Below are 230,686 nucleotides of genomic sequence, written 5' to 3'. Positions count from 1 at the left end.
ACTATTTTACTGGGGATAAAGGTGCTGACTAAATGGTGATTAAACCCAGGGAGTACACTTGAAAACATCATCACCACACCGGCAAAAAATACAGCTGCCGCCATGATGGGCGCTGCAATTCCTGTTTCTGTCTCTTTGACTTGAGGTGCGGTTAAAAAATGTTTTCCTTCATTTATTAAAAGTAAAATAGCTGCCAAAATAAGGGGGATTAAAATATAAATAATGCGATAAATGATTAATGCAACGGTTAATGAAGCTATATTAATTTCGGATGAGAATGCTGCTAGCATAATGGCTTCAAATACACCAACACCACCAGGAACGTGACTCAATACTCCAGCTACTAACGCCAGAATATAGATCATAATAAAGGTGACAAAATCAGGGTGTTTTGGTAAAAGAAAATAAAGTACTGCCCCAGCTAAAATGGCATCAAATAGAGTAATAATAAATTGGTAAGATGCTAAACGAAGATTAGGAAGACGGATAGGCCATCGAAATAATTGATATAATTGGGTGTTGTTATTTGGTTTTTCTGCTAATCGGTTATTTTGCAAAAAGATAAATAGCACACCATAAAAGCAAATTACGCTACATGCAATTATCCACACACTATTTGCTGATAAATGCAAAGCTAACATCGTATTTTTGGGATGAATTAAAGCGGTAATCGCTGCTAATAATGGTAAAGTGAATCCTAATGATAAGGTAACAAAAATTGACATTCTGGCAACATCAATAGTTGTTAATCCTTGTTTAAAATAGAGACGACAACGCACCGCACCACCAGATAATGCCGACAATCCGATTGCATTACCGATAGCTGAGGCACAAATTCCGCCTAGTACAATAGTTGTGGGTTTCAATTTGACGCCCGCATAACGTGCAGCTGACCATTCGTAGCAGATCAACATTAAATAACTACCAATGGCAGATAAACACGAAAATAAAATTGTAGGCATTGAAAGGTGATGAATAGCTCTTTTTAGTTCATTAAGATTGATTGCCTTAAGTAAGTGCCAACACACAATCAGTGCTATAAAAAAAATAGATAGACCAAATAGTAGAGCTATAAATTGGCGATAACGAGTGAAGTATTCTATTAACTGCCAAGGCAAAACTTTACGCGTTGATATTTTCACTTAATCAACTCCAATATTTGCTTTGATAATATTTTGATGTGCGCATTCTACCTTTCCATTTTAGTGAAAACAATCGTGATAAAATAAAAAAAAGATAAAAAATATTTACATTCAATGTTTTTCTATATGTAGATATTTCATATAAAAATAATAAGACTATCTATTTAGCCTAAATTGATATTGATTTACTATATTAAATAACGTATTTGCTAATTATTTAGCATATATATACATAAAATTTTTATGTGTTTATCATTCTGTCTTTAATTAATTTGTTGAGTAAAAATGAGATGAACGAATTATCAAATACCTTCTTAACAAAGGAACAACAAAAGCTTGTTTTGGATGTTCAATCTTTTGTTAAACAGAAACTATCCAATGATTTTTCTGGTCATGATATGGCGCACATTGAACGTGTTGTAAAGTTAGCAAAAAAGATTTTACAGCATGAACCAAAAGCGAACGGTTTTATTGTGATTGTTAGCGCTTATTTACATGATGTGATTGATGAAAAAGTGGTTGCTGATGTGAGTCAAGCAATAATGGAATTGCGTGATTATTTAACGTCTCTAACACTTACCGACACCGAAATTAAGATGATTTTTGCTATCATCGAGAATATGTCATATCGAAAAAATCTTAATCAGAAAAAAGAATTATCACTAGAAGGGCAGATCGTACAAGATGCCGATCGTTTAGATGCATTGGGTGCAATTGGTATTGCTCGCACCTTTTATTATGGCGGTAATAAGCATAATATTATGTACGATCCTAATATTTCACCACGAACTTCACTGGATGAAAATAATTATAAACATCCTAATACCGTTATTAATCATTTTTATGAAAAACTTTTTTTACTTAAAGATATGATGAATACCCCCATAGCTAAAAAGCTAGCCGAGCCAAGACATCATTTTTTAGTTCAGTTTGTTAAACAATTTGAAAAAGAATGGCAAGGAGAGGATTATTCTTACTGAAAATTAGTTTATCGATAATAGTTAGAGTATGAATAATTAATTTTTGAAAAATTTGTATAACACCTGCCTCTTTTAAAAAGACAGGTTTTACTAAAATGGAATTGGTGTTCCAACTAATCCAAGCACAATAGGAAGAGTGATCAAGCTTAATAAAGTACTGAGCAAGGTCGCACTTGATACCAGTTCTGGGTGACTATCAAATTGTACTGACATTAATGTGGTATTGGCGGCACTTGGCATTGCAGCTAGGACAATTAAAACTTGTTTATAAACAGGCTCAATTGGCATAAAGTAAACCATACAAAATGCCACAATTGGTGAAATCACCATACGTGCAAGCAAGGCAAATGAGATTTTAGGATAATCAAGCTGAGTAAGTTTTATTTTTGCCAGTTGCATGCCCAAAATAATCATGATCACTACAATTGATGCGTCACCGATCATTCCGATTGAAGTCATAATCGATTTAGATAAAGGGATGTGACACAATTGGAAAATAATACCTAAAAAAGCACCATACGCTACAGGCATGCGAATAACTTTATTAATAACGTCTTTTTGATTTACAATATCATTATGAGCGCTACCTTTAGCCGCATAGTAAATGCCGACAGTGCTCATTACAAACTGTTGTAATACCATCATTATTACGCCAAGATCAAAGCCGACTGCTCCAAAAAAGATTAATAGTACAGGAGTACCATAGTTACCATTGTTCATAAAACAGGAACTCAAAATCATTGCACAGCGCTCTTTAACTGAATACTTCATGAGTATCGACCAAATTGAGACGATAATGACTAATGAAAAGCATAAACCAAAGACATAACCAATATAAAATAGATAATCTGTGGTTAAAGTATGAGTATAAAACGTTTTAAATGCCAAAAAGGGCGATAGCACATAAAGTGACATTTTCGATAAGTTGGCGACATCAAATTTTAAGGCTTTTTGTGCGATAAAACCTACAATAAAGATACAAAAAATAGGAAATAAGATAATAAAAAATTGCATAAGTTATATCTTTTGGTTAATTAAATTAATTCATTGAATCAAGAGTTATAATGATTGATTCTCGAAGTTTTTGACATGTTTCATCATCAAGCGCTTGATTGTTTTTATCAGTTAGAATAAACAGATCTTCAATATGTTCGCCGATAGTTGCTATTTTAGCGCTACGTAATGATAAATCTAAATTAGCAAATATTTCGCCCACACAAGCCAGCAATCCCGGTCTATCAAGTGCTATGAGCTTCATATAGGTTTGGCTGTCATTAAAGGCTGAAAGAAAGTTAACCTGAGTCGGCACTGAAAACGATCGCAATCGTTGTTTCGGTGGTTTTATGGTGACAGGTTTGTATACAGGTTGTTGTAGTGCTTTATCAAGTGCATTTACTAGACCTTGGTTTCTATCTTCTTGTACAGTCTGTCCATTAGGCTCTAATACGATAAATGTATCGAGTGCAAATCCTTTTTTATTCGTAATGATAAGTGCATCATGAATAGTTAAATTATGCATACTTAGCGTATTACACACAGTTGCAAATAGATAAGGTCTATCTGGCGAATAAATAAAAAGCTCACTACCACCATGAGATGGATTTGGATTTATGGCTACTAATGTTTTGCCCAAGTCATGTTGCAATAAAATTTTTGCATGCCATACAATTTGTTCGGTTGTATAACGGACAAAGTAGTCAATGCGATAGTTTTGCCAAAGCTCTTTAATAATTTGTTCATCATAATTTTGTTTAACTAAAATGGTTAATGCCTCTTGCTTATTTTTACGTGCAACACTTCGCTGTTCGGGTATTTGGTGTATACCAGAGTCAAAGGAACTTGCTGCACTAAGATAGAGTTCGCGCATTAAACTTTGTTTCCAATTATTCCAAAGCGTTTCGTTTGTAGCACAAACATCAGCTACTGTTAGGCATAACAAATACTGTAAGCGACGCTTACTTTTGACCAATTGAACAAATTCTCCAATTACCGCAGGATCTTGTAAATCTCTGCTTTGGGCGGTAACAGACATCAGTAGGTGATAACGTACTAACCAGCAAATTAAATCAGTATCTTTGGTTTCGAGTTCGTGTAGTTGACAAAATTTTTCAACTAAATGAGCGCCAATTTCCGAGTGATCGCCATGCCTACCTTTGCCAATATCATGAAATAGACCAGCAATTACCAATAATTCGAGTTTAGGTAATTTAGCAAATACTTTTGCACTATTAGGATGTTTTTGTTTGCCACTTTCGGTTTTAAGACTATCAAGTTCAAGCAGTAAGCGGATGGTATGTTCATCAACAGTGTAAGCATGGAACAGATCAAATTGCATCATACCAGATATATGCTTCCAACCCGGTATATAGACAGAAAGTATACCGTATTTATGCATTGGTAAAATGGCTTTATTAATTGCATCTGGGTGCTTGATAATCGACATAAAAAACGCTCTTGCTTTTGCATCTTCACAAAGTAAAGTGGTTAGTGTGCGCCGAGCGGAACGTAACTGTCTAATTGTATTAGAATACAGTCCTATAACTTGAGGATTCAACAAAATAGTGTGAAAAAGCTGCATAATCATGACGGGATCTTTTTTGAAAATGTCATTATCTTTTACATCAATTAGGTTGTCTCGAACTTGAAAATATTTATCAATATCGTAAGGTTTGTTGTGTGGATTATGTTCAAGTATAGATTCATAAAACAGTTGTAATAACATTTGATTAAGTTCAGTAATATTGTGAGCAACACGATAATAATCATGCATCATCTTCTCAACAGGAGCATTACCTTCGCCTTGATAACCTAACATGTTAGCAATGCTTAACTGACGATCGAATAACAAACGATTATCATAACGAGTTATGACACAATGAAGCGCAAAACGTATTCTCCATAAAAATTTACGACAAGTTTTAAAGTCTTCAATATCTTCAGGGGTTAAATAGTTGAAATCAGCTATTTTTTGTAGAAATTCGCCACCAAAGTGACGAATCGCTATCCATTGAATAATTTGCATATCTCGCAATCCACCCGGACTATTTTTCAAATCAGGCTCTAGGTTATAAGAGGTGCTGTGATATTGCTTATGACGTTCATGTTGTTCTTGTATTTTTGCCTTATAAAAAGCACGAGACGGCCAGATTTTATCGCTAAAAATTTGCTTGTGTAGTTCATCTAATAGTAATTGATTGCCAGAAATAAGCCTTGATTCAATCAAATTAGTCATTATTGTGATATCATTTTTTGCTTCTTGTAGGCAGATTCTTAATGTTCTAACACTGTGCCCTATATCTAAATGCAAATCCCATAACAAGCGGACTAAATCACTGATCTGTTTTTCTATCTCTTTAGTTAACGGATAATCACTTAAAATTAAAATATCAATATCTGACAGTGGGTGTAATTCCGCTCGACCATAACCACCAACAGCAATCAAAGCGATACGATTACGTTTAAAGAAGGAAGAAACATGTTTAGGTATTTGATAAAAACGCCATAAGCGCTCAAGTAAACGGTCAATAAATTGACTGCGTAAATGCACTAAGGTATCAATGTCAGCTTGTTGTTCAAACTGAACCATGGACCACTGTTGAAACTCCTCAATCTGTTGTTTTAGATATGTAATATTTATCTGTTCATCACTGAAATCAAGAGGAGAGACAGGGTAACACAAATGGGTTTTAGTCATAGCTATATTATCAAATTAAGACAATTCAATAACTATATCGTTACCCGATTTTAAATGACTGTCAAGCTACGGTTATAAGAAAGCAAATTGTTAGTGATTGATATTAATTATACAAAAGGAACAATAATTTGTTCCCTTTGTAAAAAAGTTTCAGGTAAGTATGTGTTTGAGTATAAAATTATAAAGTAAAATCGCTTAAATCATCTTCATTAATTTCAGAATCAATTTGTCCAACTAAATATGAGCTCATTTCGGCTTCTTGTGGTGCTACTTGCACATTATCAGAAACAAGCCAGTTATTAATCCATGGAATTGGATTGGATTTAGCTTCAAAGGGTAATTTTAGTCCGACTGCTTGCATACGAATGTTCGTTATATACTCGACATATTGGCATAATATATCTTTATTTAAACCAATCATTGAGCCACCTTCAAACAGGTACTCTGCCCATTGTTTTTCTTGATTAGCGGCTTGTAAAAATAATTTATAACAATCTTGTTCACATTCTTTGGCAATTTCAGCCATTTCGGGATCGTCTTCACCACTGCGTAGTGTGTTGATCATAAACTGAGTGCCAGTTAAATGTAGCGCTTCGTCGCGGGCAATAAGCTTAATGATTTTGGCATTCCCTTCCATTAGTTCTCGTTCAGCAAAAGCAAATGAGCAGGCAAAACTAACATAGAAGCGAATAGCCTCAAGTGCATTGACACTCATTAAACATAAGTAAAGTTTCTTTTTAAGTTCACGTAAATTAATGCAAACAGTGCGATTATTGATGTTATGTTCACCCTCACCAAATAAATTATAGTAACTTGCATAGCTAATAAGATCATCATAATAACCTGCAATGTCCCCAGCACGTTTTTGAATTTCTTTATTTGTGACAATATCATCAAAAACCACAGATGGATCGTTAACGATATTACGAATGATATGAGTATATGAACGAGAATGAATGGTTTCAGAAAACGACCAAGTTTCTACCCATGTTTCCAATTCAGGTATTGAAATAAGTGGCAGTAAAGCAACATTAGGGCTACGGCCTTGGATAGAATCAAGCAGAGTTTGATATTTTAAGTTGCTGATAAAAATATGTTTTTCATGCTCTGGTAACGCAGCATAATCAATACGGTCTTGTGAAATATCGACTTCTTCTGGGCGCCAAAAGAAAGAAAGTTGTTTTTCAATTAGCTTTTCAAACATCTCATATTTTTGTTGATCATAACGCGCAACATTCACTGATTGTCCAAGGAACATTGGTTCTTTAAGCTGGTCGTTATGCACTTGCGAAAAGGTACTGTAATTCATACTCATAAAAGAACTCCTACTCATTTACTGTTGCTTTTACCGCTTCCTTTTGACAGTGTAAAAGGCAAGTTGAATGGGGAAATTACTAGTTTTCCCCGATAAAAAATTGAATTTTAGCGTGTAGCTATTTAGTTTTAATCAAGGTTAAATTTTGCAAGCGCCACCTTCACAGCCATCATCCGAATGGGTTGTTGGAACAATATCACCTTGAATATCTTCAGCGCCATCGCGTGTATTATGATAATAGAGTGTTTTTACGCCAAATTTATAAGCAGTCAATAAGTCTGATAATAGCTGTTTCATGGGTACTTTATTATTTGGGAACTTAGCCGGATCATAATTAGTATTAGCAGAAATTGATTGATCAATAAATTTCTGCATGATGCCTACTAATTGTAAATAACCAGTGTTATTTGGAATTTGCCAAAGTAATTCGTAAAAATTTTTCAGATGGTTATACTCAGGAACCACTTGTTTTAAAATACCATCTTTTGATGCTTTTACACTAATAAAACCACGTGGTGGTTCAATACCATTTGTTGCATTGGAAATTTGTGACGAAGTTTCTGATGGCATTAATGCCGATAATGTCGAATTACGAAGTCCATAGGTTTTAATTGATGCTCGTAGTGATTCCCAGTCATAGTGTAATGGCTCTTTAGTAATGGTATCTAAATCTTTTTTATAAGTATCAATAGGTAAAATACCTTGCGAATATGTGGTTTGACTAAATAATGGGCAGGATCCCTTTTCTTTAGCTAGATTATTCGATGCTTTTAGCAAATAGTATTGCATTGCTTCAAAGGTACGGTGAGTTAAATTGTTGGCGCTGCCATCGGAATATTTAACCCCATGTTTTGCTAAATAATAGGCATAGTTAATAACACCAATACCTAATGTACGACGATTTAATGAAGAATGACGAGCTGCAGGTACAGGATAATTTTGGTAATCAAGTAGTGAATCAAGAGCGCGTACCGCTAAATCGGCTAACTCTTCAAAGTCATCTAGAGATTCTATTTTACCTAAATTAAAGGCTGATAATGTGCAAAGGGCAATTTCGCCATGTTCATCATTAACGTTATTAAGAGGTTTTGTTGGCAGTGCAATTTCCATACATAAATTAGATTGATGAACAGGTGCTAATTGTGCATTAAATGGGCTGTGAGTATTACAGTGATCGACATTTTGGATATAAATACGCCCAGTTGATGCGCGCTCTTGCATTAATAATGCAAAGAGTTCAACGGCTTTAACTTCGCGTTTGCGAATATTTGGATATTGTTCATATTGTTTATAAAGCGTTTCAAATTTATCTTGATCGGCAAAGAAAGCATCATAAAGACCAGGAACGTCCGATGGGCTAAATAAGGTAATATTTTCGTTTTTGATTAAACGTTGATACATTAATTTATTGATTTGTACGCCATAGTCTAAATGGCGGACACGATTTTCTTCAACGCCACGGTTGTTACGTAATACTAATAAACTTTCAACTTCTAAATGCCAAAGAGGATAGAAAACAGTTGCTGCTCCTCCTCGCACACCACCTTGCGAACAAGATTTAACCGCTGTTTGGAAATATTTATAAAATGGAATGCAGCCTGTATGAAAAGCTTCACCACCACGAATTGAGCTTCCTAACGCACGAATTCGCCCTGCATTAACTCCAATTCCTGCCCGTTGTGATACATATTTAACAATAGCGCTTGCTGTGGCGTTAATAGAATCTAAACTATCATCACATTCAATTAATACGCAAGAACTGAACTGTCGAGTAGGAGTACGAACCCCCGCCATAATTGGCGTTGGTAGCGAAATTTTAAAGGTTGAAACGACATCATAAAAGCGTTTGATATAACTAAGACGTGTATCTTTAGGATAATTAGCGAAAAGGCAAGCTGCAACTAGAATATATAAAAACTGCGCGCTTTCATAAATCTCGCCAGTGACACGATTTTGTACTAGATATTTTCCTTCAAGTTGTTTAACTGCGGCATACGAAAAAGACATATCTCGCCAGTGATCGATAATCTTATCCATTTGTTCAAATTCTTCTTGCGTATAATCTTCAAGCAAGTGTTTATCATAAAGCTCGTTATCGACCAATTTTTTAACATGTTCATAAAGTGAAGGTGGGGTAAATTGATTAAAGGCTTTTTTACGTAAATGAAAGATTGCTAAGCGTGCGGCTAAATATTGATAGTCTGGCGCTTCTTGTGAGATCAGATCGGCTGCAGCACGAATAATTGTCTCATGAATATCCGATGTACGAATACCATCATAAAATTGAATATGTGAACGTAATTCAACCTGAGAAACAGAAACATTTTCTAATCCTTCAGCAGCCCATGTAATAACACGGTGGATTTTATCAAGGTTTATTGGTTCTTTCTTTCCATCTCGTTTGGTAACGAGTATTGATTTATTCATTCTTTCATTCCAATGTTAAAGTATATTTTTAATTATGATAATTGATGTTTATCAAAATATACAATATATAGTACCTATTAATTGAATTTGTCACTATATGTAGTATTATTAATCAATGGTTAAAATTTATTAATTAAAATAAAACGTTATTGATTTTAATAGTTAAAATTTATTTTTCATAAAAAATGATAAGAATAACTTATGCAAGTTAACGTCGTGCTATCGATATCATTTAACTGATTATCGACAAAGTAAAAATTTGCATGAGTTAAAATGTACTTTTTGTACAAGAATTTGATTGCTATTTTTAGATAAATAGTACTTTATTATTTAATATTTTATACTCAAACACATACTTTCCTGAAAGTTTTTAACATTATTTTAAGATTTGAAAGTAGGGTACACAAATTAGTACATAGAAATACTACTCTCTATTTTACAAGTATTTTTGTTATCTTCTTTTATTTTTAGTTGAAGATTATTGATTTAGTATTTCATTAGATCAAATTCTTTCAAAATATTTTTATAAAAATAATCATAGCCTCTATTTTTTAGACTTATAACGTTGAATAGAGCTTGAGAGGTTTTGTTCTTCTATCCATGCTAATTTTTCAGTATAATTTTTTTCAGCACCACGAGTTGTTGGGCGATAATATTTTGTATTAGCCATTTCTGGCGGGAAGTAATTTTCACCTGCTGCGAAAGCGTTGGGTTCATCGTGGGCGTAACGATACTCAGCGCCATAACCTAAGTTTTTCATTAAGTTTGTTGGGGCGTTGCGTAAATGCTCAGGAACATCGTAATCAGGTTTTGATTTGGCATCAGTCATTGCTTGTTTAAATGCAAGGTAAACAGCATTACTTTTTGGTGCACAAGCAATATAGATGATTGCTTGTGCAATTGCACGTTCACCTTCAGCAGGACCAACTCTTGTAAAGCAGTCCCATGCGGCAAGCGCGACTTGCATAGCTCTAGGATCGGCATTACCAACATCTTCCGAAGCAATGGCTAATAATCGACGTGCAACATAAAGCGGATCCCCCCCAGCAGAGATAATTCTGGCATACCAATAAAGAGCGGCATCAGGTGCGGAACCACGTATTGATTTATGTACCGCGGAAATTAAATCGTAAAAACGATCGCCTTGATTATCGAATCTCGCACTACGTTCTCCCATAACTTCTTTGAGTAAATCAGGTGTAAGTTCATGCCCATCTGACATGTCAATTAATAGTTCAAGAGTATTGAGTGCTCGCCTCGCATCGCCACCAACGAATTCTGCAATTTGTTTTTTTATTTCTTCAGGTAGATTGATGTTTTTATTACCATAACCACGCTTAGGATCATCCATTGCCTGCTGTAAAATTTGTTCAATGTCATGGTTGGTTAATGATTTGAGTAAATAGACTCTTGCACGAGATAATAACGCAGAATTTAATTCAAATGATGGGTTTTCAGTTGTTGCTCCAATAAACGTAACAGTACCGTTTTCGACATAAGGCAAAAACGCATCTTGTTGACTTTTATTAAAACGATGAACTTCGTCAACAAATAATATAGTGCGGATCCCTACTTGCTGATTAATTTTAGCACGTTCAATTGCTTCACGAATATCTTTTATGCCAGATGTAACGGCAGAAACTCGTTCAACTTTAGCATTAGCATGATGAGCAATAATTTCAGCTAAAGTTGTTTTGCCAGTGCCAGGCGGCCCCCAAAGGATCATTGAGTGTAAATTTCCAGCTTCAATTGCTTTTGGTAGCGGTTTATCTTTCCCCAATAGATGAGATTGACCTATATATTCAGCTAGATTACGTGGGCGCATTCTAGCTGCTAATGGTTTAAATTCATCAGTAGTAAATTCAAAAGACATACTCGGCATGGCAGGTATTTATCCGCATTTGTAAAATAAAACCTATTATATACTTGTTATTTTGTAAGTGAAAAAAGAAAATATCTTTCCCCACTAGAATAAAAACGGTAATATTTCAATCTTATATAGTAATCAAAATATATTTAACATATTTTTATAGAAGAAATACATAAGGATTGGCTATGAAAAAGTTTTTACTTTTAATTGGAGCATTAGTTAGTTTATCTGCATGGGCTGGCGATAAAGAAGTATTACAACAACGTTTAGATAAAATTGACGGGTTTTATGCAAGGTTTTCGCAAGATGTGAAAACGGCCGATAATCAACAAGTACAAGAAGGTAAAGGCGATTTATGGGTTAGTAGACCTTACTATTTTAATTGGACGATGAATGAACCTGATGAAACATCGATTATTTCTGATGGAAAGAATATGTGGGTATATACACCAGCAGTTCAACAAGTTAGTGTAATGGACTTGAAAAAAGCGATTGATAACCGATTAATGTTACTAATTACTGACAGTCAGAACCCAATTTGGAATGTTTATAATGTCACTCGTAAACAAGATTCGTTTACCCTAAAACCAACAGATGGGTCTAATCAAGACTTTATTATTTCGGTATTACCTACAGGTATGATTTCTAACTTTACTATTATAGAAGAAGATGGCCAACGTAGTTTTTATGACTTGTTTCGACAAACACTAGGTAAAGTCGCATTAGATAAATTTAAATTTACTCCGCCAGCAGGTGTAACTGTTGATGACCAGCGTTAATTGATTATCTTCCGCTCAAATTTAATATATAATAAGTTACTTTTTGTTCAGTTTTCATCAAGAGTTATATTAAAAATTAAATTTGAGCAATCATAACAAGATAAGAGAAAATTATTCAATCACTCCATTTTTAAAAATAGATAAATCTCTAAATTGATTAATTTCATTACATGTTTGTTTACCATTAACAAGTTGTATAATTAGATCAATAAATTGTTCTAATAATTTGTCCATTTTGACCCCATTTACTAATTGCCCAGCATCAAAATCAATCCAGTTCTTCTTTTTTTGAGCCAGAGCTGAATTGGTTGAAATTTTTACGGTTGGTACTACACCACCATAAGGAGTTCCTCTTCCTGTGGAAAATAGCACCATATGACAGCCTGCTGCGGCTAATGCTCCTGTTGCAACAGCATCATTACCAGGAGAAGATAATAAATTTAACCCAGTTTTTTGAAGTCTTTCACCATATTCTAAAACATCAATAACTGCACTATTTCCCGCTTTTTGTGTGCAACCTAAAGATTTGTCTTCTAGTGTAGTAATACCGCCTACTTTATTGCCTGGGGAGGGATTTTCGTAAATAGGTTGATTATATGACATAAAATAATGTTTGAAGTTGTTAACCATATTTACGGTTTTTTCAAATGTTTGTTTATTAATACAGTGAGACATTAAAATCGTTTCTGCACCGAACATCTCGGGAACTTCAGTTAGTACACTTGTGCCGCCATGTATAATTATATAATCAGAAAATTTGCCTAATAATGGGTTAGCAGTAATGCCAGATAATCCATCAGAGCCACCACATTCAAGGCCAAATTTAAGTTCACTTAGTTTACCTTGTTGACGTTGATCAGATTTCATTATTTGATATAGTTCGTGCAAATAGTTGACACCTTCTGTAATTTCATCTTCAATGTCTTGAGCGATCATGAAACGCACTCGTTCATTATCATACTCTCCAAGGCTTTCTTTAAATGCCTTAACTTGATTATTTTCACAACCTAAACCAATAACTAAAACACCACCTGCATTAGGATGTTTGACCATATCTTGTAATATGGTTTTAGTGGTTTGATGATCGAGACCTAATTGTGAACAACCATATGGGTGTGAAAGTAGATGAACACCATCAAAATTAGATGATTTTTGTAAGGGATCTTGAGAAATATCAGCTAAAAACTGTTTACGAATCTGTTCAGCAATACCATTAACACAGCTCACAGTAGGAATGATCCAAAGTTCATTACGAATACCAACATCTTTATTTTTTCTTCGATAAAGATTGACTTCTTTATCGCTAATTTGTGTTGAGATTTCCTTTATAGATGGTTGATATTGATACTCATTAAGCTTACCAAGATTCGTTTTTACGTTATGAGTATGTACATGTTCGCCTATTTTAATCGCCTGTGTTGCATGGCCAATAGGGAAACCGTACTTTACAATATTTTCACCTTGTTCAATTGGTTTAATTGCTATTTTATGACCTGAAGGAATATCCTGTAACACAATGATTTGGTGTTGAGTTACCAATGGTTCGCTAATGATTATATCGCCTTGATGTAATGGCTCTAATGCAATAATGACGTTATCATTATCGTTTATTTTAATTGTTTTTTTCATAAACTCATTCCTATAATGCACAATTCCGCTATTTTTATAGCGGAATTAATTGGAAAACTGTTATTATGTTAACTGATTTTTATTACTGATTTTAGTCGAGCACTAGGATCATCTTGCATTTCTTTGAATGCCTTTTCAGCATCAGTTAATTGGTATACATCAGTAATGATTTTTTTAACATCACATTTTCCTGAGCTGACTAGATTGATTAATTCGATAAAGTCTTTTTTGAGAGCATTACGAGAACCAAAAATATCTAACTCTTTTGTTTGAATTTGAGTAAAGGCAAAATCTAATTTTTGCTTACTAACACCAACTAAACCAATGCGACCTTGGTAAGCTGCGGCATCAATGCAATTTTGGAAAGTTTGTGGTAACCCAGCACATTCAATGCAAACATCAAAACCATCACCTTGAGTGAAGTTTTTTACTTTTTCTTCAAAATTTTCTTTATCTGTTCGAATAACACCTTTTGCACCTAATGATAAAGCTTTATCTAATCGTGATTGCATGACGTCACTTACATAAACCTCAGCCCCTTTTAATATAGCAGCCATAACAGCAAATAAACCGATAGGTCCGGCACCAACAATTAATACTCTATCTCCTTCTTTTACAGATGTGCGTTGAACTGAATGATAGCTAATGCAAAATGGCTCAATCATTGAAAGTGTTAATGCATCTAATCCTTTACCATCATAAATACGTTCAATTGGCATACTGTAATATTCTCTAAAAATACCATCACGCTGTGCGCCAAGTGTTTGATTCCGTGTGCAGCAATTGATAAACCCACGTCGGCAAGAGTAACATATACCACAATTAAAGTAAGGATTTGCTGTAACAATCATCCCTTTTTCGATTCCATGCTCATTATCATCTACTTCAACAACTTCGGCCGAAAATTCATGACCAGGAATGCGAGGATAACTAGCATAAAGAAAAGTACCTTTGTACGTCCCCATGTCTGAACCACAAATCCCACCATATAATACTCTTAAGATTGCTTCTCCCTTTTGTAAAGTGGGTTTTTCCATTTCTTTGATTTCAACTTTTCCAGGTTCTGGAATAACAATATATTTCATTTTAGGCATTAATTTGACTCCTAAGGTTTAATGGTTTGGAATATAATCTTTAATATCATGGGATAAAATATTTTCCAGATATTCCGTTACTAAATCGTTTAATCCAGCAATATGATTTAAATCTATTCCCCAATGCTCTGTCATTTTTAAGATGTTTGTTACTAATGTTTTTACATCATTTTGGTAAAGAGGGTACCATTGATTAAATTTTGCTAATAAATGTTCATCATCAGTTAATGGAATAGTTTGGCCTTGATACTCTCCACGATAAAAGGCAATAAGAGCAGCTAAAGCAAAGGAAATATATTTTGGCGGTTGGTTAAATTGTTTGCTATAGGTTAATAATTGTGGTAACAAACGAGTTTTGAATTTCGTTAATGAATTTAATGAAATAGACATTAATTCATGTTTAATGAATGGATTTTTAAAACGTTTTAATACTTCATCAGTAAATTGTTTTAACTGATCCTGATCCAAAGATAGAGTCGGGATCACTTCTTGAATTAGGAGATTTTTAACAAATGTTTCAATTTGCGGATTATCCATACATTGACCTACAGTACGCAGTCCAGCAAGATAAGCGACGGGAACCATAGCTGTATGAGCACCATTTAAGATGCCAACTTTTCTTTCTTTGTAAGGTTTGATATCATCAACAACTAAAATGTTTAAGTCTGCTTGGTTAAGGTTTAATTTTTGTTTTAACCAATTTGGTCCTTGGATAACAAATAAATAAAAGTATTCTGCTGTATCTAAAAATTGGTCTTGGTAGCCCAGTTGTTGTTCAATTTGTGTGGTCTCATCTTTTGGGTAACCTGTTACAATACGATCTACTAATGTTGAGCAAAATGTATTACTTTCGTTTATCCACGTAATAAAACTATCACCAAGTTGCCACAAATTTGCATATTCTAGTACCAACTCTTTTAGCCTTTCGCCATTATAATCAATTAGTTCACATGGAATAATAATTAAACCTTTATCCCTTTTTCCGGTAAAAAATTCGAATCGATGATATAAAAAACACGTTAATTTCGCAGGGAAAGTTGTTGGTGGTGTATCGCTAGCTTTATCCTTATCGCTAAAGGCTATTCCTGCTTCAGTTGTATTTGAAAAAATAAACTCTAAATCAGGATTTTCAGCGCATTTTAAATATAATTGATAATCTTGATATATCAAGATTTCACGATTAACTGAGTAGATAATTCTGGGGGTAGCAATTGTGTTACCTTGTTCATTAAGACCTCGGACAATAGTTGTATAAAGTCCATCTTGTTCATTAATGGATGGTTGATGGGTATCAATAGGTCTTATGATTGTTACACCACTATTGAAGTCTGTTTTTTGGTTTAGATTATCAATAATCCAATCAATAAACGCTCTTAAAAAATTACCTTCACCAAATTGGATAATCTTTTCAGGATAATTTGGACCAGGAAAATTAGATCTATTTAGTTGTTTATTCATATAATAGTTCTCTTTATTAAGTTATTAGCTAGTAAGTAAAGAGAACTATAAAAGAAGATAAAAAGTAGTATTTATTTTTTTAGTTGTTTCGTGTTGAATATAAAAATTTTTTGTTTTTTATCTGTTTTTTATAGGTAATGTTCCACCAATTGATTCTTGCATTGATGTTTTAGCTGTATTTAAATGTCGGCACAACGCTGAGATGGCAGCCTGTTCATTTTTTTGTAAAATTGCTGTTAATACTGCAATATGCTCCGATACAGCAATACTATTACGTTCTTTTAAATTACTGTTATCCCACTGATAATGAAAATGAAATATAACAGAAATTAAATCAAAAGACTGCATGAAAAAAGGATTATCATTACAAGATAAAATTAACTGATGAAAATCACGATCGAGTGTTGAAAAAAGTGTATATTCATCTTGAATGTTTTTTTGAAAATTCTTATGGCGTTGTAATAACTCTCGTGCTTTTATCCAGTTGATATGATTATCAGGTTGGATCATAAATGCTTTAAGAGCAAATATTTCTAAAACACTCCTAAATTCATAAAGATTTTCTACATAATCTTTACCAAATGTAACTAGTTCCCACTCTCCCTTTTTTATGTTATTAATAAGCCCATAATGTAAAAAACGTAATAAAAATTCACGAACAACAATGGGATTTACATTTGTGTCTTTAGCTAGTTGAATTTCATTAAAATTATCGCCTGGTAATAATTTCTTGTTATTTATTAAATGGTAAAAATAGGTTTCGAATTTTTTATCTTGAACCGATCTTTTTTCAAAAATACAAACTATCTTATCCTCATTTGTTGGTTCTCGTAATAAATGGTATTCATTGTTATTCAATAGTAGGATTTCTTTTTTGCACAAATGCTCAAGTACTGCCCGGATAGTTGTTCTACTAACATTAAATGCATCAGCAAGAATTGAAATAGAAGGTAATGGAAATGATAATATTTTGTTATTAATGCAATCAATAAATTGATTAATGGTATTTTGCCTTAATGTTTGACTTCTGCCCATATTATTTTTCTCGATAATGTTATTATAATAATAAGAGTTTAAGAAAATCCTACCAAATATTTTTAATAGGATCTTCTAATAAAATGGCTAAGTTATAAAGTAGTTTGATTTTCTGTAATTGGTTTAATATCTTTCAATACAAATAAGTAGACAAGTGCTCCTATTGCACAAGCACAACCTGAAACTACTAACGCATACATAAATGAGCCTGTTGCACCAATAATATATCCTGTTACAATTGGACCTAATATACCTCCGCAATTTGAAACCGTATTTTGGATCCCGCCTAAAACAGATGTCATATTTCTTGGCGCAACATCGCCTGGTAGGCACCAAATGGCTGAACCAGCAAAAGCAAGACCAATATATGAAATACAAAGCAGAGTCATCATTATGGCTATAGAATTAACTAAACCAGCAAATGAAATTGATGTTGCAATTAACATACCACCGACCAGATTAAGTTTTCTGGCAAGATTAATGTTATCTGTTTTTATGTAAATAAAGTCAGTTAACCAACCTCCAATCCATTGTCCAATGATTCCACATAAAGGCGGTAACATAGCAAGAATGCCCATTTCAGTTAAACTTAAGCCTCGTTCTTTCATTAAATAGGTTGGGAACCAAGTAATAAAAAAGTAGACTGCGTAATTAAGCATAAAAAATCCAATACACATGGCAAGCACATTACGATATTTTAATAATTGATACCATTTCATTGGTTGTATAGTATCTATTCCTTCTTTTTTGATTTGACCGTCACGAATGTATTTTAATTCTTTTGTACTGATGCTAGGGTGTTGTTCTGGGTCTCGATAAACACATAACCACCAAACAACCCAAATAAGCCCTAAAGCTCCACAAATAAAAAACGCAGCATGCCAACCCCAGGCAGCAATAATCCAAACCACAAGAGGCATGGTGAATGCCGTACCAAAACGTGAACCACTATCAAATAGTGCAGTAACGCGTCCTCTTTCTCGATCAGGGAACCATTTTGCTGTAATCCCCCCATTACAAGGATATGCGGCAGCTTCTCCAATCCCCATAAACACCCTAGCAAAAATAAAACCGATAGGAGATGTTGCGAGTGCTGTTGCACCTGTTGCTAAAGACCACCAAGTTACCGAACCTGCAAGAGTTGTTCTTTGTCCAAAACGATCTGCAAGGAATCCAGCAGGAATTTGGCAACATGCATAGCTTAAGAAAAATGCAGACATGATCCATCCCATCGCTTCAGGTGAAATATTTAAATCAATAGCAATAATAGGTGCAGCTGCAGACATTACAGTTCTATCTAAATAATTAATCACAATAGCAAATAACATAAGTATTGCTATATGGAATCGAACACGATTATTTCTTTTAGGCATAAAAAACCTCTTACTATAAATTATTTAATAATATATTCAGTTAGTTATATTTTTTTTGATTAAGATAATAAAGGTTACTAACGAATAAGCCATTTCACTAAAATGGCTACAATTAATAGTAGAGAAAAAATTTATTTAGATAAGGAGTTGTTTGTTCGATTGTGGTCTGGATAATATTTTTCTGTTTTTTATTTGTTTTTTTTATTTATTTATATACCTTTTTGTTAATTTTAACCTATTTTCTTTTTATAAAACTTTTACTTTTTGCATAACTTTTGGTTTTAAATGTATGTTTAAAGCTAAATTCTTAGCTCTGCATATTCAATTGCAGTGGTTCACTTTTTTTAGGATAATTTATGGCAAGCTCATTTTATAATAAATCAAATTATTGTTTTTTTAATGTTGCAGTTTTATATATTCCACTGCAAGCAGTTTCGTCTTTTTATTTTATGCCTTTTTATTTTTTTATTAAAAGATCAACAGTCTTTAGAATTTATAAAGAATAATTGGTTTGGCAAAAATTATAAGTTAAGTTAAAAATTAATTTTGATTATTTTCATTGATACCTATAACCGGATTATCAGAAAAAAGGTAGTGATCTCGCTTGGTTTCAAAATCTTCACTAGTTGCATCAAATAACATTTTTTTTGTGTTTTCTAAATGTTGCCACATAGCTAATTTGGCAGCTTTAGGATCACGGTTGATGAGAGCTTCAAGAATTTTATCATGTTCATCCCACCAGCTATCAATATCTTGATGTTGTATATGTTCATGAAGCTTTTTCCATAAAGGGTTTAGCATTCGTTGTTGCCATGCTTCTTCTACAATTGTTATCAAAGCAGTGTTACGCGTAATCATGGCAATTTGTGTATGGAATTTTAAATCCCAACTAGAATTGCGATAGTGATCTTCTTTTTTCGCGTTATGTTGTATTTCTAATAATTTTACAATGTCATCTTTTGTAATTTGTGTTGCGGCAAACTCAGCAATATTGCTTTCTATTAATTGGCGAGCTTGTAATAGTTCAAAGGGCCCAGTTGTTGCAAAATTTAAACCTTGTGAGTTTGATAATATATTAGTGTTTTGTTGATTATTTGCTATAACATGGATACCTGACCCTTTTCGAGCATCAACGAAACCTTCAACTTCAAGCATTATTATTGCTTCTCTTACAACTGAACGACTAACTTTTAACTCTTCGCATATCAATCTTTCTGACGGTAATTTACTCCCTACTGGATAAATAGCGTTAATAATACGGCTTTTTAGCTCTGTGGCTATAACTTGGTAAAGTCTCTGATGTCCATTTTGTTCTTGGGTCATATTTGATTAAGTCGGTAAGTTGGGTTTAAACCTTAAAATAACATCTAATCGTTTAGAGTTAAACAATCTTACTCTAAATTTTGTAAAAATGCTTATGAGTTACTCAATATGATTAAAGGTCACGTCGGTTTAGCAATTATTTTTAATCCGTGATGTAGGTCAACTTTTAAAGTTATCATACATGTTATTATGCTTCAAAATATTTTATATATGCATGGAGTGTAAAAATGTACAAAACAATAAAAAACCTTCGTTGGTATATGATAGCCTTAGTTACTATTGGAACTATTTTAGGTTACCTTACTCGAAACTCGATTGCAGTTGTAGCTCCAGTTCTTAATGATGTAATGGGATTAACAACACAACAATATTCATATGTTGTTGCGGCTTATTCAGCGTGTTATACCATAATGCAACCGGTTGCTGGTTATGTTCTGGATCTATTGGGTACCAGAATAGGTTATGCTGTTTTTGCTTTATTATGGTCGATATTTTGTATTAGTACTGCATTTTCAGGAAGTTGGATTGGATTAGCCGTTACAAGAGGAGCAGTTGGCGCTTCTGAAGCAGCAATGATTCCAGCTGGATTAAAGGCAACAAGTGAATGGTTTCCTGCCAAAGAAAGATCGATAGCTGTAGGATGGTTCAATTTAGGATCTTCTGTTGGGGCTATGATAGCGCCACCATTAGTAGCGGCAGCAATTTGGTTACATAGTTGGCAATTAGCATTCATAATCTGTGGCATTTTAAGTTTTATTTGGGGATTATTTTGGTTTGTACTTTATCGTCATCCGACCCAACAAAAATATTTATCAGAAGAGGAAAGAAAATATATTTTATTAGGTCAAGAAGTAAGGCATCAAACGTCTAACACTAAAAAGTTACCAACTCATAAGATTCTTACTACTCGTCGTTTTTGGGGAATTGCTTTGCCCAGATTTTTAGCCGAACCTGCATGGGGAACTTTCAATGCTTGGATTCCATTATTTATGTTCACAGCATATGGCTTTGATTTAAAACAAATAGCAATTTTTGCATGGATGCCAATGCTTTTTGCTGATGTCGGATGTGTGTTAGGTGGATACATGTCACCATTTTTCCAAAAGTACTTTAAGGTAAGTTTGATTAATTCCCGCAAATTAGTAGTAACGGTTGGAGCGGTATTAATGATTGGTCCTGGTCTAATAGGCTTGTTTGCAAATCCTTATGTAGCTATCTTTTTATTCTGTATTGGTGGTTTTGCACATCAAGCTTTATCTGGCGCTCTTATTACTTTGTCATCAGATGTTTTTGGGCGAAATGAGGTAGCAACAGCAAATGGTTTTACAGGTATGGCTGCATGGCTTGCAAGTACTATATTTGCCTTAATTGTTGGAGCACTTGCTGATACAGTTGGATTTAGTCCATTGTTTGTGATTTTGACTTGTCTTGATCTTTTGGCCGCTGTCGCTGTTTGGACAATTTTAAAAGTGCCATCAACAAGTGAACAATAATAATTTGTGCTAATAGGCATATATCTATCATTTGCAATTAAATAACTAAATACAGTTAAGGAGAATAATATGAGTTTTTTAACTGAAGATTTTTTATTAGATACCGAATTTTCTCGTCAACTTTATCATAATTATGCTGTTGAGCAGCCGATTTTTGACTACCACTGTCATTTACCCCCTGAGCAAATTGCTCAAGATTATCAATTTAAAAACTTGTATGACATCTGGTTGAAAGGTGATCATTATAAGTGGCGAGCAATGAGAACTAATGGCATTGCTGAAAAATTTTGTACTGGTAAGGATGTAGATGATTTTGAAAAATTTAAGGCTTGGGCTGAAACCGTACCACATACAATTGGTAATCCTTTATATCATTGGACTCATTTAGAGCTTCGCCGACCATTTGGTATTGATAATATTTTATTATCCCCATCAACCGCCGAAACGATTTGGAATAAATGTAATGCAATGTTAGAAACCAAAGCGTTTTCTGCTCGTAGCATTATGAAAAAAATGAATGTCAAAATGGTTGGAACTACTGATGATCCTATTGATGATTTAGTTCATCATAAAACGATTGCACAAGATAGTTCATTTGATATCAAAGTATTACCAAGTTGGCGTCCAGATAAAGCATTTAATATTGATTCCGAATTTTTTGTTACTTACTTGGACAAACTATCTGCGGCTGCCGATATGACGATTTCGAGTTTTCATGTACTTTGCCAAGCGTTATCAAAACGAATGGATCATTTTGAGCAACATGGTTGTAAAGTTTCTGACCATGCTTTAGATACAGTTTTTTATGAAGAAGCTTCAGAAAAAGAATTGAATGCCATCTTAACTAAGCGATTATCTGGCATTGTATTAAGTACTAAAGAAACTGCGCAATTTAAAACAGCCGTACTTATCTTTTTAGGTAGCGAATATAACAAACGAGGTTGGGTACAACAGTATCATATTGGCGCACTACGTAATAATAATTCAAGAATGTTTAATTTGATGGGTGCTGATGTGGGCTTTGATTCAATTAATGATTCACCAATTGCTCAACCACTATCACGATTACTAGATGCGCAAGCAAAACAAAATGCGTTACCTAAAACAATACTCTATTGTTTAAATCCTTCTGATAATGAAATTCTAGGTACGATGATAGGTAATTTTCAGGGAGAAAGTATTTGTGGAAAAATGCAATTTGGTTCAGGATGGTGGTTTAACGATCAGAAAGACGGCATGATTCGTCAAATGACGCAACTTGCTCAACTTGGTTTATTAAGTCGTTTCGTTGGTATGTTGACTGATAGCCGTAGTTTTCTTTCTTATACTCGACACGAATATTTTAGACGCATTTTATGCCGCATGATCGGGCATTGGGTCGAAGATGGAGAAGCTCCTCGTGATATTGAGTTATTAGGTCAAATGGTTAAAAACATTAGTTTTGATAATGCTAAAAATTATTTTGGTATTGAACTGAACTAAAATTAATGTAGTCAAAAAAGATTAATAAAAATAATGGTTATTGTAATGAGGATATTAAATACTAATTTTCCTTCTTCATTATGCCCTACAAGATGATGCGAGTTGGTTAAAACGATTTAAAACTAGTTGGCCTAATATTACTGCAGGTAGAGACAATAGAACAATTAGTACAACTAGTATTAGGAGATAAAAAATACTGGGAACATGACTTAATAAATTTGAACTTGATCACATTTATCCAATAAACCCTTTAAAGCTAAATTTTTAGCTCTGCATACTCAACTGCAGTGGTTCACTCTTTATAGGATAAATTATGGCAAGCGCATTTTATAACAAACCAATTTATTGGTTTGCTTCATGTTACAGTTTTATGTATTACGCTGCAGGTAGTCTCGTCTTTTCATTTTATGCTATATGGCTAAGTAAGGAGATTGGTTTAACGGCAAAACAGACAGGTATTATTTATTCATTTAATTACTTTATTTCATTAATTATTATGATTGTGTATGGTATTTATCAAGATAAATTGGTACTGAAAAAACATCTTATTTGGTTTCAAAGTATTATTATCACATTAGCTGCACCTGCATTAATTTATGTTTATGAACCGTTGCTAAAACATAGTTTTTACATTGGTGTCATTTTTGGTAGTTTCTTTTTAGGCTTTGGTTGGGTTGCAGGAATGGGGTTGATTGACTCTTATTGTGAAAAAATTAGTCGAGCTTTTGATTTTGAGTTTGGTCAATGTCGTACTTGGGGATGTATAGCTTATGCAGTAGGTACTTTTATTGCTGGTATTTTAATTAGTATTAATCCTCATTTTAATTTTTGGGCTGCATCGTTTGTCGGTATCTGCTTTATGATTCTTAATGTTAGTTTTAAGCCCGATTTAAGTAAATCATCAGAAGAAGTGTTCAAAAAAAAGGATAAGTTAAGTTTTAATGAAATTATGTCCGTCTTCACACTAAAAAAGTTTTGGGTATTTGTTATCTATGTACTTGGGACCTATAGTCTTTATAATATTTATGATCAACAGTTATTTCCTGTCTATTTTACTCTGCAATTTGAAGATATTAATGATGGTTATCGTATATATGGCATATTAAATTCATTTCAGGTTTTTTTAGAAGCAGCTGTAATGTTTTTGGTTCCATTTATTGTGAATCGTGTTGGAGCAAAAAATGCTTTGATTTTTGCTGCTTTTATTTCAGCTTCTCGTATTTTCCTTACAGGTCATGTTAATAGTATTACGATTATTTCCGTAATCAAATTGATGCACTGTTTAGAAATATCTACTATTTTAGTCTCGGTATTTAAATATATTGATATTAATTTTAATTCTCGTCTTTCTGCAACTGTTTTTTTGATCGGTTATCAGGTAGCAGGTTCTGTGGGAGTTATTTTGTTTTCGACTTTTGTCGGCGATTTTTATGACACCGCTGGTGCAGCAGCAACTTTCAATAATCTAGGATTAATTGTTTTTGGATTTATGATTTTTGCTATTTTCTTCTTAAGTGGTGAAAAGAAAAATATATGAATAACAAAAATAGTTAAATAAAAATGATTTAGTTTTAACACATTGCATTTAATAAACCTTAGTAAGGATTCACAATGAACATATATGACTCAGTAACACAATTTCACTTTGAACAAACCAGAACTATTTCCCCAGAAAACATGACCGGTGAAAAAGGTCAATCTTGTATGAAGGCAAGCGCTTTAGGCCCAAGCCGTAAAGGGCAAGGATGTATATCAATTGGGGCAGGTGAAACGGTAACTATTGCTGAAATTACAGGGCCAGCAGAGATCCGTCACATGTGGTTTACCTTAACGGATAGAACTCATCGCGGTAGTTTTGTGCTACGTGATGTTGTTATTCGTATTTATTGGGATGATGAAAAAAAACCTTCCGTTGAAAGTCCAATTGGTGATTTTTTTTGTAATGGCTTTGGCGCAAGATGTGATATTAACTCAATGCCAATTGTGGTTAATCCAACAGGGGGATTTAACTGTTACTTTAGAATGCCTTTTAATAAAAAAGCAAGAATTGAAATTCAAAATGAACATGAAGCAGATTTACAGCATTTCTTTTTCACCATTAATTATGCTTTAATGCCACAGCCATTTGAAACACCACTCTATTTTCATGCTCAGTGGCGCAGACAACGAGTGACTAATTATGCTGAAGATTATGTATTATTAGATAATATCAAAGGTTATGGCTATTATGTTGGTACTTATTTAGCATTAACGGCTTTGGAGCGTTATTGGTGGGGAGAAGGCGAATTTAAGTTCTATCTTGATGATGATAGCGAATATCCAACCCAACACTCAACAGGCTCTGAAGACTATTTTGGTGGGGCATGGGCATTCCATAATCGTGATAGTCAAGGGCACCCATCAGCTAAATGTTTTCAAACGTTATTTATGGGTTACCCTTATCAGACTAATCGTGATGCAACGCGTGACTTTTTTCAAACAGGAGATGCGAATCCTGTTCACGGTTTTGGCGATGATGCTCTACCTATGCATGGTTTATATCGTTGGCATTTACCTGATCCTATTGCCTTTCATAAAAATATCAAACTTGCCTTTCAACAAATAGGTAATGATGATATAAGATTATATGAGCGTTGTGATGATATTGCGAGTGTTGCATATTGGTATCAAAATCCATCAGTTAATTGCAACCCAACATTTCCTAACAAGCAACAACGCACTCCTCGTTGATATAAAAGGAGATTGCGATATTTATGGCGAGTAATAAATTAAAAATCAAGGATATTGCTCGTTTGGCTGGCGTATCAGCAACGACCGTCAGTCATATTTTTAATAAACGAGATAAAAAATATCGTATTTCGCCACAAACACGACAACGTGTATTATTCATTGCTGAACAATATAGCGACCAATCACATATTCGTCGATATCTAGTTAAGGCCAATAGTACCAATACTATAGGTGTGATAGTGCCAGATATGTCCAATTCTTTTTTTTCCATGTTTTTGCACTATTTAGAAGCTTCATTTAGGCAGAAAAAGATACAATTATTAATAACATGTAGTCATTATAATAAGGAAGAAGAAATAAAAGTTGCACAAAACTTAATTGAAAGAAAAGTAGATGCAATGATTGTTGTTACTTCATTAGATAGCGATGAATTTTATATTAGTATTAATCAAAATACCCCAGTATTATTTTTCGATCGTTATCTCAAAGATACGCTATTACCGTTTATTACTAGCGAATCATTGCATTCTGTAGCTGAGCTAATTCAACCGTATGCTCGGCAATTAGATGAATTTTATTTTATTGGTTGTGATACTCAGTTAACTTCCATTGGAGCTAGGCTTAAGGGATTTAAACAGGGACTTAAAAATGTGGGTTTAACCATTAATCCACAATGGTTAGTAAGTGATCGGTATTGTCCCAATAAAGGATATGAATTACTCAAAAATCTTCACATAAAATTGGGCAGACTACCGAAGGCTATTTTTACTCCTTCGTGCAATTTACTACAAGAAGTACTGAATTATTTAGTTGAAGTGGAAGCCAAACCACAACAGATCCGTTTATGTTCTTATGATTATAATGTTTATCTTAATTATTCTTATTACCCGATTGATGCTATTGCACAGGATTTTCAATGTATGGCTCATACATGTGTTGATGTAATTGATAATTTGCTAAATTTTAAACAATTAGAAAACAATGCATTTTTTATCAAGCCACAAATTATTCGCCACCGTTAAAGATATACTCTACTAAGTAACAATATATTAAATATAACAGCACATTACCGATTTGCGTTTTTCATAATACGTGCTTTATCAACTTGCCATTGGCGTTCTTTAATATCGGTACGTTTATCGTATTCTTTTTTACCTTTGGCAACACCAATTTTTACTTTTGCCCATGCATTTTTCCAATATAACGAAAGGGCAACAACCGTATAGCCTTGGCGGTTAATCTGACCAAATAATGAGTTGAGTTCACGCTCATTTAGCAGTAACTTACGATTACGCATAGGTTCACAAATAACATGTGTTGAAGCAACATTTAATGGCGTAATAGTTGCACCAAATAACCATGCTTCACCATCTTTAAGTAAAACATAGCTATCGCTAATATTTACTTTACCTGCACGGAGTGATTTTACCTCCCAACCTTGCAGGGATAATCCCGCCTCAATTTCCTCTTCAATAAAGTACTCATGGCGTGCGCGTTTATTTAATGCAATAGTTGCCGATCCCGGCTTGTGTGATTTTTTCTTAGTCATAATGTGCGTTATTATAGAGTTACGTGATATTATATGCTACTAATTTTAACTTTTTATTTTATTATTATGGCGCATGTTTTTCACGAAGTTATCGAGCCTTACTCAATTGAACAAATGTTTGCTTTAGTTAATGATATAGAGAAATATCCAGAATTTATTCCTGATTGTATCGCATCTGGTATTATTAGAAAACAAGATAATATTATGGCTGCATTTATTGAGGTTGAAAAGTTCGGTTTTAAAAAATCTTTTACTACATTAAATAGAGCCAATGAACCTAACTCAATTGATATGACTCTTTTAGAAGGCCCGTTTAAACAATTATCGGGTCGTTGGCAATTTGTTAAAATTACTGAAAACCAAAGCAAAATTAGTTTTAATTTAGATTTTGAGTTCAAAAATAAATTATTAGATATGACTTTTACCCCTGTATTTAAAGAAATCATGACTAGTATGGTTAATGCGTTTTCAAAAAGAGCAAGGCAGATTTATTAAAATGATCAATATTCAAGTTGTTTATGCGTTACCGAATAATTCGACAGTAATTAACTGTAATGTTGATGAGCAAACGAATGTCTTGCAAGCAATTACAAAATCCAATATCTTATCGTTATGTCAGATTAAACTAGATGAGCATTTAATCGGCATCTATGGAAAACGTTGTGATCTTAATGAATTGGTTAAAAATGGCGATCGTATTGAAATATATCGCCCTTTAATCAATGATCCTAAAGAAATAAGACGAAGAAAAGCTGCACAAAAAAATTATGGCTAAAGGTAAAGGATATTAAATGCATAATCTGTTAATTGAAAAGATTGAAACTTTATGCAAAAAACGTGGTATTAAACTGACAACGCAGCGTCGAACAGTTTTAGATATTATGTTAACGGCAAATAAAGCAATGAGTGCCTATGATCTTTTAGATCTACTCAAACTAAGCGAACCTCAAGCTAAACCTCCCACAATTTATCGTGCACTTGAATTCTTGCTTGAACAAGGTTTTATCCATAAAGTGGAATCTTCTAATAGCTATATTATTTGTCCACATTTTCAAGACCCTGAACATATTTCAATTTTATTTATTTGCGATAAATGTCAGCGAATCACTGAAAAACACTCACAAAATATTGAATATCAATTTAAACAGTTAGCACAGCAAAGTGATTTTTTAATCAAACATAGTGTGCTTGAAATACACGGATTTTGTCAGCAGTGTCAACCTTAATTGTTGTTCTTTGGCTAATTAATATTGCCTGCGATACTGTTGGGCAAATTGCATTTAAGTATGCCGCAATTACTTCAAAAAATAAGCAAGGTTTACATTATTGGCAAAAATTAATTAGTAATTTTTGGCTTTGGTTGGGGTTTGGTACATATTTTATCGGTTTTATTTTTTGGCTAGCTTTTTTAAGTAAAGTGCCTTTATCGCAAGGTATTTTACTAGGTTCATTTAATATCATTACTGTTATGTTAGCTGGGCGTATCTTATTTCAAGAGCACCTTACTTTATTCCGTATCATTGGTATATTTTTTATTACTACTGGCGTAGTTTTAGTGGGGCTTACATAATGAAAAAATTTTATATTATTGGATTTTTTTTACTATTATTTTTTGATACATTTGGTCAAACAAGCTTTAAATTAACTGCAATATCAGCTATGCCATTTGAAATAAGTATTGATTGGTTAATTCGTATTTTTTCTTATGGTTGGGCTTATTTAGTTATACTTGGCTATACAGGAGCATTTGTCACTTGGATGGTATTATTAAAAAAAGCCCCAGTGGGTCCGGCTTTTGCTGCTTCTCATTTACAAGTGGTTACAGTAATGTTGGTCTCGGTTATTGTTTTTGATGAGCAAATTACATTGAAGCGCATGCTTGGTGGGGTAGCTATCATTATAGGTATTGTTTTTTTAGCTCTAGCAGAGCAAAAATTACAGCATAAATCCTAAAGTTACCTCTTTTATACTGAAACATAGTGTTTCCTGAAACTTTTTAACAATAGAGCAATACTTCTAATTTGTTGAATTTAGCAATTGATCAGTTTGAGTTTATCTTATTTAGTGGAAATAATATGTCCTAATAAGCATATTAATTTCCAACCTTATAATTATTAATTTAGAATATTACTTATCGTAAAGATTTATTTTAATGAAAATTATTTCATGATTATTTAAATTCGGTCACGCTCAAGGATAACTATGTGAGCTTCTCGATTCCAGAATAAGAACAAGCGGCGTATCTCTCTTTCCATCGTTACTACGTGCCAGCCTGCTTCAGCATTTCTATTTAACAACTCGGTAAATCTAACAGGATTAACATTAGCTACTCCCAAAAACAATGAGGAAAAGCCGTTTTCTTGATAAATAACTACCTTATATTCTTTCATAATAATTAAACCTCCAAGACTTTCTTAAATTAACATTATATATTTTTTAAACTTTAGTATCTAGAACATAACAATTTGTTTTTTATTTAAAAATAGTTAGGTTTAATTTTTTTATTCTTTAGTTGTTAACCATTTTTATTATTATTATCAATATCCCATAGGTGTAGGAATTACTCGTGTTGTTTACGGTAAATTTGAAAAACTGCTGTAATAAATATACAAAAAATATCCTTATTGACTTAGCTAAACGCCTTATGAATTTTTAGAGGATTATTTTAATCATGAGGTGTAAACAACTCGGCGTTTTCCTACAAATAAATTTAGTAAAAAGTTCATTATGGAAGATTTGAGTTTCTCTAATCTTAATATATTAGTTGATAAATTTTCGATTCAGTTACATGTAACTTAGATTACACCATGAAAATAATTATCATCATATGTATTCTGGACAAATCAATAGTTGTGAATACTCCATAGATAATTAGTGCAAAACTTGCGTAGAAAATTACGTTGCCTGTTTTAGTGTTTTATATTCAATGGGAGTTTGTTAAATTGCTACAAACAATGCGAGCAATTCCTACAAATTAGATCTGTTTATCTAAGTTCTTTAGCATCTCAATAATTGGTCTATTAGCATCTGGAAACTCATCAGCATTCAGATCTTCTTGGTCAACCCAACGACTTGGTTGGCCTTCTTTAGCAAAAGGGACTCCATCCCACTCTTCAACTAAATATGCATGAATTGTAATATCGCGATCATCATAATTGTGGTTAAAGGTATCTAAAAATTGGGCTTGGTGGATATGGATGTCAACTTCTTCAGCGATTTCGCGTTGTAATGTTTGATATGGCGTTTCTCCGGTCTCGATTTTTCCACCAGGAAACTCCCAAAAACCAGCAAGATGAGAGTCTTCTCCGCGTTGGGTGATAAATATTTGACAATTTTGTGAACGAATAATACCTACAGCAATTTCAATATGTTTATTCATAATTCTATTTGCCTATGAGTAAAATTTTGGGGGAAAGTTGTGACTTTCCCTTTCAACCTATTGTCGATCTTAATCGACGATTTAAGTATCAAATTTGTTTGATGATACTAAATTTTTTCCTTACTGAACAGCACCATGGCAATGTTTATATTTTTTACCTGAACCACAGGGGCATGGATCATTACGACCAACTTTGGCTTGAGTTCGTACTATTGGTTGCGAAGAAGCTCCTGCTGATAGTTCTTCATTTTCGCCATTTATACTCGCTACCGAATCATGGTTAGCTTGTTGTTTGGCCATTAGTTTTTCCATTTCTGCTAGGCGTTGGCGTTCAGCTTCGTCAACTTCTTCTTGTGAGCGAATTTGTACGCGACTCAAAATACCAATAACATCATATTTTAATGATTCTAGCATGTTAGCAAACATATTAAATGATTCACGTTTATATTCCTGTTTTGGATCTTTTTGTGCATAGCCGCGCAAATGAATACCTTGGCGTAAATAATCCATAGCTGCTAAATGTTCTTTCCAAAGCGTATCAAGTGTTTGTAACATAACACTTTTCTCGAAATGTCTAAATGCTTCAGCTCCAGCCATGTTTTCTTTTTCTAAATATTTGTCTTGAGCAATTTGTAAGATTCGTTCACGCAATGTTTCTTCGTGCAGATTTTGCTCTTCATCTAGCCATTTTGCGACCGGTAAATCCAAGTCAAAGTCTGTTTTTAGCGCAGTTTCAAGACCTGGTATATTCCACATATCTTCAATTGATTGTGGTGGAATGTATTGGTCAATTAGAGTGTTAAATACATCACCTCGAATTGAATCAATGGTATCCTTTATATCGGTATTATCAAGTAAGCCGTTTCGTTCTCGGTAAATTACTTTACGTTGATCGTTGGCGACATCATCATATTCAAGAAGTTGTTTACGAATATCAAAGTTGCGACTTTCAACTTTCTTTTGAGCATTGGCAATGGCTTTTGTGACCCATGGGTGTTCAATAGCTTCACCTTCTTTCATACCCAATTTACGCATCATATTACCCATACGATCAGAGGCGAAAATTCTCATCAATGGATCTTCCAGTGATAGATAAAAGCGTGAAGCGCCAGGGTCACCTTGACGTCCTGCACGACCTCGTAGTTGGTTGTCGATACGGCGTGACTCGTGACGTTCAGTACCTAAAATATAAAGTCCACCTAACTCAATCACTTCTTCGTGTTTTGTTTGCCAAGCTTGTTTCGCTTTTTCGATGTCTTCTTGTGTTGGATTTTCAATTTTTGCTATATCATTTTGCCAGTTACCACCGAGCATAATATCAGTACCACGACCAGCCATGTTGGTTGCAATAGTAACTGCACCTTTACTCCCTGCATTAGCAATGATTTCTGCTTCTTGAGCATGGAATTTAGCATTTAGGACATTATGTTTGATACCTGCTTTTTTAAATGCTTGTGAAACTAATTCTGATTTTTCGATTGATGCTGTTCCGACTAAAACAGGTTGACCGCGTTTTACACATTCTTGTACATCAGCTACAATTGCATTTATCTTTTCCTTTTCGGTCATATAGACAAGGTCGGATTGATCTTTTCGTTGCATTGGGCGATTAGTTGGAATAACAATCGTATCTAAACCATAAATTTGGTTAAACTCAAATGCTTCAGTGTCAGCAGTACCTGTCATGCCAGCTAGTTTTTCATATAAACGGAAATAGTTTTGGAAAGTAATTGAAGCCAGTGTTTGGTTCTCATTTTGGATTTTAACGTGCTCTTTTGCTTCAACAGCTTGATGTAAACCATCAGACCAACGTCGACCATCCATTGTTCTTCCAGTATGTTCGTCAACGATGATAATTTCGTTATCTCTGACAATATAATCAACGTCGCGATGGAATAGGTGGTGAGCGCGTAGGGCTGCATTAACGTGATGCATCAATACGATATTGCTCGGCGCATAAAGTGACTCATCACCTTTCATGATACCTTGTTTTATCAGTAATTCTTCAACTTTAACTAAGCCTCGTTCTGTTAAGTTAACTTGGCGAGATTTTTCATCAATTGAGAAGTCACCATCACCTTGGAACTGGTCAGAGTCTTCTTTTTCTTGACGGGTCAAGTAAGGAATGATTTTATCAACGCTAATATATCTGTCGGAACTATCTTCCGCTTGACCTGAAATAATCAGAGGTGTTCTTGCTTCATCAATTAAAATTGAGTCAACTTCATCGACTAAGGCGTAATGTAATGGACGTTGTACTCGAGCATCTTTGGTAAATACCATATTATCGCGTAGGTAGTCGAAACCATATTCATTATTGGTACCATAGGTGATATCTGCGTTGTAAGCCTCACGTTTTATGTGTGCGGGCATATTTGGTAGGTTAATCCCTACAGTTAAGCCCAAAAATTCGAATAAAGGACGATTATTTTCAGCGTCTCGCTGCGCTAAGTAATCATTAACCGTAACAACGTGTACACCTTTACCTGTTAGTGCATTTAAGTAGGCAGGTAATGTCGCTGTTAAAGTTTTACCTTCACCCGTACGCATTTCAGCAATGCAACGTTCATTTAATACCATACCACCGATTAACTGCACATCAAAATGACGCATGCCAAATACACGTTTACTCGCTTCACGTACCACTGCGAAAGCTTCTTCTAAAATATCATCTAATTGGGTTCCAGAGGCAATCCTGTCTTTAAATTCTGTAGTTTTTGCTTTTAGTTCATCATCAGTTAATGCTTCTATGTCTGGTTCAAGTGCATTAATTTTTTCAACTCGTTTACGCATACTTTTTAATATGCGCTCATTGCGGCTACCAAATACTTTTGTCAATAATTTTAATAACATAACTTTTCTCTTGTTTTTTCTATACGGATCTAGGGCATTAGCCTTATATAAAAATTAATTTTATTTGCGTGATAATATCATTAAGCGGTAGCTATAGGTCCGGCTCGTATGCCGTTATAGGGAGATAGTCGGATAACTTTACTTGGTGAAAGCTCAATATAATTGGGTCTGATAAAAAGTGCTACAATACATTGCTTTTGTAACTGCGGTAGCGTTTGGGATTTTTTTCGATCTACTTCTTTGTGATCTTGCACAATAGATGCAATTGCAATAATTCCAATTTGCGAAACTGAAGATTCTGTAGGAAGTGCATTGTGTTGGCATAAACTGAACACAGTAGCAATCACACCTAATAATAAGTGCGGGAAAGCGGTTTTAATAATTAAGCATTTGCTAAGTTTTTGCCAATAATTAGTGATTACCATAATAGCAATATGTTAGCATTTTTTGTCAAAATGAAAAACAATTATTATAAAGATGTAATTTTTGATTATACTGATTATACTATAGATAAACATTTCAGTATTTTCTATAAACATGCACTATTTTCGTTTATAGCATGAGTTGACGGTTGAAAAAAGGATAATAACAAAAGAAAGCAACCGCCGTATAAGTTGAGAGCGGCAAGGGGCAACAAAAATTCACAGCTTATATTTTTACTTAGATAACAAAATATTTCTCGAACGCAAAAATTTTAATAAAATAAACCATATAAATGAAGCTTTTTTAGTGAATAATTGTTATAAATTGCTTGGATAACAATACAATAAATTAAGCATTAAAAACCCGCTGTTTTAAAGCGGGCTTGTTTTTTATTTAAAGTAATTTTTATTTAAAGCAAGATAGTCGCTAAATCTCTAAGTAATCTAAGATACCTTCAGCCGCTTTGCGACCTTCGCTAATGGCAGTGACAACTAGATCAGAACCACGAACAGCATCGCCACCAGCAAAGATTTTTGGATTGGTGGTTTGGTAGCTGTTAGCTTCGGGTGCGATGATTTTGCCTTGTGGGTCAAATTCGACACCATGCTGAGCAAGCCAAGGCATGGCATGTGGTTTGAATCCAAAAGCCATAATTACTGCATCGGCAGGAAGAATAAATTCAGAACCTTCGATAATTACTGGCGAGCGTCGTCCTTTTGCATCTGGCTCGCCGAGTTCTGTCCTTACCATTTTTATGCCTGTTACTTGTCCTGTACTGTTAATTTCAATGCTGAGAGGTTGTACGTTAAATTGGAACTGTGTGCCTTCTTCTTTGGCGTTTTTGACTTCTCGTTTTGAGCCCGGCATGTTGGCTTCGTCTCGGCGATAAGCACAAGTAACTTCAGTTGCACCTTGACGAATAGATGTTCGTACACAGTCCATTGCAGTATCACCACCACCTAATACCACAACACGTTTGTTTTTCATGTCAATGTATGGGGTATCTTGGGTTTGCGCATGTTTCATTATGTGTTTAGTGTTGGCAATTAAAAATGGTAAGGCATCATAAACGCCGTTGGCGTCTTCGTTTTGAAGACCCGCTCGCATTGATTGATAAGTTCCAGCACCCACAAAAACCGCATCAAATTCGTTGATTAAGTCGGTTAATTGTACCGTTTTACCGACCTCAGTATTTAGACGGAACTCAATGCCCATTTCAGTAAAAATATGTCTTCGGTTGATTAATACTTCTTTATCAAGTTTAAACGCTGGGATGCCAAAGGTGAGTAGTCCACCAATTTCAGGGTGACGGTCAAACACTACTGGCGTTACGCCATTGCGGACTAAGACATCGGCACAAGCAAGGCCAGCAGGACCAGCACCAATAACTGCAACTTTCAATCCTGTTTTTTCGACGTTTGATAAATTAGGTTTCCAACCCATTCTAAAGGCTTCATCAGTAATATAACGCTCTATATTACCTATGGTAACTGCGCCAAATTCAGCATTTAAAGTACAAGAGCCTTCGCAAAGGCGATCTTGTGGGCAAACTCGGCCACAAACTTCAGGCAGGCTGTTGGTTTGATGTGAGAGTTCAACCGCTTCTAATATTTTGCCTTCATTAACCAGTTTTAACCAATTGGGTATATAGTTATGCACAGGGCATTTCCATTCACAATATGGGTTGCCACAAGCAAGGCAACGATCAGCCTGCGCTTGTGATTGTGGAGCAGAAAATCCTTCATAAATTTCAACAAATTCAATTTTGCGAATGTTTAACGATTTTTTAGGCGGATCAACACGTTGTAAATCGATAAATTGATAAACATTTTGGCTCATTTTCGTGTTCTCCTTACTGTGCTTGAATACGTAATTCTGCTGATGAGCGACTGCGGTGCCCAAGTAGCGCTGTTACATCACTCGATTTGGGTTTGACTAATACAAATTGTTTTGAATAATCATCCCAATTAGCCAAAATTTCTTCCGCGCGTGATGAATGGGTAAGTTGAGCGTGCTCCATTATTAAACCACGTAAATGTTCTTCGTGAATTGAGTAATCAGCAACATTCAATAGTTCCACTAACTCTTTATTTATGCGTTTATGGAAATCACTATCTTCATCTAAAATATAAGCAAAACCACCTGTCATACCTGCACCAAAGTTAACTCCTGTTTTACCTAATACGCAGACAATACCGCCTGTCATATATTCACAGCCATTGTCTCCAATGCCTTCAACAACACTAATTGCACCAGAATTACGTACCGCAAATCGTTCTCCAGCACGTCCAGCGGCAAAGAGTTTTCCTCCAGTTGCACCATATAAGCAGGTATTACCGGCAATGGTTGCTTCATGGCTTAAAAATGCTGAGCCTTGCGGTGGTCGAATCACAATACGACCGCCAGCCATGCCTTTACCAACATAATCATTGGCATCGCCTGTGAGTGTTAAATCCACACCTCCAGCGTTCCAAACACCAAAACTTTGACCCGCAGTGCCGTTAAAGTTAAGCGAAATAGGATCAGCAACAAGACCTTGGTCACCATATTTTTTGGCAATATAGCCAGATAAACTAGTACCTACAGAGCGATCGGTATTTTGTATATCAAAATAGAGGCTTTGGCTTTGGCGATTATCAACAAATTGTTGTGCTTGTGTGATGATCTCTTTATTTAGCACACCTTTATCAAATGGTTTATTGTCTTCAATACAATAAACTGGTTTGCCATCAATAGGTTTTGCTGTTTCAAGCAGTCCTGATAGGTCAAGTTTTTGTTGTTTTGCCGTGATGCCATCAAGTTCTAATAACAGATCGGTGCGTCCTATCAAATCGACGATACGACTGACACCTAGCTCGGCCATAATTTCTCGCGTGTTACGCGCAATAAAGCGGAAATAGTTTATCGCTTTTTCTGGCAGGCCATGATAATGTTCGCTACGCAGTTTGTCGTCTTGCGTTGCAACACCCGTTGCACAGTTATTAAGGTGGCAAATACGCAGATATTTACAACCTAAGGCAACCATTGGTCCTGTTCCAAATCCAAAACTCTCAGCACCTAAAATAGCTGCTTTGACAATGTCGGTACCCGTTTTTAAACCACCGTCTACTTGTAAACGTATTTTGTGACGTAACCCATTGGCGACTAATGATTGCTGAGTTTCAACCAACCCTAATTCCCATGGAGAACCAGCATATTTGACTGAAGTTAATGGGCTGGCGCCTGTTCCACCATCATAGCCTGAAATGGTAATTAAGTCGGCATAGGCTTTAGCAACTCCAGTTGCGATTGTGCCAACGCCTGGCTCTGATACTAATTTAACCGAAATCATGGCATTAGGGTTAATCTGTTTTAGGTCAAATATTAATTGTGCCAAATCCTCAATCGAGTAAATGTCGTGATGAGGTGGTGGTGAAATAAGTGTGACACCCGGTACAGAAAAACGCAATTTAGCAATATATGGTGTGACTTTGTCGCCAGGTAACTGACCACCTTCCCCCGGTTTTGCTCCTTGTGCTACTTTGATTTGAATAACATCGGCACTCATTAAGTAACTTGGTGTTACACCAAAACGACCTGATGCAACTTGTTTTATGCGTGATACTTTTATGGTGTTGTAGCGAGCTGGATCTTCACCGCCTTCGCCTGAATTTGAAAAACCACCGAGCGTGTTCATTGCTTCGGCAAGGGATTCATGTGCTTCAGGGCTTAGCGCACCAATTGACATGGCTGCCGAGTCAAAGCGTTTGAACAGTGATTCTTCTGGTTCGACTTGATCAAGTGGAATAGCTGTGTTTTCAGGTGGATTGAGCTTTAATAAATCACGCAAGGTGGCAATAGGGCGGTTGTTGACGATATCAGCATAGCGTTTGTAATCTTCATAATTGCCATTATTGACTGCTTTTTGTAGTGACTGTACTACATCAGGATTATAAGCATGATATTCACCACCATGAACATATTTAAGTAACCCACCTTGTTCTAATGGTTTTCTTTTCAGCCATGCACTTTTTGATAAGTTAAATTGATCTTGTGCAAAATCATCAAAATTGGCACCATTAATACGGTTAGTAACTCCTTGGAAACAAAGTTCAACAACCTCTTTATTTAAACCAACTGCTTCAAATAGTTTTGAACAGCGGTAAGAGGCGACGGTTGAAATGCCCATTTTTGACATAATTTTATATAAGCCTTTGTTAATTCCATTACGATAATTAAGAATGGCTTCACGGTAAGATTTTTTTATTGTGCTATTATCGATCATTTGGCCTAAGATTTCGTAGGCTAAATAAGGGTAAATTGCGGTTGCACCAAAACCAAGAAGTACCGCAAATTGATGTGGATCACGGCAGCCTGCGGTTTCGACAATGATATTAGCATCGCAACGTAAGTTTTTTTCAACTAAGCGTTGCTGAACAGCTCCAACTGCCATAGGCGCAGGAATTGGTAAGCGATCAGGTGCTATATTTTTATCTGATAAAATCAATAATACCGTGCCATTGCGAACTTTTGCTTCAGCATCACCACATAATTGTTCAATGGCATCGCGCAGGCTACCATCGATTTCATAAGTGATATCTAAGGATTCTGATTTGTAATAACGTGATTCTAATGCTGTTAATTGTTTAAAATCTGAATAGACCAAAACAGGGGATTTGAACGCAACACGATGCGCCTGACCTTCTGCTTCGGCAAACACGTTCATTTCACGGCCAATACTGGTTGAAAGTGACATAACGTGTGATTCGCGTAGTGGGTCGATAGGCGGATTTGTTACCTGAGCAAATTTTTGACGAAAATAATCATAAATTGAGCGAGGCCTTGTTGATAGTACCGCAAATGGTGTGTCATCGCCCATTGAGCCGGTGGCTTCTTGACCGTTTTCACCTAGCACTCGAATACATTGGTCTAGCTCTTCAACACTATAACCAAATTGTTTTTGATAAGTTGCTAGCAAGATATCGTCATAATATCGAGAGCCAATGTTATCATCAGGTAGGTTTTCAAAAGGGATCAGTCTTTTAACATTTTTTTCCATCCATTCTTTATATGGATGACGTTTTTGTAAATCGTTGTCTGTTTCAGACGATTGTAAAATGCGACCTTCTTCAGTGTCTATAACTAACAATTCACCTGGACCAACGCGTCCTTTAGTGACGACTTCGTCAGGTTGATAATCCCAAATACCGATTTCGGATGCACAGGTAATGAGTTTGTCTGTCGTTATTACATAACGTGCAGGACGTAATCCGTTACGGTCTAAGTTACATGCGGCATAACGACCGTCAGACATTACAATACCGGCAGGACCATCCCAAGGTTCCATATGCATTGAGTTGAAGTCGAAAAAAGCACGCAGATCTTCGTTCATGTTAGGATTATTTTGCCATGCAGGTGGAACCAATAAGCGCATAGCTCGTACAATATCCATTCCTCCTACAAGAAATAGCTCAAGCATGTTATCTAATGAACTTGAATCAGAACCTGTGACATTAACAAAAGGTGCCGCATCTTGTAAGTCCGGAATGAGTGGAGTTTTAAATTTATAGGAACGTGCTTGTGCCCATTGTCTATTACCTTCAATAGTATTGATTTCACCATTATGAGCTAAATGCCGAAAAGGTTGCGCTAATGGCCAACGAGGAACAGTATTGGTTGAAAAACGTTGATGAAATAAACAAATTGCTGTTTCCATTCGGATGTCAGCCAAATCTAGATAGAATCGAGGTAAATCTTTAGGCATACATAAGCCTTTATAGATATTGACCTGATTTGAGAAGCTACAAACGTAAAATGTATCGTCTTGTACCCGTTTTTCAATTCGACGGCGCACCATGTATAGGCGGCGTTCTAAATCAATTTTTGTCCATCCAGCGGGTGCATTAACAAAGACTTGTTCAATTTTAGGCAATGATGATAGGGCAATTTCACCAAGCACACTTTTATCAATTGGTACTTCACGCCAACCTAAAATAGATAAGGTTTCATTGGCTAATTCTTCTTCGACAATATCACGGCTAATTTGAGCTTCTTTTTCATCTTGGCTCAAAAACAACATACCAACGGCATAATTACTTGCTAAACGCCAGCCCGCATCTTGTGCCACTAATCTAAAAAATCGATCGGGTTTTTGTAATAAAAGTCCACAGCCATCACCAGTTTTACCGTCTGATAAAATAGCACCACGGTGTTGCATTCTGGCAAGTCCGTGAATTGCAGTACGCACCACTTTATGACTTGGTTGTCCTTCAATGTGAGCAATTAAACCAAATCCACAGTTATCTTTTTCATGATACTGGTTATATAACATATCATTGCCTCTAATTCATCGTTTTATAATTTAAGAAGGAATAGGCTTTAATTCCATATTGCGTGTGAAGTTAATCAAAAATTAGTTTTTGGTCAAATAAATATTACTTATAAGTTAATCTTCCAATATAGCGTTATTAATGAAGCTAATTTTATTTGATGTAAAATGAATAATTGTATAAAACATTAGCAATTAATTATATGTTTACTATAATAGTTATAAATAATAATAGTTATTTAGGATAGAGGAAAACACTATGAAATATTTTGCTTGGTGCATTTCACTTTTAGTTGGATTAATGAGCTTAGGTCAAGAAATGCTATGGTTTAGAATCGTTAGCTTTATGTTAGGTGGTGCTCCTTATGCTTTTGCACTTGTACTGTTCTTTTTTCTATTAGGTATTGCTTTTGGTGCAAGTCGAGGTAAAGCAATTTGTACACGCTATTCGAACCTACTATTGGTCGGAGGAATGGTTTTAATTTTTGCTGGTTTTATTGATATATTGATTCCATTTATTATTCAAAGCATAAATCAACCAAATAGCTTAACTCAATGTATACGTATATGTAGTATTTTAATATTTGTCGTTGCAGCTTTAAAGGCAATATTATTTCCAATTGTGCACCATTTAGGTACGAATATTGGCAATGGAAAAGTAGGTGCTTCAGTTTCTAAAGTCTATTTTTTTAATATTATTGGCTCAACACTTGGTAGTTTATTAATTGGCGGAGTTCTCCTTGATTATATTTCTATTTCATCAATGTTTATTTTAATAGGTATTGTTTGTATCTTATTAGGTGGCTTGATGATAATTAAAAAATCGGCAGTTTCTGTTTCTGCCTTTGCTATACTTGGTATTAGTTGCTTTTATTTTGTAGATAAACACTCTGATTATATTTTTAGAGATAGCTTCGAACAAGACATATCTATTAATTCTTATATTGAAAATCGCTATGGTATAATTCATATTGCCAATGACAATAGGGATGGAAGGAAAAATATTGTATTAGGAAATCGAATGTATGATGGTATTTTAAATATAGATCCTGATAATGATATAAATGACTTAAACCGGCTTTATCTATTAGCGGCAATTCATCCAAATCCTAAAAAAGTGCTGGTTATTGGTGTTAGTGGTGGGGCTTGGACGCGTGCTCTATCAAGTTTCCCTACATTAGAAACGATTGACGGCATTGAAATTAATAAAGGTTACTTGGATATTATTAAACAATACCCAGTTGTTTCTCCAATACTAGATGATCATCGAATTAATATCTATATTGATGACGGTCGACGTTGGCTTAAACGAAATAGTGATAAAAAATATGATTTAATTATCATGAATACCACTTATCATTGGCGTTCAGGTACAACCAATCTATTATCGCAAGAGATGATGAATATATTACATAATTCATTAAATCCTAATGGTATTTTGGCATTTAATAGTACTCGTTCGCTAGATACATTAAAAACGGCACAATCGGTATTTAAACATGCTTATTGGGGCACTATGGGTTTTATTTATGCTTCTGATTCAATGATTAAAATAGATGAAGGTGTAGCGAAAGAGAGTCTCGATAAGTTAGTTTTAGATGGTAAGCTATTGTTTAATGAAGCTTCCAAACAACTTAAAAATGGCGCTTACCAAAAAACATTAGCAACCAAACTGTTAAGTCTAGATGAAGTTGAAAAGCTTTATAACTTAGGAAGAGATACAGAAATTATTACCGATAGTAATATGATAACTGAATATAAATATGGTTTTTGGAAAAATAATTAAGGACGCTTTTATGTTAAGTAAGAAACAATCACTACTATTAAGCACGCTATTTTTTATTTCTGGAATGAGTGGTTTAACTTATCAAGTTGCTTGGCAACGAGCTCTTTATTCGGCTTTTGGTTCTGATGTTGATTCTGTGGCAATCATTGTATCGGCATTTATGTTAGGACTTGGTTTAGGCGCTCTTGGAGGAGGAAAAATTGTTGATAAATACCCAAATAAAGCACTACAGTTTTTTTGTTTTAGTGAATTTGGAATTGGTTTATTTGGAATAATTAGTTATCAACTTATTTTATTTGTCGGTGATATCTTTATTGTTTACAATTTAATTGTTGTTGCAATTGTTAATTTCTTATTGGTGCTTATTCCAGCTCTTTTGATGGGAGCAACACTTCCAATTTTAATTACTTATATAGCACAGTTTTGGAAAAATATTGGTCAAACAACTGGACATCTTTATGCGATTAATACTTTTGGTGCGGCAATTGGTGCAATTTTGACAGGATTTATTTTATTTAACTATTTTGCTCTTAATGTTGTAACAATATTTGCTGCACTAGAAAATTTTGTTGTTGCTATATCTGCTTATCTATTTTTAAATAAAATACGAATAAAAAAGAGCGGATAAGAAGATAGAATAGTACTATAAAGATATTAAAAATGATAAATCGGTGATAGTTGTCGCTGGTTTATCAATATATTATTAAAATCAATTAGTTAATTATTTTAATAATACAAGCTTTTTACTACTAATTAAGTTTAAATAAGTAATAAAGATTATTTTGATATATTTACCCTCCTTTTATAAAAATTGCATAATCATACCTTTATAATTGTATGAAGAATAAAAAGAATGCTGACTTAATAAATATTATTTATAAGTCGATCTTTTAATAAGTTATATAAACGTTATTAATAAAGCTAATAGTAGTATTTACCTTTATGATTTATTTTGTTTTTTATAAGTTAAGGCGTTGATTTTAAATTTGGCTTTAGAAAATGGGATATAAGTTCTTTTTCTTTCTTGTTAAAAAGTTTCCGGTAACTAGGTGTTTGAGTATAAAATCTGCTGTTAGATTCAATAACTATGAGTGACAATTGTATACTGTTATAATTTGTTATCTTTTATTTTTGATCTATTAATAATGCAAACTAAAATTACGATTGTGGGTGCTGGCGCCGCTGGGCTTTTTTGCGCAGGTTTACTGGGGCAAAAGGGGTATGATGTTACTGTGATTGATAATGGTAAAAAGTTAGGACGTAAAATTCTAATGTCTGGTGGTGGTAAATGTAATTTTACTAATTTAATGGTTGAACCTAGTAATTATATTTCTTGCAATCCTCATTTTTGTAAGTCAGCTTTGAAACAATTTACTCAGTGGGACTTTATCCAATTAGTAAATCAGTATGGTATTGCTTACCATGAAAAAGATCATGGGCAATTATTTTGTGATAATTCAGCGCAAGATATTGTTGATATGCTATTAAACGAGTGTCAAAAAGGGCATGTTCATTTTATGATGCAGACACAGGTTGAAGATATTAGCAGTGATAAAATAGGATTTAAATTACATACTTCTCAAGGCATTATTGATAGTGATAATCTTATTATTGCTACGGGAGGCTTATCGATGCCTGCCCTTGGTATGACTTCAATTGGCTATAAAATTGCCGAAAAATTGGCTATTCCAGTTATACCAGTCAAAGCAGGATTAGTACCGTTCACGTTACATAAACCTTTACTTGATATATTATCAACCTTGTCTGGTATTGCTGTTGCTGTTGAAGTTTCTAATGAAAGAGTTAGTTTTAAGGAGAATCTATTATTTACTCATCGAGGAATTTCAGGACCAGCTATTTTGCAAATATCAAGCTATTGGCAGGCTGGAGAGTCAATTACTATTAATTTATTACCTGATTTCACATTCGAATCATCGTTTAAACCATTATTAGAGCAGAATCGTAATCAAACTATAAAAAATTGTTTAGCACAGGTTTTACCTAAAAGGCTTGTTGAGGTGTTAATACAGCTCAATTTGATAAACGATATAATAGTTAAGCAAATTAATCCCAAACAACAGCAAGACTTGTATAATGCTTTAACACATTGGCATATTACTCCAAATGGGACTGAGGGTTATCGTACTGCGGAGGTGACTCTTGGTGGTATAAGTACTGATGCGTTGTCTTCCAAAACTATGGCAGTTAAAACACACCCCAACCTCTATTTTATTGGTGAGGTTGTCGATGTGTCAGGCTGGTTAGGTGGCTATAATTTTCAATGGGCATGGAGTAGTGCATTTGCTTGTGCTCGATCGTTTAATTAATTACGCCCATTTGAATATGGTATTTTTTTACTTTGTATTGTAACGTTGTGCGTGAAATGTTTAATAGTTTTGCCGCCGTTATAATTTTGCCGTTGGCTTGATTTAATGCGTTAATGATAAGTTGTCGTTCATAGTTTTCAACTTGTTCAATTAAGTTGTTTCCATCAGTAGATGTGTTGATAGGTAAATTTTCTGGTTTATTGATATCATCGTTTTGAGAAGATGAACTATTAAGATCGAATAGATCTTCATCAAGGACAATATTCTGTAATTCACCCGGTTCGTTTTGTAATACCATACTTCTGACAATTGTATTTTCAAGCATACGGACATTACCGGGCCAAGGAGCTGATATTAATTGTTGTAGTGCATATTCACTGATACCGCTAATTACAACATTGACGTCGTTTTTATGTTTATCAATAAAATAGCGTGCTAACACCGGAATATCTTCTGTTCTGTCGCGTAAAGCGGGGAGTTTTATTAAACCAACGTTTAAGCGAAAAAACAGATCACTTCTCATTTTTCCTGTTTTTAATAGTTCTGTAGGTGGTTCATTCATGGCAGCAACAATACGAACATCTGAATGCATTTCTTTATTACCACCTAATTGCCAGTAGGTTTTTTCTTGTAAGAATCGTAATAATTTACTTTGCATTTCAAGAGGCATAGCATTTAATTCATCAAGGAATAATGTGCCTCCGTTAGCCAGTTCTAAATAACCTTGTCGGTTTTCAGCACCCGTAAATGCGCCTTTGACCGTACCAAATAGGGTGCTTTCAATCAGTGTGGTTGGTAGTGCACTACAGTTGAGCGAGATAAATGCTTTGTCACGGCGTTGGCTTGTTTGGTGGATTAAACGAGCAAATAGCTCTTTACCTGTTCCTGTTTCGCCAACTATTAATACAGGAACATCATTTGCTCCCAAGATGTTAGTTTGATCGATAACCTCTTGCATTGTTTTTGATACAAAAACAATTTCTGGTAATGGTTGTTCTTTATTTTGATATAACTTGCTATTGAGCTTGAATACTTGGTCTTGTAATTGCCTAACAGTAGATAAATTTCGACCTATTTCTATTGCGCCGATAATTTTTTGATTTTTATTATAAAGAGGAACTGTTGTGTGCATATAATCTACAAGTTTACCTACATGGTTATAATAGCTTTGGTAATTGTTTTGATATTCTTTCCCATGTTGTAGGGCTTGCAACATCGTGCTGTCTTCTTTTCGCATCTTGGGATAAACTTTAAGCATTGGTTTTCCTATAGCTTGTTCTATAGGGTAACCATCAAGTTCAGCACTTTCCTGATTGTAATAAACATATTTGCCTTCTTTATCAATAATCGCCATTGGTTGATGGATTAAATCAAAAAAATGTTTAAATATTTCCAATGATTGTAATAATTCAGGGTCGATTGTCATGATATTCGTGCCTTTTGAACTAGGGTGATTTGTTATATTTAGCTTTGTTTAATTTAAACGCCTGTTAATTATCATATAAAAATGACAAATTTTTGTCATAAAAATGGATTTTATACTAAATGACTAAATTTTTACTTGCGCTTTGTTTATTAATATATTGATTATTTTTGTTTTTAAAGTTGGCATGCTGATTGCACAACAAGTGAGAAACCATTTTACTTATTTTTTATGTAATCATTAACTGGAGGCTATATGTCCGACAAAATTATGTCAAATTATAACAAATTACGTACTGATCTTGTAACTAAAGATCGTCGTTTTAGCGCTGAAAGTGGCAAACTTTGTTTTGATGGTGTTAATTTAGAAGAGTTAGCCAAAAAATATCCAACGCCTTTTTATGTGTTTTCTGAAAAGGAGATTGATCGTAATGTGCAAGAAATTAAAGAGGCATTTAAAGCTCATCCAAAAACAAAAATTTTCTATGCATCAAAAACTTGTTCAGTAATGGGCGTTCTTAAAGCGATTAAAGATGCAGGAATTTATGCCGAAGCGAACTCAATGTTTGAAGTGCGTAAATGTTTAGATATCGGTTTCCCTGGTAGCCAAATTGTATTTAATGGTGTTGTTAAAAAACCAGTGGATTTAGAGTTTGCTATCCAAAATGATCTGTATATTATCAACGTAGATAGCTTATATGAGCTTGATATTATTGATGAGATTTCAAGACGTTTGAAAAAGGTAGCAAATGTTTGTGTGCGTGTTGAACCAAATGTTCCGTCAGCAACTCACGCAGAATTAGTCACTGCTTATCATGCTAAATCAGGTATCGATTTAGAACAAGCAGAAGAAACATGTCGTCGTATTTTAGAAATGCCATATGTTCATTTACGCGGTTTACATATGCACGTTGGTGATCAGGTTCCAGAATCAGAGCCTTTTGCTAAAGCTACGAAAGTTTTAGTTGATGAATCACGTCGCTTAGAAGAAGTGCTTGGTATTAAATTTGATTTAATCAACGTAGGTGGGGGGATCCCTGTTCCTTATAAATATGATGAAGAAAATGGTAATCCATTAGAAGATAATATGTATGCAGGTATTACTGCAAAAGATTTTGCTGATGCTGTTATTAGTGAAGTACACAAATGGCGCACTGATGTTGAAATCTGTATTGAGCCAGGCCGTAAAGTAACAGGCTCAGCAGGTGTGCTTGTAACTGAAGTTGCCTGTGAAAAACGTAAAACCAATTATGATTTAGATGGCAATATTGAAGAGCATGTTGAGTGGAAATTTGTTGATGCTGGTTATAGTGTGCTATCTGATAGTCAACATTTTGATTGGTTCTTCTATGTTTATAATGCTTCAAAAATCAATGAAACACATGATGAATACATCAAATTGGCAGGTCCTTTATGTGATGGTGGTGACTATTTCCATGTCGGTGTTAAAGGTGAAGAATTCTTAATGCCAAAAGACACTCAAATCGGTGATATTGTTGCTTTCCTTGATGCTGGTGCTTATACCATCGAAAGCCAAACTGTTTATAACAATCGTCCTCGTACTTCTGTTGTAATGATAGATAAAGAAGGCAAGGATAGATTGATTCGCCGTGAGGACACTTACGAAGATATGGTTGGATACGACATATATTAATCATCAATATCTGGAGCATTTGATGCTCCAGATATGATAAAGTGAGGTTATTATGAGTGATTCTAAAGATTCAAGTTTACTTGGTATTAAAGACATTGTTTTTATGAATGTCATTGCAATACTAAGTTTGCGTCAAATTCCTAATGTTGCTCCTTATGGGGCGTCAGCAATGGTACTTTGGTTACTTGCTGCATTTTGTCTTTTCTTCCCATTAGCTATGGTTTGTGGCGAACTTTCAACAGGTTGGCCAAAAGATGGTGGAATTTTTGTTTGGGTAAAAGAAGCATTTGGTAAACGTATCGGTTGGATAGTTGTTGTTTGCTTTTTGTTCTCTTGCGTCCTTTTCTTCCCGTTAATGTTGCAATTTGGTTTTACTGCAATTGGGTATATGTTTAGCGCTGAGTTAGCTCAAAATCAAGTATTTATTGGTGTTGGCTCTATGGTGGTATTCTGGATTTTAACACTGATGAATATTAAAGGGATGCAATGGACTAAAATTATTAATAGTGTGAGTGCATGGCTTGGTGTATTTATTCCAGCCGCTATTATTGTGCTATTAGCTGTTGTATGGTTATTCACAGGGCATCCTATGGCTACAAGCTATAGTCATGTTAGTGATTGGTTACCTGATTTAAGTAGTTGGGATACTATTGTTTTTCTATCTAGCATGATGTTCGCATTTGCTGGTCTTGAGGTGGCTCCAATGATTGCAGGGCGTACACGAGATCCACAACGAGACTTTCCAAAAGCAATGTTGGTTTCTGCAGTGGTAATTGTTGGTATTTATATGGTCGGAACATGGGCTATTAATACTTTATTGCCAGCAGCGGATACTGATATCGTAGCGGGTGTTATGCAAGCAATGGAAGCCGCAGCTAAAGAATTGCATATGCCTTGGTTATTACCAGTAATGGCAATTTGTTTGTTTTTTGGTGCGTTAGGACAAATAAACTCATGGTTAGTTGGTCCGATTTATATGCTACAAGAAGCATCAAAAGAAGATAATTTGCTTGGAGAACGCATCGGTCGTTTACATCCAGTATATAAAACACCAGCCTTTGCGTTAATTATTCAAGCTATTATTGTTACAGTACTTTGTTTTTCAACTTTTGTGTCGCCAAGTATTGCAGCAGCATATTGGATGTTAACAGCGTTAACGACAATTTGTTACTTTATTCCGTACTTAGTGATGTTTATTGCATATTATCGTTTACGTATTACTCAACCAGATGTTGCTCGTAGTTTTAAAATTCCGGGTAAGGTGTTGCCAATTGTGTTACCAGCACTTGGTTTCTTATCTACTCTATTTGCTGTGGTATTAGTGTTTATTCCACCTGCGCAAATAGATATGGGGGGGTATGTCGAATATATTGCTAAAATTGTTGGTGGTGCAGTACTTGCCATTGGTTTAGCTGAATGGATTTATTATCGAGCCCAAAAACGTAACCGTTTGCAGTAGTAAAATATATAGAGGAGTAAAATTATGTACAAACCTATATTAGAAATTGATTTACGCAAATTAAGAAATAATGCTCGTGTTGAAAAAGATCTATTAGCTAAACACGGTATTGAGGTTATGGCTGTTAATAAAGTTTTTGATGGTTGTGTTGAAACGGCCAAAGCAGTACTTGAAGGCGGTATTGATGTGATTGCTGAATCAAGAACATACAATTTAAAGAAATTAAAAGATGCTTTAAATTGTAAAACCTGCTTATTACGGAGCCCTTGTTTAAGTGAAATTAGTGATGTTGTTAGATATGCTGATATTAGCTTAAACAGCGAAAAAGCAGTAATTCAGACACTTTCTGATGAAGCCGTTAAACAACAAAAAGTACATCAAGTTTTATTAATGGTTGATATGGGGGATTTACGCGAAGGTATTTGGTTTGAACATATTGATGAAATCATTGATACGGTTAAACTTATTCTTTCTTTACCCGGTGTTGAGCTCTATGGGCTCGGCACCAATTTTAATTGCTATGGTACTGTACTACCTACAGTTAAAAATGGAGTAGACTTTTTAAAAATAGCGCGTAAAGTAGAGCAAGTTTGTAATATTAAAATAAAGTATTTATCGGCCGGTAATTGTACCAGTTACCACTTATTGGATAAAGGTATTTGGCCAGAAGGATTAAATCATTTGAGAATTGGTGGTTTACACGAGTTTGGTATTGAATATGTGGATATGAAATATCTTGACGAGTTTCATCATTCAAATAAACCCGTTGATAAAGCATGTAGTAATATTTACAAATTATATGCGCAAATCATTGAACTCAATAGTAAACCAACAGTTCCTGTTGGTGAATTAGGTGTAGATGCTTTTTTAAACAGTAAAACCTTTGTTGATAGCGGTACACGCAAACGAGCACTTCTTGCCTTTGGACGTCAAGATGTGCCAGCAGAAAGCTGTATACCCATCAATGATGATATTACTGTATTGGGTCAAACCAGTGATCATACCTTGGTTGATATTGAAGATGTTACTCAAACACTTCGTGTTGGCGATGTTATTGGATTTGAGCTTGATTACACTGCTTTACTAATGGCTTGTCAAACTAATGGTGTAGAAAAACGGTTTATTTATTAATTTGTGTTAACTGCTGGGTAACCAGCAGTTTTTATTAATTACTAGGCGGTTTATATGACAACATCTGAATCACAAGAAAACCCTTATCCCAGTAGTAATTTAAAGAAAAACCTAAAAAATCGTCATTTATTGATGATTTCATTAGGTGGATCAATTGGTACTGGATTATTTATTGGTATTGCAGCTCCACTTAGCACAGTTGGTCCGTTAGGAACAATTATTGCTTATTTAATGGCAGGAAGCATAATGCTTTCAACTATGTTATGTTTAGGTGAACTTTCTTGTGCATTCCCTCATGCAGGTTCATTTCAACACTATGCGTTGATGTTTATACCCAATCCGATTTGGAGTTATACCATCGGTTGGTTGTATTGGCTTAGTTGGGTACTGTCTATGGCGGCAGATTTAACTGCTGCTTCAATGATTGCTCACCAAACCTTCCCTTCGATTCCTATTTATCTTTTTAGTCTATTAATTCTAATTGTTCTTACTTCAGTGCATTTAACCTCTGTTCGTGCATTTGGAGAAAGTGAGTATTGGTTTTCAACTATTAAGGTTCTTGCGATTATTGCATTTATTGGGGTGGGGATTTATTTACTTAATCACCAGTATACCCAAACGCATATTTTACCAACATTTAAAACCGAAAAAGGGTGGTTTCCTAATGGTTTTTTAGCCATATTTGTTTGTATGACTATCGTGACCTATTCCTTTCAGGGCGTCGAATTAATTGGTAGTGCAGCTGGTGAGGCGCAATCTCCACAGTCTGTGTTACCCAAAATTATTACTGGTGTTGCTTTTCGCATTATTCTATTTTATGTTCTGGCTATTGCTGTTTTAGCCCTTGTTTATCCATATGGAACGGTTCATTCTGAAATTAGCCCATTTGTGTGGGTATTTAATAAAGCAGGAATTTCAATAGCTTCGTATTTAATGCTTTTTGTTATTTTTTGTGCGGCAATATCGGCGGCTAATTCTGCAATTTATGCCAGTTCAAGAATGCTGTGGTCTATGGCTCAAGATAAACTCGCACCTCAATATTTTTCAGACGTAAATAAGCGTGGAGTGCCCACAAAAGGTATTTTATTTATTGCTATTATTGCGCTAGTTTCACTATTTTCGAAATATATTGCCGCTGAAAAATTGTATATTTATTTAGTAGCGGGAACAGGGCAAGTGGGATGTTTTGCATGGATTATTATTGCTTGGTGTCAATATCAGTTCCGTAAGGGAGTAAATAACGGTAAATATCCCAAAGAGATGGTAAAGTTCAAATCGCCATTATTTCCTTGGCTGGCAGGGGTTTCTATTATTGTTAATATTGTGATTATTATTGGTGTTTGGTTTGGGGAGTCAGGGCATTTTATTTTATTATCAGAAGTTGTTTTAGTAATAATTATTTTGGTTTCTTACTTTTTCTATAAGAAACGAAATTCTTTAATAATAAAAACGTTAGATTAATTTTATTGACCTATTAATTTGTTTGTAATCACCTAATAAATCGGTTTAGGTGATTACATTTAATTTTTAAAATCAGATTATTAATGTTTTTACTATTTGTGATTTATCTTTATTTTAAGGCACTAAGTTAAGTGCGTTTGCTTGGTATAATCTTGATGAAATCCTTTCTGATACAAGTTATTTTAGAAAAGCTGATACACCCGTAAAAACGACTTGCGCAGCAATAGCTGATATTAGTAACCCAGTAAGTTTTGATAAGATAGCAATACCTGTGTTTTTTAATACTTTAGCAATACTTTTTGCACATAATAGCATTGCATAAATTCCTGAAGATGCAATGAATAAAGAAACAGCGCCAATCATATTGGCTGCAAAGCCTACGGAGCTTGTTCCCATAACAATGATAGTACCAATGGAAGCGGGTCCCATACAAAGTGGAATTGCAAGGGGTACAACACTGATATCGTCATCACTGTTAATTTTGTTCTTTTCTGGAGAATCATTCATTAGTGACACTGCAGTGATAAATAGCAACGCTCCAGAACCAATTCGGAATGCATCAAGAGTAAAACCAAAGACACTAAACATGGTATTACCAAAAAAGAATAGCACTATACCGATGATAAATACGGCACAGGATGTTTTGAGTGCTGTTTTGCGTCTAAGCTGTTCGTCGTATTGTTTTGTGCCACTTAAAAATGCACTTAAAACAGCAGGAGGTGTCATTAATGCAAATAGCTTTACAGTTGTGGCAAGGATATTAACAAGATAGTCATGCATAGTGTTACCTTTCAAAGAATAACAATTAAATTCCCTTTAATTTTGTTAACATTATTAGTTGCTAGGGAATGATTTTTGTTAGATACAAAAACGGTCACCAAAAAGGTGACCATGTTTAATCTGATATTTTTTAATTGGTTTTAGACAATTAAACCAATAAAATTTAGTTAAGGCGCTCTTTGATACGAGCTGCTTTACCACGAAGTTCGCGTAAGTAGTAAAGTTTAGCTTGACGTACTTGACCACGACGTTTCACAGTAATTGAATCAACAATTGGTGAGTGAGTTTGGAATACTCGTTCAACACCTTCACCATTCGAAATCTTACGTACGGTAAATGCAGAGTGCAAACCACGATTACGAATGCCAATAACAACACCTTCATAAGCCTGAAGACGTTTTTTGTTACCTTCAACAACCCATACTTTTACTTCAACCGTGTCACCAGGGCGAAAAGACGGGATGTCTTTTTTCATTTGTTCTTGTTCTAATTGCTGAATAATTGCATTTTTCATAATATTATCTCTTACTAGTTATACTGAAATATTAATTGCTTAGTTTGTCACTATATTCTTGTTGGAATTCAGCGAGTAAACATTGCTCTTCATCAGTCAGAGCTAGATTTGCAAGAAGATCTTCTCTTCTTAACCAAGTTCGTCCTAGTGATTGTTTTAATCGCCAGCGACGAATCGCTTCATGGTGACCAGACATTAATACGTCAGGTACCGCCATTCCATCTAACACCTCAGGACGAGTATAGTGTGGACAGTCAAGTAAACCATTAGCAAAAGAGTCTTCTTTTGCCGATGATTGGTGATTTAGCACGCCAGGAATAAACCTTGCTAATGCATCAATCATGGTCATCGCAGGTATTTCACCACCACTTAACACGTAGTCCCCAATTGACCATTCTTCGTCAATTTCGGTTTGAATAACGCGTTCATCTATACCTTCGTATCGTCCACAAATCAAAATTAAATTTTGATTTTGTGACAATTCACAAACACCTTGTTGGTCTAATTTGCGCCCTTGTGGAGAAAGATAGATTACTTTTGTATTGTTACCTGACACTGTTTTTGCCGCATGAATTGCATCTTTAAGTGGTTGAACCATCATTAACATGCCGGGACCACCACCATAAGGCCTATCATCGACAGTTTTATGCTTATCATGCGCAAAATCGCGAGGGTTCCAATATTCTACTGTTAACAGCCCGTTTTTAACGGCTCGACCAGTTACGCCATAACAGGTAATAGCTTGAAACATTTCTGGAAAAAGGCTAATTACGCCAATCCACATAGTTTTACCTTACCAATTAAAAAGCAGGATCCCAATCGACCACAATCATTTTTGTTGTTAAATCAACTTGTTTTATAAATTGATTATCAACAAAAGGGATTAAACGTTCTGTTGCTCCAAATGCATCTTTTAGATTTGCTTTAACCACTAATACATCGTTAGATCCGGTTTCCATCAAATCAGTTACCAGTCCTAAATCATAGTTATTAACTGTTTTAACTCGGCACCCAATGAGATCTTTCCAGTAAAAATCACCATTGCTAAGTGCTGGTAATTTTTCTGCATCAACAAACACTTCAATATTGGTTAATGCAATGGCTTGATCACGATCATCAATGCCTTCAAGTTTTACAATCATATCATGATTATGCGGTTTAAAACTCTCTACAATTACCTCTTGCCATTGCCCAGCACGCTGGATATACCAAGGAGTGTAATCAAAAATGCTATCTGGGAATTCTGTAAACGAAAAAATTCTGAGCCATCCGCGAATGCCGTAGCTTGAACCAAGTTTACCAACAACAATAAGATTCTCAGTATTCATCATTACAGTGATTATCAATTACTAAATTAAGCAGCTTTTTGTGCTTGTTTAATTAGTGCATTAACACGATCAGAAACAGTTGCACCTAAACCAACCCAATGATTTACGCGATCAAGATCTAAACGTAATTCTTCTGCTTTACCTTGTGCAATTGGATTAAAAAAGCCAACGCGCTCAATAAAACGGCCATCACGTGGGTTACGGCTATCAGTGACAACTACTTGATAAAAAGGGCGCTTTTTAGAGCCACCACGAGCTAAACGAATAGTTACCATAACATCCTCTTAAATTAAAAAATAATCTTTTTCCTGCCCAACACGGACAAATCAAAGCCCCAGAATTATACTCTTTCTAGCAAAAAGTGCAATGACTGTTTGTTGATGAAGCGGTGTTATATTGATTGACTTAAACTAACTTAAAAAAGAGTGGAAAAAATGATACTAACTATAATTTATTTAATTTAAGTGGAAATCGATAAATATAATAAAATAGTGATTTTTATTTTTTGTTCTTTTTGTGAAAGAAAGCTCTCTTTAAAACATCAAAAAAGCCAAGTGAGCGTACCATTTTTTGCCCGTCAACATAAACTCGAATGGCTTTTAATACCTTCTTGGGCTCTTTAGATGCAAAGGTGAATGTGCCATTTTTTTTTGTTTGTATAGAATAACGAGGGATCCATCTACCACCTAATAATACAGAAGCAATCACATAATCAATTTCATTCCATGGTATTTGGATATATTTGCGTGGATCGTGTTGATGATAAAACTCGAAGGCTTTGTCACCAATTATTATATTGCCGTATTCAGATAAGCCTGTAAATGCGGTTGCTTTCATTGTTAAATCAATTTTAGTATTTAATGATTGAACCATCTACCCTATATCCATGCAAAGTTCGAATGATTAATGATACCTTTTCATCACATGGTGTGATGAAAAGGTTAATGTAATATTAAATAGAAAGTTGGCGTTATTTTAAAATATCATACTTTCTAAATATATATAGGCATAGCTATATGTTTAGAAAAGACCGATTACATGGCCAACAATACCTACTATAAATAATCCCAAAATAATTAGGATTGGTGATACTTTTTTACGAAGTAACCACATGCAAAAGAAAGTCAATAGTAAGGGGACAAGTCCAGGTATTAATTGATCTAAGTTATTTTGTAAGGTGGTTACCTTTTGTTGAGTCAGTGATAATCCGCTTTGCATTTGAATTAATGCTTGTTGAATGCCTTCAGCACCTGCTGGTAATGTATTCCAATCAATAAAAGCACCATTGTCTAGCTTGACGCTAGATACGACTGGTTTAAATTTTATTGATACCCATCTTTGTACTAAGGCTGCCAGTACAAACATCCCTAAAATAGAAGCTCCTTTGGTGATTTTTTGTAGTAATCCGCCTGATAAATTATCGGTTATTTTAGAGCCTGTACGGTAACCAAATTCTTGGGTATACCACATGAATCCCCAACGAATAATATTCCATAATAAGAAGAATAAAATTGGTCCCATAATATTACCGCTTAGTGCAAGTGAAGCACCAAGAGCGCCGAGCATTGGACGTACGGTAAACCAAAATACAGGATCACCCACACCCGCTAGTGGTCCCATCATCCCAACTTTTACCCCTTGAATTGCTACGTCATCAACAGCAGCTCCATTAGCCCGTTCCTCTTCAAGTGCAAGAGTTACCCCAAGTACTGGAGAAGCTAAATAGGGGTGAGTATTAAAAAATTCTAGGTGACGCTTAAGAGCTGCAGAGCGAGCCTCTTTGGTGGTATATAATTTTTTGATAGCAGGGATCATTGAATAGACCCATCCACCATTTTGCATACGTTCATAGTTCCAAGACCCTTGGAGGAAGGTTGAACGCCAAGCAACCGCTAAACGATCTTTTTTGTTTAATTGGATTCTATCAGTCATTTTCTTCTCCAAGTTTCTAGTAATCATTTAAAATATCATCAAGTGGGTCACCTTTGCTACCACCATTGGATGAATTACCACGTTCTGAAAGATTGAGGTAAATTAGTGCTAATGCTATACCTAAAGCGCCAAGTGCAATCAGTGTTAATTGTGATATCGCTGCAACGACAAAACCAATAATAAAAAATGGCCATACTTCGCGGTTTGCCATCATATTGATTACCATTGCATAACCAACAGCAACGACCATTCCACCACCAATAGCCATTCCTGTTGTTAGCCATTCTGGCATTGCTTCTAATGTACTTCTAACAACTTCAGCAGGAATAAAGAGTAACGCAGCAGCTGGGATTGCGATACGTAAACCTTGTAAACAGATACCTAAAATTTGTAACCATTCAATTTTATGAATATTGCCTTCTTCCGCTGCCGCATCCATCAGGTGTACTAATGGAACAGCAATAGTTCGTACAATCATGGTTAAGAATAGCCCTGCAACTGCAAGTGGAATAGCAACAGCTATAGCAGTAGATACGCCAGCTATACCTTGGCCGCCTAATACTAAAATAATTGATGAAGCAACCGATGCTAAAGCTGCATCAGGCGCTACTGCCGCCCCGATATTGGCCCAACCGAGTGCAATCATTTGCAACGAACCGCCCAATACAACACCAGCTTCTAAATTACCTGTTACAAGTCCAATTAAAGAACAAGCCACTAAAGGTTGGTGGAATTGAAACTGATCTAAAATACCTTCCATACCAGCTAGAAAGGCAATAACTATCACTAAAATGATAGTAATAATCGACAATGTCATAATATAACCCCTTAAATAAACTAATTCTTTTGTTGCGCCAATTCTTCTTTCGCTTTTTTCAATAATTCGTCCATATTACTGCTAGAGTCATTAGGCACTTTGCGAACATCAAATTTCACATTTTTTGCTTTTAATTTTTCAAATGTATTAACATCATCAGCATTCATTGACAGCACTTTATTAACCATAACCTTTCCTACGGAATGGGCCATCGAACCAATATTAAGTTCATTGATATTGACACCGCCCTCTATGGTTCGTAGCACATCTTTTGGATTTTCAAATAGAAGTAGCGCTTTGGTATTACCAAAACGAGGATCGCGTGAAACTTCAATAATTTTTTTAACTGGAACAACATTTGCTTTTACACCAGGAGGTGCTGCTTCTTGGATGAGTTTTTTTCTTAATTCATCTTTTGCAACCGAATCAGAAACAACAATAATACGGTTAGGATTGGTTGATTTTGTCCATGCTGTTGCCACTTGCCCATGTAATAGACGTGAGTCAACACGAGCTAACACGATTTTCATTTTACCATCTCCAAGTACTGTTCCATCGGGGATAGTATTTGCGTTTTTAGTAGAAACAGAAGATTGTGTTGGTATTTCGACTGTTGTTCGAACACCTTCTTTGCTTGGTTCAATAATTGCGGCAGCAATTTCTTTCGCCGTTTCCATTGAAAAACGAGAAGAATAGGCTTCAATTAACATTGGTAAATTTAAACCAGCAACAATAGCCCAATTACTATGTTCACCACATAAATTGTTAGCCTGATTAAATGGTGTTCCTCCCCATAAATCTACTAAAAACAGGATTTGTTCTTGATTAGCAAATGTTGCAATCGCTTCAAGCATTCGTTCTTTTAAACTTTCAGGACTATCACTTGGATGCAAGGTAACAGCTTTAACATTTTCTTGTTCTCCAAATATCATTGATCCTGATTGTAGAATACCTTCCGCAAACTCACCATGAGTTGCTAGGATAATTCCAACCATATAACGACCTCCTAATTTTTATATTAATTGCATAATATAAAGTATGTAAAATAAAATTATCTTGTTATTTTATAGAGAAAAATAAGTAGTTAACCATGTAGCTATCACGTTTTGATAAAAAACTCAAATTTTCTATTATTTATTAATAGTAAAATTAGTTTATGTTATAGTATTTGACGAATAAAACCATTTTCTTTTTTTAGTTTCAGTCTGGCTTGCTCTGCATTTAAACTTGAAAGAATCATCAAAATAGCAGTTTTACAATGCTTATTACTTTCGGTTAATGCGGCAATGGCTTTTTCTCGGCTGCAATCGGTAGCCTGCATAACAATGGATATCTGTCGTTCAACAAGTTTGGCGTTGGTAGCTTGTACGTCAACCATTAAATTACTATAGACTTTGCCGATTTTTATCATGCTAGCAGTAGTTAACATGTTGAGGACTAATTTTTGTGCTGTACCTGCTTTCATTCTGGAGGATCCTGTAATTACTTCTGCACCAACAATTGGTGTAATAGCAATATTGGCTAAATTAATCATTGGTGCTGATGGGTTACAGCATAAGCTGATCACTATTGCTCCAATTGATTTAGCATATTGCATAGCACCTATTACATAAGGTGTGCGTCCACTAGCTGCAATGCCAACTAAAACATCATTTGAGTTAAAATTAATGTTTTTTAAGTCAGTAATTGCCAATTCTGGGTTATCTTCGGCGTTTTCAATTGCCTTAAAAATAGCTGTTTTGCCTCCAGCAATTAAGCCAATAACTTGTTCTGGTGATGTGCCGTAAGTTGGTGGACATTCACTTGCATCTAAAATACCTAGTCGGCCTGAAGTGCCAGCCCCTATATAGATTAGTCTACCTTGATTTGACAATGTCAAACTAATTGCATCAACGGCTTTTGCGATATTGGGTAATTCTTTTTCAATAGCCAATGCGACTTTTTTATCTTCATTATTGATAATTTGTAGCATTTCTAATGTTGAACAGTTATCTATTTTTTCGCTATTTGGATTACGATTTTCTGTTAGCATTGCTGATAGATTAATGTGATTCATTATTTTTTAATCCTAACCATAATAAAAATATAACTAAAGCAAATAAACTCCCAAAACAAAAACCGATAGCAGTAACCGATAAATTTAAAGTAACGGCTAACGTATAAAGCCCTAACATTATCATCATCGCTGAGTATTCACTTAGGTTTTGTACCGAAATAACACCGCCGGCACCAACTAAATCTTTACCAGTTTTTTGAATAAAAGCATTTAATGGTACCAAAAAGAAGCCACCTAATGCTCCGATAACAATGAGTAAAATATAAGACAAAATTATGTTGCTTTGCAAAGTGAAGGCAATTACCGCTATGCCCATCATTATACCAGCAGGAATACAACGTAAAGTGTTGTTAATTGAAATAAATGTACTAGCTAGGCCTGCACCAATAACAATGCCGATAGCAACTACTGCATAAAGGTTTGTTGGCGTTGCATTGTCATGAATGTTTAATACATCAGGAACCCAGCTAATTAACAGCAAACGTAAAGTAATTCCAGCTCCCCAAAACAAACTAGTACCTAAAAATGCAAATGCGTTCTGCTTATTGGTGAAGATAATTTTAATTATATTAACAAAATTTTTTAGCATGCCTATAAATTGCCATGAAATATTCTGTCGTACAGCAGGTAATTTAGGAATAAAAAAGTTAGTAATAAGTGCCAGTCCATACATTAATACGCAAGCAAGTAAGGAAACACCTACATTAAAATCGGCAATATGACCACCTGCTAGTGAACCAAGTAAAATAGCTGCAATAGTTGATGCTTCTATTAACCCATTTGCTTTAACCAAATTATCACCTGTAGTAAGTTCACCTAAAATTCCATATTTAGCAGGGGAGTATGCTGCAGCGCCTACTCCAATTAAAAAATAGCCTACAAAAGGATTAATGTTTAAACAGATACAACTAGCGCCCAGTAATTTTATACTATTTGAAATCATCATTGCCTTACCTTTTGATATGCTGTCAGCAATTTGACCAACAAAAGGGCAAAGAATGATAAACGGAACTACAAAACTAATCTGTAATACCGATTGACTCCATGCTGGATAATGTAAATTTTTTATGAAAGCTAAGATAGCAAAAAAGATTGCGTTATCGGCAAATGCTGAAAAGAATTGTGCCAGCATGGTTGTAACCATGCCTTTGTTTAACAGTGAATGTTGCTTCATGTAGCAGCCTCTGGCTTATTCGTCAGCCATTTTTCGTAAGGTAATAAAATCAATTTTCCCCGTACCTAGTAGCGGTAACTCTTTTACTATACGAATATCACGAGGAATAGCTAGTGCTGGAATGCCCAATTCTTGAGATGCCTGATTAAGCTGCTCTCGATTTAAATTTGTCGAGGTAGTAAATAAAACAATTGCTTCACCTTTATTCGCATCGGCTTTAACTGTTGCGCCGTGCATTGCATCAGAATCGATTTTTTTTGCTAAGGATTCTACACTTTCTAATGAAACCATTTCTCCAGCAATTTTGGCAAATCGTTTTAAACGTCCTTTAATTGTTACAAATCCCTCACTATCAATAGCAACGATATCGCCGGTATCATACCAACCTTTTTCGGCTTGTCCATTTTCATCAACTGCTACTGGTTCTTCAAGTTTGCCCGGATTTTCCACCCGTAAATAGCCTTTCATCACATTAGGTCCTTTAACTTGCAATTGACCTCCATCGCTAATGCCAGGAATGTGAATTAATCTTGATGCCATGCCTGGCAATAATCGACCTACTGTACCTGTTTTAAACGCCATAGGAACATTCAGAGCCACAGCTGGCGCACACTCAGTAACGCCATAACCTTCTAAAATACGTATACCATATTTGTCTCTCCACTGTTCACGCACTATGTCTGATAATTTTTCTGCTCCAGCAACAACATAGCGTAAACGCATAAAATCATATGGGTGTGCGTAAATGGCATAGTTTGCTAAGAAAGTTGGCGTACCAAATAAAACCGTACAATCTTGATCATAAATAATTTCAGGTACCATCCGATAATGTAATGGATTTGGATATAAAAATGTACGACTACCAGAAAATAGTGGTAGAAATAATCCTGCTGTAATACCAAAAGCATGGAATAATGGTAGTGCTGACATAAATCGATCGGCTGGCGTTGGATCAATAACGGTTCGAATTTGTTCAACATTTGCAAGTAAGCTAGCATGGCTATGGACAACACCTTTAGGATTACCCTCTGAGCCCGAGGTGAATAGTACTAGTGCTTCGTCATCACTTGATTGGGGGCATTTAACTAAACGAGGAATATATTGATGAACTGCGACATAAAGTTTATCTTTAAAATTTAAACTATTACGTAGATCTTCAAGGAAACACCATTTAACATTTTTTATTTCTTCAAGAAGATAATCTAATTTTCCCTTTTTAATAAATTTGCGCGAAGTAATAATAATTTTAATTTCAGCAGCTTTAACTGCACAAGTAAGACCTTTGGTTCCGGCGGTATAATTTAGCATAGCAGGAATTCGATTTTTAACTGATAGACCGAAAATTGTCGCAACAGTAATGGTTGCATTAGGTAATAAAACTCCTACACGCTCTTTATTCTTAGTGATTTTAGCAATAATACGGCTAACCCCTATAATTTGTTTTAACAAATTACGATAAGATGCTTCGTTAGTTGTAGGGTCTTGCACCATTCTTGATTTTACACCATAGCGGACTTGTGCTTCCAATAGTGCTTCAAATAGAGTTAACTTTGGACGACTTGCCATGCGTGCATTCATCATAATTTGATGAAGTTTTTCACCTGCAATATAACGTTTTTCATTAGATTTAAGCGCATCAGGCATTTTTATAGATGTCGGTTTAAGTACATGAATGGTTATTTTAGGAAATAAACGACGTTTAAATAATCCTTTTAAACGACTAGTTAATGTAAATTCAGCGCCCTCGATCCACACTGGTACAATTGCGGACTGAGAACGAGCAGCAACAAAAGCAGCGCCATCATAAATTTTCATTAATGAGCCTGTTACAGTAATTCTTCCTTCAGGAAATATCACTATCGGCCTACCTTTTTCAACTTCTCTAACTAATCGCTTTATTGCCATTGGACTAAGTGGATCCATTGGCACAAAATCAACATAGCGTTTTGCTAAACGGACTAACCAATGATTAATATAGCTAGGATAAATAGCAAAGACCGTTCTTACTGGCAAAAACACACCAATTAAAATACCATCAAGGAAAGATACATGGTTAGGTGTAATAATAATTCTGTCTTGTTTTAAATTTTCTAGATCACCATTAATTTTAACTTGGAATAAAATCTTTAAGAAAAATTTTAATATTTTAAATAACATCTGATTTCTCAATTACCGTGAAAAATTACACGGCGTAATAATAGTGAAAATATACAGAATAAACAAGAACTGTGTTTTTTCTTAATTTTTGTTATATAAGACAGCTTTTTATGGTTTAATTGACAATGAATCTTGATTAAAAAAATAGATAATAGATACTAAAAATCTAAATAAACATAGAAAATCAATAAGGAATTAATATGCTCATTTTAACGGCCAATGATATTGAAAGATTTTATACTATGAAAGATGCGATAGCTGCAGATAAACAAGCTTTGAAAATCTATAGTCAAGGAAACAGTGATGTGCCGTTACGAATAAATTTTGATATGCAAAAGGGGCAATGTTTGTTTATGCCCGCACATATTAAAGGTAGCGATATTGTGGGTATAAAAATAGTTTCGGTATTTCCTGACAATCCTAAATTGGGTAAACCATCAGTACCGGCTCAAGTTTTAATGTTAGATCCGCAAACAGGTGAAGTCTGTGCTATGTTAGATGGCACTTTTGTCACTCAGCTTCGTACGGGAGCCGTTCAAGGTGCTGCAACCGATTTGCTAGCTCGTAAAAATGCTAGTCGAGCTGTGTTGATAGGTACAGGTGGGCAATCAGTATCTCAATTAGAGGCAATGTTAACTGTTCGTTCGCTTACTGACGTCGCTATTTTTGATATTGATACACAAAAAGCGAAACAATTTACAGAAGAGATGAAACATCGTTTTGCTCATTTTTCTACTAATCTTTATTTTTCAAAAAATTTGGATGAAGACATTAGCCAAGCCGATATCATTACTTCGGTTACAACGTCAAAAGTTGTGACATTTAATGGCGAAAAAGTAAAACTTGGCACGCACATTAATGGTGTAGGTGCTTATACACCATTAATGCATGAAATTCCTGAATGTGTAGTTGAAAAGGCTAATATTCGGGTAGTTGATACTAAAGAAGGCGTATTTGCTGAAGCAGGTGATATTATTGATACAATTAAACAAAAATTGGTATCAGAAGATGATTTTTTAGAGTTAGGAGATTTAGTGATAGATCCAACCCAATGCCGTCTAAATGATCAGCAAGTCACGCTGTTTAAAACTGTTGGTACAGCCGTATTAGACGTGTATATTGGCTATGATATCTATCTTAAAGCAAAAGAAAAAGGAATTGGTACGTTTTTGTAATACTTAGACATCAAGTTCGTATGATTTTTTGTCAAAAAGTTTCAGATAAATAGGTGGTTGAGTGTAAAAACTAGCTTTTTAATTCTTCTTTTTGTGAACGTCTAAGTAATGCCATCGCTGCCTGTTTTGGGTCTTTATGCTCATAAAGAACTTGGTAAATTTGTTCAGTGATTGGCATATCTACATGATATTTTTGGGCTAATAACCAGACTTCTTTTGTATTGTTGCGCCCTTCAACAACTTGGCCAATAGCATCTTGAGCTTCTTGAATGGATTTATTTTGGCCAAGTAACATTCCAAAACGGCGATTGCGGGATTGATCATCGGTACAAGTTAAAACCAAATCACCTAGTCCTGCCATTCCCATAAAGGTTGCTGGATCTGCACCTAACACTGCACCTAAACGCATCATTTCAGCAAGTCCACGTGTAATTAATGCTGTTCTGGCATTGGCTCCAAAGCCAAGACCATCAGATAATCCAGCACCAATAGCGATAACATTTTTGATTGCACCACCAAGTTGTACTCCAATAAAATCTGTGCTGCTATAGACACGGAAGCTTTTGCTACAATGAAACAAAGTTTGCAGTTGATTCAAAAAATGCTCATCAGTTGACGCTACAGTTACCGCTGTTGGTAATCCAGATGCAACTTCTTTAGCAAAAGTTGGGCCAGAAATGACCGCTAATGGAATCTTATCGCCCAAAATCTCTTTCGCAACATCTTGTAATAATCGACCAGTATCAACTTCAAGGCCTTTTGTAGCCCAGACAATTTTTGTATCTTGGTTTAAAAAAGGTTTAATTTGAGTCAAAATGCAAGCAAAAGCGTGACTTGGTACTACAATAAGTAAAATTGGTGCTGCTGAAACTGCCGTTTTTAAATCAGTTTCAATTTGTAACAGATCTGGGAAAGGAATATTCGGTAGAAACTGTTTATTTTGCCTATCATGCTGCAAAATGGTCATTTTATCAGGATTGTGCCCCCATAATAAAGTTGAGTGACCATTTCTTGCCAGTAAAATAGCTAAAGAGGTTCCATAAGATCCAGCGCCAATTACTGTTACTGCAGCATCTTTTTTCATAATCATCTAATAAATTTATTATCAGTTAATTGCAATACAATGACTATTGTAGTGTTTCTTTTGATTCAGCTTCAGCTTGTTGTTGCTGAATATAGTTCATAAATAATGCTTCAAAATTTACTGGTTCTAAATTCACTTGTGGGAATGTACCTTTATTCACTAAACTTGAAATTACTTCACGAGCATAAGGGAACAAAATATTTGGGCAATAAGCACCAACACAATGTTGAATTTGGCCTTCATCAAATCCGACAAGTGAGAAAATACCAGCTTGAGTAACTTCACAGATATATACAACTTCGTTTTGTTGTTTTACTGTTACAGTGACACGAAGTGCAACTTCATATACATTTTCGCTTAAAACTTGCGAAGATGAATTTAATTCAAGATTCAACTCTGGTTGCCATTGTTTAGTAAAAATTTCTGGAACATTGTTAGTTTCAAATGAAACATCTTTAGTATAAATACGTTGAATAGCAAACTGTGTTTCTGGTTGTTGTGTATTGTTTTGTTCTGTCATGATAAAACCTTATTTTTTATAATATTATTTTCTAACTAATGGTAAATTCTCGCCGTTCCATCCAGCAATGCCGTCTTTTAATACAAAGACATTTGAAAAACCTTGTTTGACAAGTATTTCACCTATATTCGTTGATGATAAACCATTCTCATCAATTAAAATAACAATATTTTCTTTAAATTTTTCAATTGTTTTTGCACTTGCATTTTTAATATCGGTAGGCAAAATATTGTGAGAATCTGTTATATGCCCTTTTTTAAAACTATCAGCAGAGCGAGTATCAATAATAACTGCATCTTGCTTATTAATCATATGGATTGCTTGAGCATTATTGATAATTTTAACTTTAGACAGTTTACATTTGATGGTTAGTACAATGATTGCAATAAACAGTACAACCCAACCTAAGGAAAGTAAAAGATGATTTTTTACAAAAGGTAGAATTTCGAGTGTTATAAAGTCCATACTTGTATAATTACCTAGTTTCTTCAATATAAGGAGTGATTATAGCGATAATGTGTAATGAAATATAGTGCCAATAATTGAAAAATTACTCTATAGTGAGCTGTTTTATTTTAAGAGGTATAGGAATGACTCACTTTGATTACAGTAATTCAAGAAACTATTGTAATGAATATATATAAAAATACAAAACTAACGCCGTATCACGTACAAGAAATATATATGGCGTTTATATCATAAAAAAATAATCGTTACCGGTTTAGCTAAACTTTTTATGGTCAGTGGTTCGACTATTTATAACGTATTAAAGAAAACATGATTGAATTTATTTACCCCTTTAACTAGTAAAAATGCGTTTTATAAAACCATCAGTCATGGAATTAAATATTTAGTTAAAGTTAATAAATTAATTAAAGATAAATTAAGGCGACAAATTAAGGACTATAACAAGAGCTATCTAGGCGAACTGCTATATGTCAATACCAAACATCCATTTTGGGTATTCCATTTATAACACCGGAAGACCTTATGAGTATTGAATAATATGATTTTCGTTGAACATAAAGCCTAAAAAGCAGGCAACAAAATTTCTACGTAAACTTTGTAATCACTATGGGCTATTTACAGAACTGTTCACTTTTAAAATTATATTTTTTGTAAAAAATATTCAGGAGTCTATACCGTTTGGTGATTAATTGAGAATTAGCGAAATCTATTTATTAAAAAGAATGATAACCATCGTATCAATCAAAACTCAAGAGACCATCCCCCCACGAACTAATGGGAAAAATGAAAGAAGTGATACGAACTTTTAATCCAGATGTGGCATAATCAACCAATATTAAGCGATTTATTCACCTTTATAATACTATTAAACTGATTCTCGCCAAAAAAGTGGACAGAAGTCTCATTTATTAAAAATTATTTAACTGCCTATCCTATAATCAAGGTGTGTCAATTAATTGGTGTCAGTACATCGGGTTATTTAGCCTAGCTAAAAAGACCCAACAAATCCATTAAACTCAGCGAGTATATCAAAAAGTAGTATTGGTACCATAAGGCACGTTTGGGTGTACCAAGCCTGCTTCATGATGTTAGAGATGCAAGCTATCCAGTTTCAGAAAGAACAGTTAGCCGTGTTTTGCAACAATGGGGATTACGCAGTTTAAAATTGCATAGTAAAGTAGCACGTAAATTCAAGCATAACATAGATACTGATATCCATCATCATATCGCACCCCAATACGTTAGATAGGCAATTTAACCCTGATAAGCCCAACATCATATGGGTAATCGATATTACTTACTGGGTTATATCTGTCGGTGATTATCGATTATAATCGTATCCGTCGTCATTCAGCCAACGGCTGGATATCGCCTGAACAATATGAACAACAATATTATCAAAACAATAAAATGATAGAGGCGAGCACTGTCTAATATTTTGGCGAAGATCAAACTCATAAAGTGAGTTCGGGGGAAAACGCCTTATGAGTTTTTAGAGGATTATTTTTATCATGAGGTGTAAACAACTCGGCGTTTTCCTACAGCTAACCATATATATTAAATTTGAATTTTTTTGAACGAATTTAACTTACTAATACTTAGAGGATAATGAAATGGTCTTCAAGACTTATGATTGTTGTGTTTAAAAGAATGTTACTGTTTATTGATTTGGTGCCGTGGGCGGGACTTGAACCCGCATGCTCTTAGAGCACTACCCCCTCAAGATAGCGTGTCTACCAATTTCACCACCACGGCGCCGTTGTTATTCAGGTATATCTGAAGTTGAATTTTGCTGTACAGGTTGAGTAATTGGAGCTGTAGTAGGTGCGGTATTACCTTCATTCAGCTGTGTTGTTACTGGTACAGTATCTTCAATATTCTCAAATTCGCTAGATGAAGCTATTCGTGGTTTGCTACCTAAATTTGAAAGTAAAATGCTTATTACAAAAAACAGAATACCTAATAAAGTGGTAGCGCGAGTTAAAAAATTCCCACTACCTGAAGAGCCAAATAAAGTTGCGGATGCACCAGCGCCAAATGATGAACCCATGTCAGCCCCTTTACCTCGTTGTATTAAAACTAACGCAACTATTATAACCGCGATAATTAAATAGCTTATAATTAAAAATTCGTACATTTCAACCTGTCAATTTATATGTTATACAACAGAATTTATTGATGCGAGATATTAGCGAAAGACAGTCCAACAAGCAAGTAAAATTTAAGATATGATTGATATATTTTAAGCATTTATACTTTTCAGGTAGTAAAAATACTTATTTTATCTGTAGATGATGTATTATTGTGTATTCACTAATTTTATATCAAGCAATAAATTAAAACAGTCATTAGATATATTTATCATAATCAATTGTGAGTTTTTGAGTAAAACAAGTATAATGATGCATTTTTATAATAGTTCGCATTGATTTTATGAAATTTATTGTTAAGCTCTTTCCCGAAATTACCATCAAAAGTGATTCTGTTCGTTTACGATTTATTAAAATACTAACAAGTAACATTCGTAATATTTTAAAGCATCATATTGAAGATGTTGCAGTTATTCGTCATTGGGATTTTATTGAAGTTCGTACAAAAGTTGAAAATAGTGAAGCTAAGATACTTGAGTTATTAACGCGGATCCCCGGTATACATCATATTTTAGCCGTTGATGAAATCACTTTTGTTGATATGCATGATATTTTTGAAAAAGCATTGGATTATTATGCTCCATTAATTGAAAACAAAACGTTTTGTGTACGCGTGAAGCGTCGAGGTAAACATGAATTTACTTCAATTGATGTTGAACGTTATGTTGGTGGTGGGCTTAATCAACATGTGTCTTCGGCTAAGGTTAAATTAACTCATCCAGAAATCACCGTTCATCTTGAAATCGACAAAGAAAAGTTACTGCTGGTAAAAGGTCGACATGCTGGCATTGGCGGTTTTCCAACTGGTACACAAGAAGATGTTCTTTCGCTTATATCGGGTGGTTTTGATTCTGGTGTATCAAGTTATATGCTAATGCGACGCGGAAGCCGAGTGCATTATTGTTTCTTTAATCTTGGCGGAAAAACTCACGAAATTGGCGTTAAACATATGGCTCATTACCTATGGGAACGTTTTGGTAGTTCGCATAAAGTGCGTTTCATTGCTATTGATTTTTCAGATGTTGTTGGTGAAATTCTTGAAAAAATTGATGATGGGCAAATGGGAGTTATTCTAAAACGGATGATGATTCGTGCGGCATCAAAAATTGCGCAACGCTATAAAGTGGAAGCTCTTGTTACTGGAGAAGCATTGGGGCAAGTATCAAGCCAAACACTTACCAATTTACGTTTAATTGATAATGCCAGTGATACATTAGTTTTACGTCCTTTAATCACACATGACAAAGAAACCATTATCAATATTGCGCGTCAAATTGGTACTGAAGATATAGCTAAAACAATGCCAGAATTTTGTGGCGTAATATCTAAAAGCCCAACGGTTAAAGCCGTGAAAGAAAAAATTGAAGCAGAGGAAATGAATTTTAATTTCACGATTTTGGATAAAGCAGTTGCCGAGGCTGAAAATATTGATATTCGTGAGATAGCAAAACAAACTGATACAAAAATTGCTCATGTTGAAACTGTCACAACTCTAAGTGCCGAGCACATAGTTATTGATATTCGTTCTTCAGAAGAGCAGGAAGATAACCCACTTATATTGAGCGATATTGAAGTTAAGCATATTCCATTTTATAAGTTAGCAACGCAATTTGGGCGTTTGGAACAATCAAAGCAATATTTGCTATATTGTGATCGTGGCGTAATGAGTAAGTTACAAGCGCTTTATTTAATTGACCAAGGTTTTAGTAACGTAAAAATATTTTCTATATAAAACTTAACAATAATTTACTATATTATTAGTAAATTTTACATATAATGAGTTTTTTAGGATAAAAACTATATTTGTTATTGAAATAATATCAAGAGTGAATTAGATAAAGAGGATTGCAATGAGCAGCAAATTACTTGTAGTGGATGATGATCAGGAAATTACCTTATTATTACGAGAGCTGCTTGAGTTAGAAGGGTATCAAGTTGAAATAGCAAATAATGGAATTCAGGCTTTAGACAAATTTGATAAAACAATAGATCTCATTTTACTTGATATTATGATGCCTGAGATGAATGGATTTAGATTATTATCTCAGCTTAGAGGTAAATTTACTGTACCTGTTATTCTTTTAACAGCCAAAGATGATGAATATGATAAAGTGATTGGACTTGAACTCGGTGCTGATGATTACATTATAAAACCATTTAATGATAGAGAGCTTATTGCCCGAATTAATGCACTTTTACGTAGAACCTATTGGGATAATATAGCTAACTATGGATTTGAAAAACCAATTCAATATACAGTTGATAAACTCAATGTAAATCGAAAACAACAATCTGTTTTTTTTGATAATAAGTATATTGACTTAACAGGTACTGAGTTTCAAGTGTTGCTTACATTTCTTGAAAATGCAGGCAAAATAATTACACGTGAAACACTAAGTGAATCTGTTTTAGGTAAAGAATTTATTCCACTTGCTCGATCGATTGATGTACATGTATCTAATTTACGCAAAAAACTTCCTCCTAGGAGTGATGGTTTACCTTGGATTAAAACATTACGTTCAAAAGGTTACTTATTTGTTATTGATCAAAATAACAATTTGTTACACGAATAACATTATAATGAAAAATCAGATAACATAATATGTGGTTTTTTGACAAGCTAACAATCAGAATTTTCACAATATTTTTATTGACTATAGCTTTTTTCCTAATGTTAATAATGGTTTTGCCGAGTCTTGACTCTCGAAATTTAACCTATTTAGCAAACAAAGATAAACAAGCTGGTAATATGCTTGCACATCAGATTGAAAATGATCTTATTAATGTACCAAAAGATAGTTTTCGGTGGTGGATGCGTTTTATTGTTGTTATGGATAGTCATCAAAAACCAGGTCAATTTTTATTTATTGTTACTCCTAATGGGCAAATCATTACAGCTGAAACAAAAAATATTGCTTTAATCAAAAACTTTAGTGAAAAATCCCATGATGTCAAAGATCCTGCAAAAAAAATCTATGATTCTCAAGAAATTATAGGACCTTTTCTCATTCATTATGCTAATGCTGAATATCAATTATATATCCTACAACAAACTACAGATATTCAATCTCAATTAGTCAACTTTATATTTGATCATCCTTTTTTACTATTAACTTTGACCATGCTGGCAAGTTCTCCTTTTTTACTATGGTTATCTTGGAGTATTGCAAAACCAGCTCGCGGACTAAAAAAAGCAGCTGATCAGGTCGCAAAAGGAAATTTACAAGAGTGGCCTGAGCTAGAACAAATAGGATCGTCTGAATATAAAGCAACGGGGGCTAGTTTTAACCATATGCTAAGAGAGCTTAAACGAATGCAAAAAGTACAGCAGCGTTTGTTTTCAGATATTTCTCATGAATTACGCACTCCTTTGACTCGTTTGCAGCTTGCTACATCACTATTGCGGCGCAAACAAGGAGAAAGCAGTGAAGTTATACGTATTAATAATGAAGCGATGAAATTAGATTCTATGATTGGTGACTTATTGTCATTGGCAAGGCAACAATATGACAATAATGAAATTCGTGAGGCTAATAAAATTAATATTCTATTTAAACAGGTGCTTGATAATGCCACTTTTGAAGCAGAACAAATAGGTAAAACGTTGGTCGTTACAAATTTTCCAACTAACCATACTATATTATGCTATCCAATTGCTTTGTGTAGCGCACTTGAAAACGTTATACGCAACGCATTTCGCTATTCAAATAAACAGATCGATATTAATTTTGTAGCACAACAACAAAAGCTAACAATTACAATTGATGATGATGGTCCAGGAGTTGCTGAAAGTGAACTAGAACAAATTTTTAGACCTTTTTATCGTACAAGCGAAGCTCGAGATCGTGAATCTGGCGGAACTGGATTAGGGCTCGCTATTGTAGCTAATGCCATCATACGCGATCACGGTACTGTAAAAGCAGAAAAAAGTCATCTTGGTGGACTTAGAATTGTGATAATATTGCCAATTCATAAACATCAATAAATAATAAATGAGAAAAGTTGTGTCAAATTCAGCCTTAAACATCGTTTTATTTGAACCCGAAATTCCTGCTAATACAGGAAATATTATCCGCCTTTGTGCTAACACTGGTTTCAATTTACATATTATTGAACCAATGGGCTTTTTCTGGGATAACAAAAAATTAAGACGAGCAGGGCTTGATTATCAAGAATTTGTTGATGTAAAACGTTATAAAAATCTCAACCATTTTCTAGATGCCAATCAAATTGACCTGTTAACCCAAGTTTATGCTTTAACCACAAAAGGGCAAAAGCCGCATAGTGAAGTCAATTACCAGCAAAATGACTTCTTAATGTTTGGACCAGAAACCCGTGGCTTACCTAAAACCATACTTGATGCATTACCTCAAGATAAAAAAATTCGCATTCCTATGCTAGCTACTAGTCGTAGTATAAATTTATCTAATTCTGTAGCCGTTGTTGTTTATGAGTCATGGCGTCAGTTAAATTATGTGGGGGCAAAATAAAATTTAATTTTATTCAGTTATACCTGCGGTACTAAGTATTCTCTATTTATAGTGATCACCAGCAAGCTAAATCTGGATTAAATTACAAAAAATTTTATTGATTATAATCTATTTTGGTAAAAATTGATCTGCCGCATAATCAAAATAGAGTCTTTGCGCGACTTTGGTTTGTAACAAAAAGTTTTTCATTATATTTAATCCGCCTTTAGTTTGATAAATTGCTGACAGTTTGTTTTGCCCCATATTCCATTAAAGAAAGGTAATGTATTGTTACCTTTTCTTTAAATAATGCATTGTTCGGCAAATCTAAACCAAAGACAGCCTCTAGACGTAATAGAGCATTCACTCGTTCAACGCCATCGTTGCTCGTTTTAACAATAGTTTGTAGTTGCTCACTCATTGGATCTCGTAAATCTATTGGCTGGTTATTATCATCGATGCCGCCAATATAGCGCATCCAACTCGCAACCCCTAAAGCTAGCAATGAAAAATCTGAACCATTTTTGATATGCCAACGGATTGAATCGAGCATTCTTTGAGGCAATTTTTGAGTACCATCCATCGCAATCTGCCATGTTTTATGTTTTAATGATGGATTACTAAAACGTTCGATAAGTTTGTTTGCATATTGTTGCAAATTAACATGACTAGGGACGTGAAGTGTTGGTGCTTGTTGTTGTATCATCAATGTTAAAGTTGCTTTTTTATAATTAACATCATTCATGCAATCATTAATGTGCTCGTAACCGGCCAAATAGCCTAGGTAGGCTAAAAAAGAATGGCTACCGTTTAGCATACGAAGTTTCATTTCTTCATATGGAACAACATTATCCACAAATTCAGCACCGACTTCATTCCAATTAGGGCGGTTAGTGACAAAATTATCTTCTATAACCCACTGAATAAAAGGTTCACAAGCAATACCACATGGATCAAACATACCGCCTAATGTATCTTCTATTTCAGTTAATGTTTCGGATGTTGCGGCAGGGACAATACGGTCAACCATAGTGCATGGGAATGTTGTATTAGACTCAATCCAATTTGCTAATTGTGGATCTCGAGCGTTAGCTAATCCTAATATTGCTTTTTTTAAGACCAATCCATTTTCAGGAATATTATCGCATGATAAAGCAGTAAAGGATTTTAACCCTCGTTGCATTCTTCTATAAAGCGCCTCAACAATAACACCTGGGGCAGACATAGGCTTTGTTGGATTTGCTAAGTCAGTTTTAATTAATGCATTATTCAAATCTAATCCAGCTCCACTAGGTAACATGCAATATCCTTTTTCTGTTACTGTTAATGAAACAATTTCAATTACTGGATCCGTCATCTTTTCTAAAATTGCATCTATGCCATCTGTTGGTGTTAATAATGATTCTTTTACGCTACCAATAATAAATGCTTCTTTTGATGTTGCACCTTTTTCTAACACAGTATACAAATGGTCTTGTTTACGAATTTCATTAATTAATTCTTCACCACCAACAATATTAACTTCACAAATACCCCAGTCACAGCTTCCCTTGTTAAGTAAACGATCGGTCAATAACGCTTGATGAGCACGGTGAAAAGCACCGAATCCCAAATGAACAATTCGTGAGGTTATTTTTTGCCGATCATATAAAGGTCTATGTTGGATTGATTTAGGAAGATTTAATAAATTTAACATTTTATTCACCGTGATTATCTGTTTAATTACTTTATTGGTTAGACATGTTTTCATTTGTTGGCAAACATTTCATCCCAATTTTTTCTTTTTTGCGATATAAATCACATTTTTTGGTTTATTTTATATATGATGTTCAAAAAAAATCTATAATACGAAACTATATTGGCATGCCAATTATGAAATTAAATCAATTTATCCCATAATTGACTTATAGTACTTGTAATAATTAGCGTATAATTACTCAAATTAGACCGAAATTAGAATAAGGATTATAAATAATGCTAACAATTAATCGGCTATATCAAGAAATTGGTAATGAACTTAAATCACTATTAAAAGGTGGTACCTATAAAATTGGTGACCGATTACCGCCAGAAAGAGATATTGCAGAGGCATTTAATGTAAGTAGAACCGTAGTAAGAGAAGCGTTAATTATGCTAGAATTAGAAAATCTAGTCACTGTCAAAAAAGGTTCTGGTGTATATATAATTGGTTTACCAAATGAAATATTATCAGAAACAGATAAAAAAATTGAAGAAGATGATTTTGGCCCTTTTGAACTATTACAAGCTAGACAATTAATTGAAAGTAATATTGCCGCTTTTGCCGCTTCGCAAATTGTAAAATCAGATATTATTGAGTTAAAAGCTATTTTAGAAAAAGAACGACAAATTTTAGAACAAGATATTTTAGATGATTATAGTGCAGATGAAATGTTTCATATTGCAATAGCAAGAGCGACCAAGAATTCAATACTTGAAAGTCTGTTAAATGATTTGTGGCAAAAACGTACTGCTAGCAAAATGTGGGGTCAACTACACAGCCGAATTACTGATTATAGTTATCGAAAAAAATGGCTTTATGATCATGAAAAAATTTTACAAGCGTTACAGGTAAAAGATGCAATGGCCGCACGTCATGCTATGTGGCAACATTTAGAAAATGTTAAACAAACATTAATGGCAGTTTCGGATAGCGAAGATCCAAATTTTGATGGTTATTTATTTGACTCAATTCCGGTTAACATTGTTAATCAATAGATAATAATCAGCATTGTTTATAGATCTTTATTATTTTAGAAAAACAAAATGAAATCGTGAAGGAAATTTATATGGAACAAACGATGCGTTGGTTTGGACCAAATGACCCAGTATCATTAGATGATATTAAACAAGCTGGAGCAACTGGAATTGTTACAGCTTTACACCATATTCCCAATGGAGAAGTTTGGACTATTGAAGAAATTCAAAAACGAAAAAATATTATTGAAGAAAAAGGATTAACATGGTCTGTTGTAGAAAGTATTCCTGTCCATGAAGAAATAAAAAACCATACAGGAAACGTTTTGCAGCATATTGAAAATTACAAACAGTCTATTAGAAATTTAGCAGCTTGTGGCATTGATACTGTTTGTTACAATTTTATGCCAGTTTTAGATTGGACTCGTACTGATCTAGCTTATGAGTTGCCTGATGGTTCAAAAGCATTACGTTTTGACCAAACAGCGTTTGCAGCATTTGATATCTTTATATTACAAAGACCCAATGCAGAAAAAGATTACTCAAAAGAGGATATAGCTTCAGCTAAATCTTATTTTGAAAAAATGACACAATCAGACAAAGATAAGCTTATCGCTAACATTATCGCTGGCTTACCTGGTGCAGAAGAAGGTTATTCTCTTGATCAATTTAGGGCACACCTTGCAACCTATGATGGTATTGATAAAAACAAATTACGTGAAAATTATGCCTATTTTTTAAAAGCTATTGTACCTGTTGCAGAAGAAGTTGGTGTGGTATTAACAGTACATCCTGATGATCCTCCTCGACCTATCTTGGGTTTACCTCGTATAGTTTCAACTATCGAAGATATGCAATGGATTAAAGATACAGTTGACAGTATTCATAATGGCTTTTGTTTCTGTACAGGATCTTATGGCGTTCGTAACGATAATGATTTGGCAACAATGGCTGAAAAATTTGCTGATCGTGTTCATTTCATTCACTTACGGGCAACAGTTCGAGAAGAAAATCCATTATCTTTTCATGAAGGCGATCATTTAGCTGGTGATGTTGACATGTATGCCGTGATAAAGGCGCTCATTACAGAAGAACAGAGACGTAAAAAAGCAGGAATCAAACGCTCAATCCCTGTTCGTCCAGATCATGGACATCAAATGTTGGACGATCTGAAGAAAAAGACAAATCCAGGTTATTCCGCTATAGGTCGCTTACGAGGTTTAGCCGAAATTCGTGGTGTTGAGTATGCTATTTTTCGAACTTTTTTTAACTAATTGAAATAAATTAATCAATTATAATTAATTAGTCAAAATTCTAATGCCCTTTTAAGGGCATTTTTTTGATATAAAATAATTTTTTAATATATTGATAAACAGTTTATCGTAATACAGAAAATGCTATTAATGTGTAATAATTTTGACATTACATTCTTCTAAGCGCTATATTGAATGTGATCTTTTCTACATCTATATCGTTAAGCAGTTTTTTTAAAGCAGTTTAAATTTAAAGGAGATGTAATATGAACATTTTAAATAACATTTTTTCCAAAGTATTTCCAAGTGCTCAAGCAACAGTAGATAATGCAGTTGATGCTGTGAAGGATAAAGTTGAAAATATCACCGCATCTGTTAAAAATACAGTATCGAGTGGTTCAGAGAAAGTCCAAGATAAAGTAGAGCAAAGCGCATCCGCAACTAATGTTGATGTTTCCTCTATTCTCGATAATTTAGCTAAAAAGCATCCTGAAACGCTTAATTGGAAAACATCTATCGTTGATCTATTGAAATTATTAGGTATAGATAGCAGTTTAGATGCACGAAAAAATCTAGCGAAAGAACTGAATTATCCAGGCAATACTGATGATACCACAGCAATGAATACATGGTTAATTAAAGAAGTAATGAAAAAAATTGCTGAAAAAGGTGGTAATGTAACCCATCTTTTCTCTTAAAAGAGAATATTAAGACAATTAAATCCGCCTAATATTTTAGGTGGATTTTTTTTATTAAAGTGGATATTTATTGATTTTTACGTTATTGAAACATTCAATAATTTAACTAAGCTTTAAAAGCATGTAACTTGTTCATAGCAACGTCTATCCCATCAGACAATAAGATATCTGTACAACGCAAAGATTCGTCAATAGCTTTATCAATTAATTCCTGTTCAGGTTTAGATGGCTTATTTAGAACATAACCAACAACTTTATTTTTATCGCCAGGATGTCCAATACCAATTCTTAACCGATAAAAATTTAAATTATTTCCCAAGTTACTAGCAATATCTTTTAGCCCATTATGCCCACCATGACTACCACCAAACTTAAGTTTAGCTATTCCGGGATTTAAGTCGAGTTCATCATGTGCAACTAAGATCTCTTCTGGCTTTATTTGGTAAAATGTCGCCATAGCTTGAACAGCTTTACCACTTAAATTCATGAAAGTAGTTGGAACTAATAAACGTACATCATGACCTGAAATGTTGATTCGTGATGTGTAACCAAAAAATTTTTGTTCATTTTTTAATGATTTATTATAACGTTCAGCCAATTGCTCAACAAACCACGCACCTGCATTGTGCCTTGTTGTTGCATATTCATTTCCGGGATTGGCGAGTCCTACAATCAGTTTTATCTTTGTCATAATATTTTTATTGTCACTAGATTTTATCGATAAAAATGCCCCAAAAAAGGGGCATTATACCAATGATAAAATAGGTTATTGATGGAACATTGCTGAAATTGATTCTTCGTTACTAATTCGACGAATTGCTTCAGCAAGCATACCTGATAATGTTAATTGGCGAACATTTTTCAATGCTTTTACTTCAGCCGTTAATGGAATTGTGTCACAAACAACAATTTCATCAATAGCACAGTTTTTAATGTTACTTACTGCTTTACCTGAAAATATCGGGTGGGTAGCATAAGCAAATACTCTTTTGGCACCTCGCGCTTTTAAAGCATCAGCTGCTTTACAAAGTGTTCCTGCAGTATCAATCATATCATCAACTAAGATACAATCTCTATCAGCAACATCGCCAATAATATTCATCACTTCTGCTTCATTGGCACGTTGACGACGTTTATCAATAATTGCCATATCAGTATCATTAAGTAGTTTAGCTATCGCACGAGCACGCACCACTCCGCCAATATCAGGGGAAACAACAATTGGGCGATCAAACTCACGTTGTAGCATATCTTCTAAAATAACAGGGCTACCAAATACATTATCAACAGGCACATCAAAGAAGCCTTGAATTTGTTCGGCATGAAGATCAACGGTTAATACCCTATCGACACCAACAGTTGATAGAAAATCAGCAACAACTTTAGCAGTGATAGGTACACGAGCCGAACGAACTCGACGATCTTGCCTTGCATAACCAAAATAAGGAATAACAGCAGTAATACGACCAGCAGATGCTCGGCGCATTGCATCGATCATAACTAATAATTCCATTAAATTGTCATTGGTAGGAGCACAAGTTGATTGAATAATAAAAACATCTTCACCACGGACATTTTCATTGATTTGGACATTAACTTCACCATCACTAAAACGGCTTACCACAATGTCACCAAGAGAAGTATAAAGACGATTAGCTATACGCTTTGCTAGTTCAGGTGTGGCATTACCAGCAAAAAGCTTCATATCAGGCACGAGAAATCCTCAAGCATGTATTCATGATTACTTTATTCGTAATCGGTTAATTTGGGGCTATAATTATATAATCATTTATCGATTATGCTCAACTACAATATAAAAATATATTGAAAATATTTGATATATTTTTATAAATCATTAAATAAAACAATTTGGCCATAAGATGCTTTTGCTGTGAACTCAAAATCGAGTAAACTAACTAACAAGCCATTCTTTGGCTTTAATAAATTCCACAACAAAAGTAGATAACGTGATGAACGAACAATTAAACTCAGATAACGAAAATATCAAATCTAAAAGAACCATTCGTAGTTTTGTTTTGCGGCAAGGTCGTTTAACAAAAGGTCAAGAACAGGCATTAATAAGTTTATGGCCGGTATTTGGTATTGAATATGATGTAAATTCACCAATGGTTTTTGACTCTAATAAACCGACTGTTCTTGAAATTGGATTTGGTATGGGTGCTTCGTTAATTGAAATGGCTAAAAATGCACCTAATAAGAATTTTTTAGGAATAGAAGTACACAAACCCGGTGTTGGTGCTTGTTTGATGGCAATTGAAGAAAATCAATTATCAAACTTAAAAGTGATGTGTCACGATGCTGTTGAAGTATTAGAAAATATGATCCCTAATCATACATTAGACAAAGTACAAATTTTTTTCCCTGATCCTTGGCATAAAGCAAGACATAACAAGCGCCGCATTATTCAACCCCAATTTGTACAGTTAATTCGACAAAAATTAAAATTAGGTGGAATTTTGCACCTAGCTACCGATTGGCAACATTATGCAGAACATATGTTAGAGGTTTTAACCCAAGCTGAAGGTTTTGAAAATTTATCACCAAGCGATGACTATATTCCGAGACCTGATGATAGACCAATTACTAAATTTGAAAAACGAGGTCAAAATTTAGGTCATGGCGTTTGGGATCTTCAATTTGTAAACAAATAATTATGCTAAGGAGCCACTATGCAAAATCAAACTATCGATCTACTTTGTCGACACCGCTCTATTCGTGCTTATAAAACAACTAGTTTAACTCAAGAACAAATAACGTCTATAGTTCGATCAGCACAGTCGGCTTCTAGTTCTAACTTTATTCAATGTTCGACAATTATTCGTATTACAGATCCTAAAAAACGCGAAAAACTAGCTCATTATGCTAGTGATCAAAAATATATTAACCAACCCCCTGAATTTTGGGTATTTTGCGCCGATTTTAATCGTCATTTTCAAATAGATCCAACACTTAATCTTGGCAAAGCAGAGCAGTTATTATTGGGCTGTGTTGATACAGCAATTATGGCTCAAAATGCAGTAATAGCGGCTGAATCCTTAGGACTTGGTGCTGTGTATATTGGTGGACTGCGAAATGATCTTGATAAAGTAACCCAATTACTTGAGTTACCAAAATATGTTCTTCCTCTTTTTGGGCTTTGCCTTGGTTACCCCGATCATAATCCAGAAATAAAACCGAGGTTACCTAAAGAGCTTCTCTTTTTTGAAAACCAATATCAACCACTTGATCATGCAACTTTAGCAAAATATGATACCCAAATAGGTGATTACTATCAAAACCGTAGTACTAATCAAAAAACCGGTGGTTGGAGTGATAAAATTGCAAATACAATAAATAATGAACAACGTGATTTTATTTTAGATTATTTACATAAACAAGGATGGATCACAAAATGAAAAATAACCATTACCAATTAGATAAAGTCGTTATACTTAGCCGTCATGGTATTCGTACGCCATTGCAAAATACTTTGCAGTTTTTAGAAAAAGTTACTCCCTTTAAATGGCCTAAATGGGATCATCCATATGGTTATTTGACCACTCGTGGTGGAATATTAGAAGTTTATTTTGGCAGCTATTTATCGACTTGGCTTGAAAAACACAATATAAAATTATCAAAACATGATACTGAATTATTCGTGTATTCTAATAGTCTGCAAAGAACTGTCGCGACCGCTCAATTTATGACAGCTGGTGCCTTTGCTGGGTATGATATTCCTATTCATCATAAATATGCCATTGAAAAAATGGATCCGATTTTCGATCCTAGCTTGCAAGACGATTCAACTGAGTTTAAAAATGCGGTATTGCGTGATATTGAAGAAGCTGACAAAGCAGCTAATATTTTTAAAAGCCTAGCACCAGCTTATGAAACCCTTTCCGATATTTTGGATTATAAGCATTCAAAATTATATGCTGAATATAAATGCGATTTAGCCGATATTCCATCCGAACTTTATTTTAAAAAACATGAAGAACCAGCACTCCTCGGACCACTTGCGATAGGTATTTCAGCTGTTGATGCATTCTTATTGCAATACTATTCAGCCTTTCCAAAAGAACAAATTGCATGGGGTAGACTGACTAGCCAAGAGCAGTGGCAACAAATTAGCGCAATTCGTAATCAATATATAAATTTAGTTTGCCATTCTAAGACGCTTGCCAAACACTCAGCTGCACTTATTATCAACATGATAAACGATCTTATGCTAAGAGATAGTAAAGTCAATTTACTTGTTGGTCACGATAGTACCATCGCTTCATTACTGGGTGCATTAGACTTTAAAGACTACCAACTACCAAATCAATTTGAAATAACCCCAATTGGTGGAAAAGTAGCTTTACAGCGTTTTCGTCACCTATCTACAGGCGAATACTTTTTTAAAGCCGAATATATTTATCAAAGTTTTGAACAACTCCATAACGGGCTAGCACTTGATGACAATAATTTACCACAACATTATCAACTTCATTTGGAAAATGCTTCTGTTAATAATGATGGTTATTATTATTGGTCAGATTTTGAGGAACGAATAAAATCAATTAAAACTAGTTAATTAATCATTAGATTATCTAATTTTTCCTATCTAACTGAGATTAAACAAGTTAATAATAAAAAGTTAAGCTAATTCTAATTAATAAAAAGTTCCTTGTAAAAAAGTTTCAGGTAGACATACGTTTCAGTATAAATGTTAATTGTTTAGCTTACTTAAATCATAGTCAATTACAATAGGCTAAATAAAGCACAAATAGTTATATGTAATCGATTTCAATTTTTAATTGCATTTTCTTTATTTAATTCTATTTTTATCTCAAGTAATTGCTTTTGAACTTTATTATTAATAAATAACTGATTATTAATCAGTACTTTTATTCATCATAAAACACAAAATTTATACTGAAACGTATATCTGCCTGAAACTTTTTAACAAAAATTAATTTAACATCAAATGTAATCGATTTCATAAAATGTTATCTAGATCACTTTTTCAAAATTATTTTAGTGCTATTATCGCCTCAACAAATAACTTACCTGTTCATATACATACAGAAGTTTTTTAAATGATTGAGCGATCATTTAAGACCTAACAAAGGAAGTTCATTATGAATCAAAAAATAAAGTCATCACTAAGTAATAAGAATTATTGGATATTCAGTCTCTACTTCTTTCTGTACTTTTTTATTATGGGAGCATACTGCCCTTTTTTCCCCGTTTGGCTAAAAATGAACGGACTTGATGAGGCAAATACTGGGTACGTTTTTTCATTTATTTCACTATTTGCACTTTTTTTTCAACCCTTGTTTGGGTTAATTTCTGATAAACTAGGATTAAAAAAACATCTTCTTTGGGTTATCACACTTCTTCTTGTACTATTTGGTCCATTTTTTATCTTCGTTTTAGGGCCATTACTTAAATTAAATGTCACCTTGGGCGCAATTGTTGGTGGATTTTATCTTGGTATGGTATTTAGTGGGGGGGCACCAGCTATTGAAGCACTTGTCGAAAAAATAAGTCGACGTAGTGGTTTTGAATTTGGTCGATGTCGCATGTTTGGCTGTTTTGGTTGGGCTATATGTGCTTCGTTTGTTGGAATTATGATTTCTAAAGATGTCAATGCCGTTTTTTGGTTATGTTCTGGATTTGCATTGATTCTTTTAGTTTTAGTTAAAATCGCCGATCCTGCAAGAACCACGACGACTGAAGTCGTTGAGCAGATGGGATTAAATAAACCAAAACCATTCAATCTAAAACTTGCCCTTGATTTACTTAGTATGCGTAAAACATGGTTCTTCATGCTTTACATAGTTGGGGTTGCTTGTACTTATGATGTATTTGATCAACAGTTTGCAAACTTTTTTACATCATTTTTTGTTAACGAACAAGTGGGTCGTGAAGCTTTTGGTTATGTAACAACACTTGGTGAATTTTTAAATGCCACTGTGATGTTTTTTGCTCCTCTGATTGTAATGAAAATAGGCAGTAAAAATACATTACTTATTGCTGGTGCTATCATGTCTATTCGTATTACAGGTTCAGCATTTGCCAGTACAGCAGTTGAAGTGGTGATATTAAAAACGCTACATATGTTCGAAGCACCTTTATTACTTGTCGGTGCATTTAAATATATTACTAAACACTTCTCTATTCACTTATCAGCAACTGTTTACTTAATTGCATTTTGTTTTGCAAAACAATTATCTATCATGTTTATGTCCACTTTTGCAGGGTTAATGTATGTTAAAATAGGTTTTGAAGGAGCATATTTAATCCTTGGCTTAATCGCATTGAGTTTTACGCTTATTTCATCCTTTACATTATCAGGGAGTGGGCCATGGGATCTGTGGAAACATAACAACAGTAAAGGGTCTGAAGATTAGCAGACACTCATTGTAACTATTATTGAACTAGATGAAGGTTTTATTATGAAAATATTAGTAACTGGTGGTTGTGGATATATAGGAAGTCACACATGTGTTCAACTAATTAAATTTGGCTACACACCAATTATTATTGATAATTTGTTTAACAGTAAAGCATCAGTACTAGATAGAATACAAAAAATTACTGGGCAATCCGTCATTTTTTATCAAGGCGATGTATGCGATGAAAAACTATTAACTAAGATTTTTTCAGAGCATGACATTAAAGCGGTGATCCATTTTGCTGGTTTAAAAGCAGTCGGTGAATCAGTTCACAAACCGCTAGAATATTATGAAAACAATGTCTACGGCAGTATCGTACTGATGAAAGCAATGCGAGCTGCAGGTGTTAAACAGTTAGTATTTAGTTCGTCGGCCACTGTCTATGGCGAATTAGCCCCTGTTCCTTATGTTGAAACATTACCACAAGGTTTACCTACCAGTCCGTATGGAAAAAGTAAATTAATGGTTGAGCAATGTATTATGGACTTAGCCGTTGCTGAGCCCGATTGGTCACTAACTTTACTACGTTATTTTAATCCTGTTGGAGCCCATCCAAGTGGATTAATGGGCGAAGACCCACTTGGTGTTCCTAATAATCTTATGCCTTATATTACCCAAGTTGCTGTAGGCAAAAGAGAGTCATTAGCTGTTTTTGGTAATGATTATCCAACAGTAGATGGAACTTGCGTTCGTGATTTTATACATGTTGTTGATTTGGCGGATGGGCATATCGCTGCACTCAAAACCGATCAAAACAAAGCTGGTGTGCATATTTACAATTTAGGCTCAGGTGTTGGTTATAGCGTATTACAAGTTATTAAAGCTTTTGAAAAAGCATCAGGAAAACCTCTTAATTGGCACTTTGCCCCGAGACGAGCAGGTGATTTACCAGCATTCTGGGCTGATGCTAATAAAGCTGAGCAAATATTAGGTTGGAAAACCAAACTCACGCTTGATGACATGGTAAAAGATTCATGGAATTGGCAATCAAATAACCCTCAAGGCTATCCTGATTAATAATACATTTTATAAAATATACAAAATTAACAGAAGAGGCAAAAATGGATATTTTTAACCCAGTTGACCATCCTCATCGTCGTTACAACCCATTGACCAATCAATGGGTACTTGTTTCACCACATAGGGCAAAACGCCCATGGCAAGGACAACAAGAAGTATTAAACGAAGAACAAAAAGCAAGTTATGATCCAACTTGCTTTTTGTGCCCAGGAAATAAACGGGTAACAGGAGATATCAACCCCCAATATAAGGGAACATTTGTTTTTACTAATGATTTTGCAGCATTAATGGAAAATACTCCAGAATCACCAAAAAACGCCGATCCTTTATTCCAAATGCAAAGCGCAAAAGGTACTAGTCGAGTTATCTGTTTTTCACCCGATCACAGTAAAACATTACCTGAACTTGATTTACCTGCAATTGAAGGAGTAATTAAAACTTGGATAGAACAGCAGCAAGAGTTGGGCGAAAACTATCCTTGGGTACAAGTGTTTGAAAACAAAGGATCAGCAATGGGGTGCTCTAACCCTCATCTACATGGACAAGTTTGGGCAAATAGCTTTTTACCGAATGAAATTGCGCGCGAAGATCTAAATATGCTTAATTACTTTGAAAAATATCATCGCAATTTATTGGTTGATTATGCTGAAAAGGAACTTATTAATCGTGAGAGAATCGTTGTAGAAACTAAGTATTGGCTTGCCGTTGTTCCTTTTTGGGCAATATGGCCATTTGAAACATTATTATTACCAAAAATTCACATTCCACAATTAACCGAATTAAATGACGAACAACAAAGTGATTTAGCTATTGCGCTCAAAAAATTAACGAGTCGCTACGATAATTTATTTCATTGCTCTTTCCCATACTCTATGGGCTGGCACGGTGCGCCATTTATGCAAGATAAAAATGATTATTGGCAAGTACATGCACATTTTTATCCCCCTTTATTACGTTCCGCCACAGTAAAAAAATTTATGGTAGGTTACGAAATGTTAGCCGAAGTACAACGTGATTTAACCCCAGAGCAAGCAGCTGAAAGGTTACGTAACGTTAGTGATGTGCATTATAAAGACAAAAAGGATAAATAGATGAACGCATTAATCAAAGCAACTACACAATCATTTGAATCTAAATTTGATTATAAACCCGATACACTGATACAAGCCCCCGGTCGTGTAAATTTAATTGGCGAGCATACCGATTATAATGATGGTTTTGTTTTACCTTGTGCTATCGATTATCAAACGATAATAAGTTGTCACAAACGTTCAGATAATCTTGTTCGAGTTATTGCGATTGATTATGATAATCAACAAGATGAATTTTCTTTAGATTCTCCTATTGAAAAACATCCGGATTATATGTGGGCTAACTACATACGTGGGATGGTAAAACACTTAAAAAAATATGCAAATAATATCCATGGCGTCGATTTTGCTATTAGAGGAAACGTTCCTCAAGGAGTAGGACTAAGTTCATCAGCATCTTTAGAGGTTGCCGTAGCTAAAATGTTCCAAGTTCTTTATAACTTGGCTTTAGATGGCACCAAGTTAGCCCTAATTGGTCAAGAGGCCGAAAACCAATTTGTTGGTTGCAATTGTGGCATCATGGATCAACTAATATCTGCCCTTGGACAAAGCCAACATGCATTATTAATTGACTGTCGTTCATTAGAAGTTAAACCAGTGTCAATTCCTAAAGATTTTGCTGTGGTTATCATCAATTCAAATATCAAACGAGGATTAGTTGATAGTGAATATAATACTCGACGTAAACAGTGTGAAGCAGCAGCTCAAGCTCTTGGGGTAAAAGCCTTAAGAGACGCGTCCTTAACTGAATTACAACATATTGAAAACACGCTCGATCCAATTGTCTTTAAACGAGCTCATCATGTAATCACTGAAAATGAGCGCACACTAAAAGCAGCACAAGCTCTTACAGATGGTGATTATAAATTATTATCAAAACTCATGGCACAGAGTCACAATTCAATGCGTGATGATTTTGAAATTACAGTCCCCGCTATTGATTATCTAGTTGAAATAATTCACGGTGTAATTGGTGAACAAGGCGGTGTTCGCATGACAGGCGGTGGCTTTGGTGGTTGTGTTGTGGCAATAGTACCAAAAGATAAAGTTGATGCTGTTAAAACCGTTGTTAGCGATAGTTATGCTAAAAAATTCGGTATTAAAGAAGATTTTTATGTCTGTAAACCAAGTGAAGGAGCACACGCGATATGCCTATAGCGCAAATTATTGAACTGTGCAATAAACAAGGAATGCGAATAAAACTTTCAAACTGGGGAGCTACATGGCTCTCCTGTGAATTGCCCGTTAATGGACAGAATCGTGAAGTGCTACTCGGCTGTCGCTCACTTGAACAATACCAACAACAGGATGCCTATTTAGGTGCTACAATAGGCCGATATGCTAATCGTATTGCCAATGCTACTATTAATATTGACAATAAACAATATTATCTCACTGCGAATCAAGGTGTAAATCAGTTACACGGCGGAAAATTAGGCTTCGATAAAAAATTATGGTTAATTCAATCTTGCTCCGATCAGCAAGTGACCTTCCATCTAATTTCACTTGATGGTGATCAAGGTTTTCCTGGTGAGCTGAATGTAACAGTAACGTATAAACTAACCGATGACAATCAAGTAATTATATTGTTTAATGCAACTACTACAAAAACTACGCCAGTAAATTTGACTAATCATGCTTACTTTAATCTAGATGGCGAAATAAGCAAAGATGTACTTAATCACAGATTAAAAGTAAATGCTAACTGTTATTTGCCAGTTAATGCCAATGGTATCCCTAATAAGGATTTAGTTAGTGTTGCCATGCACGATATGGATTTACGTCAACCAAAACTTTTATCGGAAAAACTACTTGAAAGCGCAGAAAGGCAAATAACTGGTGGTTATGATCATGCTTATTTATTAGATAAAACCAAAGTGATAGCCGCTCAGCTCATTTCATCTGATAAGAAAGTAACAATGAATGTTACTACAACCAAACCGTCATTACAGATTTATACAGGTAACTTTTTACAACATACACCAAACCGGCATAATAGTGAATATGGAAATTTTGCTGGCATAGCATTAGAAAGCCAATTTTTACCAGACAGCCCTAATCATCCTAACTGGCCACAACCAAGCTGCTTTTTACAACCAGAACAAATATATGAACATCACACTGCTTACCAATTTTTTATAAATTAATAAGTTATTTATCTTAATTATGTCCGTATATTAATAACATCTAGTTTCTTCATATTTACATTACTAGAAATCCAGTAAATTGAGCAAAAGAATTTTGCACGGTTAAACTAACAATCCTAAATAAAATTAGGTATGATACAGTTATCATACCTAATGGATAATATTAAATATGAAAAGCAAAAGTTTAACTGCTATTTTCCCGGGTACTTTTGACCCCATTACTAATGGTCATATTGATCTTGTTACACGAGCTTCATTACTGTTTCCTCGATTAATTGTCGCTATTGCCGAAAATCCTAATAAAAAAACACTCTTTACTCTAGAAGAACGCGTAAATTTAGCGTCAACAGCAGTTGAACATTTACTCAATGTAGAAGTTATTGGCTTTGACAATTTAATGGCTAATTTTGCACAAACCCATAATGCCACAGTTATCGTTCGAGGCGTTCGTACAACACATGATTTTGAATACGAAAGGCAAATTGCCGAAATGAATTGTGCATTAAAATCTGATTTAGACACTATTTTTTTAATGCCATCAATTGCAATGGGATTTATTTCATCGACAATAGTAAAAGATGTTGCCTACCATGGCGGTGATATAACAAATTTAGTACCACTGCATGTCAAAACAGCTTTATTAAAGCGCTTAACATAAATAAAAACGTCTATGGTTAATTTTTATACTCCACAAAGAAAAAAGTTCACACTACAAAAATTGACAGTAACTATCTCATCTTTAGATGCTTTTGGGCAAGGCGTGACCAATCATAAAGGTAAAACAATTTTTGTAAAATCAGCCTTGCCTGATGAAACCGTTGATATTGAGTTAACTGAAAATAAGAAAAATTACGCTAAAGCTAAAGTCATTAGATATCATAATCAAAGCAAATACCGCGTTAAACCTCTATGTGAATATTATCAACAATGTGGAGGTTGTGAGCTACAACATATTGCACCACAGATGCAACAACAAGCAAAATATGATGCGTTGATAAATCTATTACAAAAAGAAACAGGACAACCTTTAACAAATATCGTTAAAAATTCACCGCAAATTATTGCCGATCAATCTTACCATTATCGTCGACGTGCAAGACTTTCAATTAATATCGTTAAAGGCCAATTAGCAATTGGGTTCCGCCAAGCAGAATCCAATCAAATAATCAATATCAAACATTGTCCGATATTAGTTGACGAATTAGATTCATTGCTAGCGCCATTACAAAGCATGCTCAATAACATAAAACAGAAAAAAGCACTGGGTCACGTTGAACTAATTTCGGTCGATAGCGGTATTATTCTTGTTTTAAGGCACACTATGCCTCTAAGCAATCATAATGTTAACCTATTAAAAGAATTCGCCGAAAATAACAATATTTCACTTTATTTTCACGGCGACGATTTAATACATATTGCCGGTAATACTGAGCATTTTTATTTAATTAATCATTTAAAATTAACTTTCAGCCCTCTAGATTTTATTCAGGTAAATTGTAAAATTAATCAAAAGATGATCGAACAGGCGCTTAACTGGCTAACTTTACAACCAACAGATCGGGTTTTAGATCTGTTTTGCGGAATGGGCAATTTTTCGTTACCTATAGCAAAATTAAGTAAAACTGTAACGGGAGTTGAAGGTGTTGATGCTCTAGTTGAAAAAGCAAAATTTAACACTATATTAAATAATACTGAGATTTGTGCGGAAACCAATTTTTTAACTAGCAACTTAGACGATACTCAACAATTTTCGATATGGAGTCAATCACAATATAATTATAATAAAGTATTATTAGATCCAGCAAGAGCAGGAGCGTTTAATGCAACAATTGAAATCGCAAAATTAGCCCCTTCAAAAATTGTTTATATATCGTGTAATCCTGCTACGCTAGCACGAGATAGTAAACAACTTATCGATGCAGGATATCAAATTGCTCAAGTTGCTATTTTAGATATGTTTCCGCAAACCAAACACATTGAATCAATGTTGTTGTTAATAAAATCAGGGACATAAGTTATGGTATCGATTAGAGGAGCACACCAACATAGTGAGGAACACTATTGTCTGGCTCAATTTGATGTAGAACAATGGGTAAAACAAGAATTGTTATTAACTAATCCTGCATCTTATAAGAAGTTTAGAGAAGTTTGGGATTTTTGTTTTGAAAACAGTGCAGGTGCATCAGAGCAAATTTTCTGTTTCCAAAATGCGATAGAAATGGTCGAAATTCTATCCACACTTAATATGGATATTAATAGTTTATGTGCCGCTTTATTGCTTCCTTTTGTTGATAGCAAAATTATTCGCCGAGAAGATATTCCAGAAGATTTTGATCGTGAAATTTCTCATATTATTTCTAGCATTGTTAGAATGAAAGAAATTCGCCAATTACGAGCGATTCGTAACGGTAGTGCTACTTCTGAACAAATTGATAGCATTCGCCGAATGCTACTAGCTATGGTAAATGACTTCAGAAGTGTAGTGATTAAATTGGCAGAACGCATTACCTACTTACGTAACTTAATTAATGCACCTCAAGAAGAACAAATACTTGTAGCTAAAGAATGTTTTAACATCTATGCGCCTTTAGCCAACCGTTTAGGCATAGGTCAATTAAAATGGGAGCTAGAAGATTTCTGCTTCCGCTATTTATATCCAGATGAATATCGATTAATTGCCAAAAAACTGCAAGAAAAACGATTAGATCGTGAATTGTACATCAAACAATTTGTTAGCCATTTACAAAATTTGATGAATCAAGATCATATTCGTGCTGAAGTTTACGGTCGTCCTAAACATATTTATAGTATATGGCGAAAAATGGAGTGTAAACACCTTCAATTCGAAGATTTATATGACATTCGTGCTGTGCGTATTATCTGCGATCGTATTGAAGATTGTTATAATGCATTAGGTATTGTCCACAGCCATTATAAACATATCGCAAAAGAATTTGATGATTATGTAGCAAATCCCAAACCAAATGGTTATCAATCGATCCATACTGTTGTTTATGCTCCACAAGATAAAGCAATCGAAATTCAAATTCGTACTAAACAAATGCACAATGAAGCTGAATTAGGTATTGCTGCACATTGGAAATATAAAGAAGGCAGTACCGACAAAATGACAGCTTATGATCAACGAATTTCTTGGTTGCGTAAATTATTAACATGGCAACAAGAAATGTCGGAAAGTGGCGAAATACAAGAAGCTGTTCGTAGCCAAATTTTTGATGACCGCGTTTATGTTTTTACGCCTAAAGGCGATGTTGTTGACTTGCCAGCGGGATCAACTTCGCTTGATTTTGCTTATCATATACACAGCGATGTGGGTCACCGCTGTATTGGAGCCAAAGTAGGCGGGCGAATTGTACCATTTACTTATAATTTAAAAATGGGCGATCAAGTTGAAGTCATTACCCAAAAACAGCCAAATCCTAGCCGTGATTGGCTAAATCCGAACACAGGATTTGTTAACAGTAGTCGCGCCAGAGCTAAAATTCAAGCTTGGTTTAAAAAGCAAGATCGCGATAAAAATATTGTCACAGGTGAGCAAATTTTACAAAGCGAACTTGAACCTTTAAACATTAATTTAAAAAGCATCGAAAAAATCTTAATTAATAAATATAACGCTCATTCATTTGATGAGGTACTAGCAGGTATTGGAAGTGGTGATGTAAGAATTAACCAATTAGTCAACTTCATCAATACACAATTTAACAAACTAACAGCTGAAGAAGAAGATGAAGCAGCATTAAAACAGATTGCTCAAAAAACGATCGCTCAAGCTAAAAATACCAATAAGTTCGGCAACAAAAAAGGCAGTGAAATTATTATTGAGGGGGTGGGTAACTTAATGTATACCATTGCAAACTGCTGCCGCCCTATACCTGGAGATCTAATTGGCGGGTTTGTAACTCAAGGACGTGGTATCTCGATTCATAGAGCTGATTGTGAACAATTGCAAGAACTTAAGAACCATGCTCCCGAACGGATTACTCAAGCTGTTTGGAATAACAATACCCACTCAAGCTACACAATGATTGTACAAATTACAGCCAACGATCGAAGTGGATTATTGCGAGATGTCACTACAATTTTGGCTAATGAAAAGGTTAATGTAATTAGTTTAATGAGCCGCTCTGATATAAAGCAACAATTAGCAACCATTGACGTAGATATAGAAATTTTTGATCAGGCTTCATTAAATCGAGTGCTCAATAAAATAAAACAACTACCTGATATTATTGAAGCTAAACGTTTTTAATGTTAATTAATATGTTAAATTGCCCCCTTTTAGTGGCAATTAGTTCAATATTTATAGCTTTCTTTCTAAGATTTCAAATCGATATGAATAGCCATTTTTATCATCCTGTTGATGCCTTTCTTGATAAATAACTTGCCATTGCTCAGGAGAATAATCTGGAAAATGGGTATCGCCCGGTAGTTCCGCATCTATATGCGTCAAATAAAGTCGATCTGCTAAAGGTAATGTTTGCTTATAAATATTACCGCCACCAATAATAAATGCTTCATCAATATTCTGTTTTTGAGCTAACAATATGGCTGCTTCAATTGATTGAATCCAACTTACATTTTGAATTAAATTAGATTCACTTGGTGCTTGTTTTGAAATAATAATATTATGACGAGCTGGTAATGGATAACCAATAGACTCAAATGTTTTTCTTCCCATAATAACAGGTTTATTAAGGGTGTTTTTTTTAAACCACGCCAAATCTGCCGGTAAATGCCAAGGCATTTTATTATTTAAGCCGATAACACGATTATCAGCCATGGCTACAATAATACTTAATATCATATTGGTTCCTTTACACATACCCTAAAGACTTTATTCTTTGATTGACATTTTCAGGAAAGATAGTTTGACTCCAAAGCCGTTTACTTAAAGAAAGTAACGACTCCTTTTGTCCTGCAACAATCCAGTTAGACAACTCTGTAGCGACATCTGGGTAAATTATTGGTTTTGGCGAAGGTAAATTTAGCCAATACTTAAGCTTGATACAGTTTAAATTTTCCATAACTGTTGCCATATCAAGAGATCGCAAACATTGAGCATTATAAATTTGTTCAAATTGACCTGAAACAGGCTTAGTAAGAATTTTTTTACCAAGCATTAATGCTTCAGATATCAGTGCAAAGCCCGTATTTGAAATAATACCAGAGCAATTGACTAAAGTTTGTGTAAAATTATCACGACTAAGTGGTTGAAAATTAATATTACCTCGTTGCGATTCTTGCTTTATATCCGGGTGAAAACAGATAAATTGATGATCTCGAAATTGTTTCAACATATCAATGATTTCATCTATGCCTTCAAACGGCAAATAAACCACAATACAACCATCTTCTGTGTGTGTGACATGAAAAGAATCAATCATCGGTGGCAATAGCTTATGCCCAAAATGAAACCAATGTAAACCAATAGGTTTAGTAACAGGTGCATAATATTTCATAATCACATTGGCGACTAATCCATATTCTTTAGGTTTAAGATATTGGCATACAGCCTGATTGCTTATACCTAAACAGTCACGTTGCTGATGATGTGCTGCCCAAGCACTGACTGGCTCAAAATCACTAATAATACAATCATACTTTGATAAATCGAGTTCACGTACATCTTTAATAAGTCGAAATGCACGAATTCGTTGTACGGTTTTATGAAAGTTAATTTTACCATTGAGTGTGGCAAAGGTAACGCCACGATAGGTCTTATAATCACCAAAAGCTTGCATATCAAAATAGTCTTTAGGATCACGCCCACTAAAAATATAATCAACATCAGCACCGGCTTTTTTTAGTGCTTTAGCTAATGTTCGACAACGACTGACATGGCCATTTCCTGTTCCTTGAACACCAAAGAGAATTTTCATATCTTTATGATTCGTCAATTTAAGTAATGCAAATATAATAGCAGAACAACTTATCATTATGTAGATTATTTTCTATATCACTGAAAGTAAATGATTTATTTACATTAATTTGAGTGATGACTGTAATAAATTTACATAAAATAAAACTACGGCTTTAGCATTTTACTAAAACGTGTGATAACAATCGTATAAATCAAATATTAACAAAATTTGCATGCCCACAAACGAATGGAAAAACAGAAAGAGTAATATGAACTTTATTGGAGATGTGGCATTACTCGCAAATATTCAAAAATTAAAGAGATAGAGAAAAAATAAATGATTTATTAATATTTATTATACAGTTAAACGCATGAAGTAATTTTCGTCAAAACGCGTTATGAAATTTTAGAATATTATTTTAATTATAGAAGTGTAAACAATCTAGCGTTTTCCTAAAGTCAAAATAACGCTAAAATCATTATGATTTTTTTGTGCATCAAATTGGCACTTATTTTAACCATTATGGTGCAAAACTAAGTTCCATGTTACTATCTATAGCACTTGCTTCATAAATGCACCGTTAAAAATTTGGCATTAAATTTGCATTCATTATAGCAATTTGGTAATAATGCCTTAAAAACTGAACAATTATTATTTGTCCTCAATGGAGAAGATACATGTCTACACAAAAAGTTTTAACACTAATTAAAGAAAATGATGTTAAGTTTGTTGATTTACGTTTTACTGATACAAAAGGTAAGGAGCAACACGTCACAATTCCTGTTAGTCAAATTGATGCTGATTTTTTTGAAGATGGTAAGATGTTTGACGGTTCATCAATTGCAGGTTGGAAAGGTATTAATGAATCAGATATGGTATTAATGCCAGATGCATCAAGTGCTGTTATCGATCCTTTTTTTGAAGATGTGACATTAAATCTCCGCTGTGATGTCTTAGAACCTGCGACGTTACAAGGGTATGATCGTGACCCGCGTTCAATTGCTAAACGTGCCGAAGAATTCCTAAAATCATCAGGTATTGCTGATACTGTTATTTTCGGTCCTGAACCAGAATTTTTCTTATTTGATGATATTCGTTTTGGTTCGCCAATGTCAGGTAGCTTTGTACATATTGATGATATTGAAGCGGCTTGGAACTCAGGTACTAAATATGAAGAAGGCAATAAAGGTCATCGTCCAAGTATAAAAGGTGGTTATTTCCCACTTCCTCCGGTTGATTCATCACAAGATATCCGTTCTCAAATGTGCTTAATTATGGAGCAACTTGGCTTAGTGGTTGAAGCTCACCACCATGAAGTTGCAACAGCAGGTCAAAATGAAATTGCCTGTCGTTTTAATACGTTAACTAAAAAAGCTGATGAAGTACAAATTTATAAATATGTTGTACAAAATGTAGCACATGCATATGGTAAAACGGCGACATTTATGCCAAAACCAATATTTGGTGATAATGGTTCTGGTATGCACTGTCACCAATCATTGGCAAAAGATGGCGTAAATTTATTTGCTGGTGATAAATATGCGGGTCTTTCTGAAATGGCATTATTCTATATTGGCGGTATTATTAAACATGCGAAAGCAATTAATGCATTTACAAATCCTGCAACTAACTCTTATAAACGTCTTGTCCCGGGATATGAAGCACCAGTTATGCTTGCTTACTCGGCTCGTAACCGTTCTGCGTCAATACGTATCCCAGTAGTAGCTAGTCCTAAAGCTCGCCGTATTGAAGTTCGCTTCCCAGATCCAGCAGGTAATCCATACTTATCTTTTGCTGCGCAGTTAATGGCTGGTTTAGATGGTATTATCAATAAAATTCACCCTGGTGATGCAATGGATAAAAACTTATATGACTTACCACCAGAAGAGTCTAAATTAATTCCTCAAGTTGCGGGTTCACTTGAAGAAGCACTTAATGCATTAGATGCAGATCGTGAATTTTTAACACGTGGTAACGTATTTACTAACGATACTATTGATGCATACATTGATTTAAAACGTCAAGACGTTGATCGTGTACGTATGACACCACACCCAGTTGAGTTTGAAATGTACTATAGCCTATAAGCTGTATAGTAATTTAACCTATCAAACCACCGTTAATTTGCGGTGGTTTCTAATCAGGACGGAAAACCAACGATGACATTTGATAATGAATCTGATGCTAATCTTGTTCTCAATTCAATGATTACAAGTATTTTATTACTTGATACCAAACTCAATATTCTTTATGTCAATATTGCTGCTCAGCAATTATTAGCACAAAGTTCTAAAAAATTATTTGGAAGTTATCTTATTGAATTATTGGAATATTTTTCTTTAGATGTTGATTTAATGCTTAGTGCATTAAAGCAAAATCAAGGTTTTACAGATAATGAAGTCAATTTAGTTATTAATAATGAATTACATGTTTTAACGTTAACAGCTCAATTATTAAGCAATGGAAGAATTTTAATTGAAATGGTACCGTTAAATAACCATAAACGTCTTAGTCAAGAACAATTACAACAAGCGCAACAAAGTGCTGCTCGTGAATTAGTACGTGGACTTGCTCATGAAATTAAAAATCCACTAGGTGGACTTCGAGGTGCCGCTCAATTATTATCACGTGAATTACCTAAAAATGAATTGCAAGATTATACAAAAATTATTATTGAACAAGCAGATAGACTGCGAAATTTGGTAGATAGATTATTAGGTCCACAACAACGATTGCAACAAAAAGAACAAAGTATTCATCAAGCAATAGAACGTATCTGTGCTTTAATGTGTTTGGAAAAACCAATCAATATTGAGATTCTACGTGATTATGACCCAAGCCTACCTGATTTTATTCATGACTCAGAACAAATAGAGCAGGTAATTTTAAATATTGTTCGCAATGCTTTACAGGCTATCGGATCCAATACTGGCACAATTATTATCAGGACAAGAACTGCTTTTCAGATTACTTTACATGGACAGCGCTATCGTTTGTGTGCTCGTATTGATATTGAAGATACTGGACCGGGTGTGCCTGTTCATATACAAGATACTTTGTTTTATCCTATGGTGAGCGGTCGTGAAGGGGGCACAGGTATTGGTCTTTCGATTGCAAATAATATTGTTGATCAACACCATGGTAAAATTGAATTTAATAGTTGGCCTGGGCATACTCAATTTTCTGTCTATTTGCCAATTAGGCAGTGAGGTAAATAAAATGAATGTGTGGATTGTCGATGATGATAGCTCTATTCGATGGGTATTAGAAAAAGCATTAACTAATGCTCATTTTAACTGTGTTAGTTTTGATAGTGGTCAGCAAGTTATTGATGCATTAAATACATATGTACAAAAACCAGCTGTACTAATTTCTGATATCAAAATGCCAGGACTTGATGGTTTGACATTGCTTCATCATATTAAAGAGCAAATGCCGAATTTGCCAGTTATTATTATGACTGCTCATTCCGATCTAGATGCAGCAGTAAATGCCTATCAAAAAGGTGCTTATGATTATATTCCTAAACCTTTTGATGTGGACGAAGTTATTCAATTGGTTGAACGTGCGATTTCACAAACTCAAAGTAATAAAACCAATAATAATACAACAAGTAAAGCATCGACCGGCATTATTGGTGAAGCACCTTCAATGCAGGAAGTTTTTCGTATTATTGGTAGGCTTTCCAAATCATCAATTAGTGTATTGATTAATGGTGAATCAGGAACGGGGAAAGAATTAGTTGCAAAAGCATTACATATCCATAGCCCTCGCTCACAATCCCCTTTTATTGCACTAAATATGGCAGCCATCCCTAAAGATCTTATTGAGTCAGAACTTTTTGGACATGAAAAAGGGGCGTTTACTGGAGCGGCTCAAATTAGGCACGGGAGGTTTGAACAAGCGAATGGTGGTACATTATTCCTCGATGAAATTGGTGATATGCCACTTGATGTTCAAACTAGATTATTAAGGGTGCTTGCCGATGGGGAATTTTATCGTATTGGCGGTTATTCTCCCGTCAAAGTAGATGTCCGTATTATTGCAGCTACTCATCAAGATTTACAAGCTAGGGTTCATGAGGGTAAATTTAGAGAAGATCTTTTTCATCGTCTAAATGTAATTCGTATCTTATTACCACCACTACGCGATCGAATTGAAGATATACCAAAACTATCAGAACATTTTTTACATACAACAGCGAAAGAATTGGGGGTAGAAAGTAAAGTGTTCAGTTCAGAAGCTTTAAATGTTTTATATCGCTTTAATTGGCCAGGTAATGTTCGTCAACTTGAAAATATTTGTCGCTGGGTTACGGTAATGTCTTCAAATAAAGAAGTTATAGTTCAGGACTTACCGCCAGAATTATTGCAATTATCGTCAACTAAAACAGTTGTTGCAAATGAAAAAACTACATTGCCTACAAGCCACTTTTCTCAACAAGAAGTTGATTGGAAGGTATTGCTGGAACAATGGGCAAAGCAAGCATTAGTAGATGGTAAAACAGGAATTTTGACTGAAGCAATAAATGATGTTGAACGAATCTTACTAAGAAGTGCACTTAATTTTACTCGAGGTCACAAACAAGATGCTTCTCATCTGTTAGGCTGGGGGCGAAATACATTAACTAGAAAACTTAAAGATTTATCGCTTGATCCCACTAAACACCCCTAATCACCAATATTAATTATGCTATCGAACAAATCGATAGCTTTTTAATCCATCCATTTGAGTGCTATTTAATCTACCTTTTATCACATATTAAATTTTTAAATATTTAAAGTGCATTGAATAGAGCAAATTTTTTGGTTACAATCTTAATGTAAATGATAATTATTATAATTATCGTTTTTTTGTTTTTTATTGGTTGATAATTAGGAGTTACAATGTATTCATATATCAAAGTGAAATTTTTAGTTTTGCTTGCTGTTTTGCTTGTTTTGGTTGGATGTGACAATAAAAAAGAACAGCAAACCTCTGCAAATACACTTACCATTGAACATGCTCAAGGTAAAACCGATGTGCCTGAAAATCCTAAAAAAGTTGTTGTTTTTAATACTGCAACACTTGATATCATGGACGCATTAAATATTCCTGTGACAGCATTGCCTCAATCAGATGTACATTATCCAACTTTCTTATCTAAATATGCACGCAAAGACTACACTAATGTGGGCACTTTATTTGAACCAAATTATGAAGTTTTAAGTTCAATTCAACCAGATGTTATTGTTGCTGGAGGTCGTGCTACTGATGCTTATAAAAAATTGAATGATATTGCTCCGACGATTTCTTTAGATATTGACCCAAATAATTTTTTAAGTAGTTTAACTCAAAGAACAGAACAATTAGGCTCAATCTTCAATAAACAAAATGAAGCTAAGAAACTTATTGCCGATTTTAATCAAAAAATCGAACAATTGAAAACTAAGACAACTACGGCTGGCACAGCACTTGTGATTATGGTTAATGGCGGTAAAATGTCGGCTTATGGTTCAAAATCTCGTTTTGGTTTTGTGTTTGATGTACTTGGTTTTCAGCCTGCAACCACTTTCCAAGAAGCTGGTCGTCATGGTAATGCCGTTACCTCTGAATTTATTTTGAGTGTTAATCCGCAGTGGATATTTGTGTTAGATAGAGATAATGCAATTGGTAATAAAGAAGCTCAGTCTGCACAACAAGTACTTGACAATGAATTGATCCGAAAAACTGCGGCATGGCAACAAAACCATATCGTTTATTTAGATTCTTCTTCCATGTATATTGCTGGTGGTATTCAAACCTATAGTCGTTTGATGGATCAAATAGGTGTCGCTTTGCAAAGTGAACCAGCACATTAATGTAAAACATGATTAAATCATTTTATTTTATTGCAGGCATGTTCATTTTATTGATCATGACTGCAATAAGTTTATTTATTGGTGCAGGGCATGTGACACTATTTGATTTATGGTCAGATAGCAATATGCGTGAGATTTTTTTTGTAAGCCGTATTCCTCGAACTGTTGCCTTATTGTTAGCTGGTAGCGCCATGAGTGTTGCAGGTTTGATTATGCAATTATTAACACAAAATCGATTTGTTGAACCCTCTTTAGTTGGCACTACTCAATCGGCTAGTCTTGGCTTATTAGTTATGATGGTTTTAGCTCCTGGCGCTAGTGTTATGACTAAAATGGTTGTTGCTAGCCTATTTGCTATGATTGGCACAATGATATTTATGGCGATTTCTCGAAAGATTATTTTAAAGTCAGCAATAATGGTACCTCTTATTGGCATTATGTTAGGTGCAGTTATTAGCGCTATTACTACATTTTTTGCCATGTATTTTGATTTATTACAATCACTTGGTGGTTGGGAATCAGGTGATTTTTCAGCTATTTTAAAAGGCCGTTACGAATTATTATGGTTGGTGGGTGGTTTGACATTACTTGCTTGTTGGTGTGCGGATCAGTTTACTGTAGTTGGCTTGGGGCGTGATTTTTCTATTAATGTAGGGCTTAACTATCGTCGTGTTATGTTTACAGGGCTTATTGTTATTGCATTAATTGGCGGTATTGTCGTTGTAGTTGTTGGAGTTTTACCATTTTTAGGATTGATTGTACCAAATATTGTTAGTTTATTATTTGGAGACAATGTTCGTAAAACCATGCCATGGATCTGTTTGTTTGGTAGTGGATTAGTTTTAATTTGCGATATTATTGGGCGTGTAATTTGCTATCCTTTTGAGATCCCCGTGAGTGTTATTCTTGGCGTAGTTGGCGCTATTATTTTTTTAATATTGTTGAGTCGAAAACGTCATGTTAGTTAATCAAAAACGCCATATTTTGTGTCAAAAAAGAGTTCTTTTATTGTTAATTATTGCTCTAGTTTGCATAATATGTTTTATGACTTTCAACCTTAAAGGCAATATTAGCTATATTTTGAAGCATCGAACGTGGGTAATGCTAACTATGATTTTAGTCGCTTTTTCGGCTGCGACATCAACACTGCTTTTTCAAACAGTTACCAACAATCGAATATTAACACCTTCTATTATGGGATTTGAATCACTATTTGTACTTATTCAAACAGTTGTAATCTTTTGTATTGATTCACAAGGTATTCCTTATATTGGTATTATTGGTAAATTTGTATTCGAATCACTTTTATTAATTCTATTCTCTTTATTTTTATATCGAGGTTTGTTTACTAGACTCAAGAAAAATTTACATTTGGTATTATTAATAGGAATTATTTTAGGCACATTATTCCGTAGTTTTTCTAATCTATTGCAACGCTTGATGACCCCGTCTGAATTCGCTGTGCTTCAAAGTCGTATTTTTGCTACATTTACACGTGCAGAGCCTATATTGATTATCTTTTCGTTAGTAATAGTAGCTATTGTTGGTCTATTTTTATGGCAAATGCGATTTAAATTTGATGTGCTTGCGTTGGGTCGGGATAATGCAATCAATTTGGGTATCGATTATCAAAAAAGTGTCACTATTATATTATTGCTAGTTTCAGTTTTAGTGTCAGTGTCAACGGCATTAGTCGGTCCATTCACTTTTTTGGGGCTTTTAATTACTAATTTAGCTTATAGTATTAGTGGATCAAGCCAACATCGTTTTTTATTGCCTACTGCTTTTTTGTTAGGTGTTATTTTTTTGGTCGGTGGACAAATGTTCTTAGAGCGAGTATTAAATATGGTTGGTGCATTATCCATTGTCATTGAATTCATTGGTGGTTCTTTGTTTATCTTCTTATTATTAAAAAAGGTTCCAAAGTGATAAAAATTGATAATGTTAGTAAAAACTATCAAACAGTATCTGTATTAAAAAATGTCAATGCGACGATTTCACAAGGTGGAATTACTGCTATTATTGGTCCAAATGGGGCGGGGAAATCGACGCTATTATCAATTATAAGTCGTCTTCTATTAGCTGATGAAGGACAAGTTAAAATTCAAAATATGGATGTTGTTAATACGCCAAGTGATAAACTTGCCACTTATTTATCAGTATTGAGACAAGAAAACCGTTTTACCAGTAGATTGTCTGTTTTTGAACTAGTTGGATTTGGGCGTTATCCTTATACCAAAGGGCGTTTAAATGCTGATGATTATAACCATATTTATCGAGCGCTCGATTTTTTAGATCTTACTGAATATAAAGACCGCTTTTTAGATGAATTATCTGGTGGTCAACGGCAACGAGCTTATGTTGCTATGGTGTTATGTCAGGATACTGAATATGTATTACTTGATGAACCACTCAATAATCTTGATATGAAACATGCTGTTGCCATGATGAAACAATTGCGCCGTGCAGCCGATGAGCTGGGTAAAACCATTGTGATTGTTATTCATGATATCAACTTTGCATCCGTATATTCAGATTACATCTTAGCGATGAAAAATGGTGAATTAATATACCAAGGCAATCCACAACAGATTATGAAAGCCAATATTTTAGAAGATATATTTGATACACCGGTCAAAATTGAAAATATTCACAATCAAAATATTGCTATTTACTATTAACAAATACAATGGAAATTAATTAATCTTAATAGTAAAAAGTTACAATTATTTAATTAAGTAAATAAAAATTATTGTTTACTATTTATTTCTAACCATGTTAAATAATTGGCAATATTTTTGTTGAGATAATTATAATGAAATTACAGGAAATAGCACTTTTAGCTGGTGTATCAAGGACGACGGCCAGTTATGTGATCAATGGAAAAGCCAAAAAGTACCGCGTTAGTGATAAAACAGTCGAAAAAGTTATGTCGGTAGTGAAAAAACATAATTACCAACCCAATGCGGTAGCAGCGGGGCTTAGAGCAGGTAAAACCCGGACTATAGGCATTATTATTCCTGATTTAGAAAACAACAGTTACACTCGCATAGCTAATTATTTAGAACAATTGGTAAGAAAAGAAGGATATCAATTACTAATTGCATGTTCCGAAGATAATCCACAAGTCGAAAGAGAGTGTGTCAAACACCTTCAGCAGCGTCGCGTAGATGCCTTAATTGTTTCTTCTTCGTTTGTTTTTGCTCAAGATTATTTTTTTTATGATGACTGGCAAAACGAAAAGATTCCATTATTTGCACTTGATCGAATATTATCCATCTCTAAATTTAGAAATATTGTAGGTGCAGATAAACAAGATTCTAAATCACTTGCTCAAGCATTTAATAACTTTGTACAAGATTCAGTGGTTTATATAGGAGCCTTACCAAACTTATCTGTTAGTCAACTTCGTTTAGATGGTTTTAAAAATATCAAACTTGATAATTGTAATAAAGTTGATTTTTTATATGCAAATAACTATAGTCGTCGAGATGCTGATTTAGCCTTTAGTCAATGGCTAGAAAGTCATGAGATGCCTAATGGTATATTTACTACTTCTTTTTCGTTATTACAAGGAAGCATTGATGCAATTTTAAGAAAATTTGGGCATTTACCCGAGAGTTTAACTATTGCTACCTTTGGAGATAATGAATTGTTAGATTTTTTACCATGTAAAGTTATATCACTTTCACAAGATCATAAAGAAGTTGCTGATGTAACAATAAAACTGTTTTTAAACTACCTGCATAACAATAATTACCAATCGGGCACTACAATAATTCCAAGACGATTGATCTATCGAGGTAGCTTAAGTCGTTAAGGTATTAATAGGCATAAAAAATATGTTAATTCTAAAACAGTTTAAATTAAAAAATAAGATCCAGATCACAAATTACTTATTAATAGACATAATTTATTTGATAATTAATGTTTATTTATTCATTATTGCTGAAACGATTCAATTGATTAAAGGATTTGTTTTTTCTAAGTCATTTTAGTCGACCCAATATTATTAATCCAGAGGTATTTATTATATGTTTCATTTAGTTAAAGAAAACATTCATTTAAATGAACAAGCTACCAATAAGACTGAAGCGATAAAAAAAATTGCTACGGCATTAACCAATGCAGGATTTGTTGAAGATGGTTATGTCGATGGAATGTTAGAACGAGAAGCACAAGCAGCCACATATCTGGGTATAGGTCTTGCTATTCCCCATGGAACTACTAAAACTCGTCATTTAGTCAAAAAAACAGGGGTACAAGTATTTTGTTTTCCTAATGGTGTTCAATGGGGGGATGATGGTGAAAAGGCTTATCTTGCAATTGGTATTGCAGCAAGCTCTGATGAGCATTTAGAATTACTCCGTCAACTAACTCACGTACTTGGAGCTGAAGGGGTAGAGGAGCGAATTAAAAAAATTCAGTCTGCCGACGAAGCAATTGCTATTTTAACAGGTAAAACAATCTCTGAAGATAGCCAATTTACTGTAAGTGAATCTGCATTATTATTGGATATTCCTGCTGATAGTTTATCTATATTACAAGCATTAAATGCATCACGTTTAAAACAGCAAAATGCTGTAAATACAAACTTTATTGCAGAGGTGTTAGACAATAAACCTACATATTTAGGTGATGGTGTTTGGTTAAATGATAGCAAACAAGGTAATTTAAAAAATGCTATGGCGGTTAGTCGCACCATCAGTAATATCAATGAAGATGGTAAGCCTGTTAAATTACTCATCACCATATCAGCAGTTGATGATTCTATTTCTGATATTGTAAATAATATTGCAACTTTAGTTTTTAACCAAAAATTACAATTACTATTATCAGCAAATACAAATAATCTTAGCAGCCTTCTGCTAGCTGGCTCTGAGACAATAGAATCTAATAAATCAGAAATCCAATCGACATCTTCAAATGAGTCGACTGTTGCTGAATCGAATAATGAATCATTAAGTCGTGAATTTATTATTCCAAATGAAAATGGCTTACATACACGGCCATCATCAGTACTAGTAAAATTAGTTAAAGAGTTTAATTGTAAGGTTACTGTTGCTAATTTAGATGGTAAAGGTGAGCCGGTAAGTGCAACGAGTTTAATGAAAATTGTTGCGCTAGGCGCTAAAAAAGGTAGTCGATTAAGATTTACTGCAGTAGGTGAAGATGCAGCTCAAGCGCTTGATGCAATTGGTAAAGCAATTGAGGATGGTTTAGGTGAGGGGACTGAATAATGGCTTATCATGTCGCAACAATAACCTTAAACCCAGCTTATGATCTTTTGGGTTTTTGCCCCAAAGTTGAGCTTGGTGATGTTAATTTAGTCCAAACCAATGCATTACTTGCTGCAGGCAAAGGTATCAACGTTGCTAAAGTTTTGTCAGATTTAGATGTCCAATTAACTATTGGCGGTTTTTTAGGTAAAGAAAATCGTGATGGTTTTAACTTATTATTCAAATCATTAAATGTGATTGATAAATTTGAAACAATTGAAGGTCGTACTCGCATTAATGTTAAATTAACCGAGGAAAATAGTGAAGTGACTGACCTTAATTTTTCAGGCTTCACGATTAGCGAGCAAGATTGGCAACATTTTGTTACAAATTCTCTTGAATGGTTAAAAAATATTGATATGGTGGCTATCAGCGGTAGTTTACCAGCTGGAGTATCACTTGATAAATTTACTAAGTGGATGGAACAAGTTAAAGCGATTTGCCCAAAGATCGTATTTGATAGTAGCCGAGATGCATTAGTTGCAGGATTAAAAGCAAAACCGTGGTTAATTAAACCCAATAACAAAGAGCTAGAAATGTGGGTAGGTCGCAAATTATCAACATTAGAAGATGTTAAAGCAGCTGCTATGGAGTTAGTTAACGACGGCATTGAAAATGTAGTGATCTCGCTAGGAAATAAAGGCGCTTTGTGGGTAACTAAAAATGAAGCATGGCTTGCAAAACCACCAAAATGCCATGTAGTTAGTACTGTTGGTGCCGGTGATTCAATGGTTGCAGGTTTGATGTATGGCTTAATGAATAATCGTTCAATTAAAGATACTTTAGTCTTTGCATCAAGTGTTGCAGCTTTATCAGTTGGGCAAGCTGGTGTTGGTATATCTGATTGCCAAGCTGTAAATAACATGCTAGAAAAAATTGAAATAATTTCTGGATAGGAGTATTCATGAATATATATATTATTGAAGGTAGTAATACAGGCCCAGTAAATGGACGTTTGGCTAAAGCAGAGTTAGCTTTAGTTGCGAACGTATTAAATCTAAATGTAGTTAATAATGTAACATTAGCTGATGTTATAGTTGCTGTAGGCTCTGGAACTATTAACGATAAAGCAGTTGTTGGTAAAAAGGTTTATGTTGTTGATGATTTAAATCAAATTTTTGCTAACCCAAAACAAATTTTAGCTGATGCGCAAAGTAAAGCGAGAGTTTATCAACAAACAGCCGAGGCTATGCCTTCACCAGGCAATAATACCAGTGTAAAACGTATTGTTGCGGTAACCGCATGCCCAACAGGTGTTGCTCACACCTTTATGGCGGCAGAAGCGATTGAAGAGGAAGCCAAAAAACGTGGATGGTGGTGTAAGGTTGAAACACGTGGCTCAGTTGGTGTCGGTAATGAATTAACACCAGAAGAAGTGGCTTCAGCCGATGTTGTAATTGCGGCTTGTGATATTGATGTTGATTTGAGTAAATTTGCAGGTAAAAAACTTTATCGCACCAAAACAGGTCCAGCTCTGAAAAAAACAGCGCAAGAATTTGATAAAGTATTTGAAGAAGCAACTGTATATCAACCGTCATCAAATACTTCAACAGCTAAATCAAGCAACGAGAAAAAAGGTATTTATCAGCACCTTCTAACAGGTGTATCTTATATGTTACCAATGGTTGTTGCAGGTGGTTTGATTATTGCGCTTTCATTCGCTTTTGGTTCCTTTGAAATGGTTGATGGAGTGCAAAAATTAATTGGAGAATCGCACCTAGCCGAAATTGGTGGTCTTGCTTTCTCACTTATGGTGCCATTGCTTTCAGGTTATATTGCTTATTCTATTGCTGACAGACCTGGGCTAGCACCAGGACTTGTTGGTGGTTTACTAGCAGTTTCGACGGGAGCTGGCTTTTTAGGTGGAATTATTATTGGTTATTTTGCTGGTTATTTAGCTCTATTAATTACTAAATATTTACCATTACCAAAAAGTCTGGAGGCATTGAAACCAATATTAATCGTACCACTATTTGCAACGCTTATTACCGGTCTTGTGATGCAATTTATTGTTGGTACGCCTATTGCGTGGTTAATGAACGTTGTAACAGTATGGTTAAATTCAATGGGTACAGCCAATGCCGTTATATTGGGCGCTATATTAGGTGGCATGATGTGTACTGATATGGGTGGACCAATAAATAAGGTTGCTTATGCATTTGGTACAGGTTTAATTTCAGCGCAGGTTTATGCTCCAATGGCAGCGGTTATGGCTGGGGGCATGGTTCCACCTTTAGCAATGGGGATTGCAACATTGATTGCGCGCAAAAAATTTGCTAAAACTGAACAAGAAAGTGGTAAGGCTTCATTGGTATTAGGCTTATGCTTTATTTCAGAAGGAGCAATTCCATTTGCTGCGCGCGATCCATTACGTGTTATCCCATGTTGTATTGTTGGTGGTGCTATTACTGGTGGTATGGCGTTAGCCTTCGGTTCAACATTAATGACGCCGCATGGTGGTTTATTTGCTTTAGCAATTCCGGGCGTTGTTAAACCAGTAGTTGGTTACTTATTGTCTATTGTTGTTGGTGCCGTTATTGCTGGTGTAGCATATGCATTTATTAAACAACCAGAGTCAGAAGCTGTAACTGCTGCGTAATTTTAAACATATAAATAAAAGCGCCATCAAGTGATGGCGTTTTTATATAATATGACATTTAAGCTATTTTTTTACCCAGCGCTGTAAATCTTTAGGGATAAAATGATCCATTTGTTGTAGTATAGTTTGATGATCTTCCGAAACAATTAATGTTTTATAAAAACTATCTCGAACAAAACCTTCATTAACTGCATGTTGCAAAAAATTAAGCATCGGTTGCCAAAATTCTAACACATTAAATAATGCAACGGGCTTTTCATGATAACCTATTTGCATTGCTGTCCAAACTTCAAAAAGTTCTTCTAAAGTTCCAGTTCCTCCTGGCATTGCAATAAAACCATCAGCTAATTCCGAAAGTCTTGCTTTGCGTTGATGCATATTATCTACTACTTCTAAACGAGTGATACTGTGGTGTGCTGTTTCGGCTTTGACTAAACGTTCAGGAATAATACCAATCACCTCACCGCCGTGCGCAAGTACTGTATTAGCAATAATTCCCATTAAACCTTTATTACCACCACCATAAATTAGCCGTCGATTTTGTTCTGCTAAAGTTTTGCCTAATTGTTCTGCTTGTGTACGATATTCTAATTGGCTTCCTTCGCTTGCTCCACAAAAAATACAAATATTTTTTTTCATAAATGCTATTTTGCCTATTAATAATATATTTAATTATCTTAGCATATCTACAGATTAATTTGATTACAAGCTGAGCAGTTAATTCTATTTGCTGTTTTAGAGATTGACATTGGTGTTATAGATAGTTAATATTCATCTCGTTAAGTGTTCCTCCATAGTTCAGTCGGTAGAACGGCGGACTGTTAATCCGTATGTCACAGGTTCAAGTCCTGTTGGAGGAGCCAATTTAAGAATATATAAAACCTGCTTACGGCAGGTATTTTTATATCCCAAATATCTACTTATTCATTTTGTTGTTACAATAAATACACTTCAAACTGTATTTTCCTACCGTTTTTTTATCTATTTTTTATTATTTACTAATAAACTAATTGTCTTATCTTGTGAACTATTGTTGTATCGTTTCCAAAGGATATATAGCCTAAACTTTTTTATTAAACAATAAGGCAGTAAATTAAGATAAACACTTAAATAGCAACATAAAAACTTAAATAAAATAAGTACGTGATCGTTAATTTCTATAAAATACTCAAAAGCAAAGAGGTTATTTGCCTTACAACGTTTACTGTTGCAGTGGTATCGCTTTTTTAATAAATGGAAATAGATTTTTAATATCAATAAAAGGGGCAATGGATGATGTTGCCAATATTCAGAAAGTGGCATCACTCGGGAAAAAGTAAAAAACATTTCGTTAGAGCCTAACCATTTGCTGATAATGGTTAAACCGGCAATTACCCAACTTATTTATTGTAATTTTTTATAAAATATTTTATCAAAAAATAGGAAGATAATGTTCTAACTTATTTTCATAAATAAACAGTTGATTAATTGTTTTAATCTAATGCTTTTTGTTTATCTTGCTCATTAAATGATGAATTACCCTTTACATCTAATTCTAGTGGTTTGCCAGATATCCTGTAATAATTAATAATTAATAATTAATAACCAAATATCGTAAAAATTTTCTATTTTTCGATTGTATTGATTAAGTTAAATTTCTGATTTTTGTATTAACGAGTTACGCTATAACCAATAATCAAGTGAATCATTTCTGGAGATATATCTTTTAGCTGGATCTGCTGCAACAAGTTGCAGGTTATCGTGCTTAAGCAACTGTTGGAACCCATTGACAAATTTACCTATATCATGGCAATCCAAAAAATAGGCAAATCAGAGCGCTGCCTTTTCACTGTCTTGTGGAGTAAAAACGATTTGCATAAATAGCTCAGCTGAATTGAAAATAGTTGTGTTTAACAATTTGGTATCCACAAGCAGTTGCGTCTAAATTATGATAAGCCAGTCGGTGATAATTATCACTATTAAATTTTTGGCGATATTTCACCCCAATATTAATAAAACGATTCGCTCATTAAATTTTATTCTTTTTGGAAATAGACACTTTACACAAGGTAAGCTTGCTTCAAAAGCATATTAATTATTTTTTTATATTGAAAATATATGTAGATTTATTTTATATGCAATTGGTTTAATATAAAGAGGTAATATTCTTGCTAACATTATCATTTTATATAAACTTTACTAATTTAAGTTTTGCTCATTTCGTTGAAGTTTGGCAAAATAGATAAATAATTGAAGTAAATGTTATCGTCTTAAACGATTTTTGGATATGTTAATAAAAAAATAACATAAATATGCTATTATTAAGTAAAGCAGGAACGGAATTAGGATGATTAGCCAAATTAAACAATATGTAAAAACATTATCCATCTTGAGTTGCTTAGGTGGTATAGCCATTTGTTCTGTACCGGCTTTAGCCAATGAAGAACAACAAATTGATATCGTTATTCCTACTAAAAAACGTGAGGTAATTTACCACAAAACCATCTTTTCACTTTCAGGTCAACCAAAGTATCATGTTGACTTTCAACATGTTGATTATGTAAATCCTAATGCACCGAAAGGTGGCGTAATTAAATTGGCAGAAGTTGGCTCTTTTGATAATTTGAATCGCTATGCTAGCCGTGGAGCACCAGAGCGAAATTCGGGGGCGTTATATGACACGCTTTTTACCAATACGGCTGATGATATTACCAGTTTTTATCCACTTATTGCGACATCAATAACTTTTTCTGATAGTTATCGTTGGGCTGAGGTTACTATTAATTCCAACGCTCGTTTTCAAGATGAGAAACCAATAACTGCCCATGATGTTGAGTTTACCTTTCACAAATTTATGACCGAAGGTGTGCCTCTGTATCGTGTTTATAATAAAGGCATTACAGTTAAGGCAATAGATGATCACCATGTGCGTGTTGATATTCCCGATTCCGATCGGGAAAAACTCCTTTCATTCGTTGGTAGTATGCGAGTTATGCCGAAACATTTTTGGAAAGATCATGATCTTTCTGAACCATTAACTACACCACCAGTTGGTAGTGGTCCATACTACATTAGCGAATATAAATTAGGGCAATATGTTGTTTATCGACGTAATCCGAATTATTGGGCACGTAATTTACCTATTAATAAAGGCTTAGATAATTTTGACGAAAAACGTATTGATTATTATATGGATGATAACGTTTCGCTAGAAGCCTTTAAAGCAGGCGAATATGATTTGCGTGCTGAAGATCAACCTAAAAACTGGTTTACTCAATATCAAGGTAGATATTTTGATTCTAACCATATTATTAAACAAGAAAAACCAGTTCAAACAGCTACCGACACTAGATGGCTTGCGTTTAATTTACAAAAAGATCTATTTAAAGATATTAAAGTTCGTGAAGCCATTACCTTGGCATTTGATTTTGAATGGCTAAATCATGCCTTTTATTATGACAGTTACAAAAGACCTTATAGCTTTTTTGAAAATACCATTTATGCAGCAACTGGCATACCTAGAGAGCAAGAATTAAAATGGCTTAATGCTTATAAAGATATTATTCCAAAGCGTGCTTTCGGTAATGCCTATTATGTGCCCAAAAGTGATGGTCAGGGTTTTAATCGTAATAATTTATTAAAGGCAGCAGAATTACTAAAACAAGCTGGCTGGGAAGTTAAAGACGGTAAGCTGATTAACACTAAAACACAGCAACCATTTGAATTTGAACTGATCAGTTACCTTGGTAGTGATATTAAATATGCCATTCCCTTTCAACAAAATTTAGCACGTTTAGGGATCACCATGAATATTACCTTGCTAGATTCAGCACAACAATTACGACGTGTTCGTGAACGTGATTATGATATGGTTGCACGTGATTATTATGCCGTAAATTACCCAAGCTCTAATTTGCTAGTGCTTTGGGGCAGCGAGTATCTTAACTCATCATGGAATGCTTCGGGTTTGCATAATAAGGCTATTGATGCCATTATTGCTGAAATCACCAAACATGTGGATAATCAAGAAGAGTTAGTCCCGCTAGGACGAGCGCTTGATCGGATTTTAACGCAAGAATATCCAATGATTCCAATGTGGTATAACAGTAAAACATATTATGCATACTGGAATAAATTTGGGCAACCAGCTATACAACCTACTTATGCAATCGGTGTTGATAGTTGGTGGTATGATGCAAACAAAGCAGCTAGCCTACCTAAAAATCGGGAACATTAATATGATCAATTACCTTATTCGTCGACTGTTGCTGATTATTCCAACATTGTTTGTGATTTTAACTATCAACTTTTTTATTGTACAAGTTGCGCCAGGTGGACCCGTTGATCAGGCGCTTGCTATGATTGAAAACGGACCGCAAGCAGGGCAAGGGCTATTGCCAGGGAGCGGTAGCTCATCTGCGTCAGTGCAGCAGTATAAAAATGAATCAAATTATCGAGGTTCACGTGGTCTTGATCCCCAAGTTGTCGCAATGATAGAAAAGCAGTACGGCTTTGATAAACCGATATTTGAACGTTATATCGAAACACTAAAGAAATATATATTATTTGATTTTGGTAATAGTTTCTTTAAAAGTGAATCGGTACTGGGTTTAATTGCCAAAAGTTTACCTGTTTCAATTTCATTGGGATTATGGAGTACTTTGATTGTTTATCTCATTTCAATCCCGTTAGGCATTCGCAAAGCAGTGAAAGATGGTTCTGCATTTGATTTTTGGTCAAGTACATTAATTATTATTGGCTATGCAATACCTGCTTTTTTATTGGCAGTTTTATTTATTGTATTATTTGCTGGTGGTAGTTATTGGGATATTTTTCCTCTACGTGGGCTAATATCAAACCATTTTGATCAACTCGATTTTTGGGGCAAAATAAAAGACTACGCATGGCACATCTGTTTACCTACTATCGCAATGGTCATTGGCGGTTTTGCATCACTCACCATGCTAACTAAAAATTCATTTTTAGATGAAATCCGCAAACAATATGTAATAACCGCACGTGCTAAAGGGTTAAGTGAAAGAAAAATTTTATATAAACATGTTTTTCGCAATGCAACATTACTGATTGTATCGGGTTTTCCTGCGGCTTTTGTTGGTATTTTATTTACAGGTTCATTATTGATTGAAATTATCTTTTCGCTTAATGGACTTGGGCTATTGGGATATGAGGCAATTATACAACGTGATTACCCGGTGATTTTTGGTTCATTGTATATCTTTACATTAATCAGCCTTATTACTAAATTATTATCTGATTTATCTTATATGATGATTGACCCACGTATTGACTTTGAGGCTCGCAACTAATGACCACCCATTACTCTATTAATCAACAGCGTTGGCAACGATTTAAACAAAATCGTCGTGGTTATTATTCACTTTGGTTATTTATGATCTGTTTTTTGATTAGCCTATTTGCTGATTTTATTGTTAACGACAGACCAATTTTTGTTAAATATCAGGATAATTACTATTCGCCGATTTTTCATTTTTATCCAGAAACGGAATTTGGTGGACAATTAGCCACGCAAACTAACTTTCTTGATCCTGCTGTACAAAATAAAATAGAAGCTAATGGCTGGATTTTATGGGCACCTTTTCGTTATAGCTACAATACATTAATTTATGATACATCAAACACGTTTCCAACGCCGCCTTCGGCATCACATTGGTTAGGCACCACTGATGCAGGTTTCGATGTATTAGCCAATATTTTATATGGTTTTCGCATATCTATGTTTTTTGCGATTTTCTTGACGATTTTCACTTCAATTATTGGTATCATTTTTGGGGCAATACAAGGCTATTATGGAGGTAAAATTGATCTAATCGGTCAACGTCTCATAGAAATATGGAGTGGGTTACCAGAGCTATTTGTTATTATTCTATTAGCTAGTATTTTACCGCTTAATTTTTGGTGGTTATTAGGTATTACCGTATTATTTGGTTGGATGGCTTTAGTAGGTGTAGTGCGTACTGAATTTTTGCGTACTCGCAATTTTGATTATATTCGTGCAGCTAAAGCAATGGGAGTTAGTGACACTAAAATTATGTTTCGTCATATCTTGCCTAATGCCATGGTATCAACATTAACCTTTCTACCTTTTATACTTTGTGGTTCGATAACAACACTAACAGCGCTAGATTTTTTAGGTTTTGGTTTACCAATTGATTCGCCATCACTAGGACGATTATTACTACAAGGTAAAAACAATCTACAAGCTCCTTGGCTTGGCATCAGTTCATTTTTAGTTATTGCAACTTTACTGTCACTGCTTATTTTTATTGGTGAAGCGGTAAGAGATGCATTCAATCCAAACAAAGGAGTGTATCAATGAGTTCTCCTTTATTATCCGTTCAGGATTTAAGTGTTGCATTTAAACGCGGTACGCATTTATTATCGCAAGTAGTAAGTAATGTTAGTTTTGATATTAATGAGCAAGAAACACTTGCGTTAGTGGGGGAGTCAGGCTCAGGGAAAAGCATTACTGCATTATCAATTTTACGGCTACTACGTAAAGAACAAGTGGTATACCCAACTGGCGATATTTTGTTTGAAGGAAAATCATTATTACATGCGCCAGATAAAGAACTTTGTAAAGTTCGTGGCAATGAAATTAGCATGATCTTCCAAGAACCGATGGTGTCATTAAATCCTCTACATACAGTTGAAAAGCAACTTTATGAAGTGCTGGCGTTACATCGAGGAATAAGGCGTAACCAGGCTCGTGGAGACATTTTACTATATCTTGATCGTGTAGGCATTAAAGAATCAAAAAATAAATTATCAGCTTATCCTCATCAACTATCAGGGGGCGAAAGGCAGCGAGTAATGATTGCTATGGCAATTTTAACTCATCCTAAATTATTGATAGCAGATGAGCCAACCACTTCTTTAGATGTGTCAGTACAGGCACAAATTATTCAGTTATTAAGAGAGTTAAAAAAAGAACTGAATATGAGCATGCTATTTATTTCGCATAATCTTGGCATTGTCAAAAAACTAGCCGATAAAGTAGCAGTTATGCAACAAGGACAAATTGTTGAATACAATAGTAAGCAGCGTATTTTTTTACGTCCAGAATCTGAATATACTCAAACACTATTAAATTCAGAACCTAGTGGTGATCCAGTACCTTTGCCTGATACTTCTGGGATATTGCTTAATGTTAATTATCTTAGTGTTAAAGTTATTGCCAGAAAACGTTTATTTAGTAGTGCAAAAAAGAAAATTATCAATAATATTGGTTTTACGTTGCATCAAGGTGAAACTGTAGGAATTGTTGGTGAATCAGGATCGGGTAAAACTACTACTGCACTAGCTATTTTGCGCTTAATTGAATCACAGGGCGATATTGTATTTGATAGTCATCTTATACAAAAACTAACTGGCAAAAAACTGTTACCATTTAGAAGTCGTATTCAAGTAGTGTTCCAAGATTCATTTTCATCATTGAACCCTCGTCTTAATGTTGAGCAAATTATTAGTGAAGGGTTAATGACACACAAAAAATTCGGTAAAGCTCGACGAGACCAAGAGGTTACTAATATCATGCTCGAAGTCGGTCTTGATCCAAGTATGCGTTATCGTTATCCTAACGAGTTTTCGGGAGGGCAACGTCAACGAATAGCTATTGCTAGAGCTTTAATTTTACAGCCAGAATTATTGATTTTAGATGAACCTACGTCATCGTTAGATCACACCATTCAAAAACAAATTATTAATTTACTTAAGTCATTGCAAGAAAAGCATCAGCTTAGTTATTTGTTTATTAGCCATGATTTATCTTTGGTTTATACAATGTGTCACCAAGTTATTGTTATGCAAGATGGTAATATTATTGAACAAGGCTCGCGTGAAAAGATCTTCCATTCCCCTGAACATGAATATACCAAGACGTTACTTTCATTTTTAGATAAACCACCGCGAAAAATGAGTAGAACTATGATACATATAGATAAAATGGAAAAACCAGAGAAATTCACTCATAAAGATGAATCACAACAAGAACTACGGCGAGATAAGAAAAAAGAAAGGGAGGTCAATTGGGAAGATGCCCTGTTAATGCGTAAAAAATAAATATGCAAAGCAATAATTTAATAATGGTTTATTATAAACCATTATTAATAAATCAATATACCAATTTATTTATCAGGTTTATTATGCAAAAAAGAATACTACCTTTTTTATTAACTACTTGTTTATCAATAATTTCAATAGATGCTATGGCAATAAACTGTAGTGATAATCCTACTCAGAATATAGTTGCGGCAAATAACTATATCTTTCAAATCTTTGATTATATTGATTCACCAGTAAAAGATATCAAACAAGAGATTCGAACTTCAATTACCAAATTGGGAACTGATGCTAATGGTTCTACAGCTAAACACAAACTAGAATATGCTTCTAATGGACTTATCACACAAAGCCATTATGATCTTTATTCGGATAAAAATACCCGAGTTTATTCGGAATACCTACAGAAAAATAAATCTGGTTGGGAAAATATCATTGAAGATGTAGAAGATAAAACCAATAGCATTATCCAATTTAATACCGATGAACAAGGCAAAATTGTCGCATCACAGCAAACTAAAAAAGCTGTCGATTTTGTTTTTTTTGAAACGGATAATTATATGTACGACAGTAATAATTGTCTTATCAATAAAAATGTACAATGGCAACTTAAAGAAACTGATGAGAACGGCAACTACACTGGTAGAGACCAAAAAGGTGCTTCAATTTATACGTTTAGGTATCAAGAACAACAGTTAGCCAAAGTATTGTTCCAATTTAGCAATAATATGAAAAATGAGAGTGATTTTTTGTATCAATATGATAATGATCATCATCGATTAATAACCATTGAAACTTCTTATTATTTATCATCAGGCAAAGAGGCGGCTCATTATGTAACTAAATTTTTAACTTTTAATGAAAAAAACGATTGGCTAACAGCAATTAAAGTTAAAAATAATCAAGGTGGTAAACAGACAACTATTACCCGCGAACTTACTTATTATTAGCCTCTAGATTACACAAAACGTGATTTGGCTGATAACATTTTGTGTAATCTTACCATTGCCCTTATAACTGAAAAGACATCCCTTACATTCGAATAAACAATATATAAATAGCATGTAATGTCCATGCTAATGCTAATCCAAACGTCAGTAATTTTTCACGTTTGGGGTGAATTTTACGCTCGTGTAAAATAGTTAAAATTTGTTGTAATCCACACCAGATAGGTAATGAAATCATCAAAAATAAAAAGACTTTTCCGATTTCTTTATTGGCTATTTTAAGAATATAAGAACGCGTTACCACATCGCCAAAAGGAATGATAAATGTTAAAATTACAAGTACAGCAGGTAAAAAAATTGCAGCCCATGTACTACCTAAAGCAAATAACCCTTTTATAACTTTTCCATCAGTATTTTTAATTTGAATTTGTTGATTTTTCATTAATTCAATACCACTCACTTCAATACAAATAAAAATAAAGAAATCGAAACAGTTAGCATCACCATCCACAGTCCCGCAATCAATAATAATGTGTTAGATTTTTTATTAAATATTGTGCAAGGTAAACCTTTAGGTATTAAATTAAACCAAACCATTGAATGGTAAACACTAATAAATAATGCAATACAATTAAGTACTACTACAAAAGGACTACGCAAAAAAAAGATAAAACGGTAAAACTCATCTTGTCCAACAGCATTAGTGTACATACATATTACGCCATACATTAAAACTAAACTTACCCAAATCATCGAAAAAGGAACTAATTTATGCATAATTGAAATTATAAAAGGACGCTTTACATCGGTTTGAGTCGTATCAAGGCAATTATTGGTATTTTGTTGATTCATAAATCTCTCTAGGTTGCATTATGTTTTATTTTAGTAATAGTTTGGAGTTTTTTGCTTGGTTATTATAAGTGTTAATCAGCCCTATGTCGCTAATTTCTGGGCGATAGATAATACATGCTTTTGTTCACGCAATACTTGGTATCAGTGTATCGAAATCAACTATTAAACATTAAATATAGCATACTTGGAAGATCTGTTTTTTTACATCTAGTAAAAAATTAAATGCAGATCTCATTTTTTACAATAAATTCTAGCCAAAAGTATAAAGTTTTGTTTAACTAATATAATTATTTTGTTTAAAATTTGACAAAAAATAATTTAAGCCAAACGTATAAACGGAAAAACTAACTTTCTGCTTATATTAAAATCATAATAAGGAGTATAGTTTGTTCTCTTTATCGCTTTTGAATGAAAAATGGATTCCAGTTATTCATTTTGATGGGCATGTTAGTAAAATTAAACCTAGCCGAATTGTTGATGAAACTATTTTTGATTTCGCCTATTTTAGACCTGATTTTCAAGGTGCTGCTTACCAATTTCTTATCGGGTTGTTGCAAACAACCTTCTCTCCAGAAGACGATGATGAGTGGTTTGACTGTTGGCATGATGGCATTTTGCAATCTGATTTAGATGAAGCATTTGCCCAAGCTAAACCTGCCATGCAATTTGGGGCAACTAAACCAGCTTTTATGCAAGATTTCTCTAAATTAGATGGTACTAAAGTTTCCATATCTGGGTTATTAGTGGAAGCGCCTGGTGAAAATGCGTTAAAGAAGAATACAGATCATTTTATTAAACGTGATTTTGTCAATGCAATTTGTCCTCATTGTGCAGCAATAGCACTATTTACCTTACAAACTAATGCGCCATCAGGCGGTCAAGGACATCGAGTAAGTTTACGTGGTGGTGGACCAATAACGACTTTACTTATGCCTGAGCTGAATAAACCAACACCATTATGGAAAAAATTATGGCTAAATGTAATACCATTGGATGAAGATGATAAACCACGTCAGTTTGATGAGTCTATCTTTCCTTGGCTCAATACAACTAAAACCAGTGAACCACCAAAGAATTTTAGTTTATTTCCTGAGCAAGCCAATTATTGTCAAGCTTTTTGGGGGATGCCTCGAAGAATAGAACTTGATTTTGAACAGACTAAACAAGGTGAATGTGATCTGTGTGGAGAAGCCTCGTCACAATTAATTACGCAATACCAAACTAAAAATTACGGTATTCAATATCAACATTGGCGACACCCTTTAACACCATACCGAATCGATAGTAAAATTGGTGTGCCATTAGCTATTAAAGGTCAACCAGGTGGTTTAGTTTATCGCGATTGGTTAGGTATGATAACAAAACATGATAATATTGAAGCAGCAAAAGTTGTCATCATCAATGAAGCTCGTAGGTTAAAAAATGACGAAAAATATCGCTTATGGTGCTTTGGTTTTGATTTTGACAATATGAAGGCTCGTTGCTGGTATGAACATAACTTCCCTGTATATCCCGCTTTAACCGATCCTAATAGCGACGTAGGAAAATTCATATCACTCGCATTAAAATTAAGTAAAAATACCATACAAATACTACGTAAAGCCATGGCAACAATCAATAAACAATCAAGTGCACTAGATACCGCTTATTGGAAAGAAACTGAATTGGCATTTTACCAGTTTGTAAAACAACTTATTGAGCAAAAAGATAATCCAGATGGCCGATTCCATTTATTATCAAATTGGGCAAATACTTTACTAGAATATATTACACAAATCTATGATAAAGCCGCTTTTGCTAACCCAGATGATAAGATGGTTGTATCCCATGTTAATCTTAATGATAAGATGATTGTATCTAAAAAAATCAATGCTAGGGAAAAACTGCTCAGAGACTTTAATAAACTTAAATATATAAAAAGTATAAAAAATACCGAATACCTTGTTTGTGGATAAGAGGGAATAATATGTCAGGCAATGTTATGAAAAAAACGGTTATTTTAAATGAAAGCCATAGAAAATGTGTAAATGAATGGTTTTCAATGTTGCAACAAAGGTCATATAGTTTTAATGGTAACACTTATAGCGGGAGAAAATTACGCGCTGAACTACGTCGAGCTACATTACCTTTTGGGGTCATGTTACAAGAAGGGTATTATTGTTTAGCCAATGCACTATTTAATGATATTCACAGATTAACTCAATCCCCTTTTTATCAACAAGCATTGGCAATATTTGTTTCGGTTGCTGTTTTTGCTAATGCTAATAATGAACAAACCTCCTTTGCTGCACAATTAAGTGAAAAAGCAAAAGGTGGAGAACATAAAATTATATCTCCATTACGTTTTGAACAATTACAAAGTAGTAAAACACCAGAAGAGTTTTGCCATCGACTGATTCGTGCGGTCAAATTACGTGGTGAAAATGGTGTAAACCTCTTTTCACTTGCTGATGGAATCTTTTTGTGGGTACAAGAGGGGTATAATCGACTACAAAATTTATCTCTAGATATCAATCCATTTGAACGCCAATCTGTTCGTTGGGCAATGGATTACTATTCGACTAAATAAACCTCTAAGGAATAACAACAATGACAACATTTATTCAATTGCACTTGTTAACTGCTTATCCTCCTTCTAATTTAAATCGTGATGATCTTGGTCGACCAAAAACAGCGAAAATGGGTAATAGTGATCGTTTACGTATCTCTTCACAAAGTTTAAAAAGGGCATGGCGAAACTCTGATTGTTTTTATCAATCCTTAAGTAACAATATAGGAACACGCACTCGTCAATTTGCAAGACTATGGATTTATGAACCAATGGTTCAGCAAGGCGTTTCTGATAAAATTGCTAAAGCGAGTGCAATTAAAATTGCAGCACAATTTGGTAAAGTAAAAAATGAAAAATTCCCGAAAGATCCTCTGGATAATTTGGATATTGAGCAGTTGGTGCACATTAGTAGCAATGAAAAGCAGGCCATTTTGCAGTTAGTGGAAATATTAATTAATGAAAAACGTGAACCAACAGATGCTGAAGTTAAATTACTCCGTAAAGAAAATAGCAGCATTGATATTGCTTTATTTGGACGAATGTTAGCCGATAGCCCAGCATATAATATTGAAGCCGCTTGCCAAGTATCTCATGCTTTGGGAGTTAGCAGCGTTACAATTGAGGATGACTTTTTTACAGCGGTGGATGATTTAAATAATAAGGAAAAAGATGCAGGCTCAGCGCATTTAGGTGAACGAGGTTTTGCCTCTGCACTGTTTTATACCTACATTTGCATTAGCCGTGATTTATTACTTGAAAACCTAAATGGCGATGAAGTATTGGTTGAAAAAACATTGAAGGCTTTGACCGAAGCGTCAGCAAAAGTTGCACCAACTGGCATGCAAAATAGCTTTGCATCACGAGCTTATACCTCCTATTTATTAATTGAAAAAGGCGCTCAGCAACCTCGTTCTCTAGCCGTTGCTTATTTTAATCCAATCCGTAGCGAAAATATGTTGAATGATGCTATTGAACGTTTAGAACAACAACTCGATAAATTTGATAAAGTCTATGGTCAATGTGCCGACACTCGTTATGTGCTCAATACCGAAAAGGGAGAAGGAGACTTAACAGCTGCATTAGATTTTGTTGCGCAAAAATAAGGAGTAATCAAGATGATAAAACATCTTATTTTTCAAATTTATGCGCCACTAACATCATGGGGTGAACCCGCAGTTGGCGAGGTTCGCCACAGCAATGCTATTCCTTCTCGCTCAGCGTTACTAGGATTAGTGGCTGCAGCGCTTGGAATTCGGCGCAAAGACAAAAAACTTAATATTTTTAATCAGCATTATCAATTTGCTATACGTATATTTAGAGCAAAGAGCAGTTGGTTTAGTGATTACCAAACTGTTCAAGTCCCCAAAACTAATAAAAAAGCATCATTATATACTCGTTTTGATGAAATTTGTCGCAGTCCCAATGAGTTAGAAACTTTACTTTCACAGCGTGAGTATTATAACGATATTTATTATCAAATTGTGATGACAGAGACCGCAGGTGCACCGTATTGTGTTGAACAAATACGGCAGGCATTATTAACACCTGTTTTCCCATTATATATAGGTAGAAAAAACTCACCATTGGCATTAACTTTATCACCTGTTGTTTATAAAGGGAAACTTTGTGATGCTTTTATTTTTGCTGATAACCATTATCAACAATATCATCAACATGATCCTGTCATTAATAATTTATTAAATAGCGTTGCTGATGAATATTATTGGGAACATAAAGATCAATATGCCGATTTTGAAGTGATTAAAATTCAGTGTCGACAAGATCAACCAATAAACCGTAATCATTGGCATTTTAAACCTCGCCTACAATATTCAGGATATTTAAGAAGGAGCGAATAGATGTATTTTTCTCGAGTTACCTTGAAACTGGATGTGCTCCCTTATGTAATGCAACAAAAGATGCTGTATGCTGGTCAATATGCGATTCATCAATGGCTGTGGCAACTTTTTCCGAATCAAGAAAAACGAACTTTTTTGTTTCGTGAAGAACAAACAAAAAAAAGCAGGCAATATTATTTATTATCTCAAGTAGAGCCAGTGACCACTCATCCATTATTTTTTGTAGAAACAAAACCCTACTCACCGCAACTAACTAGTGGTATAAAATTAATTTTTTCACTGCGTGCAAACCCTGTTATTTTTAAAAATGGTAAACGATCTGACGTGATGACAAATGCGAGACTATTAGCTAAGCAACAAGGGTTATCATCGGTAAAAATGAACGTTTTACAAAATAAAGCTGCACTAAATTGGTTGATTAAACAAGGCGAGAAAAAAGGGTTTTCACTGATAAAAAATGCTGAACAGCAACTAAGCTGTAATATTTTAGGGTTTTATCAACATCAATTTAATAAGCGAAAAAATTTGAATCCAATTACTTATACTAGTGTTGATTTTAAAGGGATTTTAACAGTTACTGATCCTCACCTATTTTTAGATACACTTCATCAAGGAATTGGTAAAAGTAAAGGATTTGGTTGTGGATTATTTTTGATCAAACGTTATCAATAGGGGAAACTAAAATGGCGTATATTCCAATTAAACCTATTCCCTTAAAAATAGAATATTAATGATATTTTACAATATGGACAAATTGATGTTTTAGATGGTGTATTGTATTTTTTGATAAAAACGGTGTGAGAACTCATATACTCGTCAACTCTATTGCCTGTATGATGCAAGAACTGGGAACAAGAGTGTCTCATGCTGCTGTACAATTGGCAGCAATAGTTGGCACATTATTTGTTTGGGTGGGGGAAGCAGGCGTTCGGTAGATCAACTCCGAAGTATAAAAGGTTCTCGATTACGTGAAATCTACACATTACTAGCTAAACGTTATCATGTTAAATGGTATGGGAGAAATTACGATCCCAAAGCTTTTGAAATAGCAGCTAATAAATCCCAGATCCTGATTGTGAAGTACGTATTGCATGCCTTATAGAACCACCATTACCACCTGATGACATTTTGCCTCCAGCAATCCCAGAGTTTAAATCACTTGCCGATCCTCTAATGAGTATGTGTTGTTGCTGAGAATATACCACCTAGACTAAGGGGCGTTTAGCTATTTGGTTATTAGAAATTAGCGCGGGAGTTTACATCGAAGATATATCAAGACCGATTAGAGAAATGATATGGCAGCAACTAATTGAATTAATTAAATACGTTAATATTATTCTTGCTTGAGCGACTAATACCGAATCAGAATTTGACTTCCAAACCTATGGCGAAACAGAAGAGTTCTGGTAGATCTAGATAGATTAAGATTGGCCTTTTTTATCTTTTAAAAATCAATAAATTAATTTTCTTTAAAAAAATAAAAAATCTGGTAGAATTTGACAAAAAATATAAATGTAAATAAAACAATTATCTACATTTAGTATTCCCTGTGCCCACAGGGATAAACCGCCTACAAAGCTAATTTATTTAAATTTAAACAAGTATTCCCTGTACCCACAGGGATAAACCGAAAAATTGCACTTGGAACAAAAGGAAAAAGATGTATTCCCTGTACTCACAGGGATAAACCGTTATCTTTCACTTTATCATAATCTATGTGTTGGTATTCCCTGTACTCACAGGGATAAACCGAATAAGAAATATAACTCTTATCTCAGAACGATATGTTCTCTGTCCCCACAGGGGTAAACTGCTTGATGATATGAAGTTGATATTAGCAGATAGCTTTGTTCTTTTAGGAATATGCCGGATTATTTACATTTCATGGTTAAATAATCTTCTGAAAACTCATAAGGCATTTTTTCCTATGTCTTTTAACCGTATTATAAAAGTGAATAAATCTTTAAGCTTTTGTTTCTATCTTTTGAATCGCTAAATATTTACTGATTATATTTCACCTCTCCTTTAACATATGTATCATGCTTTTCAACTTTTCTATTTGTTTTTTTGTAGATTGGTTTAGTGAATTTTTGATTTATACGATGGTCCTTACAGGTTATTAACAAATAAAATACCGCAAAGTTTAAATTAATCATTAAACAGTATAGACTATTGAATGTTTTTTTACAAAAAAATAACGTAAAAAATAAATAGTTGAGAAAATCTCCTACAAGTGAACACACAATTCACGTAAAATTACTCTGCCTCTTTTGTAATAAAAAACATGTTATTTAATGTTTCATGAGGTTCTTTTGGGTATATTATAAAAAGTATTAATAATGCAGGTTAAAATAATCTGCAAAAATAGCGTACAATAGCGTGATATTAAAGAGGCTTATCATAAATAGATTAGGAATTTAGTATGACAGGCAAATTTATTGTCATCGAAGGGCTTGAAGGGGCCGGTAAAACTACGGCTATTAATACCGTTGCTCGTATTTTGAATCAACACAATATTGGCGATTTGCAGTTTACCCGAGAGCCTGGTGGAACGCCGATTGCTGAAGCGTTACGCAATATTATTAAAAATGGTTTGGATAATGATCCTTTGACCGACAAAGCCGAGTTACTGATGCTATATGCTGCACGTATTCAGCTAATTGATAATGTGATTAGGCCAGCAATTAAAGCTGGTAAGTGGGTTATTGGTGATCGTCATGACTTATCAACACAAGCTTATCAAGGTGGTGGGCGTCAGTTAGATAAAGTATTTATGCTAACATTGAAAGAACAAGTATTAGGTGATTTTAAACCTGATCTTACTTTATATCTGGATATTGAGCCTGAAACAGGATTAATGCGAGCAAGATCTCGAGGTAAACTCGATCGCATCGAGCAACAGTCATTGCCGTTTTTTGAACGAATTCGTCAATGTTATTTAGAACTTGCCGAACAAGATAAAACCATCATTACAGTTGATGCTGGAAAATCAATTGACAATGTGAATGGGCAAATTGAACAAATTTTAACAACATGGTTAACTAAACAGGTTGATATTGAATGATCTTAAATGACTATCCTTGGCTTTCGTTGCCTTATCAGCAATTAGCTTCTGGAATTATACATAAACGGGCTCATCATGCTTTATTAATTAATTATATTCAAGGCAGTGGTGAAGATGAGTTTGTTTCAATGCTTGCAAACCGTTTATTATGTCAATCTTCACAGCAATTGGAACCGTGCTTAAACTGCCATAGTTGCCAGTTATTTTTGTCTCACTATCATCCTGATTATTATGTAATAACCAATGAACAATCTAAACAGTCAATAGGTATTGATCAGATCCGTAAAATATCAAACAAAGTTTATGAAAAATCTCAGCAGGGTGGTAATAAAGTCATTTGGATAAAACGCGCAGCATTAATGACAGAAGCAGCCGCTAATGCATTGCTAAAAACTTTAGAAGAGCCACCAGAAAACACATATTTTATTTTAAGTGATGACCATAACAGCAAATTACTGCCAACAATTCATAGTCGTTGTTTTTCTTATTTTTTACCTGTTCCAAAATTGGAAATGTCTATTGAATGGTTAAAAAAACTACACCGTCAGCAATACAACGATAATGAACTTGCCTCGGCGTTATTATTGAGCGAAAATGCGCCGCTAAAAGCGGTTGCACTACTAATGCCAGAAAAGTGGCAACAACGAAAAAAATTCTGTGATCATCTATTAGATGTTGTACCACAAAATAACTATTGGCAACTGGCTAAAACCTTTGATAGCGAAGATTTTATTGAACGAATTATTTGGTTTTGTGCATTACTAAGTGATGCGCTTAAAGCAAAGCAAAAAGTGGGGCGTTTTATTGTTAATCGTGATCAAGTCCCATTAGTTCGGCTGCTTGCAACTAAAAGTAATGAAAAAATTTCATCGCTCTATGATTTATGGTTACAAGCAAGAACCCAGTTATTGGCTATTACTGGATTGAATAAGGAACTTATTGTTTATAATGTGCTTGCTCAATCCGAAGTAATAGGCTAAAACTTTCAGGAAAGTATACAGTTAAATAAAAAGGATTGCAGTGAGTTAGTTATCTATTGAATTTGGTTTACTCTTTATCGCTTTCTTTGCCTTATATTGGGGATGTCGAGTATCGCCCCAAAGTACAGAGCATCCTGCTTTTAACAGCAAGTTATCTTCTTGTTGGCAGCTATAGCTGGTAATTTTCGCTTATCCTTTTTATTTATACTTGTGTGATTGATTTGCTTGTAGGTCTTTATGCCTATGCAATACAAATTTATTTAAGTTTTTCAGGGTATACAGATTTAGTTACAGGTATTGCCTTTATTGCTAGGATTTCGCTTATCAATTAACTTTAATCTTCCTTATTTAGTATGAATTTGAGAAATCTTGGACTCGCTGGCATATAAGTTTATCTCGTTGGATCCGCGACTATATTTATATTCCTTTAGGAGGCAACCGCCGAGGGTTTATTCGGATACAAATTAATTTCATGCTGGCAATGTTACTATCTGGACCATGGTATGGTTCTGGCATTAATTTTATTATTTAAGGGGTGGCATGTCACGGTATTGGTATTGTGGCACTTAACATTGGTGATCGTTATTTAGGAAAAGGTTGGATAGCTATACGCTCGCCTTGGGTGGCGCGTTTATTGACATGGCATTATGTTTGTTTTACATGGCTATTTTTTAATAGCGATAGTTTACCTGATGCATTAGATTATATGACAGCATTAGTGCATAACTTCTTTATAGAACCACACTATGCAGAAGCATTTTTGGTTATTAGTTTCATCTACTTTACCTATCCAATAGTTAAAAATTTTACTGAGTGGTTTATTATACAGCTAACTAAAATACCGCATTTATATTTACCTTTGGTATTTATTGTAATTTTGTGGTTAGTTATTTATATTGCGCCATTAGGTATGCCAAATTTTATTTACGCTAATTTTTAATTATGATGATATATAAAAAATCTAAATCTAATTTGAAACGGCAACGTTATAAATCACTGAATAAAAACACGCATAAAAAAAGCTCAAAAGGATAATGACAAAGTAAAAAACACATGTTATTACTAGTAGTCTTTATCAGCAAGCTATATATTGTTGGTATTGTCGATTACCGCCATTACATTAATAGCGATTTATTACAAATCAATACTGACTTATTGTCAGCAGGCGTATTATATAGATTTATTTGACAGTAATACGATTTCTCCTGAAGAAATTTTGACAAAAGAGTTTGAAGAAAATAAAAGTGATAGTAAAAATTTCAAGAAAATGTAACAACCCTGTCCCCAGTTTTGCTTGCTCAACCGATTGATGATGTATTACCTGTTAATGAGAAAAAATCCAAGTTAGCAGTAGTCGAGCATAAAAAGGGCAACAAAATAAGAAAATTGAAGAAATTATAGAAACAAAGGGGCATGGAAATTAGCAAAAAATGAATATTAAGGTAGTAAAATGGATTCCAATTCAAATACATATTCTCATACTACCAATCGCAATCAACCAGAAACCAAGCCCATATTGTAAAATAATCCTGAAAAAATACAAGACAATATTAAATTACACCACGAGCTGCTACCTATCATATTAACAAGTAATGATAAAGTGTTTTTTGTTGATGATTCACTGATACAAGGTGTTGCACCATATGTTAAAAAATGCTCTTTTAAAACAGTATAAAATAAAAGCCTTGATTTGAGAAAACAGAGCACAGGACTTGCTTATCCAAATGCTTTTAATTGGCCAAAAACAATCAATGATAATTTAATTGCAGATTCTTCAATTAAATTACTTGTCGTTTTCTTGGTGCTAATGATCCTTGGGGTTTTCGTGTAAAAGGTTATATCAAACATGTTGAATTCAAATCTGAATTATGGGAAGAACAATACTGTTTGCGTATTGCATTTATTTTAAATAGTGCTATAGAGTATAATGTCCAAGTACTTTGGCTTGTAGCAGCTTGTATGCGTAAACCAAAATTAAGCAATGGAATGGCTTATCTAAATAATTTATATAGATCTGAACTAGAAAAAATTCAACAATATTTCTTAATAACAAATGAATTATTTGGTTGTACATATGAAAAGTTTAGTAATTTTATAGAAACAGATAAAGCAAAAATTAAAGTAAGAACTGATGATGGGATTCATTTTACAATAGCTGGTCAAAAAATTCTGGCTAAAGCCGCTATGGAACAAATATTTTATAAAGAATTATAGGATACTCATAGTGAATCTTTAAAATATATTGCAACCATAATAGCAATAATGATTACTGTTGGTTGTAATGTAGCTGAAAGTAAAACTACTACCATATCTGCTATTGTTGATTTTGGTGATCTTAACGTTAAACGTTTTTGCAAAACGTCTAAAATTGTTAGCGGAAAAAAACGAACTAATCAAGTGGTCAATATTACACAATTTGGTGATTTACATTCAGCAGCTGACTTTTTTACTGGTGAGTTTAGAAAGTTAATGCAACGAAAGTATGGTAACGCAAGTATTGGTTGGGTAACGCTCCTGTAGCTATAAAAGGGCAGAACCTTACAGCTGTTACATGGAGAGCTAAAAAATGGGATGTACTAAGTAGTCGAACTTTAAGTAATCTGGATTTTCCTATGAGGGGATTATTGCTAAGCCAAGTCATGATTTTGACACTATCCACATTGCTCCAAGAAGATCTTATAATAAATATTGGCAAGTTAAGTTAACCTTTAAAACACTTCAAACTTGCTAGCGCTTTATGATACAAATGATAAAAAAATTAATTTAAACTATAATTCTGCCTCAAATATTTGGCAAACAGCATCGGTTTTGTCTAAAATACTTTTAGTAATAAAGAGTGAAAAAGATATAGAGCTTGGGGAATTTGGTTAACTGGTTATCAATAATCAGGTGTTATTGTTTCATCTATTGCTACTAATGGTGCTAAACAGGCAATTTGGCAAAAGTGGAAGGAAAATTGGTTTAAAGAACTAACTATATCACAAAGTGATTTAATTATTCTTGAATACGGAACAAATAAAAGTTTTGATGAAACATTAGATGCCAGTTAGTATCGAAGAAACATAGTTAACAATATTAGACTGATTTGTAAAACATTACCTAATGCTATTATTTTAATAATGATACCGCCTGATACCATGGTAAATGGAGCCGATATGCCAAAATCTTTTGAAAAAATAATGAATATTTAAAAGCAAGTAGTCAAGTCGAAAAAAACATTATTTGGGAATTGGCGAGTAGCAATGGGCGGGTAAGTTTGCTATTAAGCAGTGGCGGCAAAGAGGACTTGCTCGTCCAGATTTAGTGCATCAAACTTTACAAGGATATAAAGAAATTGCTCGTATTTTTTATGCTGATTTAAATAAATTTGTTAGAAAAAATAGCTAAAATTTTGATTAAAAGGAATAAGTAAATTATGGTATCACCAATTATTGTTGCAGTTGATTTTGCCGATGTTAAATCAGCATGGAATTTTATTGATCGAGTTGATCCCAAAGATTGTCGCCTTAAAATAGGTAAAGAGCTTTTTACGCATGCTGGACCTGATTTTATCAAGCAGATTATGCAAAAAGGTTTTGATGTTTTTTTAGATCTTAAATTTCATGATATTCCAAATACTGTCGCAAAAGCAATTGCCGCCACTGCCGATCTTGGTGTTTGGATGACTAATGTTCATGCTAGTGGTGGTTCGCGTATGATGACAGCTGCTAAGGATGCACTTTATTCATATGGTAAAGATGCGCCAATTTTGATTGCGGTAACAGTATTAACCAGTATGGAGTCAACTGATCTCCAAGAAATTGGTATCAACGTATCACCTTTAGAGCAAGCGACTAGATTAGCAATACTTGCTAAAAACTGTGGGCTTGATGGTGTAGTCTGTTCGGCTAAAGAAGTACAAAGTTTCAAAACACGTTTGGGCAGCGATTTTAAATTGGTGACACCAGGTATTAGACCAGCAGATACTAATCCAGATGACCAACGTCGTATTATGACGCCTCAGCGAGCTCTAGCGGCGGGTTCTGATTATTTAGTTATTGGACGCCCAATTACCCAAGCAGAAGATCCCGCTAAAGCTTTACAAACAATTTTAACAACACTTAATCCAAGCAAGAGTTAATAATATTATTATGTCTGATAATCCACTTGTTTATTCGACTGATAAAGGTCGAATTAAACCAACTCAAACACTTATCTCACGGCCTAAGGGGGATGGTATTATTCGAATTCAACGACAAACGTCAGGCCGTAAAGGTAAAGGTGTTTGTGTTATTACTGGATTTGATATCGATCATACTCAATTATTACAGTTAGCAGCAGAATTGAAAAAACGTTGTGGTTGTGGGGGAGCAGTTAAAGATGGCATCATTGAAATACAAGGTGATAAAAGGGATTTATTAAAGTCGTTGCTAGAAGATAAAGGATTTAAAGTAAAATTAGCTGGGGGCTGATTTAATCTATAAAAATAGCGTCCACAATAAAAATGGACGCTATATAATAAGATTTAACTAGAGCGATAACTACGCATCTTTTTACTGATTTCTCTACGTTCTTTTGAAATTTCAGCATTTTTAATAATATAATCATCAACACGATCATCGTAATCGCTTTTCATATTAGCAATAATCGCTTGAAGCTCTTCATAAGTCATATCTGGTTTAATATACTCGCTTAAGTTTTCAAGCAACAGTACTCTTTTTTGGTTGTCACGAATTTTCTTTTCGTTATCTGATATTTCACGTTTTAACTTATTTAAACGGCGTGATAAGCGAATGTATTCTAATACATCTTGAAACGATGGTGCGGTTGATTTTTCCTTGTCCATCTAAAACCCCTTATTTCAAAAAATGGAAAATAAACTTATACCAATTATATACCAATAATTTTTTAAGATCATATTAATATATTTTTAAACAAAATGATATTTCTGTATATTAGCTATCCGCTGAGTGTTAGCTATTTTAAATTTGATTTTAAGCAGATTTTATTTATAAATATTTATTAAAATATTGTTATATTATATATATTTATTTGTGCAATAACATAAAAATAAAAACAGCTATTAAGAATTAGTGCAAAGTATTGTACAATGGTCGCCAAATTTGTAAAAAGTGCCAGAATGAGAGAATCATAATGAGCTGGATTGAAAAAATTCTTAGTAAAAATAATATATCGTCAGATCATAAAAAGGCGAATATTCCTGGTGGCGTTTGGACAAAATGTACTAACTGTGATGAAGTCATTTATCAAGCTGAACTAGATCTTAATTTAGAAGTTTGTCCAAAATGTGATCACCATATGCATATCCCTGCCCGTGTACGTTTATACCGTTTTTTAGATGAGGGTTCGGATGTCGAAATTGGTGCAGATCTTATGCCTAAAGATATCTTAAAATTTAAAGATACGAAAAAATATAAAGATCGTTTAACAGCAGCTCAAAAAGAAACTCACGAAAAAGAAGCAATGGTTGTTATGAAGGGTACATTACTAGGTGTACCTGTGGTTGTTGCTTGTTTTGAATTTGCCTTCATTGGCGGTTCAATGTCTTCTGTTGTTGGTGCATTATTCACTCGCGCCGCAGAGCAAGCCATTGAGGATAAATGTCCTTTAATTTGCTTTTCAACAAGTGGTGGCGCACGAATGCAAGAAGCGCTATTTTCATTAATGCAAATGGCAAAAACCAGTGCTATTCTTGCTAAAATGCAAGATGAAGGTTTACCCTATATTTCAGTAATGACCGACCCAACCATGGGAGGTGTATCGGCAAGCCTAGCAATGTTGGGAGATATTAATATTGCTGAACCTAAAGCATTAATTGGTTTTGCAGGTCCTCGAGTGATTCAACAAACTGTTCGCGAAACATTGCCAGAAGGGTTTCAACGTAGTGAATTTTTACTTGAAAAAGGTGCAATTGATATGATCATTCATCGCAAAGATATGCGTTCTAAAATTGCTAGTTTAGTAACAAAATTAATGAAACTACCTGATCCGTTTAATGAAGCAACCCTTAACGAGACAGTTTAATTGAGTATGCTAAACAATCAACCGAATGCCATGTCAGATCTAAAGACATGGCTTTGTTATTTAGAGCAACTACATCCTATAACCATCGACTTAGGTTTAGAACGAGTAAAAACTGTAGCCCAGCGTCTTAATTTATTACAACCAGCGCCTTATGTTTTTACCGTTGCTGGTACCAATGGCAAAGGAACTACTTGTCGAACGCTTGAAATGATATTGCTTGAAGCGAATTTAAAAGTTGGTGTTTATAGTTCTCCTCATTTATTACGTTTTACGGAACGGGTACGTATTGATAATCAAGAATCAAGCGAGAAAGAAACTATAAAAGCTTTTGTCGAAATTGAACAAGCCAGAGGTGAGATATCGCTTACTTATTTTGAATATGCAACACTTGCTGCACTTTATCAATTCAAACAAGCAAAATTAGATGTTGTTATATTAGAAGTAGGTCTTGGTGGAAGGCTTGATGCAACCAACATTGTTGATGCTGACGTAGCAATCATTACAACTATTGGTATTGATCATGTTGATTATTTAGGTGATACCCGTGAAAATATCGGGCGTGAAAAAGCAGGCATTTTTAAACCTAAAAGTATAGCTATTGTTGGTGAGCCAGATGTGCCAGAATCTATCTTGACTGTGGCAAAAGCTGTGAATTGCTCTGTCTATAGGGTGAATAGTGATTGGTATTATCAACAACTTAACAAAGATTCATGGAGTTTTGAGTCAAAATTTAAAAAGTATGAAAATTTACCTATTGCCAATGTTCCTTTAGCTAATGCAGCAACTGCAATTGCAGCTATAAGTTATTCACCACTTAAAATAACACAAGATGAAATAACTAAAGGACTGGCAAAATCCAATTTAATTGGGCGTTTTCAAATTATTCAAACATCACCACTGGTTATCCTTGATGTAGCACATAATCCACATGCTGCAGTTTATTTAACACAACAATTAGAAAAACTAAAAGAAGAATATTTGCATGTGGGTAAAGTTATATTTGTTGTTGGCATGCTTAAGGATAAAGATATTAAAAGTACCTTATCCAACTTAAAAGGTGATAAATGGTATTGTGCTTCACTTTATGGTGAACGAGGTTGTAGCGCTGAAGTGTTAAAACAACACTTACTAAATGAAGGTGAGCTCAATATATCAACATTTGATACGGTATCTAAGGCCTATCAAAAGGCAATGCGGGATGCTAAAGAGGATGATATTATCGTGGTATGTGGTTCATTTCATACCGTATCGGATGTTTTAGCTGAAACTGAGCTTTAAGTGAAATTAATCATGACGAACAATCAACAAATTAATTATAAAAATCAAAATAAAGTAAGAAATCGCCTTGTAGGTTTTGCTGCATTGTTACTTATTATTGCAGTATTTGCACCATGGATTTTAACGGATAAATCTAATTTACGAACTTCAACAACGCCAATTTTGCAACCAGAAGTGGTTACGCAACAAAATCAGAACGTAGCATCATCTAATGATATTAATGAAAATTTTACCAATAATCTATCAGAGACTCCTTATCTACCTGATTCAGATCAAGATTTAAGCTCGTTAGTTGCAACTGATATTGTTGATGATCCCGATGATTTGACAACAATAATTACACCTTCAATGTTACAGCAAGAATCTAAACCTTATCTTATCCAGCTTACCGCTTTAAAAAATAAACAAAAAATAGAAGAGTTAGTTGCATTGTTAAGGTTAAATAATTATAGCGTTAGAACGATACCTCAAAGACCTGAACCTAATCAATTAATTAAATTACAGGTTGGGCCTTATGCTAAAAAAGAACAAGCAGAACAAGTCATTATAAACCTGAATAATCTAACAAAATTGAAAGGTATTATTGTTGCTAATTAATCGTTGTTTTGCTTGTTTTATGTTGTAACCAATAATTAATATTAAATATTGTTAATATAGAATTGAGAGTTATTATGATGAACTGGGTTGATTTTACAATTATCGGTATAATTGCTTTTTCTGCATTAATTAGTATTGTACGGGGTTTTGTACGAGAAGCATTATCATTAATTAGCTGGATATTAGCTTTTTTTATTTCTAGCCGATTTTATACCTACGTTACCGATTATTTAACTTATTTTGATAGCGATGTTATACGTATTGCTGTAGCAATTGTTATCCTATTTATTGCTACCTTATTAGTTTGTTCGATTGTGTCTTATGTTATTGGACAATTAGTACAAAAAACAGGGTTATCTGGTACTGATCGTGTATTAGGTATCTGCTTTGGCACGTTACGAGGAATTTTAGTAGTTGCTGCTGTGCTCTTTTTTATTGATACTTTAACGCCGCTATCCCAATCCCATTACTGGACTCAATCGCAGCTAATTCCTCATTTTCATTTTATTATTCGTTGGTTTTTTGATTTTATACAACAGTCTTCTTCGTTTTTAGTATAATAAATTTGAGGTAACCATGTATGTGTGGTGTTATTGGAATTGTAGGATGTAGTACTGTTAATCAATCTATTTATGATGCATTGACTGTTTTGCAACATCGAGGGCAGGATGCAGCAGGTATTGTAACTATAGATAATCAAAATCGATTTCGTTTACGCAAAGCAAATGGATTGGTTAAAGATGTGTTTCAAGGACATCATATGCAGCGATTGCAAGGTAATTTGGGCATAGGACATATTCGTTATCCCACCGCAGGTAGTTCTAGCCCGTCCGAAGCACAACCTTTTTATGTAAATTCACCTTATGGTATTGCTCTTGCTCATAATGGAAATTTAACTAATACTGATGAGTTGCGTAAGAAAGTATTTGAACTTGCAAGACGTCATATTAATACAAATTCCGATTCAGAAGTGTTACTCAATATTTTTGCCAATGAACTTGACAAGTTTCGCACCTATCCATTAACTGCCGATAATATTTTTATAGCAATACATAATGTTCATAACATAATTAAAGGGGCATATGCTTGTGTTGCAATGATTATAGGTCATGGTCTTGTTGCCTTTCGTGATCCTTATGGAATTCGCCCATTAGTTATTGGTAAACGAGAGCTTGAGGATCAAAAAATTGAATATATGGTCGCATCTGAAAGTGTGGCTTTAGATATTCTTGATTTTGAGTTTATGCGAGATGTTAAACCCGGCGAAGCGATCTATATTACTCAGGATGGACAATTATATTCTAAGCAATGTTCGAATAACCCTAAATATTATCCGTGTATTTTTGAATATGTTTATTTTGCAAGACCTGATTCTTTAATGAATGGTGTATCAGTTTATCAATCACGTATTCAAATGGGGAAAAAGTTGGGAGCAAAAATAGCAAGAGAGTGGAAGGACGTTAATATTGATGTTGTCATCCCAATTCCTGAAACTTCTTGTGATGCTGCCCTTGAAATTGCACGTATTTTAAATAAACCTTACCGACAAGGATTTGTTAAAAATCGCTATATTGGACGTACCTTTATTATGCCAGGGCAGAGCGCACGAAAAATATCAGTAAGACGAAAACTTAATGCTAACCGTATTGAATTTGAAGGTAAAAATGTACTATTAGTTGATGATTCTATTGTACGAGGCACAACCTCAAAAGAAATTCTTGAAATGGTACGTTCAGTTGGAGCTAAAAAGGTTTACTTGGCTTCTGCTGCACCAGAAATTAGACATCCAAATGTTTATGGTATCGATATGGCTGTTGCTAGTGAACTTATTGCTTATAACCGAACAGTTGATGAAATAGCAAAAGATATCGGCGCAGATAAGCTTATATTCCAGGATTTATCTGATTTAATTAATTCAATTACAGAGCAAAACTCAAACATTCATCATTTAGAGTGTTCTGTTTTTGATGGAAAATATGTTACCGAAGGAATTGATGATAGCTATTTATCATTATTAGAACAAAAAAGAAGGGAAACTAAAAAAACTCTAGTTTCTAAATCTAAAGTGTCAGAAAACTTAGAGATTTATAATGAAGAACAATAAACGATCATAATTAGCATAAATAATAAAACAACAGTAGGTTGTTTATAATTCATGAAATGTAGGTATTACTCGTTTTTTACATTGACTTGAACACTACTCTAATGAATAATATACTTAAAAATAAAACTAACACCTATTAAAACAAGAAATATGGCGTTTATATCATAAAGAAAAGGTAACTTACCGATTTAGCAAAACTCTTTATGGTCAATCGTTGTACTATTTATAACGTGCTAAAAAAGCCAGATTAAAGCTATCCGTTCCGTTAACTACTAAAAAAGAACGTTAAAACTATCTGTTATAGTAATAACCGTCTGGTTAAATTTGAAAAATTCATTTTAAGATAAATAAAGACAGCAAGCTAAACACTATCGAGGAGAAAAGCTTTATGTTGACCTCAAACGTTTTTCTTTTACTTAAAAATTAATTACACAACAAACTAGAATATATTAATCCTCAGTACCGATAATTTTTGTACGGGCTTTATGTGGGCATTTACATAGATAAATTTTAATTTAGTTTGTCGTAGTTTAGACTATACATTAGGTTAATATCTTTATACCATTGTATAAATCAACAATTCATGAAACTCACAAGCCCATAAACAAAAGAGAAAACCGAAAAAAGTGATGCGTACTTTAATAGAAGTGTAGCATAGTAAACAAATAGTTAATGATTCAAAAGTTAGACAACAAAAGCCTAAGCGATTTATTCACTTTTATCGTACGGTGTGAAACACATAAAGCAATTTTGGAAGGAAAATGTCTTATGAGTTTTTAGGGAATTATTTTAACCATGATGTTTAAACAACATATCTTTTTCAGTAAATAACTATGTTTCATCAGAAAATAATTATAATTATTACGAAATTTTTATAATCAATTAAAATAAAAGCTATTGAATAATAAAGATAAATATAAAATTTACAAAAAAATATCAAAAAAAGCAATAAATTATTTTGCTAAATGACTTTTTTGTAATAAAATTGTCAGAACTTCTTAAGATTAAGAAGTTTTGTAAAGAAATTTAAAGCACGAAAAATAAATAGTGTTCTAAAAATATACTAATTAAAAACAATAAACACTCACGTTGATCTTTAAAAAAGACCAGTTTATATTAACTATATATTTTACGTGATATATTTTTGAAAGTGGAATATAAGGAATGTTAAGATGAGAAAGAATCTTAATTTAACAATTATCTCTGCATTTGTAATAGCTACATTAGGATGGCAATCTGTTTTTGCTGCTGAAGTGGAGGTATCACAAAGTTCTATAGATAGTGATAAAATAATTAAATTAAAAGATGGCACTAAAGCTCGCGAGATGATTAACAATCAACAGCGTAGCCTTTATCAAATCGCTCTTTTAAGTAGTATTTCGATTTCAGAATTAAGGGCGATGAATTCGGGACGATTTGATAAGAAAGATGTTATTGAGGTTGGTGAGCGTATAGTTCTTCCCGAAAACTCCCCTTTGTTGCCTGCAATTAAATTAAAAGATGATAAAAAAGATAAGTATGGCAATTTACCTAAATTGGGATCAGATGATAATTATGATGTGAAAAAGGATAAGGAAGCATTATCAACTCAAGTTGCTTCAACGTTACAAACTTTAGCTAGTCAAGATTGGAAACAAATAACATCGCCAGAAAATGGTGGTTTAACAGGACATTTAAAAAATAAAGGTAAAGATTACGCAGAAAGTTATGTACGTAATGGTGTTAAAAACCAAGTTGTTGATCCAGTTCGCAATGCTGTACAGGATTTTTTAGGACGCTTTGGTACTGCTCAATTGCAATTTGACTTGAGTGATAAAGGGGCATTTAATAATGTCAATCTGCAATTATTTAGTCCATGGTATGACATTGAAAATACATTAATATTTAGTCAAATTTCATTTCAAGAATATGAACACAATCGTCGAATAGGTAATTTAGGTATTGGTCAGCGCTGGGATGTTGCTGATAAAAAATGGTTAATTGGTTATAATGTGTTTCTTGATCATGATTTCCAGCGGGCACACAATCGTTTAGGTATTGGTACCGAAGCATGGACTGATTATATGAAATTTGCTGCTAACTATTACCATCCTTTATCTGATTGGAAAGATTCTAAAGATTTTGATGATTATTTAGAACGTGCAGCAAGGGGGTTTGATCTTCGATTCCAAGGTTATTTACCACAATATCCGCACTTGGGTGGATCGCTTATGTATGAACAATACTATGGTGATAAAGTCGCTTTATTTGGTAAAGACAATCTTCAAAAAGATCCAAGAGCGATTACTGTGGGTCTTGATTATACACCAGTTCCTCTTTTTACCATTAAAGCTGAGCATAAACGGGGTCAAGATAGTAAGAAAGCAACTAATGCTGAATTGACGATGAATTATCGTATAGGTACTCCATTAAAAGAGCAGTTGGATCCTGATATGGTTCAATCTTCGCGTTCTTTAAAGGGTAGCCGTTATGATCTAGTTGACCGCAATAACTATATCGTTCTAGAATATAAAGAAAAGAAAATGTCTGTCGATTTGGGGCTTGAACAAGTTCAATTAATTGAGGGACAAACTTATCCATTAAGCATTAGTGTTCATAATTCTAAAAACATATCAAGTTTAGCATGGTCTGGTGATATGCTTGAAATTGATGCAGGTGATGGTTTTTTATGTGTGACAACTGGGGTATGTACTGCTTCTTCTTGGCTTAATCCATCAGTTGATACAAATAACTGGAAAATTGTTGCACCTAGTTATGTCGACCAGAATGGTCAACGTCGACCCGTTAGGTCAAATGGTAAATATTCTTTATCGGTATCGGTTACAGATAGTCGTGGTAAATCTGCAACATCTAATGCTGTTAGTTTCGAAGTATTACCAGATCCAACAATGAGAAAAATTGGAGTATGGGCAGTAGATAGCTCTGGTAATAAAACGACTTTAGCGACTCAATCCGCAGATGGTTTAAGTAGTTTGACAGTATTAGCAACCCTAGTTAAACCGAAGGTGAATAATGGTTCAATCAACTCATTTCAAGATGTAGATGGTTTCAGAGATGATGAACTAATGAGTCGTATACCGGATAAATTTAACGAATTTGCTGGATTGTGGACCGCAACTAGTAATGGCAAAAAAATTGCTTTAATTAATGGTACATCGGGTAGTATAAGTCAATGTCCTGGACATGAACCTTGTGTGATTGTAAAATCATTTGAAAAAATTACAAAAGGTCAAAAAGTTTCATCTCATGCTTCAACCGCAGCTGGTTTAGAAGTGATTGGTGATAGTTATGCATTAGATGTTGCTTCAAATATTCAAGGTATTGTAGATTTTTCTATTAACATTGATCAGTTTGGAGTTTCATTTAACAAGGCTTCTATTGATTTTTCAGGCGGTAAAGCAAGTTATATTGAAGTTTGGACTGCTTCTGGAGTAAAAGTAGCTACAAGTAATAATTCTATACTTGAATTTTCACCAGCAGATCCAAATGAATGGCGAGTGAGTAATGAATATTATGTTAAAGCATTTACTGCAGGTGGTCAGCCAATTGCTAATTCATTTGTGATTTGGTCATTGGTTGGTTCAAATACTAGTGCTTGTCCTAGTTCAGCAGAGACATCATTACCTAATGATGCCTCTAATAAACCTAACGGACCGTGGTTTAATGTATCTATGGGAATGGATGCTCATTATACGATAAGAGGTAAAAATAAGAACAATTATAGTTATGCAACATCAGGTACTAGTATTCCAGCTGTCCAAGGTGCTCCAGATTATTTGGATTTAACTCCACAATCAGTTTCTATACCTGCATGCGCTGGGGATCAAGGATTTAAATTACAAGTTACAGTTTTATAGTAGATAAAGTTTTTGATTACCAACCGGTGTTGGTAATCTAAAAGGGACACCAGTTAATGGTGTGTTTATATAAGTATAATATTCTTTTGTAAAGAAAAATAGGAAGTTAAACATGAAAAATTTAACAATTAAAAAGGTTGCATTAGGCTTATTTTTAGCTGGTTATGCAGCAAGTAGCGCGTTTGCATTAGATGCAACTACTCAAAGTGTTATTATGGGTAATGCACCAACGTTGAAAGCTAATAGCGCTTCAAATGATCACACTTTGACAGTTGGCATAACTTCAGACGCGGCTGGTACTAGTCCCATCGGTAACCGTGCAGCTAAAGTTGGTGATTATATCTTTATTAAATTTAATCTTTATGATGAAGATGGTGACACTGATAACGAAAAAATCAAAGATACATTGACAGTCTTTGTGAAGAAAAATGGCACTTGGAATCCAATCACCACTCTTAGCAATTTAGGCGCTTCCAATAATCAACAAACAGGTGACGGTGAGGTACATTTTCAAATAGATGATAGCTTTATTGGAGCAAGTCAAATTGGTTTTACAATCTTAGAAAGAACTGATTTCGGTCTTCCTTATGTTGGTAATTGGTTACAAGTAAATGATATTTGGGCAGCTGGTAATACACCAAATACTAAGCCAGCAGATCCTAATAACCCAAATGCACCTACAGATCCAGACGATGGTACTAATGGTACCTCTCATGGACCGGGTAGTATTGAGAATGGTAGTGGTCATGGACCTATAGTATCATCAAATGGTGTCATAGTTGGTATTTTCAAAATTGACCCAAATGGTAACGTAGATAAAACTGTAAACTACACTGAAAATAATGCTCCGGCTCTAAATTACGGCGAAAAATTTGAAGTTATCGTGTGGGATGATGTTGATGGTAATAAAAATATTGATCCTGGCGAAACTGAATTAACAGACTCTTATACCTACAAATGGTATCTAGATGGAACTTATGAGGGTGTTACTGCAGAAACTACTGAGTTAACTACTAATATTACTGGTCAAGACAATAGACAAATTACCTTAGGTGATACACAAGGCGGTAAGCATAATAGCATTTATGCAGCAGCAGGATACAAAGCTGGTGCCCAAGGTTATCATCTTAAGGTTGAAGCCAACTAATAATTTTAAATTTAGTTATATACAGCATAAAAAAACACTCTTTGGAGTGTTTTTTTATTAAGAATGAAATACCACTCACTTAGTTATGCTTCATATTATTTAAGGTTTGCTATAAAATAATTGCAATCTTTAATTCACTGTTACAAATATGATTATTCCTTGGCAAGATTTAGAACCTGAAACGTTAAATAACCTTATAGAATACTTCGTATTGCGTGAAGGCACTGATTATGGCTTGCAAGAAAAATCGCTACAAGAAAAAGTTAATGATGTTAAACTCCAATTGGAAAATGGTTCGGCAGCAATCTTTTGGTCTCAATTGCATGAAACAATTGATATTAAGTTAATTAAATAATGGTTAAAATGATTGTTTGTATATAATTTATTATGTAACTTTGTTATAGTGTCACTGTTGTAAATAAAATGGAGAGGTAGGAGTAATGATTGGAAAACAACAATCGGATACAACATTAGAATGGTTTTTATCTCATTGCCATATTCATAAATATCCGGCTAAGAGTACCCTTATACATCAAGGCGAAAAAGCAGAAACTCTCTATTATATTTTAAAAGGCTCGGTTGCAGTATTGATTAAAGACGATGAAGGTAATGAAATGATTTTATCCTATTTAAATCAAAATCAATTTTTGGGTGAATTAGGCCTTTTCAAGGAAGATACAGAGCGAAGCGCATGGGTTAAGGCCAAAACAAGTTGTGAAGTGGCTGAAATTTCATACAAAAAATTTAAACAACTCGTTCAAGTCAATCCTGATATTTTAATGCGCCTTGCCAGCCAAATGGCAAGTCGATTACAAGTAACATCTGAGAAAGTTAGTAATTTAGCATTTTTAGATGTTGCAGGGCGTATTGCGCAAACGCTTTTAAACCTTGCTAAACAACCTGATGCAATGACACACCCTGATGGTATGCAAATTAAAATTACGCGTCAAGAAATAGGTCAAATTGTTGGTTGTTCGCGTGAAACAGTTGGTCGAATTTTAAAAATGCTTGAAGATCAACATTTGATTTCTGCTCATGGTAAAACGATTGTGGTTTATGGTACCCGTTGATTTGTCTAAATAATACAATTGATACAATGATTGATACAATACGAGATATCACATGATACAAAAAAGGTATATTCCAAGTCATGTGGCTATAATTATGGATGGCAATGGTCGCTGGGCTCAACAACGTAACCAGTTGCGTGCCATTGGTCATCGAGCAGGTTTAAAAGCTGTACGAAAAATTGTTGCTTATGCTGCAGGATTAAAAGTAAAAGTTCTTACTTTATATGCTTTTAGTAGTGAAAACTGGAAGCGCCCATCTAATGAAGTTTCAGCCCTAATCTCCCTTTTTATTTATGCATTAAATAAAGAGATTAAAAGTTTAAATAAAAATAATGTTCGATTGAATATTATTGGTGATATTTCACGCTTTAGTGAACATTTACAAAATATGATTATTCATGCGCAGAATTTAACAAAAAACAATTCTGGGCTAGTGCTGAATATAGCAGTCAATTATGGTGGCCGTTGGGATATTTTACAATCAGCAAAAAAAATGGCTATGCAGGTTACTAAGGGCGAAATCACTATAGATGAAGTGACAGAAGACCGATTTGGTTCAACAATGTGTATGAGCGAATTTCCTGAAGTTGATTTAGTCATTCGTACTGGGGGAGAATATCGAATAAGTAATTTTTTGTTATGGCAAATTGCTTATTCTGAACTTTATTTTACCGATACTCTATGGCCTGATTTTAGTCAAAGTTTATTTGATGATGCTATTAATGCATTTAATGCCAGAGAGCGACGTTTTGGTGGGATTCATAATAAGGAGCACTCATGTTAATCCATCGCATACTTGCTGCAATTGTGCTTATTCCTCTTGTGGTAGTAGTTATTTTTTTTGTTCCATTATCTGTATTTTCTTTAGCCATTATTCTGGTTTGCGGATTAGCTGCGTGGGAGTGGGCTCAGTTCCTAAATATTAAAAAAAAATATTCAAAGTTAATTTTTGCCTTTTCAACTGTTATTTTATTGAGCATACTTTATTTGATTCCAAATTCAATTGAATTAAAAGTAAAACTATATATCACTATTTTATCTTTATCAGTTATATGGTGGTTAATTGCGTTGTGTTTAGTAACTAGCTATCCCAACACAACTAAATATTGGGGTAATTCAAATGCTATAAAGTTGCTATTTGCTTTTTTTACGATAATACCTTTTTTTATTAGTATGATTGAATTAAGAGCAATTAATTATAATGTTAATACTTACACTGGTGCAGTTTGGTTGCTTTACGTCTTTGTGCTAGTATGGGCGACAGATACAGGTGCTTATTTTGCGGGGCGCAGATTTGGTAAACGAAAATTAGCTCCAAAAGTATCCCCAGGTAAAACTGTAGAAGGATTTATTGGTGGTATCAGCGTAGCTATTGCAATTAGTATAATTACTTACATGTTTAATATGTTTAACATGACTTTCAGTACATTTTTTATTAGCTCTTTGTTAGCGGTTTTAGTTTCAGTTTTAGGTGATTTAACTGAAAGTATGTTTAAACGTGAAGCTGGTATTAAAGATAGTGGTTACATAATTCCTGGACATGGTGGAATTTTAGATCGTATTGATAGTTTAACTGCTGCAGTTCCTGTTTTTTCTGCATTAACTTTTTATTTATTATAAAAGGTGATGATTTTGTTGTGGTCACTGTTACTGTTTGTTATTACCATGAGTATATTAGTTACTATTCATGAGTTTGGACATTTTTGTGTTGCTCGTTTATGCAAGGTTCAAGTTGAATGCTTTTCAATTGGCTTTGGTAAAAAACTGTGGTCTCATAAATTTTTAAGTGGAACTGAATTGGTAATTGCTATGATTCCGCTTGGAGGTTATGTTAAAATGCTCGACGGTAGAGCAACGGCATTGTCAAGCAGCAACGAAAGATTTGCATTTGATAGAAAAAAGATTTGGCAACGGGCCGCAATCATTTTTGCTGGTCCATTTGCTAATTTTGTATTAGCTTTGATTATTTATTGGATTATTTTTTTGATAGGTGTAGTTGTTTATCCTGTCAAAATAAAAGAGATAATACCTAATACACCAGCCTCCACAGTAACTATTCCTGCTGGTGCAGAATTGAAGACTATTGATAATATAAAAGTAGAAACATGGAATGATGTTAATTTAGCTTTAATTGCAGCAATGGGAAAAGATAATGTTTCTTTGTCTTATATCGATAGTTCTGATGACGGTAATCAAAAAGAAATTAAAAAAAGTGTGGATATTAATAATTGGCGTTTTGATATAGAAAAAGATTTAGCTATTAGCGCATTTGGTTTTGTACCTAAAATGCTAGAAGTTCATCCTGTAGTGAGCAAAGTTGTTTCTGGTTCGGCTGCTGAGAAAGCTGGTTTACAAATTGGTGATAAAATTGTTGGTTATAACGATCAATCATACGTAGATTGGAATGATTTTTCCAATAACATTAAAAAAGCTCAGGTAATGATGCTAAAGGTTAATAGAGGAAAAAAAGATATTTATCTCAAACTCGTGCCAACTATTGGTATAGATGGAAAAGGTGTTGCTGGTTTGTATCCCACAACCGGGACAAAAGTTGTGCAGTATGGTTTTTTAGAAGGTTTTAATAAAGGTATGGCGCAAACAATGTTAACTATAAAGTTAACAACTCGTTCGCTTTATCAATTAGTAACAGGAATTATTGGTCTAAAACATTTATCTGGACCAATAACAATAGCAAAAAGCGCAGGGCAAACAGCAAGTTATGGTTTTACTCCTTACTTATATTTTTTGGCTTTTATTAGTATAAGTTTAGGTATTATCAATCTTGTTCCATTACCTATATTAGATGGCGGCCACCTTGTATTTTTACTCTTTGAAAAGATAAAAGGTAAAGCCTTATCAAATAAAGCACAAGAGAGATTTTTTCGTATTGGTTTATTTTTACTGATGGTAATAATGGGAATTGCACTATTTAATGATATTTTACGATTGTGATGGGATGAGGTTATAAATATTTACGATGAAAATAAATAAATTACTTATAGCATCTTTGTTGTGTAGTACTACAGCAGTATATAGTTCCAACGTATTTTGTGTTGATGATTTTGTGGTCAAAGATATCAAATTTGAGGGTTTGCAGCGTGTCACTGTTGGTGCTGCATTACTTGAAATGCCAATTCAAGTTGGTGATTATGTCAGTGAAAATGATTTAGGTCATATCATCAAATCACTATATTCTAGTGGAAACTTTGATAATATTACTATCTCTCGTGATGGTGATAGATTAATTATCCACGTTCAAGAACGCCCTACTATTGCTAACATAACTTTTTCTGGTAATAAGTCTATTAAAGATGACATGCTGAAGAAAAATTTAGATAGTTCTGGTATTCGTGAAGGCGAAGCATTGGATCGTACTATGCTTTCTGGTATAGAAAAAGGTTTAGAAGATTTTTATTATAGTGTTGGTAAATATAATGCTCAAATAAAAGCTGTTGTAACCCCGTTATCTCGTAATCGAGTAGATTTAAAATTAGTTGTTGCTGAAGGTAAATCGGCGTTAATTGATCAGATCAATATAGTTGGCGCAAAGGCTTTTTCATCTGAAGAGCTTATTTCACGTTTTGCTTTGCGTGATGAGGTACCCTGGTGGAACATGCTTGGAGATCGTAAATATCAAAAACAAAAATTAGCGTCGGATTTAGATGAATTGCAAAGTTTTTATTTAAATCGTGGTTATGCTCGTTTTAACATTGAGTCAACGCAAGTTAGTTTAACACCAGATAAAAAAGGTATATACGTTACAATCAATATTCATGAAGGTGAACAGTATAAGTTATCTCAGCTTGAATTTATAGGTAATTTTGCAGGATATAAAGAAGAGATCGCCAAAATTGCGAAGGAAAAAGTAACAATTGGTGAGCTCTATAATGGAAAAAAAATTACTGAAATTGAAGATAATATTAAGCGTTTACTTGCTAATTTTGGTTATGCATACCCTAATGTTTCAATCCGACCTGAAATGGATGATGCCTCTCATACTGTTAAATTAGTCATTCTTGTTGATGTTGGTGAACGTTTTTATGTTCGTAATATAAAAATAGTAGGCAATACTATAACAAGTGAAAACGTAATTCGCCGTGAACTTCGACAAATGGAGGGAGCATGGTTAAGTAATGGATTAGTTGAATTAGGTAAAGAACGTTTAAATCGACTTGGTTTTTTTGATACTGTTGAAGCTAATACCGAACGTGTACCTGGAGTCGCTGATCAAGTCGATGTTATTTATAACGTTGCTGAACGTAATACTGGTAGTATCAAATTTGGTGTTGGAATTGGTTCTGATAGTGGTCTTAGCTTTAATGCTGGAATTTCTCAAGATAACTGGTTGGGTACAGGTAATAGTGTCTCATTTGACATTAATACTACCGATACAGATAAAACTGCGTCTATTTCTATCATTGATCCTTATTTTACCGTTGATGGTGTAAGCCTAGGTGGAAGTTTTTATTATAATACTTATAAAAATGACGATAAAGATGATGAGTCAGAATATTCAAGTAAGACTTGGGGGGCGTCAGCTAATTTTGGTTTCCCAATTAGTGAAAATAATTTTGTTCGTTTTGGTACTGAATTCGCTAACCATAAGTTGTCCGATATGCAGGCGCAATATGGCATGTGGCGCTATTTTAACTCTATGGGCGAAAAAGTTAAAAATAAAAATTCTGTTTCTTTTAGCACCAATGATTTATTATTAAATGCCTATTGGACATATAACTCTTTAGATCGTGGATTCTTCCCTACTGATGGATTAAAAATGACTACTAGTGCTAAAGTTACAGCACCATTATTTGATAATCGATTCTATAAACTAGTGTCAGATGCATCTTATTATTATCCAATTGACAATGACCATAATTGGGTCTTCTTAACTCGTGCTCGATTAGGCTATGGGGGCGGTTTTGGTGGTAAAGAGTTACCTTTTTACGAAAATTTCTATGCTGGTGGTGCGTCAGTGCTACGTGGATTTAAATCAAATACTGTTGGCCCTAAAGCGGTATATCTTAATAAAAGTGGAGTTTGTGATAGCTTAGATAATACATCTGGATGTACTAAATCAAAAGATGCAGTAGGTGGTAATGCTATAGCTTTTGCAAGCACAGAGCTGATTGTCCCAACGCCATTTGCTAGCGAAAAATACGCTGATAATATTAGAACATCACTATTTTTTGATGCTGGTACTGTATGGGATACAGAATGGGACCTAAAAGGAAATAATATTCCTGATTATAGTTCTCCGTCAGATATTAGAATGTCTGCTGGTCTTGCTGTGCAATGGATGTCGCCATTAGGTCCTTTGGTTTTTTCTTATGCTCAACCATTAAAAAAATATAATGGTGATTCAGCGCAACAGTTTCAATTTAATATAGGCTCTACATGGTAATTTCATGTTATAAATAAAAACAAGGTGATTAAAGTGAAAAAAATTATATCTATTCTGAGCGTTAGTATAACATTATTTTTTGCAAGTTTTGCAAATGCTGAAGTTAAAATTGGTGTAGTTGATGTTATGTCAGTATTGCAACGCATGCCTCAACGAGAATCTGTTGCTAAAGCATTGGATAGTGAATTTGAAGCGAGAGCGAAAGCATTACAAGCTGAAGAAAAAAAAGCTGGCGAAGCTGATGCTCGTCTAAAAAAAGATGGTTTAACATTGCCTTCATCTGAAAAAAGTAAACTGAATAAAACAATTTCTGAATTTGAAAATAAAGCTAAGGCGTTTTCTGCAGATTATCAAAAACGTCAAAAAGAAGAGTTTGGTAAATTATTAACTAAAATCCAAGAAGCAGTAAAAGATATTGTTGAAACAGAAAAATACGATATTATCTTAAATGCTGAAACTACGCTATCAGCTTCAGATGTAGTTAATATTTCAGATAAAGTACTGGAAAAGGTTAAAAAATAATGTTTTCCATTCGGTTAGAGCAATTAGCTAAGCAACTTGATGCTAGGTTACTTGGTGATGGTGATTTAGTCATCACTGGTATAGCATCAATGAAAAGTGCAGTATCAGGTCAAATTACATTTTTATCTGATAAAAAATTACAAAAGAATTTATTAGAATGCAAAGCTTCTGCTGTGGTAATGACAGAAGCGAGTATTGAACATTGGAATAGTGCAGCCCTTATTGTAAAAGATCCATACCTTGCATATGCAAAATTAGCACAATACCTAGATACCACTCCAGCCCCAGCTAAGGATATAGCTACATCAGCAGTGATTGATTCGACAGCTCAATTAGGGAGTAATGTTTCTATTGGTGCTAATGCTGTTATCGAAAGTGGTGTGATATTAGGAGATAATTGTATTATTGGTGCAGGGTGTTTTGTTGGAAAAAATACAACAATTGGTGCTGGTACAAAATTATGGGCCAATGTCTCTGTTTATCATAACTGCGTTATTGGTGAAAATTGCTTAGTACAATCAGGAACTGTAATTGGCGCAGATGGATTTGGTTATGCTAATAATAAAGGTAAATGGGTTAAAATTCCCCAATTAGGCCGTGTTGTTATTGGTAATGATGTTGAAATTGGTGCCTCAACAACAATCGATCGTGGTGCACTTGATGACACTATCATTGGTAACGGTGTTATTATTGACAATCAATGCCAGATTGCCCATAACGATGTGATCGGAGATCATACAGCAATTGCAGGTGGTGTTATTATGGCTGGAAGTTTAACTATTGGTCGACACTGTTTAATTGGGGGTGCAAGTGTGATTAATGGACATATGGAAATATGTGATCAAGTTACAGTGACAGGTATGGGAATGGTAATGCGCCCAATTACACAGCCAGGTGTTTATTCATCTGGTATTCCATTGCAGGAAAATAAAGTTTGGCGAAAAACGGCATCATTAGTTTTACATATTGACGAAATGAATAAACGCTTGAAAACGCTTGAGAAGAAATTATTAAATGTCTCGACGTAGGCGATTACGGTCGGTATAATGCATTCCTATTTTTTAATTTTTTAGCTCAATTATCGTTTTTATATAATTATGGGCAGATAATATTCAATAATTTCGAGGTATAAAGATGCAAGTTTCGGTAGAAACAACACAAGGGTTAGGTCGACGTTTATCAATTACAATTAAAGCTGAAGATATTTCAAAAGCAGTTGATAAAGAGCTTATTAATACAGCAAAAAAAGTACGTATTGATGGTTTTCGTAAAGGAAAAGTGCCTTTAAAAATTGTTGAACAACGTTACGGAGCTTCTATTTTACAAGATGTATTAAGTGATTTAATGCAACGAAATTTTGTGGACGCAATTATTCAGGAAAAATTAAATCCAGCCGGAGCTCCAACTTATACTCCACAAGAATATAAAAATGGTGAAGATTATACATTTACTGTTGAATTTGAAGTTTACCCAGAAATAAAAGTTGAAAATTTAGATAAAATTGAAGTTGAAAAACCAGTAGCAGAAGTTGCGGATGCAGATATTGAAACAATGATTGAAACATTGCGCAAGCAACAAGGTACTTGGAAAGAGGTTGAAAAAGCAGCTGAAGAACAATATCGTGTTACTTTAGATTTTGTAGGTCAAGTTGATGGTACGGAGTTTGAAGGTGGTAAGGCTAATGATTTTGCATTAGTGCTAGGACAAGGTCGTATGATCCCTGGTTTTGAGGATGCTATTATTGGTCATAAAGCAGGTGATAAATTTGATATTAATGTTACTTTCCCTGAAAACTATCATGCTGAAAACCTTAAAGGTAAACCTGCTGTATTCGCATCTACACTTAAAAAGGTTGAAGAACTTGAATTACCTGAACTTACAGAAGATGTTGTTAAACGTTTTGGTATTGTAGACGGTACCATTGAAAGTTTACGAGCCGAAGTCTGTAAAAATATGACTAGGGAACTCAATGCAACAATTCGTAACAAAATTAAAACACAAGCTATTGATGGTTTAGTTAAAAATAATGAAATTGATGTACCGGGGGCATTAATTAACCGCGAAGTTGATGTATTACGTCAACAAGCTTTATCTCGTTTTGGCGGTAATGTCAAACAAGGTATGGAGTTACCGAAAGAATTATTTGAAGCTGAAGCTAAAAAACGTGTTACTACAGGATTACTGTTTAATGAAATCATTGAAAGTAATAAATTAACAGCGGAAGAATCGCGCGTTCAAGCATTAATCGAAGAAATTGCAACTGCATATGAAGATCCAAAAGAAGTTTTAGAATATTATCGCAAGGATAAGAAAGCGATGGAAAATATTAGAGCTGTTGCATTAGAAGATCAAGTTGTTGATCTGTTGTTAGCTAGCGCAAAGGTAACAGAAAAGACTTATTCGTTTTCTGAATTAATGAATCAGCAAATAGTCTAATTTATTAACCTTTTCGTTTAATCTAAAAAACTACTTTAAAGCCCAAATAAGGATTATCCGTTTGGGCTATTTTGTTAATTAGGAGAAAAAAATGCCTTTAGAATCATACATGGGTGTTATTCCAATGGTCGTTGAACAAAGCTCTCGGGGTGAACGTGCTTATGATATTTACTCACGACTATTAAAAGAGCGAGTTATATTTTTGACAGGTCAAGTTGAAGATAATATGGCAAACCTTATTATTGCTCAAATGTTATTTCTAGAAGCTGAAAATCCTGATAAAGATATCTATTTGTATATTAATTCTCCTGGTGGGGTTGTTACAGCAGGCATGGCAATTTATGACACCATGCAATTTATAAAACCAGACGTCAGTACAATTTGTTTAGGGCAAGCATGTTCAATGGGGTCATTACTTTTAACAGCTGGTGCTAAAGGTAAACGTTATTGCTTGCCTAATGCTCGTGTAATGATTCATCAACCATTAGGTGGTTTTCAAGGACAGGCTTCAGATATCCAAATACACGCACAAGAGATTTTACAGGTAAAAAATCGTCTAAATAGTATTTTAGCAATGCACACAGGTCAAGATATTAGTGTGATTGAAAAAGATACCGATCGTGATAATTTTATGTCTGCCGATAAAGCGGTTGAATATGGTTTAGTTGATGCCATATATAATAAACGATCTTAATGTTGGGTAGGTGATAAACGTGAATAAAGAAAGTTCAGAAAAATTACTCTATTGTACTTTTTGTGGTAAAAGTGAGCATGAAGTCCGTAAACTTATTGCTGGTCCAGCATCTATTTATATTTGTAATGAATGTATAGGATTATGTAATGATATTTTAAAAGATGAGAAAAAAAATTTTCTTTCTCATGAAGAGTTTATTAGTAAGCCATTACCGACACCACATGAAATTAGGGAACATCTTGATGAATATGTAATTGGTCAAGAACGAGCCAAAAAAGTTTTATCTGTTGCCGTTTATAATCATTACAAGCGTTTACGTAATCATGCTAGTCGTAGTGATGTTGAATTAGGCAAGAGTAATATACTGCTTATAGGACCTACTGGTAGTGGTAAAACGTTATTAGCTGAAACATTGGCCCGTTTTTTAGATGTACCTTTTGCTATGGCCGATGCAACAACATTAACTGAAGCCGGTTATGTTGGTGAAGATGTAGAAAATATCATTCAAAAGTTATTACAGAATTGCGATTATGATGTTGAAAAAGCTCAGAGGGGGATTATTTATGTTGATGAAATTGATAAAATTTCACGAAAATCGGATAATCCATCAATTACTAGAGATGTATCAGGTGAAGGTGTTCAACAAGCTTTATTAAAAATTATTGAAGGTACTATTGCTTCAGTTCCGCCAAAAGGTGGGCGAAAACATCCTCAACAGGAATTTTTACAGGTTGATACTTCAAAAATTTTATTCATTTGTGGCGGAGCATTTAGTGGCTTGGATAAAGTCATTGAAAATCGTGTATCGATTAATACAGGAATAGGTTTTGGCGCCGATGTGAAAAGTACCAAAAATAGACTTTCTGAGTCGGAGCTATTAGCACAAATTGAGGCTGAAGACTTGGTTAAGTTTGGTTTAATTCCTGAGTTTATTGGAAGGTTACCTGTCATTGGAAAATTATCTGAATTAGATAAAAATGCTTTAATTAATATTCTAACTGAACCTAAAAATGCTTTAACTAAACAATTTCAAACATTGTTCAAGCTTGATGGTGTTGAACTTGAGTTTACAAAAGAAGCTTTAGATGCTATAGCTATAAAAGCGATGCAACGGAAAACCGGTGCTAGAGGTTTGCGTTCAATTGTGGAAAATATATTATTAGATACAATGTATGACTTACCATCAATGAATACCATTAATAAAGTAGTTGTAGAAAAAGAAACTGTTGAACAATCTTTAGCACCAAAATTTGTCCATCGTAACGATATTGATATTTCTATTTAAAATACATATTTGCCATCATAAATACGGATGGCAAGAGATATAACTTTAAATTAATACTAAAAAAATTCTACATAAATACAGTCAAGATGTTCTAGAAAATAGTGTATATTTAAAGCAAAAAAGATAGGCTTGAATATCCAAAAATGATCCCAATATTTATTTAATGGGTTTATACAACTAGAGAGAATAAAATGAAAACAAAACGAACTAAACATATGATTATGCCTATTTTACCATTGCGTGATGTTGTTGTATTTCCACATATGGTAATTCCTCTCTTTGTTGGTAGAAGTAAATCAATACGTTGCTTAGAAAGTGCAATGGAAATGGATAAGCAAATCTTTCTTGTAACTCAAAAAAACCCTTCCCAAGATGATCCAGATATAGATGATTTATATGATGTTGGAACTGTTGCTAATGTTTTACAGTTACTTCAATTACCTGATGGAACAGTAAAAGTTCTTGTTGAAGGTGTTGAAAGAGCTAAAATGATTGATGTTGTTGAACGCGATAACAATGAATTTTTTATTGCAAAAGTTAAGTCATTTAGTGAAGTAAAAAAAGCTGATGATATAAGTGAAGCTATGATACGCCTAACTTTATCCAACTTTGATGAATATGCAAAACTTAACAAAAAAGTAACTCAGGAAGTTGTTGATTCTATCCGTTTACTTAAAGAACCATCTCGTTTGGCTGATTCTATTGCTGCATCTCTATTTTTGAAAGTTGATCAAAAACAAGAGATTTTAGTAACAGCAAATCTTGTAAAGCGTTTTGAATTGCTTATTTCATTGATGGAATCAGAAATTGATTTATTACAAGTTGAGAAAAATATTCGACAACGAGTTAAACAGCAAATGGAGAAAGCTCAAAAGGAATATTACCTCAACGAGCAAATTAAAGCTATTCATAAAGAATTAGGAGATATAGATAATAAGCCTGATGAATATGAAGAATTAAAAGAAAAAATTACTAAGGCAAAAATGCCTAAAGAAGCTACGGATAAAGCATTAGCTGAGCTTAATAAATTAAAAATGATGCCGGCAATGTCTGCAGAAGCAACGGTTGTTCGTAGCTATATTGATTGGATGATTCAAGTTCCTTGGTATAAGCGTAGTAAAATTAAAAAAGATATTGAAGTTGCACAAAAAGTATTAGATAAAGATCATTATGGTCTTGAACGAGTAAAAGATAGAATTTTAGAATATTTAGCAGTTCAAGGTCGTGTCAATAAAGTTAAAGGTCCAATTTTATGTTTAGTTGGTCCTCCAGGGGTAGGGAAAACATCACTTGGCCAATCGATAGCTAAAGCAACAGGACGTCAGTATATACGAATGGCGCTTGGTGGCGTGCGCGACGAGGCTGAGATACGCGGACATAGACGTACTTACATTGGTTCGATGCCGGGTAAATTAATTCAGCGTATGGTCAAAGTAGGAGTTAAAAACCCGTTATTTTTATTGGATGAAGTAGATAAGATGGCATCGGATATGCGTGGTGACCCTGCATCTGCTTTATTAGAAGTCCTTGATCCAGAACAAAATAATGCTTTTAGTGACCATTATTTAGAAGTCGATTACGATTTATCTGATGTGATGTTTGTTGCAACTGCTAACTCTATGAATATTCCTGCGCCATTATTGGATAGAATGGAAGTTATTCGCCTTTCTGGTTATACAGAAGATGAAAAATTGAATATAGCAAAGCAACATTTAATTGCTAAGCAGATAGAAAATAATGGTTTAAAATCAAAAGAAATTAGTATTGATGATCCAGCTATTATGGGAATTATTCGATATTATACGCGGGAAGCAGGAGTTCGAAGCTTAGAGAGAGAGATTGCAAAAATTTGCCGTAAGGTTGTTAAACAATTAGCATTAGATAAAAAATTAAAAAAAGTAACGGTTACACAGGCTAACTTAAAAGATTTTTTGGGAATACAGCGTTTTAATTACGGAAAAACGGATAATGAAAGCCGAATTGGTCAGGTTATTGGTCTTGCGTGGACAGAAGTTGGCGGAGACTTACTTACAATTGAATCAGTAAGTGTATTAGGTAAAGGAAAATTAACTTATACAGGTTCATTAGGCGAGGTTATGCAAGAGTCAATTCAAACAGCACTGACAGTTGTTCGATCACGTGCTGAAAAATTAGGCATAAATAGTGATTTTTATGAAAAACGTGATATCCATGTCCATGTACCTGATGGAGCAACTCCAAAAGATGGACCAAGTGCAGGTATTGCAATGTGTACATCACTTATTTCAACCTTAACAGGTAATCCTGTTCGATCTGATGTTGCTATGACAGGTGAAATAACTTTACGTGGTGAAGTTTTACCTATAGGAGGGCTAAAAGAGAAGTTACTAGCTGCACACCGAGGTGGAATTAAAACCGTTTTGATCCCTATGGATAATGTTAAAGACTTGGAAGAAATTCCTGTTAATGTAAAATCTGAAGTTAATATTCATCCAGTAAAATGGATTGATGAAGTACTCACAATTGCACTACAAAATAATCCATTTGGTATAGAGCCAATAACTAAAAAAACTATTAAGAAATTAAAAAACAGTATTGATAGTTCTGTAATATTGAACTAGTAACTTAATACTATATATAAAAGATCAACTTTATGTTGATCTTTTTTGTAGACTTAACATTCGTACAATAGCCAATTTAGTTAAATATGCTATACTTTTATAATTCAACATTAGGTATATGGAGAGTCGCAAGAAATGATGGAAACAATCCGAACAGCAGCAAATAATATTGTGGTTAAGATTATTTTTGCAATAATTATCGTATGTTTTATTTTCACAGGCGTCGGATTTTTAGGCTTTGGAGGTGGTAATACTAGCGCACTAGATCAACAGAAATACATCGCAAAAGTTGATGGTGACGGTATCAGTCGAGCCGAATTTGAAGCTCAAGCTAGAACAGTGACAGCTAATGCTGGAGGTGACAATTTTTTTATAAAACAACTGCGCCGTAAGGTATTATCCTATCAAATTGATAATTATTTAGCTTATAAATTTTCCCAAAAGATTGGTGCAGCTATTAGTAATGATCAAATTAAAAAATTTATTAAAAAACAAAAAGAATTTTTTAAAAATGGTAAATTTGATAATCAGACATATTTAAACCTACTAGCTGAAAATAATTTTACTCCAGATAGTTATGCTGAAATCATAAGAACAGTACTACAGCAACAACAAGTTGTTAATGCCATAACAAATAGTAGTTTTATTCTGCCTATTGATTCTGAAATATCATCTCTCAAAAATCAAACTAGAAGCGTATACGCTACTTCTGTTAATACTTCTGTAAGTGATATTGATGAGTCAAATATTACGTTAGATGATGAACAAAAATATTATAACGAACATTTAAAAGATTTTTTTAAAAATGAGCGTGTAAAAGTTAAGTATATTGTTACTTCTGATGATATCTTGAGAAAAACAATTAGTGTTACTGAAAAAGAAATTAAAAATGAATATGATAAAAATATCAAAACTTATTCATATCCGCCCAAGAAAGCTTATAGTGTAATTTTTGTTACTGACAAAGAGCGAGCTGATAATATTGCAAAAGATCTTCTTTCTGGAAGAAATTTTGAGAATATTGTTAACATTGTTAACCAAAATAATGATATTTCTCCATATGGTAAGAATGGTTCATTAGGTTGGTTTGCTGATGATGACTCTTTACCTCAAGTTTTTAAAGATGCCCAGCTGAAAAAAGTCGGAGATATTTCATTACCAATCAATGTTGATGATGGTTATTTAATAGTGAAATTAGATGGTATACAACCTAAAAAATTCATGGATTTTGATTATGTGAAATATCAAATTGAGTCAAAACTTACTAAACAAAAAATAGAACAAGCTTTAGAAAGTGAAGAAAATAAAATTAAAACTATACTTAGCCAAACACCTAAGAGCATCGAAGAGGTTGCTAACAAAGTTGGACTTGAAGTAAAGATTTCTGATTGGATGTCTTTCAATGATAAGTCATCAATTGTTTCTCATCCTGAAATTAGAGATGTAATTTTTAGTGAAGAAATGATAGTTGATGATAGGGTGACGAATAAAATTTCTGATTTAATACCTGTAGACAGAAAATACGGGAAGTATGATTTTGTTGTACAAACTGTTGATTATCGTCCTGAAGGTATCGCACCATTTGATGAAGTTAAAGATGATATCCATAAAAAACTTTTTACAGAAATGGTTCAAAACCAGTTTAAATCTAGTGTTGATAATATATTGATTCAACTGGATGAAACTGGAAAAGCTAAAAATGTAAAATTTGCAAAAAAATATACTTTGAATCGAAATTCAACAGAACTCGATGAAAAAGTTGTTAATATGGTCTTTAATTTAAGTCCTTCTCCATCGGGTAAAACTGTTTATGGCGTGGAATTTTTAGATGATAAAAATGCTGATATTGTCGCACTAACTAAAGTCGACACACCAGAATATAAAGATATTTCTTCTGAGTTGTTACCGTTATTCATTAGTAATACGCATTATTATCTTGCTGCTGACATACGCTCTAAAGCTAAGATAGAAATTATGCCTGATTCTAATTTGTGATTTAATTCCCCAAATAATAGAAATAATTGAAAAAAAGAAAAGTCACCTTGGTGGCTTTTCTCATTTTTATTATTAATGAAATTTTTTTATTTGATTAAGTGAGATAGTTATAAAGCAAATTTACTTGCGGAACTATTTTATGAGGTTAATCAAATGAAAGTATTTTCACTATTATGTATCATGTTATCAAGTCTTACTTTTTCGAGTATAAGTTTTGCTAATTCGGTTCCTGAAACACATACGGCTGTTAAACAAGAACAGAAACAAGTTGTTCAAGTAAACATTAATACTGCAACAGCAGAAGAATTATCAAAAGTATTAACTGGGATTGGAACAAGTAAAGCTCAGAAGATAATAGAATACCGAGAAAAGTTTGGCCCTTTTGTTTCAGTTGAGCAATTAAAAGAAGTCTCAGGTATTGGGCAGGCAACATTGGATAAAAACGCTGGTAAAATAATATTATAATTTGTTATCTCCACTAATTAATTATTGGTGGAGATAATATCAATCTAATTATCAATGGGATCAACATCAATGCTCCATCTTACTTTTGATGTTTCACTCCATTTTCCTATTACTATTAATAGTTGATCCAAAATTTTCTGTAATTGTTGCCTACTTGTATGTTGAAGTAGTAATTGCCAACGATGATATCCTGCTTTCTTTGGTTGACTTGCAGGCATTGGCCCCAGCTGCCATAAAGTATTATTGCTATGTTCTTTTAACCAATCATGCACATGCTGTAAAAATGTTGGAGCGTAATGATTGTTACGATCAGCTGCACGAATTAATGTTTGGTAACTAAATGGCGGTAATTGTGTATGTTGCCGTTCATGTAACGTTAGTTTGGCAAATTTTTCATAACCTTGAGTTAGTAAAATATTGAGTAAAGGGTGATCTGGATGATATGTTTGTAAAATAACTTGTCCAGCTTTAGTTTCACGACCTGCTCTTCCTGATACTTGAGTATAAATTTGTGCAAATCGCTCAGTTGCCCTAAAATCACTTGAGAATAATGCCCCATCAACATCGACAATTCCAACTAAAGTTACATCCGGGAAATGATGCCCTTTAGCTAAAATTTGCGTGCCAACTAAAATGTGTGCGCCACCTTGTTGAATACTTTGTAAATAGTTATCTAATGCGCCTTTTTTATTCACTGTGTCTCGATCAATGCGGCTAATTTTAATATTAGGAAAGAGGATTTCAAGTTGTTGTTCAAGTTGTTCTGTTCCAAATCCAATTGGCATTAAATGAGTTGATCCACATTTTGGGCATTGTTTAGGAACCGCCCTTGGTGTATCACAATAATGACATATAAGTTTGTGTTGTTTTTGATGTAGTGTATAAGGTCTATCACAGCGAGGACATTCAGCAATCCATCCACAGTCATGGCATATTAACAATGGTGAAAAGCCTCGGCGATTTAAAAATAGCATTACCTGATTATTATTAGATAAATGCTTTTTTATTTGTTCAATTAATGGTTGAGATAAACCAGCAGTAAGTGCTAACCCACGCAGATCCAAAATTGACTGTTTGGCTAGCATTGCATTACCGGCTCTTTCGGTTAATTGTAATAAATGGTATTTGTGATTTTGTGCATTATTGAGTGTTTCAAGCGACGGTGTTGCGGAGCCTAAAACAATTGGAATATTGTTAAATTTTGCTCGAATAATTGCTAAATCTCGGGCATGATAACGCCAACCTTCTTGTTGTTTATAGGAGCTATCATGTTCTTCATCAATAATAATCATTCCTAAGTCTTTAAAGGGAGTAAAAAGTGATGAGCGAGTACCAACAACAATAGCATTTTCACCACGTTTACTTCTTAGCCAAACAGTGAGTCTTTGTATATCTGTTAATCCTGAGTGCAAAATATCAATTGGCGCATTAAAGCGTTTTTTAAAACGTCCAATTGTTTGTGGCGTTAACCCAATTTCTGGAACTAGTACTAATGCTTGCTTACCTGTAGCTAATATATTAGATAGTATATTTAAATATACTTCTGTTTTACCCGAACCAGTCACTCCTTCTAATAAAAATACTTCAAATTGATGATTTTTTTTGTTGATTGTTTCTATAGCATAGGTCTGCTCTTTATTTAGCTGAATTGAACTAGTATTTGTTGAAAAATTGGTTTGCCATTGAATATTATTTGATTGACAGTTCACTTGTTCTATAAGATTTTTTTTCTGTAATTCTTGATAGATAGTACTACTTACTTCATTTTCAGAAGGAGTATTATTTCTGAATGATGATAATAATAATTTTTGTTTCGGAGTCCGTGATAATGATTTTAAATCAATATTTTTACCCAATTGAGTTAATTGCCATCGTTTGATGTCTTCCTTGATTGCTTTTCGCCCTTGTCGTAATAAAACAGGTATAGAATGAAAAAGAACTTCGCCAATAGGATAATGGTAATAATTAGCGGCCCAGTTCAATAACCGCCAAATAGAAGGCGTAAAAACAGGTTCTGTATCAATAACAGTTGTAATTGTTTTTAAGATTTTAATATCAAATTCAGTTTTTTCATCAATACTAACAATAATTCCTATTGCGTCACGTTTACCAAAAGGAACTTTAACCCGCATTCCAACTTGAGCTGGTTTAGTTAATTGATAATCAAATATTTGGTAAAGTGGTACAGGTAAGGCTATATGAGCGATAAGCATTAAAAAATCACAGGTATTATAATTTATATAAAGCTATATTGTACGCAGTTTTTATATAACCCGCAAAAGTTATAAAAACAATCTAGTTTTTATTCATCTAGATTTATTACATCAATAGCTTAAAAAGGATTAGTAGTAACTATTAATAAAATTTGCTATCTTGGTAAAATTGATGATTAATAAAGTATTAAGGATTAAAGGATGAGTGAATCATTTTCGCACATTAATCAGCGAGGTGAAGCCTATATGGTTGATGTCTCAGAAAAACTAATAACAACACGCGAAGCAAGAGCTGAGTCATTAGTCTTAATGAATGCTGAAACACTGAAGATGATTATTGAGGGTAAACATCATAAAGGCGATGTTTTTGCAACAGCAAGAATTGCAGGGATTCAAGCTGCTAAAAAGACTTGGGAGCTTATTCCGCTTTGTCATCCACTTTTTTTGAGTAAAATTGAAATTAACATAGAAGTAGATCAAATAAAAAATTGTGTCCGAGTTCAATCGTTTTGTCGATTGAATGGGCAAACTGGTGTTGAAATGGAAGCAATGGTTGCCGCATCTGTTGCAGCTTTAACCATTTACGATATGTGCAAAGCGGTTCAAAAAGATATGGTGATTTCTCAAGTAAGATTGTTGATGAAGAGTGGTGGTAGGTCAGGTGATTTTATTGCCCAAAAGGTTTAATAGATAGAAAATGAATAAAGTTATTTTTTTCGCTCAAATTAGAGAATTAGTTGGGACTGAGAGTGTTATGTTAGATGCTAATCAACTTTCAGTTTCCTATCTTATCGATCAGTTAAGTGAACGTGGTGAACAATGGTTTTTGGCATTTAAGGAAAACTCTGTTTTATGCGCTGTAAATCAAACTTTGGTTGATTTTGATTATATTGTGAAAGAAGGTGATGAAATTGCTTTCTTTCCTCCTGTAACAGGTGGATAACATTATGGATCTTATCAATGTTAGTGAGCAGCCGATTGATGTTAATAAGCTAAACGACTGGCTTTCACAATTACCACAAGATGGTGCTGTTGTCTCTTTTATGGGCAAAGTTCGTAGTAATGAAAAACAAATAATAAGTTTATTTTTAGAACATTATGCAGGAATGACAGAGAAAGTCTTGGCTAATATCATAGCCCAAGCTAGAGAACGGTGGCAATTAAGCCGAGTTGCGGTAATTCATCGAGTAGGTGAAATTAGCGCAAATGAAAAGATTGTCTTTGTGGGAACAAGTAGTGCACACCGTTCAGATGCCTTTGCAGCCGCAGAATTCATAATGGATATATTAAAGAACGAAGCGCCTTTTTGGAAGAAAGAGCGAACGCCTCAAGGCGAAACTTGGGTAAAAGCTAAAAAAACAGATAAAGAAGCATTGGGAAAATGGTATTAGTATTTATTTAGTATATAATGATATTAAGTTATGTCATTCTTTTTTAACGAGAGGTAATTAATGAGAAATTATTCACCTAATGGTTCGATTATTGAACAATCTAGTAATCGCGTGCAAACATACATGAGTCATGTTTATGGTTGGATGACCGTCGGATTACTATTAACAGCTCTGGTTGCTTGGTTTGCATCCAATAACTATGAGCTTTTGAACGTTTTATATCAAGGTATGTGGGTATTGCTTATTGCTGAATTTGCTTTAGTTTTTGCCATTTCTGGATTGATTAATCGTCTCTCTGGATCTGTTGCGACAACATTATTCATGCTTTATTCGGTTTTAAATGGTTGCACATTTTCGATTTACTTTATTGTTTATACTTCATCATCAATAGCAAGTGTATTTTTTATTACTGCTGGAATGTTTGCAGTTTTGGCTTTTTATGGGTATACCACTAAACGTGATTTGTCTAGTTTTGGACGCTTTTTATTTATGGGATTAGTGGGTATTGTAATCGCTTCTCTCGTTAATATCTTCATGCAAAGCCAGCCGTTGATGTGGGCTATTACGTATGTTGGTGTATTTGTTTTTGCTGGATTAACAGCTTATGATACACAAAAACTGAAAGAGTTAGGCGATCAATTATCGCAGGATGATCCTAATATGTTTAGGAGATTTGTTATTTTAGGTGCACTAACCCTTTATCTTGATTTTATTAACTTATTCATTATGTTGTTAAGAATTTTTGCAGATCGCCGATAATTGCATTTAATTCAACTAAAAGGGCTCTAAATTGAGCCTTTTTTGTTAAAATTTTATTAGAATCGTATTTTTTAGTGCTAGTTTGTTAAAAAGTTTCAGGAAAGACTATGTTTCAATATAAAATACAGTAAAATTCTTATTATAATGAATTAATAACTTACTTAACACTATGAAAAAATTATACTATTTTGCCTTAATTAATCTATTTATTTCATCAATACTATCAATTCGTTTCTTTCTTGTCCCTGAGGCATCATTTAATTGGCCGAGTGTGGCATTTTCAATATTTGCTGTATTGGGGCATTTTTTCTCGGCTTATTCATTACTTTTGGTTGTTTGTATACCTCTTTTATGGTTTAAACAAGCTATTCGCAATATTATTTTAGCTGCAATATTTAGCTTTATTCAAATTGGATTATATATCGATACTATTGTATTTCAACAGTATCGATTTCACGTAAATCAATCTGTCTTATCCATGGTTTTGTCTGGACAGGTTGTCGATTTTTCGGTAATTACCTATTTTTTAATGTTTACGCTTATTGTTGTTGTATTTTGCACCGAGTATTTTATTCTTTACTTGCTCAATAACAAATTAACTTCATTGCATAAAAATTCAAGAATTGTTTTATTATCAACAATATTTCTTTTTAGTTCATTTTTAATTAGTCATGTTGTGCACATGATTGCATTTTATTATGCTTATTCGCCTATTATGGTAGTGAAAGAATATATTCCACTTTATCGACCATTTACGTCAAAAAGAATCATGAATTTTTTTGATGAAAAAGGGCAACGAAAAGTCGTGTATAACAAAGATAATAGTAATGCTAGTGTTGATTACCCCAAAAATCCTTTAGTGATTAATCCGGAAAATAAAAAAACTAAAAATATTATGTTTATTGTTTTGGATTCTTGGCGATATGATACGTTTAGTGAAGAAATTTCGCCTAATACATTTCGTTTTGTTAAGCAGAATAATGGGGTTATTTTTGATAACCATTATTCAACTGGTAATGCAACACGTACAGGTATTTTTGGTTTGTTTTATGGTATTCCAGGTACTTATTGGGATTCATTTTTACGAAATAGTGTTCCTTCACTCTTTATCACAACACTACAGAAAGAAAACTATAATATTGGGATTTTTACGTCAGCTAAAGTAACTGCTCCAGAATTTGATCGAACAGCCTTTGTTACCATTAAAAATTTAAGAATTAGTAGTAAAGATGGTTCGGCATCTAATCGAGATAAACAAATCACTGATGATTGGCTTGCATGGTATAAACTACGAGATACATCTAGACCGACATTTTCTTTTTTATTTTATGATTCTCCTCATGCTTATGATTTTCCTAATGATTTTTATGTGAAGTTCAAACCTATTGGGGATCTTAATTATATGACATTGAGTAATGACACCGATCCTTTGCCTATTTTTAATCGTTACAAGCAAAGTGTTTATTATGATGATTATTTACTACAAAATATTTATGATGAGCTTTTAGAATCAGGTTCGTTAGATAATACAATATTGATTATTACAGGTGATCATGCTCAAGAGATGAATGATAATAAATTAGGATTTTGGGGGCATAATGGTAATTATACGGATGCACAAACAAAGGTGCCTTTTATTATTATTGGTGGTAAAGAATTAGAGAGCCTGAAAAATAATAGTACAAAAATAACAAGCCATGAAGATGTCGTTCCAACCCTAATGAAACATTATTTATATGTGAAAAATGATATAAGTGATTATTCGACAGGTTATGATTTATTTAATTCTATAACTGAACGTAACTGGCTTTTGATGTCTAATTATAGCTCTTATGCGGTGAGAACATCTGATAATATTTATCTTGTTAATCGATTAGGTATTAGTCATTATATGGATTTACATAATCGTGAAGTTGATGAAGTGCCAAATTATCAATATATTCAAGAAGCAATGAATCATATGCGTTATTTTTCTCAATCAGCAAAAAATAGCTTAATAAATAATAAATAATTAATTATTCATTAAGCGTAAAGAAAGAAACATTATCTGCCACAAATGTGGCGGAAATGAACTAAGTATATTAACGAACATCAGCACAATTTAAGCAATAAATATAGCGATTTAGTGGATCATTAAACCTATTCCATAAAGAAACATGCTGTTGAAGTTGTTTTGTTGCAGGAAGTTGTTCAAAAAATATTTCTGCCGTTGATTTAGGCAACATGGCTATCATATCTGAATAAAATGCACTAAACCAATTTCCTTTTGGCTTTTGCCAGTCAATTTCATAATCAGTTAAATTAGCTAATGTTGCTGCTGTTTCAATGGCATCATCAAAGTCACCTAATTTATCAACAAGTCCAATTTTACTTGCTTCTGAACCTAACCAAACTTGTCCTTGTCCAATTTTATCGACTTGTTCGGTTGTCATATTTCGTGCTTTTGCTACTAACGAAATAAATGTTTGATAGCCATTATCAATATTTAATTGAATTAATTGATTCATTTCGGTTGATAGATCTTGCGTAAAGTTATTACTTGCTAGTGAAGAAGTAGTTACACCATCGCTATAAACACCAATATGAGATAAAGATTTTTCGAATGTTGGAATAATACCGAAGATACCAATAGAACCGGTAATTGTATTTGGGCTTGCAACTATGTAATCTGACGCGGTTGATATCCAGTATCCACCAGATGCAGCCATTCCGCCCATGGAGATAACAACAGGAATTTGGTAATCACGTAATGCTTCTAATTCACTACGAATTGCTTCTGACGCATCCACACTCCCTCCCGGGCTATTTACTCGCAATACTATTGCTTGTGTGTTATGTTTATTTAAATTTATACGGATATTTCTCAATTGTTCAACAATGTCTTGACTACCAGCGATATTACTACTATTTTCCCCATTGGTAATAGTGCCATTTACAAATACAACCGCAATTAGTGGTTTATTGCTTCCGTTATCACCATCTAAATTTGTATCTTTTGACTTAAGTTGATAATCATAAATGCTGATTTGATGTTGCTTATTAAGCTCAGATTCAAATTGGTAATTAGATGCAATTTCATCGATCAACCCATTAGATATAGCATATTTGGTCATATTACCATTAACTGCTTTTAAGTTGGTCAACATAGTTTCTGGCGCTGGAACCAATTGGGTACCGGCTTTTTTCCGTTGTGTTGAAATGTCTTGAAGATAATTGTTCCACATAAGTGTTAGCCAACGTGTTGTATTGCTTTTTGCCTCTTCTGACATATCATCACGAATAAATGGTTCGATGGCTGACTTATAAGTTCCTACTCTAAAAACATGAGTGTTAATTTTTAAATTATCAAATAAGGTTTTATAGTATAGGTTGTTAGCTGCTAACCCGTATACATTAACTGAACCAAGTGGTGTTAAATATATTTTATCAGCATAGCTAGCTAAATAATATTGGCTTTGATTAAAATTGGAACCATAAGCATAAATTGGTTTATTCGCCTTACTAAATTTGGTTAAATATTTACCAATATATTGTAGCGAACTCATATCAGCGCCAACAAAATGATCTAATTTAATAACCATACTTGTAATCTTTGGATCTGCTGTTGCTTGAGCTATTTTTTGAGTTAGCTCAAATAAACCATTTTCACGAGAGGTATTTACTTTTTTACCATAAATTTTGCTTTGTAAAGCATAAATTTCATCACCGTAAAGTGTGTTGTCAACAATCACCCCTTCAATATCTAATACCAGTGTTCCATATTGTGGAACAAGTTCTTGTTCTTGTGTTTCTTTGATTAATGCGATGACGCTAAAGATTAAAATAATAATAATTAGAAATATTAGATTAAGAAATATTTCCCTTATTAAGTTAATCACTTTCCATATTGATTTAATGACAGGTAAAGCAGACATAATAAATGATCCTTTTCATAGATAGTTTATCTAATTTTTTGCTTCAATATTTTTCTTTTTGAAGTATTTTTTATCTTCAAATCTTAAGCATGTTAATTTTCCACCCCAACAGCATCCTGTATCAAGTGCATAAACATTATCTGGTGTACCTTTTCCATTTAATGCAGCCCAGTGGCCAAAGGCGACTGCATACTCGTTTGGAATTTTGCTTGGTAATAAAAACCACGGTTTAAGTTTTGAAGGTGCTTGCTCAGGTGATTTTTTGTAATAAAAATCTAATCGACCATCTTCATAACAAAAACGCATACGAGTTAATGCATTAGCAATATAACGCAATCTATCTAATCCTTGTAGTTCAGGAAACCATTCATCCGGAAAGTTGCCATACATTTTATCAAGGAATAGGATATAGGAATCACTAGATAGCATAACATTCAGATCATAAGCACATTTTTTTAGTGTTTCGATATCCCATTGTGGTGAAATACCAGCGTGGGTCATAATTAACTTTAATGATTCGTCAATTTGGACCAATGGCTGTCTACGCAGCCATTCCATTAATTCACTAAAATCTGGTGCACGAATAATTTCATCAAGATTATCCTTCTTTTTAGAAGGGGTAACATTGGCATAAATTGATAATAAATGTAGGTCATGATTACCTAATACCAATCGAATTTGGTTAGCATTATGTTTAACAAATCTTAGAACTTCTAATGATTTTGGACCTCTGGCAACTAGATCTCCTGTTAGCCATAAAATATCCGATGATGAGAATTTTGCTTTTTCAAGTAAACGCATAAACTCATCATAACAACCATGAATATCACCAATAAGTAAGTTTGCCATCCTGTTAACTCCATGAGTTTGCCAGTTGGCAGTATTGTTGTACTGTTAAATTTTCGGCACGTAAATTAGGATCAATATTTAATTCAGTTAATTGTTCAACAGTAAACAAGTTACTTAAACTGTTACGGATAGTTTTACGACGTTGGTTAAATGCCTCTGTAGTTACGCGAGAAAGTATTTTTATATCATTAACAAGATAAGGCTTTTCTTTATAAGGTGTTAATTTAACAACAGCAGAGTCAACTTTTGGAGCAGGTTTAAATGATGCTGGTGGTACTTCAAGAACAGGAATGATTTGACAATAATATTGAGCCATAACGCTTAATCTACCATAATGTTTACTGTTAGGCGATGCAACTAAGCGAGTTACTACTTCTTTTTGTAGCATGAAATGCATGTCAGTGATGATATTTGCATGTTTAAATAAATGAAACATTAATGGTGTCGAGATATTATAAGGTAAGTTACCAAACACTCTTAATGGTTTTCCTAGTTGATCGGCTAACTGATTAAAGTCAAAGGTTAGGGCATCTTGTTCAATAACAGTTAGTTTATTATTTAAAAATGGATTTTCAATTAACCTACTAGCTAGATCCCTGTCTATCTCTATAACTGTCAAATGATCAATATGTTTACTGATAGGTATCGTTAGTGCTGCAAGTCCAGGACCAATTTCAACCAGTGCTTGATCTGTTTTAGGTTGTATAGCTGAAACAATACTTTCGATAATGTAATCATCATGTAAAAAATTTTGTCCAAATCTTTTACGGGCAAAATGCCCTTGGTGAACACGGTTATTCATGTTTATCTTCACCTGTAATTTTAATATAAGCGTCGCCTTTTATTTCTTGAATCCATACTTGGGCTTCTTCAGAAAATTTACGATTAAAAATGAGTCGATAAGCTTGATCTTTATTCATTGCATTTGTTCCATCAGCTTTTCTTTTATCAATTAATTGGATTAAGTGCCAACCGTAAGCTGATTTTATTGGTTGGCTAATTTCTCCTTTTTTTAACTGAATCAGAGCAGTTCTAAAGCTATTATCATAAATTTCAGGACGGTTCCAACCTAAGTTGCCCCCTTTACTTGCTGAACCTGTATCTTCAGAGTTAGCTTTAGCAGCAGCTTCAAAGGTTGTGGCTCCACTGGCGATTGCTTTACGGATATCAATTAATTTTTGTTTTGCGATTTGGTCGGTGACTAATACATTTGTTTTAATCAATATATGGCGTGCATTTACCTCTTCAATTGTGACAGTTCTCGATGCTTCTGAACGGGTATCATCAACTTTTAGAATATGCAGACCAACCCCAGAACGGATAGGTCCAATAATACTACCTTTTGGAGCTCGTACTAACCGTTCTTCAAAGATAGTAGGTAATTCATTAAGTTTATGCCAACCCATACTGCCACCTTTTAATGCAAAATCATCGTTTGAATATGAAGTGGCTAATTTAGCAAAGCTTTCTCCCTTTCTAATCCGATTAATAATATCTTGTGCTTTATTTGTAGCATTATCAATTTGTTGTTTAGATGCTTTTTCTGGAATAGAAATTAAGATATGGCTAATTTTCACATCAATATTATTGGTTGGTTGTTGAGCAATATTTTTAGCTAAGTTTTCAACTTCCTTTTCTGAAATTTTAACTCTTGACCTAACTTCGTGCATCCGCGTTTTGTCCATTAACATATCATTGTGGATTCTTTCTCGGTAAGCACTATAACTTATTCCCATTGTCGAAAGTCTACTTCTAAGTTGATCTATATCCATACCATTTTCAGTTGCGATTCTATCAATAGCGTCAGTAACCTCGTTATCACTAACAGAGATTTTAGCTTTAGCTGCTTTCTGTAAAATTAGATTTTCAATAATTAAACGATCAATAATTTGTTGTCTAAGTACTTTATCATTAGGTAGATTTTGTGCATCGGTAGTAGCTTTAATTGTTTTTAACATATCATTAACATCGCTTTCTAAAATGACATTGTTATTAACAACTGCAGCAACCTGTTCTACAAGTTTAGGTACGGCATTGGCAGATAATGGAGTTATAATTCCTAGAGCTATGCTTAGGTTTAATGTAATAAATAATTTTAATAATTTCATATTAACTTAACTCACTTTGTTTTTCAGTATAGACAGTTTGCAATTAATTTATTGGTAATCTATTTTTACTAAAAATATTTTATTCAAATGTTGTGTTATATGGTAGCTTTCCAAAATTGAGCATTTTAGCTCTGGTATCTCGATTGTTACTTAATCCTTTTAATTCGAAGTTGATGGATAACTTATTTTCATACTTACTTTTTTTAGAAATATTGTCCCAATCCGTTAGTTTTCTACCATATTGTACCGAGGTACCCCAACAACAATCACTGTAATGCAATCCTACAAAACTATCTACGGATTGCCCTAATTTAACATCATAATAATATGAACCAACAGCACTGACTGTTTGTGATAATGGCCAAGCAGTCATTATTCCTACTTGAGAAATATCTTGTTTATAACCTTTATAAAAAGAATTTTTATCAACTGTATCAATATAATTACGATTTGCATAGCGATAAGATAATTGTGTTAACTTATCATTAGTTGGTCGGAATTCAAATATTGCATTGGCTAATGAAATTGTATCAATTCGAGTATCATATTGAACACCGCTTCTAAATATCATATCATCATTTAGTCGCCAAAAATTATCTGTTGCCCAAGTAATACTGCCTGTATCAGAGTTTTCATCTAAACCGTTATTATGTTCACTCGTTTTTGATTTAGTAAAATAAGTAATTTGACCAATTGATAAGTTAAATTTTTCAACTTTTTTCTTATCATAAAACCGAGTTGTTACGCCAGTTGATACTTTATTTGTTGAAGCTATTCTATCTAAACCGCTATACGGTTGATCTCTAAATAATCCAATATAATCTGATTGCAATATAGTAGAATCATAAGCCCCAATATTCGATTGATTTCGGTATGGAATATAGATGTATTTTATTCGTGGTTCTAAAGTTTGTGCATAACCATCACTAAAAGGTATCTCACGCTCAAAAATAACTTTACCGTCAATACTAAATTTAGGTAAAAAACGATTTACGTTCTTTTCTAAATATTTATATTTATAAATATTTCTTTTAATATTATTTTGATTATAGCGTGTTGCCATAAAGCCACCTGAGGTTGTTAATGTAGCCCATGTATTTGTTACTGTATAATCAACAGTTGGTTCAATATGGGTTCGCCAGGCTTTAGGATTATTTTTTCCTGAACTTAAGAAATGAGATATTTGCGAAAATGTTTTAAATTTAAGTGGACCAAAATCATAATTATAATAGTTTATATCTAATTGTGGTTCAGTTTGATAAAGTGAATCTTTCACTTCAGAATGAAATGGCTGGAAATGCTTATATCCCAATGTAATATCCCAATTCTCATTATTATAAGCTATTTTATAAGACTGTGTTAAATACCCTGCAGTTTGGGATGCATATTTAGAATTTAGATTAGTGAGATACTGATTGTCACTGACTCGAGTTGTATCCGCATAAAAACGCCAATTAGAGTTAATTAATTCATCATTTTTCCAATGAAATAACCAGCGGTGGCGATTATTGCCATAATTGTTGCCATTAAAATGGCTATCTTTGTCATTATTATATTTGCTATCATGCTGTAGCCAATCAAATGCAAGTGTACCCAAGCCTATTTCATTTAAATAGCGAAATTCTGTTTGGAATTGTACACCTCGATTTTGCAGAACTCTTGGAACAAAAGTTGCATCATAATTTGGCGCAATATTCCAATAAATTGGTATTGAAAAATCAATGCCATCAATACTATCATAGCTTAAATTGGGTATAAGCAATCCTGAACGGCGTTTATCACCAGTTGGTAATTGTAAATAAGGTGAGTATAGAACAGGTACTTTGCCAATACTGAATATAGCATTCCAAACTTCTACTAATTGTTCTTCGTTGTCATGAATAACCGTTGTTCCCTTAATGTCCCATGTACTGTCATTAGTAGGACATGAAGTAAAGCTACCTTTTTTTAAAATCACATATCTATTCTTTCTAAGTTGTATTTTATCTGCTATACCGTGACCAAGTCTATTGACAAGATAGTACTTACTTGGGCTCATATTTGCATCATTGTTATTTAGATTCATTGATGCATTATCGCCTTCCATTTTTATTAAATTATCTTGATAAATAATATCACCCTCTAATGTTACGGTTCGATTATTATTATCTTGAGTGTCAATTGTTACCTTATCTGCTTGAACTGTTCGGTTGCCTTGTTCTAATAATACTTCACCTTTATATATGGCGATATTTGGATTGATTGCTTCAAATTGGTTTGCTTCAGCATTTACAGGTAAGGTATTTATATCTCCATTAACTAAAGGACGATCAAACTTCGGAACGTCAATAAGGCATTGAGGATTATCGCTTACAACTTTAGGTAAATTTATAGCATAACTAGAGCTATCATACAAAGAAAGAGTAACGGCTATAGCAATAAGAGAAGGCGTTAATTTTTTCATTAATGGTTATAAAGTTATTATGATTGCAACATTATAGCGGTTATTTATAAAAGTGCGAATTAAAAATTAACGTTTCACTGTGCGTTTATTTATTTTATTAAGCCGTTTTACCATCACCATTCTTTTTTCGAGTGAAGTGTTTTGAAACTCATTCCACCATCTAGCTAATTGCAAGAGTTCTCCTTTTTCGATTGAGGCTCGCATTTCTAAAAGGTCATAAGCAGCTCTAAACTTAGGGTGTTCTAAAATGGCAAACGCACGTTTACCACTCCGTTTTTTCATACGTAATTGTAAACGCCATATATCTCCCATTATGGTGGTTAAGCGTCTAGGTATGGCAATACTTTTACATTGTTCACTTAGCACTTCGTTAATTGCCATTGAGAACGAATCATGAAATGGTAATCCACTTTCGATACATGTTGCTTGTGTTTGTTCAATTATTGGATACCAGAAAAAGGCTGCAAATAAAAATGCGGGATTAACCCGTTTATTGTTAGCAATACGATAATCAGTATTTTTTAAAACTTGTTCGATGATTTTTTCTAAGTAGCTATTTGAATTGTTAGCAAACAGATGCTCAATAACAGGAAATAGTTGTTTGAAAAGACAATATTCTCTTAGTAACTTGTAAGTTTTGTAACCATTTCCAGTTTGTAATAGTTTAAGTGACTCATCAAAAAGTCGTGCTGATGGTACGTTTCTTAATAATGATGCAAGCTGTTTAATTGGTTTAGCAGTAGCTGGCTCAATTTTCATGTTCAGCTTTGCTGCAAAACGGACTGTCCTTAGCATTCTAACAGGATCTTCCCTATAACGTGTTTGCGGATCGCCAATTAATCGAATAATTCCTTTTTGTAAATCTTCCAATCCTCCGCAATAATCACGTAATGTAAAGTCATTTACATTATAGTAAAGTGCATTCATAGTGAAATCCCGACGGATAGCATCTTGCTCAATAGTTCCGTAGACATTATCACGTAATAGCATTCCTGACTGGGATCGTTTAGAAATATTGGTTTGTCTTTCTTGAGAGTCGTGCTCGCCACGGAAAGTAGCTACTTCAATAATTTCTTTGCCAAACATAATATGAGCAAGACGAAACCGTTTTCCTATTAAGCGACAGTTACGGAAAATTTTCTGAATTTGTTCTGGTGTAGCATTAGTTGTGATATCAAAGTCCTTTGGTGTTTTACCCAAGGTAAGATCTCTGATACACCCGCCTACTAAATAGGCTTCGTACCCTTGTCTATTTAATCGATAAAGGACTTTTAACGCGTTTTCACTAATCTCATTACGAGATATATTATGTTCATTACGCGAAATAGACACATAACCGACTTTTTGTTGTTCTTCATTATGAAAAAACTTTCGATAAAAGCGTGAAACTTGTTTAAAAATAGTACACCTCAAAAAGGTTTTTGGCTTAATACAATATAGCGGGCAATTATATCGTAATTACTAATAAGTTTCCATGTTTCTTGGAATTGGTGATTTTTACTCAATAAAATTGTATTTTTATAGATAATTTAAATATTCTATTTGATTTTTTAAACATAATTATCAACAATAGTGCTTTATATAGTAATATTGATAAAATCTAATAAAAAGCAATAAACTTTGTTTTGCTGTGGTTAGTGTATTTTAACTAGCTAATTAAAATGAAATAAAACCGTACTCAGAACTTCTTTTTACTTATTTGCTTCACAAAATATAATTTATAACGCATGATAATTTAATAAATGATGAAGAGATTTTTGATGTTATTTTTTATAACCATCACATAATGGAAGTTGTTTGAGTATATACCATTAACTGATAACTTATTGGGGACACTATGAATATTCGTGATTTGGAATATTTTGTTTCGTTAGCTGAATTTTGCCATTTTCGTAAGGCAGCTGATGCTTGTAATGTGAGTCAACCAACACTTAGTGGTCAGATCAGAAAATTAGAAGATGAATTAGGCGTAATGTTATTAGAGCGTACAAGCCGGAAAGTATTATTTACACAAACTGGAATGATGCTAGTTGAACAAGCTAAAGAGATTTTGCGTAATATTCAAATCCTAAAAGAAATGGCTAGCCGTCAAGGTGAAGAAATGTCTGGACCAATGCATATAGGATTGATTCCTACTATAGCGCCTTATCTTTTACCACATGTCATTACAGTGTTACATGAATCTTTTCCTCAATTAGAACTTTACTTGCATGAAGCACAAACTGCTAATATTGTTGCTCAACTCGAAAGTGGTAAACTTGATTGTGCCATTGTTGCGCAAGTTAAAGAAACATCACAATTTATTGAACTACCTTTATTTGATGAACCCATGTTTTTAGCTGTTCCTGCTACTGATGAATTAACTAGCAAAAAGACAGTTAAACTTTCCAGTTTAAAAGGTAAAAAATTCTTGATGCTTGAAGATGGTCATTGTTTACGAGATCATGCAATGGGGTATTGCTTTCAAGTTGGTATTGATGAAGATAAACAGTTCAAAGCAACTAGCCTTGAAACACTTCGAAGTATGATTTCTGCTGGTCGAGGTATTACTTTATTTCCAGAGCTAGCTGCACCTAATGAGCGAAGTCGTGATAATATTTGCTATATTCCGTGTACAGACCCAGTACCATCACGTAGTATTACTTTCATCTATCGACCTGGTTCACCATTACGTTCCCGTTATGAAACAATAGCTAAAACGATTAGAGATCATATGCCCCAAGTTTTTGCTGAAAAAGAGCGATTATTAAGCAAGGTTATGTAAGGATGGATAACTATAAATATTAGAACTGAGCTTTCAAATGAAAAATATTAAGACTGGTGGTATTCGGGCACAACAAAAAGAAAGAACCCGTCGAAATTTAATCAAAGCAGCGTTTAATCAACTTAATGCTGAGCAAGGTTTTACAAGTTTAAGTTTGCGAGAAGTAGCTCGTGAAGCTGGAATAGCGGCTACTTCTTTTTATCGACATTTTCGTGATATGGATGAGCTTGGTTTGGCCATGGTGGACGAAAGTGGCTTAACTCTTCGTCAATTGTTACGCCAAGCGCGAAAACGTATTGAAAAAGGAGGAAGTGTTTTACGTACCTCTGTAACAACTTTCATTGAGTTTATTGATAAAAACCCTAAAGTTTTTTTATTGTTATTGCGTGAAAAAGCAGGAACTTCTTCTGCCTTTCGTTCTGCTATTGCTCGAGAAATCCAACACTTTATTGTAGAGCTTGTTGATTATCTTGATAATGCCAACCAGATGCCTCACCATTACAATGAAGCTCAAGCAGAAGCAATGGTCACTATTGCTTTTAATGCGGGAGCTGAAGCAATTGATTTTGACACAGTACAAAGACAAAAATTAATTGAAGATCTTATTTTTCAACTAAGAATGGTGTCTCGTGGAGCTTATTATTTATATCATAAAGAACAAATCAAAAAAGATAGTCATTAATCGTTATACTACCCCAAATCCAATCTCAAAATTCTAATTTGGTCGTAATATTAAAATTTTATGCTGTTTAGCAATTAATTATTTTCAATAAGAATATCTACTAATTACTGATTTTTACTATTACTATTTATTGTGTTTTTGTTATTCATACTGTAGCATTAAAAAAAGAGAAACATTGTTAAATAGAAATTAATTTCATGACTAAACTATACTTTTTGCTTTATTCGCTTATTTTGTCCTTTCCCTTTTTCAACTATGCTTATTCAAATGTGGGATTTAAGGAAATCTATTATAGCAAAGAAGACAGTAGACCTTTAAATATTGCAATATGGTATCCGACAGATGCTCAACAAAGAGCAGTAGCTATTGGCGATAATGCCGTTTTTTACGGTTCTAAAGTCATTCCTAATGCAGCATCTATTTCAAATTATCGTAAACATCCTTTGATTGTTATTTCGCATGGTTATGGAGGAAGTTGGCAAAGTTTAAGTTGGCTTGCTTATGAACTGGCAGATAGGGGATATATTGTTGCTGCACCAAATCATCCGGGAACTACTTATTTTAATAAAGATATTACTCAATCTACTAAATTGTGGTTACGTCCTCAAGATCTAAGTAAAACTATTGATGCGTTACAAATAGATGAGTTTTTGGCAAACTATATTGATATGAATAAAATTTCATCTATTGGACATTCCCTTGGCGGTTGGACAGTAGCTGCACTTGCTGGAGCAAGGTTTGATACAGATCTTTTTAAACAAGATTGCACTATACATTCACATTTAAAAGCTTGCCAGTTAGTAAATGAACTTGGACTGGATAACCCACAATTAAATAAAAACATGTCAGATCAGAGAATAAAGTCATTTATTTCTTTAGATGCTGGATTAGTTAGAGGATTTACTGCAGATAGTTTGAAAAATATTGCTTTTCCTTCTTTAATCATTGGCGCTGGTATTGATGTTGGTGATATGAATGTAGAGCTAGAATCTGGTTATTTACAACAGTTTCTTTCAAAATCATTATCAACTTATATTGTTATCCCTGATGCAATGCATTTTAGTTTCATGCAAATTTGTAAATCAGATGCTATAGATATTTTAGAGCAAGAGGCTAAAGGAGAAGCAATCATTTGTAAAGATGGTGGGAATCGCACAAGGACAGAGATACACCGTGAAATAACGGATCAAATAATCGATTTTTTAGCTAAGGTGAATTTAAATTAAGTGCCTATTTTAGAAATATACTGCGGCAAAAGCCGCAGTAATACTTTTAGTGATACTTAAAGGTTTTGTAATACTTTTTCAACACTGTCTTTAGCATCACCAAATAGCATATAGCTATTTTCTTTAAAGAATAGTGGGTTTTGTACACCTGCATAACCAGTATTCATTGAGCGTTTAGAAATAACAACCGTTTTTGCTTTCCAAACTTCAAGAACAGGCATGCCTGCTATTGGGCTATTTGGATCTTCTTCTGCCGCTGGGTTGACTGTATCGTTAGCTCCAATTACCCAAACCACATCAGTATCAGGGAAGTCATCGTTGATTTCATCCATTTCTAATACAATATCATAAGGGACTTTTGCTTCGGCTAATAATACATTCATATGCCCAGGTAAACGTCCTGCTACTGGGTGAATACCAAAACGAACTTCTATACCCATACCACGTAGTCTTTCAGTAATATTACTTACTGCACCTTGAGCTTGAGCAACTGCCATACCATATCCAGGAACAATAATAACTGAGCGAGCTTCTTTTAATATTTGTGCAACTTCGGCTGGTTGCATTTCACGGTATTCACCTTGTTCTTCATCTGATGAACTAGCTGCGCTACCATCGCTACCGAAACCGCCAGCAATAACACTAATAAATGAGCGGTTCATCGCTTTACACATAATATATGAAAGAATTGCGCCTGATGAACCAACTAACGCACCAGTTACAATTAGTAGATCGTTGCCTAACATAAAGCCTGCTGCTGCTGCTGCCCAACCTGAATAAGAATTTAGCATTGAAATAACAACAGGCATGTCAGCACCACCAATTGAAGCAACAAGATGGAAACCAAACACGAATGCAATAATTGCCATGATCAACAAACTAATTGTTGCACCAGCACCACTTTTTACTTCAACAAAAGTAAACATTAAAATGATAGAAACAACAATTGCTGCTAGATTCCAATAATGTTTATTTGGAATTGATAATGGTTTTGAGCTAATGCGTCCATTTAATTTACCAAATGCGACAACAGAGCCGGAGAAGGTTACTGCGCCGATAAAGACACCAACAAAAATCTCTACTAAATGTACAGTTAACTCTCCACCTTGAAAATTTTGAATGTGTGGATCTAAATAACTGTTTAAACCAACTAGAACAGCAGCCATTCCAACAAAGCTATGAAGTAGTGCAACAAGTTCTGGCATTTGAGTCATTTCAACTTTTTTAGCCAAATATAAACCAATTGCAGCACCAATAATCATTGCAATAACTATCCAGTGTAATCCGCCTTTAATACTTGCAACTGCAGCAATAAGAGCGATAGCCATACCAATCATACCGTAAATATTACCAGATTTGGCAGATTCTTGGTTGGAAAGACCTCGTAAGCTAAAGATAAAAAGTAATGCAGCAATAACATAGGCTGCTTGAATGATTCCATTACTCATAATGTATGCTCTCCTTTACTTGCCACGTTGGAACATTTTCAGCATTCTTTGAGTAACAAAGAATCCACCAAAAATATTGATACTAGCAATCAAAATAGCAACAAAAGCAATTGCCGTAGTTAAGCCATTATCATCACTGACTTGCAGAATTGCTCCGACCAATATAATTCCAGAAATTGCATTAGTTACCGACATTAGTGGTGTATGCAAAGAATGTGTAACATTCCATACAACGTAGTAACCAACAACGCAAGATAATGCAAATACAGTAAAATGCCCTAAAAAGCTTTCAGGAACGGAGTTTGCAAGCCAGAAGAAAGCAATGAGAACTAAAGCTAAAATACCATATTTTTTGCGAGGATCCATTGGCTTTGGTTCTGGTTTAACAATTGGCTCAGCTGCTTTTTTCTGAGGTTGAGCAGATACTTGAATCGGCGGTGCTGGCCAAGTGACTTCTTTATCTTTAACCACAGTTACACCACGAATTACAACATCTTCAAAATTGATATCAATATTACCGTCTTTTTCTTTAGCAAGTAGTTTTAATAGGTTAACAATGTTTGTACCATAAAGCTGTGATGCTTGTGCTGGCATACGATTAGCTAAATCAGTATAACCAACAATTTTAACATTGTTATCTGTTTCGAAAATTTCACCTGGTTTAGTTAATTCACAGTTACCACCAGTTAACGCAGCCAAATCAACAATAACACTACCAGGTTTCATTGACTCAACCATTTCTTTCGAAATGAGTTTCGGAGCTGGTTTACCTGGAATTAGTGCTGTTGTTATGATGATATCAACATCTTTAGCTTGCTCTGCAAACAGTGCCATTTCAGCTTCAATAAAGGCCGCTGACATCTGTTTAGCATAGCCGTCGCCAGAGCCTGCTTCTTCTTCAAAATCTAACTCTAAAAAGTCAGCTCCCATGCTGTTAATTTGTTCGGCAACTTCAGGGCGGGTGTCAAAAGCACGAACAATTGCTCCCAAACTCACCGCTGCGCCAATGGCTGCAAGGCCAGCAACACCTGCTCCAATAACTAATATTTTAGCTGGAGGCACTTTACCAGCAGCAGTAACTTGACCTGTAAAGAATCGACCAAATTGATTTGCTGCTTCAATAACTGAACGATAACCAGCAATATTAGACATTGAGCTTAATGCATCTAGAGATTGCGCACGTGAAATACGTGGTACACAATCCATAGCCATTACAGTAATATTTTTGGCGGCTAATTTTTCTAATAATTCTGTATGTTGAGCTGGATAAATATAGCTAATAAGGGTTGAACCCTCTTTCATTAAAGAAATTTCATCATCGCTTGGCGCATGAAACTTCAAAATTAAATCATTTTGCCAAATGTCTTGTGCATTTTGAATTGTAGCCCCAGCATCAATAAAAGCTTGGTCTTCATAATGAGCTGCATGTCCAGCGCCTTGTTCTACGGAAACTGTAAAGCCCAGTTTTAACAGTTGTCCAACAGTTAAAGGAGTCGCTGCAACTCTAGCTTCATTGGCTAACCGTTCTTTAGGTATACCGATATGCATTTCGTTACGTCCTTATGTTAGTTTATTGTATGTAAGTTGATTTTAGCATAAATAGGGTTATGTGCGAGTAGGGAATCTATTTTTTATTCAAGAAATAAGATTTTTAAATTATTTGAGTAATATTTATTAATTAATATTATTATAAGGCTATACCGAAATAGCTATAATTTAAATAAAACCGTTTTAATGCTTTCATCGAATTCCATTACAAATTTACTCTATATTGTTATATAATTGACGTTATTTTTGTGTCTACCTTGAAGTGTAAACTTTAAGGTATGATTCGATTTTGTTTTCCTTGAATTAAGGATTTTTTATGATTGATTTTTCCCAATCAGTGCCAGAACTGGTCACTTGGGCAAAAAAGAATGATTTTTCGATCGCTTTGCCTGTGGAAAGGTTAGCTTTTTTATTAGCTATTGCCGTATTAAATAGCGAACGTTTTGACGGTGAAATGACGGAATCTGAATTAATTGATGCTTTTAGGCATGTTTCACAAATTTTCGAGCAGAGTGAAGACACTATTACATTGCGAGCTAATAATGCTATCAATGATTTGGTACGCCAAAGCTTAATCACACGTTTTGCAAGTGAAATGACAGACGGTTTTTCGATTTATCGTTTAACTCCGTTAGGGATAGGTATTTCTGATTATTATATTCGCCAACGTGAATTCTCAACGCTGCGTTTATCCATTCAATTATCTATTGTTGCGCAAGAGTTAAAACGAGCTGCAGATGCAGCCATCGAAGGTGGTGATGATTTACATTGGCATCGAAATGTCTTTGCGCCATTAAAATATTCAGTCGCTGAAATTTTTGATAGTATCGATATCACACAACGAGTGATGGATGAACAACAAGCTGATGTTAAACAAAATATTTCTGCCCTATTAAGTCAAGATTGGCAAGCAGCAATTAGCAGTTGTGAAGGGTTACTGACTGAAACATCACAAACATTGCGGGAATTACAAGATACTTTGGCTGCTGCAGGTGATAAATTACAAGCCAGTTTACTTTTAATACAAGATGCGACGCTTGATAATCCAGAACTAGATAAAATCAACAATGTAGTTATGGATCTGCAAGGTAAACTAGATCGAATTATTGGTTGGGGGCAAAAAGCGATTGATCTTTGGATCGGTTATGATCGCCATGTTCATAAATTTATTCGTACTGCTATTGATTTAGATAAAAATCGTGTGTTTTCGCAACGCTTACGAAAATCGATTCAAGGATACTTTGATTTGCCTTGGTCACTCACTTTTGCTAATGCCGATCGCTTACTAGATATGCGTGATGAAGAATTGGCACTACATGATGCTGAGGTAACTGGAGAATTACCTTCGGAACTTGAATTTGAAATGATTGAAGAGATTCAAGAACATATTATTGCTCATATTGAACAAAATTTAATGGTATTTAAGCAAGAAAATAAACCACTTGATATGGGCGCTACCATTCATAACTATTTGGCTCAGTTCCCGCGCGAACAACATTTTGATATAGCGAGATTATTTATTGATCAGGCTATTCGTCTCGGTATTGCTGAAGATGATTGGCTTGGAATTCCTGCCGAATGGAAACCTATTAACGATTATGGAGCTAAGGTACAAGCACATGTCATCAACAGATACTAACGATTTCGAAACACAACAAACCGCACATCATCTTGATGAAGTTATGGGGCGCATAGTCGCTAGTTCTCAAGCTTCTATCGATAAATATATGCCCGTTAAATTGGCCCAAGCAATTGCTAATCCGATCTTTCCAGAACTGGATAGTTTACTACGCTCTGGCCGTCATATTGGTATTGATGAACTTGATCATCATGCTTTTCTAATGGATTTCCAACTTGAGCTTGAACAATTTTATCAACGTTATAATGTTGAGCTAATCCGTGCGCCTGAAGGATTTTTCTATCTTCGTCCTCGCTCAACAACATTGATTCCTCGTTCAGTATTATCGGAGCTTGATATGCTTGTTGGCAAAGTACTTTGTTATTTGTATTTAAGTCCCGAGAGATTAGCGCATGAGGGGATTTTTACCTTACAAGAATTGTTTGATGAACTGGTTTCATTAGCAGATGAAAGTAAGTTACTCAGATTAGTAAACCAACGTTCAACAGGTTCAGATTTAGATCGCCAAAAACTATTTGATAAAGTAAAAACAGCGCTAAATCGCCTGCGTCGACTAGGTATGATTTTTTTTATTGTTGGTAATGACAGTAGCCGTTTTCGCATTAACGAATCAATTTTCCGTTTTGGTGCAGATGTACGAAGTAGTGATGACGCACAAGAAGCGCAATTACGCCTAATTCGAGATGGCGAAGCAATTAAAATCGAATCAGCACTTATTTTAGATGATAATAATGAAGAACAAGATGAAGATGTTAATGAGGAGACTGAATAATCATGATTGGACACGGTAAATTTCACTCATTAACGCTAATTAACTGGAATGGTTTTTTTGCACGAACTTTTGAGCTTGACCAATTAGTTACGACATTATCTGGTGGTAATGGTGCTGGTAAATCAACTACCATGGCGGCATTTGTAACTGCATTAATACCTGACTTAACTTTATTACACTTTAGAAATACAACCGAAGCTGGAGCCACATCAGGCTCACGAGATAAAGGCTTGCATGGTAAATTAAAACCAGGCGTCTGTTATTCTATGCTGGACGTAATTAACTCACGGAACCAAAGGATTATTTGTGGTGTACGTTTGCAACAAGTAGCAGGGCGGGACAAAAAAGTCGATATCAAGCCTTTTTTATTGCAAGGATTATCTATCAGTGTAAGCCCAACAGAGTTGGTTACGGAGCGTTTAAATGATAAACAAGCGCGAATCTTATCGTTACCAGAGTTAAAAGATAAAGCCGAATCAATGGAAGGCATTATCTTTAAACAATTTAACTCAATTACTGATTATCATTCGGTTATGTTTGATTTTGGTATTTTACCAAAACGCTTGCGCTCTCCATCTGATAGAAGTAAATACTACCGTTTGATTGAGGCATCACTTTATGGTGGTATCTCAAGTGCTATTACTCGTTCCCTACGTGATTATTTATTACCAGAAAATAGTGGTGTGCGAAAAGCTTTCCAAGATATGGAAGCCGCATTACGCGAGAATCGGATGACGTTAGAAGCCATTCGAGTAACACAATCGGATCGTGACTTATTTAAACACTTAATTACTGAGTCAACTAATTATGTGGCAGCTGATTATATGCGCCATAATAATGAACGCCGAGTTCATATAGAATCAGTACTTGGCCTGCGCCGTGATATGTTTAAAACACAAGATCTGCTTATAAGCAATCAATACCGCCAAGTTGAAATGGCAAAAGAACTTAAAGAACATCAAGATGCGCAAAGTGATTTGGAAACCGACTTACAGGCGGCTAATGATCACCTCAATTTAGTGCAAACAGCATTACGTCAACAGGAAAAAATTGACCGTTATCAAGCAGATTTAGATGATTTAAACTTAAAGTTAGAAGAACAAAACGAAGTGGTACTTGAAGCGAATGAACAGTACCAAACCTATCGTGATCAAGTAGAACAAACAGAACAAGAAGTTGACGAAATCAAGACTCAATTAGCTGATTACCAACAGGCTCTTGATGTTCAACAAACACGTGCAATTCAATACCAACAGGCCTTACAGGCTTTAAAAAATGCTCAGTCATTATGCCAGTTACCAAAATTAGGTATTAGTAATATTGAAAATCACTATGAATTGTTTGAAGAAAAGCAAAAAGAGATCACGGAACAAGTTCTTGAACTCGAGCAAAAATTAAGTGTATCTGATGCGGCAATTAATCAGTTTGACCGTGCTTATCAATTAGTGATCAAATTAGTTGGCGATGTTACCCGAAGTGACGCTTTTGCGGCAGCTAAAGAAGCATTAAGACAATGGCCATCACAATGTTACCAAGCAGAACAAGCCGAACATTTACAGCTACAACTAGATGAGCTAGAACAACGATTTTTTGAACAAAAAGAAGCAGAATCGTTATTAACACAATTTTGTAAACGTATTGAACGCCAAGTTAATTACGATGAACTAGATGATTTAAAACAAGAACTTGAATTGCAATTAGACGAAATAGCCGAACGAGCTAATGAATCTAGCGAAAAACGTATCGAATTTAGGCAAGAGCTTGAACAAATTCAATCAAAAATAGCTGATTATCGTCAAAAAGCTCCACTATGGTTGAAAGCACAAGATGCATTAATCGCTTTACAAGAACAAACTAGCGAACAGTTTAATAACAGTCAAGATGTCACTCAACATATGCAAAAACTGCTAGAAAAAGAGCGAATACTTGTTACTGAGCGAGACCAAATTAGTTTTAGACGCAACCAATTAGATGTTCAAATTGAGCAACTAAATCAACCTAGTGGTGTCGATGATGGCCGTTTGTCTTCGTTAGCAGAACGATTTAATGGTGTATTACTTTCTGAAATTTATGAAGATGTAACAATTGATGATGCACCTTACTTTTCTGCATTATATGGTCCATCAAGACAAGCTATTGTTGTACCAGATTTATCATTAGTTAAACAGCAATTAGAAAACCTTACCGCAAGTGATGAAGATTACCCTGAAGATATCTATTTTATCGAAGGTGATCCTTCATCATTTGATGATAGTGTTTTTGATTGTGAGGAAATGAATAAAGCGGTACTTGTCAAAACGGGCGATCGTCAATGGCGATTCTCAAGTTTTCCTAAAGTACCACTATTTGGTCGTGCTGCTCGTGAGATTCACCTTGAAAAATTATCTGCCGAACGTGATGAATTACATGAGCGCTATGCAACTATCTCATTTGATTTACAAAAATTACAACGAATTGAACAAAATGTTGGGCAATTTATTGGTCAACATTTAGGAGTTGCTTTTGATATCGATCCTGAAGCTGAAGCGCAAAAATTAATGACAAGACGCACTGAAATTGAACGACAATTATCGTCTCAGGAAAGTATTGATAAACAAAATCAGCAACAGGTTACTAATTGCAAAGAACAATTAGCAACCATAAATCGCTTGGTTGCGCAAATGCATTTATTGGCTGATGATGATCTGGCCGATAGAGTTGACGATTTACGTGAACAAGTTACACAAGCACAAGAATCTGCGCAATATGTTAGTCGTAATCGTAATACCGTTTCAGAACTTGAACCAATTTTAGCTGTTTTACAAAGTGCTCCTGAACAAAATGAGGCTTTACAAGAACAATACAATACGGTTAAAGCACAACAACAGACCATCCGCCAACAAGTTTTTGCCTTAACTGAAGTAATGCAACGTCGTGCCCACTTTAGCTACGAAGACTCGGCAGGTATGTTAAATGAAAATAGTGATTTAAATGAAAAATTACGTTCTCGCTTAGAAGTCGTCGAAACTCAAAGAACTGAAGCTCGCAGTCAGATGCAACAGTATCAAGACAAATACAATCAATATAACCAAACACTAGCTTCGCTTAAAAGTGCATTTGAAACTAAGCGCGATATGTTGCATGAGCTACAAAAAGAAATTGAACAAATTGGGGTAAAAGCCGATGCGATCACTGAAGAACGTGCTCGATTACGTCGTGATGAAATCCATCAAAAATTAAATAACAATCGTCAACATTGTACATCGCTTGAAAAGCAACTCATTATGTGCGAAAGCGAAATGACACAATTGCAAAAACGGCTAACTCAAACACTGCGAGATTATAAGCAACTACGCGAACAGGTAGTGCAAGCCAAAGCTGGTTGGTGCTTAGTCTTAAGGCTTGTTAAAGAAAATAGTGTTGAAAGGCGTTTACATCGACGTGAACTTGCTTATTTAAGTGCGGATGAATTACGCTCAATGTCAGATAAAGCATTAGGTTCCTTACGTTTAGCTGTTAATGACAATGAACATTTACGGGATGTATTAAGACTATCAGAAGATCCAAAACGCCCAGAACGTAAAATCCAATTCTATATCGCTGTTTACGCACATTTGCGTGAACGAATTCGCCAAGATATTGTTAAAACTGACGATCCAATTGAAGCCATTGAACAGATGGAAATTGAATTGTCACGCTTAACAGAAGAACTCACTTCGCGTGAACAGCAACTGGCAATTAGCTCGAAGAGTGTATCGAATATTATTCGTAAGACCATACAGCGCGAACAAAATCGTATTCGTATGCTTAACCAAGGATTACAAGCAGTGGCATTTGGTCAAGTTAATGGCGTGCGTTTAAATGTCAATGTTCGCGAAGCTCATTCAACTCTTTTAGCTGCACTTGCCGATGAGCAAAATGAACATCAAGATCTATTTAGTAATAATCGTATTACCTTCTCGGAAGCGTTAGCTAAACTCTATCAACGTTTAAATCCACATATTGATATGGGACAACGAACTGCCCAAAATATTGGTGAAGAACTGCTAGATTATCGAAATTATCTTGAAATGGATGTTGAGGTGAATCGAGGTGCAGATGGTTGGTTACGTGCTGAAAGCGGTGCATTATCAACGGGTGAGGCAATTGGTACAGGTATGTCAATTTTACTTATGGTGATTCAAAGTTGGGAAGAAGAATCCAAGCGACTTCGGAATAAAGATATTTTGCCATGTCGTCTACTATTCTTAGATGAAGCAGCTCGACTAGATGCCAAATCAATTGCAACACTATTTGAACTTTGTGAACGATTAGAAATGCAATTAATCATTGCTGCTCCAGAAAACATCAGTCCTGAAAAAGGAACAACCTATAAACTCGTACGTAAAGTTATCAATAACCAAGAACATGTGCATGTAGTTGGTTTGAAAGGTTTTGTTTAACTTTTTTGTTTACTAGACATCTTCGTCTACCTTTATCGGTGAAGATGTTCTATTTTAATTTATTTATATGCTATTTAGCTAATAATCGAACGTTTTATTGAATTGAATACCAGCAATCGATTGAATCTGAACAATAAATCGTTTTTACATCTACAATCAACATTCCCAATGCTTTTATTTCTAGTGATGATTGTTTTGTATATTTCTAAATATTGTCATCTTATTTTAACCATTCCATCAAAGAAAAAATTTTATATGTAAGAAAACACCGAGTTGTTTACACTTCATGGTTAAAATAATCCTCTAAAAACTCATAAGGCCTTTTTTTCCAAAATTGCTTTATGGGGTTTAACAGTATTATCAAAATTAATAAAACTCTTAACTTTTTATTTTCTATCTTTTTAATCGCTAAATATTTTTTAGTTATGTCACGTTGCTATTAAAGTATGCATCACTTTTTTGGTTTTCCCATTCGTTTGTTATTAGGTAGCTTTAATGTGTGTTTGGTTTATCCAATTAAGCTATGAGCAAATCAGAGTATTGTGTCTACATACAGTTTGTTGATATTGAATATGTATAGCGTCTTTATAAACAATTAACTATTCAAAATATTGCTGTTGAAGAAAAGCTTGATGGTGCAGATTATTGAAATAAGTTTTTTAACAAGTTTGTTCCTCATATTGAGACAAAAACCAAGTAATCGCAATTAAATCCGCTGATCCGCCAGGGCTTAAATTACGTTTTATTAATTCAATATCAAGATGATATAAATTTTCTCGTACTTTTGGATTGATTACGCCACCTTGTTTGATGAGTTTTTTAGCTTGTTCTTGGACAAAGGACAAGCCATCAAGTCCACCTCGTGAAACTACATTCGTGTCTTGATTAAAAGCAAGTAAATGTAACATCGCTTGTAATAAGCAAGTTTCTTCATCATAGCCGTTCTTTTGCATTTGTTGAAGGATAGGCAGTGAGATATTTCTAACTGTTGCATAACCTGATTCTGCTTCTCCTCTTGCTCCTGTAAGGTTATGCAGTTTAAATAGCTTTTCACCAACAGAATTTGTTAGATTATTTTGTTTTAGCTCGCTTTGAACAATGCCTTGGCAAATGGATGAAACTTCGTTACAAATGCTTTGTATATTGATTGGTAAGTTTAATTGCTCTAACTTGCCAATAGCGCCGAGCAGCAAACCAAAGGCAAATATCCCGCCTTTATGAGTATTAACTTGATTGGTGGCTTTAAACATCGCTTGTTCGCAATTAATACCAATTGGTCTAATGCCAGCTAAAAAAAGTTGATTTTTATGCAAAGCTGATGTTTTACCATATTGGTAAAAACGTTCAAACCAGACACAAATAGCACTAATACTTTGAATAAAGGTTTGGAAATCCATATCACGATGTGCTCCACTATTATTCATATCAACTAATCCGGGTTTTGGTGATAAGCAAATTTCTTTGATTAATGCTTTAGTTGCTAATTGCGCAGGTAAACATCGGTTAGGGTCATTATTGAGTTGTAATTCTAATAATGCTACTTGCTGAGAATAATCACTCATTACTATTGGTTACCTATAGGGATTCGATTTAATTAATTTGCATGATGCTATGATGTAAACACCAAGCCACTCTTTTAAATGGATTGGTGTGTGATAAAACTAATAATCGTTATGTGTTGATACAGCTAGTACTTCCCGATTTCCATTATGGCTTGGGGCGCTAATAATGCCTTCTACTTCCATTTGTTCGACAATTCGGGCTGCTCGGTTGTAGCCAATTCTAAATTTTCGTTGTACGCTAGAGATAGAAGCTCTTCGTGTTTCTATGACAAAAGCAACAACTTGGTCAAATAATGGATCGAGTTCTTCATCTGACAAGTTGGAATTGCCATTTTCGCTATCATCGGTCGCAACTGTGACATTTTCAACGTATTTTGGTGTTCCACGTGCTTTCCAATCTTGCACAACGGCGTGCACTTCTTCATCACGCACAAATGCACCGTGAACACGAATTGGAATGGAGCTATTAGGGGCTAAATAAAGCATATCCCCCATACCAAGTAATGATTCTGCTCCCATTTGATCTAAAATAGTGCGAGAATCAATTTTGCTTGATACTGTAAAAGCGATACGAGTTGGTATATTCGCTTTGATTAAGCCCGTAATGACATCCACCGATGGACGTTGTGTGGCTAAAACTAGATGAATACCTGCTGCTCGCGCTTTTTGAGCAAGCCGTGCAATTAGTTCTTCGACTTTTTTACCGACAGCCATAATCAAATCAGCAAACTCATCGACCATGACCACAATATAGGGTAATTTTTCGAGTGTTGGCATATTAAGATCCATACTATCAGTTGGTTTCCAAAGTGGATCGGGAATTGGTCTGCCCATTTGTTCTGCTAGTTTTATTTTTTCGTTATAACCAGCAATATTACGCACACCTAATGCTGACATTAGACGATAGCGTCGTTCCATTTCGTTAACACACCAATTTAATGCATTAGCGGCATCTTTCATATCAGTAACCACTTGTGTTAATAAATGTGGTATTCCTTCATAAATAGATAACTCTAGCATTTTGGGGTCAATCATAATAAACCTGACATCTTCAGGTTGCGATTTATATAAAATGCTTAAAATCATCGCATTAACACCAACTGATTTACCCGAGCCAGTAGTACCAGCAACAAGTAAATGAGGCATTTTAGCAAGATCAGCAACCACTGATTGCCCAGCGATATCTTTCCCTAATACGACAGTTAACGGCGATTGAGCATCTTTAAATTGAGGGCTGTCTAAGACTTCTCTAAAATAGACTGTTTGACGATTTTTATTGGGCAATTCAATACCTACATAAGGTTTTCCCGGAATAACTTCAACTACACGAACCGATGGCATTGATAATGATCGTGCTAAGTCACGATCTAGCGTTGAAATTCGTGCCGCTTTGATACCCGGTGCAAGTTCAATTTCAAATCGAGTAATCACCGGTCCTGGTAAATAATCAACCACTTTTGCCTTCACTCGATAATCCGATAAACTTTTTTCAATCAGTTCCGACATTGCGTTTAAGGCACCATGATCGACTTCGATTCGAGCTGTTGGTGGCGTAGTTAATAAGTTCAGTGACGGTAGTGGCGTAGTCGGTTTAGGTAACGGTTTATCATTACGTCTTAATAACGGATGAATTAAGCTATCTTCGTCATTTTCATTGAAATGATTATGTTGAATATCTTCAACACGATCTTCTTCAGGATAGATATCGTCAATAATTGGATTTGCTTTTTTTAGAGCTTCAGTGTCAACATATTCTAGTTGTTCTACGTCTGCTTTCACTTCTTTTATTTCAGTCTCTGTATCTGTTATGTTTTCTATATCTTCTATAGATGCAGTGTCTTTTGTACTTGTAATAACCTGTGGTTCTTGAATAAATGGTTGTTTGGTTTCAGTTGTTTCTATAGCTGAAAGGTTGGTGGATGATTCAAATGGTGTTTGTTCATTAGTAAAATTAATTTTGGGTTCGTTGTGTACTGATGTAAACAGTGTTTTACTTGGTGCATCTGAAATTGTGTATTTTTCTGATTCATCAAATGGTAATTTTTCTTCTGATTTTTGTGTTTGTATTACCTGTTTTATTTGTTCTATTGATGAAGACAAGGTTTGCTCTTGATCTGGAGTAGCTTTGTTTCCATTCATGTTTTGAATAATTGATTCAAGGCGAGATAAAATCTCGTTAGGATCGAGCTCTTTATTTGGTGGATTATCACTTGTTAGAGGCGCTGTTGTTGACTGCGGTACTTGAGTATCTTTGTGGGATGATTTGATTAATTCATCGGTTGTTTTTATTGAGATTGTTTTATCGTCAGCCGATATGATGGTATTTGCAGTCTGATTTTGAGTTGTTTCAACACTAGAGATAGTATTTGATGTTGGAATGATATTGGTATCATCATCTGATTTTTTATCTAGTTTTGTATCAAAAGGTATTGTAAATTGAGGATCTTTTATTTCCTCATTAGTCTGTGCTATTGGTTTTTCGTTTAGTGAATCTGGTTGTTTAAGTTTATTGGCTGTACGAGGCTTAATTAACCATCTAATCGGTAGTAGTAAAATCATGACAAAAGCACCTAATTTTTCAATTAGATTCAACCATGATAATCCAGTTAATAATGTGACACAGGCCAAGCAAGTTGCAAGAAGAATTAAGGATAAAGTAATACTATCTATAATTGGTAAAAGGCTTTCGATGACAATCGCACCTAAATAACCGCCCGCTTCAAATTGTTCAGAATCAGCAATATTTAAAGCAAAAAATCCTGTAGCACTAAATATAAATGCTAACACACCAATAATCCGAAATGAAAGACTAAAGTAGTTTATAGGATCATTAGCATGTTTATAAAAATAAACGATTGACTGTAAACAAATAAAAATAGCGATAAAAGGTAGGCTATAAGCAATAAAGCCTAAAAATTGAAAAAGAACGTCACAGATGTATGCACCAATATAACCGCCAAAATTACTAATAGGGTAGTGCCAAGCCGTACGAGACCAACCGGGATCGGATGGATCGTAACTGAACTGTGATAGAAATAAACAAACAGATAAACCTATTATTGTTAGTAGAATCAATTGAGTGATGATCTGTTTTTTTGTCATTTTGGGCTTTTTCAAACAAGTACCTAAAAACTATTGCTATTAAAATAGCTGGTATTTTATCATAAATTGTGCTTGCTCACAGAGCCAATACTGTCTAAAACGCAATTTATTGTTGGGTTATTATGCAACAGGAAGTAGGCTAGTTTTAAATCTTATACCATTTTGTACATATCGTTGTGCATTAGTGATATTTGCTGTAATTTCAGCTTTAGTTAATTTGCGGATAATTTTTGCGGGTGATCCCATAATTAAACAACCTTCTTCATAAGGTATGGTGTGTGTTACTAGCGAGTTGGCGCCAACAAGGCAATTTTTTGCAATTTTAGCATTGTTTAATATAGTACTACCCATACCAATTAATACATTATCTTCAATGGTGCAACTATGTAGGATAACATTATGCCCAATAGTGACATTCTCGCCAATAATGCAAGGGATATCTGTTTCAATATGGATGGTAGTGTTATCTTGCACATTGCTATTTTTACCAATATGTATGGGAGCAATATCACCGCGTAAAACAGCGTTGAACCAAATAGAAACACCCTCTTGTAAAACGACATCACCAATGATATCAGCAGATTTTGCGATAAAACAATTTTGATGAATTTGTGGATGTAAATCACCTAGTTGATAGATCATAATTATTACCTTTTATTATTTTTGACACTCAAAAATAAGCTCACAGAAATAAAATTACATAACACCATAGAGCCAACCATTAGCCACTCTGTTGTATTATTGACCGTTATGGATTGTGCAGTTGGAGTTGATACCAATAATGATAATAATATGCCTATTGCTCCAGCGATTGCAAAACGAATTGTACCGGCAAGAGATGAGGCTGTACCTGCAATATATGGATAAAAGTCTAAAACGATTGCCATACTATTTCCACCAATGGTTGACATACAACCAATATATCCTGCAATGCAAATAATAAGATAGGCAAATCCGAGATTAAATAATGTTACGATGGTAAGGCCTATTGCCATAACAAATTGGACCAAAAGACCGAACTGCATCATTTTAATCGAGCCAACATGTTTAACAAAACGGCTATTTAATGTATTCATAAACACCATAACTATTATATTAAATGCAAAGTAGTAACCAAAATTAGTTGATGCAACACCGTGTAGATTCATATATACAAAAGGTCCTAAGCTTAAAAATGAAAATAATCCAGCTCCAGAAAATGCACCTAACATCATATAAGTTAATACTTGGCGATGCCTGAACAGTGTAATAAAATTACTTAAGATACGAATTAAACTAAATTTATTGCGTTTTGTTTTTGCTAATGTTTCAGGAATAAATGCGATCACTAGACCAAAGCAAGTCAAAGCAATTAAGCTGATAGTGTAGAAATTGGCTTGCCAATTAAACCAGTATAAAATAAATCCACCAATAATTGGTGCGAGTAATGGTGCTACATTGGATATCAGCATGACAAACGACATCATTTTAGAAAATTCGTCACGATCACGATAAATATCTTTCATTAACGCATTAATGACTATTGCTGTAGCCGCTGCCGCAATGCCATGGAAAAAGCGAGCTGTAATTAATTGATTAATATTGTTGGCAATACCACAGCTTAAAGCCGCAACTATAAAAATAATTAGACCCAAAATGAGAACATTACGACGCCCATAACTATCTGTGAGTGGTCCAAATAAAAGTTGTCCAACAGAAAATCCTAATAAATAGCAACTAATTGTTAGCTGTACCGTGCCATTGGTTACATTAAAGTCGCGTGCAATAGTTGGCATACTAGGTAAATACATATCTATGGATAAAGGCATCAACATAGAAAGTAATCCAAGGATAAAAATAAGCGCTTGTTTGGAAACTTTAATATCACTTAAACAATCTTGAGTTGGCACGTCATACTTCCTTCAAATTTTTTAAAATGCACCTAAAAATATGTCATATAAATGAGATAAAATTATTTAAAAAATATTTATTTATCTAAATGGAAAGTTGCTATTAAGATTAATGTAAATTATATGTGTCAATTAAACGAGTCGATTTCATCTTGTGTAAGTGGTCGATATTCACCTTCAGGTATATCAAGAATTACCTTACCTATTTGTTTGCGATGCAATTCAACAACATGGTTATTGACTGCTGCAAACATGCGTTTAACTTGATGATATCGTCCTTCACTAATAGTTAATTCAGCGTGAAAGTCATCAATAATATTTAATTTAGCTGGTTTGGTAAGTGATTTCTCATTTTTTAATTGGATACCATTTTTAAATATATCAATCAGTTCAATACATAATGGCTGTTCAACCGTGACGGCATAGACTTTTTCGCAATGATGTTTGGGTGATGTAATACGGTGTGACCACTTACCATCATCAGTAAGTAGAACAAGTCCTGTAGTATCAAGATCAAGTCTACCTGCTGCATGCAATTTTTCAGGCATCGGTTCATCAATAAAATAAAGTATAGTAGGGTGGTCAGGATCGTCAGTCGAGCAGACATAGCCTTGTGGTTTGTTGAGCATGAAATAGCGTTGATCTGTAACTTGCTCAATTTGGTAACCATCATATTGAACAATCTGCTCTGGCGATAATTGATAAGCACCTGATTTTATAATTTCACCATCGACAGTCACTTTTTTAGCGTTGAGTTTTTTAGTTACAATAGTGCGGCTAGCGCCTAAGTGATGAGCGAGAAATTTATCTAATCGCATAATTTAAACAATATCCTTGTATTACTCTAGAGGTGTGTATATATCAAAACGGTGATTTTTAGTTTTAATTTCGGCCGTCGGTTTTTGATTGGCTAAAAACGGTGCATAATCGGGTCTTTTTACTACAACCCGTTTTTTTGCTAATTTTCTTGCTGGTTCTAATAAGCTATCTGCATCATTATCACAGCCCACTAATTGTTGAAAAATGCGCATCTCTTTTTTGACAAGCGCACTTTTTTGTCGATGTGGAAACATTGGATCGAGATAAATAACATCAGGTTTTTCAGGGTAAGTACTCAATCCCTCAATGCTTGAATGATAAATTAAACGTAAATGTTGCTCAAGCCAACTACCGATTTTGGGATCTTGGTAGGCACGCTGCAAGCCATCTTTTAGCAATGCAGCAACAACAGGATGTCTTTCAAACATAGTGACATGGCAACCGATTGATGCTAAAACAAATGCATCTCGACCAAGCCCTGCTGTGGTATCAAGAACTGTAGGTAAATACTCACCTTTGATACCTACTGCTTTAGCAATTGCTTCGCCACGCCCACCACCAAATTGGCGACGATGAGCCATTGTTCCAGAAACAAAGTTTACGCATATTGCCCCTAATTTTGGTTCGTCAGTTTTTTGTAACTCAAGTTGATTGTTTTGGGTAACAAGAGCGAATGGAAGATCAGCATGTGTGGATAACCACTGCTCAGCTAATAATTTTAGCTGAGCAAAGTTAGAATTAGTGGATACCATAATGACGAAGTAATGCTTCAAGTTGAGGTTCGCGGCCTCGGAAGTTTTTAAATAATGTCATAGGCTCATCGCTACCACCTTGTGACAAGATGTTATCAAGAAATGCATTGCCTGTTTTAGCGTTGAAAATACCTTCTTCTTCAAAACGTGAAAATGCATCAGCAGATAATACTTCTGCCCATAAATAGCTATAATAACCCGCAGCATAACCACCAGCAAAGATATGGCTAAATGCGTGTGGAAATCTTCCCCATTCAACGGCAGGAACAACGGCAACTTGCTTTCTTATTTCAGCCAATGTATTTAAAATATCAGGATCTTTTTGGGTATGTAATTTAAAGTCAAAAAGACCAAATTCCAATTGGCGTAAAATAAATAGTGCTGCTTGATAGTTTTTAGCATCTAGCATCTTTTCTAACATATCAGTTGGTAGCGGTTCACCAGTTTGATAATGCCCAGATATGAATGCAAGCGCTTCAGGCTGCCAGCACCAATTTTCTAAAAATTGACTTGGTAATTCAACAGCATCCCATGGCACCCCATTAATACCAGAAACTGACGAAGTATCAATTTCGGTTAACATGTGGTGTAAACCATGACCAAATTCATGGAAAAGGGTTGTGACTTCGTCGTGTGTAAATAGTGCTGGTTTATCACCAACAGGGCGATTGAAGTTACAAGTTAAATAGGCAACGGGTTTTTGTACATGACCATCAGCAAAACGCATACGACCAATACAATCATCCATCCAAGCGCCGCCACGCTTATGTTCACGTGCATATAAATCAAGATAGAAACTACCTTTTAACTCACCATTTGCGGCAAAGAGATCATAAAATTTAACTTCAGGATCCCAAACTTCAACGCCTTGTCGCTCTTTGGCTGTAATACCAAAAATGTGATGCACTACTTCAAATAAACCATTAATAACTCGTTGTTGAGGGAAATAAGGGCGCAATTCTTCATCGTTGATAGCGTACAAATGCTGTTTTTGCTTTTCACTATAATAAGCTATATCCCATGGTTTGATGTCACTTGCGCCAAAAAACTCATAAGCATAACGTTTAAGATCTGCTAACTCTTTTTCACCTTGAGGTTTAGCTTTAGTTGCTAAATTGGTCAAAAATTCAATCACTTGAGTTGTTGAACTTGCCATTTTTGTTGCTAGTGATTTATTAGCGTAATTATCGAAGCCTAGTAATAGTGCAAGCTCATTGCGAAGCGTTAAGATTTGTTTGATAATTTCAGTGTTATCCCACTTACCTGCGTTTGGTCCTTGATCTGACGCACGAGTATTATAGGCTTGGTAAAGTTCAAATCGTAAATCACGATTATCACAGTAGGTCATGACGGGAAGATAACTTGGTATATCTAAGGTTAGTAACCAACCCTCTTTATCTTTTAATTTAGCCTGTTCTTTTGCGGCAGAAAGCGCACTTTCAGGCATGCCAGATAGTTCTTTGATATCGGTAATTAATTTTGACCATCCCATGGTGGCATCGAGCACATTGTTACTATATTTTGAGGATAATTCTGATAATTTTGCGACAATTTCACCGTAACGTTTCTGTTTGTCATCGGGTAAGCCAATTCCAGATAATTCAAAATCACGTAGTGCATTATCAACCACTTTTTTCTGTGCTTTGGTTAAAGTAGCATATTGTTCGCTTTCTTTGAGTTGCTTATAAGCTTGATATAAAGGTCTATGTTGCCCAACCCATGTACTGTACTCAGATAGTAATGGCAGACAAGCTTCATAAGCTTCACGTAATTCAGGGCTATTTTTAACTGAGTTAAGATGACTAACTGGAGACCAAGCTCGTCCAAATTTTTCGTCTGCTTCATCAATTGGTTGAATTAAGTTATCCCAAGTATATTGGCTATTTTGCTTTAATACTGCTTCAATGGTATTTCTGCAGTTTTTTAAAGTTTCTTGTATAGCAGGCAAAACATGTTCGGGTTTAATTTGTGAAAAAAGGGGTAATGGTGCATCTGTTAATAATGGATTAGTCATGTAGCGATACCTTTATACAAATGGTGTTGTCTATTGATACAACATAATATGGTGGCGAAAACAATTAATTCAAGGGATTATCATGCTAAGAAATGGTTATAACCCCATAAGTTTGCGTTCACGTTGCCATTCAGTGGGGGTATAAGTCTTTATAGAAAGCGCATGAATACGATTATCATTAATAAATTCAGCCAAAGGGGCATAGATTGCTTGTTGTTTTTTCACTCGATTTAAATCGGCAAATAATTCTCCTACAGCAATAACTTGGAAATGGCTTCCATCATCGGTTAGGACATGTACATCATCAAGTTCAAGCGAATTTTTTAATTTGTTTATAATTTCTTGTTTATCCATTATTCATACTCATCATTAATGTAAATTATGGGGAAGATTTTTTGTTAAAAAGTTTCCGGTAACTATGTGTTTCAGTATAAAAATTAACATTTTTTAAATATTAATTACAGGTTGTAGATCATACAATGTAATTAATGTTTGTAGCTGAGGATTAATACCTTTGAGCTTTACATGATATTTATTGCAAAAATAAATTAAAGTTGCGAGCCCTGAAGAATCAACCCGAGTAAGTTGCGCAACATCAATGCATTTTACACCATTTAAAATAGTATTTTGTGTTGACCACAAATCGTTTAAAGAGTGAACATCAAGTTCACCCTGTAAAGATAATATTTCTTGTTGTTTTTCTGTTTTTATTCGCGACATTATGGCTAGCCTTTTGGTTTAGCGTTTGGGTCAATATTGCGATTTGAAAGATCAATTAATTGTTTAGTTAATGCGTCAATACCATCTTGACGTAAAATTGTAGACCACTCATTTTGCTTGGTGGTGATCATGCTGACGCCTTCTGCAACTAAGTCATAAGCTTTCCATTCGCCAGTGACAGAGTTTTTACGCCATTGGAAATCAATTCGCAATGGTTGTTGGTTTTTATTAGGTTGGTTTAATAAAACACGAATAGAGATAAGCGTTTTGCCAGTTAAATCTTTTGGCGATTCAACCTGATAAGTTTGGCCATTATACATAGATAATGCTTGAGCAAAAGTTTGTACCAAATAGTTTTCAAAAGCAGCGAAATAAGCTTTACGTTGCGCATCTGTAGCACTTTTATAATAATTACCTAAAATTAATGCGCCAGCATACTTTACTTGTACATAAGGTAATAAATCTGTTCTTACGATCTCTTTTAGTTTGTTAGGGTTTGATTTTAATGTCGCAGATTGTGCATTCATGGTGCTAAAAATCTTATTAGCAGCCATTTCCATCTCTTTATAAGGATCATTTTCAGCAAACGCATTAGCACTAAATATTAAAGCTAATGCAAAAAAAATAGTGTGTTTAAATCTGGTTAACATAGTAACAAAACTCCTTAATTTTCATTTATATCTTGTGTATCTTGTTTCTTATTTTTATCATCGGTCGAACCTCCAGTACTATAAAGGAATTGACCAATTAAGTCTTCAATAACCATTGCTGGTTTAGTGTTGTATATTACAAAACCATCATGAAAATAAGCTGGTTCATGATTATTTGTTGGCAAGTTGTTGCTTGTACCTTCGCTATCCAATGAATCAAGTTCTAATTCAGTACTTTTATCAAGTCCAAAGTTAATATCAATAAATTGTTCACCTAATAAACCTGATGTTTTAATTGAAAGCGAACTTGAAACTGGAATTTGATTGTATTGTGCATCAATATCTATTGTTACATAGGGTTTATATACATCAAGATCTGATGATTTTAGAGTTATATTACTGACTCGACCAATCACAACGCCACCGATTTTGATTGGAGAGCGTGCTTTTAATCCGCCAATATTATCAAATACAGCATAAACTCGATATGAATTATGACTAGCAAATGATGTTGGATCCGTTACGCGGAAACATAAAAAAAGTACTGAGCAAATGACCAGTACCATAAATAATCCTACTGTGATTTCAACTTTACGACTCATGCTTAATGACCTCAATGACTAAACATTAATGCGGTTAAAATAAAATCTAACCCCAAAATTACTAATGATGAATAAACAACAGTGCTTGTTGTTGCTCGACTAATTCCTTCTGATGTTGGTACACAATCATAACCATTGAAAAGTGCAATCCAAGTGCTAGCAATGGCAAATGCAAAGCTTTTTACAAAACAGTTACCTAGATCATGCCACCAATCAACATTACTTTGAATAGATGACCAAAAAAAGCCCGCATCAATACCTTTCCAATCAACACCTACAATAACACCACCTAAAATACCAACGGTAACAAAAATTGCAGTTAAAAATGGCATACTGAAAAAACCAGCCCAAAAACGAGGTGCAATAATACGTCGTAATGGATCAATTGCCATCATTTCCATACTTGATAGTTGCTCAGTTGCTTTCATTAAGCCGATTTCAGCCGTTAATGCAGAGCCAGCACGACCTGCAAACAGCAAACCAGCAACAACAGGACCTAACTCACGAAGTAGGGCAAGGGCTACCATCATTCCAAGGCTGGCTTCTGCACCAAAAGTGGTCAGAATAAAATAACCTTGTAAGGCCAAAACCATGCCAATAAAAAGACCAGAAACAATAATAATAGTGAGTGATTGTACACCAACAAAATAAAATTGCTTAATGAGTAATGGGAATTGTTTATTAAATTGTGGCTTACCAATTAATGCCCTAAAGAGCATCACACCAGAACGACCAATCATCGCAATGATATCAATAAACCATTGTCCTAATTTTGCCAGTAAATTTAACATTATTTTGTACCTCTGCTTAGGTCTAATTTGTAATCTTCAGCAGGATAATGAAAAGGTACTGGACCATCAGCCAACCCGTCAAGGAATTGTTTTACTCGTAAATCATCATTATCACGTAATTGTTGTGGTGTACCACCTGCAATAATATGTTGTTCGGCTACAATGTAAGCATAATCTGCAATACTGAGCACTTCGGTCACGTCATGGCTAACAACGATACAGGTTAATCCTAATGATTGGTTTATTTCAGATATCAGTTTAACAATAACACCCATGGATATAGGATCTTGCCCAGCAAAAGGTTCATCAAACATAATTAAATCGGGATCAAGCGCAATGGCTCTAGCTAATGCTGCTCGCCTTGCCATACCACCAGATAGTTCCGATGGCATCATTTGAGCTGCACCACGTAAACCAACAGCTTGTAATTTCATTAAGACTAAATTATGCAATATAGGTTCAGGTAATTTGAAGTGCTCACGTAGTGGGTAAGCAACATTATCAAACACAGTTAGATCGGTAAATAAAGCTCCCGATTGAAATAACATGCTAATGCGTTTGCGTACTTCATAAAGTCGGGAGCGAGACATGCTTGGAATGTCTTCACCATCGAATAAAATTTTTCCTGACTGGGGTTTTAATTGACCACCAATGAGCCTTAGTAGTGTGGTTTTACCAATTCCTGAAGGTCCCATGATTGCTGTCACTTTTCCTTTCGGGACATTCAAACTCATATTTTTATAAATAGGCCTTGTTCCACGATAAAAAGACATATCGTGAATTTCAACCAAATTTTGTTGTAATGCGTTTGTCACATTGATTTCCTAGATTTCTAGAATGGTAAAATTTTGCTTATTTTACTTGATATTTGTAAATAAAGAAATCAATTAAACGTTTTGCCTATTTGTGTATAACTGCTCAATAAATAGTTTTTATACTCGATGGCTGATTTTTATAGGCAAACAGAGGTTTTACGTAAAATATCTTATTAGAGAGATAAAAGATAATTAAGGCTATTTTTCTAAATAATAAATGGGGAAAGTTATATTTTAGCTCCCCCCATTTTTTACTGATCATGCATAACTAAAAGTGATTATGTGTTTTATTCATGCCGTGCTTTACGAGCTAAATAATTACCAGTGCTTTGAATAAATTGTATAGCAATAACTAATATCACCACGCAGATATAAGTAACAGTATTATCAAAACGTTGATAACCGTATGACACAGCTAAATCGCCAATACCGCCAGCACCAATAGCACCAGCCATCGCTGTAGCACCAATTAAACCTATAGTAGCAGTTGTAAGCGTTAAAATTAAAGAGCTAAATGCCTCTGGTAACATAAAATACCAAATAATTTGTATTGGCGTCGCTCCCATTGATTGAGCCGCTTCAATAATACCACTATTCACGTCAAGTAATGAATTTTCAACTAATCTAGCAATGTAAGGAGCAACATAAAATGTTAACGGAACAATCGCTGCTATAGTGCCAATAGAGCTATTTACAATGACCTTTGTTAAAGGTTGGATAGCAACTAATAAAATAATAAAAGGCAATGAGCGAACTATATTAATAATCGGGTTGATAATACGAAACACTCGACGATTTTCTATTAATCCATAAGGTCTTGTTGTAACTAAGCAAATACCAAGTGGAATTCCGATTAATGAACCTAAAATTAAGGAGAAAACTACCATAATTAGGGTGTCATAGGATGCTTGAACAAATTGTTCAGTGGTTACTGATGTTGCAAAGCAAGAGGCCAAATAGTCAATTATAGTATTAAATATTTCCATTTTTACTCATCTCCCAATGTTTAATTTCAGTGACTTGCACACCGCGCTCACGTAAGTAATGTACTGATTCTTTGATATTACTATCGTTACCTTTTAGTTGAACAAACATACTACCTAAAACCGTTTTTTCGATTTCTGACATATGGGCAAACAAAATATTGACGATAACTTTTTGTTGCAGTATAAGTGAATTCATCACGGGTTCTGACGCAGATCTTCCTAAGAATTCGAGCTTAAATAATTTAATATTGTCTTTTTTACCTTCTATTTCTAACAAATTTTCCACAACACCATTTGGAATTTGATCGTTGATCACTGAGCTAACAAAATTTTGAGTGGTTTGGTGTTTTGGTTGTCCAAATACGTCAAGTACGTTACCTTGTTCTATAATCTTGCCTTTTTCCATTACTGCAACTTTATGGCAAATTTGTTCAATTACATGCATTTCGTGAGTGATTAACACGACTGTTATTTTATATTCTTCATTGATTTTTTTGATTAAATCTAAAATAGCTTGAGTGGTTTGTGGATCAAGTGCTGAAGTTGCTTCATCACATAGTAAAATATCAGGATCGTTGGCTAATGCTCGGGCGATACCAATGCGCTGTTTTTGCCCACCAGAAAGCTCTTTGGGATAGCTGTTAGCTTTATCACTTAATCCAACAAATTCCAAAAGTTCATAGACTTTTTGTTTAATCGAATGTTTATCTTTTTTGATTAAAATTAAAGGAATAGCAATATTTTCAAATACGGTTTTTGATTCAAGTAAATTAAAATGCTGAAAAATCATACCAATTTTTTGACGGGTTTGACGTAATTCATTACTAGATAATTGATTTAATAGTTTATTTTGAATAATGACATTGCCTTGTGTTGGTTTTTCAAGAAAGTTAATTAAGCGCACTAAGGTACTTTTACCTGCGCCGCTGTAACCAATAATGCCGTAAATATCACCTTTACTGATGGTTAAATTAATATCGTTTAAAGCTTGTGTTGTGAAGCCATTTCTTTCATATTGTTTTGAGACATGTTCAAATTTAATCATTGTTCATCACCTATTTATTTTGTTCTAGTTGAATAAGTGCTTGCTTAGGCAATTTGGCTGAATCATTTATTGCAGGTGTTTATATGGCATATTCAACGATTGACAATAATTGATATATCTAACGGTATCACAGGTTAAATTGTTGCTCTAATAATCGTTTTTTATATCTTATTCCATATAGTTATAAGATAGAATTACTTGGAATAAATGAATGCTTTTTTCTGTGTTAGAGTGTATTTAATGCTTATAGCTTATAGAGGATAGCTGAAATGAAAAATGCGTTTATCAAACAAAAAATATTTAAATACATATCAGTCGTTTTAGTTGCTAGTTCAGTGTTTTTGACTATTGGTTGTGATAATTCGTCTAAACCAGTCGATAATCAGACAAAAAAAGAAATTAGCATGGGCGTATCACCAGGTCCATATAACGATCTTTTTAATGATGCTGTTAAACCCATACTTGAATCAGAGGGTTATAAGGTTAAATTAGTGAATTTTCCGCATTTACTTGAATCAGATGTAGCTTTAAGTGAAGGTAGTATTGATTTAACCGTTGCACAGCACACAGCTTATATGAATGTGTTTAATGCTCAGCGTAAAGCAAATTTAAAATCGGTTGTGCATGTACCATCGGTACCTGCGGCAATATTTTCAAATAAGTTCACCTCACTAACGCAAGTTTTTTCAGGAGCAAAAGTTGCTATTCCACAAGATGCTTCTAATGCAGCTCGTTCATATAATCTACTAGAAAAAGCTGGTTGGATAAAATTAAAAAATAATACAAATCCTATTATTGTTAGTAAAAATGATATTGCTCAAAATATTGCAGGTATTGAAATTATTGAAATGGATTCGGCCAATATTCCTAGAGTGCTTAATGAATTAGATTTTGCGGTAATTCCAGGTAGCATTGTTTATTCTGCTAATATTGACTCGAACAAAGCATTACTTTCTGAAACCATCATTCCTGATTTGGAAATTATGGTTGTAGTGAATGAAGGAAACGAAAATAGTCGATGGGCTCAAGATGTGAAGCGTATTTATCAATCTCAACAATTTAAAGATTATATGAAAACGCATAACCAAAATGGTTATTGGGTGATGCCTCAAGAATAAGCATAGCAAGGTAAAGTAATGAAGAAAAGCCCGTTTGATAACGGGCATTTTAGTATCGTGTCATCTGTTTATCAATTGTTAGCGCCCAAGCATCAATCCCTCCTGTAAGATTATAGAGAGAGTTAGGATCAAATCCGTTTTCTGCTAAATAATGAGCAACAGTTAGGCTACGTCTGCCGTGATGACAATAAATAACAATATCGATTTCATCTGGGATTTTATCTAGATATAAAGGGATCATATTCATTGGAATATGAGTTGCGTTGCCAATACTGCAAATGGCTATTTCATTGGGTTCTCGTACATCGAGTAGAAATAGATTATCTTGCTGATTTAATTTTTGTGCAAGTTCTGTGGGAGTGATTTCTTTTATTGTCATTATTTAAAACTTATTAAAGTGCTTGTAAAAAAGTTTCAGGAAACTCTACGTTTTAGTATAAAATTTCAACTTCAATTTTAAATTTATTAATAGCATCCTACAACGATATTGCAGAATGCTATTTCCTACTTAGGCTTCTAGTGCCTTGTTAATTTTCTCAAATAAATCTTTAGATAAATTTTCAATTTTTAGCAATGCCTCAAGTGCTTTTTGCATCTGCTTTTGACGCTTTTTGTCATAACGTTTTAATCGAATTAGAGGATCGATAAGCCTTGCTGCAACTTGCGGATTTTTTTGGTTTAACTCAGTGAGAATTTCAACTAAAAATTGATAACCACTGCCATCTTCAGCGTGAAATGCCACAGGGTTATTATTTACAAATGCTCCAATTAATGCACGAATCCGATTTGGGTTACTGAGTGTAAATGAGCGGTGAGTTAATAATTTTTTCACGGTAGCAAGAACATTCTTTTCTGGGCTTGTTGCGTTTAGTGCTAACCATTTGTCCATAACAAGTCCATCTTGATGCCATTTGTCATCAAAGTTAGCCAATAACTCAGTTCGACAATCAAGTTCAGCTTTTACAGCAACACTCAAGGCGGCTAAACAATCAGTCATATTATTTGCTTGATAATATTGTTGGTTAACCAATGTATTGGCGTGCGAATTATCATCGGCATGAGCTAATAAAGTTAAACAACAGTTTTTAAGTGACCGCTTAGCAATGTCATTATGTTTAATTTGATATTGTGATGTTTTATTGTGGTGATAAACGGCTAATAATTCATCATAAAATTCGTTTGCAAAATGAGTTAACAAAAATAGACGCACTTGATGAATTGCGATTGGATCAACCACAGTAAATAAATTCGCCAACTCGTTTTCAGATGGCAAGGTTAATATTTGTGCAATAAGGAAAGGGTCAGTTTTTTCTGATAACAATACGGCTCTAAATGCATCTAATACTGAATCAGGCAACATTAAATTTTGATTTTCTTGATAATTTTCCACATTCAAGCGAACATATTTTGCTAATAACATTTGAGCTGCATCGTAACGGCTAAATGCGTTAGTAGCGTGTTGCATTAAGAAAATAAGATCATTATCTTGATAATCATAAGTTAACTTAACAGGTGCTGAAAAATCACGTAATACTGAAATAATCGGTTTTTGAGTTATGTTATCAAAGATAAATTGTTGTTTGTTTTGTATTAAATTTAAAACATGGTGAACAGATTTTCCTTGGTATTGTAGTGGAATTATTTCACCATTATGTTGATATAACTCGATATCAAGTGGGATATGCAAAGCTTGTTTTTGTGCTTGATCTTGAGTAGCTGGCGTATATTGTTCTACTGTTAAAGTATATTGTTGATTTTTCTCGTCATAATTATCGGTAACGGTTAATTCAGGTGTTCCTGATTGGCTATACCATAATTTAAATTGAGTTAAATCAATACCTGAGGCATCTTGCATGGCTGCAACAAAATCATCACAAGTTGCGGCACTACCATCATGGCGTTTAAAATAAAGTTTCATCCCTGATTGAAATTTATCTTCTCCTAATAAAGTATGCATCATTCGAATAACTTCAGCGCCTTTTTCGTACACGGTGACTGTGTAAAAGTTATTCATTTCTATTACTTGTTCAGGGCGAATCGGGTGAGACATTGGGCTAGCATCTTCGGCAAATTGAACGGTGCGCAAAAGTTTGACATCCTCAATGCGTTTTACTGCACGAGATCCCATATCAGCGCTAAATTCCTGATCTCGAAATACAGTTAATCCTTCTTTTAAACTAAGTTGGAACCAGTCGCGACAGGTTACCCGATTACCAGTCCAGTTGTGAAAATATTCATGACCAATTACACCTTCAATACCTAGATAGTCATCATCTGTTGCTGTTTGTGGTTTGGCAAGCACATATTTTGAATTAAAGATATTTAATCCTTTGTTTTCCATTGCTCCCATATTGAAAAATTCAACCGCTACAATCATAAAGATATCTAAGTCGTATTCAAGCCCAAAGCGTGTTTCGTCCCAACGCATGGCATTTTTTAAGCTTGTCATAGCCCACTGCGAACGATCTAAATTACCTTTATCAACGTAAATTTCTAAATCAACTTTCCGCTTTGATTGCGTGATAAACTGATCTTTTAAAATATCAAAATCACCAGCAACTAATGCAAATAAGTAAGCCGGTTTCGGAAAAGGATCTTGCCATTGTACCCAATGACGTCCATCTGCAAGCTCGCCTTGCGCTATGCGATTACCGTTCGAAAGTAGATAAGGATAATGTTGTTTATTCGCGGTAATACGTGTTGAAAAGCGAGCAAGAACGTCAGGTCTGTCAAGATAATAGGTAATATGGCGGAATCCTTCTGCTTCACATTGAGTACAGAGCGCTTCGCCTGATACATATAATCCTTCAAGTGCTGTATTGTCAATTGGTTTGATTTCGTTAACAATCGTTAATGTAAATTCTGCTGGAACACGTTGAATGATTAAACCAGCTTTTGTGAGCTGATAATCATGCCATGGTTGTTCGTCAATATTAACAGAAATCAATTTAAGATCTTCACCATCTAAAATTAAATTGTCCGCTTCATTATTTTTCTTAACAACACGGTTACGAGCTGTGACGGTTGTTATTTCGGGAGCTAAATCAAAATCAAGATCAATGTCGGTAATGGTAAAATCGGGTGATTTATAATCAAGACGATTTTTGGCAATAGGCTGCGATTCAGGTGTTTTTATATTCATGTTGTTATGACCTTTTGGTTTGAAATCAATTTATATTTTATACTGATCGATATTATAGTCGATTAAAAACAATCTTATTACATAATTAATCTATATCTTCATTATTATTCTGCTATAATCTTTGAAATTTTTATTTAAAGCAATAGCACTAAATTTACATGTTACCAGCAATAATTACATCAATATTAGATACTGATGCTTATAAGTTGCATATGCAGCAAGCTGTATTTCATTACTACCCTGAGGTAACTGTCGTTGCGCAGTTTCGTTGTCGTAGTGATGATTTATTGGGACAATATGTTGATGAAATAATAGATCAAGTGAAATTAATGGAATCATTAGCGCTGTCTGATGATGAATTTAACTATTTATCAAATATTTCCTTTTTTAAATCTGACTATTTAAATTGGCTTAAAAAATGGCGTTTCAATAGTGATTTGCTCACTATAAAAAATGAAGATGGAGTGCTTTCTATTACAATTGAAGGTAAATGGCTAGATGTTATTCTATGGGAAGTGCCATTACTTGCCGTTATCAGTGAAATTGTTCATAAAGATCGTTCACCTAATATTGGAGTTTCTGAGGCACTAGCTCGGCTAAAAGATAAATTGGCGTTGTTTAATGAAAAAACAGCTAATATGGATATGTCGGGCTTTAATTTAATGGATTTTGGTACGCGTAGGCGTTATTCGTTTGCGGTGCAAGAGGCAGTTGTCAGTTATTTGAAAACACACTTTCATAACTTTCATAGTACTAGCAATTATTTACTGGCTTATCGTTTAGGGCTTACTCCTGTTGGAACCCAAGCACACGAGTGGTTTCAAGCTCATCAACGTTTAAGTGCTAATCTTCAAGATTGCCAAAGAAATGCTCTTCAAGTTTGGTTAGATGAATATCCTCATGACTTAGGAATAGCATTAACAGATTGTATTACAATGGATGCATTTTTACGCGATTTTGATTTGCATTTTGCTTCTCATTATCAAGGGCTTCGTCATGATTCAGGTGATTCAATTCAATGGGGTGAAAAAGCAATTGCTCATTATCAGCAATTGGGCATAGATCCACAAACTAAACTTTTGGTTTTTTCTGATAGCTTAAATTTTGATAAGGCGATTAAAATCTATCAACATTTTAATCATCGCGTAAAATTATCTTTTGGCGTCGGTGGTTTTTTAGCTTGTGATATTCCATCTAAAGATGCCAATACCAAAGCATTGAACATTGTGCTTAAATTAACGGAATGTAATAATCAATCTGTGGCTAAACTATCAGATAGTCCAGGTAAAACGATATCTCAGGATTTAGATTTTATTGATGAATTAAAACGAACTTTTAGTGTTAAACAATGATAATAATTCATGTTTAACTTATTATTAATATTAGAAACTAAAAATTAGTAATAAGAAACAAGTTATTCAAGAATTCCATTTCGTTATGGGATAGTCTTTAGAATATATCTGTATTACTTTAAATATTACTTAAACAAATTAATGTAGAGATGGATAATTAAATGACTTCAGTTGCACCTATTGTTGATGTGTTACAAGGCAAAATTGCTGTCGGTAGCACTATTTCAATTCAAGGTTGGGTAAGAACTCGCCGTGATTCTAAAGCAGGTATTTCATTTTTAGCTGTTTACGATGGTTCCTGCTTTGACCCTATTCAAGCTGTTATTGAAAATAATTTATCTAATTATGAACAAGAAATCTTGCGTCTAACAGCTGGTTGTTCCGTTAAAGTCACTGGTAAAGTAGTGGAGTCACCAGGTCAAGGTCAAAAATATGAATTACAAGCAACGCAAGTTGAAGTGTATGGCTTTGTTGACGATCCCGAGACTTACCCAATGGCAGCAAAGCGCCATTCAATTGAATATCTTCGTGAAGTGGCTCACTTGCGTGCACGAACCAATATTGTTGGTGCGATAACGCGTGTACGCCATACGCTTGCGCAAGCAATTCATCAGTTTTTTAATGATCGTGGCTTTTATTGGCTATCAACTCCTGTTATTACCGCATCAGATACTGAAGGGGCGGGCGAAATGTTCCGCGTTTCAACACTTGATATGCTAAATCTGCCTAAATCTGATAATGGTAAAGTTGATTTTGATAAAGATTTCTTTGGTAAAGAAGCTTTTTTAACCGTTTCTGGACAATTAAACGCTGAAACTTATGCTTGTGCACTTTCTAAAGTTTATACTTTTGGTCCAACATTTAGAGCAGAGAACTCAAATACTACTCGCCATTTAGCTGAGTTTTGGATGATGGAGCCTGAAGTAGCGTTTGCTGATCTAGATGATAACGCTAAGCTTGCTGAGGATATGTTGAAATATGTGTTTAAAGAAGTGCTAGAAAAACGTGCTGATGATATGCAATTTTTTGCTCAGCATGTTGATAAAGAAGCAATCAATCGTCTTGAAAACTTTATTAATGCTGATTTTGCTCAAGTGGATTACACTGATGCTATCACTATATTACAAAATTGTGATGCTAAATTTGAAAACCCAGTCAGCTGGGGAATTGATTTAGCTTCAGAACATGAGCGTTATTTAGCTGAACAACATTTTAAAGCACCAGTGGTAGTAAAAAACTATCCGAAAGATATTAAAGCGTTTTATATGCGTATGAATGATGACGGTAAAACGGTAGCGGCAATGGATGTTTTAGCGCCAGGAATTGGTGAAATCATTGGTGGATCTCAGCGTGAGGAGCGTTTAGATATGTTGGATAAACGCATGGATGAATTGGGACTTAAAAAAGAAGATTATTGGTGGTATCGTGATTTACGTCGATACGGTACTGTGCCGCATTCTGGTTTTGGTCTTGGTTTTGAACGTTTAATTGTTTATGTAACAGGTGTTCAAAATGTGCGCGATGTTATCCCATTCCCAAGAACGCCGCGTAATGCAAACTTTTAGATTGATTGAAAAATTAGGTTAGCTCAGGAATCAACAAATATCAATCCGATATAGTACAAAAAGTGATCAAATGTGGTTGAATTTTGGATTAGGTGCCATATTTAGTGAAAAGTTTGCTTGATTTTAGAAAAAATTTATACATAATTTACAATACTATGAAAAGTAGTTAAAATAATAGATAAAAATATTATTTTTTTGGATGAATAATTATTGTACGAAGATTGACACTAAACTTATGGAAAGTGTCTTTTTAGAAAATAACCATGAGGGTAAAAAATGAAACGTAATCTATTAGCAGTCGCTATCCCTGCGCTTTTAGTAGCCGCTGGTGCAAATGCATCTATCGAAGTTTGGAACAAAGATGGTAATAAAGTTGACTTTTACGGTCGAGTAAAAGCAGCTAATAACATCACTGACCGTGGTCAAAAGGGCGAAGGTGATGATACTTCAGCTCGTTTAGGTATGTCAGGCCAAACTCAAATCACAGATAGCGTAACTGGCTATGGTCGTTGGGAATACGAAGCTAAAGCGGGTAAAAATTCTGATAATGAAGTACGTTATGCATTTGCTGGCTTAAATTTTGGTGATTTAGGTTCATTTGACTATGGTCGTAACGACGGTGTGTTAAAAGCAATTACTGCTTATACTGACGTATTACCACAATTTGGTGGTGATGCAGCAAACAACGATTGGAACGTACTTTCAGCTCGTACTAAAGCTGTTGCAACTTACCGTAATAATAACTTCTTCGGTTTAACTGATGATATCAGCTTTGCATTACAATATGCCGATAATGGTGATAATGCGGCAACTATTGATAGCAAACTTGCTAAAGAAGAATTAGATGAGGATGGTGATGACGAAAGCCGTGAAGCCTATGGTGCAAATGTTCAGTGGCGTATTTTCGATACTGGCTTGACTTGGGGGGCAGGTTACGCTCAAACAGCAGGTAAATCTGCGTATGAACCAGCTGAATCTAAAAGAGTTAAAACATGGACTACAGGTATCAAATATGACAATTACAATTTGTATCTAGCTGCTAACTACTTCCAATCTAAATTCAATACTTGGAATAATCGCACAGATGGTCACAAGTATAAAGATCCAAAAATCAAAGGTGTTGAATTGGTTGCTCAATACGGTATTGATTTAGAAGTAGGTCGTTTAACACCTTCTTTAGCTTATGTACAACATAAGGTTGATGATGGTCATTTTTATTTAGATGCGGAATCTCATAAAGCAGACCGTAATTTAGTTAAATATGTTTCACTTGGTGCAACATATGACTTAAATAAAAACTTTAGCGCTATCATAGAATATAAATTTAATTTACTTAAGAAATACGACATTGGTGCAGCAGAAAATACTGTTCGTGAAAGCAATGGTCGTCACCTATACAAACCAGGTACTAAAGACGTGTTCGGTGTTGGTTTAATTTATCAATTCTAATCTCTTAATATCTTATAAAAAGGCACTTAGGTGCCTTTTTTTCCGCCTCTTAAATTCATTCCTACCTAAAAAACATTTTATGTCTAAAAAAAATTATAATAAGTATTAATATACTTATATATTCGCAGAAATATTATAATTAATATTGTTCAACAGATAGCATATGCAACAAAATCTATTTGCTATCTATCAAAATGGCTATTAAAGTAGTAATGTAATTGCTATTTACAGGCAGTTATTTATTAGACCAAGAGCAAAATAATTTGCATCTTTAACAAAAAAATATACCTATGAGGGTAACAAAATGAAACGTAATCTATTAGCAATCGCTATTCCTGCACTTTTAATTGCAGGTACAGCAAACGCTTCTATTGAAGTGTGGAATAAAGATGGTAATAAAGTTGACTTTTATGGTCGTGTTTACGCATTAAACTATATTACTGATCGCAATAACCAAACTGGTGAAGGTGACAAAACTACTGCACGGTTAGGTATGTCCGGTCAAACACAAGTGACAGACAGCGTAACTGGCTATGGTCGTTGGGAGTATGAAGCAAAGACAGGTAAAAATGCTGATAATGAAACTCGTTATGCATTTGCTGGTTTAAACTTTGGTGATTTTGGTTCATTCGACTATGGTCGCAATGATGGTGTATTAAAAACATTAACATCTTACACTGACGTTTTACCAGAATTTGGTGGTGATGCTTCTGATAATGATCTTTATGCATTAACAGCTCGTACTAAAGCCGTTGCTACCTACCGTAATTCAGATTTCTTCGGTTTAGTAAATGGTTTACGTTTTGCTGTTCAATATGCGGATAACGGAGATAACAGCTCAACACGTCATTTCGGTAATTATACTCGTAATGATAAACACAATAGTGCTGAAGCATGGGGTTCAGTTGTTGATTGGGATGTGCTTGATACTGGTTTATCTGTTGGTGCTGGTTATGCACAAACTGGTGGTCATAAAGATGCTAAAGCATGGTCAGCTGGTATCAAATATGATAACGACAACCTTTATTTAGCTGCGTTATATATTCAAGGTAAACAAAAATATGGCTGGCATAATGCATCAACAACTCGTAGCGCTGATGATTTAAAAACCAAAGGCTATGAATTAGTTGCTCAATATGGTATTGACTTTGAAGTGGGTCGCTTAACTCCATCTGTTGCTTATATCCAACATAAAGTTAAAGACGCATCTAATTATTCAAGTGATGCAGGGCTTAAAGGTAATGATTTAGCTAAATATGTTGATGTTGGTTTAACTTATGACTTTAACAAAAACCTACAAGCTATTATCGATTATAAAATTAACTTATTAGATAAAGATGATATCGGTGCACGCCGTGCTTTATATGAAGATGGTTCATTTACTAAATCACAAATCAAGGGCACAACAAAAGACACAGTAGCACTTGGTTTAATTTACCAATTCTAATTGATTATATCTTTATTTTTAAAAGGCACTTCGGTGCCTTTTTTATTATCTATTATCAATTAAATAACCCTTGCGCTTTGATTAATACTTTGTTAAAAATTAAAAAGAATATAATAATAAATTAGGATACGATGATGCTATATACCACACGTAAATTACTAGCTAAAAAAAATATTGCTTTAGTTGCTCACGATCACCTGAAAGATTCTTTATTAAATTGGTGTAAAAAAAATCGTGAAGAGCTTTCTCGTCATAATTTATGTGGCACGGGCACTACTGGAACATTAATAAAGCAAGAAACAGGACTAAATATCACGCCAATGCTAAGTGGTCCGATGGGGGGAGATCAGCAGATAGGTGCATTAATTGCAGAAGGTAAAATTGATATTTTAATCTTTTTTTGGGATCCACTTAATGCTGTACCTCACGATCCAGATGTGAAAGCGTTGTTACGATTATCTACTGTTTGGAATATTCCAGTTGCCACTAATCAAGCCACAGCCAATGCATTAATTCAGTCCTCTATTTTTACGCAAGAAGTTGATATTGAAATTCCTGATTATCAAAGCTATTTAACTCAAAGAGTTAAATAAATATCAATACCATGTCAAATTCGTAAAACAGGTCGGCAAATACTTCTACTTTATCATTAGTTTATTGTTTCGCATTAGGATTTTGGTCATTTGTTCACAAGGTTTTGGTATTATTGGCTTGGTATTGCTGATTGCTATAGCTAAAAAACTATAATTGTTACGGTTAACTTTAAGTTATCTGCATCATCAATTTAAAAATGAGCTTCCAATGCAGCCTATGAAAATGCGGAAGATTGGCTAATTTCACCATCTTTAAATAAAATCGCTTCGCCAGCAGCATTAAGTTTGTTCCAAATCTCATTTGAGGTTAATGGTAAGGTTGAAATGATAGTAACAATATCATTGGGTGTTGTATGTTTTTGAAAATCAATTTCTACATCTTCGTCCAGTAATTTTGCTTTACCAAATGGTGCTTTACGGGTTATCCAATGCAAATTCGTTGTGCAATAGGCAAACACATATTGCCCATCAGAAAGTAGCATATTGAATATGCCTAGTTGGCTTAATTGATCGGCACATTGCTTAATAAAATTAAATAGCTCAAGATCATCGACAGGTTTTTGCGAATATTTTTGCTGTAATTGATTAATTAAATAGCAAAAGGCAAATTCGCTATCAGTTTCTCCAACAGGTTGAAAAAGTCCTGTATCTAAATTTTGGTAATTGGTTAATTGTCCATTGTGGGCAAAAGTCCAATTTTTACCCCAGAGTTCACGGGTGAATGGGTGGGTATTTTCTAGTGCGACACCGCCTCGATTTGCTTGTCGAATATGAGCAATCACAGCTTTAGATTTGATGGGATATTCTTTCACCATTTTAGCAATAGGCGAATAGCTACAAGGCTCTGGATCTTTAAATGTTCGGCAGCCTTTTCCTTCATAGAAAGTAATTCCCCAACCATCTTTATGAGGACCTTTGTCCCCACCTCGTTTTATTAGGCTTGTAAAACTAAAACAAATATCGGTTGGTACATTGGCGCTCATACCCAATAATTCGCACATATTATTTAGCCATCTCTTTTTCAATTAACAGAATAAGAATATGAATAACTTTGATGTGGATTTCTTGCACACGATCGGCATAACCAAAATGCGGAACACGAATATCAACATCAGCAAGTCCATTCATCTTACCACCATCTTTACCAGTTAACGTAATAATTTTCATCCCTTTTTGTTTTGCTGCTTCAATTGCCTTAAGCACGTTAGCTGAGTTCCCTGAAGTAGAGATACCTAAAAGTACATCACCTTTCTGGCCTACACCCTCAACATAACGTGAAAAAATAGAATCAAATCCAAAATCATTACCAACACACGAAATGTGACTTACATCTGATATGGCAATCGCTGGATAAGCAGGGCGATTATCACGATAGCGACCAGTTAATTCTTCAGCAAAATGCATAGCATCACAATGAGAGCCACCATTACCACATGATAAAACTTTACCACCATGTTTAAACGAATCAGCAATTAAAATAGCAGCTTTTTGGATTTGTTGGAGATTTTTATTGTCTGAAACAAAATTAGTTAATACGTCAATAGCTTGGTTTAATTCATCACGAATATTGTCAATATACACAGGTATTTCTCCATCAATAATAAATAAATTTATAGACTATTGTAATTTGTTCAAAATAGCTTGCAAGCGATAAAATAAAATTCCTTATTTTGACAAAAGATTTTAGAAAGTATGCTGTTAAGTGTAAAAATAAGGATTGAAATAAAAATAAATTAAAATTATTTCTAATCATAATGGTTGAAATAACAACAAAATTTAAATTAATTTTAAACTTAACAAATAATACATTTGCAATAGTTAAATTCTTTGCGTTTATTTTAAATAATATATTGGGTAGAACTTGGTCGTAACGCCATTTGCCAATAGGATAAGTCTTTAATTCGTGATACAATTTACTAAGTATTTTTTCACGCAAAACAGAGTGAAATGGCATTTAAAATAGAATTAATAAGGAATTAATATGCAAACGATTGAAGGTAAAGTTGCTGCACCAAAAGCTAAAGTTGCAATTGTAGTGGCACGTTTTAATCATTTTATTAATGATAGCCTAGTAAATGGTGCAATTGATGCATTGACACGTATTGGACAAGTTGATGATAAAAATATCACTGTTATTTGGGTTCCCGGTGCTTATGAAATTCCTCTAGCTGTTAAAGTTGCTGCACAGTCCAAAAAATATGATGCCGTTGTGGCGTTAGGTACCGTAATTCGTGGTAGTACAGCGCATTTTGATTTTGTTGCTGGTGAATCAAGCTCTGGGTTATTAAGTACAAGTTTAGATAACACTATTCCAGTAGGATTTGGTATTTTAACCACCGAAAGTATAGAACAAGCAATTGAACGTGCAGGCACTAAGGCAGGCAATAAAGGGGCTGAAGCTGCATTAACTGCGCTGGAAATGCTAAATATTATTAAAGCAATTAAGGAGTAATTTTGTGGCATTAGTTAATCCTCGTCGTCGAGCAAGAGAATGTGCGGTACAAGCCATTTACTCTTGGCAAGTTTCCAAAAACGATCTTGCTGATGTTGAGACAAGTTTTATTACAGAACAAGATATGAAAGGCGTCGATTCTAAGTATTTTCGTGAATTATTAAATGGTGTAGCAAAAAATACTGCCGAATTAGATGATAAAATGACGCCTTATCTCACTGAACGATCTGTTGATGAATTAGGACTAATTGAATTAGCGATACTTAGAATCGCACTGTATGAATTAATGAAACGTCAAGATGTGCCCTATAAAGTGGTAATTAATGAAGCCATTGATTTAACAAAAACCTTCGGTGCTGCTGACAGCCATAAATTTGTTAATGGCGTATTAGATAAAATAGCCCCAACCATTCGTACGCGATAACCGATTAATTGTGAGATTGATATGAACGACAATACCGAAAAAAATAAACCATCTATTTTTTACGCAAAAAATAGTGAATCTAAAAAGCATTCTCGCTCGGCTATTGAAAAGCCCTCTCGATGGAAAGACAAACGTAAAGATGATTCATCTCAGTTGAAATCTAAACCAGATCGTCATGATCGTATTGAAACATTCAAACCTCGAAATGATAAATCTGAGTTTGCAAAAAAGCGTTTTAATGTTGAACTTAATCAATCTCAATCATCTATCGATAATGATTCACCATGGCAAAAAAAGGTTCGTGATAATGAGCAAGTCCCTACTTTTGGCTATGATGGCTATCGCCAACGTAAAGAAGAAACTTTAGTTTATAGTGAAAATAGCTGTAAAGCAGTTTTCAGACATCGACGCACAGCTATTGTCAAACTATTTATTACCCAAGAGATGACTTACCAGTTTAAAGATCTAATAGACTGGTTAGTCAAACAACGGTTAGGTTATGATGTTATCTCTAGTGAGCAAATTAGTAAAATAACTCAAACTCAACACCATGGCGGTGTCTGCCTAATTGTAAAAAAACGTGTTCCACTTACCTTATTGGATTATTTAGAAAATAATAGTAATAAAGATCATGATTGTATTTTAGCTATTGACGATGTTCATAATCCCCATAATTTAGGTGGCTTAATTCGTAGTGCTGCTTTTTATGGTGTTAATGGCGTTATATTACGTCAAACAAATTTACTTGATAGTGGCGCTGCCATGCGTGTGGCAGAAGGTGGTATTGAGGCTGTTGAATCAATTAAAAGTGATGATTTTGTTGCTTCACTTGATATGCTCAAACAGCGTGGTTACCAAGTTGTTGCGTTATTACCGTGTCAGGCAAAATCCATTGCATCAACTGAATTGCATAAAATCAAGTTTGATAAAAAAGTTGCGTTAGTTATATTTCAACAAATTAATATAAAACTTATTAATTGTGCTAATGTTGTTGTCCATTTAAAGGGCAATGATAACATGCCGGCATTAAATATTTCGGTTGCAACGGGTATTTTATTATCTAATTTACAAAAATAATAAAATATTATTTTATCTTTATTATCAACTATTTGGATGGTAAAAGTTATTTTACTAATTGGTAGAATATATCAAATAGCATGATTTGATTAGAAATTGCTTTTTTTTTCTGTAAATTGTTATTAGTTATTGTGTATTTTGGTAATGGTTATGACTTTAAAGCATAAAGTTGGTTTAATTTTCGGGAAGTTTTATCCTTTACATTGTGGTCATATTTATTTGATTGAAAAAGCAATGAGCCAAGTTGATGTATTACATATCATATTGGGCTGTGAGGCATCACGTGATAAGCAGCTATTTGATAAAAGCCGCTTACCCAAACAACCACAAGTTAGCGATCGTTTTTCATGGTTAAAAGAGACGTTCAAAGATCGCCACAATATTCATATCCATGTACTTGATGAAGCTGGTATTGAATTTTATCCCAATGGTTGGCAAGATTGGAGCTACCGCGTTAAGCAAATTCTTTCCGAACATAAAATTAAGCCTAATGTCGTATTTACTAGTGAACCGCAAGATGTCAAAAATCATGAACTCTATTTTGGCTGTCCGGTAATTATTGTCGATGCCAATCGAGATTTTATGAACATCAGCGCAACACAAATCCGTGAAAATCCTTATAAAAATTGGTGTTTTATCGCACAAGCAGCAAAACCTTTTTTTGTTAAAAAAGTAGCTATTGTTAGTCAAAATAGATTTCGTGATTTACCTATTCAACTTGCTAATATTTATAATACTCAATATGTACCTAACGGTTATATTAATTATATTGAGCGAGAAATCTTAACTCAGCATAACAAACGTTATTTGAGTGAATCTGATTTTATGAAAATTGCGATGTTACATGTAGAACGGATTTCAAAAGCTATTGAAATCGCCAATAAGGTTGTTTTTACCTCAATTGATTTTGAAACATTAGCACAGTACTACGATCAATTATTTCAAAAAAATAATGAAATTTTAAAAGCTTTTAAAGACAGTTATCATTTTGATTTAGTCATTCATGAAAAAGATTCAAATCCAAAATCCTCACGGCTGGAACATTTTGAAACAATCACAAAAGAGGTTGAAGCATTATTGATTTAGTTCATCACATTTATTGTGGCTTATGTTAAAATAAGTCAAATATTTGTGATAGGTAAATTTTTATGTCTCAATCTTCTGACAAACAAGACGATACAAATCAAGAAAAAATTGATTTTGGTTACAAACAAGTTCCAAAACAAGAAAAAGTAAAACGTGTTGCTGAAGTATTTCATTCTGTTGCTGATAAATATGATGTTATGAATGATCTAATGTCATTTGGCATACATCGTATTTGGAAAAAAATTACTATTGAATATAGTAGCGTGCGTAAAGGTCAAAAAGTTTTAGATTTGGCCGGAGGCACAGGTGATTTAACCGCTAAATTCTCGCAACTTGTTGGTGATGATGGATTAGTTGTGTTAGCCGATATTAACGAATCGATGTTAAAAGTGGGACGAGATAAGCTACGCGACAAAGGCTTATTTAAAAACATTGAATATGTACAAGCTAATGCCGAAGAATTACCTTTTGCAGATAACTATTTCGATTGTATTACTATTTCATTTGGATTACGTAATGTTACCGACAAAGAAAATGCATTACTATCCATGTGGCGAGTATTAAAACCTGGCGGGCGTTTATTAATTCTTGAATTCTCTAAACCGCAATATCAAATCCTGAATAAAGCGTATGATCTATACTCATTTACTATGTTACCATTGATGGGGAAAATAGTGGCAAATGATTCTGAAAGTTACCGTTATTTAGCTGAATCTATCCGTATGCATCCTGATCAAAATACATTGAAAAAAATGATGGAAGATGCAGGATTTGTTGATGTGAAATATCACAATATGACTGGTGGTATAGTTGCGTTACATACTGGCTTTAAATTTTGATGCGATGAATAATAATGACATTTTTTAGACTGTTTAAAATATTAACTGTATTTCGAGCTTATCAATTAAATGAATTGTTGCCAAAACATCGTTCATCAAAATGGTTGCGTACTTTATTATTTTGTATGTTTTGGGTTAGAGCTAAAGCAAAACATCAAGAAATCGGTGAACGTTTACAACTAGCGTTACAAGATCTAGGTCCAGTTTGGGTGAAAATTGGACAAATGATCTCAACCCGGCGTGATATTTTACCAAAACACATAGCCGATGCTTTGGCAAAATTACAAGACCAAGTTAACCCTTTTGACGGTAAAATTGCCAAACAATTAATTGAGTCAGCGTTAGAACAGCCAATTGATTATTATTTTGCTGATTTTGACGAAAAACCACTAGCATCAGCATCAATAGCTCAGGTTCATACGGCGGTATTAAAACATAGTCAAGCTGAAGTGGTTATCAAAGTCTTACGTCCTAATATTTTACAGGTTATACAAGCTGATATTGGCCTGATGTATTGGGTGGCTAAACAATTTACTAAACGAATCGAATCAGGCGAAAAATTGCGAGCTGTTGAAATAGTGCATGATTATGAAATGACACTATTAAAAGAGTTAGATTTGCAAAAAGAAGCTTACAATACGGTTAGATTGCGTGACAATTTTATCAATAGCGATACTTTATATATCCCTTATGTTTATCAAGATTTATGTCGAAAAAATGTGATGGTTGAAGAGCGCATTAAAGGGATCCCCATTGCAGATATCGATCAGTTAAAGCAAAATAATGTTGATATGAAATTACTTGCAGAACGAGGAGTACAAGCTTTCTTTACCCAAGTGTTTCGTGATAACTTTTTTCATGCTGACATGCATCCAGGCAACATTTTTGTTGATATTACAGAACCACAAAATCCACGTTATATTGGTATTGATTGTGCCATTGTTGGTATATTAAGTGCTGATGATCAACGCTATCTTGCAGAAAATTTCTTAGCATTTTTCAATCGAGATTATCGAAAAATAGCAGAAACCTATATTGCATCAGGCTGGGTACCAGCAACAACGGATGTTATTGCACTTGAAATGGCAATGCGCAATGTATGTGAGCCCGCATTTGCAAAACCACTTTCTGAAATCTCATTTTCACAAATTTTACTACAATTATTTCAAGTCGCTCGTCAATTTGATATGGATATCCAACCCCAACTGACCTTACTTGAAAAAACACTATTTTATATTGAAGGGCTTGGTCGTCAGCTCTATCCAGAACTTGATTTGTGGCAAACAGCGAAGCCATTTTTAGAAAAATGGTATCGAGATAAATATAGCGCTAAAAAGATACTGCAACAAGCTTGGGAATCATTACCTGAGTGGCGAATAATGTTGCCTCAGTTACCAGAAAAATTAAATGATTATGAACGAATTTCCAAACAAATGAATGTTCAATTACAGCAAATCAAGCAAGAATTTCAGCGTAGTAAAAAGCGTGAACGAAATTTATATACAGTGATTGCACTATTTTGTGCATTATGTATTATTATACTGATTGTGCATTAATAATTGGGCACAAAGCTAGTTATTTGGGAAAATTATAGTTTGTGTGTATAATTTAGATATTAACCCTACTGGAGATAATTATCATGATGCCAAGCTTGCCTCAACTCCTCATATTAATCGTTGTTGTTGTGTTATTATTTGGAACAAAAAAATTACGTACGCTAGGTTCCGATCTTGGCGCATCAATTAAAGGCTTTAAAAAAGCGATGAATGATGATGACGGCCACGACCAAAAAGAGCACGACAATTTACAAAAAGTCGAAAATATTGACTCATCAGAAACTAACAATACAGATACTAACAATAGCAAAAAAGAGTAACCCGTGTTCGACATCAGCTTTGGTCAGTTATTATTGGTATTAATTATTGGTCTGGTGGTTTTAGGACCAGAACGATTACCTATTGCCATAAAAACAGTTGCAGGATGGATAAAAGTACTCCGCCGAATGTCTGCTACTGTACAGTTAGAATTAAATAAAGAACTTAAGCTACAAGAGTTACAAGACAGTCTAAAAAAGGCTGAACAAAGTGGTTTAACAACACTTACGCCAGAGATTCAAGAATCAATTGATGATTTAAAGCGCGTAACAGAATCATTACAAAACGAGATCGAATCTGCAACGCAGATCGATTCTCACTCTCACTCAGATAAAAATAAATCATGACTGACGACGCTACACAACCATTAATTGGACATCTTGTTGAACTTAGAATACGGCTTCTACGCTCTATTATCTGCATTTTGCTGGTATTAGCCTGCTTACTCTATTTTTCCAATGATATTTATCATATCGTGGCAAATCCGCTTATTAGCCAATTACCTCAAGGTAGTAGCATGATAGCAACAGATATTGCAGCACCATTTTTTACCCCAATTAAGCTAACTGCGGTGGTGGCAATATTTATCTCAATTCCTTACGTACTGTATCAAGTTTGGGGATTTATTGCACCAGCGCTATATCAACATGAAAAACGTCTAGTAATGCCGTTAATTGTATCAAGCACAATTCTCTTTTATCTCGGTATCGCATTTGCTTACTTTGTGGTGTTTCCACTAGCATTTTACTTTTTTATTCACACTGCACCTATTGATGTAGCTATCAATACTGATATTACAAAATATCTTGATTTTGTAATGACACTCTTTATTGTTTTTGGGTTTGCTTTCGAAGTGCCCGTTGCCATTATACTACTTTGTTGGACAGGAATAACTACACCTAAAAGTCTACGAAAAAAGCGCCCTTATATAATTGTTGGTGTGTTTGCCGTTGCAATGTTTGTTACGCCACCCGATGTATTTTCACAAATATTACTAGCTGTACCTATCTGTTTACTGTTTGAAATTGGCACTTTTTTTGCCCGTTTTTATCAACCACGAAAAAATGACAAAACAGAAGATAACGACAGTTATGAATCTGATAAAGATAGTTAACAGATAAAAGATGAATTAACTGAATAATTAAGGATAACAAGTCATAATGAATACATCATTACCTGATTTTAATTGTGCCAATGTATTAGTTGTAGGCGATATTATGTTAGATCGCTATTGGTATGGAGGAACTAATCGGATATCCCCCGAAGCGCCAGTACCTGTAGTTAAAATTGACTCTTTAGAAGAGCGACCAGGTGGTGCGGCTAATGTTGCTATGAATATTACATCGCTTTGTGGTAACGCGCGACTAATCGGACTAACAGGTATTGATGAACCAGCTAAAATTCTTGATGAACAGCTAAGTAACCACAAAGTTCAATGTGATTTTGTCTCTGTTTCAACACACCCAACTATAACTAAACTACGAGTCTTATCACGCAATCAACAATTGATCCGTATTGATTTTGAAGAAGGATTTGGCAATATTGATGCAACTCCTATTCTTGAGCGTATTCAAACAGCATTGGCGACGCATAAAGTATTGGTTCTGTCGGACTATGCTAAAGGAGCATTATCAGCAGTTCAAGCAATGATTAAGCTTGCCAATCAAGCAAATGTACCGATTCTAGTTGATCCCAAAGGGACTGATTTTGAACGTTACCGCGGTGCAACAATCTTAACCCCAAATATGTCAGAGTTTGAGGCGGTAGTTGGTCATTGTCAAAGTGAAGATGAAATCATAGAAAAAGGCCACCAACTGATTAAACAGTACCAGCTAAAAGCGCTATTGGTTACACGAAGTGAAAAAGGCATGACATTGCTTCAATTAGATAAACCAACTTATCATCTACCGACTCAAGCTAAAGAAGTATTTGATGTCACAGGTGCTGGCGATACTGTAATTGCCACATTAGCCGCAGCTTTAGCCGCAGGGCAATCTTTAGAGGAAAGCTGTTTCTTAGCCAATGCTGCAGCGGGTGTTGTTGTTGGTAAACTTGGCACTTCAACAGTATCGCAAGTAGAGTTAAGTAATGCCATTCGAGCACGTGCTGATGACGGTTTTGGTGTAATGACAGAAGAAGAACTCAAAGAAGAAGTTCAAAAAGCACGGATGCGTGGTGAAAAAATTGTCATGACCAATGGTTGTTTTGATATTTTACATGCTGGGCATGTCTCTTATCTTGCTAATGCGCGTAAACTTGGTGATCGTTTAATAGTTGCGGTGAACAGCGATGCTTCGGTTAAGCAGTTAAAAGGTGAATCAAGACCAATAAACCCGCTTATGCAACGAATGATTGTATTAGGTGCACTTGATTCAGTTGATTGGGTCGTGCCATTTGAGGAAGAAACACCACAACGATTAATAGCCACTATTTTACCCGATGTATTAGTTAAAGGTGGCGATTATAAACCTGAAGATATCGCAGGCGGTAAAGAAGTTATTGCTGCTGGTGGAACTGTTAAAGTGCTCAATTTTGAAGATGGATGTTCAACAACCAACATTATTAACGCAATAAAAAGAACGCTAAGCTAAATAATCACAAATAAAATCGGCTACTTTGAAATAAGTAGCCGATTGGCTTTTCAACTCTTAATAACCTTAGTTAATCCTTGTTTAAGATAAAAATCAGTAAAAAAATTAATACACTTTAATCAATCGTTAATAACTATTGTTAAATTTCAAAATTAATACTTTTTTTATTGTGATCTTTATGCAAAGCTAATAAGCAAATAACGAAAAAGAGTATTAAGGATATTTTATGACCAAACATTATGATTACATTGCCATTGGTGGTGGTAGTGGAGGGATAGCATCAATTAATCGAGCTGCGTCCTATGGAAAAAAATGTGCCATTATTGAAGCCAAATTATTAGGTGGAACCTGTGTTAATGTTGGTTGTGTACCCAAAAAAGTAATGTGGTATGGTGCTCAAATTGCAGAAGCTATTAAACATTATGGTCCTGATTACGGTTTTGATACCACTATTAATCAATTCAATTGGGATAAATTAATTGCTAGTCGAACTGCTTATATTGATCGCATTCATCAGTCTTATGATCGGGTACTTACTAATAACAAAGTTGACGTCATTCATGGCTATGCAAAATTTGTTGACTCTCACACCGTTGAGGTAAATGGCGAACACTATAGTGCTGATCATATTCTAATTGCTGTTGGCGGAAAACCAAGCATTCCCAATATTCCAGGTGCGCAATATGGCATTACTTCAGATGGCTTTTTTGCTCTAAAAGCCTTGCCAAAACGTGTGGCAGTTGTTGGTGCAGGTTATATTGCTTGCGAAATAGCAAGCGTATTACACGCTTTGGGCGCACAAACACATCAATTTGTTCGCAATGCTACACCACTACGATCTTTTGATCCGCTTATTGTTGAAACCTTAATGGAAGTTATTGCTACTGAAGGACAACAATTACATACTTTTGCGGTTCCAAAATCGGTAATTAAAAATAGTGATAATTCACTAACATTAAACCTCGAAAATGGCGAAAGTTACACAGTTGATTGTTTAATTTGGGCAATTGGACGTGATCCAGCAACAAATGACATGAATTTACAGGCGGCAGGAATTGCGGTTGATAATAAAGGTTTTGTTATCGTCGACAAATACCAAAACACCAATGTCCCGGGCATCTATTCTGTCGGTGATGATATTACAGGCGCTATAGCGCTAACACCTGTTGCAGTTGCCGCAGGGCGCCGCTTATCAGAAAGGTTATTTAACAATAAACCTGATGAACATTTAGATTACAGTAATATTCCGACCGTCGTATTTACTCATCCTGCAATTGGTACAGTAGGATTGACTGAACCGGAAGCAATACAGCAGTATGGTGAAGAAAACGTAAAAGTGTATAAATCAACATTTACAGCAATGTACACCGCAGTAACACAGCATCGACAACCTTGTCGAATGAAATTAGTATGTGTGGGGAAAGATGAAAAAATTGTTGGTATTCATGGTATTGGTTACGGAATGGACGAAATGTTACAAGGCTTTGCAGTAGCGCTTAAAATGGGAGCAACTAAAAAAGACTTTGATAATACGGTGGCTATTCACCCAACTGCTGCCGAAGAGTTTGTTACCATGCGTTAAAAACGATCGATAGTAGTAATAAAAAAGCAGGCTATTAGTCCTGCTTTTTTGTTAATATTTTTATAATTAGGGCGTGTTGATCTTTCGTGATTATTTTTAGACGGCATGATGTGAGTTATAATAATTCTGCAAAAAAACAACCATAACTCGATTTATCATGCCAAGAACAATGCTAACAGATAAACGGTGGGAAAAGCTACTACAAATAATGAAAAATACCGGCCGAGTTTATAATAAATCCGAGCATCGGATGACGTTTGAAGGGATCCTTTTCCGAATGAGAACCGGTATTCCTTGGCGAGATTTGCCAGAAGAGTTTGGTGAATGGAGCACCGTCTATAGACGATTTAATTTGTGGTCTAAAAAAGGAATATTAGTTGATATTTTCAAACATTTATCACAACTAGCGGATTTTGAATGGGTGTTCCTAGATGGCTCGATTATCAGGGCTCATCAACATAGTACAGGCGCTGCAACGGAGCATTGTGAGCAAATAGGTCAGAGCTGTGGTGGTAATTCAACTAAAATTCATCTTGCGGTTGATAGTGGTGGTTTGCCTATTTGTTTTGAGCTTTCTGAAGGACAACGACATGATATCACTTATGCAGAAAACCTAGTTGAAAAGCTCGATGAAGTGAATACAGTGATAGCCGATAAAGGTTATGACAGCGAGTCTTTTCGGTGCTTTGTTCGTCAAAAAGGCGGACGAACGGTGATTGCTAAACGTAATTATGGTAAGGATATAGATAAAAGCAGTATGGATAGGTGCCTTTATCGCTATCGTCATTTAGTCGAGAATGCCTTTGCTAGAATCAAGCAATATCGTTCAATATCAACTAGATACGATAAGTTAGAAAGGAATTATGCCAGTATGGTATCACTGGCATTTATGTTAATGTGGCTGCCAATGTATTGTTGAGTGATTTATGTACAGCAAAGATCAACAGCCCCTAACTATTTTGATGACAGCCTGAAGAGTACAAAATAAACTTAGTTCAAAATAACGAATAAAGCCGTCATAAAAACGGCTTAATAGGGGGAATCAATCTTTTATGGTTACTTGGCCATTCATCAACATCGGAAGAAGAAAATCTCTGAGTTTAGATAATTTATTACTTTCTTTAGTGTTTGATTTTATTTTTTCAAAAATTGATGAAACTTTTTTATGAAAATTGATAAGCAAATTTTTCGAAGGATAAATAAGTTCAATCTCTGAAAAATCTTTTTTATTCATATTAGCAAAAGTATTTCCTATTTTTACTTTTAAGTTCGCATTAAAGTATCCTTTTAATGTGAAATAAAGGAAATATTTATGATATTCTTTTGAGCAAATTATCGAATTAATTTGCTGATTAGTTTGGGATAAAGTAGTTGTAAGACCGATCAAACCTGGCGTAGCAATACAGGTAACGCAAATCGTATCTTCTGGTAAATATTTATTTTTTTGAAAATCTGCACCTTTTCGCGTGAGCGTTTCTTCTGTGTGGACAATAAACGTATTTCCCCTAATATCACCTATAGTAATGAAGGGCACATCACCAGAAAAATAGTCTGAATTTTCTTTAGGTGGCGTTTTTCCTGTAATAATATTGTTTTCAATCTTTACAATTTGACTTTCATTCCACCCCTCAGGAATTTCACGCTTAAGCACCGAATTATAGACCATCTTTCCACCAGATGACTTGTAGGGTTTACCATTTTCATCGGGGAAGTCAAACTGTACAAACCAATAGTCATATAGTGTTTTAGCCATTGACTCAAGTTCAGCGTTGATTTGATTGTTGAGCTCGATTTTTTTGTCTAATAAGTTCAAAAAATTAGAAATTTTTTTTTGCTCTATTTTAGCTGGTATCAAAACTTCATAACGCTTTAAAGCGTTTTCATTTACTCGTTTACGACCTGAAGTCCCCTCCATGCAACTAATTGCTTTTTTCCTAAAAGTAGGACTTATTGTCAGATAATATAAATAATGACTATCAAGATCTTCGGTAGCCCTTAAAACAATAAATTCTGTTGAACCAAAACCTATTTCATTTTTATTCAAAATATTTACATAAGCTGTTTTTCCATTTTCAAGACATGGTGTTATTTTTGCTAATAGAACGTCCCCATTTCTGAATTTACTACCTGATTTGTACTCACTAAGAATAAATCCTGTAATTTTTTTTTGCCATGCCGTTAAATATTCCATAGGAACTTTTTTTAATCTATCTCCTTTAGATACCCTTTCTGGAGGGTTAAAGATAGCTATAGTACCCAATTGTCTTAATTCGTTTTTACTCATACTTCACCTTCACCAATTGCTTTTTAATCTCATCTCCTAACTGGCGAGATTGACTAAATAAGCTTTCCAAATTATCACTAAACTTCTTCATTTTTACAGCAAACTCTTCTGGGGTAATGTCGACATATTCAATTTTGACATCAAAATACTGTCCGGCACTTAATGAGTAGTTTTTATTAGCAATCTCTTCATAGCTAACTACTACTGAAAAATCATCTTTTGCTTGTTTTTGGTTAAAAATCTCAATAATTTGTTGTTCTTCAGTTGGTTTGAGTACTGTTTTTTGGTTATTACCCTCTTTTATCTTTTCCCCCAGATTGGAAGCATCGACTAGCACAACATCACTTTTATTCGCGCCATCGATAAATAAGATTGATACGTTCGTTCCCGTTGTTGCAAAAATATTACTGGGCATTGACACGACACCGGCTAGCATTTTATTTTCGACCAAATACTGACGGATCGCTTTATCAATACCAGATTGTGCTGTAATAAATCCAGTTGGTACAACAACAGCCGCTTTTCCTGCTGGCTTAAGCGAAAAAATAATATGCTGTAAAAAAAGCTGATAAATTTCCATCTTACTTTTGTCTTTTGCTTTGATTTTTGGAATTCCAGCAAAAAAACGTTGTCGATTTTCATCACAATCCAACTGTTCTCTAAAATCGCTAAAATCGAGTTTAAACGGTGGATTAGAGACGATATAGTCAAATCGTTTTAATCGATTGCCTTCTTTATGATAGGGATGTAGTAATGTATTGCCCTGAATCACATTAGAAATAGAAAGAACCAAACTATTTAAAATTAAGTTAAGGCGTAGAAGGTTAGATGATTTTTGCGAAATATCCTGCGTGTAAATAGCACAGCGATCTTCACCAATCGCATGAGCAAGATTCATTAATAGTGTCCCAGAACCTGCCGCAGGGTCATAGCAGCTAATATTTCTTAATACTTTATGTTGTTCTTTGGGCACCAAAATTGCCGCCATAATGCGTGCTACTGCATGTGGTGTATAGTATTCAGCATATTTTCCCCCGCTGTTACTATTGTAATCTTTAATGAGGTATTCAAAGATTGTGGCATAAAAATCATAGCCTTTTGCAAAGCTACCTTCAAAACTAAATTGAAAGTTCACCAGCTTATTAATGATTGCTCGACAAAATTCATCCCGCTTTGCGGGATCGGCAATAAATTGGCTGATGCGATCAAAAAGAACGACTTTGGCCTCCCCTTCAGTTTTGATGGCAAAAATATCATTATTCAATGTCGCTATATCAATCAAGGTATCATCAACTAATTTAGCAAAGTCACCTTCATTTTGCCGCTGAAACAAAAAACGGATAAAATGAATCGGCTTCAATTTAGCAATATTTCCATCCATTTTTCGTTCTAATTGCGCAAAATCATCTTCACTCATTGCTGATATACACTTATAAAACTCTTCAGCATCTTTGACTTTGGCAAGATTTTTATCTTTCTTTTTAGCCTCAGCAATAAATTGATCATTTAAAAATTTGTATAAAAATGCTTGAGTAATGATTTTAAATTCATTGCCATCGTTGCCTAACCCATAGTTAGCACAAACGCTTTTTAAATCATCAATAAGTTTTAGGGTATTAGCTTGTAACTTAATTTCTATTACCACGAATAGGCTCCATAATTAAATTCTTTTAAATATTCATTTACAATCAATTGATTGAGATAGTCAGATGCGTTAATGCTAAGATTGATATTTTGGCGTTCCACAAAATGTTCAATAATATTTGGCATAACCATTCGTTTAAAATAACTTTCGTTATCCAATATTTGCAAGTTACGCAAAACTAAATCATCCGTATTTTGTTTAACACCTAATAGTGCTTCATAAATATTGCGTTCCGATGCTTGAGTTTGATGATTTTCTAACAAACGTTTATGTAATCGGGTGTACTTTCGATCACCTTGATACTTTTTCCGAAGTAGTTCATTTTGACGGTTTAGCTCTTTAATACGCTGATAAATATGATTTAATACTGGTATATTTTGTCTCATCTCTTCTTGTTTGATTTCACGTAAATTTTTCTTTTTGAACAGTCTTTCTAACTCTTCTTTGAGCGTGATAAATTTGGGATCTTCTTGGTCAAAATTGTTACTTAATGCTTCGCGCGCTTTACGAAGTGTTTCTTTAAATTCATCGGCAAGTACTAGTTCTTCTTCCCCGATTTTGATAAATTCAAAAATAATATCTTCCAGAGCGATATTGATTAAGTTGAGATCATCACGGCCTTGTTCAATGCTTTCTTTATAATTTAAAGTAGTTAACCTATCGACCGTCATTCGATAAAGATGATTGAGCTTTTCAAAATCAAGGTGAGTTAAAAAAACATAATCTTGTTGTAAACGAATAATATTATAAAGGCTTCTGGCATCTTCTAACGCTCTTTTTAATATATTTAACGTTTTTTTATCATCAATTTGATTGATTTGATCACTAAAAATTTCTGCGTTTTCACAATCAAAACGGAATAATACATCTTTGATATGCTCGATTTCTGCTGCAATTTCTTCAGACGACTTAAATAAGTGTGAATAATGCTCAATTTCATCACCCAACTCATCTTGTAGCTCATTAAAATAAGCGCGATTTGTTGCATCGAACTCTTTACGTATATCTGCAAAATCGACAACATAACCATAACGAAAATTTTTATAAGGTCGGTTAACTCGTGTGAGTGCCTGTAGCAAGTTATGTTGGCGAATGATACGTCCAAGATAGAGCTTTTTAAGCCGTTTAGCATCAAAACCAGTAAGTAACATATTGTAAACAAATAGAAAATCAATATTTCCCGCTTTAAATTCTTCTACCAATATTTTACGATCTTCTTTGGTTCCAACGTCATGCAAAATTAGTGCAGCAGAATTCACCCGACAATTTTGCCATTTTTTAGTCTCATAATAACTGTTCGGTTCTGCGATTTTTAAAACGGAATAAATACTTTCATTGGCCGCCTTGAGTGGTGCTTGTCTTGATTGCCCCGCGTATTTTTCATTAAAAATCGTAAACATTTGCTTTGCTTGTTCGGCACTATCACAAATTACCATACCGCCAATTGATGCGTCATTATAGGCATGACGACTGGTTTCAAAGTCAGTAATAATGTAATCAAGCATTGGCTCGACAAAATGGGGATCGGCATACACTAAAGAACGGTTAATTTCACCTTGCTTAACTTCAATTTCATCAATCGCTTTTTGTAACGAATGTTTATAACGTGTTGCAATATCTTCACGAATTAAACGTAATGTATAACCATCAGAAATAGAGGCATTGTAATAGTATTTATGAATATAATTACCAAATAAACGACGTGAGTTATTGTCGCCTAACAGTGGTGTTCCGGTTAGACCAATATGAATGGCATCTCGATCAGACTCAGTAAGATTAGCTAAAAAACTACCCGTGGGTTTGTAGCTGCGATGGACTTCATCTAGAAAATAAATACGCTGAATCGAAAGGTTATAATCGTTATTTAAAATAACATCAGGATCGTCTTTAAATTTCTGAATATTAACAACCGTAATTTCAGGACGGCCACTATGATTATGAATCGCTTTTTGATTTTTAATTTCTTGGCTAAACTGCTCTCGAGAATTAATAACATGGACGACTAATCCTCGGTTAGTAAATTCGCGTTGAGCTTGTTCCAGCAAATCAATCCGATCCACAATAAAATAGAACTTAGGAATAATTTGCTTTTTTTGAAAATAATCGGTTAAAAATCGGACATTATAATAGGTTAATGCGGTTTTTCCACTACCTTGAGTGTGCCAAACAATACCCTTTTTAATATTGCTATTAAGTCGCTCTTCAATAGATTTAGTAGCAAAGATCTGCGGATAACGCATGATATGTTTTTGCAAACCATCACGCTCAGAAACATAAGCTAAAGCATATTGTAAGATGAAAGCTAAGCGTTGCCGACTTACTAGGGACGTACAAATTCGATTAGTTGGTCGATTGGGGTCTTTATTAATATCAAATTCCGAACTGGCACGAATAACTTCCAAGTTGTTATCTTTTAAGATGACCAGCTCTTGTTCTTCATTTAATGATTTAAGTAACGTTGTAAAGTTTAAATCTTCTTCTCGGAAATAGTTAAAGCTCAGTTTATGGTAAGATGGGCTAGCATAAAATGCGCCATCAATTGGCTGCAATGCATTTTCATCATATTCCATATTATTAGAAAAAATCATAAACTGAGTTATATTAACAAAACGCCTAAATTTTTTATTTTGAAAACGTCTATTAATGCGATTATACTCATCTTGCATCCCTTTACGATTGTTCGGTTTTTTTACTTCAATGAAAATAAGCGGTAATCCATTAATCAATAAAGTAATATCCGGACGAAACTCTTCATCTTCGTTTTGATAGGTCAACTCTGTCACAACATGAAAGCTATTATTATTAAAATTTTCAAAATCAATTAACTTGATACCTGAACGATTGATTAACATTTCATAAAAAGCTTTACCAAGGTCTTCATTATCAAGGCACAGGCTAATATCTTGCAACAGACGATTAATCTCATCCTGAGTTAGCTCAGGATTAATTCTAGCCATAGCTTCATGAAATTGAACCGGAAATATATTGGTATTTTTATCCCATTGCTGGGTTTTGAGTGATAGATATTGATAGCCTAAACGGGCTAAATGCAGAATAACAGGAATTTTTACGCGAGTATCTTCATTAAATTTCATTATCTTTACCAACGTTAATCGCTTAACAAAGAGGTTTTTGTTGTAATTATAACAAAATTTGATGGGTAGAGAAATTCAATCAATCATATAATATTTATGATCCTCGCCAAAAAAGTGGACACAATTCGCCTCTATAATATAAATACAAATCATAGGAGACAAATATCATGGTCA

The 230,686-nt window shown here is 34.3% G+C and carries 192 protein-coding genes, 2 tRNA genes and 5 pseudogenes (1 of these 199 cut by a window edge); 121 read left to right on the top strand and 78 right to left on the bottom strand.

Translation table 11 applies throughout. The annotated features are described in order from the left end of the window. A protein-coding gene (mprF, locus tag ACGH49_RS00995; protein ID WP_411587907.1) for a bifunctional lysylphosphatidylglycerol flippase/synthetase MprF crosses the window boundary here: on the bottom strand, window positions 1-1,142 show its beginning. The gene continues 1,462 nt to the left of window position 1, outside the view; only the first 1,142 of its 2,604 coding nucleotides appear in the window; its start codon is at window positions 1,140-1,142; the stop codon falls past the left edge of the window. Between the two features lie 290 nt (window positions 1,143-1,432). Here mprF and ACGH49_RS00990 point away from each other — a divergent pair, with 290 nt between their 5' ends. After that, the gene (locus ACGH49_RS00990) at window positions 1,433-2,122 is read left to right on the top strand and encodes an HD domain-containing protein (RefSeq protein ID WP_065575275.1); all 690 of its coding nucleotides are present in this window, start codon (window positions 1,433-1,435) and stop codon (window positions 2,120-2,122) included. 90 nt (window positions 2,123-2,212) lie between these two features. Here ACGH49_RS00990 and ACGH49_RS00985 read toward each other — a convergent pair whose 3' ends face one another. From ACGH49_RS00985 to ACGH49_RS00965, 5 genes are all read right to left on the bottom strand, one after another. Then, window positions 2,213-3,136 (bottom strand): AEC family transporter, encoded by a 924-nt coding sequence (locus ACGH49_RS00985; protein ID WP_411587905.1) that lies wholly within the window; start codon window positions 3,134-3,136, stop codon window positions 2,213-2,215. 25 nt (window positions 3,137-3,161) lie between these two features. Further along, window positions 3,162-5,816 (bottom strand): bifunctional uridylyltransferase/uridylyl-removing protein GlnD, encoded by a 2,655-nt coding sequence (gene glnD, locus ACGH49_RS00980; protein WP_411587903.1) that lies wholly within the window; start codon window positions 5,814-5,816, stop codon window positions 3,162-3,164. 178 nt (window positions 5,817-5,994) lie between these two features. Further along, complete coding sequence (gene nrdB, locus ACGH49_RS00975) at window positions 5,995-7,125, bottom strand: class Ia ribonucleoside-diphosphate reductase subunit beta (RefSeq protein ID WP_065589665.1); 1,131 nt, start codon at window positions 7,123-7,125, stop codon at window positions 5,995-5,997. A 144-nt stretch (window positions 7,126-7,269) separates the two neighbouring features. Beyond that, the gene (gene nrdA, locus ACGH49_RS00970) at window positions 7,270-9,558 is read right to left on the bottom strand and encodes a class 1a ribonucleoside-diphosphate reductase subunit alpha (protein WP_411587902.1); all 2,289 of its coding nucleotides are present in this window, start codon (window positions 9,556-9,558) and stop codon (window positions 7,270-7,272) included. Between the two features lie 544 nt (window positions 9,559-10,102). After that, window positions 10,103-11,440: a replication-associated recombination protein A gene (locus ACGH49_RS00965; protein ID WP_411587900.1), complete on the bottom strand. Its 1,338-nt coding sequence runs from the start codon at window positions 11,438-11,440 to the stop codon at window positions 10,103-10,105. 173 nt (window positions 11,441-11,613) lie between these two features. Between ACGH49_RS00965 and lolA the strand changes: the two genes are divergently transcribed. Next, window positions 11,614-12,207, top strand: a complete 594-nt coding sequence (lolA, locus tag ACGH49_RS00960; protein ID WP_411587898.1) for an outer membrane lipoprotein chaperone LolA — start codon at window positions 11,614-11,616, stop codon at window positions 12,205-12,207. Between the two features lie 111 nt (window positions 12,208-12,318). Here the strand turns inward: lolA and ACGH49_RS00955 are convergent, their stop codons facing one another. From ACGH49_RS00955 to exuR, 6 genes are all read right to left on the bottom strand, one after another. After that, entirely contained in the window at window positions 12,319-13,836 is a 1,518-nt protein-coding gene (locus ACGH49_RS00955) for a UxaA family hydrolase (protein ID WP_411587897.1), read from the bottom strand. Window positions 13,837-13,904: 68 nt separating this feature from the next. Further along, window positions 13,905-14,921, bottom strand: a complete 1,017-nt coding sequence (locus ACGH49_RS00950) for a zinc-binding alcohol dehydrogenase family protein (RefSeq protein ID WP_411587964.1) — start codon at window positions 14,919-14,921, stop codon at window positions 13,905-13,907. Between the two features lie 27 nt (window positions 14,922-14,948). Further along, window positions 14,949-16,388, bottom strand: coding sequence for a tagaturonate reductase (locus tag ACGH49_RS00945; RefSeq protein ID WP_065608745.1), 1,440 nt, complete (start codon window positions 16,386-16,388; stop codon window positions 14,949-14,951). Between the two features lie 117 nt (window positions 16,389-16,505). Next, window positions 16,506-17,423 carry a GntR family transcriptional regulator gene (locus ACGH49_RS00940; RefSeq protein ID WP_065608744.1) on the bottom strand — a complete coding sequence of 306 codons (918 nt, stop codon included), beginning with the start codon at window positions 17,421-17,423 and terminating at the stop codon, window positions 16,506-16,508. Between the two features lie 92 nt (window positions 17,424-17,515). Beyond that, on the bottom strand, window positions 17,516-18,796 hold the full coding sequence (locus ACGH49_RS00935; RefSeq protein WP_411587896.1) for an MFS transporter: 1,281 nt from the start codon (window positions 18,794-18,796) through the stop codon (window positions 17,516-17,518). A 540-nt stretch (window positions 18,797-19,336) separates the two neighbouring features. Next, on the bottom strand, window positions 19,337-20,119 hold the full coding sequence (exuR, locus tag ACGH49_RS00930) for a transcriptional regulator ExuR (RefSeq protein ID WP_065608742.1): 783 nt from the start codon (window positions 20,117-20,119) through the stop codon (window positions 19,337-19,339). 227 nt (window positions 20,120-20,346) lie between these two features. Between exuR and ACGH49_RS00925 the strand changes: the two genes are divergently transcribed. The 5 genes from ACGH49_RS00925 (at window position 20,347) to ACGH49_RS00905 (ending at window position 26,846) form a co-directional block, all read left to right on the top strand. Beyond that, the gene (locus tag ACGH49_RS00925; protein ID WP_411587895.1) at window positions 20,347-21,612 is read left to right on the top strand and encodes an MFS transporter; all 1,266 of its coding nucleotides are present in this window, start codon (window positions 20,347-20,349) and stop codon (window positions 21,610-21,612) included. A gap of 69 nt (window positions 21,613-21,681) precedes the next feature. Beyond that, window positions 21,682-23,094 (top strand): glucuronate isomerase, encoded by a 1,413-nt coding sequence (uxaC, locus tag ACGH49_RS00920; RefSeq protein WP_411587893.1) that lies wholly within the window; start codon window positions 21,682-21,684, stop codon window positions 23,092-23,094. Between the two features lie 313 nt (window positions 23,095-23,407). Then, entirely contained in the window at window positions 23,408-24,631 is a 1,224-nt protein-coding gene (locus ACGH49_RS00915; RefSeq protein WP_065608739.1) for an oligosaccharide MFS transporter, read from the top strand. Window positions 24,632-24,705: 74 nt separating this feature from the next. Further along, the gene (locus tag ACGH49_RS00910) at window positions 24,706-25,824 is read left to right on the top strand and encodes a glycoside hydrolase family 172 protein (RefSeq protein WP_065608738.1); all 1,119 of its coding nucleotides are present in this window, start codon (window positions 24,706-24,708) and stop codon (window positions 25,822-25,824) included. Between the two features lie 23 nt (window positions 25,825-25,847). Further along, window positions 25,848-26,846: a LacI family DNA-binding transcriptional regulator gene (locus ACGH49_RS00905; RefSeq protein ID WP_065608737.1), complete on the top strand. Its 999-nt coding sequence runs from the start codon at window positions 25,848-25,850 to the stop codon at window positions 26,844-26,846. Window positions 26,847-26,890: 44 nt separating this feature from the next. On the opposite strand, the gene smpB is transcribed toward ACGH49_RS00905, so the two are convergent. Then, a complete protein-coding gene (gene smpB, locus ACGH49_RS00900; RefSeq protein WP_034913656.1) occupies window positions 26,891-27,373 on the bottom strand; it encodes an SsrA-binding protein SmpB in 483 nt (160 codons plus the stop codon). Between the two features lie 33 nt (window positions 27,374-27,406). Between smpB and ACGH49_RS00895 the strand changes: the two genes are divergently transcribed. From ACGH49_RS00895 to ACGH49_RS00875, 5 genes are read left to right on the top strand one after another with little or no spacing between them, the layout of a single operon-like run. Then, complete coding sequence (locus tag ACGH49_RS00895; protein ID WP_051634262.1) at window positions 27,407-27,868, top strand: type II toxin-antitoxin system RatA family toxin; 462 nt, start codon at window positions 27,407-27,409, stop codon at window positions 27,866-27,868. A 1-nt stretch (window position 27,869) separates the two neighbouring features. Next, a complete protein-coding gene (locus ACGH49_RS00890) occupies window positions 27,870-28,148 on the top strand; it encodes an RnfH family protein (protein ID WP_065560477.1) in 279 nt (92 codons plus the stop codon). Window positions 28,149-28,164: 16 nt separating this feature from the next. Further along, complete coding sequence (zur, locus tag ACGH49_RS00885) at window positions 28,165-28,599, top strand: zinc uptake transcriptional repressor Zur (RefSeq protein ID WP_065560478.1); 435 nt, start codon at window positions 28,165-28,167, stop codon at window positions 28,597-28,599. Further along, entirely contained in the window at window positions 28,587-28,943 is a 357-nt protein-coding gene (locus ACGH49_RS00880) for an EamA family transporter (RefSeq protein ID WP_065608736.1), read from the top strand. The genes zur and ACGH49_RS00880 overlap by 13 nt, the downstream gene beginning before the upstream one ends. Then, window positions 28,943-29,326, top strand: a complete 384-nt coding sequence (locus tag ACGH49_RS00875; protein WP_065608735.1) for a DMT family transporter — start codon at window positions 28,943-28,945, stop codon at window positions 29,324-29,326. The genes ACGH49_RS00880 and ACGH49_RS00875 overlap by 1 nt, the downstream gene beginning before the upstream one ends. Window positions 29,327-29,547: 221 nt before the next feature. On the opposite strand, the gene ACGH49_RS00870 is transcribed toward ACGH49_RS00875, so the two are convergent. The 6 genes from ACGH49_RS00870 to gltB all read right to left on the bottom strand — a co-directional run bounded on the left by ACGH49_RS00870 (window position 29,548) and on the right by gltB (window position 40,338). Continuing rightward, on the bottom strand, window positions 29,548-29,763 hold the full coding sequence (locus tag ACGH49_RS00870; protein WP_411587890.1) for a DUF4177 domain-containing protein: 216 nt from the start codon (window positions 29,761-29,763) through the stop codon (window positions 29,548-29,550). A gap of 584 nt (window positions 29,764-30,347) precedes the next feature. Continuing rightward, entirely contained in the window at window positions 30,348-30,752 is a 405-nt protein-coding gene (gene mutT / locus ACGH49_RS00865) for an 8-oxo-dGTP diphosphatase MutT (RefSeq protein ID WP_065608733.1), read from the bottom strand. A gap of 120 nt (window positions 30,753-30,872) precedes the next feature. Further along, window positions 30,873-33,605 (bottom strand): preprotein translocase subunit SecA, encoded by a 2,733-nt coding sequence (gene secA, locus ACGH49_RS00860; RefSeq protein WP_411587889.1) that lies wholly within the window; start codon window positions 33,603-33,605, stop codon window positions 30,873-30,875. A gap of 80 nt (window positions 33,606-33,685) precedes the next feature. Then, a complete protein-coding gene (locus ACGH49_RS00855; protein ID WP_411587887.1) occupies window positions 33,686-34,030 on the bottom strand; it encodes a hypothetical protein in 345 nt (114 codons plus the stop codon). Window positions 34,031-34,454: 424 nt separating this feature from the next. Further along, on the bottom strand, window positions 34,455-35,867 hold the full coding sequence (locus ACGH49_RS00850; RefSeq protein WP_411587885.1) for an FAD-dependent oxidoreductase: 1,413 nt from the start codon (window positions 35,865-35,867) through the stop codon (window positions 34,455-34,457). Between the two features lie 13 nt (window positions 35,868-35,880). Beyond that, window positions 35,881-40,338 carry a glutamate synthase large subunit gene (gene gltB / locus ACGH49_RS00845; RefSeq protein WP_411587883.1) on the bottom strand — a complete coding sequence of 1,486 codons (4,458 nt, stop codon included), beginning with the start codon at window positions 40,336-40,338 and terminating at the stop codon, window positions 35,881-35,883. A gap of 256 nt (window positions 40,339-40,594) precedes the next feature. Between gltB and ACGH49_RS00840 the strand changes: the two genes are divergently transcribed. The 3 genes from ACGH49_RS00840 to ACGH49_RS00830 all read left to right on the top strand — a co-directional run bounded on the left by ACGH49_RS00840 (window position 40,595) and on the right by ACGH49_RS00830 (window position 44,448). Continuing rightward, window positions 40,595-42,121 (top strand): spermidine synthase, encoded by a 1,527-nt coding sequence (locus ACGH49_RS00840; protein ID WP_411587881.1) that lies wholly within the window; start codon window positions 40,595-40,597, stop codon window positions 42,119-42,121. Between the two features lie 10 nt (window positions 42,122-42,131). Continuing rightward, window positions 42,132-42,749 (top strand): MFS transporter, encoded by a 618-nt coding sequence (locus ACGH49_RS00835; protein WP_411587879.1) that lies wholly within the window; start codon window positions 42,132-42,134, stop codon window positions 42,747-42,749. Between the two features lie 517 nt (window positions 42,750-43,266). Further along, on the top strand, window positions 43,267-44,448 hold the full coding sequence (locus ACGH49_RS00830; RefSeq protein ID WP_411587877.1) for an NAD(P)/FAD-dependent oxidoreductase: 1,182 nt from the start codon (window positions 43,267-43,269) through the stop codon (window positions 44,446-44,448). Here ACGH49_RS00830 and ACGH49_RS00825 read toward each other — a convergent pair. After that, complete coding sequence (locus ACGH49_RS00825; protein WP_411587963.1) at window positions 44,441-45,877, bottom strand: sigma-54 interaction domain-containing protein; 1,437 nt, start codon at window positions 45,875-45,877, stop codon at window positions 44,441-44,443. The two genes, ACGH49_RS00830 and ACGH49_RS00825, sit on opposite strands and share 8 nt — an antisense overlap. A gap of 249 nt (window positions 45,878-46,126) precedes the next feature. On the opposite strand from ACGH49_RS00825, the gene lysA reads away from it, so the two are divergent. Genes lysA through ACGH49_RS00805 form a run of 4 tightly spaced genes read left to right on the top strand, consistent with a single transcriptional unit; the run spans window position 46,127 to window position 51,575 of the window. After that, window positions 46,127-47,524, top strand: coding sequence for a diaminopimelate decarboxylase (gene lysA / locus ACGH49_RS00820; RefSeq protein ID WP_297224909.1), 1,398 nt, complete (start codon window positions 46,127-46,129; stop codon window positions 47,522-47,524). Between the two features lie 52 nt (window positions 47,525-47,576). Beyond that, the gene (locus ACGH49_RS00815; protein WP_065589378.1) at window positions 47,577-48,983 is read left to right on the top strand and encodes an APC family permease; all 1,407 of its coding nucleotides are present in this window, start codon (window positions 47,577-47,579) and stop codon (window positions 48,981-48,983) included. A 24-nt stretch (window positions 48,984-49,007) separates the two neighbouring features. Then, complete coding sequence (locus ACGH49_RS00810) at window positions 49,008-50,114, top strand: alanine/ornithine racemase family PLP-dependent enzyme (RefSeq protein ID WP_411587875.1); 1,107 nt, start codon at window positions 49,008-49,010, stop codon at window positions 50,112-50,114. A 54-nt stretch (window positions 50,115-50,168) separates the two neighbouring features. Beyond that, window positions 50,169-51,575 (top strand): amino acid permease, encoded by a 1,407-nt coding sequence (locus tag ACGH49_RS00805; RefSeq protein WP_411587874.1) that lies wholly within the window; start codon window positions 50,169-50,171, stop codon window positions 51,573-51,575. 177 nt (window positions 51,576-51,752) lie between these two features. On the opposite strand, the gene ACGH49_RS00800 is transcribed toward ACGH49_RS00805, so the two are convergent. The 13 genes and pseudogenes from ACGH49_RS00800 to aas all read right to left on the bottom strand — a co-directional run bounded on the left by ACGH49_RS00800 (window position 51,753) and on the right by aas (window position 62,333). Next, complete coding sequence (locus tag ACGH49_RS00800) at window positions 51,753-52,355, bottom strand: MarC family protein (RefSeq protein ID WP_411587873.1); 603 nt, start codon at window positions 52,353-52,355, stop codon at window positions 51,753-51,755. A gap of 163 nt (window positions 52,356-52,518) precedes the next feature. Further along, window positions 52,519-52,869, bottom strand: a complete 351-nt coding sequence (gene rplS, locus ACGH49_RS00795; RefSeq protein ID WP_034913735.1) for a 50S ribosomal protein L19 — start codon at window positions 52,867-52,869, stop codon at window positions 52,519-52,521. Between the two features lie 31 nt (window positions 52,870-52,900). Further along, complete coding sequence (trmD, locus tag ACGH49_RS00790) at window positions 52,901-53,653, bottom strand: tRNA (guanosine(37)-N1)-methyltransferase TrmD (protein ID WP_065575039.1); 753 nt, start codon at window positions 53,651-53,653, stop codon at window positions 52,901-52,903. A 16-nt stretch (window positions 53,654-53,669) separates the two neighbouring features. Beyond that, on the bottom strand, window positions 53,670-54,200 hold the full coding sequence (gene rimM, locus ACGH49_RS00785) for a ribosome maturation factor RimM (RefSeq protein WP_296208369.1): 531 nt from the start codon (window positions 54,198-54,200) through the stop codon (window positions 53,670-53,672). Window positions 54,201-54,223: 23 nt separating this feature from the next. Beyond that, entirely contained in the window at window positions 54,224-54,472 is a 249-nt protein-coding gene (rpsP, locus tag ACGH49_RS00780; RefSeq protein WP_034900786.1) for a 30S ribosomal protein S16, read from the bottom strand. A gap of 223 nt (window positions 54,473-54,695) precedes the next feature. After that, window positions 54,696-55,070, bottom strand: a complete 375-nt coding sequence (locus tag ACGH49_RS00775) for a DUF956 family protein (protein WP_065609115.1) — start codon at window positions 55,068-55,070, stop codon at window positions 54,696-54,698. A gap of 147 nt (window positions 55,071-55,217) precedes the next feature. Further along, window positions 55,218-56,129 carry a PTS system mannose/fructose/sorbose family transporter subunit IID gene (locus ACGH49_RS00770; RefSeq protein WP_411587872.1) on the bottom strand — a complete coding sequence of 304 codons (912 nt, stop codon included), beginning with the start codon at window positions 56,127-56,129 and terminating at the stop codon, window positions 55,218-55,220. Window positions 56,130-56,145: 16 nt separating this feature from the next. Then, entirely contained in the window at window positions 56,146-56,940 is a 795-nt protein-coding gene (locus ACGH49_RS00765) for a PTS mannose/fructose/sorbose transporter subunit IIC (RefSeq protein WP_366881446.1), read from the bottom strand. Between the two features lie 26 nt (window positions 56,941-56,966). Further along, window positions 56,967-57,506, bottom strand: a pseudogene (locus ACGH49_RS00760) (PTS system mannose/fructose/N-acetylgalactosamine-transporter subunit IIB); the annotation flags it as partial. A 59-nt stretch (window positions 57,507-57,565) separates the two neighbouring features. After that, window positions 57,566-57,941: pseudogene (locus ACGH49_RS00755) on the bottom strand (PTS sugar transporter subunit IIA); the annotation flags it as partial. A 164-nt stretch (window positions 57,942-58,105) separates the two neighbouring features. Beyond that, window positions 58,106-59,002 carry an N-acetylmuramic acid 6-phosphate etherase gene (gene murQ, locus ACGH49_RS00750; protein ID WP_065608718.1) on the bottom strand — a complete coding sequence of 299 codons (897 nt, stop codon included), beginning with the start codon at window positions 59,000-59,002 and terminating at the stop codon, window positions 58,106-58,108. Continuing rightward, window positions 58,989-60,176 carry a lysophospholipid transporter LplT gene (lplT, locus tag ACGH49_RS00745; RefSeq protein ID WP_411587871.1) on the bottom strand — a complete coding sequence of 396 codons (1,188 nt, stop codon included), beginning with the start codon at window positions 60,174-60,176 and terminating at the stop codon, window positions 58,989-58,991. Before lplT ends, murQ begins: the two co-directional genes overlap by 14 nt. 15 nt (window positions 60,177-60,191) lie before the next feature. Then, complete coding sequence (gene aas, locus ACGH49_RS00740; protein ID WP_296208387.1) at window positions 60,192-62,333, bottom strand: bifunctional acyl-ACP--phospholipid O-acyltransferase/long-chain-fatty-acid--ACP ligase; 2,142 nt, start codon at window positions 62,331-62,333, stop codon at window positions 60,192-60,194. Window positions 62,334-62,533: 200 nt separating this feature from the next. On the opposite strand from aas, the gene ACGH49_RS00735 reads away from it, so the two are divergent. Then, window positions 62,534-63,508 carry a hypothetical protein gene (locus tag ACGH49_RS00735; RefSeq protein ID WP_296208391.1) on the top strand — a complete coding sequence of 325 codons (975 nt, stop codon included), beginning with the start codon at window positions 62,534-62,536 and terminating at the stop codon, window positions 63,506-63,508. 70 nt (window positions 63,509-63,578) lie between these two features. Here the strand turns inward: ACGH49_RS00735 and gpsA are convergent, their stop codons facing one another. The 3 genes from gpsA to ACGH49_RS00720 are packed head-to-tail and all read right to left on the bottom strand — an operon-like array spanning window position 63,579 to window position 65,577. Next, window positions 63,579-64,595 (bottom strand): NAD(P)H-dependent glycerol-3-phosphate dehydrogenase, encoded by a 1,017-nt coding sequence (gpsA, locus tag ACGH49_RS00730; RefSeq protein ID WP_411587962.1) that lies wholly within the window; start codon window positions 64,593-64,595, stop codon window positions 63,579-63,581. Between the two features lie 40 nt (window positions 64,596-64,635). Beyond that, window positions 64,636-65,112, bottom strand: coding sequence for a protein-export chaperone SecB (gene secB, locus ACGH49_RS00725; RefSeq protein WP_065561473.1), 477 nt, complete (start codon window positions 65,110-65,112; stop codon window positions 64,636-64,638). Window positions 65,113-65,136: 24 nt separating this feature from the next. Next, a complete protein-coding gene (locus ACGH49_RS00720) occupies window positions 65,137-65,577 on the bottom strand; it encodes a rhodanese-like domain-containing protein (RefSeq protein ID WP_411587870.1) in 441 nt (146 codons plus the stop codon). A 1,063-nt stretch (window positions 65,578-66,640) separates the two neighbouring features. Here ACGH49_RS00720 and ACGH49_RS00715 point away from each other — a divergent pair. Further along, complete coding sequence (locus tag ACGH49_RS00715; RefSeq protein WP_411587869.1) at window positions 66,641-66,829, top strand: hypothetical protein; 189 nt, start codon at window positions 66,641-66,643, stop codon at window positions 66,827-66,829. 420 nt (window positions 66,830-67,249) lie between these two features. Here the strand turns inward: ACGH49_RS00715 and ACGH49_RS00710 are convergent. Together ACGH49_RS00710 and secG are read right to left on the bottom strand one after the other, a co-directional pair. Further along, a tRNA-Leu gene (locus ACGH49_RS00710) sits at window positions 67,250-67,335 on the bottom strand. A gap of 7 nt (window positions 67,336-67,342) precedes the next feature. After that, the gene (secG, locus tag ACGH49_RS00705) at window positions 67,343-67,717 is read right to left on the bottom strand and encodes a preprotein translocase subunit SecG (protein WP_411587868.1); all 375 of its coding nucleotides are present in this window, start codon (window positions 67,715-67,717) and stop codon (window positions 67,343-67,345) included. A 296-nt stretch (window positions 67,718-68,013) separates the two neighbouring features. Between secG and thiI the strand changes: the two genes are divergently transcribed. The 4 genes from thiI to trmL all read left to right on the top strand — a co-directional run bounded on the left by thiI (window position 68,014) and on the right by trmL (window position 72,220). Beyond that, window positions 68,014-69,462, top strand: a complete 1,449-nt coding sequence (thiI, locus tag ACGH49_RS00700) for a tRNA uracil 4-sulfurtransferase ThiI (protein WP_411587867.1) — start codon at window positions 68,014-68,016, stop codon at window positions 69,460-69,462. 118 nt (window positions 69,463-69,580) lie between these two features. Then, window positions 69,581-70,303: a response regulator gene (locus tag ACGH49_RS00695; RefSeq protein ID WP_411587865.1), complete on the top strand. Its 723-nt coding sequence runs from the start codon at window positions 69,581-69,583 to the stop codon at window positions 70,301-70,303. Window positions 70,304-70,332: 29 nt separating this feature from the next. After that, window positions 70,333-71,715, top strand: a complete 1,383-nt coding sequence (gene cpxA / locus ACGH49_RS00690; protein ID WP_411587863.1) for an envelope stress sensor histidine kinase CpxA — start codon at window positions 70,333-70,335, stop codon at window positions 71,713-71,715. A 19-nt stretch (window positions 71,716-71,734) separates the two neighbouring features. Further along, window positions 71,735-72,220, top strand: coding sequence for a tRNA (uridine(34)/cytosine(34)/5-carboxymethylaminomethyluridine(34)-2'-O)-methyltransferase TrmL (gene trmL, locus ACGH49_RS00685; protein WP_296207738.1), 486 nt, complete (start codon window positions 71,735-71,737; stop codon window positions 72,218-72,220). A 205-nt stretch (window positions 72,221-72,425) separates the two neighbouring features. On the opposite strand, the gene ACGH49_RS00680 is transcribed toward trmL, so the two are convergent. Next, the gene (locus ACGH49_RS00680; protein WP_411587862.1) at window positions 72,426-73,895 is read right to left on the bottom strand and encodes a mannitol dehydrogenase family protein; all 1,470 of its coding nucleotides are present in this window, start codon (window positions 73,893-73,895) and stop codon (window positions 72,426-72,428) included. Between the two features lie 278 nt (window positions 73,896-74,173). Here ACGH49_RS00680 and ACGH49_RS00675 point away from each other — a divergent pair, with 278 nt between their 5' ends. The 3 genes from ACGH49_RS00675 to ACGH49_RS00665 all read left to right on the top strand — a co-directional run bounded on the left by ACGH49_RS00675 (window position 74,174) and on the right by ACGH49_RS00665 (window position 76,865). Beyond that, window positions 74,174-74,935: a GntR family transcriptional regulator gene (locus tag ACGH49_RS00675; protein WP_411587861.1), complete on the top strand. Its 762-nt coding sequence runs from the start codon at window positions 74,174-74,176 to the stop codon at window positions 74,933-74,935. A gap of 71 nt (window positions 74,936-75,006) precedes the next feature. After that, window positions 75,007-76,188: a mannonate dehydratase gene (gene uxuA / locus ACGH49_RS00670; RefSeq protein ID WP_411587860.1), complete on the top strand. Its 1,182-nt coding sequence runs from the start codon at window positions 75,007-75,009 to the stop codon at window positions 76,186-76,188. 245 nt (window positions 76,189-76,433) lie between these two features. Beyond that, window positions 76,434-76,865 carry a DUF3597 domain-containing protein gene (locus ACGH49_RS00665; RefSeq protein WP_065608700.1) on the top strand — a complete coding sequence of 144 codons (432 nt, stop codon included), beginning with the start codon at window positions 76,434-76,436 and terminating at the stop codon, window positions 76,863-76,865. Between the two features lie 106 nt (window positions 76,866-76,971). On the opposite strand, the gene pth is transcribed toward ACGH49_RS00665, so the two are convergent. Then, window positions 76,972-77,556 (bottom strand): aminoacyl-tRNA hydrolase, encoded by a 585-nt coding sequence (gene pth, locus ACGH49_RS00660; protein ID WP_411587859.1) that lies wholly within the window; start codon window positions 77,554-77,556, stop codon window positions 76,972-76,974. Window positions 77,557-77,631: 75 nt separating this feature from the next. Beyond that, the gene (locus ACGH49_RS00655) at window positions 77,632-78,579 is read right to left on the bottom strand and encodes a ribose-phosphate pyrophosphokinase (protein WP_034915766.1); all 948 of its coding nucleotides are present in this window, start codon (window positions 78,577-78,579) and stop codon (window positions 77,632-77,634) included. 253 nt (window positions 78,580-78,832) lie between these two features. Here ACGH49_RS00655 and trmB point away from each other — a divergent pair, with 253 nt between their 5' ends. From trmB to relA, 11 genes are all read left to right on the top strand, one after another. Further along, window positions 78,833-79,537, top strand: coding sequence for a tRNA (guanosine(46)-N7)-methyltransferase TrmB (trmB, locus tag ACGH49_RS00650; RefSeq protein ID WP_065608698.1), 705 nt, complete (start codon window positions 78,833-78,835; stop codon window positions 79,535-79,537). Window positions 79,538-79,555: 18 nt separating this feature from the next. Continuing rightward, window positions 79,556-80,281: an oxygen-insensitive NADPH nitroreductase gene (nfsA, locus tag ACGH49_RS00645; RefSeq protein ID WP_411587858.1), complete on the top strand. Its 726-nt coding sequence runs from the start codon at window positions 79,556-79,558 to the stop codon at window positions 80,279-80,281. Then, on the top strand, window positions 80,278-81,441 hold the full coding sequence (locus ACGH49_RS00640) for a histidine-type phosphatase (RefSeq protein WP_176701728.1): 1,164 nt from the start codon (window positions 80,278-80,280) through the stop codon (window positions 81,439-81,441). The genes nfsA and ACGH49_RS00640 overlap by 4 nt, the downstream gene beginning before the upstream one ends. Window positions 81,442-81,988: 547 nt before the next feature. After that, window positions 81,989-83,263 carry an MFS transporter gene (locus ACGH49_RS00635; RefSeq protein ID WP_411587856.1) on the top strand — a complete coding sequence of 425 codons (1,275 nt, stop codon included), beginning with the start codon at window positions 81,989-81,991 and terminating at the stop codon, window positions 83,261-83,263. Window positions 83,264-83,308: 45 nt separating this feature from the next. Continuing rightward, complete coding sequence (gene galE / locus ACGH49_RS00630) at window positions 83,309-84,325, top strand: UDP-glucose 4-epimerase GalE (RefSeq protein ID WP_411587854.1); 1,017 nt, start codon at window positions 83,309-83,311, stop codon at window positions 84,323-84,325. 44 nt (window positions 84,326-84,369) lie between these two features. Beyond that, on the top strand, window positions 84,370-85,419 hold the full coding sequence (gene galT / locus ACGH49_RS00625) for a galactose-1-phosphate uridylyltransferase (protein ID WP_411587852.1): 1,050 nt from the start codon (window positions 84,370-84,372) through the stop codon (window positions 85,417-85,419). Further along, the gene (gene galK, locus ACGH49_RS00620) at window positions 85,420-86,577 is read left to right on the top strand and encodes a galactokinase (protein WP_411587851.1); all 1,158 of its coding nucleotides are present in this window, start codon (window positions 85,420-85,422) and stop codon (window positions 86,575-86,577) included. Then, window positions 86,568-87,566, top strand: a complete 999-nt coding sequence (galM, locus tag ACGH49_RS00615; protein WP_411587849.1) for a galactose-1-epimerase — start codon at window positions 86,568-86,570, stop codon at window positions 87,564-87,566. The genes galK and galM overlap by 10 nt, the downstream gene beginning before the upstream one ends. A gap of 169 nt (window positions 87,567-87,735) precedes the next feature. Beyond that, the gene (coaD, locus tag ACGH49_RS00610; RefSeq protein WP_411587848.1) at window positions 87,736-88,224 is read left to right on the top strand and encodes a pantetheine-phosphate adenylyltransferase; all 489 of its coding nucleotides are present in this window, start codon (window positions 87,736-87,738) and stop codon (window positions 88,222-88,224) included. A gap of 12 nt (window positions 88,225-88,236) precedes the next feature. After that, on the top strand, window positions 88,237-89,580 hold the full coding sequence (gene rlmD, locus ACGH49_RS00605; protein ID WP_411587847.1) for a 23S rRNA (uracil(1939)-C(5))-methyltransferase RlmD: 1,344 nt from the start codon (window positions 88,237-88,239) through the stop codon (window positions 89,578-89,580). 3 nt (window positions 89,581-89,583) lie between these two features. Beyond that, entirely contained in the window at window positions 89,584-91,836 is a 2,253-nt protein-coding gene (relA, locus tag ACGH49_RS00600) for a GTP diphosphokinase (RefSeq protein ID WP_411587846.1), read from the top strand. 51 nt (window positions 91,837-91,887) lie between these two features. Here relA and folA read toward each other — a convergent pair whose 3' ends face one another. Both folA and ACGH49_RS00590 read right to left on the bottom strand, forming a co-directional pair. After that, window positions 91,888-92,391: a type 3 dihydrofolate reductase gene (gene folA, locus ACGH49_RS00595; RefSeq protein ID WP_081298123.1), complete on the bottom strand. Its 504-nt coding sequence runs from the start codon at window positions 92,389-92,391 to the stop codon at window positions 91,888-91,890. Window positions 92,392-92,401: 10 nt separating this feature from the next. Next, window positions 92,402-93,466: an MJ1255/VC2487 family glycosyltransferase gene (locus ACGH49_RS00590; protein WP_411587845.1), complete on the bottom strand. Its 1,065-nt coding sequence runs from the start codon at window positions 93,464-93,466 to the stop codon at window positions 92,402-92,404. 659 nt (window positions 93,467-94,125) lie between these two features. On the opposite strand from ACGH49_RS00590, the gene glnA reads away from it, so the two are divergent. From glnA to fruA, 11 genes are all read left to right on the top strand, one after another. Then, window positions 94,126-95,535, top strand: coding sequence for a glutamate--ammonia ligase (gene glnA, locus ACGH49_RS00585; RefSeq protein WP_065608687.1), 1,410 nt, complete (start codon window positions 94,126-94,128; stop codon window positions 95,533-95,535). 72 nt (window positions 95,536-95,607) lie between these two features. After that, window positions 95,608-96,657 carry a nitrogen regulation protein NR(II) gene (gene glnL, locus ACGH49_RS00580; RefSeq protein WP_065608686.1) on the top strand — a complete coding sequence of 350 codons (1,050 nt, stop codon included), beginning with the start codon at window positions 95,608-95,610 and terminating at the stop codon, window positions 96,655-96,657. A 10-nt stretch (window positions 96,658-96,667) separates the two neighbouring features. Next, the gene (gene glnG, locus ACGH49_RS00575; protein WP_065608685.1) at window positions 96,668-98,122 is read left to right on the top strand and encodes a nitrogen regulation protein NR(I); all 1,455 of its coding nucleotides are present in this window, start codon (window positions 96,668-96,670) and stop codon (window positions 98,120-98,122) included. Window positions 98,123-98,334: 212 nt separating this feature from the next. Then, window positions 98,335-99,288, top strand: a complete 954-nt coding sequence (locus tag ACGH49_RS00570) for a siderophore ABC transporter substrate-binding protein (protein WP_411587843.1) — start codon at window positions 98,335-98,337, stop codon at window positions 99,286-99,288. Window positions 99,289-99,299: 11 nt separating this feature from the next. Further along, on the top strand, window positions 99,300-100,256 hold the full coding sequence (locus tag ACGH49_RS00565; protein ID WP_411587961.1) for an ABC transporter permease: 957 nt from the start codon (window positions 99,300-99,302) through the stop codon (window positions 100,254-100,256). Continuing rightward, on the top strand, window positions 100,246-101,217 hold the full coding sequence (locus ACGH49_RS00560) for an iron chelate uptake ABC transporter family permease subunit (protein ID WP_034946741.1): 972 nt from the start codon (window positions 100,246-100,248) through the stop codon (window positions 101,215-101,217). The genes ACGH49_RS00565 and ACGH49_RS00560 overlap by 11 nt, the downstream gene beginning before the upstream one ends. Continuing rightward, window positions 101,214-101,969, top strand: a complete 756-nt coding sequence (locus ACGH49_RS00555; protein WP_411587842.1) for an ABC transporter ATP-binding protein — start codon at window positions 101,214-101,216, stop codon at window positions 101,967-101,969. The genes ACGH49_RS00560 and ACGH49_RS00555 overlap by 4 nt, the downstream gene beginning before the upstream one ends. Before the next feature lie 134 nt (window positions 101,970-102,103). Then, window positions 102,104-103,108 carry a catabolite repressor/activator gene (cra, locus tag ACGH49_RS00550; RefSeq protein WP_411587840.1) on the top strand — a complete coding sequence of 335 codons (1,005 nt, stop codon included), beginning with the start codon at window positions 102,104-102,106 and terminating at the stop codon, window positions 103,106-103,108. 214 nt (window positions 103,109-103,322) lie between these two features. Further along, entirely contained in the window at window positions 103,323-104,528 is a 1,206-nt protein-coding gene (gene fruB / locus ACGH49_RS00545) for a fused PTS fructose transporter subunit IIA/HPr protein (RefSeq protein WP_411587838.1), read from the top strand. Next, window positions 104,528-105,463: a 1-phosphofructokinase gene (fruK, locus tag ACGH49_RS00540; RefSeq protein ID WP_411587837.1), complete on the top strand. Its 936-nt coding sequence runs from the start codon at window positions 104,528-104,530 to the stop codon at window positions 105,461-105,463. Before fruB ends, fruK begins: the two co-directional genes overlap by 1 nt. Before the next feature lie 8 nt (window positions 105,464-105,471). Then, on the top strand, window positions 105,472-107,166 hold the full coding sequence (gene fruA / locus ACGH49_RS00535) for a PTS fructose transporter subunit IIBC (RefSeq protein ID WP_411587835.1): 1,695 nt from the start codon (window positions 105,472-105,474) through the stop codon (window positions 107,164-107,166). Window positions 107,167-107,229: 63 nt separating this feature from the next. On the opposite strand, the gene ACGH49_RS00530 is transcribed toward fruA, so the two are convergent. After that, complete coding sequence (locus ACGH49_RS00530) at window positions 107,230-107,805, bottom strand: TIGR00730 family Rossman fold protein (protein ID WP_411587833.1); 576 nt, start codon at window positions 107,803-107,805, stop codon at window positions 107,230-107,232. Between the two features lie 148 nt (window positions 107,806-107,953). On the opposite strand from ACGH49_RS00530, the gene ACGH49_RS00525 reads away from it, so the two are divergent. The 6 genes from ACGH49_RS00525 to ACGH49_RS00500 all read left to right on the top strand — a co-directional run bounded on the left by ACGH49_RS00525 (window position 107,954) and on the right by ACGH49_RS00500 (window position 116,195). After that, window positions 107,954-108,029 (top strand) — tRNA-Asn (locus tag ACGH49_RS00525). Window positions 108,030-109,492: 1,463 nt separating this feature from the next. Continuing rightward, window positions 109,493-111,382 carry an extracellular solute-binding protein gene (locus tag ACGH49_RS00520; protein WP_411587831.1) on the top strand — a complete coding sequence of 630 codons (1,890 nt, stop codon included), beginning with the start codon at window positions 109,493-109,495 and terminating at the stop codon, window positions 111,380-111,382. A gap of 1 nt (window position 111,383) precedes the next feature. Continuing rightward, a complete protein-coding gene (locus ACGH49_RS00515; RefSeq protein WP_065574467.1) occupies window positions 111,384-112,472 on the top strand; it encodes a microcin C ABC transporter permease YejB in 1,089 nt (362 codons plus the stop codon). After that, the gene (locus ACGH49_RS00510; RefSeq protein WP_411587829.1) at window positions 112,472-113,503 is read left to right on the top strand and encodes an ABC transporter permease; all 1,032 of its coding nucleotides are present in this window, start codon (window positions 112,472-112,474) and stop codon (window positions 113,501-113,503) included. The genes ACGH49_RS00515 and ACGH49_RS00510 overlap by 1 nt, the downstream gene beginning before the upstream one ends. Continuing rightward, window positions 113,500-115,245 (top strand): microcin C ABC transporter ATP-binding protein YejF, encoded by a 1,746-nt coding sequence (gene yejF, locus ACGH49_RS00505; protein WP_411587827.1) that lies wholly within the window; start codon window positions 113,500-113,502, stop codon window positions 115,243-115,245. Before ACGH49_RS00510 ends, yejF begins: the two co-directional genes overlap by 4 nt. A gap of 83 nt (window positions 115,246-115,328) precedes the next feature. Next, window positions 115,329-116,195 carry a hypothetical protein gene (locus ACGH49_RS00500; protein WP_141674066.1) on the top strand — a complete coding sequence of 289 codons (867 nt, stop codon included), beginning with the start codon at window positions 115,329-115,331 and terminating at the stop codon, window positions 116,193-116,195. Between the two features lie 82 nt (window positions 116,196-116,277). On the opposite strand, the gene frdD is transcribed toward ACGH49_RS00500, so the two are convergent. Together frdD and ACGH49_RS00490 are read right to left on the bottom strand one after the other, a co-directional pair. Beyond that, complete coding sequence (frdD, locus tag ACGH49_RS00495) at window positions 116,278-116,634, bottom strand: fumarate reductase subunit FrdD (RefSeq protein WP_065608679.1); 357 nt, start codon at window positions 116,632-116,634, stop codon at window positions 116,278-116,280. A 14-nt stretch (window positions 116,635-116,648) separates the two neighbouring features. Further along, window positions 116,649-117,044 carry a hypothetical protein gene (locus ACGH49_RS00490; RefSeq protein WP_065608678.1) on the bottom strand — a complete coding sequence of 132 codons (396 nt, stop codon included), beginning with the start codon at window positions 117,042-117,044 and terminating at the stop codon, window positions 116,649-116,651. Between the two features lie 386 nt (window positions 117,045-117,430). On the opposite strand from ACGH49_RS00490, the gene casA reads away from it, so the two are divergent. The 15 genes and pseudogenes from casA (at window position 117,431) to yciH (ending at window position 129,949) form a co-directional block, all read left to right on the top strand. After that, entirely contained in the window at window positions 117,431-118,999 is a 1,569-nt protein-coding gene (gene casA / locus ACGH49_RS00485; RefSeq protein WP_411587824.1) for a type I-E CRISPR-associated protein Cse1/CasA, read from the top strand. 26 nt (window positions 119,000-119,025) lie between these two features. Then, window positions 119,026-119,613, top strand: coding sequence for a type I-E CRISPR-associated protein Cse2/CasB (gene casB, locus ACGH49_RS00480; protein ID WP_411587822.1), 588 nt, complete (start codon window positions 119,026-119,028; stop codon window positions 119,611-119,613). A 20-nt stretch (window positions 119,614-119,633) separates the two neighbouring features. Then, window positions 119,634-120,698: a type I-E CRISPR-associated protein Cas7/Cse4/CasC gene (gene cas7e / locus ACGH49_RS00475; RefSeq protein ID WP_411587821.1), complete on the top strand. Its 1,065-nt coding sequence runs from the start codon at window positions 119,634-119,636 to the stop codon at window positions 120,696-120,698. A 12-nt stretch (window positions 120,699-120,710) separates the two neighbouring features. Beyond that, entirely contained in the window at window positions 120,711-121,454 is a 744-nt protein-coding gene (gene cas5e, locus ACGH49_RS00470; protein WP_411587819.1) for a type I-E CRISPR-associated protein Cas5/CasD, read from the top strand. Continuing rightward, window positions 121,455-122,126, top strand: coding sequence for a type I-E CRISPR-associated protein Cas6/Cse3/CasE (cas6e, locus tag ACGH49_RS00465; RefSeq protein ID WP_065608673.1), 672 nt, complete (start codon window positions 121,455-121,457; stop codon window positions 122,124-122,126). An 11-nt stretch (window positions 122,127-122,137) separates the two neighbouring features. Next, window positions 122,138-122,648, top strand: a pseudogene (locus ACGH49_RS00460) (hypothetical protein). 4 nt (window positions 122,649-122,652) lie between these two features. Next, window positions 122,653-122,902 (top strand): annotated as a pseudogene (gene cas2e, locus ACGH49_RS00455) (type I-E CRISPR-associated endoribonuclease Cas2e). Between the two features lie 974 nt (window positions 122,903-123,876). Further along, the gene (gene tmk / locus ACGH49_RS00450; RefSeq protein WP_411587817.1) at window positions 123,877-124,518 is read left to right on the top strand and encodes a dTMP kinase; all 642 of its coding nucleotides are present in this window, start codon (window positions 123,877-123,879) and stop codon (window positions 124,516-124,518) included. After that, window positions 124,515-125,498 carry a DNA polymerase III subunit delta' gene (holB, locus tag ACGH49_RS00445; protein WP_411587815.1) on the top strand — a complete coding sequence of 328 codons (984 nt, stop codon included), beginning with the start codon at window positions 124,515-124,517 and terminating at the stop codon, window positions 125,496-125,498. The genes tmk and holB overlap by 4 nt, the downstream gene beginning before the upstream one ends. 367 nt (window positions 125,499-125,865) lie before the next feature. Further along, window positions 125,866-126,030, top strand: a pseudogene (locus tag ACGH49_RS00440) (MBOAT family protein); the annotation flags it as partial. A gap of 27 nt (window positions 126,031-126,057) precedes the next feature. Next, window positions 126,058-126,438, top strand: coding sequence for a hypothetical protein (locus ACGH49_RS00435; protein WP_065608670.1), 381 nt, complete (start codon window positions 126,058-126,060; stop codon window positions 126,436-126,438). Window positions 126,439-127,385: 947 nt separating this feature from the next. Beyond that, window positions 127,386-127,712, top strand: a complete 327-nt coding sequence (locus ACGH49_RS00430) for a hypothetical protein (protein WP_411587814.1) — start codon at window positions 127,386-127,388, stop codon at window positions 127,710-127,712. Between the two features lie 48 nt (window positions 127,713-127,760). Beyond that, window positions 127,761-128,018: a hypothetical protein gene (locus ACGH49_RS00425; RefSeq protein WP_411587813.1), complete on the top strand. Its 258-nt coding sequence runs from the start codon at window positions 127,761-127,763 to the stop codon at window positions 128,016-128,018. Window positions 128,019-128,913: 895 nt separating this feature from the next. Next, entirely contained in the window at window positions 128,914-129,618 is a 705-nt protein-coding gene (pyrF, locus tag ACGH49_RS00420) for an orotidine-5'-phosphate decarboxylase (RefSeq protein WP_065608667.1), read from the top strand. A 10-nt stretch (window positions 129,619-129,628) separates the two neighbouring features. Then, window positions 129,629-129,949: a stress response translation initiation inhibitor YciH gene (gene yciH / locus ACGH49_RS00415; RefSeq protein ID WP_065608666.1), complete on the top strand. Its 321-nt coding sequence runs from the start codon at window positions 129,629-129,631 to the stop codon at window positions 129,947-129,949. A 53-nt stretch (window positions 129,950-130,002) separates the two neighbouring features. Here yciH and tmaR read toward each other — a convergent pair whose 3' ends face one another. Beyond that, window positions 130,003-130,323, bottom strand: coding sequence for a PTS system regulator TmaR (gene tmaR / locus ACGH49_RS00410; RefSeq protein WP_065608665.1), 321 nt, complete (start codon window positions 130,321-130,323; stop codon window positions 130,003-130,005). Window positions 130,324-130,631: 308 nt separating this feature from the next. Between tmaR and accD the strand changes: the two genes are divergently transcribed. The 21 genes from accD (at window position 130,632) to ACGH49_RS00305 (ending at window position 156,973) form a co-directional block, all read left to right on the top strand. Then, complete coding sequence (accD, locus tag ACGH49_RS00405; RefSeq protein ID WP_065560793.1) at window positions 130,632-131,522, top strand: acetyl-CoA carboxylase, carboxyltransferase subunit beta; 891 nt, start codon at window positions 130,632-130,634, stop codon at window positions 131,520-131,522. A 6-nt stretch (window positions 131,523-131,528) separates the two neighbouring features. Continuing rightward, window positions 131,529-132,800 (top strand): bifunctional tetrahydrofolate synthase/dihydrofolate synthase, encoded by a 1,272-nt coding sequence (folC, locus tag ACGH49_RS00400; protein WP_411587960.1) that lies wholly within the window; start codon window positions 131,529-131,531, stop codon window positions 132,798-132,800. A 12-nt stretch (window positions 132,801-132,812) separates the two neighbouring features. After that, on the top strand, window positions 132,813-133,397 hold the full coding sequence (locus tag ACGH49_RS00395; protein ID WP_065608664.1) for an SPOR domain-containing protein: 585 nt from the start codon (window positions 132,813-132,815) through the stop codon (window positions 133,395-133,397). Between the two features lie 77 nt (window positions 133,398-133,474). Beyond that, entirely contained in the window at window positions 133,475-133,957 is a 483-nt protein-coding gene (locus ACGH49_RS00390) for a CvpA family protein (RefSeq protein WP_065608758.1), read from the top strand. Window positions 133,958-133,977: 20 nt separating this feature from the next. Beyond that, window positions 133,978-135,501 (top strand): amidophosphoribosyltransferase, encoded by a 1,524-nt coding sequence (purF, locus tag ACGH49_RS00385; protein WP_411587811.1) that lies wholly within the window; start codon window positions 133,978-133,980, stop codon window positions 135,499-135,501. Window positions 135,502-136,673: 1,172 nt separating this feature from the next. Beyond that, entirely contained in the window at window positions 136,674-139,358 is a 2,685-nt protein-coding gene (locus ACGH49_RS00380) for an inverse autotransporter beta domain-containing protein (RefSeq protein ID WP_411587810.1), read from the top strand. 112 nt (window positions 139,359-139,470) lie between these two features. Next, window positions 139,471-140,505 carry a hypothetical protein gene (locus ACGH49_RS00375; RefSeq protein WP_411587808.1) on the top strand — a complete coding sequence of 345 codons (1,035 nt, stop codon included), beginning with the start codon at window positions 139,471-139,473 and terminating at the stop codon, window positions 140,503-140,505. 148 nt (window positions 140,506-140,653) lie between these two features. Further along, window positions 140,654-140,860: a YheU family protein gene (locus tag ACGH49_RS00370; RefSeq protein ID WP_296207505.1), complete on the top strand. Its 207-nt coding sequence runs from the start codon at window positions 140,654-140,656 to the stop codon at window positions 140,858-140,860. Window positions 140,861-140,945: 85 nt separating this feature from the next. Then, window positions 140,946-141,575: a cAMP-activated global transcriptional regulator CRP gene (gene crp, locus ACGH49_RS00365; RefSeq protein WP_065608659.1), complete on the top strand. Its 630-nt coding sequence runs from the start codon at window positions 140,946-140,948 to the stop codon at window positions 141,573-141,575. A 52-nt stretch (window positions 141,576-141,627) separates the two neighbouring features. Next, window positions 141,628-142,359: an isoprenyl transferase gene (locus ACGH49_RS00360; RefSeq protein WP_296207504.1), complete on the top strand. Its 732-nt coding sequence runs from the start codon at window positions 141,628-141,630 to the stop codon at window positions 142,357-142,359. Next, window positions 142,353-143,195 (top strand): phosphatidate cytidylyltransferase, encoded by an 843-nt coding sequence (locus ACGH49_RS00355; protein WP_411587807.1) that lies wholly within the window; start codon window positions 142,353-142,355, stop codon window positions 143,193-143,195. The genes ACGH49_RS00360 and ACGH49_RS00355 overlap by 7 nt, the downstream gene beginning before the upstream one ends. 12 nt (window positions 143,196-143,207) lie before the next feature. After that, on the top strand, window positions 143,208-144,527 hold the full coding sequence (rseP, locus tag ACGH49_RS00350; RefSeq protein WP_411587806.1) for an RIP metalloprotease RseP: 1,320 nt from the start codon (window positions 143,208-143,210) through the stop codon (window positions 144,525-144,527). 25 nt (window positions 144,528-144,552) lie between these two features. Further along, on the top strand, window positions 144,553-146,976 hold the full coding sequence (gene bamA, locus ACGH49_RS00345) for an outer membrane protein assembly factor BamA (RefSeq protein ID WP_411587804.1): 2,424 nt from the start codon (window positions 144,553-144,555) through the stop codon (window positions 146,974-146,976). A 33-nt stretch (window positions 146,977-147,009) separates the two neighbouring features. Next, window positions 147,010-147,498, top strand: a complete 489-nt coding sequence (locus tag ACGH49_RS00340) for an OmpH family outer membrane protein (RefSeq protein ID WP_411587803.1) — start codon at window positions 147,010-147,012, stop codon at window positions 147,496-147,498. Then, entirely contained in the window at window positions 147,498-148,526 is a 1,029-nt protein-coding gene (lpxD, locus tag ACGH49_RS00335) for a UDP-3-O-(3-hydroxymyristoyl)glucosamine N-acyltransferase (protein WP_411587802.1), read from the top strand. The genes ACGH49_RS00340 and lpxD overlap by 1 nt, the downstream gene beginning before the upstream one ends. 106 nt (window positions 148,527-148,632) lie before the next feature. Continuing rightward, complete coding sequence (gene tig, locus ACGH49_RS00330; RefSeq protein ID WP_296207491.1) at window positions 148,633-149,934, top strand: trigger factor; 1,302 nt, start codon at window positions 148,633-148,635, stop codon at window positions 149,932-149,934. A 91-nt stretch (window positions 149,935-150,025) separates the two neighbouring features. Continuing rightward, window positions 150,026-150,628, top strand: coding sequence for an ATP-dependent Clp endopeptidase proteolytic subunit ClpP (clpP, locus tag ACGH49_RS00325; protein ID WP_065560779.1), 603 nt, complete (start codon window positions 150,026-150,028; stop codon window positions 150,626-150,628). Window positions 150,629-150,647: 19 nt separating this feature from the next. Further along, on the top strand, window positions 150,648-151,913 hold the full coding sequence (gene clpX, locus ACGH49_RS00320) for an ATP-dependent protease ATP-binding subunit ClpX (protein WP_411587801.1): 1,266 nt from the start codon (window positions 150,648-150,650) through the stop codon (window positions 151,911-151,913). Between the two features lie 191 nt (window positions 151,914-152,104). Further along, entirely contained in the window at window positions 152,105-154,513 is a 2,409-nt protein-coding gene (gene lon, locus ACGH49_RS00315) for an endopeptidase La (protein ID WP_411587799.1), read from the top strand. Window positions 154,514-154,648: 135 nt separating this feature from the next. Further along, a complete protein-coding gene (locus tag ACGH49_RS00310) occupies window positions 154,649-156,508 on the top strand; it encodes a SurA N-terminal domain-containing protein (RefSeq protein ID WP_411587798.1) in 1,860 nt (619 codons plus the stop codon). Between the two features lie 153 nt (window positions 156,509-156,661). Next, window positions 156,662-156,973 carry a ComEA family DNA-binding protein gene (locus ACGH49_RS00305; RefSeq protein WP_411587796.1) on the top strand — a complete coding sequence of 104 codons (312 nt, stop codon included), beginning with the start codon at window positions 156,662-156,664 and terminating at the stop codon, window positions 156,971-156,973. Between the two features lie 44 nt (window positions 156,974-157,017). Here ACGH49_RS00305 and priA read toward each other — a convergent pair whose 3' ends face one another. Beyond that, window positions 157,018-159,186, bottom strand: a complete 2,169-nt coding sequence (gene priA, locus ACGH49_RS00300) for a primosomal protein N' (RefSeq protein WP_411587794.1) — start codon at window positions 159,184-159,186, stop codon at window positions 157,018-157,020. 201 nt (window positions 159,187-159,387) lie between these two features. On the opposite strand from priA, the gene moaC reads away from it, so the two are divergent. The 5 genes from moaC (at window position 159,388) to ACGH49_RS00275 (ending at window position 163,347) form a co-directional block, all read left to right on the top strand. Then, window positions 159,388-159,873 (top strand): cyclic pyranopterin monophosphate synthase MoaC, encoded by a 486-nt coding sequence (moaC, locus tag ACGH49_RS00295; protein ID WP_411587792.1) that lies wholly within the window; start codon window positions 159,388-159,390, stop codon window positions 159,871-159,873. 10 nt (window positions 159,874-159,883) lie between these two features. Beyond that, the gene (gene moaD, locus ACGH49_RS00290) at window positions 159,884-160,129 is read left to right on the top strand and encodes a molybdopterin synthase sulfur carrier subunit (protein WP_065560773.1); all 246 of its coding nucleotides are present in this window, start codon (window positions 159,884-159,886) and stop codon (window positions 160,127-160,129) included. A gap of 4 nt (window positions 160,130-160,133) precedes the next feature. Continuing rightward, on the top strand, window positions 160,134-160,577 hold the full coding sequence (gene moaE / locus ACGH49_RS00285; RefSeq protein WP_411587790.1) for a molybdopterin synthase catalytic subunit MoaE: 444 nt from the start codon (window positions 160,134-160,136) through the stop codon (window positions 160,575-160,577). 60 nt (window positions 160,578-160,637) lie between these two features. After that, window positions 160,638-161,336 carry a Bax inhibitor-1/YccA family protein gene (locus ACGH49_RS00280; protein WP_411587788.1) on the top strand — a complete coding sequence of 233 codons (699 nt, stop codon included), beginning with the start codon at window positions 160,638-160,640 and terminating at the stop codon, window positions 161,334-161,336. Window positions 161,337-161,505: 169 nt separating this feature from the next. After that, the gene (locus tag ACGH49_RS00275; protein ID WP_411587786.1) at window positions 161,506-163,347 is read left to right on the top strand and encodes a sulfatase-like hydrolase/transferase; all 1,842 of its coding nucleotides are present in this window, start codon (window positions 161,506-161,508) and stop codon (window positions 163,345-163,347) included. A 70-nt stretch (window positions 163,348-163,417) separates the two neighbouring features. On the opposite strand, the gene sppA is transcribed toward ACGH49_RS00275, so the two are convergent. The 6 genes from sppA to pcnB all read right to left on the bottom strand — a co-directional run bounded on the left by sppA (window position 163,418) and on the right by pcnB (window position 172,051). Beyond that, the gene (sppA, locus tag ACGH49_RS00270; RefSeq protein ID WP_411587785.1) at window positions 163,418-165,250 is read right to left on the bottom strand and encodes a signal peptide peptidase SppA; all 1,833 of its coding nucleotides are present in this window, start codon (window positions 165,248-165,250) and stop codon (window positions 163,418-163,420) included. Between the two features lie 30 nt (window positions 165,251-165,280). Next, a complete protein-coding gene (apaH, locus tag ACGH49_RS00265; RefSeq protein WP_065608641.1) occupies window positions 165,281-166,099 on the bottom strand; it encodes a bis(5'-nucleosyl)-tetraphosphatase (symmetrical) ApaH in 819 nt (272 codons plus the stop codon). A 4-nt stretch (window positions 166,100-166,103) separates the two neighbouring features. Beyond that, on the bottom strand, window positions 166,104-166,901 hold the full coding sequence (gene rsmA / locus ACGH49_RS00260) for a 16S rRNA (adenine(1518)-N(6)/adenine(1519)-N(6))-dimethyltransferase RsmA (RefSeq protein WP_411587784.1): 798 nt from the start codon (window positions 166,899-166,901) through the stop codon (window positions 166,104-166,106). Then, entirely contained in the window at window positions 166,894-168,207 is a 1,314-nt protein-coding gene (surA, locus tag ACGH49_RS00255) for a peptidylprolyl isomerase SurA (protein WP_411587783.1), read from the bottom strand. The genes rsmA and surA overlap by 8 nt, the downstream gene beginning before the upstream one ends. Before the next feature lie 79 nt (window positions 168,208-168,286). Next, on the bottom strand, window positions 168,287-170,650 hold the full coding sequence (lptD, locus tag ACGH49_RS00250; RefSeq protein ID WP_411587781.1) for an LPS assembly protein LptD: 2,364 nt from the start codon (window positions 170,648-170,650) through the stop codon (window positions 168,287-168,289). A 66-nt stretch (window positions 170,651-170,716) separates the two neighbouring features. Beyond that, window positions 170,717-172,051, bottom strand: coding sequence for a polynucleotide adenylyltransferase PcnB (gene pcnB / locus ACGH49_RS00245; protein ID WP_081298126.1), 1,335 nt, complete (start codon window positions 172,049-172,051; stop codon window positions 170,717-170,719). Window positions 172,052-172,487: 436 nt separating this feature from the next. On the opposite strand from pcnB, the gene oxyR reads away from it, so the two are divergent. From oxyR to ACGH49_RS00230, 3 genes are all read left to right on the top strand, one after another. Next, the gene (oxyR, locus tag ACGH49_RS00240) at window positions 172,488-173,414 is read left to right on the top strand and encodes a DNA-binding transcriptional regulator OxyR (RefSeq protein ID WP_065608636.1); all 927 of its coding nucleotides are present in this window, start codon (window positions 172,488-172,490) and stop codon (window positions 173,412-173,414) included. A 37-nt stretch (window positions 173,415-173,451) separates the two neighbouring features. After that, window positions 173,452-174,096 (top strand): HTH-type transcriptional repressor FabR, encoded by a 645-nt coding sequence (gene fabR, locus ACGH49_RS00235; RefSeq protein WP_411587780.1) that lies wholly within the window; start codon window positions 173,452-173,454, stop codon window positions 174,094-174,096. Window positions 174,097-174,293: 197 nt separating this feature from the next. Beyond that, complete coding sequence (locus ACGH49_RS00230; protein WP_411587779.1) at window positions 174,294-175,322, top strand: alpha/beta hydrolase family protein; 1,029 nt, start codon at window positions 174,294-174,296, stop codon at window positions 175,320-175,322. A gap of 56 nt (window positions 175,323-175,378) precedes the next feature. Here the strand turns inward: ACGH49_RS00230 and pntB are convergent, their stop codons facing one another. Further along, window positions 175,379-176,770 (bottom strand): Re/Si-specific NAD(P)(+) transhydrogenase subunit beta, encoded by a 1,392-nt coding sequence (pntB, locus tag ACGH49_RS00225; RefSeq protein WP_411587777.1) that lies wholly within the window; start codon window positions 176,768-176,770, stop codon window positions 175,379-175,381. A 15-nt stretch (window positions 176,771-176,785) separates the two neighbouring features. Then, complete coding sequence (gene pntA / locus ACGH49_RS00220; protein ID WP_411587775.1) at window positions 176,786-178,318, bottom strand: Re/Si-specific NAD(P)(+) transhydrogenase subunit alpha; 1,533 nt, start codon at window positions 178,316-178,318, stop codon at window positions 176,786-176,788. Between the two features lie 316 nt (window positions 178,319-178,634). On the opposite strand from pntA, the gene mukF reads away from it, so the two are divergent. From mukF to mukB, 3 genes are read left to right on the top strand one after another with little or no spacing between them, the layout of a single operon-like run. Next, the gene (gene mukF, locus ACGH49_RS00215) at window positions 178,635-179,957 is read left to right on the top strand and encodes a chromosome partition protein MukF (RefSeq protein ID WP_411587773.1); all 1,323 of its coding nucleotides are present in this window, start codon (window positions 178,635-178,637) and stop codon (window positions 179,955-179,957) included. Window positions 179,958-180,000: 43 nt separating this feature from the next. Continuing rightward, entirely contained in the window at window positions 180,001-180,729 is a 729-nt protein-coding gene (gene mukE / locus ACGH49_RS00210; RefSeq protein ID WP_080702356.1) for a chromosome partition protein MukE, read from the top strand. Between the two features lie 2 nt (window positions 180,730-180,731). Further along, window positions 180,732-185,150 (top strand): chromosome partition protein MukB, encoded by a 4,419-nt coding sequence (gene mukB, locus ACGH49_RS00205; RefSeq protein ID WP_411587772.1) that lies wholly within the window; start codon window positions 180,732-180,734, stop codon window positions 185,148-185,150. Window positions 185,151-185,809: 659 nt separating this feature from the next. Here mukB and citG read toward each other — a convergent pair. The 15 genes from citG to ACGH49_RS00130 form a co-directional block, all read right to left on the bottom strand. After that, entirely contained in the window at window positions 185,810-186,712 is a 903-nt protein-coding gene (gene citG / locus ACGH49_RS00200; RefSeq protein WP_411587770.1) for a triphosphoribosyl-dephospho-CoA synthase CitG, read from the bottom strand. Window positions 186,713-186,811: 99 nt separating this feature from the next. After that, entirely contained in the window at window positions 186,812-189,814 is a 3,003-nt protein-coding gene (locus ACGH49_RS00195; RefSeq protein WP_411587769.1) for a DNA translocase FtsK 4TM domain-containing protein, read from the bottom strand. A 120-nt stretch (window positions 189,815-189,934) separates the two neighbouring features. After that, entirely contained in the window at window positions 189,935-190,456 is a 522-nt protein-coding gene (locus ACGH49_RS00190; protein ID WP_034911455.1) for a gamma carbonic anhydrase family protein, read from the bottom strand. A gap of 5 nt (window positions 190,457-190,461) precedes the next feature. Then, the gene (locus ACGH49_RS00185; protein WP_411587768.1) at window positions 190,462-191,703 is read right to left on the bottom strand and encodes a Bcr/CflA family multidrug efflux MFS transporter; all 1,242 of its coding nucleotides are present in this window, start codon (window positions 191,701-191,703) and stop codon (window positions 190,462-190,464) included. 128 nt (window positions 191,704-191,831) lie between these two features. Beyond that, window positions 191,832-192,521 (bottom strand): 16S rRNA pseudouridine(516) synthase RsuA, encoded by a 690-nt coding sequence (gene rsuA, locus ACGH49_RS00180; protein WP_411587767.1) that lies wholly within the window; start codon window positions 192,519-192,521, stop codon window positions 191,832-191,834. Window positions 192,522-192,542: 21 nt separating this feature from the next. Continuing rightward, complete coding sequence (locus ACGH49_RS00175) at window positions 192,543-193,274, bottom strand: class I SAM-dependent methyltransferase (RefSeq protein ID WP_411587766.1); 732 nt, start codon at window positions 193,272-193,274, stop codon at window positions 192,543-192,545. Beyond that, window positions 193,261-195,288 carry an oligopeptidase A gene (gene prlC / locus ACGH49_RS00170; protein WP_411587765.1) on the bottom strand — a complete coding sequence of 676 codons (2,028 nt, stop codon included), beginning with the start codon at window positions 195,286-195,288 and terminating at the stop codon, window positions 193,261-193,263. The genes ACGH49_RS00175 and prlC overlap by 14 nt, the downstream gene beginning before the upstream one ends. Window positions 195,289-195,384: 96 nt before the next feature. Beyond that, the gene (locus ACGH49_RS00165; protein ID WP_065560910.1) at window positions 195,385-195,642 is read right to left on the bottom strand and encodes a BolA family protein; all 258 of its coding nucleotides are present in this window, start codon (window positions 195,640-195,642) and stop codon (window positions 195,385-195,387) included. A gap of 93 nt (window positions 195,643-195,735) precedes the next feature. Further along, entirely contained in the window at window positions 195,736-196,008 is a 273-nt protein-coding gene (locus ACGH49_RS00160; protein ID WP_065607173.1) for an STAS domain-containing protein, read from the bottom strand. Between the two features lie 5 nt (window positions 196,009-196,013). After that, window positions 196,014-196,658, bottom strand: a complete 645-nt coding sequence (mlaC, locus tag ACGH49_RS00155) for a phospholipid-binding protein MlaC (RefSeq protein ID WP_065607171.1) — start codon at window positions 196,656-196,658, stop codon at window positions 196,014-196,016. A 14-nt stretch (window positions 196,659-196,672) separates the two neighbouring features. Next, a complete protein-coding gene (gene mlaD, locus ACGH49_RS00150) occupies window positions 196,673-197,260 on the bottom strand; it encodes an outer membrane lipid asymmetry maintenance protein MlaD (protein WP_065607168.1) in 588 nt (195 codons plus the stop codon). A gap of 11 nt (window positions 197,261-197,271) precedes the next feature. After that, the gene (gene mlaE / locus ACGH49_RS00145; protein WP_141671397.1) at window positions 197,272-198,051 is read right to left on the bottom strand and encodes a lipid asymmetry maintenance ABC transporter permease subunit MlaE; all 780 of its coding nucleotides are present in this window, start codon (window positions 198,049-198,051) and stop codon (window positions 197,272-197,274) included. Further along, window positions 198,051-198,866, bottom strand: coding sequence for a phospholipid ABC transporter ATP-binding protein MlaF (mlaF, locus tag ACGH49_RS00140; RefSeq protein ID WP_218055882.1), 816 nt, complete (start codon window positions 198,864-198,866; stop codon window positions 198,051-198,053). Before mlaF ends, mlaE begins: the two co-directional genes overlap by 1 nt. Window positions 198,867-199,153: 287 nt before the next feature. Continuing rightward, window positions 199,154-199,753 (bottom strand): methionine ABC transporter permease, encoded by a 600-nt coding sequence (locus ACGH49_RS00135; protein ID WP_411587959.1) that lies wholly within the window; start codon window positions 199,751-199,753, stop codon window positions 199,154-199,156. Between the two features lie 85 nt (window positions 199,754-199,838). Further along, entirely contained in the window at window positions 199,839-200,897 is a 1,059-nt protein-coding gene (locus tag ACGH49_RS00130; RefSeq protein ID WP_411587764.1) for a methionine ABC transporter ATP-binding protein, read from the bottom strand. A 269-nt stretch (window positions 200,898-201,166) separates the two neighbouring features. On the opposite strand from ACGH49_RS00130, the gene ACGH49_RS00125 reads away from it, so the two are divergent. Next, window positions 201,167-202,015 carry a MetQ/NlpA family ABC transporter substrate-binding protein gene (locus ACGH49_RS00125; RefSeq protein WP_141671398.1) on the top strand — a complete coding sequence of 283 codons (849 nt, stop codon included), beginning with the start codon at window positions 201,167-201,169 and terminating at the stop codon, window positions 202,013-202,015. Window positions 202,016-202,064: 49 nt separating this feature from the next. Here the strand turns inward: ACGH49_RS00125 and ACGH49_RS00120 are convergent, their stop codons facing one another. Both ACGH49_RS00120 and pepN read right to left on the bottom strand, forming a co-directional pair. Then, window positions 202,065-202,394, bottom strand: coding sequence for a rhodanese-like domain-containing protein (locus tag ACGH49_RS00120; protein WP_411587763.1), 330 nt, complete (start codon window positions 202,392-202,394; stop codon window positions 202,065-202,067). Window positions 202,395-202,523: 129 nt separating this feature from the next. Then, window positions 202,524-205,157 (bottom strand): aminopeptidase N, encoded by a 2,634-nt coding sequence (pepN, locus tag ACGH49_RS00115; protein ID WP_411587762.1) that lies wholly within the window; start codon window positions 205,155-205,157, stop codon window positions 202,524-202,526. Window positions 205,158-205,315: 158 nt separating this feature from the next. Here pepN and pncB point away from each other — a divergent pair, with 158 nt between their 5' ends. From pncB to ACGH49_RS00090, 5 genes are all read left to right on the top strand, one after another. Then, window positions 205,316-206,509 (top strand): nicotinate phosphoribosyltransferase, encoded by a 1,194-nt coding sequence (pncB, locus tag ACGH49_RS00110; RefSeq protein WP_411587760.1) that lies wholly within the window; start codon window positions 205,316-205,318, stop codon window positions 206,507-206,509. A 161-nt stretch (window positions 206,510-206,670) separates the two neighbouring features. Further along, complete coding sequence (gene asnS, locus ACGH49_RS00105) at window positions 206,671-208,074, top strand: asparagine--tRNA ligase (protein WP_411587759.1); 1,404 nt, start codon at window positions 206,671-206,673, stop codon at window positions 208,072-208,074. Between the two features lie 276 nt (window positions 208,075-208,350). Further along, entirely contained in the window at window positions 208,351-209,523 is a 1,173-nt protein-coding gene (locus tag ACGH49_RS00100) for a porin (protein ID WP_411587757.1), read from the top strand. A gap of 304 nt (window positions 209,524-209,827) precedes the next feature. Further along, window positions 209,828-210,970, top strand: coding sequence for a porin (locus tag ACGH49_RS00095; RefSeq protein WP_065607159.1), 1,143 nt, complete (start codon window positions 209,828-209,830; stop codon window positions 210,968-210,970). A gap of 134 nt (window positions 210,971-211,104) precedes the next feature. Further along, window positions 211,105-211,563, top strand: coding sequence for a methylglyoxal synthase (locus ACGH49_RS00090; protein ID WP_065607154.1), 459 nt, complete (start codon window positions 211,105-211,107; stop codon window positions 211,561-211,563). Window positions 211,564-211,778: 215 nt separating this feature from the next. Here ACGH49_RS00090 and ACGH49_RS00085 read toward each other — a convergent pair whose 3' ends face one another. Next, window positions 211,779-212,564, bottom strand: a complete 786-nt coding sequence (locus tag ACGH49_RS00085) for a class II glutamine amidotransferase (RefSeq protein ID WP_065607152.1) — start codon at window positions 212,562-212,564, stop codon at window positions 211,779-211,781. A gap of 1 nt (window position 212,565) precedes the next feature. After that, window positions 212,566-213,144: a D-sedoheptulose 7-phosphate isomerase gene (gene lpcA / locus ACGH49_RS00080; RefSeq protein WP_411587756.1), complete on the bottom strand. Its 579-nt coding sequence runs from the start codon at window positions 213,142-213,144 to the stop codon at window positions 212,566-212,568. A 400-nt stretch (window positions 213,145-213,544) separates the two neighbouring features. On the opposite strand from lpcA, the gene ribE reads away from it, so the two are divergent. The 12 genes from ribE to ACGH49_RS00020 all read left to right on the top strand — a co-directional run bounded on the left by ribE (window position 213,545) and on the right by ACGH49_RS00020 (window position 224,407). Continuing rightward, a complete protein-coding gene (gene ribE, locus ACGH49_RS00075; RefSeq protein ID WP_034911536.1) occupies window positions 213,545-214,015 on the top strand; it encodes a 6,7-dimethyl-8-ribityllumazine synthase in 471 nt (156 codons plus the stop codon). A 4-nt stretch (window positions 214,016-214,019) separates the two neighbouring features. Further along, entirely contained in the window at window positions 214,020-214,439 is a 420-nt protein-coding gene (gene nusB, locus ACGH49_RS00070) for a transcription antitermination factor NusB (RefSeq protein WP_411587755.1), read from the top strand. 21 nt (window positions 214,440-214,460) lie between these two features. After that, window positions 214,461-215,516 carry a TrmH family RNA methyltransferase gene (locus tag ACGH49_RS00065; RefSeq protein WP_411587754.1) on the top strand — a complete coding sequence of 352 codons (1,056 nt, stop codon included), beginning with the start codon at window positions 214,461-214,463 and terminating at the stop codon, window positions 215,514-215,516. A 150-nt stretch (window positions 215,517-215,666) separates the two neighbouring features. Beyond that, window positions 215,667-216,602 carry a multifunctional transcriptional regulator/nicotinamide-nucleotide adenylyltransferase/ribosylnicotinamide kinase NadR gene (nadR, locus tag ACGH49_RS00060; RefSeq protein WP_411587753.1) on the top strand — a complete coding sequence of 312 codons (936 nt, stop codon included), beginning with the start codon at window positions 215,667-215,669 and terminating at the stop codon, window positions 216,600-216,602. A gap of 62 nt (window positions 216,603-216,664) precedes the next feature. Continuing rightward, complete coding sequence (gene ubiE, locus ACGH49_RS00055; protein WP_411587752.1) at window positions 216,665-217,441, top strand: bifunctional demethylmenaquinone methyltransferase/2-methoxy-6-polyprenyl-1,4-benzoquinol methylase UbiE; 777 nt, start codon at window positions 216,665-216,667, stop codon at window positions 217,439-217,441. Between the two features lie 14 nt (window positions 217,442-217,455). Next, a complete protein-coding gene (ubiB, locus tag ACGH49_RS00050) occupies window positions 217,456-218,997 on the top strand; it encodes a ubiquinone biosynthesis regulatory protein kinase UbiB (protein ID WP_411587751.1) in 1,542 nt (513 codons plus the stop codon). An 83-nt stretch (window positions 218,998-219,080) separates the two neighbouring features. After that, window positions 219,081-219,317, top strand: coding sequence for a twin-arginine translocase TatA/TatE family subunit (tatA, locus tag ACGH49_RS00045; RefSeq protein ID WP_065607139.1), 237 nt, complete (start codon window positions 219,081-219,083; stop codon window positions 219,315-219,317). A gap of 3 nt (window positions 219,318-219,320) precedes the next feature. Continuing rightward, window positions 219,321-219,662: a Sec-independent protein translocase protein TatB gene (gene tatB, locus ACGH49_RS00040; protein ID WP_411587749.1), complete on the top strand. Its 342-nt coding sequence runs from the start codon at window positions 219,321-219,323 to the stop codon at window positions 219,660-219,662. Then, entirely contained in the window at window positions 219,659-220,429 is a 771-nt protein-coding gene (gene tatC, locus ACGH49_RS00035; RefSeq protein WP_065607135.1) for a twin-arginine translocase subunit TatC, read from the top strand. Before tatB ends, tatC begins: the two co-directional genes overlap by 4 nt. Before the next feature lie 46 nt (window positions 220,430-220,475). Next, window positions 220,476-221,906, top strand: coding sequence for a bifunctional D-glycero-beta-D-manno-heptose-7-phosphate kinase/D-glycero-beta-D-manno-heptose 1-phosphate adenylyltransferase HldE (hldE, locus tag ACGH49_RS00030; RefSeq protein WP_065625289.1), 1,431 nt, complete (start codon window positions 220,476-220,478; stop codon window positions 221,904-221,906). Between the two features lie 226 nt (window positions 221,907-222,132). Next, on the top strand, window positions 222,133-223,488 hold the full coding sequence (gene gorA, locus ACGH49_RS00025) for a glutathione-disulfide reductase (RefSeq protein WP_411587746.1): 1,356 nt from the start codon (window positions 222,133-222,135) through the stop codon (window positions 223,486-223,488). Window positions 223,489-223,645: 157 nt separating this feature from the next. Further along, window positions 223,646-224,407 (top strand): IS5 family transposase, encoded by a 762-nt coding sequence (locus ACGH49_RS00020; RefSeq protein ID WP_411587745.1) that lies wholly within the window; start codon window positions 223,646-223,648, stop codon window positions 224,405-224,407. A gap of 123 nt (window positions 224,408-224,530) precedes the next feature. Here the strand turns inward: ACGH49_RS00020 and ACGH49_RS00015 are convergent, their stop codons facing one another. The 3 genes from ACGH49_RS00015 to ACGH49_RS00005 are packed head-to-tail and all read right to left on the bottom strand — an operon-like array spanning window position 224,531 to window position 230,512. Further along, the gene (locus tag ACGH49_RS00015) at window positions 224,531-225,772 is read right to left on the bottom strand and encodes a restriction endonuclease subunit S (protein ID WP_411587743.1); all 1,242 of its coding nucleotides are present in this window, start codon (window positions 225,770-225,772) and stop codon (window positions 224,531-224,533) included. Beyond that, complete coding sequence (locus tag ACGH49_RS00010) at window positions 225,765-227,417, bottom strand: class I SAM-dependent DNA methyltransferase (RefSeq protein ID WP_411587741.1); 1,653 nt, start codon at window positions 227,415-227,417, stop codon at window positions 225,765-225,767. The genes ACGH49_RS00015 and ACGH49_RS00010 overlap by 8 nt, the downstream gene beginning before the upstream one ends. After that, a complete protein-coding gene (locus ACGH49_RS00005) occupies window positions 227,411-230,512 on the bottom strand; it encodes a type I restriction endonuclease subunit R (RefSeq protein WP_411587739.1) in 3,102 nt (1,033 codons plus the stop codon). Before ACGH49_RS00005 ends, ACGH49_RS00010 begins: the two co-directional genes overlap by 7 nt. Window positions 230,513-230,686 lie beyond the last annotated feature (174 nt).

The sequence above is a fragment of the Gilliamella sp. BG7 genome, from assembly GCF_046635565.1.
Taxonomy (GTDB): domain Bacteria; phylum Pseudomonadota; class Gammaproteobacteria; order Enterobacterales; family Orbaceae; genus Gilliamella; species Gilliamella apicola_P.
Note: the sequence above shows the minus strand (reverse complement) of the source record. Positions and strands in the feature narration are given on the sequence as shown.

Excerpts from the sequence above, each read along its gene's own strand:
- ACGH49_RS00310 (WP_411587798.1), top strand. The coding sequence starts at position 154,649 with ATGATGGAAACAATCCGAACAGCAGCAAATAATATTGTGGTTAAGATT.
- ACGH49_RS00005 (WP_411587739.1), bottom strand. The coding sequence starts at position 230,512 with ATGAAATTTAATGAAGATACTCGCGTAAAAATTCCTGTTATTCTGCAT.
- ACGH49_RS00990 (WP_065575275.1), top strand. The coding sequence starts at position 1,433 with ATGAACGAATTATCAAATACCTTCTTAACAAAGGAACAACAAAAGCTT.
- tmaR (WP_065608665.1), bottom strand. The coding sequence starts at position 130,323 with ATGGACAAGGAAAAATCAACCGCACCATCGTTTCAAGATGTATTAGAA.
- ACGH49_RS00640 (WP_176701728.1), top strand. The coding sequence starts at position 80,278 with ATGAAAAATAACCATTACCAATTAGATAAAGTCGTTATACTTAGCCGT.
- ACGH49_RS00095 (WP_065607159.1), top strand. The coding sequence starts at position 209,828 with ATGAAACGTAATCTATTAGCAATCGCTATTCCTGCACTTTTAATTGCA.
- ACGH49_RS00305 (WP_411587796.1), top strand. The coding sequence starts at position 156,662 with ATGAAAGTATTTTCACTATTATGTATCATGTTATCAAGTCTTACTTTT.
- secG (WP_411587868.1), bottom strand. The coding sequence starts at position 67,717 with ATGTACGAATTTTTAATTATAAGCTATTTAATTATCGCGGTTATAATA.
- cas6e (WP_065608673.1), top strand. The coding sequence starts at position 121,455 with ATGTATTTTTCTCGAGTTACCTTGAAACTGGATGTGCTCCCTTATGTA.
- ACGH49_RS00165 (WP_065560910.1), bottom strand. The coding sequence starts at position 195,642 with ATGGATAAACAAGAAATTATAAACAAATTAAAAAATTCGCTTGAACTT.
- fruA (WP_411587835.1), top strand. The coding sequence starts at position 105,472 with ATGAATATATATATTATTGAAGGTAGTAATACAGGCCCAGTAAATGGA.
- ACGH49_RS00425 (WP_411587813.1), top strand. The coding sequence starts at position 127,761 with ATGATTACTGTTGGTTGTAATGTAGCTGAAAGTAAAACTACTACCATA.
- ACGH49_RS00835 (WP_411587879.1), top strand. The coding sequence starts at position 42,132 with ATGTTAAGTAAGAAACAATCACTACTATTAAGCACGCTATTTTTTATT.
- lplT (WP_411587871.1), bottom strand. The coding sequence starts at position 60,176 with ATGAAGCAACATTCACTGTTAAACAAAGGCATGGTTACAACCATGCTG.
- ACGH49_RS00735 (WP_296208391.1), top strand. The coding sequence starts at position 62,534 with ATGCTCATTTTAACGGCCAATGATATTGAAAGATTTTATACTATGAAA.
- glnD (WP_411587903.1), bottom strand. The coding sequence starts at position 5,816 with ATGACTAAAACCCATTTGTGTTACCCTGTCTCTCCTCTTGATTTCAGT.
- relA (WP_411587846.1), top strand. The coding sequence starts at position 89,584 with ATGGTATCGATTAGAGGAGCACACCAACATAGTGAGGAACACTATTGT.
- ACGH49_RS00680 (WP_411587862.1), bottom strand. The coding sequence starts at position 73,895 with ATGTTAAATTTATTAAATCTTCCTAAATCAATCCAACATAGACCTTTA.
- apaH (WP_065608641.1), bottom strand. The coding sequence starts at position 166,099 with ATGGCAAACTTACTTATTGGTGATATTCATGGTTGTTATGATGAGTTT.
- rimM (WP_296208369.1), bottom strand. The coding sequence starts at position 54,200 with ATGATGAATACTGAGAATCTTATTGTTGTTGGTAAACTTGGTTCAAGC.
- zur (WP_065560478.1), top strand. The coding sequence starts at position 28,165 with ATGCATAATCTGTTAATTGAAAAGATTGAAACTTTATGCAAAAAACGT.
- glnA (WP_065608687.1), top strand. The coding sequence starts at position 94,126 with ATGTCTACACAAAAAGTTTTAACACTAATTAAAGAAAATGATGTTAAG.
- ACGH49_RS00500 (WP_141674066.1), top strand. The coding sequence starts at position 115,329 with ATGCAAAAAAGAATACTACCTTTTTTATTAACTACTTGTTTATCAATA.
- smpB (WP_034913656.1), bottom strand. The coding sequence starts at position 27,373 with ATGACTAAGAAAAAATCACACAAGCCGGGATCGGCAACTATTGCATTA.
- ubiE (WP_411587752.1), top strand. The coding sequence starts at position 216,665 with ATGTCTCAATCTTCTGACAAACAAGACGATACAAATCAAGAAAAAATT.
- ACGH49_RS00360 (WP_296207504.1), top strand. The coding sequence starts at position 141,628 with ATGATACAAAAAAGGTATATTCCAAGTCATGTGGCTATAATTATGGAT.
- lpxD (WP_411587802.1), top strand. The coding sequence starts at position 147,498 with ATGTTTTCCATTCGGTTAGAGCAATTAGCTAAGCAACTTGATGCTAGG.
- ACGH49_RS00510 (WP_411587829.1), top strand. The coding sequence starts at position 112,472 with ATGACCACCCATTACTCTATTAATCAACAGCGTTGGCAACGATTTAAA.
- ACGH49_RS00635 (WP_411587856.1), top strand. The coding sequence starts at position 81,989 with ATGAATCAAAAAATAAAGTCATCACTAAGTAATAAGAATTATTGGATA.
- nrdB (WP_065589665.1), bottom strand. The coding sequence starts at position 7,125 with ATGAATTACAGTACCTTTTCGCAAGTGCATAACGACCAGCTTAAAGAA.
- ACGH49_RS00100 (WP_411587757.1), top strand. The coding sequence starts at position 208,351 with ATGAAACGTAATCTATTAGCAGTCGCTATCCCTGCGCTTTTAGTAGCC.
- ACGH49_RS00775 (WP_065609115.1), bottom strand. The coding sequence starts at position 55,070 with ATGGTTCAATCATTAAATACTAAAATTGATTTAACAATGAAAGCAACC.
- pyrF (WP_065608667.1), top strand. The coding sequence starts at position 128,914 with ATGGTATCACCAATTATTGTTGCAGTTGATTTTGCCGATGTTAAATCA.
- galK (WP_411587851.1), top strand. The coding sequence starts at position 85,420 with ATGAACGCATTAATCAAAGCAACTACACAATCATTTGAATCTAAATTT.
- cas5e (WP_411587819.1), top strand. The coding sequence starts at position 120,711 with ATGATAAAACATCTTATTTTTCAAATTTATGCGCCACTAACATCATGG.
- fruB (WP_411587838.1), top strand. The coding sequence starts at position 103,323 with ATGTTTCATTTAGTTAAAGAAAACATTCATTTAAATGAACAAGCTACC.
- ubiB (WP_411587751.1), top strand. The coding sequence starts at position 217,456 with ATGACATTTTTTAGACTGTTTAAAATATTAACTGTATTTCGAGCTTAT.
- moaE (WP_411587790.1), top strand. The coding sequence starts at position 160,134 with ATGGATCTTATCAATGTTAGTGAGCAGCCGATTGATGTTAATAAGCTA.
- coaD (WP_411587848.1), top strand. The coding sequence starts at position 87,736 with ATGAAAAGCAAAAGTTTAACTGCTATTTTCCCGGGTACTTTTGACCCC.
- thiI (WP_411587867.1), top strand. The coding sequence starts at position 68,014 with ATGAAATTTATTGTTAAGCTCTTTCCCGAAATTACCATCAAAAGTGAT.
- trmD (WP_065575039.1), bottom strand. The coding sequence starts at position 53,653 with ATGTGGATTGGCGTAATTAGCCTTTTTCCAGAAATGTTTCAAGCTATT.
- ACGH49_RS00590 (WP_411587845.1), bottom strand. The coding sequence starts at position 93,466 with ATGAAAATTCTCTTTGGTGTTCAAGGAACAGGAAATGGCCATGTCAGT.
- ACGH49_RS00130 (WP_411587764.1), bottom strand. The coding sequence starts at position 200,897 with ATGATTAAATTTGAACATGTCTCAAAACAATATGAAAGAAATGGCTTC.
- ACGH49_RS00275 (WP_411587786.1), top strand. The coding sequence starts at position 161,506 with ATGAAAAAATTATACTATTTTGCCTTAATTAATCTATTTATTTCATCA.
- fabR (WP_411587780.1), top strand. The coding sequence starts at position 173,452 with ATGAAAAATATTAAGACTGGTGGTATTCGGGCACAACAAAAAGAAAGA.
- rsmA (WP_411587784.1), bottom strand. The coding sequence starts at position 166,901 with ATGAATAACCGTGTTCACCAAGGGCATTTTGCCCGTAAAAGATTTGGA.
- ACGH49_RS00380 (WP_411587810.1), top strand. The coding sequence starts at position 136,674 with ATGAGAAAGAATCTTAATTTAACAATTATCTCTGCATTTGTAATAGCT.
- ACGH49_RS00515 (WP_065574467.1), top strand. The coding sequence starts at position 111,384 with ATGATCAATTACCTTATTCGTCGACTGTTGCTGATTATTCCAACATTG.
- pepN (WP_411587762.1), bottom strand. The coding sequence starts at position 205,157 with ATGAATATAAAAACACCTGAATCGCAGCCTATTGCCAAAAATCGTCTT.
- cas7e (WP_411587821.1), top strand. The coding sequence starts at position 119,634 with ATGACAACATTTATTCAATTGCACTTGTTAACTGCTTATCCTCCTTCT.
- gorA (WP_411587746.1), top strand. The coding sequence starts at position 222,133 with ATGACCAAACATTATGATTACATTGCCATTGGTGGTGGTAGTGGAGGG.
- uxuA (WP_411587860.1), top strand. The coding sequence starts at position 75,007 with ATGGAACAAACGATGCGTTGGTTTGGACCAAATGACCCAGTATCATTA.
- ACGH49_RS00955 (WP_411587897.1), bottom strand. The coding sequence starts at position 13,836 with ATGAAAAAAACAATTAAAATAAACGATAATGATAACGTCATTATTGCA.
- uxaC (WP_411587893.1), top strand. The coding sequence starts at position 21,682 with ATGAGTTTTTTAACTGAAGATTTTTTATTAGATACCGAATTTTCTCGT.
- ACGH49_RS00490 (WP_065608678.1), bottom strand. The coding sequence starts at position 117,044 with ATGAATCAACAAAATACCAATAATTGCCTTGATACGACTCAAACCGAT.
- ACGH49_RS00230 (WP_411587779.1), top strand. The coding sequence starts at position 174,294 with ATGACTAAACTATACTTTTTGCTTTATTCGCTTATTTTGTCCTTTCCC.
- ACGH49_RS00560 (WP_034946741.1), top strand. The coding sequence starts at position 100,246 with ATGTTAGTTAATCAAAAACGCCATATTTTGTGTCAAAAAAGAGTTCTT.
- ACGH49_RS00945 (WP_065608745.1), bottom strand. The coding sequence starts at position 16,388 with ATGAATAAACAACTAAATAGATCTAATTTTCCTGGTCCAAATTATCCT.
- ribE (WP_034911536.1), top strand. The coding sequence starts at position 213,545 with ATGCAAACGATTGAAGGTAAAGTTGCTGCACCAAAAGCTAAAGTTGCA.
- fruK (WP_411587837.1), top strand. The coding sequence starts at position 104,528 with ATGGCTTATCATGTCGCAACAATAACCTTAAACCCAGCTTATGATCTT.
- ACGH49_RS00020 (WP_411587745.1), top strand. The coding sequence starts at position 223,646 with ATGCCAAGAACAATGCTAACAGATAAACGGTGGGAAAAGCTACTACAA.
- ACGH49_RS00395 (WP_065608664.1), top strand. The coding sequence starts at position 132,813 with ATGACGAACAATCAACAAATTAATTATAAAAATCAAAATAAAGTAAGA.
- pntB (WP_411587777.1), bottom strand. The coding sequence starts at position 176,770 with ATGAGTAATGGAATCATTCAAGCAGCCTATGTTATTGCTGCATTACTT.
- moaD (WP_065560773.1), top strand. The coding sequence starts at position 159,884 with ATGAATAAAGTTATTTTTTTCGCTCAAATTAGAGAATTAGTTGGGACT.
- ACGH49_RS00665 (WP_065608700.1), top strand. The coding sequence starts at position 76,434 with ATGAACATTTTAAATAACATTTTTTCCAAAGTATTTCCAAGTGCTCAA.
- ACGH49_RS00800 (WP_411587873.1), bottom strand. The coding sequence starts at position 52,355 with ATGCATGACTATCTTGTTAATATCCTTGCCACAACTGTAAAGCTATTT.
- ACGH49_RS00910 (WP_065608738.1), top strand. The coding sequence starts at position 24,706 with ATGAACATATATGACTCAGTAACACAATTTCACTTTGAACAAACCAGA.
- ACGH49_RS00160 (WP_065607173.1), bottom strand. The coding sequence starts at position 196,008 with ATGTCGCGAATAAAAACAGAAAAACAACAAGAAATATTATCTTTACAG.
- glnG (WP_065608685.1), top strand. The coding sequence starts at position 96,668 with ATGAATGTGTGGATTGTCGATGATGATAGCTCTATTCGATGGGTATTA.
- secA (WP_411587889.1), bottom strand. The coding sequence starts at position 33,605 with ATGTTATTAAAATTATTGACAAAAGTATTTGGTAGCCGCAATGAGCGC.
- ACGH49_RS00770 (WP_411587872.1), bottom strand. The coding sequence starts at position 56,129 with ATGACTGATAGAATCCAATTAAACAAAAAAGATCGTTTAGCGGTTGCT.
- cra (WP_411587840.1), top strand. The coding sequence starts at position 102,104 with ATGAAATTACAGGAAATAGCACTTTTAGCTGGTGTATCAAGGACGACG.
- holB (WP_411587815.1), top strand. The coding sequence starts at position 124,515 with ATGATCTTAAATGACTATCCTTGGCTTTCGTTGCCTTATCAGCAATTA.
- aas (WP_296208387.1), bottom strand. The coding sequence starts at position 62,333 with ATGTTATTTAAAATATTAAAATTTTTCTTAAAGATTTTATTCCAAGTT.
- mutT (WP_065608733.1), bottom strand. The coding sequence starts at position 30,752 with ATGAATAAACATATTGAAATTGCTGTAGGTATTATTCGTTCACAAAAT.
- rpsP (WP_034900786.1), bottom strand. The coding sequence starts at position 54,472 with ATGGTAACTATTCGTTTAGCTCGTGGTGGCTCTAAAAAGCGCCCTTTT.
- ACGH49_RS00015 (WP_411587743.1), bottom strand. The coding sequence starts at position 225,772 with ATGAGTAAAAACGAATTAAGACAATTGGGTACTATAGCTATCTTTAAC.
- ACGH49_RS00895 (WP_051634262.1), top strand. The coding sequence starts at position 27,407 with ATGCTACTAATTTTAACTTTTTATTTTATTATTATGGCGCATGTTTTT.
- purF (WP_411587811.1), top strand. The coding sequence starts at position 133,978 with ATGTGTGGTGTTATTGGAATTGTAGGATGTAGTACTGTTAATCAATCT.
- galE (WP_411587854.1), top strand. The coding sequence starts at position 83,309 with ATGAAAATATTAGTAACTGGTGGTTGTGGATATATAGGAAGTCACACA.
- ACGH49_RS00875 (WP_065608735.1), top strand. The coding sequence starts at position 28,943 with ATGAAAAAATTTTATATTATTGGATTTTTTTTACTATTATTTTTTGAT.
- pntA (WP_411587775.1), bottom strand. The coding sequence starts at position 178,318 with ATGCATATCGGTATACCTAAAGAACGGTTAGCCAATGAAGCTAGAGTT.
- lolA (WP_411587898.1), top strand. The coding sequence starts at position 11,614 with ATGAAAAAGTTTTTACTTTTAATTGGAGCATTAGTTAGTTTATCTGCA.
- ACGH49_RS00915 (WP_065608739.1), top strand. The coding sequence starts at position 23,408 with ATGGCAAGCGCATTTTATAACAAACCAATTTATTGGTTTGCTTCATGT.
- ACGH49_RS00925 (WP_411587895.1), top strand. The coding sequence starts at position 20,347 with ATGTACAAAACAATAAAAAACCTTCGTTGGTATATGATAGCCTTAGTT.
- ACGH49_RS00675 (WP_411587861.1), top strand. The coding sequence starts at position 74,174 with ATGCTAACAATTAATCGGCTATATCAAGAAATTGGTAATGAACTTAAA.
- mlaD (WP_065607168.1), bottom strand. The coding sequence starts at position 197,260 with ATGAGTCGTAAAGTTGAAATCACAGTAGGATTATTTATGGTACTGGTC.
- crp (WP_065608659.1), top strand. The coding sequence starts at position 140,946 with ATGATTGGAAAACAACAATCGGATACAACATTAGAATGGTTTTTATCT.
- lptD (WP_411587781.1), bottom strand. The coding sequence starts at position 170,650 with ATGAAAAAATTAACGCCTTCTCTTATTGCTATAGCCGTTACTCTTTCT.
- mukB (WP_411587772.1), top strand. The coding sequence starts at position 180,732 with ATGATTGGACACGGTAAATTTCACTCATTAACGCTAATTAACTGGAAT.
- prlC (WP_411587765.1), bottom strand. The coding sequence starts at position 195,288 with ATGACTAATCCATTATTAACAGATGCACCATTACCCCTTTTTTCACAA.
- ACGH49_RS00840 (WP_411587881.1), top strand. The coding sequence starts at position 40,595 with ATGAAATATTTTGCTTGGTGCATTTCACTTTTAGTTGGATTAATGAGC.
- secB (WP_065561473.1), bottom strand. The coding sequence starts at position 65,112 with ATGACAGAACAAAACAATACACAACAACCAGAAACACAGTTTGCTATT.
- ACGH49_RS00370 (WP_296207505.1), top strand. The coding sequence starts at position 140,654 with ATGATTATTCCTTGGCAAGATTTAGAACCTGAAACGTTAAATAACCTT.
- nrdA (WP_411587902.1), bottom strand. The coding sequence starts at position 9,558 with ATGAATAAATCAATACTCGTTACCAAACGAGATGGAAAGAAAGAACCA.
- ACGH49_RS00570 (WP_411587843.1), top strand. The coding sequence starts at position 98,335 with ATGTATTCATATATCAAAGTGAAATTTTTAGTTTTGCTTGCTGTTTTG.
- ACGH49_RS00520 (WP_411587831.1), top strand. The coding sequence starts at position 109,493 with ATGATTAGCCAAATTAAACAATATGTAAAAACATTATCCATCTTGAGT.
- folC (WP_411587960.1), top strand. The coding sequence starts at position 131,529 with ATGCTAAACAATCAACCGAATGCCATGTCAGATCTAAAGACATGGCTT.
- mukE (WP_080702356.1), top strand. The coding sequence starts at position 180,001 with ATGGGGCGCATAGTCGCTAGTTCTCAAGCTTCTATCGATAAATATATG.
- glnL (WP_065608686.1), top strand. The coding sequence starts at position 95,608 with ATGACATTTGATAATGAATCTGATGCTAATCTTGTTCTCAATTCAATG.
- ACGH49_RS00940 (WP_065608744.1), bottom strand. The coding sequence starts at position 17,423 with ATGGGCAGAAGTCAAACATTAAGGCAAAATACCATTAATCAATTTATT.
- accD (WP_065560793.1), top strand. The coding sequence starts at position 130,632 with ATGAGCTGGATTGAAAAAATTCTTAGTAAAAATAATATATCGTCAGAT.
- tatC (WP_065607135.1), top strand. The coding sequence starts at position 219,659 with ATGACTGACGACGCTACACAACCATTAATTGGACATCTTGTTGAACTT.
- frdD (WP_065608679.1), bottom strand. The coding sequence starts at position 116,634 with ATGAAAAATCAACAAATTCAAATTAAAAATACTGATGGAAAAGTTATA.
- exuR (WP_065608742.1), bottom strand. The coding sequence starts at position 20,119 with ATGACCCAAGAACAAAATGGACATCAGAGACTTTACCAAGTTATAGCC.
- ACGH49_RS00195 (WP_411587769.1), bottom strand. The coding sequence starts at position 189,814 with ATGACAAAAAAACAGATCATCACTCAATTGATTCTACTAACAATAATA.
- citG (WP_411587770.1), bottom strand. The coding sequence starts at position 186,712 with ATGAGTGATTATTCTCAGCAAGTAGCATTATTAGAATTACAACTCAAT.
- rplS (WP_034913735.1), bottom strand. The coding sequence starts at position 52,869 with ATGAAAAATGCAATTATTCAGCAATTAGAACAAGAACAAATGAAAAAA.
- ACGH49_RS00090 (WP_065607154.1), top strand. The coding sequence starts at position 211,105 with ATGCTATATACCACACGTAAATTACTAGCTAAAAAAAATATTGCTTTA.
- lysA (WP_297224909.1), top strand. The coding sequence starts at position 46,127 with ATGTCCGACAAAATTATGTCAAATTATAACAAATTACGTACTGATCTT.
- ACGH49_RS00175 (WP_411587766.1), bottom strand. The coding sequence starts at position 193,274 with ATGGTATCCACTAATTCTAACTTTGCTCAGCTAAAATTATTAGCTGAG.
- pth (WP_411587859.1), bottom strand. The coding sequence starts at position 77,556 with ATGACAAAGATAAAACTGATTGTAGGACTCGCCAATCCCGGAAATGAA.
- asnS (WP_411587759.1), top strand. The coding sequence starts at position 206,671 with ATGACTTCAGTTGCACCTATTGTTGATGTGTTACAAGGCAAAATTGCT.
- ACGH49_RS00870 (WP_411587890.1), bottom strand. The coding sequence starts at position 29,763 with ATGAAAGAATATAAGGTAGTTATTTATCAAGAAAACGGCTTTTCCTCA.
- ACGH49_RS00855 (WP_411587887.1), bottom strand. The coding sequence starts at position 34,030 with ATGGTAATCACTAATTATTGGCAAAAACTTAGCAAATGCTTAATTATT.
- ACGH49_RS00805 (WP_411587874.1), top strand. The coding sequence starts at position 50,169 with ATGACAACATCTGAATCACAAGAAAACCCTTATCCCAGTAGTAATTTA.
- cpxA (WP_411587863.1), top strand. The coding sequence starts at position 70,333 with ATGTGGTTTTTTGACAAGCTAACAATCAGAATTTTCACAATATTTTTA.
- ACGH49_RS00950 (WP_411587964.1), bottom strand. The coding sequence starts at position 14,921 with ATGAAATATATTGTTATTCCAGAACCTGGAAAAGTTGAAATCAAAGAA.
- ACGH49_RS00985 (WP_411587905.1), bottom strand. The coding sequence starts at position 3,136 with ATGCAATTTTTTATTATCTTATTTCCTATTTTTTGTATCTTTATTGTA.
- ACGH49_RS00065 (WP_411587754.1), top strand. The coding sequence starts at position 214,461 with ATGAACGACAATACCGAAAAAAATAAACCATCTATTTTTTACGCAAAA.
- tmk (WP_411587817.1), top strand. The coding sequence starts at position 123,877 with ATGACAGGCAAATTTATTGTCATCGAAGGGCTTGAAGGGGCCGGTAAA.
- mlaE (WP_141671397.1), bottom strand. The coding sequence starts at position 198,051 with ATGTTAAATTTACTGGCAAAATTAGGACAATGGTTTATTGATATCATT.
- casB (WP_411587822.1), top strand. The coding sequence starts at position 119,026 with ATGAAAAAAACGGTTATTTTAAATGAAAGCCATAGAAAATGTGTAAAT.
- sppA (WP_411587785.1), bottom strand. The coding sequence starts at position 165,250 with ATGTCTGCTTTACCTGTCATTAAATCAATATGGAAAGTGATTAACTTA.
- ACGH49_RS00695 (WP_411587865.1), top strand. The coding sequence starts at position 69,581 with ATGAGCAGCAAATTACTTGTAGTGGATGATGATCAGGAAATTACCTTA.
- ACGH49_RS00720 (WP_411587870.1), bottom strand. The coding sequence starts at position 65,577 with ATGGACTTTATAACACTCGAAATTCTACCTTTTGTAAAAAATCATCTT.
- ACGH49_RS00905 (WP_065608737.1), top strand. The coding sequence starts at position 25,848 with ATGGCGAGTAATAAATTAAAAATCAAGGATATTGCTCGTTTGGCTGGC.
- yejF (WP_411587827.1), top strand. The coding sequence starts at position 113,500 with ATGAGTTCTCCTTTATTATCCGTTCAGGATTTAAGTGTTGCATTTAAA.
- moaC (WP_411587792.1), top strand. The coding sequence starts at position 159,388 with ATGAGTGAATCATTTTCGCACATTAATCAGCGAGGTGAAGCCTATATG.
- ACGH49_RS00120 (WP_411587763.1), bottom strand. The coding sequence starts at position 202,394 with ATGACAATAAAAGAAATCACTCCCACAGAACTTGCACAAAAATTAAAT.
- galM (WP_411587849.1), top strand. The coding sequence starts at position 86,568 with ATGCCTATAGCGCAAATTATTGAACTGTGCAATAAACAAGGAATGCGA.
- rlmD (WP_411587847.1), top strand. The coding sequence starts at position 88,237 with ATGGTTAATTTTTATACTCCACAAAGAAAAAAGTTCACACTACAAAAA.
- mukF (WP_411587773.1), top strand. The coding sequence starts at position 178,635 with ATGATTGATTTTTCCCAATCAGTGCCAGAACTGGTCACTTGGGCAAAA.
- murQ (WP_065608718.1), bottom strand. The coding sequence starts at position 59,002 with ATGAATCACATTAATCTATCAGCAATGCTAACAGAAAATCGTAATCCA.
- ACGH49_RS00390 (WP_065608758.1), top strand. The coding sequence starts at position 133,475 with ATGAACTGGGTTGATTTTACAATTATCGGTATAATTGCTTTTTCTGCA.
- mlaC (WP_065607171.1), bottom strand. The coding sequence starts at position 196,658 with ATGTTAACCAGATTTAAACACACTATTTTTTTTGCATTAGCTTTAATA.
- oxyR (WP_065608636.1), top strand. The coding sequence starts at position 172,488 with ATGAATATTCGTGATTTGGAATATTTTGTTTCGTTAGCTGAATTTTGC.
- tatA (WP_065607139.1), top strand. The coding sequence starts at position 219,081 with ATGATGCCAAGCTTGCCTCAACTCCTCATATTAATCGTTGTTGTTGTG.
- lon (WP_411587799.1), top strand. The coding sequence starts at position 152,105 with ATGAAAACAAAACGAACTAAACATATGATTATGCCTATTTTACCATTG.
- surA (WP_411587783.1), bottom strand. The coding sequence starts at position 168,207 with ATGAAATTATTAAAATTATTTATTACATTAAACCTAAGCATAGCTCTA.
- yciH (WP_065608666.1), top strand. The coding sequence starts at position 129,629 with ATGTCTGATAATCCACTTGTTTATTCGACTGATAAAGGTCGAATTAAA.
- ACGH49_RS00810 (WP_411587875.1), top strand. The coding sequence starts at position 49,008 with ATGTACAAACCTATATTAGAAATTGATTTACGCAAATTAAGAAATAAT.
- ACGH49_RS00375 (WP_411587808.1), top strand. The coding sequence starts at position 139,471 with ATGAAAAATTTAACAATTAAAAAGGTTGCATTAGGCTTATTTTTAGCT.
- ACGH49_RS00965 (WP_411587900.1), bottom strand. The coding sequence starts at position 11,440 with ATGCCGAGTATGTCTTTTGAATTTACTACTGATGAATTTAAACCATTA.
- rsuA (WP_411587767.1), bottom strand. The coding sequence starts at position 192,521 with ATGCGATTAGATAAATTTCTCGCTCATCACTTAGGCGCTAGCCGCACT.
- ACGH49_RS00830 (WP_411587877.1), top strand. The coding sequence starts at position 43,267 with ATGCAAACTAAAATTACGATTGTGGGTGCTGGCGCCGCTGGGCTTTTT.
- nfsA (WP_411587858.1), top strand. The coding sequence starts at position 79,556 with ATGCAAAATCAAACTATCGATCTACTTTGTCGACACCGCTCTATTCGT.
- hldE (WP_065625289.1), top strand. The coding sequence starts at position 220,476 with ATGAATACATCATTACCTGATTTTAATTGTGCCAATGTATTAGTTGTA.
- ACGH49_RS00125 (WP_141671398.1), top strand. The coding sequence starts at position 201,167 with ATGAAAAATGCGTTTATCAAACAAAAAATATTTAAATACATATCAGTC.
- bamA (WP_411587804.1), top strand. The coding sequence starts at position 144,553 with ATGAAAATAAATAAATTACTTATAGCATCTTTGTTGTGTAGTACTACA.
- ACGH49_RS00280 (WP_411587788.1), top strand. The coding sequence starts at position 160,638 with ATGAGAAATTATTCACCTAATGGTTCGATTATTGAACAATCTAGTAAT.
- ACGH49_RS00190 (WP_034911455.1), bottom strand. The coding sequence starts at position 190,456 with ATGATCTATCAACTAGGTGATTTACATCCACAAATTCATCAAAATTGT.
- ACGH49_RS00355 (WP_411587807.1), top strand. The coding sequence starts at position 142,353 with ATGTTAATCCATCGCATACTTGCTGCAATTGTGCTTATTCCTCTTGTG.
- ACGH49_RS00085 (WP_065607152.1), bottom strand. The coding sequence starts at position 212,564 with ATGTGCGAATTATTGGGTATGAGCGCCAATGTACCAACCGATATTTGT.
- galT (WP_411587852.1), top strand. The coding sequence starts at position 84,370 with ATGGATATTTTTAACCCAGTTGACCATCCTCATCGTCGTTACAACCCA.
- ACGH49_RS00935 (WP_411587896.1), bottom strand. The coding sequence starts at position 18,796 with ATGCCTAAAAGAAATAATCGTGTTCGATTCCATATAGCAATACTTATG.
- ACGH49_RS00890 (WP_065560477.1), top strand. The coding sequence starts at position 27,870 with ATGATCAATATTCAAGTTGTTTATGCGTTACCGAATAATTCGACAGTA.
- clpP (WP_065560779.1), top strand. The coding sequence starts at position 150,026 with ATGCCTTTAGAATCATACATGGGTGTTATTCCAATGGTCGTTGAACAA.
- tig (WP_296207491.1), top strand. The coding sequence starts at position 148,633 with ATGCAAGTTTCGGTAGAAACAACACAAGGGTTAGGTCGACGTTTATCA.
- ACGH49_RS00530 (WP_411587833.1), bottom strand. The coding sequence starts at position 107,805 with ATGAAAAAAAATATTTGTATTTTTTGTGGAGCAAGCGAAGGAAGCCAA.
- ACGH49_RS00135 (WP_411587959.1), bottom strand. The coding sequence starts at position 199,753 with ATGGTAGTTTTCTCCTTAATTTTAGGTTCATTAATCGGAATTCCACTT.
- ACGH49_RS00850 (WP_411587885.1), bottom strand. The coding sequence starts at position 35,867 with ATGAGCCAAAATGTTTATCAATTTATCGATTTACAACGTGTTGATCCG.
- pncB (WP_411587760.1), top strand. The coding sequence starts at position 205,316 with ATGTTACCAGCAATAATTACATCAATATTAGATACTGATGCTTATAAG.
- nadR (WP_411587753.1), top strand. The coding sequence starts at position 215,667 with ATGACTTTAAAGCATAAAGTTGGTTTAATTTTCGGGAAGTTTTATCCT.
- ACGH49_RS00815 (WP_065589378.1), top strand. The coding sequence starts at position 47,577 with ATGAGTGATTCTAAAGATTCAAGTTTACTTGGTATTAAAGACATTGTT.
- priA (WP_411587794.1), bottom strand. The coding sequence starts at position 159,186 with ATGCTTATCGCTCATATAGCCTTACCTGTACCACTTTACCAAATATTT.
- gltB (WP_411587883.1), bottom strand. The coding sequence starts at position 40,338 with ATGTTATATAACCAGTATCATGAAAAAGATAACTGTGGATTTGGTTTA.
- folA (WP_081298123.1), bottom strand. The coding sequence starts at position 92,391 with ATGATATTAAGTATTATTGTAGCCATGGCTGATAATCGTGTTATCGGC.